Source organism: Hydrogenophaga sp. UC242_53, from assembly GCF_042696965.1.
Taxonomy (GTDB): Bacteria; Pseudomonadota; Gammaproteobacteria; order Burkholderiales; family Burkholderiaceae_C; genus Hydrogenophaga.
The window spans coordinates 1-221,885 of the sequence record NZ_CP170552.1 but is presented as its reverse complement, the minus strand read 5'-3'; the positions used below and the strand labels follow the sequence as shown (position 1 = coordinate 221,885).

At 66.6% G+C, this 221,885-nt stretch carries 198 protein-coding genes, 32 pseudogenes and 1 riboswitch (1 of these 231 running past the window's edge); of the genes and pseudogenes, 88 read left to right on the top strand and 142 right to left on the bottom strand.

What is annotated here, in order from left to right; translation table 11 throughout:
• Nucleotides 1-553: the 5' portion of a cysteine hydrolase gene (locus ACFJI0_RS01150; RefSeq protein ID WP_382323151.1), read on the bottom strand. It extends 263 nt beyond the left edge of the window; only the first 553 of its 816 coding nucleotides appear in the window; its start codon is at nt 551-553; its stop codon lies beyond the left edge, outside the window.
• Nucleotides 554-715: 162 nt separating this feature from the next.
• Between ACFJI0_RS01150 and ACFJI0_RS01145 the strand changes: the two genes are divergently transcribed.
• Genes ACFJI0_RS01145 through ACFJI0_RS01135 form a run of 3 tightly spaced genes read left to right on the top strand, consistent with a single transcriptional unit; the run spans nt 716 to nt 2,398 of the window.
• Nucleotides 716-1,366: an NUDIX domain-containing protein gene (locus ACFJI0_RS01145; RefSeq protein WP_382323150.1), complete on the top strand. Its 651-nt coding sequence runs from the start codon at nt 716-718 to the stop codon at nt 1,364-1,366.
• Between the two features lie 19 nt (nt 1,367-1,385).
• A complete protein-coding gene (locus ACFJI0_RS01140; protein ID WP_382323149.1) occupies nt 1,386-1,841 on the top strand; it encodes a hypothetical protein in 456 nt (151 codons plus the stop codon).
• Complete coding sequence (locus ACFJI0_RS01135) at nt 1,814-2,398, top strand: fumarylacetoacetate hydrolase family protein (protein ID WP_382323148.1); 585 nt, start codon at nt 1,814-1,816, stop codon at nt 2,396-2,398. The genes ACFJI0_RS01140 and ACFJI0_RS01135 overlap by 28 nt, the downstream gene beginning before the upstream one ends.
• A 95-nt stretch (nt 2,399-2,493) precedes the next feature.
• Here ACFJI0_RS01135 and ACFJI0_RS01130 read toward each other — a convergent pair whose 3' ends face one another.
• The 4 genes from ACFJI0_RS01130 to ACFJI0_RS01115 form a co-directional block, all read right to left on the bottom strand.
• Entirely contained in the window at nt 2,494-3,051 is a 558-nt protein-coding gene (locus ACFJI0_RS01130) for a YceI family protein (RefSeq protein WP_382323147.1), read from the bottom strand.
• Nucleotides 3,052-3,067: 16 nt separating this feature from the next.
• Nucleotides 3,068-3,631, bottom strand: coding sequence for a YceI family protein (locus tag ACFJI0_RS01125; RefSeq protein WP_382323146.1), 564 nt, complete (start codon nt 3,629-3,631; stop codon nt 3,068-3,070).
• The gene (locus ACFJI0_RS01120) at nt 3,628-4,179 is read right to left on the bottom strand and encodes a cytochrome b (RefSeq protein ID WP_382323145.1); all 552 of its coding nucleotides are present in this window, start codon (nt 4,177-4,179) and stop codon (nt 3,628-3,630) included. Before ACFJI0_RS01120 ends, ACFJI0_RS01125 begins: the two co-directional genes overlap by 4 nt.
• Nucleotides 4,180-4,265: 86 nt before the next feature.
• Nucleotides 4,266-5,348: a substrate-binding domain-containing protein gene (locus ACFJI0_RS01115; protein ID WP_382323144.1), complete on the bottom strand. Its 1,083-nt coding sequence runs from the start codon at nt 5,346-5,348 to the stop codon at nt 4,266-4,268.
• Between the two features lie 132 nt (nt 5,349-5,480).
• On the opposite strand from ACFJI0_RS01115, the pseudogene ACFJI0_RS01110 reads away from it, so the two are divergent.
• Nucleotides 5,481-7,785: pseudogene (locus tag ACFJI0_RS01110) on the top strand (FdhF/YdeP family oxidoreductase).
• Between the two features lie 278 nt (nt 7,786-8,063).
• Nucleotides 8,064-8,847: pseudogene (gene fdhD, locus ACFJI0_RS01105) on the top strand (formate dehydrogenase accessory sulfurtransferase FdhD).
• A gap of 12 nt (nt 8,848-8,859) precedes the next feature.
• On the opposite strand, the gene ACFJI0_RS01100 reads toward fdhD, so the two are convergent.
• From ACFJI0_RS01100 to wrbA, 3 genes are read right to left on the bottom strand one after another with little or no spacing between them, the layout of a single operon-like run.
• A complete protein-coding gene (locus ACFJI0_RS01100) occupies nt 8,860-9,321 on the bottom strand; it encodes a carboxymuconolactone decarboxylase family protein (RefSeq protein ID WP_382162147.1) in 462 nt (153 codons plus the stop codon).
• Between the two features lie 38 nt (nt 9,322-9,359).
• Nucleotides 9,360-10,532 (bottom strand): CynX/NimT family MFS transporter, encoded by a 1,173-nt coding sequence (locus tag ACFJI0_RS01095; RefSeq protein WP_382323143.1) that lies wholly within the window; start codon nt 10,530-10,532, stop codon nt 9,360-9,362.
• Nucleotides 10,529-11,155, bottom strand: coding sequence for an NAD(P)H:quinone oxidoreductase (wrbA, locus tag ACFJI0_RS01090; protein WP_382323142.1), 627 nt, complete (start codon nt 11,153-11,155; stop codon nt 10,529-10,531). The genes ACFJI0_RS01095 and wrbA overlap by 4 nt, the downstream gene beginning before the upstream one ends.
• 101 nt (nt 11,156-11,256) lie before the next feature.
• Between wrbA and ACFJI0_RS01085 the strand changes: the two genes are divergently transcribed.
• Nucleotides 11,257-12,216 carry a LysR family transcriptional regulator gene (locus tag ACFJI0_RS01085; protein WP_382323141.1) on the top strand — a complete coding sequence of 320 codons (960 nt, stop codon included), beginning with the start codon at nt 11,257-11,259 and terminating at the stop codon, nt 12,214-12,216.
• Between the two features lie 9 nt (nt 12,217-12,225).
• On the opposite strand, the pseudogene ACFJI0_RS01080 reads toward ACFJI0_RS01085, so the two are convergent.
• A pseudogene (locus ACFJI0_RS01080) lies at nt 12,226-13,483 on the bottom strand (MFS transporter).
• Nucleotides 13,484-13,560: 77 nt separating this feature from the next.
• Between ACFJI0_RS01080 and ACFJI0_RS01075 the strand changes: the two are divergent.
• A complete protein-coding gene (locus ACFJI0_RS01075) occupies nt 13,561-14,640 on the top strand; it encodes an AraC family transcriptional regulator (RefSeq protein WP_382323140.1) in 1,080 nt (359 codons plus the stop codon).
• 29 nt (nt 14,641-14,669) lie between these two features.
• Here ACFJI0_RS01075 and ACFJI0_RS01070 read toward each other — a convergent pair.
• Nucleotides 14,670-15,440, bottom strand: a pseudogene (locus ACFJI0_RS01070) (phenylacetate--CoA ligase family protein); the annotation flags it as partial.
• Here ACFJI0_RS01070 and ACFJI0_RS01065 point away from each other — a divergent pair.
• A pseudogene (locus ACFJI0_RS01065) lies at nt 15,429-16,208 on the top strand (transposase); the annotation flags it as partial. The pseudogenes ACFJI0_RS01070 and ACFJI0_RS01065 sit on opposite strands and share 12 nt — an antisense overlap.
• Before the next feature lie 116 nt (nt 16,209-16,324).
• Here the strand turns inward: ACFJI0_RS01065 and ACFJI0_RS01060 are convergent.
• From ACFJI0_RS01060 to ACFJI0_RS01015, 10 genes and pseudogenes are all read right to left on the bottom strand, one after another.
• Nucleotides 16,325-16,447 (bottom strand): hypothetical protein, encoded by a 123-nt coding sequence (locus ACFJI0_RS01060; RefSeq protein ID WP_382323139.1) that lies wholly within the window; start codon nt 16,445-16,447, stop codon nt 16,325-16,327.
• Nucleotides 16,434-17,081 carry an SDR family oxidoreductase gene (locus ACFJI0_RS01055; RefSeq protein WP_382323138.1) on the bottom strand — a complete coding sequence of 216 codons (648 nt, stop codon included), beginning with the start codon at nt 17,079-17,081 and terminating at the stop codon, nt 16,434-16,436. The genes ACFJI0_RS01060 and ACFJI0_RS01055 overlap by 14 nt, the downstream gene beginning before the upstream one ends.
• On the bottom strand, nt 17,078-17,980 hold the full coding sequence (locus tag ACFJI0_RS01050) for an SDR family NAD(P)-dependent oxidoreductase (protein ID WP_382323137.1): 903 nt from the start codon (nt 17,978-17,980) through the stop codon (nt 17,078-17,080). Before ACFJI0_RS01050 ends, ACFJI0_RS01055 begins: the two co-directional genes overlap by 4 nt.
• 15 nt (nt 17,981-17,995) lie before the next feature.
• On the bottom strand, nt 17,996-18,928 hold the full coding sequence (locus ACFJI0_RS01045; protein WP_382323136.1) for a 3-keto-5-aminohexanoate cleavage protein: 933 nt from the start codon (nt 18,926-18,928) through the stop codon (nt 17,996-17,998).
• An 11-nt stretch (nt 18,929-18,939) separates the two neighbouring features.
• Nucleotides 18,940-19,650 (bottom strand): ABC transporter ATP-binding protein, encoded by a 711-nt coding sequence (locus ACFJI0_RS01040; protein ID WP_382323135.1) that lies wholly within the window; start codon nt 19,648-19,650, stop codon nt 18,940-18,942.
• The gene (locus ACFJI0_RS01035) at nt 19,647-20,402 is read right to left on the bottom strand and encodes an ABC transporter ATP-binding protein (RefSeq protein ID WP_382325863.1); all 756 of its coding nucleotides are present in this window, start codon (nt 20,400-20,402) and stop codon (nt 19,647-19,649) included. The genes ACFJI0_RS01040 and ACFJI0_RS01035 overlap by 4 nt, the downstream gene beginning before the upstream one ends.
• A gap of 396 nt (nt 20,403-20,798) precedes the next feature.
• Nucleotides 20,799-21,530 (bottom strand): annotated as a pseudogene (locus tag ACFJI0_RS01030) (branched-chain amino acid ABC transporter permease); the annotation flags it as partial.
• A gap of 104 nt (nt 21,531-21,634) precedes the next feature.
• Nucleotides 21,635-22,576: a branched-chain amino acid ABC transporter permease gene (locus ACFJI0_RS01025; RefSeq protein WP_382323134.1), complete on the bottom strand. Its 942-nt coding sequence runs from the start codon at nt 22,574-22,576 to the stop codon at nt 21,635-21,637.
• Nucleotides 22,577-22,579: 3 nt separating this feature from the next.
• Nucleotides 22,580-23,815 carry a branched-chain amino acid ABC transporter substrate-binding protein gene (locus ACFJI0_RS01020; protein WP_382323133.1) on the bottom strand — a complete coding sequence of 412 codons (1,236 nt, stop codon included), beginning with the start codon at nt 23,813-23,815 and terminating at the stop codon, nt 22,580-22,582.
• 26 nt (nt 23,816-23,841) lie between these two features.
• A complete protein-coding gene (locus ACFJI0_RS01015; protein WP_382323132.1) occupies nt 23,842-24,633 on the bottom strand; it encodes an SDR family oxidoreductase in 792 nt (263 codons plus the stop codon).
• A gap of 327 nt (nt 24,634-24,960) precedes the next feature.
• On the opposite strand from ACFJI0_RS01015, the gene ACFJI0_RS01010 reads away from it, so the two are divergent.
• Entirely contained in the window at nt 24,961-26,745 is a 1,785-nt protein-coding gene (locus ACFJI0_RS01010) for a helix-turn-helix domain-containing protein (RefSeq protein ID WP_382323131.1), read from the top strand.
• 22 nt (nt 26,746-26,767) lie between these two features.
• Here ACFJI0_RS01010 and ACFJI0_RS01005 read toward each other — a convergent pair whose 3' ends face one another.
• From ACFJI0_RS01005 to ACFJI0_RS00985, 5 genes and pseudogenes are all read right to left on the bottom strand, one after another.
• The gene (locus ACFJI0_RS01005; protein ID WP_382323130.1) at nt 26,768-28,510 is read right to left on the bottom strand and encodes a carboxylesterase/lipase family protein; all 1,743 of its coding nucleotides are present in this window, start codon (nt 28,508-28,510) and stop codon (nt 26,768-26,770) included.
• A 7-nt stretch (nt 28,511-28,517) separates the two neighbouring features.
• Complete coding sequence (locus ACFJI0_RS01000; protein WP_382323129.1) at nt 28,518-29,537, bottom strand: Bug family tripartite tricarboxylate transporter substrate binding protein; 1,020 nt, start codon at nt 29,535-29,537, stop codon at nt 28,518-28,520.
• A gap of 40 nt (nt 29,538-29,577) precedes the next feature.
• Entirely contained in the window at nt 29,578-30,846 is a 1,269-nt protein-coding gene (locus ACFJI0_RS00995) for a DUF1254 domain-containing protein (RefSeq protein WP_382323128.1), read from the bottom strand.
• A gap of 14 nt (nt 30,847-30,860) precedes the next feature.
• Complete coding sequence (locus ACFJI0_RS00990; RefSeq protein ID WP_382323127.1) at nt 30,861-31,379, bottom strand: CoA transferase; 519 nt, start codon at nt 31,377-31,379, stop codon at nt 30,861-30,863.
• A 34-nt stretch (nt 31,380-31,413) separates the two neighbouring features.
• Nucleotides 31,414-31,974 (bottom strand): annotated as a pseudogene (locus ACFJI0_RS00985) (CoA transferase); the annotation flags it as partial.
• Nucleotides 31,975-32,078: 104 nt separating this feature from the next.
• Here ACFJI0_RS00985 and ACFJI0_RS00980 point away from each other — a divergent pair.
• Nucleotides 32,079-33,128: a LysR family transcriptional regulator gene (locus tag ACFJI0_RS00980; protein WP_382323126.1), complete on the top strand. Its 1,050-nt coding sequence runs from the start codon at nt 32,079-32,081 to the stop codon at nt 33,126-33,128.
• A gap of 289 nt (nt 33,129-33,417) precedes the next feature.
• Here the strand turns inward: ACFJI0_RS00980 and ACFJI0_RS00975 are convergent.
• From ACFJI0_RS00975 to ACFJI0_RS00940, 8 genes and pseudogenes are all read right to left on the bottom strand, one after another.
• Nucleotides 33,418-33,627 (bottom strand): annotated as a pseudogene (locus tag ACFJI0_RS00975) (N-carbamoylsarcosine amidase); the annotation flags it as partial.
• A 71-nt stretch (nt 33,628-33,698) separates the two neighbouring features.
• A pseudogene (locus tag ACFJI0_RS00970) lies at nt 33,699-33,803 on the bottom strand (Asp/Glu racemase); the annotation flags it as partial.
• 398 nt (nt 33,804-34,201) lie between these two features.
• Entirely contained in the window at nt 34,202-35,992 is a 1,791-nt protein-coding gene (locus ACFJI0_RS00965) for an acyl-CoA dehydrogenase (RefSeq protein WP_382323125.1), read from the bottom strand.
• 91 nt (nt 35,993-36,083) lie between these two features.
• On the bottom strand, nt 36,084-36,611 hold the full coding sequence (locus ACFJI0_RS00960; RefSeq protein ID WP_382323124.1) for a MarR family winged helix-turn-helix transcriptional regulator: 528 nt from the start codon (nt 36,609-36,611) through the stop codon (nt 36,084-36,086).
• A gap of 83 nt (nt 36,612-36,694) precedes the next feature.
• Nucleotides 36,695-37,504 (bottom strand): alpha/beta fold hydrolase, encoded by an 810-nt coding sequence (locus ACFJI0_RS00955; protein ID WP_382323123.1) that lies wholly within the window; start codon nt 37,502-37,504, stop codon nt 36,695-36,697.
• A gap of 99 nt (nt 37,505-37,603) precedes the next feature.
• Nucleotides 37,604-38,761, bottom strand: a complete 1,158-nt coding sequence (locus ACFJI0_RS00950) for a 2Fe-2S iron-sulfur cluster-binding protein (protein WP_382325861.1) — start codon at nt 38,759-38,761, stop codon at nt 37,604-37,606.
• Nucleotides 38,762-38,826: 65 nt separating this feature from the next.
• Nucleotides 38,827-39,678, bottom strand: a complete 852-nt coding sequence (locus tag ACFJI0_RS00945) for an FAD binding domain-containing protein (protein WP_382323122.1) — start codon at nt 39,676-39,678, stop codon at nt 38,827-38,829.
• Nucleotides 39,675-42,056: a xanthine dehydrogenase family protein molybdopterin-binding subunit gene (locus ACFJI0_RS00940; protein ID WP_382323121.1), complete on the bottom strand. Its 2,382-nt coding sequence runs from the start codon at nt 42,054-42,056 to the stop codon at nt 39,675-39,677. Before ACFJI0_RS00940 ends, ACFJI0_RS00945 begins: the two co-directional genes overlap by 4 nt.
• Before the next feature lie 464 nt (nt 42,057-42,520).
• Between ACFJI0_RS00940 and ACFJI0_RS00935 the strand changes: the two genes are divergently transcribed.
• From ACFJI0_RS00935 to ACFJI0_RS00865, 15 genes and pseudogenes are all read left to right on the top strand, one after another.
• Nucleotides 42,521-42,838 carry a non-heme iron oxygenase ferredoxin subunit gene (locus tag ACFJI0_RS00935; protein WP_382323120.1) on the top strand — a complete coding sequence of 106 codons (318 nt, stop codon included), beginning with the start codon at nt 42,521-42,523 and terminating at the stop codon, nt 42,836-42,838.
• Nucleotides 42,835-44,088, top strand: coding sequence for an NAD(P)/FAD-dependent oxidoreductase (locus tag ACFJI0_RS00930; protein WP_382323119.1), 1,254 nt, complete (start codon nt 42,835-42,837; stop codon nt 44,086-44,088). Before ACFJI0_RS00935 ends, ACFJI0_RS00930 begins: the two co-directional genes overlap by 4 nt.
• A gap of 27 nt (nt 44,089-44,115) precedes the next feature.
• Nucleotides 44,116-45,427 (top strand): annotated as a pseudogene (locus ACFJI0_RS00925) (Rieske 2Fe-2S domain-containing protein).
• The gene (locus ACFJI0_RS00920) at nt 45,424-45,939 is read left to right on the top strand and encodes an aromatic-ring-hydroxylating dioxygenase subunit beta (protein WP_382323118.1); all 516 of its coding nucleotides are present in this window, start codon (nt 45,424-45,426) and stop codon (nt 45,937-45,939) included. Before ACFJI0_RS00925 ends, ACFJI0_RS00920 begins: the two are co-directional and overlap by 4 nt.
• Before the next feature lie 17 nt (nt 45,940-45,956).
• Nucleotides 45,957-46,952: an amidohydrolase family protein gene (locus ACFJI0_RS00915; protein ID WP_382323117.1), complete on the top strand. Its 996-nt coding sequence runs from the start codon at nt 45,957-45,959 to the stop codon at nt 46,950-46,952.
• Between the two features lie 23 nt (nt 46,953-46,975).
• Entirely contained in the window at nt 46,976-48,019 is a 1,044-nt protein-coding gene (locus ACFJI0_RS00910) for a 2,5-dihydroxypyridine 5,6-dioxygenase (RefSeq protein WP_382323116.1), read from the top strand.
• Nucleotides 48,016-48,636, top strand: a complete 621-nt coding sequence (locus ACFJI0_RS00905) for an isochorismatase family protein (protein ID WP_382323115.1) — start codon at nt 48,016-48,018, stop codon at nt 48,634-48,636. Before ACFJI0_RS00910 ends, ACFJI0_RS00905 begins: the two co-directional genes overlap by 4 nt.
• A gap of 102 nt (nt 48,637-48,738) precedes the next feature.
• Nucleotides 48,739-49,917 (top strand): ABC transporter substrate-binding protein, encoded by a 1,179-nt coding sequence (locus ACFJI0_RS00900; protein WP_382323114.1) that lies wholly within the window; start codon nt 48,739-48,741, stop codon nt 49,915-49,917.
• A 15-nt stretch (nt 49,918-49,932) separates the two neighbouring features.
• Nucleotides 49,933-50,802 carry a branched-chain amino acid ABC transporter permease gene (locus ACFJI0_RS00895; protein WP_382323113.1) on the top strand — a complete coding sequence of 290 codons (870 nt, stop codon included), beginning with the start codon at nt 49,933-49,935 and terminating at the stop codon, nt 50,800-50,802.
• Nucleotides 50,799-51,815, top strand: coding sequence for a branched-chain amino acid ABC transporter permease (locus ACFJI0_RS00890; RefSeq protein WP_382323112.1), 1,017 nt, complete (start codon nt 50,799-50,801; stop codon nt 51,813-51,815). Before ACFJI0_RS00895 ends, ACFJI0_RS00890 begins: the two co-directional genes overlap by 4 nt.
• Nucleotides 51,812-52,564, top strand: a complete 753-nt coding sequence (locus tag ACFJI0_RS00885) for an ABC transporter ATP-binding protein (protein WP_382323111.1) — start codon at nt 51,812-51,814, stop codon at nt 52,562-52,564. The genes ACFJI0_RS00890 and ACFJI0_RS00885 overlap by 4 nt, the downstream gene beginning before the upstream one ends.
• Nucleotides 52,557-53,279: an ABC transporter ATP-binding protein gene (locus tag ACFJI0_RS00880; protein WP_382323110.1), complete on the top strand. Its 723-nt coding sequence runs from the start codon at nt 52,557-52,559 to the stop codon at nt 53,277-53,279. Before ACFJI0_RS00885 ends, ACFJI0_RS00880 begins: the two co-directional genes overlap by 8 nt.
• An 87-nt stretch (nt 53,280-53,366) precedes the next feature.
• Entirely contained in the window at nt 53,367-54,662 is a 1,296-nt protein-coding gene (locus ACFJI0_RS00875) for an iron-containing alcohol dehydrogenase (protein ID WP_382323109.1), read from the top strand.
• 101 nt (nt 54,663-54,763) lie between these two features.
• Nucleotides 54,764-55,273: pseudogene (locus ACFJI0_RS00870) on the top strand (LysR family transcriptional regulator); the annotation flags it as partial.
• Entirely contained in the window at nt 55,224-55,637 is a 414-nt protein-coding gene (locus tag ACFJI0_RS00865; RefSeq protein ID WP_382323108.1) for a LysR substrate-binding domain-containing protein, read from the top strand. The pseudogene ACFJI0_RS00870 and the gene ACFJI0_RS00865, both read left to right, overlap by 50 nt.
• A gap of 184 nt (nt 55,638-55,821) precedes the next feature.
• Here ACFJI0_RS00865 and ACFJI0_RS00860 read toward each other — a convergent pair whose 3' ends face one another.
• The 3 genes from ACFJI0_RS00860 to ACFJI0_RS00850 are packed head-to-tail and all read right to left on the bottom strand — an operon-like array spanning nt 55,822 to nt 57,510.
• On the bottom strand, nt 55,822-56,682 hold the full coding sequence (locus ACFJI0_RS00860; RefSeq protein ID WP_382323107.1) for an EamA family transporter: 861 nt from the start codon (nt 56,680-56,682) through the stop codon (nt 55,822-55,824).
• Nucleotides 56,682-57,254, bottom strand: coding sequence for a MurR/RpiR family transcriptional regulator (locus ACFJI0_RS00855; RefSeq protein WP_382323106.1), 573 nt, complete (start codon nt 57,252-57,254; stop codon nt 56,682-56,684). Before ACFJI0_RS00855 ends, ACFJI0_RS00860 begins: the two co-directional genes overlap by 1 nt.
• Nucleotides 57,157-57,510, bottom strand: a complete 354-nt coding sequence (locus ACFJI0_RS00850; protein ID WP_382325859.1) for a MurR/RpiR family transcriptional regulator — start codon at nt 57,508-57,510, stop codon at nt 57,157-57,159. The genes ACFJI0_RS00855 and ACFJI0_RS00850 overlap by 98 nt, the downstream gene beginning before the upstream one ends.
• 133 nt (nt 57,511-57,643) lie before the next feature.
• On the opposite strand from ACFJI0_RS00850, the gene ACFJI0_RS00845 reads away from it, so the two are divergent.
• Nucleotides 57,644-58,540 carry an oxidoreductase gene (locus tag ACFJI0_RS00845; RefSeq protein WP_382323105.1) on the top strand — a complete coding sequence of 299 codons (897 nt, stop codon included), beginning with the start codon at nt 57,644-57,646 and terminating at the stop codon, nt 58,538-58,540.
• Between the two features lie 11 nt (nt 58,541-58,551).
• Nucleotides 58,552-59,274, top strand: coding sequence for a sulfite exporter TauE/SafE family protein (locus tag ACFJI0_RS00840; RefSeq protein ID WP_382323104.1), 723 nt, complete (start codon nt 58,552-58,554; stop codon nt 59,272-59,274).
• Between the two features lie 105 nt (nt 59,275-59,379).
• Here ACFJI0_RS00840 and ACFJI0_RS00835 read toward each other — a convergent pair whose 3' ends face one another.
• From ACFJI0_RS00835 to ACFJI0_RS00795, 9 genes are all read right to left on the bottom strand, one after another.
• The gene (locus ACFJI0_RS00835) at nt 59,380-60,207 is read right to left on the bottom strand and encodes an MBL fold metallo-hydrolase (protein WP_382323103.1); all 828 of its coding nucleotides are present in this window, start codon (nt 60,205-60,207) and stop codon (nt 59,380-59,382) included.
• A gap of 83 nt (nt 60,208-60,290) precedes the next feature.
• Entirely contained in the window at nt 60,291-60,818 is a 528-nt protein-coding gene (locus ACFJI0_RS00830) for a carboxymuconolactone decarboxylase family protein (RefSeq protein ID WP_382323102.1), read from the bottom strand.
• 34 nt (nt 60,819-60,852) lie between these two features.
• Nucleotides 60,853-61,869: a Bug family tripartite tricarboxylate transporter substrate binding protein gene (locus ACFJI0_RS00825; RefSeq protein ID WP_382323101.1), complete on the bottom strand. Its 1,017-nt coding sequence runs from the start codon at nt 61,867-61,869 to the stop codon at nt 60,853-60,855.
• A gap of 9 nt (nt 61,870-61,878) precedes the next feature.
• Nucleotides 61,879-62,859, bottom strand: coding sequence for a tripartite tricarboxylate transporter substrate-binding protein (locus tag ACFJI0_RS00820; RefSeq protein WP_382323100.1), 981 nt, complete (start codon nt 62,857-62,859; stop codon nt 61,879-61,881).
• Between the two features lie 94 nt (nt 62,860-62,953).
• Nucleotides 62,954-63,730 (bottom strand): enoyl-CoA hydratase/isomerase family protein, encoded by a 777-nt coding sequence (locus tag ACFJI0_RS00815; RefSeq protein ID WP_382323099.1) that lies wholly within the window; start codon nt 63,728-63,730, stop codon nt 62,954-62,956.
• Between the two features lie 9 nt (nt 63,731-63,739).
• The gene (locus ACFJI0_RS00810) at nt 63,740-64,930 is read right to left on the bottom strand and encodes a CaiB/BaiF CoA transferase family protein (RefSeq protein WP_382323098.1); all 1,191 of its coding nucleotides are present in this window, start codon (nt 64,928-64,930) and stop codon (nt 63,740-63,742) included.
• Nucleotides 64,931-64,975: 45 nt separating this feature from the next.
• Nucleotides 64,976-65,755 carry an SDR family NAD(P)-dependent oxidoreductase gene (locus tag ACFJI0_RS00805; protein ID WP_382323097.1) on the bottom strand — a complete coding sequence of 260 codons (780 nt, stop codon included), beginning with the start codon at nt 65,753-65,755 and terminating at the stop codon, nt 64,976-64,978.
• A gap of 11 nt (nt 65,756-65,766) precedes the next feature.
• Complete coding sequence (locus ACFJI0_RS00800; protein WP_382323096.1) at nt 65,767-66,903, bottom strand: thiolase family protein; 1,137 nt, start codon at nt 66,901-66,903, stop codon at nt 65,767-65,769.
• Between the two features lie 4 nt (nt 66,904-66,907).
• Nucleotides 66,908-67,264, bottom strand: coding sequence for a Zn-ribbon domain-containing OB-fold protein (locus ACFJI0_RS00795; protein WP_382323095.1), 357 nt, complete (start codon nt 67,262-67,264; stop codon nt 66,908-66,910).
• A gap of 188 nt (nt 67,265-67,452) precedes the next feature.
• On the opposite strand from ACFJI0_RS00795, the gene ACFJI0_RS00790 reads away from it, so the two are divergent.
• Complete coding sequence (locus ACFJI0_RS00790; RefSeq protein WP_382323094.1) at nt 67,453-68,595, top strand: PrpF domain-containing protein; 1,143 nt, start codon at nt 67,453-67,455, stop codon at nt 68,593-68,595.
• 70 nt (nt 68,596-68,665) lie between these two features.
• The gene (locus ACFJI0_RS00785; RefSeq protein WP_382323093.1) at nt 68,666-69,445 is read left to right on the top strand and encodes an SDR family oxidoreductase; all 780 of its coding nucleotides are present in this window, start codon (nt 68,666-68,668) and stop codon (nt 69,443-69,445) included.
• Between the two features lie 64 nt (nt 69,446-69,509).
• Here the strand turns inward: ACFJI0_RS00785 and ACFJI0_RS00780 are convergent, their stop codons facing one another.
• On the bottom strand, nt 69,510-70,256 hold the full coding sequence (locus ACFJI0_RS00780) for an AraC family transcriptional regulator (RefSeq protein WP_382323092.1): 747 nt from the start codon (nt 70,254-70,256) through the stop codon (nt 69,510-69,512).
• A gap of 137 nt (nt 70,257-70,393) precedes the next feature.
• Between ACFJI0_RS00780 and ACFJI0_RS00775 the strand changes: the two genes are divergently transcribed.
• From ACFJI0_RS00775 to ACFJI0_RS00765, 3 genes are read left to right on the top strand one after another with little or no spacing between them, the layout of a single operon-like run.
• A complete protein-coding gene (locus ACFJI0_RS00775) occupies nt 70,394-72,472 on the top strand; it encodes an FUSC family protein (protein WP_382323091.1) in 2,079 nt (692 codons plus the stop codon).
• Entirely contained in the window at nt 72,469-72,672 is a 204-nt protein-coding gene (locus ACFJI0_RS00770) for a DUF1656 domain-containing protein (protein ID WP_382323090.1), read from the top strand. Before ACFJI0_RS00775 ends, ACFJI0_RS00770 begins: the two co-directional genes overlap by 4 nt.
• Nucleotides 72,673-72,700: 28 nt before the next feature.
• Entirely contained in the window at nt 72,701-73,684 is a 984-nt protein-coding gene (locus tag ACFJI0_RS00765) for an efflux RND transporter periplasmic adaptor subunit (RefSeq protein ID WP_382323089.1), read from the top strand.
• Nucleotides 73,685-73,756: 72 nt separating this feature from the next.
• Here ACFJI0_RS00765 and ACFJI0_RS00760 read toward each other — a convergent pair whose 3' ends face one another.
• The 4 genes from ACFJI0_RS00760 to ACFJI0_RS00745 form a co-directional block, all read right to left on the bottom strand.
• Nucleotides 73,757-74,788 carry an XdhC family protein gene (locus ACFJI0_RS00760; protein ID WP_382323088.1) on the bottom strand — a complete coding sequence of 344 codons (1,032 nt, stop codon included), beginning with the start codon at nt 74,786-74,788 and terminating at the stop codon, nt 73,757-73,759.
• 131 nt (nt 74,789-74,919) lie between these two features.
• A complete protein-coding gene (locus ACFJI0_RS00755; RefSeq protein WP_382323087.1) occupies nt 74,920-75,750 on the bottom strand; it encodes an alpha/beta fold hydrolase in 831 nt (276 codons plus the stop codon).
• A 466-nt stretch (nt 75,751-76,216) separates the two neighbouring features.
• Nucleotides 76,217-76,933 carry an isochorismatase family protein gene (locus ACFJI0_RS00750; RefSeq protein ID WP_382323086.1) on the bottom strand — a complete coding sequence of 239 codons (717 nt, stop codon included), beginning with the start codon at nt 76,931-76,933 and terminating at the stop codon, nt 76,217-76,219.
• A gap of 4 nt (nt 76,934-76,937) precedes the next feature.
• Nucleotides 76,938-77,867, bottom strand: a complete 930-nt coding sequence (locus tag ACFJI0_RS00745; protein ID WP_382325857.1) for an FAD-dependent monooxygenase — start codon at nt 77,865-77,867, stop codon at nt 76,938-76,940.
• Between the two features lie 60 nt (nt 77,868-77,927).
• Here ACFJI0_RS00745 and ACFJI0_RS00740 point away from each other — a divergent pair.
• Nucleotides 77,928-78,185, top strand: a pseudogene (locus tag ACFJI0_RS00740) (IS21 family transposase); the annotation flags it as partial.
• Nucleotides 78,186-78,817: 632 nt separating this feature from the next.
• On the opposite strand, the gene ACFJI0_RS00735 reads toward ACFJI0_RS00740, so the two are convergent.
• From ACFJI0_RS00735 to ACFJI0_RS00695, 9 genes and pseudogenes are all read right to left on the bottom strand, one after another.
• Nucleotides 78,818-79,537: an alpha/beta hydrolase family esterase gene (locus tag ACFJI0_RS00735; RefSeq protein ID WP_382325855.1), complete on the bottom strand. Its 720-nt coding sequence runs from the start codon at nt 79,535-79,537 to the stop codon at nt 78,818-78,820.
• Nucleotides 79,527-80,390 (bottom strand): alpha/beta hydrolase family esterase, encoded by an 864-nt coding sequence (locus ACFJI0_RS00730; protein WP_382323085.1) that lies wholly within the window; start codon nt 80,388-80,390, stop codon nt 79,527-79,529. Before ACFJI0_RS00730 ends, ACFJI0_RS00735 begins: the two co-directional genes overlap by 11 nt.
• 488 nt (nt 80,391-80,878) lie before the next feature.
• On the bottom strand, nt 80,879-81,772 hold the full coding sequence (locus ACFJI0_RS00725; RefSeq protein WP_382323084.1) for a LysR substrate-binding domain-containing protein: 894 nt from the start codon (nt 81,770-81,772) through the stop codon (nt 80,879-80,881).
• A 185-nt stretch (nt 81,773-81,957) separates the two neighbouring features.
• A complete protein-coding gene (locus tag ACFJI0_RS00720; RefSeq protein WP_382323083.1) occupies nt 81,958-84,288 on the bottom strand; it encodes an NADP-dependent malic enzyme in 2,331 nt (776 codons plus the stop codon).
• A gap of 102 nt (nt 84,289-84,390) precedes the next feature.
• The gene (locus tag ACFJI0_RS00715; RefSeq protein WP_382323082.1) at nt 84,391-85,368 is read right to left on the bottom strand and encodes a tripartite tricarboxylate transporter substrate-binding protein; all 978 of its coding nucleotides are present in this window, start codon (nt 85,366-85,368) and stop codon (nt 84,391-84,393) included.
• A gap of 50 nt (nt 85,369-85,418) precedes the next feature.
• Nucleotides 85,419-86,198, bottom strand: coding sequence for an MBL fold metallo-hydrolase (locus tag ACFJI0_RS00710; protein WP_382323081.1), 780 nt, complete (start codon nt 86,196-86,198; stop codon nt 85,419-85,421).
• Nucleotides 86,198-87,163 carry a Bug family tripartite tricarboxylate transporter substrate binding protein gene (locus tag ACFJI0_RS00705; protein ID WP_382323080.1) on the bottom strand — a complete coding sequence of 322 codons (966 nt, stop codon included), beginning with the start codon at nt 87,161-87,163 and terminating at the stop codon, nt 86,198-86,200. The genes ACFJI0_RS00710 and ACFJI0_RS00705 overlap by 1 nt, the downstream gene beginning before the upstream one ends.
• On the bottom strand, nt 87,160-87,576 hold the full coding sequence (locus ACFJI0_RS00700; RefSeq protein ID WP_382323079.1) for an ankyrin repeat domain-containing protein: 417 nt from the start codon (nt 87,574-87,576) through the stop codon (nt 87,160-87,162). Before ACFJI0_RS00700 ends, ACFJI0_RS00705 begins: the two co-directional genes overlap by 4 nt.
• Nucleotides 87,573-88,740, bottom strand: a pseudogene (locus ACFJI0_RS00695) (mandelate racemase/muconate lactonizing enzyme family protein). The gene ACFJI0_RS00700 and the pseudogene ACFJI0_RS00695 overlap by 4 nt, the downstream one beginning before the upstream one ends.
• A gap of 96 nt (nt 88,741-88,836) precedes the next feature.
• Here ACFJI0_RS00695 and ACFJI0_RS00690 point away from each other — a divergent pair.
• Entirely contained in the window at nt 88,837-89,766 is a 930-nt protein-coding gene (locus ACFJI0_RS00690) for a LysR family transcriptional regulator (protein ID WP_382323078.1), read from the top strand.
• A gap of 584 nt (nt 89,767-90,350) precedes the next feature.
• On the opposite strand, the pseudogene glmS reads toward ACFJI0_RS00690, so the two are convergent.
• Nucleotides 90,351-92,208: pseudogene (glmS, locus tag ACFJI0_RS00685) on the bottom strand (glutamine--fructose-6-phosphate transaminase (isomerizing)).
• A gap of 133 nt (nt 92,209-92,341) precedes the next feature.
• Between glmS and ACFJI0_RS00680 the strand changes: the two are divergent.
• Both ACFJI0_RS00680 and ACFJI0_RS00675 read left to right on the top strand, forming a co-directional pair.
• Nucleotides 92,342-92,848 (top strand): Lrp/AsnC family transcriptional regulator, encoded by a 507-nt coding sequence (locus ACFJI0_RS00680; RefSeq protein ID WP_382323077.1) that lies wholly within the window; start codon nt 92,342-92,344, stop codon nt 92,846-92,848.
• 149 nt (nt 92,849-92,997) lie between these two features.
• Complete coding sequence (locus ACFJI0_RS00675; protein ID WP_382323076.1) at nt 92,998-93,756, top strand: DUF2726 domain-containing protein; 759 nt, start codon at nt 92,998-93,000, stop codon at nt 93,754-93,756.
• Nucleotides 93,757-93,859: 103 nt separating this feature from the next.
• On the opposite strand, the gene glmU is transcribed toward ACFJI0_RS00675, so the two are convergent.
• Nucleotides 93,860-95,281 carry a bifunctional UDP-N-acetylglucosamine diphosphorylase/glucosamine-1-phosphate N-acetyltransferase GlmU gene (glmU, locus tag ACFJI0_RS00670; protein WP_382162214.1) on the bottom strand — a complete coding sequence of 474 codons (1,422 nt, stop codon included), beginning with the start codon at nt 95,279-95,281 and terminating at the stop codon, nt 93,860-93,862.
• Nucleotides 95,282-95,375: 94 nt separating this feature from the next.
• On the opposite strand from glmU, the gene ACFJI0_RS00665 reads away from it, so the two are divergent.
• Complete coding sequence (locus tag ACFJI0_RS00665) at nt 95,376-96,200, top strand: DUF6279 family lipoprotein (protein WP_382323075.1); 825 nt, start codon at nt 95,376-95,378, stop codon at nt 96,198-96,200.
• 6 nt (nt 96,201-96,206) lie between these two features.
• On the opposite strand, the gene ACFJI0_RS00660 is transcribed toward ACFJI0_RS00665, so the two are convergent.
• The 6 genes and pseudogenes from ACFJI0_RS00660 to ACFJI0_RS00635 form a co-directional block, all read right to left on the bottom strand.
• A complete protein-coding gene (locus tag ACFJI0_RS00660) occupies nt 96,207-96,701 on the bottom strand; it encodes an SLC13 family permease (protein WP_382323074.1) in 495 nt (164 codons plus the stop codon).
• 70 nt (nt 96,702-96,771) lie between these two features.
• Nucleotides 96,772-97,410 (bottom strand): annotated as a pseudogene (locus ACFJI0_RS00655) (SLC13 family permease); the annotation flags it as partial.
• 111 nt (nt 97,411-97,521) lie between these two features.
• Nucleotides 97,522-98,707 (bottom strand): annotated as a pseudogene (locus ACFJI0_RS00650) (cyanate transporter).
• A 4-nt stretch (nt 98,708-98,711) separates the two neighbouring features.
• Nucleotides 98,712-99,023, bottom strand: a complete 312-nt coding sequence (locus ACFJI0_RS00645) for a hypothetical protein (protein ID WP_382323073.1) — start codon at nt 99,021-99,023, stop codon at nt 98,712-98,714.
• Nucleotides 98,975-99,193, bottom strand: coding sequence for a hypothetical protein (locus ACFJI0_RS00640; protein WP_382323072.1), 219 nt, complete (start codon nt 99,191-99,193; stop codon nt 98,975-98,977). The genes ACFJI0_RS00645 and ACFJI0_RS00640 overlap by 49 nt, the downstream gene beginning before the upstream one ends.
• Before the next feature lie 6 nt (nt 99,194-99,199).
• Entirely contained in the window at nt 99,200-99,859 is a 660-nt protein-coding gene (locus ACFJI0_RS00635) for an ankyrin repeat domain-containing protein (protein WP_382323071.1), read from the bottom strand.
• Between the two features lie 73 nt (nt 99,860-99,932).
• Here ACFJI0_RS00635 and ACFJI0_RS00630 point away from each other — a divergent pair, with 73 nt between their 5' ends.
• Nucleotides 99,933-100,796 (top strand): LysR family transcriptional regulator, encoded by an 864-nt coding sequence (locus ACFJI0_RS00630; RefSeq protein WP_382323070.1) that lies wholly within the window; start codon nt 99,933-99,935, stop codon nt 100,794-100,796.
• A gap of 60 nt (nt 100,797-100,856) precedes the next feature.
• On the opposite strand, the gene ACFJI0_RS00625 is transcribed toward ACFJI0_RS00630, so the two are convergent.
• Nucleotides 100,857-101,837: an MBL fold metallo-hydrolase gene (locus ACFJI0_RS00625; protein ID WP_382323069.1), complete on the bottom strand. Its 981-nt coding sequence runs from the start codon at nt 101,835-101,837 to the stop codon at nt 100,857-100,859.
• A gap of 62 nt (nt 101,838-101,899) precedes the next feature.
• On the bottom strand, nt 101,900-102,517 hold the full coding sequence (locus ACFJI0_RS00620) for a TetR/AcrR family transcriptional regulator (RefSeq protein ID WP_382323068.1): 618 nt from the start codon (nt 102,515-102,517) through the stop codon (nt 101,900-101,902).
• Between the two features lie 37 nt (nt 102,518-102,554).
• On the opposite strand from ACFJI0_RS00620, the gene ACFJI0_RS00615 reads away from it, so the two are divergent.
• The gene (locus ACFJI0_RS00615) at nt 102,555-102,908 is read left to right on the top strand and encodes a TfoX/Sxy family protein (protein WP_382323067.1); all 354 of its coding nucleotides are present in this window, start codon (nt 102,555-102,557) and stop codon (nt 102,906-102,908) included.
• 88 nt (nt 102,909-102,996) lie between these two features.
• On the opposite strand, the gene ACFJI0_RS00610 is transcribed toward ACFJI0_RS00615, so the two are convergent.
• The gene (locus tag ACFJI0_RS00610) at nt 102,997-103,494 is read right to left on the bottom strand and encodes a DUF2917 domain-containing protein (protein ID WP_382162253.1); all 498 of its coding nucleotides are present in this window, start codon (nt 103,492-103,494) and stop codon (nt 102,997-102,999) included.
• A 127-nt stretch (nt 103,495-103,621) separates the two neighbouring features.
• On the opposite strand from ACFJI0_RS00610, the pseudogene ACFJI0_RS00605 reads away from it, so the two are divergent.
• Together ACFJI0_RS00605 and ACFJI0_RS00600 are read left to right on the top strand one after the other, a co-directional pair.
• Nucleotides 103,622-104,652 (top strand): annotated as a pseudogene (locus tag ACFJI0_RS00605) (LysR substrate-binding domain-containing protein).
• A 68-nt stretch (nt 104,653-104,720) separates the two neighbouring features.
• Complete coding sequence (locus tag ACFJI0_RS00600; RefSeq protein WP_382162256.1) at nt 104,721-105,638, top strand: DMT family transporter; 918 nt, start codon at nt 104,721-104,723, stop codon at nt 105,636-105,638.
• A gap of 46 nt (nt 105,639-105,684) precedes the next feature.
• Here ACFJI0_RS00600 and ACFJI0_RS00595 read toward each other — a convergent pair whose 3' ends face one another.
• Nucleotides 105,685-107,106 (bottom strand): hypothetical protein, encoded by a 1,422-nt coding sequence (locus ACFJI0_RS00595; RefSeq protein ID WP_382323066.1) that lies wholly within the window; start codon nt 107,104-107,106, stop codon nt 105,685-105,687.
• A gap of 96 nt (nt 107,107-107,202) precedes the next feature.
• On the bottom strand, nt 107,203-107,853 hold the full coding sequence (locus ACFJI0_RS00590) for a 5-formyltetrahydrofolate cyclo-ligase (protein ID WP_382323065.1): 651 nt from the start codon (nt 107,851-107,853) through the stop codon (nt 107,203-107,205).
• Between the two features lie 87 nt (nt 107,854-107,940).
• Here ACFJI0_RS00590 and ACFJI0_RS00585 point away from each other — a divergent pair, with 87 nt between their 5' ends.
• The 5 genes from ACFJI0_RS00585 (at nt 107,941) to ACFJI0_RS00565 (ending at nt 112,630) form a co-directional block, all read left to right on the top strand.
• Complete coding sequence (locus ACFJI0_RS00585) at nt 107,941-109,902, top strand: transglycosylase SLT domain-containing protein (protein ID WP_382325853.1); 1,962 nt, start codon at nt 107,941-107,943, stop codon at nt 109,900-109,902.
• A gap of 5 nt (nt 109,903-109,907) precedes the next feature.
• Nucleotides 109,908-110,861: a complex I NDUFA9 subunit family protein gene (locus ACFJI0_RS00580; protein WP_382323064.1), complete on the top strand. Its 954-nt coding sequence runs from the start codon at nt 109,908-109,910 to the stop codon at nt 110,859-110,861.
• 93 nt (nt 110,862-110,954) lie between these two features.
• Nucleotides 110,955-111,293 carry a metal-sensitive transcriptional regulator gene (locus tag ACFJI0_RS00575; protein WP_382162267.1) on the top strand — a complete coding sequence of 113 codons (339 nt, stop codon included), beginning with the start codon at nt 110,955-110,957 and terminating at the stop codon, nt 111,291-111,293.
• Nucleotides 111,294-111,426: 133 nt separating this feature from the next.
• A complete protein-coding gene (locus ACFJI0_RS00570) occupies nt 111,427-112,116 on the top strand; it encodes a glutathione S-transferase family protein (protein WP_291121718.1) in 690 nt (229 codons plus the stop codon).
• 7 nt (nt 112,117-112,123) lie between these two features.
• Complete coding sequence (locus ACFJI0_RS00565) at nt 112,124-112,630, top strand: DinB family protein (protein WP_382323063.1); 507 nt, start codon at nt 112,124-112,126, stop codon at nt 112,628-112,630.
• A 37-nt stretch (nt 112,631-112,667) separates the two neighbouring features.
• On the opposite strand, the gene ACFJI0_RS00560 is transcribed toward ACFJI0_RS00565, so the two are convergent.
• Complete coding sequence (locus ACFJI0_RS00560) at nt 112,668-113,777, bottom strand: S-(hydroxymethyl)glutathione dehydrogenase/class III alcohol dehydrogenase (RefSeq protein ID WP_382323062.1); 1,110 nt, start codon at nt 113,775-113,777, stop codon at nt 112,668-112,670.
• Nucleotides 113,778-113,976: 199 nt separating this feature from the next.
• Between ACFJI0_RS00560 and ACFJI0_RS00555 the strand changes: the two genes are divergently transcribed.
• From ACFJI0_RS00555 to ACFJI0_RS00530, 6 genes are all read left to right on the top strand, one after another.
• Entirely contained in the window at nt 113,977-114,972 is a 996-nt protein-coding gene (locus tag ACFJI0_RS00555) for a GlxA family transcriptional regulator (protein ID WP_382323061.1), read from the top strand.
• A gap of 45 nt (nt 114,973-115,017) precedes the next feature.
• Complete coding sequence (locus ACFJI0_RS00550) at nt 115,018-116,313, top strand: multifunctional CCA addition/repair protein (RefSeq protein WP_382323060.1); 1,296 nt, start codon at nt 115,018-115,020, stop codon at nt 116,311-116,313.
• Between the two features lie 103 nt (nt 116,314-116,416).
• Nucleotides 116,417-117,160 (top strand): trehalose-phosphatase, encoded by a 744-nt coding sequence (gene otsB, locus ACFJI0_RS00545; protein WP_382323059.1) that lies wholly within the window; start codon nt 116,417-116,419, stop codon nt 117,158-117,160.
• Complete coding sequence (locus ACFJI0_RS00540; protein ID WP_382323058.1) at nt 117,157-118,971, top strand: glycoside hydrolase family 15 protein; 1,815 nt, start codon at nt 117,157-117,159, stop codon at nt 118,969-118,971. Before otsB ends, ACFJI0_RS00540 begins: the two co-directional genes overlap by 4 nt.
• Entirely contained in the window at nt 118,971-120,353 is a 1,383-nt protein-coding gene (locus ACFJI0_RS00535) for a trehalose-6-phosphate synthase (RefSeq protein WP_382323057.1), read from the top strand. Before ACFJI0_RS00540 ends, ACFJI0_RS00535 begins: the two co-directional genes overlap by 1 nt.
• Nucleotides 120,354-120,422: 69 nt before the next feature.
• A complete protein-coding gene (locus ACFJI0_RS00530; protein WP_382323056.1) occupies nt 120,423-121,331 on the top strand; it encodes a mechanosensitive ion channel family protein in 909 nt (302 codons plus the stop codon).
• Here ACFJI0_RS00530 and glk read toward each other — a convergent pair whose 3' ends face one another.
• From glk to ACFJI0_RS00510, 4 genes are read right to left on the bottom strand one after another with little or no spacing between them, the layout of a single operon-like run.
• On the bottom strand, nt 121,332-122,306 hold the full coding sequence (gene glk / locus ACFJI0_RS00525; protein ID WP_382323055.1) for a glucokinase: 975 nt from the start codon (nt 122,304-122,306) through the stop codon (nt 121,332-121,334). It abuts the gene before it with no gap.
• A gap of 58 nt (nt 122,307-122,364) precedes the next feature.
• Nucleotides 122,365-122,811 carry a thioredoxin TrxC gene (gene trxC, locus ACFJI0_RS00520; RefSeq protein WP_382323054.1) on the bottom strand — a complete coding sequence of 149 codons (447 nt, stop codon included), beginning with the start codon at nt 122,809-122,811 and terminating at the stop codon, nt 122,365-122,367.
• Between the two features lie 11 nt (nt 122,812-122,822).
• Complete coding sequence (locus ACFJI0_RS00515; RefSeq protein WP_291121019.1) at nt 122,823-123,017, bottom strand: DUF2905 domain-containing protein; 195 nt, start codon at nt 123,015-123,017, stop codon at nt 122,823-122,825.
• A 2-nt stretch (nt 123,018-123,019) separates the two neighbouring features.
• Nucleotides 123,020-124,135 carry a class I SAM-dependent methyltransferase gene (locus ACFJI0_RS00510; protein ID WP_382323053.1) on the bottom strand — a complete coding sequence of 372 codons (1,116 nt, stop codon included), beginning with the start codon at nt 124,133-124,135 and terminating at the stop codon, nt 123,020-123,022.
• A gap of 28 nt (nt 124,136-124,163) precedes the next feature.
• Here ACFJI0_RS00510 and ACFJI0_RS00505 point away from each other — a divergent pair, with 28 nt between their 5' ends.
• From ACFJI0_RS00505 to ACFJI0_RS00490, 4 genes are read left to right on the top strand one after another with little or no spacing between them, the layout of a single operon-like run.
• Nucleotides 124,164-124,952 (top strand): SDR family oxidoreductase, encoded by a 789-nt coding sequence (locus tag ACFJI0_RS00505; RefSeq protein ID WP_382323052.1) that lies wholly within the window; start codon nt 124,164-124,166, stop codon nt 124,950-124,952.
• Nucleotides 124,953-124,969: 17 nt separating this feature from the next.
• Nucleotides 124,970-125,344, top strand: a complete 375-nt coding sequence (locus ACFJI0_RS00500; protein WP_382162308.1) for a dihydroneopterin aldolase — start codon at nt 124,970-124,972, stop codon at nt 125,342-125,344.
• Nucleotides 125,345-125,354: 10 nt separating this feature from the next.
• Entirely contained in the window at nt 125,355-126,284 is a 930-nt protein-coding gene (gene ttcA / locus ACFJI0_RS00495; protein WP_382323051.1) for a tRNA 2-thiocytidine(32) synthetase TtcA, read from the top strand.
• A gap of 42 nt (nt 126,285-126,326) precedes the next feature.
• Nucleotides 126,327-127,031, top strand: a complete 705-nt coding sequence (locus ACFJI0_RS00490; protein ID WP_382323050.1) for a DUF4136 domain-containing protein — start codon at nt 126,327-126,329, stop codon at nt 127,029-127,031.
• A 22-nt stretch (nt 127,032-127,053) separates the two neighbouring features.
• Here ACFJI0_RS00490 and ACFJI0_RS00485 read toward each other — a convergent pair whose 3' ends face one another.
• Nucleotides 127,054-129,330, bottom strand: coding sequence for a PAS domain-containing protein (locus tag ACFJI0_RS00485; RefSeq protein WP_382323049.1), 2,277 nt, complete (start codon nt 129,328-129,330; stop codon nt 127,054-127,056).
• A gap of 199 nt (nt 129,331-129,529) precedes the next feature.
• Between ACFJI0_RS00485 and ACFJI0_RS00480 the strand changes: the two genes are divergently transcribed.
• Entirely contained in the window at nt 129,530-130,171 is a 642-nt protein-coding gene (locus ACFJI0_RS00480) for a histidine phosphatase family protein (protein WP_291120998.1), read from the top strand.
• Nucleotides 130,155-131,339, top strand: a complete 1,185-nt coding sequence (locus ACFJI0_RS00475) for a DSD1 family PLP-dependent enzyme (protein WP_382323048.1) — start codon at nt 130,155-130,157, stop codon at nt 131,337-131,339. Before ACFJI0_RS00480 ends, ACFJI0_RS00475 begins: the two co-directional genes overlap by 17 nt.
• A 19-nt stretch (nt 131,340-131,358) precedes the next feature.
• On the opposite strand, the gene ACFJI0_RS00470 is transcribed toward ACFJI0_RS00475, so the two are convergent.
• Nucleotides 131,359-132,450: an SPOR domain-containing protein gene (locus tag ACFJI0_RS00470; protein ID WP_382323047.1), complete on the bottom strand. Its 1,092-nt coding sequence runs from the start codon at nt 132,448-132,450 to the stop codon at nt 131,359-131,361.
• 102 nt (nt 132,451-132,552) lie between these two features.
• On the opposite strand from ACFJI0_RS00470, the pseudogene ACFJI0_RS00465 reads away from it, so the two are divergent.
• Nucleotides 132,553-134,338: pseudogene (locus tag ACFJI0_RS00465) on the top strand (lysoplasmalogenase family protein).
• Here ACFJI0_RS00465 and ACFJI0_RS00460 read toward each other — a convergent pair.
• From ACFJI0_RS00460 to ruvA, 3 genes are read right to left on the bottom strand one after another with little or no spacing between them, the layout of a single operon-like run.
• Nucleotides 134,286-135,923 carry a rhomboid family intramembrane serine protease gene (locus ACFJI0_RS00460; RefSeq protein ID WP_382323046.1) on the bottom strand — a complete coding sequence of 546 codons (1,638 nt, stop codon included), beginning with the start codon at nt 135,921-135,923 and terminating at the stop codon, nt 134,286-134,288. The pseudogene ACFJI0_RS00465 and the gene ACFJI0_RS00460 sit on opposite strands and share 53 nt — an antisense overlap.
• 4 nt (nt 135,924-135,927) lie before the next feature.
• Nucleotides 135,928-136,980, bottom strand: coding sequence for a Holliday junction branch migration DNA helicase RuvB (gene ruvB, locus ACFJI0_RS00455; RefSeq protein ID WP_291120989.1), 1,053 nt, complete (start codon nt 136,978-136,980; stop codon nt 135,928-135,930).
• Between the two features lie 3 nt (nt 136,981-136,983).
• A complete protein-coding gene (ruvA, locus tag ACFJI0_RS00450) occupies nt 136,984-137,562 on the bottom strand; it encodes a Holliday junction branch migration protein RuvA (RefSeq protein ID WP_382162327.1) in 579 nt (192 codons plus the stop codon).
• Between the two features lie 112 nt (nt 137,563-137,674).
• Here ruvA and ACFJI0_RS00445 point away from each other — a divergent pair, with 112 nt between their 5' ends.
• The 4 genes from ACFJI0_RS00445 to ACFJI0_RS00430 all read left to right on the top strand — a co-directional run bounded on the left by ACFJI0_RS00445 (nt 137,675) and on the right by ACFJI0_RS00430 (nt 140,372).
• Complete coding sequence (locus ACFJI0_RS00445) at nt 137,675-138,655, top strand: PhoH family protein (RefSeq protein WP_382323045.1); 981 nt, start codon at nt 137,675-137,677, stop codon at nt 138,653-138,655.
• A gap of 13 nt (nt 138,656-138,668) precedes the next feature.
• The gene (locus ACFJI0_RS00440) at nt 138,669-139,055 is read left to right on the top strand and encodes an MliC family protein (protein WP_382323044.1); all 387 of its coding nucleotides are present in this window, start codon (nt 138,669-138,671) and stop codon (nt 139,053-139,055) included.
• Entirely contained in the window at nt 139,055-139,510 is a 456-nt protein-coding gene (gene ybeY / locus ACFJI0_RS00435) for an rRNA maturation RNase YbeY (protein ID WP_382323043.1), read from the top strand. The genes ACFJI0_RS00440 and ybeY overlap by 1 nt, the downstream gene beginning before the upstream one ends.
• 196 nt (nt 139,511-139,706) lie before the next feature.
• On the top strand, nt 139,707-140,372 hold the full coding sequence (locus tag ACFJI0_RS00430) for a GntR family transcriptional regulator (RefSeq protein WP_382323042.1): 666 nt from the start codon (nt 139,707-139,709) through the stop codon (nt 140,370-140,372).
• 81 nt (nt 140,373-140,453) lie between these two features.
• On the opposite strand, the gene ACFJI0_RS00425 is transcribed toward ACFJI0_RS00430, so the two are convergent.
• From ACFJI0_RS00425 to ACFJI0_RS00395, 7 genes and pseudogenes are all read right to left on the bottom strand, one after another.
• Nucleotides 140,454-141,425, bottom strand: coding sequence for a tripartite tricarboxylate transporter substrate binding protein (locus tag ACFJI0_RS00425; protein ID WP_382323041.1), 972 nt, complete (start codon nt 141,423-141,425; stop codon nt 140,454-140,456).
• A 35-nt stretch (nt 141,426-141,460) separates the two neighbouring features.
• Nucleotides 141,461-142,390 (bottom strand): fumarylacetoacetate hydrolase family protein, encoded by a 930-nt coding sequence (locus ACFJI0_RS00420; protein WP_382323040.1) that lies wholly within the window; start codon nt 142,388-142,390, stop codon nt 141,461-141,463.
• Nucleotides 142,391-142,441: 51 nt separating this feature from the next.
• Nucleotides 142,442-142,627, bottom strand: coding sequence for a hypothetical protein (locus tag ACFJI0_RS00415; protein ID WP_382325917.1), 186 nt, complete (start codon nt 142,625-142,627; stop codon nt 142,442-142,444).
• Nucleotides 142,626-142,718: pseudogene (locus ACFJI0_RS00410) on the bottom strand (hypothetical protein); the annotation flags it as partial. The pseudogene ACFJI0_RS00410 and the gene ACFJI0_RS00415, both read right to left, overlap by 2 nt.
• A gap of 47 nt (nt 142,719-142,765) precedes the next feature.
• Nucleotides 142,766-143,208 (bottom strand): annotated as a pseudogene (gene dtd, locus ACFJI0_RS00405) (D-aminoacyl-tRNA deacylase).
• Nucleotides 143,205-144,133 (bottom strand): annotated as a pseudogene (locus ACFJI0_RS00400) (cation diffusion facilitator family transporter). Before ACFJI0_RS00400 ends, dtd begins: the two co-directional pseudogenes overlap by 4 nt.
• A 50-nt stretch (nt 144,134-144,183) precedes the next feature.
• Nucleotides 144,184-144,342: a hypothetical protein gene (locus tag ACFJI0_RS00395; protein ID WP_382323039.1), complete on the bottom strand. Its 159-nt coding sequence runs from the start codon at nt 144,340-144,342 to the stop codon at nt 144,184-144,186.
• A gap of 37 nt (nt 144,343-144,379) precedes the next feature.
• Here ACFJI0_RS00395 and ACFJI0_RS00390 point away from each other — a divergent pair, with 37 nt between their 5' ends.
• From ACFJI0_RS00390 to ACFJI0_RS00375, 4 genes and pseudogenes are all read left to right on the top strand, one after another.
• The gene (locus ACFJI0_RS00390; protein ID WP_382323038.1) at nt 144,380-145,660 is read left to right on the top strand and encodes a sensor histidine kinase; all 1,281 of its coding nucleotides are present in this window, start codon (nt 144,380-144,382) and stop codon (nt 145,658-145,660) included.
• Nucleotides 145,657-146,328, top strand: a complete 672-nt coding sequence (locus ACFJI0_RS00385) for a response regulator transcription factor (protein WP_382323037.1) — start codon at nt 145,657-145,659, stop codon at nt 146,326-146,328. The genes ACFJI0_RS00390 and ACFJI0_RS00385 overlap by 4 nt, the downstream gene beginning before the upstream one ends.
• A 105-nt stretch (nt 146,329-146,433) precedes the next feature.
• The gene (locus ACFJI0_RS00380) at nt 146,434-146,928 is read left to right on the top strand and encodes a heme-binding protein (protein ID WP_382162358.1); all 495 of its coding nucleotides are present in this window, start codon (nt 146,434-146,436) and stop codon (nt 146,926-146,928) included.
• Nucleotides 146,925-147,621 (top strand): annotated as a pseudogene (locus ACFJI0_RS00375) (ankyrin repeat domain-containing protein). Before ACFJI0_RS00380 ends, ACFJI0_RS00375 begins: the two are co-directional and overlap by 4 nt.
• A 309-nt stretch (nt 147,622-147,930) precedes the next feature.
• Here the strand turns inward: ACFJI0_RS00375 and tyrS are convergent.
• A complete protein-coding gene (tyrS, locus tag ACFJI0_RS00370) occupies nt 147,931-149,181 on the bottom strand; it encodes a tyrosine--tRNA ligase (RefSeq protein WP_382323036.1) in 1,251 nt (416 codons plus the stop codon).
• 203 nt (nt 149,182-149,384) lie between these two features.
• On the opposite strand from tyrS, the gene ACFJI0_RS00365 reads away from it, so the two are divergent.
• Nucleotides 149,385-150,746, top strand: a complete 1,362-nt coding sequence (locus tag ACFJI0_RS00365; RefSeq protein WP_382323035.1) for a M23 family metallopeptidase — start codon at nt 149,385-149,387, stop codon at nt 150,744-150,746.
• Between the two features lie 76 nt (nt 150,747-150,822).
• On the opposite strand, the gene erpA is transcribed toward ACFJI0_RS00365, so the two are convergent.
• The 5 genes from erpA to rplM form a co-directional block, all read right to left on the bottom strand.
• The gene (gene erpA / locus ACFJI0_RS00360) at nt 150,823-151,188 is read right to left on the bottom strand and encodes an iron-sulfur cluster insertion protein ErpA (protein WP_204732818.1); all 366 of its coding nucleotides are present in this window, start codon (nt 151,186-151,188) and stop codon (nt 150,823-150,825) included.
• Nucleotides 151,189-151,273: 85 nt separating this feature from the next.
• A complete protein-coding gene (locus ACFJI0_RS00355; RefSeq protein WP_382323034.1) occupies nt 151,274-151,672 on the bottom strand; it encodes a polymer-forming cytoskeletal protein in 399 nt (132 codons plus the stop codon).
• Nucleotides 151,673-151,703: 31 nt separating this feature from the next.
• The gene (locus tag ACFJI0_RS00350) at nt 151,704-152,102 is read right to left on the bottom strand and encodes a DUF6776 family protein (RefSeq protein ID WP_382323033.1); all 399 of its coding nucleotides are present in this window, start codon (nt 152,100-152,102) and stop codon (nt 151,704-151,706) included.
• Nucleotides 152,103-152,513: 411 nt separating this feature from the next.
• Nucleotides 152,514-152,906 (bottom strand): 30S ribosomal protein S9, encoded by a 393-nt coding sequence (gene rpsI / locus ACFJI0_RS00345; RefSeq protein WP_291121336.1) that lies wholly within the window; start codon nt 152,904-152,906, stop codon nt 152,514-152,516.
• Nucleotides 152,907-152,918: 12 nt separating this feature from the next.
• A complete protein-coding gene (gene rplM / locus ACFJI0_RS00340; RefSeq protein WP_291121334.1) occupies nt 152,919-153,350 on the bottom strand; it encodes a 50S ribosomal protein L13 in 432 nt (143 codons plus the stop codon).
• A 206-nt stretch (nt 153,351-153,556) separates the two neighbouring features.
• Here rplM and ACFJI0_RS00335 point away from each other — a divergent pair, with 206 nt between their 5' ends.
• Nucleotides 153,557-154,474, top strand: coding sequence for a 23S rRNA (adenine(2030)-N(6))-methyltransferase RlmJ (locus ACFJI0_RS00335; RefSeq protein WP_382323032.1), 918 nt, complete (start codon nt 153,557-153,559; stop codon nt 154,472-154,474).
• Nucleotides 154,475-154,483: 9 nt separating this feature from the next.
• Here ACFJI0_RS00335 and ACFJI0_RS00330 read toward each other — a convergent pair whose 3' ends face one another.
• Entirely contained in the window at nt 154,484-154,996 is a 513-nt protein-coding gene (locus ACFJI0_RS00330) for a CAP domain-containing protein (RefSeq protein ID WP_382323031.1), read from the bottom strand.
• A gap of 330 nt (nt 154,997-155,326) precedes the next feature.
• Here ACFJI0_RS00330 and paaA point away from each other — a divergent pair.
• From paaA to ACFJI0_RS00305, 5 genes and pseudogenes are all read left to right on the top strand, one after another.
• Nucleotides 155,327-156,339: pseudogene (gene paaA / locus ACFJI0_RS00325) on the top strand (1,2-phenylacetyl-CoA epoxidase subunit PaaA).
• Nucleotides 156,336-156,632: a 1,2-phenylacetyl-CoA epoxidase subunit PaaB gene (paaB, locus tag ACFJI0_RS00320; RefSeq protein ID WP_382162383.1), complete on the top strand. Its 297-nt coding sequence runs from the start codon at nt 156,336-156,338 to the stop codon at nt 156,630-156,632. Before paaA ends, paaB begins: the two are co-directional and overlap by 4 nt.
• Complete coding sequence (paaC, locus tag ACFJI0_RS00315) at nt 156,632-157,474, top strand: 1,2-phenylacetyl-CoA epoxidase subunit PaaC (protein ID WP_382323030.1); 843 nt, start codon at nt 156,632-156,634, stop codon at nt 157,472-157,474. Before paaB ends, paaC begins: the two co-directional genes overlap by 1 nt.
• A gap of 9 nt (nt 157,475-157,483) precedes the next feature.
• Nucleotides 157,484-157,987, top strand: coding sequence for a 1,2-phenylacetyl-CoA epoxidase subunit PaaD (paaD, locus tag ACFJI0_RS00310; RefSeq protein ID WP_382323029.1), 504 nt, complete (start codon nt 157,484-157,486; stop codon nt 157,985-157,987).
• A 4-nt stretch (nt 157,988-157,991) separates the two neighbouring features.
• Nucleotides 157,992-159,098 (top strand): 2Fe-2S iron-sulfur cluster-binding protein, encoded by a 1,107-nt coding sequence (locus ACFJI0_RS00305; protein ID WP_382323028.1) that lies wholly within the window; start codon nt 157,992-157,994, stop codon nt 159,096-159,098.
• A 9-nt stretch (nt 159,099-159,107) separates the two neighbouring features.
• Here the strand turns inward: ACFJI0_RS00305 and ACFJI0_RS00300 are convergent, their stop codons facing one another.
• The 5 genes from ACFJI0_RS00300 to ahcY form a co-directional block, all read right to left on the bottom strand.
• Nucleotides 159,108-159,716, bottom strand: coding sequence for an OmpW family protein (locus ACFJI0_RS00300; protein ID WP_382323027.1), 609 nt, complete (start codon nt 159,714-159,716; stop codon nt 159,108-159,110).
• 146 nt (nt 159,717-159,862) lie between these two features.
• Nucleotides 159,863-160,297, bottom strand: a complete 435-nt coding sequence (locus ACFJI0_RS00295) for a septal ring lytic transglycosylase RlpA family protein (RefSeq protein ID WP_382162399.1) — start codon at nt 160,295-160,297, stop codon at nt 159,863-159,865.
• A complete protein-coding gene (gene metF / locus ACFJI0_RS00290) occupies nt 160,294-161,124 on the bottom strand; it encodes a methylenetetrahydrofolate reductase [NAD(P)H] (protein WP_382162402.1) in 831 nt (276 codons plus the stop codon). Before metF ends, ACFJI0_RS00295 begins: the two co-directional genes overlap by 4 nt.
• A gap of 15 nt (nt 161,125-161,139) precedes the next feature.
• On the bottom strand, nt 161,140-161,892 hold the full coding sequence (locus tag ACFJI0_RS00285) for a TlyA family RNA methyltransferase (protein ID WP_382323026.1): 753 nt from the start codon (nt 161,890-161,892) through the stop codon (nt 161,140-161,142).
• 8 nt (nt 161,893-161,900) lie between these two features.
• A complete protein-coding gene (gene ahcY, locus ACFJI0_RS00280; RefSeq protein ID WP_382323025.1) occupies nt 161,901-163,331 on the bottom strand; it encodes an adenosylhomocysteinase in 1,431 nt (476 codons plus the stop codon).
• A 67-nt stretch (nt 163,332-163,398) separates the two neighbouring features.
• A riboswitch (S-adenosyl-L-homocysteine riboswitch) is annotated at nt 163,399-163,487 on the bottom strand.
• A 102-nt stretch (nt 163,488-163,589) separates the two neighbouring features.
• On the opposite strand from ahcY, the gene ACFJI0_RS00275 reads away from it, so the two are divergent.
• The 3 genes from ACFJI0_RS00275 (at nt 163,590) to ACFJI0_RS00265 (ending at nt 166,057) form a co-directional block, all read left to right on the top strand.
• The gene (locus ACFJI0_RS00275) at nt 163,590-164,390 is read left to right on the top strand and encodes an HAD-IIB family hydrolase (protein WP_382325851.1); all 801 of its coding nucleotides are present in this window, start codon (nt 163,590-163,592) and stop codon (nt 164,388-164,390) included.
• Nucleotides 164,387-165,622: an MFS transporter gene (locus tag ACFJI0_RS00270; protein WP_382323024.1), complete on the top strand. Its 1,236-nt coding sequence runs from the start codon at nt 164,387-164,389 to the stop codon at nt 165,620-165,622. The genes ACFJI0_RS00275 and ACFJI0_RS00270 overlap by 4 nt, the downstream gene beginning before the upstream one ends.
• Nucleotides 165,623-165,706: 84 nt before the next feature.
• The gene (locus ACFJI0_RS00265; protein WP_382323023.1) at nt 165,707-166,057 is read left to right on the top strand and encodes a hypothetical protein; all 351 of its coding nucleotides are present in this window, start codon (nt 165,707-165,709) and stop codon (nt 166,055-166,057) included.
• A 4-nt stretch (nt 166,058-166,061) separates the two neighbouring features.
• On the opposite strand, the gene ACFJI0_RS00260 is transcribed toward ACFJI0_RS00265, so the two are convergent.
• Both ACFJI0_RS00260 and uvrA read right to left on the bottom strand, forming a co-directional pair.
• The gene (locus ACFJI0_RS00260; protein ID WP_382323022.1) at nt 166,062-166,388 is read right to left on the bottom strand and encodes a hypothetical protein; all 327 of its coding nucleotides are present in this window, start codon (nt 166,386-166,388) and stop codon (nt 166,062-166,064) included.
• Entirely contained in the window at nt 166,388-172,267 is a 5,880-nt protein-coding gene (gene uvrA / locus ACFJI0_RS00255; protein ID WP_382323021.1) for an excinuclease ABC subunit UvrA, read from the bottom strand. Before uvrA ends, ACFJI0_RS00260 begins: the two co-directional genes overlap by 1 nt.
• A gap of 130 nt (nt 172,268-172,397) precedes the next feature.
• On the opposite strand from uvrA, the gene ACFJI0_RS00250 reads away from it, so the two are divergent.
• A complete protein-coding gene (locus ACFJI0_RS00250) occupies nt 172,398-173,531 on the top strand; it encodes an ABC transporter substrate-binding protein (RefSeq protein ID WP_382323020.1) in 1,134 nt (377 codons plus the stop codon).
• 69 nt (nt 173,532-173,600) lie between these two features.
• Here the strand turns inward: ACFJI0_RS00250 and ACFJI0_RS00245 are convergent, their stop codons facing one another.
• From ACFJI0_RS00245 to ACFJI0_RS00230, 4 genes and pseudogenes are all read right to left on the bottom strand, one after another.
• Nucleotides 173,601-174,566 (bottom strand): Bug family tripartite tricarboxylate transporter substrate binding protein, encoded by a 966-nt coding sequence (locus ACFJI0_RS00245; protein WP_382323019.1) that lies wholly within the window; start codon nt 174,564-174,566, stop codon nt 173,601-173,603.
• A gap of 142 nt (nt 174,567-174,708) precedes the next feature.
• Nucleotides 174,709-175,167, bottom strand: coding sequence for a universal stress protein (locus tag ACFJI0_RS00240; protein ID WP_382323018.1), 459 nt, complete (start codon nt 175,165-175,167; stop codon nt 174,709-174,711).
• A 75-nt stretch (nt 175,168-175,242) separates the two neighbouring features.
• Nucleotides 175,243-178,090 (bottom strand): annotated as a pseudogene (locus ACFJI0_RS00235) (molybdopterin-dependent oxidoreductase).
• Nucleotides 178,087-179,853 carry an NADH-ubiquinone oxidoreductase-F iron-sulfur binding region domain-containing protein gene (locus ACFJI0_RS00230; protein WP_382323017.1) on the bottom strand — a complete coding sequence of 589 codons (1,767 nt, stop codon included), beginning with the start codon at nt 179,851-179,853 and terminating at the stop codon, nt 178,087-178,089. Before ACFJI0_RS00230 ends, ACFJI0_RS00235 begins: the two are co-directional and overlap by 4 nt.
• A gap of 68 nt (nt 179,854-179,921) precedes the next feature.
• Between ACFJI0_RS00230 and ACFJI0_RS00225 the strand changes: the two genes are divergently transcribed.
• Entirely contained in the window at nt 179,922-180,992 is a 1,071-nt protein-coding gene (locus tag ACFJI0_RS00225) for a substrate-binding domain-containing protein (protein ID WP_382323016.1), read from the top strand.
• 77 nt (nt 180,993-181,069) lie between these two features.
• Here the strand turns inward: ACFJI0_RS00225 and ACFJI0_RS00220 are convergent, their stop codons facing one another.
• From ACFJI0_RS00220 to ACFJI0_RS00170, 11 genes and pseudogenes are all read right to left on the bottom strand, one after another.
• Nucleotides 181,070-181,747 carry a 2-hydroxychromene-2-carboxylate isomerase gene (locus tag ACFJI0_RS00220; RefSeq protein ID WP_382323015.1) on the bottom strand — a complete coding sequence of 226 codons (678 nt, stop codon included), beginning with the start codon at nt 181,745-181,747 and terminating at the stop codon, nt 181,070-181,072.
• 22 nt (nt 181,748-181,769) lie between these two features.
• The gene (locus ACFJI0_RS00215; protein WP_382323014.1) at nt 181,770-181,997 is read right to left on the bottom strand and encodes a DUF1289 domain-containing protein; all 228 of its coding nucleotides are present in this window, start codon (nt 181,995-181,997) and stop codon (nt 181,770-181,772) included.
• Between the two features lie 4 nt (nt 181,998-182,001).
• The gene (locus ACFJI0_RS00210; protein WP_382323013.1) at nt 182,002-182,511 is read right to left on the bottom strand and encodes a YbaK/EbsC family protein; all 510 of its coding nucleotides are present in this window, start codon (nt 182,509-182,511) and stop codon (nt 182,002-182,004) included.
• 12 nt (nt 182,512-182,523) lie between these two features.
• Nucleotides 182,524-183,165, bottom strand: a complete 642-nt coding sequence (locus ACFJI0_RS00205) for a LysE family transporter (RefSeq protein WP_382323012.1) — start codon at nt 183,163-183,165, stop codon at nt 182,524-182,526.
• Nucleotides 183,166-183,176: 11 nt separating this feature from the next.
• Nucleotides 183,177-184,085 carry a hydroxymethylglutaryl-CoA lyase gene (locus ACFJI0_RS00200; RefSeq protein WP_382323011.1) on the bottom strand — a complete coding sequence of 303 codons (909 nt, stop codon included), beginning with the start codon at nt 184,083-184,085 and terminating at the stop codon, nt 183,177-183,179.
• 18 nt (nt 184,086-184,103) lie between these two features.
• Nucleotides 184,104-185,024, bottom strand: coding sequence for a 2-hydroxyacid dehydrogenase (locus ACFJI0_RS00195; protein WP_382323010.1), 921 nt, complete (start codon nt 185,022-185,024; stop codon nt 184,104-184,106).
• A 35-nt stretch (nt 185,025-185,059) separates the two neighbouring features.
• Nucleotides 185,060-187,078: an acetyl/propionyl/methylcrotonyl-CoA carboxylase subunit alpha gene (locus tag ACFJI0_RS00190; protein ID WP_382323009.1), complete on the bottom strand. Its 2,019-nt coding sequence runs from the start codon at nt 187,076-187,078 to the stop codon at nt 185,060-185,062.
• Nucleotides 187,079-187,086: 8 nt separating this feature from the next.
• The gene (locus ACFJI0_RS00185) at nt 187,087-187,707 is read right to left on the bottom strand and encodes a DUF4126 domain-containing protein (RefSeq protein WP_382323008.1); all 621 of its coding nucleotides are present in this window, start codon (nt 187,705-187,707) and stop codon (nt 187,087-187,089) included.
• A 16-nt stretch (nt 187,708-187,723) separates the two neighbouring features.
• Nucleotides 187,724-188,516, bottom strand: a pseudogene (locus ACFJI0_RS00180) (enoyl-CoA hydratase/isomerase family protein).
• Nucleotides 188,517-188,529: 13 nt separating this feature from the next.
• Nucleotides 188,530-189,666, bottom strand: coding sequence for an acyl-CoA dehydrogenase family protein (locus ACFJI0_RS00175; protein WP_382323007.1), 1,137 nt, complete (start codon nt 189,664-189,666; stop codon nt 188,530-188,532).
• 4 nt (nt 189,667-189,670) lie between these two features.
• Nucleotides 189,671-191,294, bottom strand: a pseudogene (locus ACFJI0_RS00170) (carboxyl transferase domain-containing protein).
• 142 nt (nt 191,295-191,436) lie between these two features.
• Between ACFJI0_RS00170 and ACFJI0_RS00165 the strand changes: the two are divergent.
• Nucleotides 191,437-192,456: an AraC family transcriptional regulator gene (locus ACFJI0_RS00165; RefSeq protein WP_382323006.1), complete on the top strand. Its 1,020-nt coding sequence runs from the start codon at nt 191,437-191,439 to the stop codon at nt 192,454-192,456.
• Here ACFJI0_RS00165 and ACFJI0_RS00160 read toward each other — a convergent pair.
• Both ACFJI0_RS00160 and ACFJI0_RS00155 read right to left on the bottom strand, forming a co-directional pair.
• On the bottom strand, nt 192,385-193,047 hold the full coding sequence (locus tag ACFJI0_RS00160; RefSeq protein ID WP_382323005.1) for an HAD family hydrolase: 663 nt from the start codon (nt 193,045-193,047) through the stop codon (nt 192,385-192,387). The two genes, ACFJI0_RS00165 and ACFJI0_RS00160, sit on opposite strands and share 72 nt — an antisense overlap.
• A 12-nt stretch (nt 193,048-193,059) precedes the next feature.
• Nucleotides 193,060-193,446 (bottom strand): YchJ family protein, encoded by a 387-nt coding sequence (locus ACFJI0_RS00155; RefSeq protein ID WP_382323004.1) that lies wholly within the window; start codon nt 193,444-193,446, stop codon nt 193,060-193,062.
• 92 nt (nt 193,447-193,538) lie between these two features.
• Here ACFJI0_RS00155 and ACFJI0_RS00150 point away from each other — a divergent pair, with 92 nt between their 5' ends.
• Nucleotides 193,539-194,243: a glutathione binding-like protein gene (locus ACFJI0_RS00150; protein WP_382323003.1), complete on the top strand. Its 705-nt coding sequence runs from the start codon at nt 193,539-193,541 to the stop codon at nt 194,241-194,243.
• Between the two features lie 93 nt (nt 194,244-194,336).
• Here ACFJI0_RS00150 and ACFJI0_RS00145 read toward each other — a convergent pair.
• The 8 genes and pseudogenes from ACFJI0_RS00145 to ACFJI0_RS00110 form a co-directional block, all read right to left on the bottom strand.
• Nucleotides 194,337-195,798: pseudogene (locus tag ACFJI0_RS00145) on the bottom strand (TrkH family potassium uptake protein).
• A gap of 12 nt (nt 195,799-195,810) precedes the next feature.
• On the bottom strand, nt 195,811-197,202 hold the full coding sequence (gene trkA, locus ACFJI0_RS00140; protein ID WP_382323002.1) for a Trk system potassium transporter TrkA: 1,392 nt from the start codon (nt 197,200-197,202) through the stop codon (nt 195,811-195,813).
• 246 nt (nt 197,203-197,448) lie between these two features.
• Nucleotides 197,449-198,582, bottom strand: coding sequence for an acyl-CoA dehydrogenase family protein (locus tag ACFJI0_RS00135; RefSeq protein ID WP_382323001.1), 1,134 nt, complete (start codon nt 198,580-198,582; stop codon nt 197,449-197,451).
• A 26-nt stretch (nt 198,583-198,608) separates the two neighbouring features.
• Nucleotides 198,609-199,278, bottom strand: a pseudogene (locus ACFJI0_RS00130) (SDR family oxidoreductase).
• 16 nt (nt 199,279-199,294) lie between these two features.
• Nucleotides 199,295-200,480, bottom strand: a pseudogene (locus ACFJI0_RS00125) (acetyl-CoA C-acyltransferase).
• 64 nt (nt 200,481-200,544) lie between these two features.
• A complete protein-coding gene (gene can, locus ACFJI0_RS00120) occupies nt 200,545-201,204 on the bottom strand; it encodes a carbonate dehydratase (RefSeq protein ID WP_382323000.1) in 660 nt (219 codons plus the stop codon).
• Nucleotides 201,205-201,238: 34 nt separating this feature from the next.
• Nucleotides 201,239-202,420, bottom strand: coding sequence for an isovaleryl-CoA dehydrogenase (locus ACFJI0_RS00115; RefSeq protein WP_382322999.1), 1,182 nt, complete (start codon nt 202,418-202,420; stop codon nt 201,239-201,241).
• A 31-nt stretch (nt 202,421-202,451) separates the two neighbouring features.
• The gene (locus tag ACFJI0_RS00110) at nt 202,452-202,835 is read right to left on the bottom strand and encodes a PaaI family thioesterase (protein ID WP_382325849.1); all 384 of its coding nucleotides are present in this window, start codon (nt 202,833-202,835) and stop codon (nt 202,452-202,454) included.
• 187 nt (nt 202,836-203,022) lie between these two features.
• Between ACFJI0_RS00110 and ACFJI0_RS00105 the strand changes: the two genes are divergently transcribed.
• Entirely contained in the window at nt 203,023-203,631 is a 609-nt protein-coding gene (locus ACFJI0_RS00105; protein WP_382322998.1) for an IMPACT family protein, read from the top strand.
• Here ACFJI0_RS00105 and ACFJI0_RS00100 read toward each other — a convergent pair.
• The gene (locus ACFJI0_RS00100; RefSeq protein ID WP_382322997.1) at nt 203,611-204,210 is read right to left on the bottom strand and encodes a TetR/AcrR family transcriptional regulator; all 600 of its coding nucleotides are present in this window, start codon (nt 204,208-204,210) and stop codon (nt 203,611-203,613) included. The genes ACFJI0_RS00105 and ACFJI0_RS00100 overlap by 21 nt on opposite strands.
• Before the next feature lie 69 nt (nt 204,211-204,279).
• On the opposite strand from ACFJI0_RS00100, the gene ACFJI0_RS00095 reads away from it, so the two are divergent.
• A complete protein-coding gene (locus tag ACFJI0_RS00095; protein ID WP_382322996.1) occupies nt 204,280-204,708 on the top strand; it encodes a VOC family protein in 429 nt (142 codons plus the stop codon).
• A gap of 1 nt (nt 204,709) precedes the next feature.
• Here ACFJI0_RS00095 and ACFJI0_RS00090 read toward each other — a convergent pair whose 3' ends face one another.
• From ACFJI0_RS00090 to ACFJI0_RS00040, 11 genes and pseudogenes are all read right to left on the bottom strand, one after another.
• Nucleotides 204,710-205,075, bottom strand: coding sequence for a DUF1304 domain-containing protein (locus ACFJI0_RS00090; RefSeq protein ID WP_382162507.1), 366 nt, complete (start codon nt 205,073-205,075; stop codon nt 204,710-204,712).
• Between the two features lie 71 nt (nt 205,076-205,146).
• A complete protein-coding gene (locus ACFJI0_RS00085; RefSeq protein WP_291113012.1) occupies nt 205,147-205,554 on the bottom strand; it encodes a MerR family DNA-binding transcriptional regulator in 408 nt (135 codons plus the stop codon).
• 89 nt (nt 205,555-205,643) lie between these two features.
• Nucleotides 205,644-206,540, bottom strand: a complete 897-nt coding sequence (locus ACFJI0_RS00080) for a M48 family metallopeptidase (protein WP_382322995.1) — start codon at nt 206,538-206,540, stop codon at nt 205,644-205,646.
• An 8-nt stretch (nt 206,541-206,548) separates the two neighbouring features.
• Nucleotides 206,549-207,290: pseudogene (locus ACFJI0_RS00075) on the bottom strand (lysophospholipid acyltransferase family protein).
• A gap of 25 nt (nt 207,291-207,315) precedes the next feature.
• Nucleotides 207,316-207,900 (bottom strand): D-glycero-beta-D-manno-heptose 1,7-bisphosphate 7-phosphatase, encoded by a 585-nt coding sequence (gmhB, locus tag ACFJI0_RS00070; protein WP_382162513.1) that lies wholly within the window; start codon nt 207,898-207,900, stop codon nt 207,316-207,318.
• Nucleotides 207,901-207,907: 7 nt separating this feature from the next.
• A complete protein-coding gene (glyS, locus tag ACFJI0_RS00065) occupies nt 207,908-210,028 on the bottom strand; it encodes a glycine--tRNA ligase subunit beta (protein ID WP_382322994.1) in 2,121 nt (706 codons plus the stop codon).
• Nucleotides 210,029-210,049: 21 nt separating this feature from the next.
• Complete coding sequence (glyQ, locus tag ACFJI0_RS00060) at nt 210,050-210,955, bottom strand: glycine--tRNA ligase subunit alpha (protein WP_297395311.1); 906 nt, start codon at nt 210,953-210,955, stop codon at nt 210,050-210,052.
• A gap of 104 nt (nt 210,956-211,059) precedes the next feature.
• Nucleotides 211,060-212,889: an apolipoprotein N-acyltransferase gene (gene lnt / locus ACFJI0_RS00055; RefSeq protein ID WP_382322993.1), complete on the bottom strand. Its 1,830-nt coding sequence runs from the start codon at nt 212,887-212,889 to the stop codon at nt 211,060-211,062.
• A gap of 62 nt (nt 212,890-212,951) precedes the next feature.
• Nucleotides 212,952-213,818 carry an HlyC/CorC family transporter gene (locus tag ACFJI0_RS00050; RefSeq protein WP_382322992.1) on the bottom strand — a complete coding sequence of 289 codons (867 nt, stop codon included), beginning with the start codon at nt 213,816-213,818 and terminating at the stop codon, nt 212,952-212,954.
• A gap of 93 nt (nt 213,819-213,911) precedes the next feature.
• Nucleotides 213,912-214,533 (bottom strand): annotated as a pseudogene (locus ACFJI0_RS00045) (GNAT family N-acetyltransferase).
• Nucleotides 214,534-214,735: 202 nt separating this feature from the next.
• Nucleotides 214,736-215,209, bottom strand: coding sequence for an Lrp/AsnC family transcriptional regulator (locus ACFJI0_RS00040; protein WP_291113027.1), 474 nt, complete (start codon nt 215,207-215,209; stop codon nt 214,736-214,738).
• Nucleotides 215,210-215,325: 116 nt separating this feature from the next.
• On the opposite strand from ACFJI0_RS00040, the gene hppD reads away from it, so the two are divergent.
• Together hppD and phhA are read left to right on the top strand one after the other, a co-directional pair.
• Nucleotides 215,326-216,447, top strand: coding sequence for a 4-hydroxyphenylpyruvate dioxygenase (gene hppD / locus ACFJI0_RS00035; RefSeq protein WP_382162524.1), 1,122 nt, complete (start codon nt 215,326-215,328; stop codon nt 216,445-216,447).
• Between the two features lie 11 nt (nt 216,448-216,458).
• Nucleotides 216,459-217,313 (top strand): phenylalanine 4-monooxygenase, encoded by an 855-nt coding sequence (gene phhA, locus ACFJI0_RS00030; RefSeq protein ID WP_382162527.1) that lies wholly within the window; start codon nt 216,459-216,461, stop codon nt 217,311-217,313.
• Nucleotides 217,314-217,427: 114 nt separating this feature from the next.
• Here phhA and ACFJI0_RS00025 read toward each other — a convergent pair whose 3' ends face one another.
• Nucleotides 217,428-218,144 carry an esterase/lipase family protein gene (locus tag ACFJI0_RS00025; RefSeq protein ID WP_382322991.1) on the bottom strand — a complete coding sequence of 239 codons (717 nt, stop codon included), beginning with the start codon at nt 218,142-218,144 and terminating at the stop codon, nt 217,428-217,430.
• Nucleotides 218,145-218,223: 79 nt separating this feature from the next.
• Nucleotides 218,224-218,631 (bottom strand): hypothetical protein, encoded by a 408-nt coding sequence (locus ACFJI0_RS00020; protein WP_382322990.1) that lies wholly within the window; start codon nt 218,629-218,631, stop codon nt 218,224-218,226.
• A 19-nt stretch (nt 218,632-218,650) separates the two neighbouring features.
• Between ACFJI0_RS00020 and ACFJI0_RS00015 the strand changes: the two genes are divergently transcribed.
• The 3 genes and pseudogenes from ACFJI0_RS00015 (at nt 218,651) to ACFJI0_RS00005 (ending at nt 221,821) form a co-directional block, all read left to right on the top strand.
• Nucleotides 218,651-219,031, top strand: coding sequence for a hypothetical protein (locus tag ACFJI0_RS00015; protein WP_382322989.1), 381 nt, complete (start codon nt 218,651-218,653; stop codon nt 219,029-219,031).
• A 111-nt stretch (nt 219,032-219,142) separates the two neighbouring features.
• Nucleotides 219,143-220,844: pseudogene (locus ACFJI0_RS00010) on the top strand (AMP-binding protein).
• 14 nt (nt 220,845-220,858) lie between these two features.
• Nucleotides 220,859-221,821, top strand: a complete 963-nt coding sequence (locus tag ACFJI0_RS00005) for an MBL fold metallo-hydrolase (RefSeq protein WP_382322988.1) — start codon at nt 220,859-220,861, stop codon at nt 221,819-221,821.
• Nucleotides 221,822-221,885 lie beyond the last annotated feature (64 nt).

Here is a 221,885-nt window from a genome sequence, read left to right as displayed (position 1 = left end):
CGCGGTTGAACTGGGTGCCCGGCACCGAGGCCACCGGGGCGTCGGCCTCGAAGACGCCGAAATGCTCGGTCAGCGGGTACTCGCCCTTGAGCACCTTGGCCACCGCGCGCTGGTGGGCCATCTCCCAGGCGGCGAGGCTGTCGGCGAGGTCGCTCTGGATGTTGTGGCCCCAGGTGGCCGTGACGCAGTGCACCGGCCACACCACCATGCCGGCCTTGCCCGCGGCGGCCAGTTGATTCAGCATCGCCATCACCTGGCCGGTGAGGCGGGCATCGCGCGGCCGGTGCTCGCCGGCCGCCACGCTCGCGGCCGTGATGAAGGTGAACGGCGCCACGGCCTCACCCTCGCGCGTCAGCCAGAAGCTGGTGCGCTCGACCGCGACGCTGGCGTGCGAATCCAGCGTCACCGTGATGTCGCTGAGGCGAGCCGACTGAGCGTCGATGAAGCGGGCCAGGCGGCGCAGGTCGTCACGGGCGCCGGCCACCGGGAGCGCCGCGCCCTCGATGTCGCAGAAGTCGTTCTGGGGATCAATGATCAGGAGCTTGGTTCGCATGTCCATCCGTCCTTGGTGGGTGTCGATGGCCCCAGTATACCTACTTTGATTTTTTTTGCATCTTAGTCTTTCTGATTCAGGACATTTGCCGATGAATGGATCCATACACCTATTCGGTGCGTTCTGAATCTAAGCAGTAGAATCCGGAAAAAATTCCCCACCATGGCCATCATCCTCACCGTCGACGCCGTGCTCCTGACCCTGGTCCAGGGCGAGCTGGAAGTCGCCCTGTTCAAGCGCGACGCCGAGCCCTTCAAGGGGCTCTGGGCCCTGCCCGGGGGCTACGTGCACGAGGACAAGGACGACCACGCCGGCGCGGCGGCGGCGCGCGTGCTCAAGCGCAAGGCGGGTGTCGTGAGCCCCTACCTCGAAGAGTACGGCACCTTCTCCGGCCCCGGCCGCGATCCACGGGGCTGGTCGCTCACCGTCGTCTACTACGCCCTGGTGCCGCCCAGCGTGCTGGGCGACACGGTCCAGCGGTTCCCGGTGGGCAGGCTGCCCGCCCTGCCCTTCGACCATGCGCAGATCATCGCCGGCGTGGTGGCGCGCGTGCGCAACAAGGCGGCCTACTCGTCGCTGCCGGCGTTCCTCTGCGGCGATCAATTCACCGTGCCCGAACTCCACGCGGTGTACGAGGCGGTGCTGGCGCAGCCCTTGAACCTGCCCAACTTCCGGCGCAAGCTCGATGACCTGGGCATCCTGGAAGAAGTGCCCGGCGCGACCAAGCTCGGCGGCCGCAACCGCCCGGCCCAGCTGTACCGGCTCAAGAAACAATTCCGTTCCGCGCTGAGCGTGCGCGAGCGCGGCCTCTGACACCGACCACCACCACCCCATGACCCCAAGTCCCCTGCACCTGCGACTCGCCACCCGCCACAACGGCACCCGAGACGGTGAACTCATGCTGGTCAGCCCGTCCGGCCAACAGTGGGTGCCCGCCGGCCGCGACCTGCCCACGCTGCAGGCCCTGCTGGACGTCTGGGATGCCCAGGCCCCGGGCCTGGAGCAGCGCCGCCTCGCCCTGGAAGCCGAGGGCTGGCGCGGTGCCGAGCGCATCGACCCGACCCATTGCATGGCGCCATTGCCCCGGGCCTACCAGTGGGCCGACGCCTCCGTCTACCGCAACCACGCGCGCCTGATCTACCAATGGCGCAAGGAGCCCATCCCGCCGCGTTACGACATCGAACCCCTGGTGTACCAGGGCGGTTCGGACGTGATGCTCGGCCCCGTGGAGCCCATCGTCGCACCGATGCCGCCCACCTGGTGGACCTGGAGGCCGAGGTCGCGGTGATCACGAAGGATGTGCCCATGGGCACCACCGCCGAACAGGCCGCCGATCGCATCGCGCTGGTGGTGCTGCTCAACGACGTGTCGCTGCGCGGCCTGATCCCGGGCGAACTCGCGAAGGGCTTCGGCTTCTACCAGAGCAAGCCGGCCACCAGCTTCGCCCCCATCGCGGTCACCCCCGCCGCGCTGGGCGAGGCCTGGAAGGACCACATGTTCGACGGGCGCGTGCGCATCGAGCTCAATGGCGAGCGCTTTGGCGAGCCCCATGCCAACAGCGAGGTGGTGTTCAACTTCGCGCAGATCATCGCCCACCTGGCGCGCACCCGCAGCCTGGTGGCGGGCAGCATCGTGGGCGCGGGCACGGTCAGCAACGCCGACCCCGATTCGGGCAGCGCCTGCATCACCGAAGCCCGCGTGCGCGCGCAGCTGCAAGGCGAGCCCGAGGACCGGCTGCCGCCCTACCTTCAGCACGGCGACCGCGTGCGCATCCTGGCCGGCGGCCCGCAGGGCGAGGCCTTGTTCGGGGCCATCGACCAGGTGGTGGAGATCCGTTCGCGCTGACTCACAGCGCTTCGAGGCGCTTCGCGGTGTCCCGCATGTGGGCCAGGTAACGGTCCTTCATTTCCCGCACCGTCGTGAGGGCCGACCCCGGTCCGTCACTGCTTGATCCCTTCGACCTGCAGCACCAGCCTCACACTGTCGGGAAAGCGCGGGATGCCGAACTCGATGCCCCAGGCGCTGCGGTTGATGGTGGCCTCGAAATCGCCGCCGCAGACCTCGCGCTTGAGCATGCCGTTCATGTAGCAGGTGAAGCGCAAGGCCTTGAGCTTGACGGGATGGGTCTTGCCCACCAGGGTGAGCTGGCCGTTGACTTCCACCACCTTGTCGCCGTTGAAGACGAACTGGTCCGCCACGAAGCGGGCCGTCGGGTGCTGCTCCACATCGAAGAAGTCCTTGGACTGCAGCTGCTTGTTGAACGGGGCCACGCCGGTGTTGATCGAGCTCATGTCCAGCGTCAGGCTGACGCTGCCCGTCTTGCCCTGCGGATCGAACTCGACGACCCCCTCCTTCTTGTCGAAGCGGCCGCGGTTGGTCGAGATGATGTGGTCGATCTCGAACATGACGTGGGTGTGCAGCGGATCGAGCTGGTAGGTGGCCGATTGGGCCGACGCGCAGGCCGATGCGGCGAGCAGCAGAGACAACAGTTTCTTCATGGTGGTTACCGGAGGGTTAAAGCGCCGCCATGCCGGACAGCGCGAGTTTGAAATTCACCTGCACTTCGTTGGCGACCAGGGAGGTGTCCGACCAGTCCCCATCGCCGACTTTGAATTCGAGCCGCTTGACCGTGAAGGCGCCGGTGGCGATGGTCATGGCGCCGCTTCGCGCCAGCGCCACCGGGATGCGCACGGCCCTGGCCGTTCCCTTGATGCTCAGCTGGCCGGCCAGTTCGTACCGGCCCGGGCCCACGGCCTGGATGGCCACGGAATCCAGGCTGGCCTGCGGAAACTTCGCGGCGTGCAGCCAGTCGCTCTTGACCGCCTCGGCGTCGGTCTCCGCCGAACCGAAGCGCGCGCTGCCGGTGTCGATGCGCAGCGCGACCTTGCCGGCCTCGGGTTTCTTGGGGTCGAAGTGGACTTGGCCGCTGAACTTCGTGAAGCGCCCCGCCACGGGCACGCCCATCTGGCGGAAGGTGAAGGCGATCTCGCTCTGCGCCGGCTCCAGGGTCTGGGCCATCGCCACACTGGCGCCCGACAGGACGAAGGCGGCGATGCCGATGCGAAGGCGGTTGTTCATGCCTGGTTCTTTCCAGCCGTTCGCGGAAGCATGCGCGACAGCAGGCCGTCCTTGTGAATGAATTGGTGTTGCACCACGGCCGCCAGGTGCAGCGCGATGGCCGCCCCGAGCGCCAGCGCCAGGCCGGCGTGAACGGACTTCAAGTCCTCCGCCAGCGCCTTGTCGGGCGCCACCAGATCGGGCAGGGGCAGGACGCCGAACACGACCACGGGAAACCCGGACGCGGAGCTGTAGACCCAGCCCGCCAGCGGCTCGGCGAAGAACAGCGCGTACATCAGGCCGTGCGAGCAATGGGCGGCACGGCGCTGCCAGGGTGGCATGGGCAGGTCCGCCGGCGGGCGGTGCGTGGCGCGCCACGCCAGGCGGACGACGGAGAGCACCAGGATGGTGATGCCCAGCCACTTGTGCCAGTTGTAGAGCTTGAGCCGGGCCGGCGACATCGGCAGGCCGGTCATGTAAACGCCCAGGGCGATGGCCGCCAGGATCAGCAGCGCAGCCAGCCAGTGAATCGCGATCGCGGTCGAAGAGTATTTGAGGTTCGGCGTCATCGGGTGCATCCCATGGGCCGATCCTAGGTCGGGGTGTCGATACGTTCAAATACTCGTTTTGTATTCCCAGCAATACCTTTCGCGTATCAACCAGAGGGCAGTACGAACCGGTACGCATCCTGGAACGGCATCGCCCGGCCCAGGTCGGCCGGGTCGTAACCCGGCAACTGCGCGAGCGTGGCCCGAAAGCCGGGGTCGCGCAGGGCGGACAGCACCGCCTGCATCGCGGGCGCGGTCATCACGTCGTCGCGGCACAGCAGGAAATAGCGCTCGGTGGCGATGGGCACGAAGTCGAGCTTGAAGTGCCGCGCCGGGGGTTCGAGCCCGAAGCCCACATCGGCCATGCCGCTGGCCACATAGGCGGCGACGGCGGCGTGCGTGTACTCGCCCTGCTCGAAACCGGCAATGCGTGTGGGGGCGATGCCCTGCGCCTTGAGCAAACCCTCCAGCAGCAGGCGCGTGCCCGATCCGGGCTGGCGGTTGATGAAGCGCACGGGGGCGCGCGTGAGGTCGGCCAGCGCGTAGAGCTCGCGCGGGTTGCCGGGCCGCACCATCAGGCCCTGGCGGCGCGTGGCGATGTCCACCAGCGTGAGGTCCAGGCCTTGCAGCCAGGGCTGGTAGTGCGCCAGCGCCATGGCCTCCATCGGCCCGATGGGCAGGTGAAAACCGGCCACGTCGCACGCGCCTTCGCGCAGCGCGGCGGCCGCCGCGGCACTGCTCGCATACGAGAAGCTGAGCTTCAGGCCGTCCTGCGCCAGCCGGTCGATCAGCCGCTCGATGGCAAAGCCGTGGCTGGCCTGGATGCGCAAGGCCGCGGGCGCTTCGCTCAGGGCGCCGCGCAGTTCCTCGGCGAGTTCGGAAGACAGCGTCTCCAGCGCGGGCCGCAGCCGGGCGTGGATGCGCTTGTCGGCCCAGACGATGCGCGCGCCCAGCTCGGTCAGCGTCGAGCCCTTGCCGCGCTCCATCACGAGCAAGGGGGTCCCGAACTGCTGTTCGCCTTCGCGCACCACGTCCCACGCGCGGCGGTAGGACATGCCCAGCCCGCGCGCGGCGTTCAGCAGGCTGCCCTGCTCGGCCACGAGCACCAGCAACTCGATCAGGCGCGCCGGCAGGGGCGGGCCATCGGGCTCCTGGATGGTCCAGACGGGGCGGATGGAGACCTGTTTCATGCGCTTATGTGAGGCGGTGCTTATGCAGCGGGCTGCCGGTGCATCGGACCGAAAGCTTCATATTGATGGCGAACGGAAATCACGGGACGATGCCGGACAGGCCAGGACGCCTGCATTCTCACCGAGACCCTGATGAATCCACAGAAGATCGAGTTCTACACCGGCCCCGCCGGCGGCTGGGGCGCCTTGAACAGCGTGAAGAACGCGCTGCTGCGGCAGGACATTCCCCTCAAGGGCGCCAAGACCCTGCTGTCGGCCAACCAGCCCGACGGTTTCGACTGCCCGGGCTGCGCCTGGCCGGACCGCCACCACGCATCCACCTTCGAGTTCTGCGAGAACGGCGTGAAGGCCGTGGCGGCCGAGGCCACCGCGCGCCGCGCCGGGCCCGAGCTGTTCGAGCGCCACACCGTGAGCGAGCTCGCGCGGCAGAGCGACTTCTGGCTGGAAGACCAGGGCCGGTTGACGCACCCGATGGTCTACGACGGCGTGCTCGACCGGTACCGCCCCATTGGCTGGGACGCCGCCTTCGCCCTCATCGCGAGCCACCTCAATGCCCTGCCCGACCCCAACCAGGCCATGTTCTACACCTCGGGCCGCGCCAGCAACGAGGCGGCCTTCCTGTACCAGCTGTTCGTGCGCGAGTACGGCACCAACAATTTTCCCGACTGCTCGAACATGTGCCACGAGCCCAGCGGCAACGGCATGCGCCCGCAGATCGGCGTGGGCAAGGGCACGGTGACGCTGGACGACTTCGAACTCGCCGACGCGATCTTCATCTTCGGCCAGAACCCCGGCACCAACCACCCGCGCATGCTGGGCGAACTGCGCGCCGCCTCGAAGCGCGGCGCGCGCATCGTCAGCTTCAACCCCTTGCGCGAACGCGGCCTGGAGCGCTTCCAGGACCCGCAGAGCAAGATGGAGATGGCCACGCTGGGCTCCACGCCGATCAGCTCGCACTACTTCCAGCTGCGCGGCGGTGGTGACCTGGCGGCCGTGAAAGGCATGATGAAGCGCCTGCTGGAGCGGCACGACGCGGGCGAGCAGGCCTTGCTCGACCACGCCTTCATCGCCGAACACACCGTGGGTTTCCAGGCCCTGGCCGACGACCTGCGCGCCGAGTCCTGGGACCTGATCACCGAGGAGTGTGGCCTCACGCGCGAACAGATCCACACCGCCGCCGACCTCTACGCCGGGGCGAAGAACACCGTCGTCTGCTGGGGCATGGGCATCACGCAGCACCAGCACGCGGTGCGCACCATCCAGATGCTGGTGAACCTGCTCCTGATGCGCGGCAACATCGGCCGGCCCGGTGCCGGTGCCTGCCCGGTGCGCGGCCACAGCAACGTGCAGGGCGACCGCACCATGGGCATCTGGGAGAAGCCGCCGGCCGCGCTGCTGGACCGGCTGCGGCAGGTGTTCGGCTTCGAGCCGCCTCGACAGAACGGCGTGGACACGGTGGAGGCCATCCAGCTGATGCGCGAGGGCAAGGGCAAGGTGTTCTTCGCGCTGGGCGGCAACTTCGCCGCCGCCACGCCCGACACCCACGAGACCTGGAAGGCGCTGCGCCAGTGCGACCTCACGGTGCACGTGGCGCACCAAGCTCAACCGCAGCCACGTGGTGCACGGCCGCGAGGCGCTGATCCTGCCCTGCCTGGGGCGCACCGAGATCGACGTGCAGGCCACGGGCCCGCAGGGCGTGACGGTGGAGGACTCCATGAGCATGGTGCACCTCTCGCTGGGCATCAACCCGCCGGCCTCGGAACACCTGCTGTCCGAGCCGGCCATCGTCGCGCGCCTGGCCGCGGCCACGCTGGGCCGGCGCAGCCGCACCGCCTGGCTGTGGCTGATCGAGGACTACGCCCGCATCCGCGACCAGATCGAAGCCGTGTTCGACGACTTCAAGGACTTCAACGCCCGCGTCGCCGTGCCCGGCGGCTTTCGCCTGCGCAACACCGCCAGCGAGCGCGTGTGGGACACCCCGGCGCGGAAGGCCACGTTCTTCCCGCACCCGGTGCCGCGCGACACGCCGGTGCACCGCGCGCGCCGGTCCATGCAGGCCCGCCAGCGCGACACCCTCGTGTTCTCGCTGCTCACCACGCGCTCGCACGACCAGTACAACACCACCATCTACGGCATGGACGACCGCTACCGCGGCGTGTTCGGCCAGCGCCGCGTGGTCTTCATCCACGCCGAGGACCTGCGCGCCCTGGGCCTGGCCGATGGCGACTGGGTGGACCTCCACACCGTGTGGGACGACGACCAGCACCGCCGCGCCGACCGCTTCCGCCTGGTGGCCTACGACATTCCGCGCGGCTGCCTGGCCGCCTACTACCCCGAGACCAACCCGCTGGTGCCGCTGTCGGCCACCGCGATCGCGGCGGGCACGCCCACCTCGAAGGCGATTCCGGTGCGCCTGACGCCCCACCTCGAGCCATGAACGGCACCACCACGCTCACCCCGCTGGCCGAAGCCATCCTGCGCGAGCTGGCCAGCACACCCGAGGCCAACGGCATGTCGCTGCCGCGCCTGGGCAAGCGCCTGGGTCAGGGCGTCAGCGTGCTCATGCGCCAGCTCACGCTGATGGGCCACGCGGTCATCGGCGGCGTGCACGGGCCCGGCTGGGTGCGCGTGGAACAGGTCGACGACCGCTGGGTGGCGCACCTCACGGCGGCCGGGCGCTCGCTGGCCGCGACGCCCCAACGCCCGCCGGCCGGCGTGCGGGCCAGCGAGGTGCAGGTGCGCCGCGACGGACTGGCCAGCCTGGCCACCGACTGGGTGGCCGACGAAGTGGCCGTGGCGCTGGTGTTCAACGGCATCTCGCATGCCGTGATGATGGCCACGCCGGCCGACCTGGAAGACTTCGCGCTGGGCTTCGCCCTCACCGAAGGCCTGTTGCTCGACCCCGGCGAGCTGCGCGGGGTGGACGTGGTGGACACGCCCGATGGCATCGAGGTGCAGTTGGAGGTTGCGCAGCGCCTGCGAGTGGCGGCTGCGCGAACGCCGGCGCAGCATGGCCGGGCGCACGGGTTGTGGCCTGTGCGGCACGGACTCCCTCGCCGCCGTGCGGCAGCGGCCGCCGGCCGTGCCCGCCTTGGGCATCGCGCCCGCCGCCGTGGCCTCGGCCCTCCAGGCCCTGCCCGCCCACCAGCCCCGGCAGCAGCTCACCGGCGCCACGCACGCGGCGGCGCTCTGCCGGATCGACGATGGCGGCGTGGTGCTGGTGCGCGAGGACGTGGGGCGGCACAACGCGCTGGACAAGCTGATCGGCGCGGCGCGGCGGGCAGGCTTCGACCCTTCGCGGCACTTCGTCGCGCTCACCAGCCGGGCCAGTTTCGAGATGGTGCAGAAGACCGCGCGCGCGGGCATCTCGGTGCTGGCCGCCGTCTCCGCGCCCACGGCCATGGCGATCGACGTGGCGAACGAGGCCGGTCTGCTGTTGATCGGCTTTGCCCGGGGCGACGGCATGGTGGCGTACACCTTCGCGGACCGACTGGGCTGAGCCCGCCCGGCCTCAAGCGGCCGCAAACGGGGTGTCGGGCACGGGGGTGTGGAAGCTGGCGTTGAGCACGTTCCACGCCCGGATGGCGCCGACGGCGAACGTCAGCTCCGCGATCGCGCCGTCGCTGAAGTGCCGCCGCAGGTCTTCGAAGTCGGCATCGCTCGGCGCCCGTTGTGGCAAGGCGTTCACCGCCTCGGCCCACTGGAGCGCGGCGCGCTCGGCGTCGCTGAAGAAGCGCGGCGCCTCGCGCCAACCCGCCACGGCGTTGATGTGCCGTGGCTCCATGCCCTGCTTCACCAGGTCGGCCCAGTGCATGTCGATGCAGAACGCGCAGCCATTGATCTGGCTGATGCGCAGGTTCACCAGCTCCTTCAGCCGTTTGTCCAGCGTGGCGCCGGCCACGTGTGAAAGCTGGGCCAGCGCCTTGGCGGCTTTGGGCGCCAGCGTGAAGTAGTCAAGTCGGGGAGAGGACATCGTGAGCTCCTGGGTTGAAAAAGGGGATCCTTGTCTTGCTAGACGGGCCTCGGCGCCGTTTTGTGACAGACGGTCCAGGCCATCGCCAGTGCCGCGGCCCCCACCCAGGCCGCGGCGGCCGGCCAGCCGTGGCGGTCCACCGCGCTGCCGACCAGCACCGGCCCGAGCGCCTGGCCGAGGTTGCTGCCCTGCATGAGCAGCCCCACCACCAGGGCCGCCTGCGCGGGTGTGGACGTGACCCGCGGTACCGCGGACAGCAGGCTGGCCGGGACCAGGCCGCCCACCGCGGAGAACACCAGGCACAGGGCCAAGGCCATGCCCGGACCCAGCACAGGCAGAAAGATGCCCAGGCCACAGAGACCCATCGTGATCGCCGCGCAGGCGCCCAGCACCTCACGGCCCACCTTGCCCAGCAGGACCCCCGCGCACAGGTTGCCCACGATGTTGGCCGCACAGGCCACCGCGGCGAGCAGCCCGACGGCACCGGCGCCCACCTGCAGGCGCTGCTGCAGCAGCACGGGCAGAAAGCTGAAGAGCGCGAAGAACATCAGGCTGTAGAGCAGGAACGTGGCGGCCATCGCCAGGGGTTCGGAGCGCCAGACCTCGGCCAGGCGGGCCGGGTCGTCCGCGCGGGCAGGCCGTGGACCACGCGGCACCATGCCCACCACCAGAACCGCGAGCAGACCGGCCGCCAGCGCGGCGGTCACCCACAGGCTGCGCCAGTCGCCGAACCACGGCCCGGTGAGCATCGCCAGCGCCATGCCGGCTGGCATGAAGCAACTCCACAAGACCAAGGCGGTGGCCTGATCGGCCGCGCGCACCCGGCGCGCCAGCACCGTGGGCCCGGCCACCGTGATCAGCAGAAACCCCAGCCCCTCCACCACGCGCGACGCCAGCAGCACACCGAAGCGGTCGCTCGGCACCGCCATCGCCGCCCCCAGTGCCGTGGCCAACAGCCCGAGGACCAGCATGCGGTGGTCGCCGGCACGGGCCACCACGGAGCCCGCCACCACGCCACCCAGCGCGCCCAACACGGCGAAGGTGGCACCGAGGGCGCCCAGCAGGCCCAGGCTGAGGCCCAGATCGGCCTGAAGCTGGGGGGCCGCGATGGCGACCTTGCCCAGGTGAAAGGCCGAGACCACCCCGGCGGCCACCACCACCCCCACGGCCCGCCAGTCGGTGCGGGCCGGGTTCGCAGAGGAGCCGCTCACGCCACCGCCATCGGCTGCGACAGCGCGAGCGCCCGCGCCACCCGCGCCACATGGGCCCCCTGGTAGCGGGCCGCTTCGATTTCATTCAGGCTGGGCTGGCGGTCGCCGCCCGACCCGTCATCGGCCAAGGTGGCCGAGCCGTATGGCGAGCCGCCGGTGATCTCGTCCATGCGCATCTGGCCCTTGAAGCTGTAGGGCAGGCCCACCACCACCATGCCCAGGTGCATCAGCACGATGTGCGTCGAGAGGATGGTCGACTCCTGCCCGCCGTGCTGGCTGCCCGTGGAGGTGAAGACGCTGCCCACCTTGCCCACCAGCGCATCCCGGGCCCACAGGCCACCGGCCTGATCGAGAAAGTTCTTCATCTGCGCGGCCATGTTGCCAAAGCGGGTGGGCGTGCCCAACACGATGGCGTCGTACGCCGCGAGCTCCTCCACGGTGCGCACCGGCACGTCTGGCGCCAGCTGGTAACCGGCTTTGCGGGCCACGGCGTCCGGCACCAGTTCGGGCACGCGCTTGACCACGGCCTGCGCGCCCGCCGTGCGCGCGCCCTCGGCCACGGCGCTGGCCATGGTCGCGATGTGGCCGTAGGAAGAGTAATAGAGCACCAGCACCTGGGTCATGACGTGAACACCTCTCATGTGGGAATGGGAGAAGTATCGGCAGCCACATTGATCTGCGGAAGGCCTAAAATTTTGAGCTTCCTGATCTACGGAATCGATCAATGCTGGACGCCCTCACCCTCGATCAGATTCGCATGTTCGTGACCGTGGCCGAGGCCGGCAGCTTTCGGGCCGGGGCCACGCGCCTGCGGCGCGCGCAGTCGGCCGTGAGCCACGCGATCGCCAACCTCGAACACCAGCTCGACGTGAGCCTGTTCGATCGCAGCGGCCACCGGCCCGCACTCACGCCGGCCGGCCTGGCCTTGCTGGAAGACGCGCACGCCGTGCTGCTCAAGGTGGATTTCATGCGGGCGCGCGCGCGCGGCCTGGGCGAGGGCGTGGAGATCGAGCTCTCGCTGATGGTGGACACGCTCTACCCGCTGCCCGTGGTGGCCGCCGCGCTCAAGGCGGTGCGCGAGACCTGGCCGTCGGTTCGGCTGCGCCTGGCGGTCGCGCCACTGGGCGGTCCGCTGCAAGCGCTGCGCGAGCGGCAGTGCGACCTGGCCATCATGGCCGGCGAAGACTTTCTCGATCCGCGCATCGAGACCGAGGCGCTGCAACGCGTGCCCATCGTGGCGGTGGCCGCCGCCAGCCATGCGCTGGCGCGGCGCCGCAAGGCGCTCACCAGCGTCGAGCTGGCCGACCACGTGCAGATCGTGCTGGAGGATCCCACGCCGCTGTCCGAGGGACGCGACTTCGGTGTGCTGTCGCCCCAGACGCTGCGCGTGGGCACGCAGGACGCCAAGCGGGCCCTGATCCTGGGCGGGGTGGGCTGGGGCCGCCTGCCGCGGTGGGTGATCGAGCGCGAACTGGCCGAGAAGCAGCTGGTGCCCTTGGCCGCCACGGCGCTCGGTCCGCTGGGCGTGGCGCACACGCAGACCTACCTGGCCCGCCGCACCGACCGCGCCCTCGGTGTGGCCGCGACGGCCCTGCGCCTCGCCTTGCACCAGCACGCGTCGCCGCCGCAGGCGCGCCAGCGGCGCGTGCGCAGTGCCGCGGGTTCAGGCCCGACGACGCCCTGACACCCTGGTTCAGTGATGAACCGGCACCGGCTGGGCACCGGCCCGTTGGCCCTGCGGCCGGGGACCGTGGCGCAAGGTCAGCAAGGTGCCCAGCACGATGGCGACCAGCGCGAAGGCCGGCGCGCCGAGCGCGCCCACGTGATCGACCAGCAGCCCGCCACCCACCGCGCCGCTGGCGATGGCGATCTGGAACGCCGCCACCATCAGGCCGCCCGCGCCTTCGGCGTGGTCGGGCGCGGCCCGCACCACCCAGGTCTGGAAACCGACCGGGAACGCGCCGAACGCAAAACCCCAGAGCGCCACCGCCACGGCGGTCACCAGCGCCGACGAACCCGCCAGCAACAGGCTGCCCGCCATGAGGACGACCAGCGTGCCACCCGCCACGATGGCGCGGCGCTCGCTGCGCTCGGCCAGGTAGCCGCCCGCCAGGTTGCCGAAGAAACCCCCGATGCCGTAGCCCAGCAGCACCACCGAGATCGCCTGGACGGACAGGTGGGTGACGTTTTCCATCAGCGGCCGGATGTAGGTGAAGCCCGCGAAATGGCCCGAGATCACCAGCAGCACCGCCAGCAGGGCCATGCGCACCTGCGGCCGCAGCAGCAACTGGCCCAGCACGCGCAGACTGGCGTGGTCGCGCGGCGGCAGCGCGGGCAGCGTGATGGCCTGCGCGACCAGCGTCACCACGCTGACCACGCCCGCGGCGACGAAGGCGCTGCGCCATCCCCACAGATCACCCATCCAGGCGCCGATGGGGGCGGCGCACACCGTTGGCCACCGACACCCCCGTGAGGATCAGCGACATGGCGCGGGCGAACCGGTCCGCGGGCACCAGCCGCAGGGCCAGCGCGCCCGCCAGGGCCCAGAAGCCGCCCAGCGCCACGCCCAGCAACACGCGGGCCACCAGCAGCACGGGCAGCGAGGTGGCCGTCGCGGCCATCAGGTTGGAGACGACCAGCAGCAGGCTCAGCGCCAGCATCACCCACTTGCGGTCCAGCCGCCGCGTCAGCAGCGGAAAGGCGGGGGCGGCGACCGCGCCCACCAGCGCCGTCGCCGTGACCGTCTGGCCCGCGGCGCCGTTGCTGATGCCCAGGTCCGTGGCCATGGCCGTCAACAGGCTGGCCGGCAGGAATTCGGCGGTCACCAGGCCAAAAACGCCCAGCGCCAGCGAGCCGACGGCGGCCCAGTGGGGCGAATCCGCGTTCGCTGGCGGCGGCGGTGCGGCCACGGCTTGGGAGGGATCGATGCAGGTGGAGCAGGAGGAGGACATGAATGGAACAGGGGGAAGCCAGCAAGACCGCCAGCTTAGGGATAAGATGCCGGCGTTTCCATGTGGGAAAAGCCGAAATGCTTGACTATTCCTCCGAATCTCCCGCCCTGCTCGAGGGGAGCGCCGCCCGTGGCGCGGCGGACGCGCCACCCCGCCCGGCCGACCTGCTGAGCCGCATCCTGCTGGGCTTGCGGCTCGACGGCGTCGAATACGGCCGTTGCGTGATGCAGCCGCCCTGGGCCGTGGCCTACCCCGCGCGGCCGGAGGCCCGTTTCCATTTCGTGGCGCGCGGCGGCTGCTGGCTCTGGCTGCCCGGTCACGACTGGGTGCGGCTGGACGCCGGCGACGCGGTGCTGCTGCCGCGGGGCAGCTTTCACATCCTGGCCAGCGCGCCCGACGTGCCGTGCGTGGACATCGAATCCCTCTCGCGCACCCCGGTGGCGGACAACATCTACCTCATCGGCGGCGCGCCGCAGCCCGCGTCCATGGCCTCATCGCCCCCAACGCCGGACGAAGGGCCTCCAGGCGCGCCGAACGACATCGTCTTCTGCGGCGCCATGCGCTTCAACCTCGATCCCCTGCACCCCCTGCTGGCGATGATGCCGGACGCGATGCGCGCCAACGAACTGGCCACGCGAGACCCCTCCGTGCCCGCGTTGCTCGAAGCGATGGAGCGCGAGGTCGCGCTGGATCGCATCGGCGCCTGCGGCATGCTCGCGCGCCTGGCCGATGTGCTGGCCGCCTGCATCATCCGCGCCTGGGTCGAGTGCGCCTGCAGCGACGCCAGTGGCTGGATCGCGGCGGTGCAGTGCCCCCGCATCGGCAAGGTGATCGCCGCGATCCACACCGAGCCCGAACGCGATTGGACGGTGCCGGCGCTGGCGGACCTGATGGGCGCCTCGCGCTCCAGCTTCGCCGAGTTGTTCACGCGCACCTTGGGCGAGAGCCCGGCGCGGTACGTGACCCGCGTGCGGATGTTCCAGGCGCGCCGCTGGATCGAGCGAGAAGGCATGCGCGTGGCCGTGGCCGCCACCCGCCTGGGTTACGACTCGGAGGCCTCGTTCAGCCGCGCGTTCAAAAGGGTCATCGGGCATCCACCCGGTGCCTTGCGGCACAAGCGGGCCGCCGCGGATCGGCGGGAGGCGCGCCAGCCCTGAAAGGGGGATCGCGTGCGCCCTCTTGCGCCTCAGGCGCAGCAGCGGCTGTCCTCGATGGTCTTGCCGTCGTTGGGCAGGGAGCCCGGCTGGACGAGCTCGACCTGGGCGCGCAGCTTGGTGACCTCGCGCACGGCGGCCTCGATCTGCTGCCGCAGGCCGCTGTCGGTCTCGCTGGCCTCCACGCGCAGGCACATCTGGTCGTTGGCCATCTCGCCGCTGACCACCAGGCGGGCCTTCTTCACCTGCGGGAAGCGCCGCGCGATGTCGGCCACCTGGGCCGGGTGCACGAACATGCCGCGCACCTTGGTGGTCTGGTCGGCGCGGCCCATCCAGCCCTTGATGCGCGGCGCGGTGCGCCCGGTGGGGCAGGCGCCGGGCAGGATGGCCGAGAGGTCGCCGGTGCCGAAGCGGATCAGCGGGTAGGCCGGGTTGAGGGTGGTGACCACCAGCTCGCCCACCTCGCCCTCGGGCACGGGTTCTCCGGTGCCCGGGCGCACGATCTCGACGATCACGCCCTCGTCCACCACCAGGCCCTCGCGCGCGCTCGTCTCGTAGGCCACCAGGCCCAGGTCGGCGGTGGCGTAGCTCTGGTAGACCGCCACGCCGCGCTCGGCGAACCAGTCGCGCAGGCTGGGCGGCAATGCCTCGCCGCCCACCACGGCCTTGCGCATGCTGCCGATGTCGATGCCCTCGGCCTGGGCCTTCTCCACCAGGATGCGCAGGAAGCTGGGCGTGCCGGTGTAGGCCTCGGGCTGCAGTTCGGTGATGGCCTGCAGCTGCTGTTCGGTCTGGCCGGTGCCGGCGGTCGAGCGGTCCAGCTCTACATCAAGCTGGACAAGCGCATCAGGGCAACCATCCGTCAACTCGGTTACCCAACCAAGAATGCCCTGAAGAGCTGGCACCGTGAGTACGAACGACGTTCGGCTCTGCCTGAGGGCTATGCGGGCCGGCCTCCCAAGTACTCGCAGGATCAGAAGCAGGCGGCTATTGCGCACTACCTTGCGCATGACCGCTGCATAGCTGCAACGATGAGGGCATTGGGATACCCAGGCCGGGGTACGTTGACCGCCTGGATTCGCGACGCACTTCCTGAGAGCTGGAGAGTCGCCGTTGGCACCGCCGGCCGGCGAAGATATTCCGAGACATTGAAACAGGCGGGCGTCATGGAGCTCTGCACGCGGCAGGAAGGTGCGCAAGCCGTGGCAGAAAAACTGGGCGTATGCAGGCCGACGCTGTACAACTGGAAGAACCAGCTACTCGGCCGCGAGGCGCCCGCATCCATGAAACGCCAGAACCACCCACCACCATCACCTGAGCGAGCGGAGCTGGAGCAACAGCTCGAATCCCTGCAACGCGACATCCGCCAACTGCAGCTCGAACGCGATCTCGTGCAGAAGGCCAATGAACTGCTAAAAAAAGGCCTGGGCGTCGATCTGCATCTCCTGACCAACCGGGAGAAGACATTGCTGGTTGACGCCCTCAAGGTGCTCTATGCCCTGCCAGAGCTCCTGACACAGTTGGATCTTGCGCGAAGCTCGTACTTCTACCACCGAGCCCGTGCGCAGGTGTGCTTCGACGCATCGTTACTATTGAATCCGACGATGGTACCCGTTTCGCCCTGGGTGAGCCGTTGCCCGAGACGCGGCAGCGCCTATGCGAGCTGGACCACCCGGCAGCCCACCCCTCACAGATCGTTGATGTACATCCGGTTCCAGGTCGGGCTGATGACGATCTGGTTGATGCACACCCCGGCAGGAAGCTCGGCCAGGAACCGGACGGTGTGCCCCACGTCGTCAGGTTGCAGCATGCGCGCCCGTTCGTCCGCGGTGGGCGGCGTCGGCCGCGTGTCCAGAATGGGCGTGCGCGACCTCGGCAGGGCACAGGCTGCAGGCGCGGATGCCGTGCACCCCGTCTTCCATGTTGATGGTCTCGGTCATCGCGACCACGGCGTGCTTGCTCCCGTTGTAGGCCGGCCCGGTGAGCTTGGGATGGTGGACGCCGGCCCACGATGAGACGTTGATGACCCACCCACTGCGGCGCGCGCGCATCGCGGGCAGCACGGCGCGCGTGGTGTAGAAGATGCTGTCCATGTTGGTCGCGACGACCTGGCGCCAGCCCTGGGCAGACTGGTCGCGCCAGAACCGCTCGGGGGTGTTGGTGCCCGCGCAGTTCACCAGCACGTCCAGGCGCTCACCGTGCCGCTGCAGCAGCTGCGCGGCCGTGTCTGCCACGGCATCGGCATCGGTCACGTCCAGCACCGCGATGTCGGTCGCACCGCCCGCCGCGCGGATCTGCGCAGCCGCTGCCTCCAGGGGATCGGGGCGCCGACCGGACAGCACCACCTTGGCACCGGCAGCGGCCAGCGCCCGGGCCGCCGCCAGCCCGATGCCCGAGCCCGCACCGGTGACCCAGGCCACTTGCCCTTGCAGCGCGCCGCTCATGCCGCGCCCTCCACGGTGGAGCCGCCCTTGCTGAGTTCGTGCACGTACTGCTCCCAGCCCGAAGCTGGCACCCGCTCGCCGTCGCGGCCACAGACGTCGGCGAGGCGTGAGCGCAGCTGTTCTGCCACCCCGGGCTGGTCACCGAGGTGGATGCCCTCCGTCATCGTGATGTGCGCGGCCTCGAAACTGCCCGCGCCGGCCAGCAGGATCGTTCGGGTAGGTGCGTCTTCGCAGACCAGGGGGATCAGCGCCGGGCTGACGCTTTCCGGCGTGAGCCGGGCCAGCGCTTCGGGAGGCAAGATGCCATGCGTCATGCCGGTCGCGGCGGAGGGGGCGAGGCAGTTGACGCGGATGTTGCGTTTGTCGCCTTCCAGCGCCAGCGTCTGCATGAGGCCGACCAGCGCCATCTTGGCGGCACCGTAGTTGGCCTGACCGAAACTGCCGTAGAGGCCCGACGACGATGTCGTCATCACGATGCGGCCGTACTGTTGTTCCTGCATCTGCGCCCACACCGCCTTGGTGGCATTCACGGCCCCCATGACGTGCACCTCCAGCACTAGGCGGAAATCCTCCAGCGGCATCTTCGCGAAGGTCCTGTCGCGCAGGATGCCCGCGTTGTTGATGATGATGTCGATGCGGCCCCAGGCGTTCATGGCCAGCTCGGCCATGTCTTGCATGTGGCCGGCCCGCGTGACGTCGCCCAGGTGCATCCGGGCGTCACCGCCGTGGGCGCGGATGTCGGCCACCACGGCCTGCGCGCGGGCGCCGCCGTCGGCGCCCTCCAGGTCGTTGACGATCACGCGCGCGCCGTGGCGCGCGAGTTCCAGGGCATGGGCACGGCCCAGCCCCTGCCCGGCACCGGTGACGATGGCGACGCGGTTTTCAAGAAGTTTTTTCATGGTGTGTGTCGGTGGTCAGAAATGGACGGCATCGCTGCCTTTGAGCGCGAGCATGGCCCGCGCTTCGGCAGGCGATGCCACCTCGAGGGACAGCTCATCCAGGATCCGGCGGATCTTGCGCACCTGCTCGGCGCAGCTGCGGGCCAGCTGGCCTTTGCCCAGATACAGGCTGTCTTCCAGCCCCACGCGCACGTCGCAGCCCATCACCGCGGCCATGGTCAGCAGCGGCATCTGATGGCGCCCGGCGCCCAGCACCGAGAAGCGGTAGCCGTCCCGGCCGAACAGGCGATCGGCCGTGGTGCGCATCGTGACGAGGTTTTCCGGATCGGCACCGAGGCCGCCCAGGATGCCGAAGATGCACTGCAGGAAGATGGGCCCGTCGAGCAGCCCTTCGTCGCGGAAGTGGGCCAGGTTGTAGAGGTGCCCCACGTCGTAGCACTCGAACTCGAAGCGCGTGCCGCGCTCGCGGCCCAGCACCTGGAGGATGTGCTTGATGTCGGCGAAGGTGTTGCGAAAGATCAGGTCTTCCATGCCTTCCACATAGGGCTTCTCCCAGCCGTGCTGCCACTGCGAAATCTTGCGCGCCGCAGGGTGGATGGAGAAATTCATGGACCCCATGTTGAGCGAGCACATCTCGGGCGCCGCCTGCAAGGGGTAGGCGAGCCGCTCGGCCAGCGTCATGCGGGTGCTGCCGCCGGTGGTGATGTTGATCACGGCATCGGTCGCGGCTTGGATGTGCGGCACGAACTGGTCGAACACCTTCGGGTCCGGCGTGGGCCGCCCGTCGGCGGGATCGCGCGCATGCAGGTGCAGGATGGCCGCGCCGGCCTCGGCGGCCTCGATGGCCTGTGCGGCGATCTGTTCGGGCGTGATGGCCAGGTAGGGCGACATGCTGGGCGTGTGCACCGAGCCGGTGACGGCGCAGGAGATGATGACTTTGTCGGACATGCGGAAAGCCTTCAGACGGCCAGCCACTGCGCGAGCAGGCCGGGATCGGATTGCAGTTGGGCGGGTGTGCCTTCGAACACGATGCGGCCATGGCCCATCACGCAGACGCGGTCGGACACCTTGAGCGCGATGGCGAGCTTTTGCTCGACCAGGACCACAGAGACACCCTGGGTCCGCATGTCGCGGATGCACTCGCCGACCTGCGCCACGATCATGGGCGCCAGCCCTTCGGTGGGTTCATCGATCAGGATGACCCGGGGGTTGCCCAGCAGGGACCGGCAGATGGTGAGCATCTGCTGCTCGCCGCCCGACAGGCTGCCGGCCTTTGTGTGGCGCCGCTCCTTGAGCCGGGGGAAATAGTCGAACATCTGCTGCACCGTCCAGCGCGGCGCGCCGGGTGCTGCGGGTTGTTCGCCCATGCGCAGGTTCTCGTCCACCGTGAGGTTGGCGAACACCTCGCGCTCCTCGGGCACATAGGCCAGGCCAGCGCGGCAGATGCGGTTGGCCGGTGAGCCGGCCAGCTCCTGGCCCGCCAGGCGCACGCGGCCCCGGCTGGGCGGCACCAGGCCCATCAGCGCCTTGAGCGTGGTGGAGCGGCCCGAGCCATTGCGTCCCAGCAGGCTCAGCACCTCGCCCGCGCCCACCCGGAAACCCACGCCCTGGAGGATGTGGCTCTTGCCGTAGTAGGCGTGCAGGTCTTCCACTTCGAGCAAGCTGTTCATGCCGCGACCTCCTCGCCCAGGTAGGCCTCGCGCACGCCCCGGTGCCGGCGGATCTCGTCCGGGGTGCCGGTGGCGATCACCTGGCCGTACACCAGCACGCTGATGTGGTCGGCCAGCTTGAAGACGACGTCCATGTCGTGCTCCACGATCAGCAGCGCGCGGCCGGCGGTGACTTCCCGGATCAGGTTCAAGGTGTAGTCCGTTTCTTCGCTCGACATGCCGGCCATGGGCTCGTCGAGCAGGATGAGCTGGGGATCGGAGGCCACCGTCATGGCGATCTCCAGCGAGCGCTGTTCGGAGTAGCTGAGCCCGCCCGCCAGCGTGCCTGCGCGGGTGTGCAGGCGCACCTGCTCGAGCAGCCGCTGCGTGGCCTCGCGCAGGCCACGCAGCCGGTCGACGCGCCGCCAGAAGGCCGTGGGCTGCGGCTGCTGGCGCATCACCGCCAGGCGCACGTTCTCGAACACCGTCAGTTTGGGAAAGATGTTGGTGATCTGGAAAGACCGCGCGAGCCCGAGGCGGTTCACGCGCTGCGGCGTCCAGCCGGTGATGTCGCGTCCCTGGAAGGCGACCGTGCCCGCCGTGGCGCCGAGGTTGCCCGAGATCAGATGAAACAGCGTGGATTTCCCCGCGCCATTGGGCCCGATCAAGGCGCGGCGCTCGCCGGGCGCCACGTCGAGGTCGACGCCGCGGATGATCGCCGTGTCGCCGAACGACTTGCACAGGCCTTTGAGTTGCAGGATGGGTGCGCTCATGCCGGGTCCTCCTTGGTTTGCAGCCGCTGGTGCGCGAAGGCCAGCAAGCCGCCGCCCACGGGCAGCAGGGCCAGTGCGCCAGGCCCAGGTGGCGACGCTGGTCACGTCCCAGGTGCTCTTGAACATCGTCACAGGGGGCCAAGCGCCCGCCTGCGCGGCGAGCGCGCGGTACTCCTGCGAGCACAGGCGCTGCAGCAGCTCGATCAGGAACACCGCACCGGCGGCCAGCAACAGGGCCGCGACCAGCCACGTGAACAGCAGCGGCAGCGCGCGCGCCCCGCCCAGCCGCCGCACGCGCGACGCTGCCGCGTCGCCCAGGCCGACGAGACCTTGCGGCATGAACATCATCACCAGCACGAAGAGCACGCCCTGGTAGAGCAGCCACGCCTGGGTGTTGTCCGACACGGCATAGCCGAAGAAGCTCATGAGCGCCGCACCCAGCGCCGGACCCAGGAACACGCCGACACCACCGATGTAGCTGTTGAGCACCACGCTGGCCGACACGCTGGGGTCGAAGACGACGTAGTTGGCCGCTTCGTTCGCCAGCACCTGCAGTGCGCCCGCCACCCCGGAGAACAGGCCGGAGATGGCGAAGGCCGACACGCTGAGGCGGTGCACGTCATAGCCCAGGAAGCGCAGGCGGTGGCTGTTCTCGCGCAGGCCCAGTGTCAGGCGGCCGGCCGGTGTGAGCGTGTGAAAGTGCAGGAGCAGCAGCGAGATCAGCACCCAGGCCAGCGTGAGGTAGTACACCTGGGTGGTCGAGCCGAAGGAGAAACCCCAGGCCGGCATCCGCATCGCGGAGATGCCCGACTCACCGCCGAACAGGCCCTTGAGCTGCGGGGCCAGCGAGTGCAGCAACTCCGCGATGGCCAGGGTGATCATCGCAAAGGCGGTGCCGCTGCGCTGGGTGGCGAACCACCCCGCCGCAACACCGAACGCGAGGCCCGCGCCGGCGCCCACGAGCGGCATCAGCGGCGTGGGCAGCAGGCCCGCGCCACCCAGCGCGTTCATCGCGTGGACGGTGGCAAAGGCACCCACGCCGAAGTAGGCCGCGTGCCCGAAAGAGAGCATGCCGGCGCGACCCGCCAGCAGGCTGTAGGCGCTGGCGAACAAGGCGGCGATCAGCATCTGCACGGCGGCATTGAGCAGCCCTGCCGACAGCAGGGCCGGCAACGCCGCGAGCAGGGCCACGCCGCCCAGGAGGAGGGAGGTTGAGGTGCGCATGGGAAGGATCAGGTCTTGTCGCCCATCAAGCCCTGCGGCCGCAGCAGCAGGACGAGCAACATCAGGGCAAAGGGCAGGGTGGAGGCCAGGCTGGACAGCTTGAGCGTGAGCAGGCCGCCCACCCCTTCGGCCCATGCCCGTGCGCCCACGACGGCAAGCAGGTCGGCCAGGCTGCGGTCGATGCCCACCGCCAGCGACGTGAGCAGGCCGATCAACAGCGAGGCCAGCATCGCGCCTCCCAGCGACCCCAGGCCGCCGACCACCACCACCACGAACACCATCACGCCGATCTCCAGCGCCATGTTCGGGCTGGTGGTGTAGAACGCGCCGGCAATGGCGCCGGCCAGCCCCGCCAGCGCCGCGCCCACGCCGAAGACACCCATGAACACGAACTGCACGTTGTGACCCAGGGCCTCGACCATGCGCGGCCGGTAGATCGCCGAGCGCACGATGATGCCGACGCGGGTGCGCGTGAGCAGCAGGAAGAGCAGCGCGAACATCACCAGGGCCACGCCGCCCATCAGCAGCCGGTACATGGGGTACTGCTGCCCGCCCAGCGAGAAGGCCGGGCCATCGAGCAACGCGGGTACCTGGTAGTTGACCGGGAAGTTGCCGAACAGCAGCTTGATCGTCTCGGCCACGATGAAGGACAGCCCGAAGGTGAGCAGCAGCTCATGGGCGTGGCGATGGTGGTGGACGCGCCGCAGGAAAAAGCGCTCCACCACCGCGCCGACGCCACCGGCCAGCAACGTCGCCGCCACCACCGCAGGGCCGAAGCCCAGCAGCCCCTGCAGGGTGTAGGCGAAGTAGGCGCCGAGCATGTAGAACGATGCGTGGGCGAAGTTCAGCACCCCCATCATGCCGAACACCAGCGTCAGCCCTGCCGACACCATGAACAGCAGCAGTCCGTAGATGACGCCGTTGAGCAGCGAGAACAGCAGGGTGTCCATGGCTCAGGAGGGGCGCTGCATCTTGCAGCTGGGCTGGACCGGCATGGCGGCTTCTTCGGCGGTGAACAGCTTGACGGGCTTGAACCCCATGTCCGTTCCGTCCACCTTGAAGCGCGCGTCCCTGGTCACGGTCGACACCACCAGCGGCAGCAGGATCTGGTGGTCGGCGGCGCGCATGCTGGCCTCGCCCATCGGGGTCTTCATGCGCGCCGTTTCCATCGCGCGGGCGAAGGCGTTCACGTTGAGCTTGCCGCCGTCCGGCCTGGTGCGCTTCAGTGCATCGGCCACCATGTCCATGCCGAACACGGTCTGGGGTTCGACGAACACGGGCGAGCGGCCCATCTTGGCCGTGTAGTCGGCCACGAAGTTCGCTCCGTCGGCGCCGCCCGCCTCGCCGTTGAAGGCATGCACGATGAAGTGCCCCAGCGCCGTGTCGCCCGCGTTGCTGATGTTGCCCGGCTGATCGAGGAACACCGTGCCGAACGCGGCCTTGAGGCCGGCGCCCTTGGCCGCCTTCATCATCAGCAGCAGATCGTTGGACCAGTTGCCGGTGAGCACCGTCTCGGCGCCCGAGCTGCCGATCTTGGCGATGTAGGGCGCGAAGTCCTGGATCTTGTTGGTGTCGTGCAGGGTCTTCTCCACCACCTGGTAGCCACCCGCGCCCGCGTTCTCGACGATGGCGGCCTCCATGTCCTGGCCCCAGGAGTAGTTCTGGTTGATGGCGTAGACCTTCTTGCCCAGCGCATTGGCCTCTTTCATGCCCTTGACCAGCACCTTGGTGCGCACCTGCGCGTTGGGGGCCACGCGGAAATGGTGGAAATTGCACTTTTCACCGGTCAGCTCCAGGGCTTCGGCGCCGACGTTGATGTAGACGATTTCCTTGCCCGGGTTGCGCAGGTTGTGCTTGCGCACGTCCTCGGTGATCTGCCCGCCGATCGCGGACGAGGCGCCTTGCACGACGATCTGGACGCCCTCGGCAATGGCGGCCTTGAGCTTGTCCGACGCGCCCGTGGGCCCACCCTGGTTGTCGTACTCGATCAGTTGCACGGGCTGGCCGTTCCAACCACCGGCGGCGTTCATCTTGTCGATGGAATAGCGGACACCGGCCCGGAAGGTTTGTCCGGTCGATGCCTGTGGACCCGAGAGCGTTTCCAGCAGTCCGATCTTGACCGGGTCGGCGTGCGCGGCCGAGGCCGTCAGCAGAGCGGCCGAGAGGGCGGCGAGGCGAAATGGGGTCATGGCTTGTCTCCTGTTGTGGTGGGGGGTTAGAGGTACTCGACGTTGCCGTCCACGCTGATGACCTGACCCGTCAGGTTGCGCGCGCCCGGCGAACTCAGGAACAGCGCCGTCGCCGCGACGTCGTCGGCGGTGACCATGCGGCGCAGGGAAATCTTGTCCAGGTACTGCTGGCGCATCGCTTCGGGGCTGATGCCGAGCGCCGTGGCGCGCGCGGCGATCACGCCGTCCATGCGCGCGCCTTCGACCACGCCAGGGAGGATCGCGTTGACCCGCACACCCTGCGGCCCGAGTTCGATCGCCAGCGACCGGGTCAGGCCCACGATGGCCCACTTGCTGGCTGCGTAAGGCGTGCGGTAGGCGTAGCCCAGGCGGCCCGCCACCGAGCCCATGGCGATCAGCCCCGGGTTCGCACCCGAGGCCTTGAGCATGGGCACCGCGCGGCGCGCGAAATGGAACTGGCTGTCCAGGTTGACCGCCAAGGTCCGCTGCCAGGCCCCGGCATCGATGTCCTCGATGGCCGCAGTGGGGCCGGCGATGCCCGCGTTGTTGACCAGCACGTCCAGCCCGCCCAGGTGGCTGCGAACGCCCTCGAACACGGTGTCCACGTCGCCCGCGACCGACGCATCGGCCGGCGTCCCGGTGAGACCGGGCGCCTGGGTCAGCAGGCGGTCCAGCGCGGCGCGATCGATGTCGCAGACGTGCACCTGCGCCCCTGCGGCGTGAAAGGCCAGCGCAACGGCGGCACCGATGCCACTGGCACCGGCGGTGACCAGCACGCGAAGGTCTGGAACGGGGCGAAGGGCGTCGTGGAGGGCCATGGGAGCGTCGGTGGACAAACAAAGAACTGGGGGCAGTGTCCGCAATCGACCCGCGACCAACCATGTGCGAACCGCACACAAACAACGCCCTGTTTATGTGGTGAGAGGACATACATCGCGCGCTCAAGCCCCATCGGGCTCTGATACCCTCGGCCTTCGACGCAGGAGGCGCCTTGGAACCCACACCCCTGATCGCGAACACGCTCATTGAATTGCTGCACCGGGCCGCGCCCGCCGAAGACTTCGCGCAGCAGCTGGCCCGGGTCGAAGCCTTGCCGGCGGGCCGCCCCGACAAGGCCAGCCTGGTCGAAACCGTGCGCATTGCGCATGGCCGTGCGCAACCGGATGGAGGTGCTGCAGCAGCGCGAGCAGGGCATGGTGGCGTTGATGGAGTCGGCCCAGGACCTGTCCGAGCGGCTCGAACTGAGCAACCTGCTGGCCGCCATCGTGGCGCGGACACGCCACCTGCTGGGCTCGGACATGGCCTGGATTTCCGAGCTGGACGAAGCCCGGGGTGTGTTCCAGGCGCTGGCCTCCGACGGCGGACTCACCCGCAACTCCGTGGCGATGAACATCCGCAGCGACAAAGGCGTGGCGAGCGTGGTGATGGCCACCCGCACCCCCTTCACCACGCCGGACTACCTGCACGACACGCGCTTCAGCCACGACCCGCGCTTCGACGACATCTTTCGTGCCGAGGGCGTCTGCGCGCTGGTGGGCGTGCCGGTGATCTGGCAGGACGGCGTGATCGGTCTGCTGTTCGCGGCGGACCGCTACCCCCGGGTGCACACCACGCAGAACATCGCCATCCTGCGCACCCTGGCGACCCACGGCGCGCTGGCCCTGAAGAACGCGCGCGATTTCGAGCGCATCAACATGGCGTTGGGCAAAGCGGACGAGGCCCGCTCGGAGCTGGAGCGCCATGTGCGGGGTGTCCAGGCGGCCGCCGACGCGCACGAGGAAATCACCCTGCTGCTGGCGCGCGGCGCCTCGCTGGCCACCTTGTGCCAGGCGGTGGCCGGCCTGCTGGGCGGCAGCCTGCTGGTGCTGGACGAGCTCAACCAGGTCATCAGCCAGGGCGTGGCCGAGGGTTATGCCGGCACCGCCGCGCAGCGCTACCAGCCCCACGGCAAACACAGCGCCGACCTGGCACGCGCCCTGCGTCAGGCGCGCCAGTCCGGGCGTTCCGCCCAGGCCTACGAAGCCGACGGGGAAATCTGCCGCGCCATGCCGGTGATCGGGGGCGACGATGCGCTGGGCGCCCTCGTGCTGTTTCACCAGAATCCACTGGAGGAGGTGGCCGAGCGCACGTTCGAGCGCAGTTCGAGCGTGATCGGCATCGTGCTGCTGTCGCAGGAACGCCAGGAGGCCAGCAACCACCGCGACATGTCGGCCTTGATGCGCGCCCTGGTCTCGCCGAGGCAAGACGAGCTGGCCGTGCTGCGAAACCGGGCCGAGCGGTTCGGCCTGGATCTCACGCAGCCGCTCTCGCTCATGATGATCGAGCTCAACGGGCCGAGCGCCGGTTTCGTCGCCCGGCGCCTGCTTCAGACCCCGGAGAGCAAGCCCTGCCTGATCGACGACATCGATGGCATCGTGGTCGTGCTGTGCAGCACCACGCGCGCGCTGGAGCTGCGGCAGGCGCTGTCGCAGTGGATCCACCGGGAAGTGGGAAAGGCCTACCTCGGCGTGATCTCGCGGCCCATGGCGTCCTCGGCCGAACTGCCTTCGGTGTTCGCGACGATCAGGCGGTCGATGGGCGTGCTGCGCCGCCTGGGTCTGCAGGAGCAACTCATCAGCCAGAACGAGTTGGCCCTGTATTCCACGCTGTTCGAAACGCACGACGCCAGCAGCCTGGAGCAGTTCCTGGAAGCGAGCATCGGCCCGCTGATCCAGCACGACCGCAAGCGCAACACGGCACTCACCACCACCCTGCTGTGTTTCTTCGACTGCAACCAGAACGCCAGGACCGCGGCGCAGCGGCTCAACATCCACGTCAACACGGTGCGCCAGCGACTCACCACCATCGAAGGGCTGCTGGGCCACCTGGGCCAGGCGTCCCGGGCGCTTGAGATCCACGTGGCCCTGCGCCTCTGGAGCCTGCGGTCCTGAACCGCAGGCCGCACCGGCGACGTCACTCGGCGGCCGACCTTGCCGTGCTTATGCGTGAGTCGAAGACCAGCGAATGCGGCCAGGCTGGCCAGGCGGAGCCCAGGCCGGGGGCGTGAGGGTCTGCGTCGTGCGCGAAGCGGCCCAGGCTTTGCATCATCCGGTCCGACAGGGCCAGCCTGTCGGCCTTGTTCGCTTCACTGAACGAGATATTCGAGTAGAGCGAAGGCCCGAAGTTGCCGAAGATGAAGGGCAAGTCAAAGCTGTGGGCCGCGCCGTAGACCTTGTCGAAGGGTGGCGGCAATTCGTCCCAATCGAACCGGTAGTGCCACACCTCGGGCTGGCGGGACTTGAGCGCGTTGAGCACGTCGTCGCGGAAAGCGAAGAACCAGATTCGGTCGAGTTCGGAGATGCGCGCATTCAGGCCCGTGTTCGGCGCATCGACCGGCAGGTACTGCGGCGGTACCCAGTCCTCGATGCGGCTGGCGGGCGGGGCGTCCGGCTGGTAGCCATGGGCCAGCTTGAACACCGCCGCGTCGTCGAGCAGGCGGCCGCTGGTGCCACCCAGCGCGGGTCGCATCGCCAGCAGGCTGGGAAAGAGCTTGCTTTCATCGCGCGTGTTGCCCGCCAGCACCGGCACCTGGACGTACCGGCCCGCGCGGATGGCGGCGATGGGGTTGTCCGGCACCACGTGCCCGTCGGGAATCGGGTTGGCCGCGGCCAGCCCCAGCGGCGCCAGGCGCGTGCGCACCGTGGTCAACAGCGCGTCCGCCGACATCCCGCGCAGGTGGGCGGCCAGCTGCTGCGGGGTGCGCGAAGCGATGTGCGCCTGGGCAGCGGCCGGGTCGGCGGCGGTGCCGTCGGCGACCAGGGCGTGGGTCAGCAAGGCGTTGCCCCGCGTGGCCCAGACGCTGCGGGGCTGAATGGTCGAGAGCGAGCCCGGTGGCAGCGTGGCGGCCGATGAAATGCCGCCACTGAGGGCCACCAGCCGGTGGAACAGGGGCGCGGGCCGGGCCACCACCATGGGCGAGGTGAGCAGCGCATACACGTTGACGGCCCCGGCGGACTCGCCCATCAGCGTGACCCGGCCCGGGTCACCGCCGAAGGCGCCGATGTTGCCCTGCACGAACTCGAGTGACTTCACGATATCGAGCAAGGCGAAGTTGCCCGAGTCGGGTGCAGCGGCGCCGGTCTTCAGCGCCGCGAGTTCGAGAAAGCCGAAGATGCCGAGCCGGTAGGCCACCGACACCACGACCGAGCCGGTGGTCTTCGCCAGCGTGGCGCCGTCGTACACCGGGTCGGCGGTGTAGCCCGTGATGTTGCTGCCGCCATGCACCCAGACGATGACGGGCCGGGGCGCGTTCGGCGGCGCGGCCGGGGCCCAGATGTTGAGGTAGAGGCAATCTTCCGAACCCAGCGTCTGGCCCAGCGTGCTGCCAATGGTGGCGTCGTACCGGTTGTTCAGGCCCGGCCCGTACAGCCGCCCTGTCTGCGCGCACGCCGGAGCGAAGGCGGTCGCTGCGCGCGGCTCGGTCCACGCGGTCGGGTCGGCGGGGGCCTGCCAGCGGCGCACCCCCACAGGCGGGGCTGCAAAGGGCACGCCTTTCCAGCTGTGGACGCCGCTGACCGCGCTGTCGTTGGCACCGACCACCGGGCCGAAGGTGGTGGTTCGCTGCAGGCCCGTGGGCCCGGTGGGCGCGTGGGTGCAGGCGTTGAGCATCATCAGCGCACCGATCGCCAGTGCGCAGCAGGTCGTGATGGTTTTCATCGCAGGCTCACTCGACCTTGATGTGGGCCTTGCGGATCACGTCGGTCCACTTGCGCGTCTGGTCGTCGATGAACCGGGCGAACTCGGGCCCTGGGGCGCCGCTGGCCTCCAGGCCGATGTCGAGCAGCTTCTGCTTGATCGCCGCGTCGTCGAGCGCGCGCAGCACAGCGGATTGCAGCCGTGTCACCACCTCCCTGGGTGTCGCCGCGGGCACCATGAACCCGTACCACCCGGAGGCGACCACGCTGGGAAAACCTTGTTCGCGGATGGTGGGCGCCGACGGGTACAGAGCGCTGCGGGCTTCGGACGCCACGCCGATCACGCGCAGCTTGCCCGCCTCGATGTGCGGCAGCGCCGAGCTGATGGCCGTCAGGGTGGCATCCACGCGCCCGCCGAGCAGTTCCGAGTACGCCGGCGCGTCACCCCGCATGTGCACGTTGATGCCTTCCATGCCGGCCTCGCGCAGCAGGAGTTCGGCGGCCAGGTGGGGCTGCGACCCGGCCCCGGGTGAACCGATGTTGATGCCCCCCGGGCGCGTCTTGGAGAACTCCACGAGATCGCGCACCGACTTGATCGGCGTCTGCGCGTTGACGATCAGGAACAAAGGCGCATGCATCGCCATGGCGAGGGGGCGCAGCTGTTCGCGCTGGTAGCTCAGGCCGTGTCCGTACAGCGCTTCGGCCGTGGCGTAGGGCGCGGCCACGTAGAGCACGGTGTAGCCATCGGCGGGCGCGCGCGCCACGAACTCGGTTGCCACCCGCGTGCCCGCCCCGGCCTTGTTCTCGACCACGATCTGCTGGCCCAGGACCTTGGCGAGGTACTCGCCCAGCACGCGGGCAGAGAGGTCGCTGGCCCCTCCGGCACCGTAAGGCGAGATCAGCTTGACCGGCCGCGTGGGCCAGTCCGCCTGCGCGTGGGCAGGCAGGCCGGCGACGGCGGCCAGGCCGGCGGCCAGCGTGACGAGCACGCTGCGGCGCCCGGGGCCCGTTGGCGGGAGGCTGTTCGAAGGTCGGTGGCGCATGTTCATGTCTGTCTCCTGTTGTGGTTGTGTCGAAGGCGCTGCCGTGCTACAGGCGGCGCAGGGGGGGGTAGGGAAACTGGAACTCGAGGTGTCTGCGCCGTGGCTGGTAGAGCCGAAGCACGACGTAGAACCCTTCGCCCGATGGCGCGGGCAACCAGTTGTGCCCGGGGCCCGGATCGTCGGCTTGAATGCGGATCGTCAGGCGCCCGCCCGCCCCGGTCACCAGGCCCGGCAGGCGGTCGCCCACCGAATAGCGCTGGGCGGCATTGCGCGCCAGCAGGCAGTCGCTTCGCCGGTACAGCGTGAGCGACCAGAAGGCGTCCACCTCCGGCGTGGCGCCGGGTGGAAAGTGCAACTCGTAAGCATTCGATCCGTTCAGCGGCTCGCCGTCGGCGTCTACCTCGGCCGTCGGGTACATCGCCTCCTCGATGCCCAGCGCACCGATGAAATTGCGCGCGACGCGCGCGCGCATCGCCACGTCCTGGCCCCAGTGCGTGCGCACCGCGACCGGCAAGGCCCAACCACCTCCCAGCGCGTGCGGCTGGACTTTCTGGCGCAGCGCCCCAAACACCCACGGCAGCGCATCCGCCAGCGCGCCGTCGTCCACCGGCCAACGCAGGTGTTCGCCCGTCGGCACGGGGTTGCGCGCCAAGGCGTCGTCGACGGTGGCGCGGTAGAGGGCCGCCGAGGGCGTGTCCACCGCGCTGCCGTCCAGCCGCGTGTCCACCCGCAGGGCGGCCGTGCCGCCGTCCACGCGGTGGATGGAGATGCCGCGCTGCAACTCGCCGGCCTGGGCCAGGTTGCCCGGACTGTCGTCGACCAGGATGCGTCCGATCACCCAGACGTCGTCGCCCGGCGAGGCGATCACGTTGTCCACGCCATCGGGCACCCGGCCGTGCCAGGCGGGCCCATGCACGAGCGTGCGCTGGCGGCGGTTGCCGGTGGTGCGGCGGCCCACGTACGCAAACGGGTTGGTCCATGCGTCCAGCAGGCCCAGCGTCCAGTACCGCTCCCCCATGTCGGGCGTGTCGATGAGCACCGGCCCTTGGGAAAGATCCAGCCATGCGTTGCTGAACACGGTGTCGTTGTTGGGGCTGACGACCTCACGGTCTTCGGGGCCGATGCGGCGATGGGTGTGGGTGAACTGGTTGACCCAGCGCACGCGGGACGCGCGGTCCTCGCTCGCGAAGCCCAGCACGGGATGGCGCCGGGCCGTGGTGGCGGCGCGCATGCGCATCATCTCGAACAGCGGCAAGGTCTGCAGCACCGCGTCGCGAGCGGCTTGCGGTGGGGTCGACGTCGAGGGCTTGGGCATGGCGTGGCTCATGTTCATGCCACCACACCGGCTTCGCGCAGCGCCGCAACCTCATCGGGCGAGTAGCCCAGGCCGGCGAGCAGTTCGGCGCCGTCCGCGCCGCACGCGGGCGCAGCGGCTGGCGCGGGCCGGCGCCCATCGCCCAGGCGGTAGGGCAAACCCAGCGCCCGGTAGCCGCCGCCGTCGTCCGACGCGGCTTCCACCAGGATCCCGCTGGCGATCACGTCCGCGTTGGTCAGCACATCGCGGTAGCGGCGCACCGCGCCGGCCACGATCTGGTGCTGGCTGAGCAACGCGACAGCGGCCTCGCTCGTGTAGGCCGAGAGGCACTCGTCCAGAACCTGGCGCAGTTCGGCCCGGTGGGCGACCCGCTGGGCGTTGCTGCAGAAGCGCGGGTCGTGCACCAGCGCTTCCCGGCCGACGGCGCGGCAGAAGCGCTTCCAGTGGTCTTCGGCGTAAGCCGACAGCACGATGCTGGCGCATCCAGCGTTGCGCCACGACCTCGGCCGCTGGCGCGTTGTGGGGTTGCCCATGCCCGATGCGCGTGGGCTCGGGGCCGCCCCCCAGGTAGTCGCACCAGGTGGCGGCCTGCAAGTGCAGTGCCGTCTCCAGCAGGGACACCTCCAGCGTCTCGCCCACGCCACTGCATTCGCGCCCGTACAGGGCGGCCAGGATGGCCTGCGCCCCCAGGTCCGCGGCGGCGGCATCGACGATCGGCACACCCACCTTCTGCGGTGGGCGATCGGCCTCACCGGTGACGAACATGAGTCCGCTTTCTGCCTGGGCCGCGATGTCGTAACCGGAGCGTTCGCTCGAAGGCCCACCACCGCCAAAGCCGGAGATGGACAGGTAGATCACGCGAGGGTGTCGGGCCCGCACCTGGGCGGGCCCCAGGCCCAGCTTGTCGACCGCGCCCGGTCGCAGGTTTTGCACGACGACGTCGCATTGCGCGATGAGCCGCCACGCGATCTCGCGGCCGGATTCGCTCTTGAGATCCAGCGCGATGGAGCGCTTGCCCCGGTTGTAGGCCCGGACCATGGCCTCGCCATAGCGACCCACATGGCGGGCCTGATCGCCCGTCAGCGGCTCGATCTTGATCACCGTGGCGCCCAGTTCGGCCAGCGCCATCGTGGCGCCGGGGCCGGCGATGTACTGGCCCAGGTCAATGACCGTGATCCCGGCCAGGGGTGAGGCGGATGCTGGGGAAGCGTTTTCTCGGGGATAGGACATGGGTGGCAACGATAGTCGGCCTCGCCATTCCTGAAAAATCCATAATCCTGATGACGCGATCACCATCGGTGATCACGTTCATTCGCGGCTTTTTCCTGGAGCGCCCCTTGCCCTTCCCCTCCGACTACTTGGTCAGGCGTCTGCGCATGCGGCACCTGGAACTGCTGGTTGCCCTGGCCGATGCCGGAACGATGCGGGCTGCCGCCACGCGACTGAACCTGAGCCAGCCGGCGCTGAGCAAGATGCTGGGCGAGATCGAAGCCGGCTTCGATGCCCGCCTGTTCGAGCGCACGGCGCAAGGGCTGGTGGTCAACGCGGCGGGCAGCGCAGCGGTTTACCGGGCCCGGGTCATGCTGGGTGAACTCGCGCGCAGCAAGGACGAAGTGGATGCCCTGCGAACCGGGGCCGATGGCTTGCTGCGACTGGGCACCCTCTCGGTCACGGCCACCGTGCCTCAGGCGGTCGCCGAGCTGCGCCGGCGCCTGCCCCTGGCCAGGGTGCAGGTGCAGGAAGGGCGGGTGCGCGACATGATTCAGCGCCTGCTGAACGGCGAGCTCGATGGCGTGTTCGGTGCCATCACCCCCGAACTGCTCACCAGCGACCAGCTCTCGCTGTTGCAGCCAGAACTGCTGCTGAAGGACGAACTTTGCGTGCTGTGCGCAGAAGGGCACCAACTCTCGCGCGCCCGGCGTTTGAACTGGATCGATGTTCACGGGCAGGCGTGGATCGCCCCACCGAGAGACACGCTGGTGCGCCAGGCCTTGATGACCGCGTTCCTCAACGCGGGCTTGAAGCCACCGGAGCCCTCCATCGAGGTGCTCTCGTCCGTCACCCTCGGCAGCGTTCTGCGCCTGGATGGTTCATTGCTCGGCGCCGTGCGCTTTGAGCAGGCACGAGACGAGCTCTCACGCGGCGGAATCGTTCGCCTGCCCGTCAAACCGCCAGTGCCGCTGCCGTCGCTGGGCCTGTACACGCGACGGGCCGCTGAAGGCCCATCCCCGCTCGTGCAGACCTTCGCCGACGCCATCCGCCAGGTCAGCGCGCGCGCGTGAGCTGCCCCCCCACCAGCGGTGCCCAGCGGTGAAGTCGGGCCATGACCCTGCAACCACTCGCTGCGAAGAAGGGCGTACTGCAGGGTGTTCTCATAAATCGGAGCCCCGCTGTCATCGTTCCTGAAAGAGATGAACTCCCTGAAAAGTCCCTCCTGTCGCATCCCGAGCTTCTCGCAAAGCCGCTGGGAGGCGGTGTTCGTGTCTTCCACGTAGGCATACAGCCGGCGCGCTGTTGAATTCCACTGATCTCTGACCCGAGATTTCCATCGAATACTGACCCACCCGTTGTGTGAGCAAGGACGCTCACGGTGTGGATAGCCTCGACCGCAGGTGCAATGTTGCCGCCGCCGAGCTGCGCAGGGTCGGCGAAGCCATTCACAAAATCGACGATGAGCAACCCGAAGGGAGCCTGCAGGCCCAGGCTCGCGCCCAGCCCCTGCCGGGCATACACGGCGACGTCATCCGCGTCGTGAGGCTGCACGTTGGACGCGGAACTCATGCTGCAACCTTTCTCGATGCTGAGTGCAGTTCTTCAACCACTTTGCCTTCCCGAACGACATGAACATCGTCGAGCGCCACGCTGCAGTTACGCATGACCTTGAGCGCGTCCACCAAGGCGCCAGCACTGGTGACAACTGGTGCGGCACCCTGGTTGCTGACTGTTGCTTCGCCAAGACAACAGCAGAAGCGACACTTGACGGGTGGCATCGACCATAGTCGAAAACACCTGGCGCACAGCACTCAAGCCAACAGTGCAACCCGGAAAATATTGTCGAAAACTTCACAGAAGGGCCGCAGCATCAGTGGCTGCCGATGCCACGGCCCTCAAGTAGCTGAGCCTAGTTTGGCTAGCGTCCCTTGCTTATCGGTGAAGCGCCAGGTGTTCGAGACTGCGTCACCAGCCACCGTCTCAATCGCCTCGACGAAGGCCGCTTCGCTTCGAGAGCCGGGCTGCGCGCATGCGCCCTTCGTACAAATACATGAACTGCCCCCTGATAGTCCAAGTTTTCGTCCGCACCCCCACAACACATACGCCGCATCGCGCGCCCGAGATGCAATGCATGACCTTTCTATCAGTACATATCGAATGACAGTGCATTCACGCTCTCTGCGCCTTCAATAACACTGATGCGCACGCCCGGGGCGCGGCTGAGAAGGTGGTCGGCGTAGAAGCGCGCGGTGGTGATCTTGGCCTGCATGAAGGCCGCGTCCGTGCCTTGGGCCAACAGGTCCTCGGCCACCATCAGCGCGCGAGCCATCTGCCAGCCCGCCACGAGGTTGCCCGCGAGCATGAGGTAGGGCACGCTGCCGGCAAAAGCCGCATTGGGGTTGGCGCGCGTGTTGGCGGCGATGAACTCGACCACGTCCACGAAGGCCTCGCGCGCAGCCTTCAGGCGCTGGTGCACGGCCTTGGCGTTGGGGCTGCTGCGTTGGGCCAGATCGGCTTCGGTCTTCTCGATCTGGGCCGCGATGGCCTTGGCTCCGGTGCCGCCGTCGCGCGCGGTCTTGCGGCCCACGAGGTCGTTGGCCTGGATCGCCGTCGTGCCTTCGTAGATGGTGAGAATCTTGGCATCTCGGTAGTACTGCGCCGCGCCGGTCTCCTCGATGAAGCCCATGCCCCCGTGCACCTGCACGCCCAGGCTGGTGACTTCCAGGCTCATCTCGGTGCTGTAGCCCTTGACCAGCGGCACGAGGAATTCGTAGAAAGCCGCGTTCTGCTTGCGCACCTCGGCATCGGGGTGGTGATGGGCGGCGTCGTACGCCGCAGCGGCCACACTGGCCATGGCGCGGCAGCCTTCGGTGGACGCGCGCATGGTCATGAGCATGCGCTTGACGTCCGGGTGGTGGATGATGGGCGCGGCCGCACTCATCGAACCATCGACCGGGCGGCTCTGCACGCGGTCCTTCGCGTAGCCCACGGCCTTCTGGTAGGCACGCTCGGCAATCGCGATGCCCTGCACGCCCACGGCGTAGCGCGCGGCGTTCATCATGATGAACATGTACTCCAGGCCCCGGTTCTCCTGGCCCACGAGGTAGCCCACGGCCCCACCGTGGTCGCCGTACTGCAGCACGGCAGTGGGGCTGGCCTTGATGCCCATCTTGTGCTCGATGCTCACGCAGTGCACGTCGTTGCGCGCGCCGAGCGAGCCGTCCTTGTTGACCATGAACTTGGGCACCACGAACAGGCTGATGCCCTTCACGCCTTCAGGTGCACCGGTCACCCGCGCGAGCACGAGATGCACGATGTTCTCGGCCATGTCGTGCTCACCGTAGGTGATGAAGATCTTGGTGCCGAACACCTTGTAGGTGCCGTCGGGTTGCGGCTCGGCGCGGCTGCGCACGGCGGCCAGGTCGGAGCCGGCCTGCGGCTCGGTCAGGTTCATGGTGCCGGTCCATTGCCCGCTCACCAGTTTTTCAAGGTAGGTCGCCTTGAGGTCGTCGGAGCCCGCCGTGAGCAGGGCCTCGATCGCACCGTCGGTCAACAGCGGGCACAGCGCGAAGCTCATGTTGGCGCTGTTGAGGATTTCACCGCAGGCCGCACCGATGGTCTTGGGCAGGCCCTGGCCGCCAAAGTCCACCGGGTGCTGAAGGCCCTGCCAGCCGCCTTCGGCGTACTGCTTGAAGGCGTCCTTGAAACCGGGCGTGGTGGTCACCACACCATCCTTGAACGACGAGGGGTCCTTGTCGCCCTCGAAGTTCAGCGGCGCGATCACGCCTTCGTTGAGCTTGGCGCACTCCTCCAGCACAGCCTGCGCGGTTTCCAGTCCGGCTTCTTCAAAGCCGGGCATCTGCGCCACCTGATCGATGCGGGCCAGGTGCTCGATGTCGAACAGCATGTCCTTGAGGGGGGCGGTGTAGCTCATCAAAATCTGCTCTTAGAGCAGCTCCATACAACAGTGTGAGGAAGCAGATCCGACACATCAGCAGATGTCCCATCTGCCAAAAGATTGGGGCTTAACTAAGTTTGCCCATCTTTTCATGTGCATCCACTAGCTGAGCTAGCAGCTTCATAAAAACGACGCGATCCTCTGGAGATAGCGGTTCGACCAGTAGTTCTTGAGAGCGGTAAATGCTTTCTTGCAAGTCGTTTATCAGCTTTAGCCCCTCTTTCGTAATGACAGAGAGTCTTGATCGACGATCGTCTGGATTTACCCTGGTTTCCACCAGCCCTTTGTCGCACAGCCGCTTAAGCACTTCAGCTGTCGTCGTCCGGTCCAACGAAAGCTCTCGGCCAATCGCCTTCTGATCAAGCCAAGGATTCATCGAAAGCGCCGTCAGCATGCCGACCTGAAGCGGCGTGATGCTCTCAGATTTGCACAGTTCAAAGAAAATGGACTGCCCAATCTGAGTCAACCGACGAATCAAGAAGCCCGGGCGGCGCCACATCTCTTGGCGCAGCGGGCTAAAAATCTCTGGCGCCTGCGGTTTTGACGCCACTGTGGAAACGACAGTCTTTTTCTGAGCAGGAGAGCGCTTTGTCATTATTTCAAGATTGCAGATAGAGTGTGCTCGCGAGTTTATCGACTCCATCCATGGAGGCTAGAGCTCAAGCAGCATTTGAAGATCTATTGCAGCAAGTCGACCTTCAAGTACTCGCCCAGCAGACGATAGAAGTCCGCTTCGTCGTCCCAAGGGATCATGTGGCCAGCGCTGAAGGCTGTGCACTGCCTCAGGCCTGGCGCAAGTAGTTCAATCTCAGTCAAATCTGCCGGGAGCACGACACCCCCTTTTCCTGCCGACATGAAAAGTCCGGGCGTCTTCAGCTTGGGCAGATCGGCGTGTATGTCATCTTCGTGAAACCCCGCGTGTGCCTGGACGATCGCTTCCTCGCTACACGTGTGAAGCCATTCGGCCCGCAGTTGCAGTTGCTCCTCTGTCCAGCTCGGAGCGTAGGGTCGAAGATCCTCCGCTGTGACCCCCTTGATGGCCAACTGGATAGATTCCACATACCAAGACAGCGGCACCGGGTAAGGCCGACGGCCTGGACCCGACATCGGAGGATCGATGAGTAACAGCTCACCCATGCGCCTTGGGTCGCGCGCCGCAGCGCGAATCGCAACGCGCGCACCCATGGAGTGCCCCAGCACCGATACGGATGACCAGTCCAAAACTTCCATCAAATCGAGTACGTCAGCCGCCATCGCATCGAGGCTTGCGTCCATGCCAGGCGCGCTGAAAGACAAGCCTCGTCCCCTGAAGTCAAGGACGTGCACGTCATAGTGTCGAGCCAGCCGCTCGGCGACAAATCCCCAGGTAATCGCTGGGCTCGTGATGCCGGGCAAGAGAAGCAGACGAGGGCCGTGCCCTCCAAACCGCAGGAGGTGCAGACGCACTCCATTGGCGCGCACGTGATAGCCATACAGAAAAGAACTCATCGAGACTCCGGGGTGCTCCACCCATACCGACGCCTGGCTTCCAGGCCACGTTGGGTCACATTGAACAAGGACGACTTATCGCACCCAAGGTGCGCCGAACTAGACTTTGGGCGGCTTTCCAAACCACCCACGGATTCGATTCCAGAGCACGCTCCACATCATTTCCACGACCGAGACCGTTGGCTGTGGCTCGTTGGCAAGCACGGTTTCGCCACCCAACCTGCGGGTGATCTGCTTGCCAAAGTCCGCCACCATGCGCCGCACGAAGTCCTTGACAAGTCCCGAGCGAGAAAATTGAGCCAACGGCCCTTGCAGCGCATAAATCATGTCCACGTGGACCCGGGTGTTGTCAGCCGACAGAGCCTCAAGTCGATAGGTGATGTCCCCCTGAGTTCGAGACTTGCTGAGGCTGTCCTGGCCCGCACCACGAAGGACAGCACGCTTGGCGGCGTCATCACGCTCCAGCCTTGCAGCACCGACGAAAGCGGCCGACATCGGACCGAACTTGACCGAGATGTTGCCCTTGACCTTCTCGCCTTCGTGCGAATCGATGGTTGCGCCAGGCAAGCAAGAAGCCACTGCGGGGAGATCACCCATGAACTCCCACACGCGGTCCAAGGGATAGGGCACATCAAAATAGACCTCGATTGCGTTGCCTTTGGCCTTCGCCTTGGCCATTGCAACCGGATCGACTTCCGCCATTTCCGCGAGAGCGGCAGCCTCAACGACAGGCGCTTTGCCAGTTGGACGAGGAGCCGCGCCGGTGGGTACCGTGGCCGTGAGAGCCTTCACTGCAACCGTTCGCGGCGCGCGCAATGCCTGTCTCAACGTCTCAACTCTCGCATCGGGTGCGTCGCGCTGCTGTTGAAGAACGTCCAGAATCGCATCCACAATTCCTTGATATCCAGTGCAACGGCACAAGTTTCCGGCGAGCTCCAAACGTACCTGCGCTTCGTCAGCCTCGGGTAGACGCAGCACGATATCGCGCGCCGTGGTCAGCATCCCAGGTGTGCAGAAGCCGCACTGCAGCGCGTGATGACGCGTGAATGCCGGTCGAAGAAGCTGCATGACGGCGTCGTCGTCGTAACCTTCGATGGTCGTGACCTCCCGGCCTTCACACGCTACGGCGAACGTGATGCACGAACGCGTGGGCTGGCCGTCAACGAGCACCGTGCACGCGCCGCAGACGCCGTGCTCACAACCGAGATGGGTTCCGGTCAGTCGCAGGTCGTCGCGCAGGAAGTCGCCAAGATGCATCCTGGGCTCGGCCTCCCGGCGGTAGTTGCGGCCATTTACTTGAATAGAAATCGGGTGCAAGACTCTTACTCCGCTGATTTGGAATCGGCAAAAACGCCGGATTGCGCGAGGGCGCGCTCGACGCAGGCCGTAAAAAGCTTCAGATCGATGGCATCTCGCTCAGGCAGGGCGGTGCGCACTGCCGCTCGCAATTGCTCACGTCCCGCAGCGCTGGCACCCTTGGCCGCGATTTCTTCAGCAAGCCCGTCAAGCAGGATGGGAGGGCCATCAGCAGCGCCTAGAACGATGCGCGCGCGCCCTTGCGATGCGTCGAAATAGACAGCTGAGCTGGCTTCTGCAAACTCCCCCGGCTTGCGGCACACCTTGTGGTAGCCCCAATGCGAAGTTGTCGTCTCTGACGGCACGGCGACAGAGACGATCAATTCATCGGAGGCAAGCACCGTCGTGTACGCGCCGAGCATGAACGCGTCGGCCTCGAGCGTGCGCTCACCGCGCGGGGACTTCGCCAAGATGCGCGCACCGAGTGCAGCGAGCGTCACCACCCAGTCGGCGGCCGGGTCGGCGTGCGCCAGACTGCCGCCGACAGTACCGCGAGTGCGGATCGCCCGGTACGCTATCCCGCCTGCGATATCGCGCATGGGATGCTTCGCCAGTGGCTCATGAACTCCATCCTCTATCTCGGCGTGCGTGACGGCAGCGCCGATCTCCACCCAATCGGCCTTTCGACGTACCGAGCGCAAACCGGGAATACTGGAGACATCAACCACCTGTGCGGGCCGTGCCAATCTCAGGTTGAGCATGGGGCCCAAGGATTGACTTCCGCCCATGACCTTCGCGGTGCCTCCGCCCGTTGCCAGCGCGGCAACTGCGTCGCTCACTTCGAGCACGCGTGTGTATGCAAATTGGGGAGCTTTCATCGTGCTCGCTCCTGTCCTAGCGTCGAGTTTTCAAGGGCCTTGAGCAAGCGGCGGGGCGTCAACGGCGTCATCAGCACCTCATCGGCGCCTGTACCACGCAAGGCGTCGTTCACGGCATTGAAGATCACCGCTGGAGGAGCGATCGCACCGCCCTCGCCCACCCCTTTGGCACCGAAGTCTGTGTGAGGTGAAGGGGTCTCGAAGTGTTCGATGCGGATGCGTGGGACCTCTGTGGCGCCAGGCAAGATGTAGTCGGCAAGAGTTGAGGCCAAAGGCTGGCCTTGGTCGTCGTACGGACTCTCCTCGTACATCGCTGTCCCGATGCCCTGCGCGATGCCTCCGATGGTCTGCCCCTCCACAATCATCGGGTTGACCATGGTGCCGCAGTCTTCGACCACGACGTAGTCGAGAATTTCGACCTCGCCCGTCTCTGTGTCGACGGCGACCACCACGGCGTGCGTCGCGTACGTGAAGGTGCCAGTGTCGACGTTGGGTTTGTACGCACGGGACACTTCCAACCCACCAAGATGAACGTTCGCTGGCAGGTCCTGGGGCGTGAGATACCACACCCGCCCTACCTCGGACAGGGGAATCGACTTGTCGCCAGCGACGGCATGACCTTCAATCAATGCCACCGCTGCCGGGTCAACACCCATGAGGTAGGCGGCAATCGATTGAATGCGGGGCAGCAGCTCCTTGCACGCGGTCGAGATGGCCCCACCCGACATCACCGTTGCACGGGAAGCGTAAGTTCCTGAGGAGAACGGCGTCAGCGCCGTATCGCCATGCACGACACGGATTCTGGCCACCGGAATGCCGAGAACGTCGTTGGCGATCTGCGCGAAACTGGTCTCCATGCCCTGCCCGTGCGAGTGCACGCCGACGCGCACTTCAAGGCCGCCGTCAGCCGTCATCCTCACCATCGCCTGATCAAAACCGGGCACCACAGGCAAACCCCAGTTGGCGAACACCGTGGTGCCATGTGCCGACTGCTCTGTGTAGGTGGCGGTGCCGAAACCGATGCGGCGTCCGTCGGGCTCACCGCGCGCCTGGCGCTCGCGGACGGCATCCAGCCCGATCATCTCCAACGCACGTCGCAGGCTCGCAGGAAAGTCGCCGCTGTCAAAGTGCTTATTTGCAACGTTGACGTAAGGCATCTCCGCCGCTGGGACCAGGTTCTCCATCCGGACTTCCCAGGGCTCACGACCGACTTCACGCGCCACCGCGTCCATAAGCAGCTCAATCGCGAAACAGACTCCAGTACGCGCCACGCCGCGATAAGCCATGAATCCCGGCTTGTTGGTCGCGACACACAAGGTCTCGCACCGGTAGCCCCGAAAGGTATACGGGCCAGGAAGGTTGCCGATGGCCTGCCCCGGCTCCAGACCGACGAAGAAGGGATAGTAGGAATACGCCCCACCATCAATGGTGATGATGGCGTCCAATGCAAGGAGCTTCCCGGTCCTGTCCGCATAGGCCGTGAGCTGGTAGTGATGCTGTCGCGTATTGGCTCCAACAATCAAATGCTCGCGACGATCCTCGAGATAGCGGAATGGTGTGCGATACGTCTTGGCTAACCAAGCGATGCAAAGATCCTCAGGATAGAGCTGCCCCTTATAGCCAAAAGCACCCCCTACATCGGGAGACACAACGCGCACCGCCTCTTCATTCATCGCGAGATGCTGGGCAATGCCCACACGCAGCAAGTGCGGCACCTGGGTCGCGCTGACCACAACGAGCTGATCGGTCTGGAAATCCCAGTAGGCCAGAACCGACTTACCCTCCAGCGGCACGATGCACTGGCGCGAAAGTTCCACCGTGCGGCTGACCTTCACCTCGGCCTTCGCTGCCAACTCATCAAAGTCGCGGTTGGCACGCAGCGTGAGAAACCGGTTGTCCTTCCAGTCAGGGTGCATGAACTCCCCTGTGGCGGCAAGGGCCGAATCCACATCATGGTAGACGGGCAGCTCCTCGTACGAGACCTGCACTTCTTCCAGTAAGTCCTCCGCCACAGCGCGGGTGGGGGCCACAGCCATTGCGATGGCTTCGCCGACGTGTCGAACACGCCCCGATGCCAGGGGCGGCAACGCCGAGTATTGGTATGTGGGGATCGAAGAGGGGGAACCGATGTCTGCTGCGTCCGACAGCATCTCGCGCAAAAACACCTTGCCCGCAAGCTCTTCAGGAATCTCGACACCAGTGATGGTGGCATGCGCCAAAGGGCTACGCAGGAAGGCCACCTCCTGCATGCCAGGCAACACGAAGTCACCCACGAAGTTGCCCTTGCCCATCAGATGACGTGCATCTTCCTTGCGAGGCACCCGGGCACCAATGCCCTCCCGCTTCAACAGCCTCGCCGGGATGTCTTTTTGATCCATGCGCTTCCTTCTTCCTTGACCAAGGTCCTTGTGTTGTCCTGCACGGAATGGATCACCTGCAGAACCATTTTGCGGGATCTCCGCGACGTTGCATCGAGAGAACCCTCTTGAAGTGAACCACCACACAAAGGCGGTCTGAGCGCCACGTACATCGCTTCTCTTCCAGCACGATCTTCACAGGCAAAATCGTCATTTATGACAGTTCACTTGCATAAGTATATGCCCGATGAATCGACATGAGAAGCGGGTAAACGCTGATACACACGCCGTCGCATGAACCACCTCCATTTTGGTGCGATTTACCTATGAAAATCAGGAAATCTTGCACCACAAAGAAGAACCTGGAAGTTCAATTTGGTGCAGTGCATCACAGTACAAACCCGCACTTGAAAACATCAAAAATTCACATTAATATGACAGTTCACTGAGTATTTTTACTTGCACTGAAAACACAGGATGTAGTCATGGATTGGATCAAGGTCGCCTCAGCGCAAGAGCTGGGCAACGATGAGGCGAAGACCGTCAATGTTGCGGGCCACGGCATCGCGCTGTACCGAATCGACAACGAGTTCTTCGCGACGGACAGCATGTGTACGCATGCCACTGCGTTGCTGTCCGAGGGCTACGTGGAAGACGGCTGTGTGGAATGCCCTTTGCATCAAGGCCGCTTCGACATTCGCACCGGCAAGGCTATGTGCGCACCGGTCACCGTTGATCTGCGCATCCACTCTGTTAAGCGAGAAGGCGACGACATCTACGTGTTGTCGCCTGCAGGCAAATGACTTCGTCCGGCATTGTTATCGTGGGCGCAGGTCAATCTGCGGCAGTCGCAGCGCACGCTCTTCGCGAGCAGGGCTACGGTGGTCGCCTCACGATGCTCGGTCGTGAACGCCACAAACCTTATGAGCGACCACCCTTGTCCAAGGCCGTGCTGGTCGCCGTCGAGGAGCCTAGGCTGGACGTACTCACGGAAGAAGCGTGGACGCGCAGCGATATCGAGTTTTTAAGCAGCTGCGAGGCTGTCTCCGTAGACTTAAAACAGCAGCATGTTCGCCTAACCGATGGTCGGTTGATCGAATACGAGAGGTGCCTACTCGCAACGGGAGGGGAGGCTCAAACACTCCCGTTCGTACCGCCCTCACATCCCCGCGTGCATTACATCCGAACCTTGGAAGACGCACGCAGGCTGCGTGCCTCTCTTCAAGCCAAACCTCAAGTTGCCATTTTGGGAGGCGGCTTCCTTGGCCTCGAGATTGCCCACTCAGCGCACGCGGCAGGCGCGTCGGTGACGCTTCTCGAACGCGCAAACGCCCTCCTCGATCGCTTTCTGCCACTCGATGCGTCCACTTGGCTGGAAGCCCGAATGGAGGATGCTGGGATAAGGCTCCTGCTTGGGACCTCTCTCAGCGGCGTCACTGCGCTTCCTAGCGGTCGCATTCGCTTGATCACGGGTGCCGGCGATCCTGAGGTGGATGAGGTTGTCGTGGCTGTAGGCCTGTCGCCCAACGACTCGCTGGCCCGTGAAGCAGGCCTAGAGGTAGTGCCAGGCGGGGGGATTCTGGTAGATGCCTCCTGCCGCACCAGCAACGAACATGTGTTCGCGTGCGGCGACTGCACCAGCCAAAAACGCCCAGGTCAAACGGTGCCAACGCGTCTGGAATCTTGGCAAAACGCAAACGAGCAAGCGCGCACCGCGGCCGCCGCCATGCTGGGCAACCCGATTCCCACGCCCCCAGTGCAGTGGTTCTGGACCGACCAAGGACAGCACAACATCCAGGTGCTCGGCCAACCATTCCCCGGTATCGAATATGTGCGCCGTGGCGATCCAGCAAACGACAAGGTGCTGTGGGTCGGTCACCGAAGCTCGATACCGCTACACGCAGTGGCCATCAATGCCGGCACAGATCTGAGGGCCATACGCCCACTTCTTGAACTTGGAAGGCCCGTGCAGTGGGAAGAATTCTCACAGCAAAAGACCAACCTGCGCGCATGGGCCAAGCAGATGCAATCCAGCGCCAGCGCGACCGTTTAACCCACTCAAAAGAGCTAAGGAGCTTCCATGTATCAATCGCAGGCGGTCATCGGCATAACGAATGCCAAAAAGAACCCGCCCTTGGAGCAGTGTGTCTGGCCCGCCGACGCCCTGAACAACATTCCAGACTGGGTCTACACGAGCCAGGCCATCTATGACCAGGAGATCGAACGCATCTTCCGAGGAGACACTTGGAACTTTGTCGCCCTAGAAGCGGAGATTCCCAATCCTGGCGACTACAAGCGTGGCTATGTCGGCGCCACCTCCGTGGTGATAGTGCGCGCAGAGGACAACACGATCTCTGTCTTCGAGAACCGATGCGCCCATCGAGGTGCGGAGTTCTGCCGCTCCAGCCAGGGAAATACAAAGGAATTCGTCTGCCCCTATCACCAATGGTCTTACGACCTCAAGGGGAACCTGCAGGGTGTGCCTTTCAAGCGTGGCATCAACAAGGTAGGCGGCATGCCTGCCGACTTCAAAAACGCCGACCACGGCACTCGCCAGTTGCGCGTGGCAACACGAAACGGCGTGGTGTTCGCCACCTATTCGGACAAGACCCCTCCGCTCGAGGAGTACATGACCAAGGAAATCGTCGAGGAGTTCGACGTTCCTTTCTCAGGCAAGAAGCTCAAGATCCTGGGCTACTGCCGCAACGAACTTCCATGCAACTGGAAGATGTACCACGAGAACCTCAAGGATCCTTACCACGCAACGCTACTGCATTCGTTTCTAGTGGTATTCGGCCTGCTGGTTCCAGGCATCAAATCAACCGTGGTCGCAGACAAGGAGCATGGTCGCCACGGATTCATGGCATCGGCCAAGCCAGACGAGGTCTATGCCACGGTCGCTGCAGACGACAAGGCGGAGATGCGTTCGTTTAGCGACAACCTCAGGCTGCGCGACGAACGTTTCCTGGACTACGTGCGCGAATTCAAGTCGCCCTGGTCCGCCAACATGATGACCATGCTGCGCAAACCTGATTGTTCAGCGCCAGATGAACACGATGGGCGTGCGCCAGATTATTCCGAATGGCCCGAACAGCATGGTGATGCAGTGGACCATGTTCGGCTACGAAGACGACACACCTGAAATGACGCGCCACCGTCTTCGCCAGGGCAACTTGATGGGCCCGGCCGGCTTTCTCGGGCTCGAAGACAACGAGGCATTGAAGTTCGTTCAGGAAGGTCTTCGCAACTCGTCAACCGACAACAACGTCGTCAAGCTCGATGCCGGCCACCAAGGCTCGGCACGAAACCTGATTTCAGAGTCCTGCATCCGCTCCCTCTATCAGTACTACCGGGAAGTCATGGATATCCGTGTCGCGGAGAAAGCAGCATGAAAGAGCGGCTCACCTACACCAAATCCGATGTGCCGCCTCAACGCGCTGCCGAGCTGCGCGCCGAGATCGAGTCCTTCCACGTGGACTACTGCGCCGCGCTCGACGCCAACGATGTCGAACGTTGGCCAGACTTCTTCAGCAAGGAAGCCACGTACCGTGTCACCTCGCGCCACAACGCACTTCTGAACATGCCTGTGGGGCTCATCTATTGCGAAGGGCTCGACATGATCATTGACCGCGCCCAGGCCGTCGCGCACTCCCAGATGTTTGCGCCACGGCACATTCTGCATGTGCTGGGAATCACGCGTGTACTGCATGAAGCGGGCAACACGGTGAGTTCCCAGACGCCGTTCATCCTGATGCAGACCCTTGTCGAGGGCCCCTCCACGGTGCACCTGGCAGGCATTTACCACGACCGTTTCGTACGCGAAGGTGACCGGCTGCTCATTGCCAGCCGAGAAGTGGTGCACGACACGGAAATTCTTGATACCGCCTTGGCCTACCCGGTCTGAGGCTACCTAGGATCAGCATGAACAAGACCCCAAAAATTGCGCTCGAAGAGCATTTCTCCGCTCCCGGCTTCGACGACTACTACGCCAAATACACGCGAGCGCTGCCGGCTGACTTCGTCGCCAAGCTCGACGCCAGGCTGACCGATTTTGATGACCAGCGTCTCGAAGAGATGGACGCGGGAAACATTGAATACGTGGTGCTGTCGCAAACGATGCCCGGTGTACAGGCCGAGGCAGATAGCGACACTGCCATCCGCCGGGCACGCGAGAACAACGAGTTCCTCGTCGAGCGCGTGGCGCGCCATCCGAAACGCTACGGAGCCTTCGCCCATGTGGCTCTGCAAGACCCCAAGGCCGCAGCCAATGAGCTGGAACGCACCGTCGTCGAGTACGGCTTCAAGGGCGCAATGATCAACGGCCACACCCTGGGACGCTACTACGAAGGTGCGGAATTCGATGTGTTTTGGGAGCGCGCGCAAGCGCTCGGCGTCCCCATCTATCTGCATCCCAATGCGTTTAGCCAACCGCCGGCGCTGCTGGAGGGCATGCCAATTCTTCAAGGAGCTGCCTGGGGTTGGGGTGTGGAAACAGCAGGTCATGCGCTGCGACTGTTGTTCGGAGGAGTGTTCGACCGTTTCCCACGTCTGAATCTTCTTCTGGGTCACATGGGGGAGGCCCTGCCATACCAGCGCTGGCGCATAGACAGCCGGTTTGCCGCGTATCCGTTTGGCATCAAGCTGGCTCGCAAGCCTAGCGAGTACATCGGAACCAACATCCTCATTACCACCTCTGGCGTGTGCTCTGCGCCGGCATTGGCAGGGGCGATCGGCGAGCTCGGGGCCCATGCAGTGCTCTTCTCAGTCGACTACCCCTACGAGTCGACCGCCGAAGCCTGCCGCTTCATCGAGGAAGCGCCGCTTAACGAGAGAACCCGTGCTCTGGTGTGCCATGGCAATGCACGCCGACTCTTCAGGATGGGCAGCACGGAAGAGCTTGCGCTCCTGCAGATCTAACACCTCAAACCAAAGGACGAAAAATGCCAGTCAGTGATTATCAATTGGTCAAGGCTTGGGACGAAGTTCTGAAGCTCAGCAAGGTGGAGCGCGGACAAAAAGTCTCGATCCTGTGTGGGCCTCATACGCATCCGCAAACGCTGCAGACGGCGACGATTGCAGCGCAGGCAGCCGGTGCGATCGTCACCAAGATCGAGCTTCAGCCCATCAACGCGGAGAAGGCAACCAGCCGTGACCGGATGAACTACTTGGGCGAGACACCCCTATCGAACAATCCAGTTGCGCTCGCGGCAATGAAAAACAGTGATCTCGTCCTTGACTTGATGGTTCTGTTGTTCTCTCCCGAACAGATGGAAATCCTCGAGTCAGGAACAAAAATCCTCTTGGTCGCGGAGCCACCCGAAGTACTGGTGCGAGCAATTCCGACTGAGGACGATCGCAAACGCGTGTTGGCTGCATCGAAGCTCCTCAAAAAGGCGAAAAAGATGCACGTCACGTCGCCTGCTGGCACGGATGTGACGTTCCAGCTCGGAGATTTCCCGACCATCTGCGAGTATGGATTCTGCGAGGAACCTGGGCGCTGGGATCACTGGCCCAGTGGCTTCCTTTTTACCTTCGCCAACGAAGGCGGCAGCAACGGCACCATCGTGGTCGATCGCGGCGACATCCTTCTGCCACAGAGGAACTACGTCTCCGACAAGATCACGATGAATTTGCGCGACGGTTTCGTGCGCAGCATTGAAGGTGATCTCGATGCCGCCATGTTGCGCGAATTCATGGAGGCCTACAAAGACCCCGAAGCCTACGCTATTGCGCACATCGGCTGGGGAATGCAGCCACGTTGCTACTGGCACACGCTTTCGCTGATGGACCGCGAGGCGACAACAGGTCAGGATGCGCGCGCGTTCGAGGGCAACTTCCTATTCTCGTTGGGTCCCAACAACGAGGCCGGCGGCCCTCGCACAACGCCGTGTCACCTCGATATTCCTTTGCGCAACTGCACGGTGAAGCTCGATGACATCGTCGTGGTTCAGGATGGCAAAGTCATTGAAGAGGCCTTTCAATGAGCCACGATCACGACATCTATCAGAAGCAGGGCTTCGGCAACGCCCTTGCGCCCAAGGCGCCGTTTGGTCTGCTGATAGTCGACTTCGTCAATGGATTTGCCGATCCGCTCACGTTCGGCGGCGGCAACATAGACAAGGCCATTGAATGCACACGCGGCCTTTTGGCAGCGGCACGAAATCGCAGCTGGCCTGTCGTGCACACGCGCGTCGTGTACCAGGACGATGGAGCAGACGCAACTGTCATGGCGCTCAAGGTTCCGTCCTTGCTAAGCCTGCGCGAGCACGCACCAGAAAGCCAGATCGTCTCGCAGCTTCAACCTGTCAGCGGCGAGCTGGTGCTTCGCAAGACCAATCCTTCGGCATTTTTCGGTACTCCGCTGGCAGCCTGGTTTGCTCAACGCGGAGTCCAGACCCTGTTGATCGCGGGCTGCACAACCAGCGGCTGTGTCCGCGCGAGTGTGGTTGACGCAATGTGCCATGGATTCCGCCCGCTCGTTGTCACTGACTGCGTCGGCGACAGGTCGCTACAGGCGCACGACGCCAATCTTTTCGACATGAATCAGAAGTACGCGACCTTGATGCCCCGTGATGTTGCCCTCGAAGCAACTGCCGCATAAGAACAAAGCCTCTCACCCTGCCCCCTCCCCTCATTCAAAAGTCCCGTCCGTCAGCAAATCGGCGCATTCCGTGCCAGCAATCCCCACTACCAGGAGAAAGAAATGACCATCAAGCTCGTTGCCGCACTTGCGGTATCCCTCGCGGCTATCGCTCTCCCAAGCCATGCCGACGTCATCAAGGTCGGTGTCATCGCGCCCATGTCTGGCCCTTTTTCTGCAGTAGGTCAAACCTGGGAAGGTGCCACCAAGACGTATCAGAAGCTCAATGGCACGACGGCCGGGGGGCATACGATTCAACTCATCTTCCGCGACCTTCCGGAAATCAACCCTGCGCAAGCAAAGGCACTGGCGCAGGAGCTCATCATCAAGGAAGGCGCTCAGTACATCGCCGGCCTCTATTTCACGCCTGACACCTTGGCCGTCGCTGCGCTGGCACAAGAAGCCAAGGTGCCCGTGGTGATCTTCAACGCGTCAACTTCTTCGCTTCTCGAGAAGTCGGACTACTTGCTGCGAACCTCGTACACGCTGCCACAGATGGCTGTGCCCGTCGCGAAGTACGCACTTGAGAAAAACGTGAAGAGCGTCGTATCTCTGGTCAGTGACTTCGGCCCGGGCCTGGATGCGGAAAAGGCCTTTAACACCGAGTTCGTGAGCGGCGGTGGCAAATTGCTCGAAGCCATCCGCGCTCCGCTGAAGACGACTGACTTCGGTCCTTTGATGCAGCGCGTGAAGGCGCTCAAACCCGATGCCCTCTATGTCTTCGGTCCGGGCGGCCCCGCCACCTACGCAATGATCAAAGCCTACAACGAAGCAGGATTGAGGGCTGCGGGTGTTCGCTTCCTTGGCACCGGGGAAACCGATGAAGATCAACTTCGTGCGATCGGACCGGAGTTGCTGGGCATTGAGACCGGGATGTTCTATTCCGCTTCACACAACTCGCCGCTGAACAACGCCGTCATCAAGACTCTGGGCGAAGTGGCACCCAGGGCTATTCCGACGGTCCAGTTGGCGAACGCTTTTGATGGGCTGCACGTCATCTATCACATGGTCAAAGCAACGAATGGCAAGCCCGATGGGGCCAAGGCACTGGCGGCAGCCAAAGGCTTTTCGTGGGAAAGCCCACGTGGCCCGGTGAAGATCGACCCCGCATCCCGCGAGTTTGTGCAGAACGTCTACATGCGCGTGGTCGAGAAGGATGCTTCCGGTCGATTCGTCAACCGGGAATTCCGGACTTTCGAGATGCAGCCCGACTACGGTCGCATTCAGAACGTCTCCAAGTAACGCAGAGACTCCAGCATGTCTGTTGCGCTTCTTAGCAGCATTTTGATTGACGGGATCACGTACGCCATGATCCTGTTCATGATCTCCGTGGGCCTGTCAATGACCATGGGTCTGATGCGGGTCGTAAACCTGGCTCACGGAGCCTTTGCGATGCTCGGCGGGTTTCTTGCGGCCAGCATCCCGGCACGCCTAGGCGTTCCTATCGGGCTGGGCTTCGTTCTAGCAATCGCCGTGGTTAGCGTCGTGGCAGTGTTGTTCGAGCGCATCCTGTTGCGCCGGTTCTACCGGCGCGACGATCTCGACCAGATGTTGGTGACTATCGGGCTGATGTTTGTTGCGACGGCTGCAGTCAACCTAATGTTCGGGTCCACCGTGACGTCCGTCGCGCTTCCCGAAGCATTCACCGGTTCGGTAGACCTGGGTTTTCGCTCAATACCTCGACATCGGCTCATTGTTGTCGCCTGTGGGCTCGTGGTCGTGACCGTTCTCTGGCTAACAGTAGATCGATCATCGTTTGGCATTAGGGTGCGCGCCTCAGTCGACAACGCACCCATCGCACGGGCCATCGGTATCGACACGACAAAGATCTACGCGGCCACCTTTGCAATCGGCGCAGCACTTGCGGCGTTGGGGGGAATAGCTGGCGCGGAGTTGTTGCCGATGGAGCCTACCTACGCCTCCAAGTACCTCGTGATCCTCTTGGCTGTCGTGGCCGTCGGGGGTAACGGGAATCTGTTTGGCTCATTTTTTGCAGCGTTGCTGCTTGGCATTGTGGAGACCTCCATGAAGTACATGGTTCCGCAGCTCGCATCCGCTGCGTTTTTTATGACAATGATCATCGTCTTGCTCGTGCGGCCGCACGGTCTATTCGGGAGGCAGGCATGAGCGCGGTGAGTCCGCCCTTGGCGGCGGTCACTCAACCGCCAACCCGCCCGTGGATGCAGTTTCGTGTCGAGATGGTGTTGATCCTGGTGGGGTTGTTGGCATTCGTCCTATTTCCCCAAGACCTAGGGTTGCTGACCAACATGGCAACGATGTCCATCTTTGCTCTGTCGTTGAGCCTCGTTCTCGGCCAGGCAGGCATCACGACCCTTGGTCAAGCCGCGCTATACGGCAGCGGCGCATACGTGGCGGGTTGGACAGCGCTGTACCTGACAAACGATCCTATCGTTGGACTGCTACTGGGTGCACTGGGTGGAGGATTGATCGCGCTGCTGAGCGGTGCCGTGATGCTGCGGTCGACCAAGCTCACGCTCGTCATGCTAACTATTGCGGTGGCTCAACTGCTGCTCGAATTGGCCAACTGGGCCAGGTGGCTGACTGGTGGAGACGATGGTCTGGCGGGGTTCAACATCGGCCCTCTGTTCGGCATCTGGGAATTCAATTTCCGTGGTCACACTGGCTACTTCTATGCGCTGGGTGCATTGGTCCTCGTGTACTTCCTGGTGCGCAATCTGGTGGAGTCGCCTTTCGGTCTGACGGCCAAGGCGATCCGGCAGGACCCGGGCCGAGTCCAGGCGTTGGGGGGACGCGTCTACCTGCACTTGCTGGCGGTGTACACCGTCGGCGGCATCGTGGCAGGGCTTGCAGGAGCTTTGACGGCTCAAACGAGCAAGGTGGCAAATCTCTTCATGCTGGACTTCACGACATCGGCTGGTGTCGTGGTCATGATCGTATTGGGCGGCACCCGTCGTCTCTCTGGTGCAGTTCTCGGCACCGTCGCGTACATGACGATCCATCACATTGCATCAACCATGAACCCCTATCACTGGCTGTTCATCATTGGATCGATGCTGATCGTCGTACTCATCGTCCTGCCTGAAGGTCTTATTGGTCTTCTGGACCGCGCCACGGCGTACGCAAAGCAGCTGGGCACGAGCGGAGGGGCCAAGAAATGACCTACCGACTTCAAACCAAGAACCTGTGCCACGCCTTCGGTGGCCTGGCAGTTACTCAGAACGTCTCGCTCAATCTCGCCAAGGGCGCCCGCACAGCATTGATCGGGCCGAATGGAGCCGGCAAGACGACCTTGGTGAATTTGTTAAGTGGGACGCAGCGCCCGCTGTCCGGTGACATCCTCCTTGATGGCAGCTCTATCGTCCAGTTGCCACAGTACGCGCGCGTGCGCAAAGGCATCGTCCGCACTTTCCAGATTAGCCGTCTGTTCAAAGAACTCACGGTAGAGGAAAACGTCAAGGTCGCCGTACTGCAGCGGCACCGCACATCCATGCAGTGGTGGCCCTCCCCAAAGCGGTCCGCGCAGGTTCGCGAGGAGGTCTACGAAACGCTCGGACTGTTGGGTCTACAGCCTTTTGCGAACCGGGTAGTGGGGCAATTGGCCCTCGGCGAGCAGCGCCTGGCGGAAATCGCCCTGGCTCTCGCGATGAGGCCTGAAGTGCTGCTTCTTGACGAGCCTGGTGCAGGAGTTCCACAAGGCGAAGGCGGTCGCATCATGGACGCTGTCGAGAGTCTGCCAAAAGATCTGTCGGTTCTTCTTATTGAGCATGACATGGACTTGGTGTTCCGGTTCGCCTCGCACATCATCGTCCTCGTTGCAGGTGCCGTGCTGGTCGAGGGTTCACCGCAAGAAGTTGCCGCAAACGAACAAGTCAAACAAATCTACTTCGGACGAGACGGTCATGCCTAAAGCCAACATTGAACTTCGGTTCGACAACGTGACAACTGGCTATGGCCGCGTTCCGGTCGTCGAGCATCTCAGCTTCAGCGTTCGCGAAGGTGAGCGGCTTGGGCTAATCGGGCGCAACGGCGCGGGCAAGACAACGACGCTAGCGACGGCGATGGGTCTGGCCGATCTGATGAAGGGACGTATTGAATTCGGTGGAAAAGACATAAGCAGCGCGAGTACGTATGCGCGCGCCCGTGCCGGTCTAGGTTACGTACCGCAAAGCCGCGACATCTTTCCTTCGCTGACGGTGGAAGAGAACCTGCTGTCGGGTCTGCAGGGTCGCTCGGCGAGCGTTGCCCTGCCACCAATCTATGCCCTATTTCCACGCCTCAAGGAAAGGCGACGAAATGGCGGCTCGCAACTCTCGGGAGGCGAGCAGCAAATGCTATCCGTGGCACGGTCCCTTGTCGGGCAGCCTCGCATTCTGCTGCTCGACGAGCCGCTGGAAGGTTTGGCCCCGATGGTGCGTGAGGAGTTGATGGATGCCATCGTTCAGATGAGCGAGAAGCTGGGGGTCGGCTGCGTCCTCGTGGAGCAGCACGTGGACGTCGTTCTGGAGTTTTCCAAGAACGTCATCGTTCTGGAGCGTGGCATCGCCGCTTACTCGGGCTCGGCGTCAGCGCTTCGCGATGAAGAGGACCTACTCAACCGAACCATCGGCATTCAGAAGTGCTAAGACCGTTTCCTGTCTACATGGAAGGCGCTCCACACTCCAAGCGAAGAGCGGAATCTGCGTACCTGCGCGGTATGCTTGATTGGCTCCATGAACGGTCTCACCGATCTGCTGCTGCCAAGTGCTCGAACCGACCTCGCACCCACGCAGCCAAAATTGGCACGGAGACTCTGCGTGAAAGATGACGAAAAACCGTCAGAAACGACAAAGGTGCAAACGGACGGCACGCGCTATCGATTTTCTGGCCACGACCGAATCCTGCATCGAACGTCTCTGGACGTGGGCGTGCTAGAGCTGTTGGACTGGTTTGGCTACAAGCGCGCGTTCATCGTCTGCTCTCGAACACTCAACGAGCGTACCGACACGATTCGTGGACTTGCTGCATCGTTAGGTGAGCGTTGTGTCGGTATCACTGATGCGGTTGGCGAACACTCCCCGCTGTCCAACGTGCTTTCCGGCGCTCGCGAGGTGGATGCATACAAGGCCGACGTAATCGTCTCGGTGGGCGGCGGTTCGGTCATGGACATGTGCAAGGTCATCCAGTTATGCATCACCGAGCGGGTTTTCGACCGCGATGCCCTGCTGAAATTGCAAATGAGGATGTCTGCGGATGGAACGGAAATGCTCGCCGCATCGTTCCACACGCCCAGCATTAGGCAGATAGCCGTACCGACGACCCTCTCCACCTCGGAATGGACCCCGGCTGGAACGCCTATTGATGACCAGACCCAACTGAAGGCACGCTTCCTAGTGACCGATGGAGCGCCGCGCGGGATTGTCTATGACCCGGAGCTTTTGGCTCGCACGCCTCTTTCGCTGCTGTTAGCTACCGGTATTCGCGGGCTGGACCATGCCATCAACACGGTGTGCTCCACCCAACCGCATCCCTTTGCAAGTCTGCTGGCGGAAAAGGCAATCCAGCTCTATGTCGAGAACTTACCGCGCATGAGAAACAGCGAAGACTCTGAAGCATTCTCGAACTGCCAACTGGCGACTTGGTACACCGGCATGGGACAGATGTCGGTGCCGCACGGCTTCAGCCACTGGATGGTGCACATCGTGGGGCCCCTCGCCTCTGTGCCTCACAGCGAAGCGGCTTGCGTCCTGATGCTGGCCCAGGCGCGATGGTTGGAAAACCACGCTGTTTCTCAGCACAAAAATGTTCGGAGTCTATTGGGACGAAAAGGTCCTTTCTCCGAAGTGCTTTTCACCCTTCTCACTGAACTCGACATGCCTCGCAGTTTGCGAGATCTGGGACTGAGCGTCGAACAGGTGGAATCATTCATCCAACCTGCACTTGACCACCCTCAAGTCACACGAAACAACCTTCGTCCCATCACGACGGCGGCGGACGTGCGTGCAGTCCTGCGTCTCGTCCAATCATGAAAGGCTGCCCCACCATGATGGCTGGTCGCTCTCCAATTGGAGCAATCTCTACACAGCGGACTCAAGCGAGAGCGGAGCCTGCCTAGTCTTCAGGTCAAACAATGCAAGGCCTCCGTACACTCCTGGGCCCGCTAAGGGTGTTCGATGCCGTATGTCGTGCCAAGGGCGTTTCGCGCGCCGCTCAGGTGCTTCATGTGACACCGGGCGCCGTTAGTCAGCAGATCAAGCATCTGGAAGAGGGACTTGGCGCCCAGCTGTTTCAAAAGTCTGGGCGCGAAATCCAGCTGACGGCGGTGGGCGAACGACTTTCTCACCGCGTCTCAGATGCATTTGATCGCCTCAACGATGCATTGAATGAGGTGGCCGACGACCAAGCGGAAAAGAGGCTTCGCCTGAAGGTGGCACCCACTCTGGCCATCCGCTGGCTCGTCCCTCGCCTCCAAGGATTCTACGTACAACATCCCGACATAGATCTGGAGATCGCAACGACCGCAATAGCTGACGACATCCGGCTTGAGGGAGCTGATTGTGCTATCCGGCACGGCATGGGCGAGTGGACCGATGTCGACCTGGACCACCTGTTTGACGATGAGTTTCTTCCTGTGTGTGCGCCCAGTCTGGCTGCGCAGGTGCGATCTGCTGAAGACCTCCTGCAGGTCAATCTGCTTCATTCCATGCTGCGTCCACAAGCATCGCCACTATGGTTCAGCTCCGCTGGTTTGGCGGATCCCCCCGCGCCAGCGAGGTATCACGCTGGCCAATGCTGCCTTGTGCTACCAAGCAGCGGCAGATGGCCTTGGCTTCGCGATGGCTCAACGAGCGTACGTGGAAGAGGATCTGCGCATCGGGCGCCTCGTGGTTGCCGCAAACCACGTCGCCAGAACAGAACTCGGTTACTACCTTGTCTGCGACCCCATGAAAGCGACCACGACACCCGTCCGACTTTTTCGTGACTGGATTCGATCAGTGCGTTAACGCGACGCTGAACAAGCCCCCGATTTGGTAGCAGGGTTGCGGTACTGCATGACTTTTCCAACAGGACTTTTGCCAGGACGATTCGGGTTGAATCGTCTCGCGTGTCAAGGATTTCAGGTGCCGCACCAGTTGCAGACTAAGTCAGGGCTGCCTTAGCTTGCAGGGCGCTGTTCTCGTGAAAACGTCACAGACTGACCACCGCGATGCCAGCTAGCACGACCACGGCCCCGGCAATTCGGCGCGGGAGATGGCTCTCGCCAAAGAGCCAGCACGCAAGGAGTGCGCCGATAACAATGGAAGACTCACGCAGGGGAGCTACGAGTGCCACTGGCGCGCTCTGCATAGCTGTGAGAACGAGGATGTAAGCGAGCGGTGAGAGAACAGCCACGACTAGGATCGGTACTGCGTCAGTACGCAAGGTAGCTTTGATCCGATGCCGTCGGCGCAGCGCGATTGGAGTCAGGGCCAGGCTTTGCAGCAGCAGAGTGCCCGCGTAGTAGCTCACGGGCGTCAAGTGGAGCGATGTGACCGAATAGCTATCCCAGAGTGTGTAGCTGGCAATGGCTGCGCCGGTCGCGGAACCCCACAACACTCCCTGCATGGGTCGATGACTCCCACTTCTGAATGGGTTGCCGGCGACCACAAAGATGCCCGTGACGATGAGCAACGCGCCAAGCACGGTGACCGTTGTGAGGCTTTCCCCCAGCAGGAGGACTGCTAGCAGCATCGTGAGCATCGGCCCTGTGCCGCGCGCTACCGGATAAACCAAGCCAAGTTCAGCGCGGTCGTATCCGGCCTGCAAGGTCAGGGAGTAAGCGATGTGCAAAATGGCGGAGACGGCTGCGCCCACAGCGAGCCACCAATCGAGCTTCTGCGCTCCGTTGACAATAAAGGCCGCACCGATCGGTACGCACCACAGCGCCGACGCACAGCAATAGGCCCACACGAACAGTAGGGTATCTCCGCGCTTGTACTTGGAGGCCAGGTTCCACGCTGCATGCGCTACTGCTGCAAACAGAACCATCGCAACTGCGGAGGGCTGCATCAGGTTATGTCGGGCAAATCGATGCCTGCCCGCTCTGCCCTACGGCCGCGCTCCGGATCGCGCAGCGCAAGAGCGGCAACCAGCGCATCGACGATGACGAGCTGAGCCAGCCGACTCCCCGCTGCTGCCATTTGAGATGGCAATGGGGCACCGCCAACTACAAGCGCAATGTCAGCGAGCGCCGCCAGCGGCGTGCCGTACTGGTTGGTCACGGCAATGAGCGACGCTCCTGCAGAGGCTGCCGCATCTGCAACGGCGAGCGTCGTTGAGGTACGCCCCGTCGAACTGATGGCAATCACGACATCGCCTGGGCCAAGGAGACGCGTGGCAATCATGGCCGAAAGATGGTCCTGAATACCGATGGTCGTCACGCCAACCGCACGCAGCCGGAAGACTGCATCGGCGGCAATCGTCGCAGAAGGGCCAGCTCCGAATGCAATCACCTGGCGCGCATGTTGGATAGCGCCAACCGCATCATCGAGCGCGGAAAGCTCGACGGCGCCCCCGAGCGCGGTCAGCGCATCGGTGCCTGCGCGGATGGATGTTTCGAGCACGGTCGCGCAACGGTGCATCCACAGCGAGTACTTCAGGCGGCGCGAAAAACTGAGTTGTGCCGCGAGCGCGGGCGATCTCGATCTTGAGTTCGGTAAACCCTGTGAATCCCAGCGCTCGCGTGGCTCGGACTACGGTCGGTGGTGAAACGCCTGCGCGAGCGGCGACCTGGGCGGTCGTGCTCGCACCCACAAACAAGGGATCTGCCAGGAGGAGCTCGACAACCTTCGCCTCACTCGCGGCAAGGTCCCCGCAACGGGCCTGGATGCTTCCCATCCACTGCTGCAACCGCCGTTCGCCATCCGAAACACCGTTACACAAATCATTAATCATGTGTAATACATTACATCAAGTCTGCGGAAGGCACAACCAGCATTCGAGCAGATGCACGTCAACGGAGTCCGCTCTCATGTACACCCAAGTCAAACCCAATGTCGCCGTGGTCGGGCCCGGAGCCATCGGCACCACCGTCGCGGCGATGCTGCACGAGGTAGAACGCACGCCGTTACTGTGCGGCCGTACCCCCCGCGATCACTTGACGCTGCAGCATGGTGATCGCCTCATCACCGTGCCTGGCCCAGTCAAGACAGCTCCCTCACAGATCGCTAACGCCGTCGATCTCGTCTTTCTCGCGGTCAAGGCGACACAAACTGATGCGGCAGCAGAATGGCTCAAGGCACTGACCGGGCCGGCGACAGTCGTATGCGTTCTACAAAACGGGGTCGAACAGTTGAATCAAGTCGCTCCGCACTGTCCACGCGGACAGATCGTTCCCGCTGTCGTGTGGTTTCCAGCGCAGGCGCAATCAGATGGCTCTGTGTGCTTGCGCGGCGATGCGCGGCTCAGTCTGCCAAACATCTCGGCTTCCCATATGGTGGCTGATGCGCTGCAAGGCACGCGGTGTTCTGTAGACCTGGCCGCAAATTTCAGTTCTCTGGCTTGGCGCAAGCTGCTGCAGAACGCCGTGGCCGGACTCATGGCGCTCACGCACCGCCGCTCGGGGATGTTTAGCCGCTCCGACGTCGCTGAGCTAGCCCTCGCCTATTTGCGGGAATGCCTGGCCGTAGCCCGCGCAGAGGGCGCTGAACTCGGCGATGAAGTACCGCTGGAACTCCTCGACAAGTTCCAGGCGGCTCCCGCTGACATGGGCACTTCCATCCTCGCCGATCGAGAGGCCGGCCGGCCACTTGAATGGGATATACGCAACGGCATCTTCGCGCGTCGCGGTAGGAATCACAGCATTCAAACTCCGATTAGCGACGTCCTTGTACCGCTCCTCGCTGCCGCAAGCGATGGTCCTGGCTAACCCTGCAGCCGATGATCACGCTCTCCCTTCTTTTCCTCCTCGCGATCGGTGCCGGAGTTCTCAGCGGCGTTGTCGGTACAGGCTCGTCGTTGATCATGCTGCCCGTCCTCGTGACCATGTACGGGCCTCGAAGCGCGGTTCCCATCATGGCGATCGCCTCTTTGTTCGGCAACATCGGACGTGTGATTGTCTGGTGGCATGTGATCCGTTGGAGGCCGCTGCTCGCCTATTCAGTGACTGGAGTTCCCGCAGCCGTGCTTGGCGCCCACACGCTGCTCACAATTCCACCCGCCGTGGTGGACGTGTTCCTGGCCATCTTCTTTCTTGCGATGATCCCGCTGCGCCGCCTCATCAGGCGGTCGCACCTCCAACTGAGCGCATGGCATATGGGTTTCGCAGGAGCGCTCGTTGGATTTCTCACCGGATTGGTGCTCTCCACTGGGCCACTTAGCGTTCCTGTGTTTTCTGGCTACGGAATGAGCGGTGGAGCGTTCCTCGGATCGGAGGCGGCAAGCGCAGTACTGCTCTACGCAGGCAAGCTCGGGACTTTTGGCGTCTCTGGCGTGCTAACGCCACCCGTCGTTGCACGCGGACTCACGATTGGCATCGCATTGCTTGCCGGCTCTATGGTCGCCAAACATTTAGTCCAGCGGCTCCGAGCGCAGACCTTCGAGATCCTCATTGACGCTGTACTCGTCGCGGGTGCCGTAGGAATGCTACTGGCCGCCGAATGAATTGGCACGGCTAATGTCTATATGCTCAACGGCGCCTGCCGAAAGCTTGTCAAGCTCCCTCGCGCGCGGATCACGCTTCAGCAATGTAGTCTGAACAGACCGCCCTCAACCCTCGACCGCAGCTAAAAATCGATCGAATGAAGCGTCCACCGCTGCCCTCCCGTCGCCGATGATGTTTAGGCCCCAGGTAAATCCGAACACGTCCGCAAAATCATAGCCACTCAAACGATCACGTATTGCACGGATGTCACTGGTCTTCATTGGGACGAAGTTCGGATAGCTATACATGAACGAGACGTGCCGGCGGTCGTACACCACTTGCAATGCATCGCCCGGAAAGAGCGCACCACCCACTCGTGGTCCTTGCTTCCAATGAAGCACCGAGCTCCCTGGAAAATGCCCACCGACACGAAGGAGGGTCACTTGATCGGAGACCTTGTGTACGTCCCCAGCCCAGAACTCGATTTGTGGCGCCTGACGCTGAATCCACGCTTTGTCTGCCGCGTTCAAAAGGATGGGTACACCGCCCAAAGCCTCGCTCCATTCAATCATGGATGCGTAGAAATGAGGATGGGAGATGATGATTTTCGCGACTCCCCCACGCGCCTTGACTTCGGCAACGGCCTCGTCCGTTACCATGCTCACGCATTCCCAAAGAATATTGCCGGCGTCTGTCGGCAGAAGAAGCGCCCGCTGCGGAATGGCAAACCCATTCGGCATGCCAATACCCAGCAGACCACAGTCGTCTTCGATGCGAAGCTTGTGCTTCTCGAGCAAAGCATGGTGCGTGGTCCACTTCTGACCCGCCCACCCGACGTACTGGCGGTCATCCACGCAGACGGGACACTGCACTGGCGGCTGCGCGGATTCTGCGTATTGCGTTCCGCAGGTTTCACAGATGTAGTTCGGCATTGTTTTCCTGGAAAAAGTCATGAAGCCTGGGGTCTCCCTCTACAACAGTACGTAACGGCTTCTCAATCGCCCGCCGCGAGTTGCGTCCGAACCCGTCGCATGGTCTACATTGAAGGCGGCTCAAACGAGGTCTCAATGTCAACCCCAAAGCTCCGTAGAAAGTAGCACACGCACTTGTATAGACCTACAGTCAAGACTAGGTCGGAGACCTGCCCAGTTTTGAAGACTCGCAACGCATGCTTGCGCCCTTCAGAAGAAAGTCCATCGTTCTTCAGAATGTCATCCACCAAGAAGATCACTTCCCGCTCGATTGGGCGAATCGAAGCGAGGCCCTTGTTAGATCTTGCTGCCTCTATCGCCGCCTTGCTCAACCCAGCCAGTCGGCCGTAACGCTCATGCCTGTCGGTTTCATACATCGCATCGCAGGCGTACCCCACACGGAGGATAGCCAACTCCATCAAGTCAGCGGGCAGGGAGTTCTTCTGCTTCACAGCCTCTGCAAAGGCCATAAGATCAGGCGCTATCCCTGGTGAATGCATCAACATCTGCAAGACACTTGACCCCTTCACCCGGAGCATCTCCTGAAGGTCTGGCGGGAGAGTCTCAAGAGACGGATAGTCGATGTAAGCCATGATGCATACCCTCGATTCGCCTGAACAATCGACTCTAGTCCGCCTTAAAGCCGGAAGCTTTAATAATCGGCTCCCAGAAATCGCGCATTTCGTTGAACTTGGTGCTGGCCTCAGCTGGCGAGCTCCCCGTGTTCACGAAGCCAAGCGTGCGGATTTTGCTTGCAAAACTCTCAGTTGCAATAGCCTTACGAACAGCCGTGCTCCACTCAGACGCAGCGGCCGGGGATGCACTTGGTGGAAGACATATCGCCAGTACACCCACGGCCGTGAGCTCCTTGCGACCCAACTCGCTGAAGGTAGGTACATCCGGCAAGAGAGGTGAGCGATGCGGCGATGTAACGGCCAGCACCCGCAACTTACCCGCGCTGTGGTGCTGCGCGAAATCGCCTACTGTGGAAGTACCCGCAGCAATATTGCCACCCATCAAGTTCGTGATCATCGGGGCTGCGCCTGGGAATGGAATGTCTTCCAGAGGCACGCCAATCATCTTGCCAATTTGTAGTCCGAGGAAGTGGGTCGGCCCACCTGAGGCAGCATGCCCAAAATGAGCCTTCTCGGGATGCGCGCGCATCCACTGAGAAAACTCAGCAAAGGTCTTGATTGGTGAAGAAGCTGGCACAGCCAGCGCCATGGGGAACTCAACCACCGTTGACACCGGGAGGATGTCTCTTTCCGGCTCGTAGTTCAGCTTTCTGAATACGAATGGATAGATCGACTTGAGGAAGTCTGGACATAGCATAGCCACGCTGCCGTCTGCAGGCGCGGAGAGCAGCGTGTCAGTGGCAATTCTCCCACCCGCTCCCGGTTTGTTCTCAACGATGACAGATCGATGAAGCGGGTCTCGAAGTTGTTCTGCCAAAGCCCGCGTAACCACATCCAGCGTGCCGCCGGGCGAGAACCCTACAAGCACTCTGGCCGGACCGCTAGCACTCGCCTGAGCGAGAGCCGGTGGTGACGAAGTAGAAATCACAATGACCAAAAGAATCAGAGCGCTTTGCCACACCTTCGGCACTGTATGAAGCTTCTTACCCAGATAGCTGTGTAGTGACATCACGTAACCTCAATCCAGCGGCTTGAATCCTGAGGTCGCGACAATCTTGCCCCACCTTTGGTAGTCCGATTGCACACGCTGGGTGAACTGAGCCGAATCTGCCCCGCTTGGTTTGAAACCCAGCTTGCGAAAGCTCTCCTGCGCGCTAGGCTGCTGCAACGCAGCCTGCACCGCCGCCTGAACCTGTTGCACGAATGCAGCGGGTGTCCCGACGGGATAGAAGAAGCCGGTGTAATCCTCAGTCGTCAACTCGCCGAACCCAGCTTCGGCCGCTGTTGGAACACCCTGAACGCTGCGTTCAGTGCCGCTTGTGGCCAGCAACTTCACACGCCCGCTTTCGAGGTGCGGCACGATCCCTGCAACCACATCGACACCGAAAGGGATCTGACCGCCGTTGAGCGCTTGAAGGTGAGGTGACGCACCGTTGAACGGGATGTAGTTCAGTTGAACTTGACCAGCTCGTGCAAGAACATCCCCCAGGAAGTGCGGTATTGAGCCTGGGCCCACTGCCCCGTAGTTGTCATTGCCCGGCTTCGACTTCACCCATTGAACATATTCGCGCAGTGTGGTGACTCCTGGAGCAGCAGCAGTGCTGGCAACGAATCCAAAGTCCATGTCAACAACAGAAGTCACCGGCACAAAGTCGCGCAGTGGGTCGTAACCCAGGTTCTTGAACACATAGGGATAGACCGCCATCAACGATGAGGACGTGAGCAGCAGAGTGTTTCCATCTGGCTTCGCACCCTTTACGATGGTGTTTGCGATCCGCGCGCCGGCACCCGGCCTGTTCTCCACAATGAAGGTGGCGTCCATTGACTTTGCCAAGTACGGCGCGATGATTCTTGCTATCGCGTCTGTCGAGCCACCCGGTGGAAATCCAACAACGATTCGGACGGTGCGTCCCGCACCACGAGAAGCCTGAGCGCGCACCACTTGCGCGCAGCTGGCAGCCCCAAGAATCAGGGCGGAGACAACGTTTCTGCGTTTCATAGACTGACTGTGCTCATTTCTGTTTACGGTTAATCCGCAGAGGCGCTTTTAACGCGCTCGTGGGGAACGGAAGGATGCGAGGGAAGCGGGCCAGTCAGCGGCCCCGGAAAACGGGAGCTCTCTTTTCGCCGAAGGCTCGACGCCCTTCAAGACGATCCTCGCTATCCCTCAGCACCCCAAAGGCCTGGCGCTCGAGCTCAAGCCCACCAACAAGCGGCAACTCCCGCCCGGTCATCGCTAAGCGCTTGGCGGCAGTCATAGCCAGCGGGGCGTTGCCTGCCATAGTGCGCGCCAGGCGAACGGCTGTGGCCTGCAACTCGGACAGAGGCACCACTTTGCTGACCAATCCGATCCTCAACGCCTCACTGGCATCGATGCGCTCACCTGTCAGCAACATCCACATCGCATCCGATTGGCCAACGGCTCGGATAAGTCGTTGAGTACCGCCAGCACCCGGGATGCTGCCGACACGCACTTCTGGTAAGCCAAATTGGGCATTTTCAGAGCAGATACGGATGTCCGCAAGCAACGCGAGTTCCAGTCCACCGCCGAGGGCGTAGCCATTGATCGCAGCAATTACCGGCTTATCTGTCTGCAGCGTGCCGAAGTTGAAATGCTTGGTACCGCCACGAAACACTTGCCGAGCAGCACTGTCGGCGGGGGGCATCGTTTTCTTGAGGTCTGCACCTGTGCAGAACGCACGCTCGCCTGCGCCGGTGAGGACGAGCACGCGAATGTCTTCGTCGTTCGATACCTCGTCCCATATTTCAAGCAACTGCTCATTCGATTCTGGATCGATCGAGTTCATGGCTTCTGGGCGATTTAGGGTAACGACGGCGACGCCATCTTGGACTGTCTTGGTAATAGGCATGGGATTTCTTCAGTTGCGTTTAGGGCAGGCGGCTGTCACCACCTCAATGTCTTCAGCCGACATGCCGAGTTCGACAAGCACCTCACGAGTGTGTTGACCGAGCGTGGGCGCAGTTCGTCGTGCAAGAGGACGCTCTCCAACCGCACCCAATACACTGCGCGGCATCGTCAAAACACCTGCGACCGGATGCTGCAGTTTCTCCGTGAGAGCTGCTTCGACAAAGGCCGAAGACTGCGTCACCTCGGCATAGTTGTTGATGGGCCCGCAAATGATGTCTACAGCAGTGAACCTCTCGAGCCAGAAGGCGCGCGACTGCTCGACCATGCGCGCTTCAATCAAGCGCAACATCGAATCGCGGTTTTCAAGCCGGCTCTTGTTCTCGGAGAAGCGGGGATCGGACGCCAGTTCGGGTGCGTCGATGGCATCGCAGAAGGCCTGCCAACGCGCAGGGTGATACGCCGCCACCATGATCCATCCGTCAGCGCAACGCAGCGCCTCATTTGGCGTTGAATAGGGCGCGGCGTTACCTTGTGGACCGGGCACTTGGCGATCGGCAAGGTAGGACGCAAAACTCACGTGCTGCAGTGCGATGGCACTCGCAAACATGCTGGCCTCCACGTGCTGCCCCAGGCCCGTGCGTTGCCGCTCAGCAAGAGCAGCCAGAACCGAGATGGTGGCCAGTGATCCCGTCATTAGGTCGACTACCGGCACCGGAACCTTGCACGGGTCTCCATCGCGTGCGCCGGTGACGCTCATGAGGCCGCTTACCGCCTGCAGCACGCCATCCACCCCCGGCAGGTCTCTTCCCGCTCCCTGTTGCCCATACGCCGACACCGAGCAGTAGATCAGACGCCGGTTTTCAGCGGACACCGTAGCGTAGTCCAACCCGAACCGCTCCATCACGCCGGGGCGAAAGCTTTCCACGACGACATCCGCTCCGGCGATCAGATGCAAGGCAACCTGCCGGTGCTCTGGCTGTTTGAGATCCAAAACGATGCTGCGCTTGTTGCGATTGAGCGCAAGAAAAGCAACGCCTTCGCCGTTGACCCAGGGTGAAAGAGCCCGCGAGAGGTCACCTGTGGGAGCCTCCACCTTCACGACATCGGCGCCGAGATCAGCCATGCACAGAGTGCAAGTCGGCCCAGCCATCACCTGGGTGAAGTCAATCACCTTCAGCCCGTTCAGTGCATTTGCCAGCATGCGATTTACAACTCGGTTGGTTGCTCTTGCTGTCGAACCGGGCGGTTACACCGAGGGACTGCTGAGACTGCGCCCACCGCAAACGTACAGGAGCTGGCCGGTGACGTAGCTCGAACCGGGTTCTGCAAAAAAGCGGACGGCGCGGGCAATGTCCTCCGGCTCGCCAATTCGCTCCATCGGCACCGTTTTGTGCAGACTCTGGCGGACCTCCTCCGTCAGCGTTTCAAACAGAGGGGTCTCAACGATGCCGGGCGCGATTGCATTCACCGTAATGCCCTTGCGCGCGTACTCCAGCGCCAGCGAGCGAGTCAGGCTGACAACGGCGCCTTTAGACGCAGAGTACGCTGCCTGGCCGCGATTGCCCAACCAAGCACGGGAGCCGATATTGATGATGCGTCCGAACCGGTTCTCCGCCATCTGCGCCAGCACCGCCTTGGAGCAGATGAACTGCGAATGGAGGTTGATCTCGATTACCCGGCTCCAGAACGCGAGATCCATCTTGGAGACGAGCTTGTCGCCACCAATGCCCGCGTTGTTGACCAGGATGTCTATGCGCGCATGGGACGTTAGGAGCTGGGCCACGGTCGATTCCACCTGCTCCACAGAGCTGACATCGACCTTGAAGGTCTTCACGTCAAAACCTTCACCGGAGAGGTTGCGCTCGGCTTCTTTCAATGCTCCTTCGTCGAAGTCCCAAAGCGCGATACGGCAGCCGGCGGTCGCCAGCTCTCGGGCGATACCTAAACCGATTCCCTTCGCGCCGCCAGTGACGACAGCGACAAGGCCTTGCAGCGACGCGGGAGCGGTGTTTTGTGTAGGGTTCATGGTGCTTGCCTTCAGAGCGAAAGAATGTTGATTGAGCAGGCAGCGTGGTCTACGCCCCAGATGCCACCACCGGTCACCTGCGTGAGGCCGATCCGAGCGCCATGTACCTGTCGAGCTCCAGCACGGCCTTGCAGTTGCTCGCACACCTCGACGATTTGTGCGACACCCGTCGCACCCGGGGGATGACCCTTGGCGATGAGGCCACCACTCGGGTTGACGGGTACCCGACCGCCCAACGCGGGCGCGCCACTTTGCAGAAAACCTGCGGCGTCGCCACGGGCGCAAAGCCCGAGCGCCTCGTAATAGAGCAACTCGGAAATGGTGAAAGCGTCATGCACCTCGAGAAGGCTCAGGTCTTGCGGACCGATGCCAGCCTGCTCATAGGCGAGTCGGGCGGCGCGTGCCGTAATCTCGGCCTCGGTCATATCCACCGGTTCGGTCTCGAACAAGCCGGACTGCACCACGGACGCCAGCACCCTCACCGGCTTTGCCACACCCTTCGGGGGTCGGGTGCTGAGCACGATCGCCGCTGCGCCGTCAACCACGGCAGGACAGCACTGCAGCAGCGTGAGCGGTTCGGCCACTGGGCGAGAAGCAAGCACCTCTTCGCGCGTGGCCTGTTTCGCGAACTTGGCAATCGGGTTCAGGGCACCATGTTTTCGATTCTTGACCGAAATGTCCGCCAGTGTCTCCAACTTAAGGCCATGGTCATGCATGTAGCGCTTGGCGCGCATGGCATACAAGGCCGGCATGATCATGCCGCGCCGGTTGTTCCAGTCCTTCTGGCTGAGTTGCAAAGGCCCACCGCCCAGGCTACTCAGATGGTCCATGCCAAACACCACTACGGTCTCGTACTGGCGAACCTTGAGTGCCTGCAAGGCGAGATTGAGCGCGGTCGCTCCGCTGGAGCAGGCGTTGTCCACGTTGTAGACCGCGCCGCCGTTGACATGCATTTCACGCAATGCGCGCTGTCCCGGCAACGACGCCCCGAGCGCGTTTCCGCAATAGAACGCCTGCACCTCGGACAGAGGCGTGCCGGCATCCGCCAAGGCATCGAGGATGGCAGACTGCGCCATGGCCTCTTCGGTCAACTCCGGGAAACGACCGAAATCGGTGATGCCCACGCCGGTGATCAGGGGTTGGTTCATAGCATCACTCCTGGAAGGCGTAATCGGGCGTGCCGTCAGGCAACGAGAAGGGCACCACACGCACGCGGCTGCCGATGGCGGGTGGCTCGGCGTCAAACAGCAGCCGTCCGAACGCGCGTACACCAGGTTCGAAGTCGACCATCGCCAAGCCGTAGGGTGGCTTGTCCTTGCCTGCATGAACGATGGTGAAGCTGTAGAGGGAGCCAGTCGGCCCGAGGTCGATTTCCTCAGCCTGCTGACCGTTGTGAACGAACTCGATCGGTGGGAATTGGGGCGGCTGCCCGGCAACACGTGTGGCTATCAGCACCATGCCGTCAGCGGTTTCACGGAAGTGGGATTCCGTTCGCTTGATGATGTTCAAAAGTATCTCCTGTTCACGCAGCGCTTGCTACGACGACAGGCAGTATGGGGATTCAAGTCCTTACGGTCATTGCAGTTCTGTTTGGAAAACTTTAGCCAGGCTAAAACGCGAAAACCCTCGCAGCGCTGCTAAAGAATTCCCAGCCAAACTGAAATGACGACAGGTGGATGGAAATGCATACTGAAGCGATGAAAGAACAAATTCGCGTTCCCGTCACCATGATGCGCGGTGGCACCAGCAAGGCCGTTTTTCTCGCACAGCGGGACGTGCCCACCGATCCCCAGGCGCGCCAGCGATTCCTTCTGGCTTTGTTTGGCAGCCCAGATGTGCGACAGATCGATGGGCTCGGCGGCGCCGACATCCTGACGAGCAAATGCGCCATCATTGGACCCCCTTCGCGCTCGGACGCTGACATCGACTACACCTTCGTGCAGATCGGAATCGATCAGCCGACCGTGAGCTTCGAGATAGTCTGCGGCAACATTTCATCGGCTACCGGGGTGTACGCGTTGCAGGAGCGGTTGGTTCCTGTGCAAGAGCCTTTCACCACCGTTCGCGTGCACAACACCAACACCGGGAAGATTCTCCGGATGGTGGTGCAGTGTGCGGACGGCGAGCCGCGCGTGGAAGGCGAAAGCGAAGTGGACGGAGTCCCAGGAACAGGTGCAGAGGTAGCGCTGGACTACTCAGACACCAGCGGAGCCACCTCAGGCAAGCTGTTGCCCACCGGCCAGGCACGCGATTGGGTGCACGTGTCCAAGCTCGGCCGCGACATCCCCGTCTCAATCGTTGACGTTGGCACTGCGTGTGTGTTCGTCCGTGCTGCAGATCTTGGCATCACGGGCAAAGAACTGCCTGGGGAACTCAGCCCTGACATCTACGAGATGGCCGAGGAGGTGAGGCGATGGGCCGCTGACCGTTGCGGCCTGCCCCCGGAAGGCATTCTCACGCCTTACCAGGTCCTGATTGGCGAAGCGCAAGACTACCGAACCATCGCAAACCGCGTCGTGGGGTCGTCTGAGATCGACTTCGTCGCGCGCATGGTTCTCAATGGTGGGGCCATGCACAAGGCCTTCCCGGGTGGTGGCTCCGTATGCCTTTCTGTTGCGGCGCAGATCGCGGGGACTATCCCGGCTGAGGCGCGGGGCAACCATGCGGGACCTGCGTCCATTCGCATTGCGCATCCCAGTGGAGTGATCAAGATTTTTTCGAACGTGGAACACGCGGCTGATGGCACATGGAAGGTGCGCGAAGTGCACTTCACTCGCACGGCCAGAAGGTTGTTTGACGGAACTGCCTATGTGCGACAGAAACTGCTCGAAGCCACCTGATTCGCCTAGCCGCCGGAACTGATAAGAGAAACACCTTGATGCGGAGCGACACCGCGACGAAAGCCATGCTATGAATACACAAGACCTTTTCTCGTTGAAGGGCCGAACGGCGTTGGTAACGGGTGGTTCACGAGGAATTGGCCGCATGATCGCAGAAGGGTTTCTGGCTCAAGGTGCGCGGGTTTACATCAGCGCACGCAAGGCCGAAGCATGCGACCTGGCAGCACGGGAGTTGTCCAAGAGTGGTCACTGCGTCTCGCTTCCATACGACGTGTCCACGCTCGCAGGTTGCCAAGAATTGGCAGCGGCCTACGCTCAGCACGAGCCCACGATGGACATCCTGGTCAACAACGCTGGTGCTTCCTGGGGAGAAGACTTCGATGCCTTCCCCGAAGGGGGTTGGGACAAGGTGATGAATTTGAATCTGAAAACCCCCTTCTTCTTGACCAAGGCGCTTTCGGAGCCACTGCGCACCGCTGCCAAAACTCGCGTGGGCAAAGTCATCAACATCGCTTCGACCGACGGCATCGGACTCAATCCGCAGGAAAACTACTCATACGTCGCGAGTAAGGCAGGCTTGATTCACCTCACGCGGCGGATGGCGCTGCGTCTAGCCAAGGACAACATCGCGGTTAGCGCGATCGCGCCCGGTGCGTTTCCATCCGAGATGAACCGCAATGCGCGCGACCATGGGGAAGAGCTGTCCGAGCACATTCCGGCCAAGCGCATCGGCACGATAGAAGACATCGCAGGTGCAGCGATATTTTTGGCTTCGCGCGCTGGCGACTACGTAATGGGGGCCACCGTGGTGGTGGATGGCGGCGTAACGCAAGCACGCGCCTACAGGTGAGCACGCCGACACGGCTTCACCCACGCCAACTGCAGAAAGCGCAAACGCAATCGGAATGCAGTCTTCAAGCCACCGCCTGCAGTCGATCGTTGATGTAGGTTGCAGGGGGCTTTCCGAACGCCTTCTTGAACATCGTAATGAAGGCAGATGTTGATTCGTAGCCAAGGCTATAGGCCACTTGCTGTACGGTCGCGCCACCAGACAGCTCACGCAGCGCCACAATCATGTGCAGTTGGCGGCGCCATCTGCCAAAGCTCAGGCCGGTTAGAGATGTACAAAGTCGGTTCAGCGTGCGCTCGCTCATCCCCAGCTCGCAAGCCCAGTCTTTCTGGGTACGTCGGTCAGAAGGGTCTCGCATCATGGCGCGAGACACCTTTCGGAGCCTCGCGTCTTTAGGCATGGGTAGGAAGAGCTCTTCTGCGGGCATCGCACAGAGTTGGTCCAGCAGGACGCTGGCGAGTCGATCAGTCGGCCCACCAGGCTCGTACATAGTCGGTTGCACTGCCATGTACTGGATCATCTCGCTCAACATTGGGCTGATGCTCAGTGTGCAACAACGGGTGGGCAGTGGTGCGGCACCGGGAGCTACAAACAGATAGAAGATCACTGCGTTCGCCGTGCTGTGATTGCTGTGCGACATCCCGCCTGGAATCCACACACCCGCCTGCGGTGGAACCATCCACAAAGCACCAGGCACATCGCAAGAAACAGCCCCGCGCAGCGCCATGACAAGTTGGCCAGAGCGGTGTTCATGTATCGGGACTTCGCGCTCACGCGCCTCCACATCGACACGAAGGGCCAGGACGGGCACGGCTGGCTCGTAGTCGAGCTCAAAGCTTGAGCCTGACGGCGTTCGATCTCTGGCGGTCACACAGGATGGCTGAAAAGAGAAACTATTTGACTGAGTATGCAATTTTAGCCTTTCATCGCCACGACTAGCATCACTACATGCAAATGATTCGCAACAAGGATGGCGCCACACCGACGCCATCGTGGTCACTCGAACGGCTGATAGCGCCGGTTCGATTTTCCAGACAGGAGTGGCAGTTTTCTCTCAAGAGTTTTGCGGCCGCCATGCTTGCGCTGTACCTATCAAGCCGCTTCGGTCTTCCACGACCATTCTGGGCCGTGATGACTGCGTACATAGTTGCCCATCCAATCGCAGGCAACGTGCGCTCTAAAGCGCTTTACCGGCTCCTGGGGACTTTTCTAGGGTGCGCCGCCACTGTGATGCTCATTCCCTCACTGTCTGGATCACCAGAGATCTTGTCGTTGGCCATGTCCTTGTGGGTGGGGCTGTGCCTATACCTCTCTTTGCTGGACAGAAGTGCACGCTCCTACTTGCTCATGCTAGCTGGCTACTCGGCTGCTCTGATTGGTTTTCCCCTTGTAGAGGCCCCCGCCGCGATGTTCGACACTGCCATCACGCGAGTCACCGAGATCGCATTGGGAATCTCTTGCGCCTGCCTGATCCACGGAAGTGCGCTTCCGGTCAGCCTAGCACCATCAATCCTTGGCGTGATGGACCGAGCGTTGAGTGATGCTCGTCAATGGCTGCACGATCTATTTCTTACAAAGCCCGTCAAGGCAACTCAAAAGCGTACTTTGGCAGATCGTCAGCAACTGGCACTGGACATCACACAGTTGCGTCTGTTGTCCACGCATGTGCCTTTTGACTCCACGAACCTACGGTGGACGGGGAGTTCTATCGACGCCTTGCAGGACCGCATAGCTGCGCTTATGCCAACACTGTCAGCCGTAGAAGATCGCTTGGAGGCTATGGACGCCGCAGGAGGCCTTCCGGACGACATCACCTCGGCCTTCGCCCTGCACACTGAGTGGCTAGACCCTGATGCGCCCCGAGCGTCAATAGACGAGGCACGCGCCGCCTTTGCAGCAGTAGCAGACGGTCCAGCGCCCACTCCCTGGATTCGCGCGCTGCGCATCGACCTGGCAACCCGCATGGGCGATTTAGTAACCGATTGGCATGCTTGCACCGAACTGCGACGTAGCATCGACGAAGGCATTGCCGGCAACGTTGCACCAAAACATCGGACAAAAGCAATGCGTCGCCGTGTGTTGCATCTGGATAGAGGACTCGCCATGCGCTCGGCGATTGCTGCAGTTCTGTCCACCGTTATGTCGTGTGCTCTCTGGATCGCTACTGGCTGGCCCTCAGGATCGGCCATCGCCATGAGCGCTGCGGTCTTCTGCAGCTTCTTTGCCACCATGGACGACCCTGTGCCAGCGATGCACAAGTTCATCGTCGCACTTCTTTGGTCATTGCCCGTTTCCGCCTTCTGTGTATTGGGGGTCATGCCGCTGGCCCGTGACTTCGGCATGCTGGTGCTGTGCATCGCACCTCTTTTCCTGGTGATCGGGTGCTACATGGCGCGCCCGGCTAGTTCCTTGAACGCCCTAGGCATGTTTTTCGGCGTTGCTGGGACCCTCGCCCTCCAAGATACAGCCACCGCCGATTTGGTGAGCTTCATCAGTACCAACCTGGCCTTGTTTGTAGGTGCAGCGATCGCGGCACGCGTCACCGCGCTTATGCGTAGCGTCGGCCCCGATTGGACTGCCGAGCGCATAAGACGATCGACTTGGAAGGATCTTGCCAAGCTGGCTTCTCATCCCCATGACACATCCTCCCGTGATGCATACGCCGGTCGAATGTTGGACAGAATTTCCCTACTCGCACCGCGCTTGGCCCCCCATGGCCCTGAGGCAATCGAGGTTGCCGCAGTCCACGCGTTGCGCGAGCTGCGCATGGGAGCGGACATCGTCGCGCTTCAACTTCATCGTGAGCGACTTCCAGTAGAGCCGACCAGCCGCCTTTTAAGGGAGTTAGCTCTCATGCTGCAAACACAGGCTGCTGGCGCGCCATCTCGGGTTGAGTCGTTGCTGCCGCAAGTTGACCGGCTGCTCCTGAACGCCGTAACCGAAAAAGCTGACCGGCCCGTGATCGCGGCACTCGTAGGCCTTAGACGCAACCTCTTTCCGTCGGCGCCCGCCACTCTTCCACCATGACCGAAGTAAATTTTTTCGGCCTGCAGCTGCCGTCTCTTTTGCTGCTGGCGGGATGTGCGCTGGTGTGCACATGGCTAATTCGCCGCCCTCTGGCAAGCCTTGGCGCTTACCGATGGATATGGCATCCCGCGCTGTTTGACCTTGCACTCTACATCCTCGTTCTTTATATCTTGGCGTGGTTCCCCGGCGCCAGCACTTAGCTTCAAACCCGCGCTTGCGCCACCGCCTATGAAACCTGACACCCCTACCCTCTCTTTGCGCAGCTCCCTTCCTCCCCTTCCCGTCATCCGTGTGCTTGTCACGCTTCTCACAGTGATGGCCTCCGTCTGGGCAGGCTATAAGCTATGGGACCACTATGAGCGCGCCCCGTGGACTCGCAATGGCCGTGTGCGCGCCGACGTGGTGCAAGTTGCACCCGATGTTTCTGGCATCGTCAAAGTAGTTGCAGTGCACGACAACCAGCCTGTCGCTGCCGGCACTTTGCTGTTTTCTGTAGACAGCGCCCGTTTCGAACTGGCACTCCACCAAGCCGAAGCCGATGCTGTCGTACGGCGTATCGCGATCAAGAATCAGCGCCTTGCTCTTGCCCAAGCACAACGTGAGTGCAGTCGCCTGTCCAAACTAAGCGATGGGAGTGCGCCGGACCACCGAGAACAGCTAAGCCTAAAGGTCGTTAACGCGCAAGGCGCACTCCAGTTGGCCGAAGCCGCCCTCCGGCAGGCCGAAATTGCCGTGGACAGGGCCAGGCTGAACCTGCAACGCACAGAGGTTCGCGCGCCCACTGCCGGTCTAGTGACAAACCTGGACCTGCATCAAGGAGCCTACGCAAGTGCTGCGCACCCAGCGCTGGCTTTAGTTGATACCGAATCAATCTACGTCGAAGGCTATTTCGAAGAGCACAAGCTGGCCCGAATCCAACCAGGAGACAGGGTACGCGTCACCCCCATGGGGGCACCTGCGCTTTCGGGAGCCGTTGAGAGCATCGCCGCCGGCATCGGTGACCGGGACCGCAGCACCAGCAGCAACCTGCTAACAAGCGTCAATCCCACCTTTAGCTGGGTCCGCCTTGCACAACGCGTTCCCGTTAGAGTGAGGCTCGATGAGATCCCCTCTAACAGGCGCCTGGTTTCAGGACAAACGGCCACCGTGGAGGTTCTTGAGCCTTACAGAGTTCAGCGTACGGCACACCAGTCAAACGAAGACCCGATTTGAAAGCCTTACACCAGCTCCGGGCCACAGACACGAGAGCTCCAGCCTTGCAAGTACTAGCTGACTAAGAAGTCGTCAAAGCTCGCTCTGCTCTGGAACCTTCAACATGTCTTTGGCCGAGGCGACCATCATCTCGCGTGGCACCTCGACCCCATTCTTCACAGCTATGACTTCTGCCATGATGCTCACTGCGATCTCAGAGGGCGTCTTACTTCCAACGAAGATACCAACGGGCGCCCGCAACCTCCCCAGGTTGCTCAGCGCAACATCAAAATGCTCGTGCATCCGTTGCCGACGGATTTCTGTGTTTCGGCGACTCCCGATCGCACCGACATAAAGCGCCTCCGAGTTGATGGCCTCAAGCAGAGCGAGGTCGTCCAGTTTGGGGTCGTGAGTGAGTGCGATGACGACGCTACGACGATCTGGTCTGAAAGACACTACCTCGTCATCAGGCATGCCTTTCACCAAGGTCACCCCCGGTACGGACCAAGACTCGGTGTACTCAACCCTTGGGTCACAAACCGTCACAGAGAACCCACAGAAGGCCGCCATAGTCGCCAAGTACTCCGTCAGTTGCCCAGCTCCTATCAGCAACATTCGATATTCCGGGCCAAAGGTGCTGGTCACGAAATCATTCGTGCAGACTAGCTCGTCCGGATTCTCCGCTTGTGTGAGAAGCACGTCACCGTCAAGGACGCTCACACGGCGATGCATGAGTCCTCCCCGCCCCAGCTCATCCACCAATCGTTCAAGAGGTTCAAGCTGGGGATTGGGCTCAATCATCAGTTTTATGGTTCCGCCGCAAGGCAGGCCAAACCTGTGAGCCTCATCGCTGGACACACCGTAGGTCAGAATCAAAGGTCCTCCTGACTCTGAACAGAGGCTTGCGCCGTGGTTAGGGGCCGTGGCTTTCACGATCAGGTCATCCTCGATACATCCACCGCTGACAGAACCAACCACGTTGCCATCATCACGCAACGCGAGCACCGAACCTACGGGTCGAGGCGATGACCCCCAGGTTCCCACAACCGTGACGAGCCAAGCGGACTTGTTGTCGCGGCGCCAGTCTCTCAATGAACGTAAAACCAACAGGTCAAGGTTGTCCATCGTTGCTCTTCTTCCAAGTAGTAGAAATGCAGGGTGAAGTCCACTGCCACCCTCCAAACTTGGTGGGGGCGACTATGCGGAAACTCTGCGTTCGAGCACCGTATGACCATCCCGCACTTGCTACCAAGTGGTCAGGTCGTGGCGGGCTGATGGTGCAGGATGTTTTTAAGAATTTCATTGAACGCCGCAGGACGCTCGTACTGCACCCAATGTCCTGCCTGTGCGACAAGCGCCAACTGCTGCATTCGTGGCGCATGCGCTAGCGCGTTGCCAATGAGCTCGAGGCGACCACGGTATACGACGTCTTCAGCTCCCCAGATACCAGCGACCGGACATTGAATCTCAGGGAGAAGCCGCAGCAGCGCGTCTCCAAATATCAGACGCCGTGCAGTCATGCGATCTCTCACAACGTTGTCTGCGTGCAGTGTTACGGCGAGTTCGTCAATCGCACGAGCTTGAGAAAGCATCAAAGCGCCAAGGTTGTGCCTATGCACGTTGCGCCTCGCCTCTCCAGGTTCCGCCGTATGCCAAGGCCTCAGGTCGATATGGGGATGCGGCGCCCTACTCAATGCCGGAGCTCCAACGAGTACCAGCTGCGCCAGGCGAGCGGGGTCGCGAGCGGCTAGAAATCCTGCTACCAATGCTCCAAAGGAGAAGCCGACGACATCGATTGGGTTATCCCCGAACACATGGGGAAGGCTGAGCGACAAACAGTCAGCAACAGCGTCGGCGTCATTGCCATTCAACGGCGTAGCTGACTCACCGAAACCCGGGAGATCTGGTGCCCATACGCAGCGACCTTGAGACGACAGCGCAGCAATATTTCGTACCCAATGCGTCCAGCTGCCTGACCCTCCATGAAGAAGTAGCACTGGTCGTCCTTCACCCCAACTCCGCCAAACAATGCGCCCCCCACCACATTCTGTGTAGTGGCGACGAGCAGCCTTGTCCAGCTCGTCCATGGCATCGATTGAGTCAACGCGTAGAGGAAGAGAAGCTGCTGACAGCATTTCGGACCTCGCCTATTGGCCAGCCAAGAAGCAGGCCGACTTACTGAAGACAGCTCTCCAACCCTCACCGGGTTCATTGTCCTCATGCAGCTGAGCTTCGCCTGAATGACCGATGTCGTTCATTCCTTTTGTCATCATTCCGTTTTACCCAGAGTAAGTGCATGAGTAGCACGAACTGCCACTTCGCACAGATCAAAGTCTGTCCGTCATCGCAATGCGCGTCCATCCATCTTTTCTCCGGATCGTTTAGAAAAATTTGTGCGCTGACGCCCGAGATGTCGCACGGCCCGATCTCAGTTCGCAATAGCCGTCGCAAGTAGAAGCGAAGGTGGAGGCTCACTCCGATCAAGCTCCCTGACTCGGGCGAGCCAATCGCTGGGAGCTGCGGATGTTTCGGCGCGTGGCGACCCGGATGCCTTCAGGATTGACGCGACCCGAGCTGGGCGCGCAGTCGCTGCACGAGCTCTTCCGTGGGCATGACGTCGGCATACTTGCTTGCCATGTCGAACAAGTTCACGGCATGCGATGTCTGCGAGCGGTCGTAAACGGCGTCCTGCGGGACCACGACCTTGAAGTTGAGTGCACAAGCATCCACTACGGTCGCACGCACGCAACCGCTAGTGGTGCAACCTGTGACCACGAGCGTATCGATGTCTTGAGCAATAAGGTAGCTTGTAAGCGCCGTTCCATGGAAGGCGCTGGCCTGGAACTTTGGAATCTTGATGTCCCCGGGCAGGGGCTGAACTTCAGCGACGAAATCGTATCCTCGCTCAGGCACGTCCATCACCCCTGGCACCTTCGCTTCGAACTGACCACGGTTGTGCTCCCCTTTGGGCGCCACATAGGGATAGAGCACTGGCGCACGCAGATCCCTGAACACCTTAAGCAGTTGGGCGATGTGAGGTACGGCGCGCCAGCCGTACTCACCGCAGCTTGTGGACATGTGATCGATGGCTTGCTGGATCGGCATCGGAGCGTCGCCCATGGAACGGTACTGGACGTCGATGACGAGCAGCGCCGGTCGCAGGCCAATACCGCTGGGCGTGCCCCAGCCGGCTTGACGATAGATGGCTTGCTCTTCTTCAGGAATGATGCCGTCCCATGGACGGGGCGAACTATTGGTGCTATCCGTCATAGGGTTAGATCTCCACCGTGGTCGCGTCGTACGTGATGAGCCATTCATAGCGCTCACGTACAGCATCCGGCGACCATTCCTTTTGAATGTATTGGCGCGCTGTGTCGATCTTTTCGAGTTCCGGGCTATGGAAGATGCCGAGCATCGCAAGCGAACTCGCCTTCGTCTTGTTCGTGCGCTCAACGCGAGCGGCGTCGTAGCGCTTCAGTGCCGCTTCGATATCGTCAGGCGACGCCTCCAGACAGCGCGCAAGGACGTATGCATCCTCAATGGTCATGTTGACGCCCATGCCCAGGTAGGGCGTCATCGAATGGCAGGCGTCGCCCACCAGAGTGACCCGGTCCTTGGACCAGGTGTCGAGCGGGTCGCGCACGAACAGACCCCATCGGAAGAGGTTTTCCGATTCGATGAAGAGGTCCAGGATGTCCTGGTGCCAGCCGTCGAAGTCCTTCAGCGCGTCGGAAAGCTCACCGCGCTCAGACCAAGACTCGGTCTGCCAGTCCGGGCTGTCCACTTGCGCGGAAAAGCTGACGAACTGCTCGCCGTTGCGCTGAACAGGATAGGTCGTCACGTGCGCCGTCGGGCCGATCCACGTGGACGCCAGCGGTTGACGGTGCTGTGGCTTGAGCTTGCTCATGGGAGCGAGACCGCGCCATGCATTCGCGCCCGTGTAGCGGGCCGGTGCGGGGCCAAAGAGTGACTGGCGCACACGGGAATGTGCACCGTCGCAGCCCACAACCACGTCGCCTTCGACGGCTCCGCCTCCGTCGAGCAGCAGACGCGCACGGCCGTTGACGGTTTCCGCGCCGATAGAGCGGACACCGAAGTGCACTGCATCGGATTTGAGCCGAATCACGTTCTCATACAGCACACGCTGAAGTTCTGCTTGTTGTCTTCCACTGAAAACTGACCCACTTAGAGCTGCAATTTCCATTGAAAGCTGACCCACGTAAGAACCCTATCCTGCTGCTTTTGGCAGCAGGAGATTTCAGGAGTGATAGACGTGGCGACTTTGAGTGTCATAAGACGCTGGGCACTGCGCGAGCAGATGTCCATCCGCGAGATCTCCAGGCGTACAGGCCTGGCTCGCAACACCGTTAAGAAGTACCTGCGGGCGGGCGATGAAGAGCCCCGTTACGCCAAGCGTGCGAGCTCCAGCAAGCTCGATCCCTACGCAGACAAACTTTCAACCTGGCTATCGATCGAGGCCACAAAGTCGCGCAAACAGCGGCGCACTTTGCTGCAGCTCCACACACTCAAAGATCTGGTTCAGACTGAAGTCCGACATTCACCGTTCGCGCTCGAATGGCTGCTACGGCCAACGACGGACGTCCTTGGCTTCTCACACTGTTGTCCAACAGGGTGCGCCGGTCCGGTTAAGTTCGGTTCATCGCTCGATGGGAACGATTACCGCAGAAACGGGAGGCAGGAGAAGACATGACCGTAGATGAGGACGATCGGAAGCGCATGTGCTTCACGTGCGCCTGAGAGGTTTACCTTGCTCAGAAGATCGAGAAGGACGGGCAGCCGAGCGCGTGCTCGTACTGAGGGCAGACGCTGCCGTGTATTCCGGGTGATGAACTGGCAGACCACATCGAAACCGCGTCTGCCGATCACTATGTGCGCACATCCGGTCAACCCGATTTTTGGCAGGAACGAGCGATGGCTGATCGGGAGTCGACCTACGTATGGGGGCGCGAAGGCCATCTGGTTCTTGAGACCATCGAAGATGGCTGCTTCGATCCCCAACGACGCTGCGGCAGATGTTCTTGAGATTCTCGACAACGGACACAGCGACTTTGAGCGCCTTTTGACACTTGCTGTCGCCACATCTATCACTCCCGACACATTGCGGGGCGACCAGCGCCGCCCCGCAATGAGTTCTTAGCGACGCACTAAGGTTCCATCTGGTGCACGGCTATATCGAGACAACATCTCGTCCCACATCTTTCGCGCTTGGCCAGGGTGCCAGAAGTGCGGAACGTAGTCGGTGACCTGCCAACGGTACTCAGCAAGGCCGTCGCTCCAGATTTCTGTACGGTTGCGACCGTCAACCTGAAGGGTGAAAGGACCCATGTTTCGGTTGACCGTCTCCCGCCAGAAGTTGCGCGCAGCTGTCTCGCCAGCCGTTCCGCCAGGGAAGCTGGTAGGAGGTTCATCCCCACCGCGACATTGCCATACCGGCAAGGGCACGTTGGTCTTAACGATGGCATTTTGATAGTTGGCTGCGCTCAAGTGGCCCGAGTAGCAAGGTGCTATCGCAGCGAAGAGCTCAGGGAACTGGACGGCGATGCGGTTTGTCAGTGCAGTGCCCATCGACGAGCCGTTGAGATACAAGCGAGTATCGTCCACTGCATATGTCGCCCTGATATGAGCTAGAAGGTCCAAGAAGAAGCGCACGTCACGCGTATCCGGGTCCATCGACGTACTCCAGGTTGCTCCAATGCCCTGTGGATAAACCACAATGAAACCATTGTCGTCAGCCACCTTGTTCCAATCCGTAATGAGGGATTGATACCGCGCAGACCCGTTTCGGCCATGGAAGGAAAACAGGACAGGGACCCGCCGCCCGCCCGCAACCAGCGCGTCGTAATTAGCAGGCACGTATGTCAAGAAGCGCCGGGGGCCATTGGTGAAATCTCTTGTGGTTTTCGAGCAGCTTCATGGAAGCAATTGACTCGTTGCGGTGGAGTGTCCCGTTGGTCCCCGTGTGATCCGGGAAACGGATCGTTCGGTCGAACATCTCTGTCCATATCTGCTCGCTCACCGCCTTGGACTCACCTCTTACGCCGGCGCGGAGGGTAGAAACCTTTACGGCTTGTACTTCGTTGCTCGGGTGAGCGTACGTAACTGTGTCCAGCGCCGGAGTGGAGTCCGTACCAGTGACACCCGATGCGCCATTTGCGTTGCTCCAGTAAGCAACTTGCTTGATCTCGTTCAAACTAAGCGGGGCACTGTTTGTACGGACTATCCATGCGGCCATAGCTGACACAGGGCGTTGATCTGCGGGAAGTTCAAAGGTCGGTGCAGGCGCGACGTCTCCAACGCCGGCAACCGCGCCAGCAAGTTCTGGTGCGACGATAGCAAGTTGATGAGCGTAGGCCGCGCCGGAGCCGATGCCGGTCAAGTACATCTGTGCGTTCGACGCCAGTGAGAACCTCGTCTTCATGGCGGAGGAAGCAGCATTGATGAAAGCCAACTCGTCAGCTGACCCGACGTTCCAGGTTCTGTCGACAGCGTTGGGAAAGAGAACAATGAATCCGTGCGTATCGGCAACCTCACTCCAGCGCGTGCGATCGGCGTTCATCTGGCCGTCTTGTCCGTTGTCGTGCAGAGATATCACGATGCGTACGCCTCGCGCGTCGTACTCTCGCAGCTCCGCAATGTTTGCTGGCGCATACATGAAGAAGCTGCGTTCCACGCCATTCACTGTCACGGTCGCTCGTTCGAGTGTCACGGGACTGGCTGGAATTTCAGGTTGAACCACAACAGGGGGAGGGTCGCTAGCGGGGGGCGCTGAGTCACCACCTCCTCCGCAAGCTGTGAGTGCTGCTGCAAAAGCTAGCGTGGCGGGGCCGGCCATTCGTTGCAAGCGTTTCGAGTTCATCTTCTTCATCGTTGTCTCCAATTTGTTTTACTAGCGGCGCTGCACGCGCTAGTCGGCGAGGCCCGTAGGTGGACGCGACGGCTTTGCGTGCATCGGCACGCCGATGGGCAGTTCAGGGTGGTATGGAACCTTCAAGTTGCGATGTCTTTGCGACTCCTTTTTCGATCAAAGGAACGCTATGGTCGCGAATCAGTTCCCGTTTGAACAATGCTGTTTTTGTTGAATTTGATGCTTTGAAAGCTGGGACTAGCTTCGCACCGGTACTTCGCTAAACAGCCGCTCAACAGCGCTTACGAGCACTTTGGCGAAGTCTCGTGAAAGCGGCCAAATATCTACTCTCAGTTCAGCTTCAGTGCGTCCCAGAATGCCTCAGCATTGCCAGGCAAATCTTGGCGGGTTCGATAGATTCGAACCTCTAAAGGTATCGTCCATTCTTGGGTTCCCGCGAGCACAAGCGCACCATCACGGAGATCGTCCTCTATGGTGCTTCGTGGAAGCCACGCCAACCCTGCTCCGGCCATCGCCATCTTTCGAAGCTCGGAGGCGACACTTACTGTCCCTACGACTGAGCAGCTTGCTGTCTCCATCTGACTTCCAAGAACAGCCGCTTGTATTCGACCGAATCCCGAGTCGACTGCGTAGGCGAGAACTTCCACAGGTTGCCTCGCGCCAACTAGCGCGAATACAGGTAGACCATCGCCCGTGGGAGTGCTCACTGGGAGCAGCTCATCGTGGCCCACGAGAGCGGACTTGAATGCTTCGCCATGAAGAGTGCCACGCACTTTTGGATGAGAGTGGCTAATGACAAACTGCGCTACGCCGTGCTCCAACATTGACTCGCAATGCGATAGGACATCCGCAATCCTGAGCATAGGAGACAGCGATGCAGTTCCAAGGCCGTGCAGCCAGTTAGGTAAAAAGTTTAGGAAAAGTGCGTGCGTGCAAGCTATGCGCAAGACGGTGTCGCCCTCGCTAAGATTGCTTCTCGCTTCCTCGGACATCCGAGCTGCGCGATAGACAAGATCTCGTGCCGCACCGACGAATCTTTGCCCTGCGGGCGTAAGTTTCGGCGGATGTTCACTGCGCTCTACCAGATCCGCGCCAACCCATTCCTCAAGCTTGCGAATTCTTCGAGTGAACAATGCAGCAGAGACACTCCGTTCTTTGGCTGCAAGCGAGAGATCGCCCGTAGATGCCAAGGCTAGAAAATCGTCAAGCCAGATGAAGTTCATGGTCGTCCTTCAATCTACGCAAAAGGCGCGGTCCTGGATCACCCACTACAGGCCCCGCGCGATTTGCAACCAATGGTTGGCGGCGTCACCGCATCGACAGCTTCAAGCTCCGCAGCCCCTCTTGCAAGACGCTACAACTTTCAATGCAATGCTGCGCTTGATAACAGCAACCTGCATTCTGTCGGCTATTGGCGTGAAACGTTGGCGTCCGCCACGGTCAACGCGGTCATGTTGACGATGCGTCGCACGGTGGCGCTGGCGGTGAGGATGTGCACCGGCTTGTCGGCGCCCAGCAGCACCGGCCCGACCGCGATGTTGCCGCCCGCCGCGGTCTTGAGCAGGTTGTAGGCGATGTTGGCGGCATCGATGTTGGGCAGCACCAGCAGGTTGGCGGGGCCCTTCAGCGTGGAGTTGGGCATCAAGGTGTGGCGCGCGTTGGGGTCCAGTGCCACATCTCCGTGCATTTCGCCGTCGGCCTCCAGCCAGGGCGCCTGCTCGCGCAGCAGCGCCAGCGTGCGGCGCATCTTGATGGCGCTGGGTTCGTCGCTGGAGCCGAAGTTGGAGTGAGACAGCAGGGCCGCCTTGGGTTGCAGGCCGAAGCGCAGCATTTCCTCGGCCGCCATCACCGTGATCTCGCACAGCTCTTCGGGCGTGGGGTCGTAGTTGACGTGTGTGTCGACCAGGAACACCTGGCGGCCGGGCAGCATGAGGCCGTTCATGCAGGCGTAGATGCGCACGTCCTGGGCGGTGCTGGGGCTGCCGCCCTCGCGCTTGCCGATCACCTGGTCGATGTACTTCAGGTGGTGCTGGGTGGAGCCCCAGGTGCCGCAGATCAGGCCGTCCACCTCGCCCTTGTGCAGCAGCATGGCGCCGATCAGCGTGAGGCGCCGGCGCATCTCGATCTTGGCGAGCTGCTGGGTCACGCCCTTGCGCTCGGTCATGCGGTGGTAGGTCTGCCAGAAGTCGCGGTAGCGGTCGTCCTGCTCGACGTTGACGACGTCGTAGTCCAGTTCCTCGCGCAGGCGCAGGCCGAACTTCTCGATGCGCTGGGCGATGATGGCCGGGCGGCCGATCAGCGTGGGACGGGCCAGGCCTTCGTCCACCACGATCTGGCAGGCGCGCAGCACCCGTTCTTCTTCGCCTTCGGCGTAGGCCACGCGCTTGCGGGCCGCGGCCTTCGCCGCCGAGAAGATCGGCTTCATGATGGTGCCCGAGGCGAACACGAAGCTCTGCAGCTTCTCGCGGTAGGCCGCCATGTCGGGCACCGGCCGCTGGGCCACGCCGCTGTCGACCGCGGCCTGCGCCACGGCCGGCGCGATCTTCATCATCAGGCGCGGGTCGAACGGCTTGGGGATCAGGTACTCGGGACCGAAGGCCAGCTTCTCGCCGGCATAGGCCGCCGCGACCACCTCGCTCTGCTCGGCCTGCGCCAGCTCGGCAATGGCGTGCACCGCGGCGATCTCCATCTCATCGGTGATGGTGGAGGCGCCCGCGTCGAGCGCGCCGCGGAAGATGTAGGGGAAGCACAGGACGTTGTTGACCTGGTTCGGGTAGTCGGTGCGGCCCGTGGCCATGATGACGTCGTTGCGCACCGCGTGCGCGTCCTCGGGTGCGATCTCGGGGTTCGGGTTCGCCAGCGCGAAGATCACCGGCTTGGCCGCCATCGACGCCACCATCTCGGGCTTGAGCACGCCGCCGGCCGAGAGGCCGAGGAACACATCGGCGCCGACGATCACTTCGGCGAGCTTGCGCTTGTCGGTCTTCTGCATGTACTGGCGCTTGTCGTCGTCCATGAGTTCCTCTCGGCCCTCATAGACCACCCCGGCCAGGTCGGTGACGAACACGTTCTCGCGCTTGAGCCCGACCTTGAGCAGCAGGTTCAGGCAGGCCAGCGCCGCCGCGCCCGCGCCCGAGGTCACCAGCTTGACCTGACCGATGTCCTTGCCCGCGACCTTCAGGCCGTTGAGCATCGCCGCCGCCACCGTGATGGCGGTGCCGTGCTGATCGTCGTGGAACACGGGGATGTTCATGCGCTTGCGCAGTTCGCGCTCGACATAGAAGCAGTCCGGCGCCTTGATGTCTTCCAGGTTGATCGCACCGAAGGTCGGCTCCAGGGCCGCGATCACCTCGACCAGCTTGACCGGGTCCTTCTCGTTGATCTCGATGTCGAACACATCGACGCCGGCGAACTTCTTGAAAAGCACGCCCTTGCCTTCCATCACCGGCTTGGCCGCCAGAGGGCCAATGTCGCCCAGGCCGAGCACGGCCGTGCCGTTGGTGATGACCGCCACCAGGTTGCCGCGGGCGGTGTACTTGTAGGCGTTGACCGGGTTGGCCACGATTTCTTCGCAGGGGGCGGCCACGCCGGGCGAGTAGGCCAGGGCGAGATCGCGCTGGTTGGTGAGCTGCTTGGTGGCCGCGATCGACACCTTGCCGGGGATCGGGAACTCGTGATATTCCAGGGCGGCGCGACGCAGCTCGGCGCGCTGCAAGTCGGAGGTCGAGAGATCGGACATTTACTGCACATTCTTAAGATACAAAAGCCCGGTGCCACAGGCGCCGGGCTTGCGAAGCCCATCCTCAAAATTGATGGATGGGCCGCGAGCAAAAAAGGCTTCTCAGTCAGCGTACTCGCCGGCCTCCTGAATGACCTTTGCCCAGCGTGCCATTTCTTTCTCAACGAACTTACGATGCCCTGCAGGCGACAGTCGATCATCGCTGATCAAAGTGAGGCCTAGCGCTTCCTGTCGCTGAATCAGCTGCGGATCCTTCAGCGCTGCGCGCAGCGCGGAGTTAAGTTTCGTGACCACTGCGGGAGGCGTTCCCTTAGGCGCATACATGCCGTGCCAAACCTGCACGTCGAAGCCCTTGAGGCCCGATTCGTCTAGCGTGGGTGTGTCCTTCAGCGCGGGGATTGACAAGCGCTGCTTGCTGGTCACTCCGTACACCTTCACACGTTTGCTTTCGATCTGCGGCACTGCGTTCGTAGCCTGTTCACACATCAAGTCGACGGTACCAGCCATAAGATCCGTCATTGCCGGACCCGTACCCTTGTAAGCGATGGTGGTCAATTTTTGATTCAGAGCGTTTTGCAGCATCAGGCCGCACAGGTGCGAGGCAGAACCAAGCCCGGCATGTGCCAGGTTCACCTTGCTCCCATTGTCCTTAAGCCATCCGCGCAACTCGTTGAAACTGCTGGGCGCCAGTGCGCTCTTAGCAATCACTACTGAAGGAGCCTCGTTCACAAGGCCGAGCATCTCGAAATCCTCCGGAACTTTGTAGCTCAGCTTGCGGTACAGTGCTGGCGCCGTAGCCATACCAATGTGGTGCACCAAAAGCGTGTAGCCGTCAGGCGCAGAACGAGCGACCTTGGAGGAGCCGATAGTTCCTCCCGCTCCTCCTGCGTTTTCCACCACAACGGTCACGCCGAGGGGACCGCGCAGGGCCTCCGCCAAGTCTCGTGCAATCTTGTCGCTCGGGCCGCCTGCGGCGAATGGCACCACCAGAGTGATGGGCTTGTCAGGATAGTCTGCGAGTGCAGCGGTACCGGTAGCCACCATTGTGGTCGCCAGCAGGGATTTGAGAATCATCTTCATGTTTGTCTCCGTCTTGAGTGAATTTTTGACGCGGTGCTTAGAGTGCTGCGTCATGCTTCGCGGCAGCCCACGCCCACCTTGCTACCTCCTGTGAGGTCGAAGAAGGTCGTGGTCTCCAACGTTTCTGAGAACCAGGCCTCAATGCCGGCTCGGCGCGTGCCCTGGTACTCGGGTTTCCCCTCGGAATCCAGCCGCATGCTCAAGTCGTGGCCGGGAATAAGGACCGTGTCTGGATGAGCGCGCCAATAGCGCCAGATCGTCTCAATGCTGCGTGCGCTCTGCTCGGCATCAAGAGTCATCGCAACGTCTTGAGATAGCAGCTCGGCGCGGTTCTTCGCGGCATCACCCGTGAACAGCAGATATTGAGGATGAGCAGAGAAGTGGTAGGCGAGATGGCCCGGCGTGTGACCGGGTACCTCTATCGCTTCGAAATGGCCCAAAAAGGTCTGTCCACCTTTAAGACGTTGGACTCGGTCAAGCGAAGCGAGCTCGCGCACATGCAGCTCCGCCAGGGGATTGAAGCCTGGTTTCTGCGTTACTGCCCACTCCAGCTCCTTCTCGCCAATCCAGACCGTAGCCTCCGGAAATAGCGTGAAGTTGCAGGCGTGGTCGTGGTGCGTATGCGTCAAGACGACATCGGTGACGTCAGAGGGCGAAACACGCAACGCCGCGAGTTGCTTGCCGATTTCGGGGCGAGTGGCGTAGCCGCCTGTATCCACCAGGATCGAACGGCCTTCACCGCGTAAGAGCGTGACGGTGCTCCAGCCAAGCCCGCCGTGACAAACGGAACGACCAGGGTACCCCTGAACGAGTACGTGCACTTCGTACATCACTCGGCCTTGATCTGTGCATCGTTCACGAGCTTGCGGTAAAACTCCAGCTCGCTAGAAATTAACGACTTGAACTGTGAGGGCGTACTGGTAACCAGTTCGTTGCCACCCTCTGTCTTCAGCGCCTTGATCACCTCCGGTGCCTTCACGGCCTTCTCAACTTCTGCGTTCAGACGCTCGATGATGTGCGAGGGCGTTTTAGCAGGGGCAAGCAGGCCGATGAACTGCGTGATGTCGTAGTCCTTGTAGCCCAGCTCCTTCATGGTGGGCACTTTGGGAAAAGATCCCGCGCGGGTTCCGCCTGAAACGGCCAGCGGACGAAGCTTGTCTCCTTGGACGTGCGGCACTGCAGTCATCACCGTATCCCAGGTAAATGACAGCTGACCACCAAGTAAGTCGGCCAACGCGGGGGCGGTCCCCTTGTAAGGAACGTGATTGAGCTTTGCGCCCAACCGAAGAGCTAGCAGTTCGCCGGCCAAGTGGCCGCCGCCGCCAATACCGGACGAACCGTATGTGAGCTCGCCGGGCTTGGCCTGTGCGGCCGCAGCCAAGTCCGACAAGCTGCGCACTGGAGACGCAGACGGCACGACGAGCACGTACTGGTACGTCAGGATCTGGCTGATCGGCTCAAAGTCCTTCAAGCTGTCGTAGGGCACCTTCTTGTATAAAACCGGATTGACGACAAGCGGACTGCTAGGCGACACCAACAGTGTGTAGCCGTCAGGCGCGGCCTGGCGCACTGCCTCAAGGCCAAGAGTGCCATTGGCTCCAGAGCGGTTTTCTACGACAACGGGGGTCTTGAGGCCTTCGGCCAGCTGTTTGGCTATAAGGCGGGCCGTCAGGTCCGCGTTACCACCAGCAGCGAACGGCACGATTACTTTGATCGGGCGGTTACCGGGCCATGCCTGTGCTGTGGCGCCAGTCGCCAACGCCATAGCGGCGCACAAAAGAACGATCTGTCTCATTGTTGGTCCTTATCAAGTCCATTGCTCCATCCGGACAAGGCCCGGACGACATCTTCTTTGGCACAGGCCCGCGCACGGTCGCAAGCCGTCTGGCCCTGCTGGTTCTTTATTGCAGGGTCGGCGCCAGAATCAAGCAGCGCCAAGACCACTTCCAGCTGCCCCATGTATGCCGCCCCATGGAGAGGCGTGTTCCCCAGAAAAGTGCAAGCTTTGGGATCCGCGCCCCTCGCAACCAGCAGCCGAACAACGGCGCCATGTCCCGCCTTGGCTGCAAGGTGCAGCGCGGTATGGCCGTCATCCGAAAGTTGATTCGGGTCCTCGCCGGCCGCGAGAAGTTGCTCGCACTCAGCCAACGCACCATGTGCGGCGGCTTGATGCAAAACACCGCCGTGCGCGGCCGGAGAGTCACTCATGCGGAGAGCTCGCGCATGACTTTGTAGAGGTCCGCTTTCCCCTCAAAACCGATACCAGGCAAGTCGGGCAGCGTGACGTGGCTGTTCTCAACCTTGACGTTGTCGGGGAAACCACCGAAAGGCTGGAACAGGTCGGGATAGGACTCGTTGCCACCCAGGCCCAGGCCGGCGGCGATGTTGAGCGACATCTGGTGGCCGCCGTGCGGGATGCAGCGGCTGGCCGACCAGCCGTGTTCCTTCAACATATCCAGGGTCTTGAGGTACTCGACCAGGCCATAGCTCAGCGCGCAGTCGAACTGCAGCCAGTCGCGGTCGGGACGCATGCCACCGTAGCGGATCAGGTTGCGCGCGTCCTGCATGGAGAACAGGTCTTCCCCCGCTGGCGATCGGGTTTTTGTAGAAATTGCGCAGGGCGGCCTGCAGTTCGAAGTCCAGTGGGTCACCCGGCTCTTCGTACCAGAACAGGTCGTACTGGGAGAGCGCCTTGGCGTAGGCGATCGCGGTCTCCAAGTCGAAGCGGCCATTGGCATCGACGCACAGCTTCTGCCCGTCCTGCAGCACTTCCATGATGGAGTCGATACGGCGCAGGTCTTCGTCGAGCGATGCGCCGCCAATCTTTTTCTTCACCACCGTGTAACCGCGGTCGATGTAGCTGCGCATCTCATCCTGCAGCTTCTTGTGGTCTTGGCCGGGGTAGTAGTAGCCACCAGCGGCGTAAACGAATATCTTGCGATTGGGTTTGCCGTCGCCGTAGCGGTCGGCCAGCAGCTGGAAGAGCGGTTTGCCTTCGATCTTGGCGACCGCGTCCCACACCGCCATGTCGATGGTGCCGATGGCCACCGAGCGCTCGCCGTGACCGCCGGGCTTCTCGTTGGTGAACATGCAGTTCCAGATCTTGTGCGGGTCGAGGTTGGTGCCTGCGTCGTCGACCAGCGAAGCGGGGTCAGCTTCCAGCACACGCGGGATGAAGCGCTCGCGCATCAGCTTGCCCTGACCATAGCGGCCATTGGAGTTGAACCCGTAGCCCACCACTGGCTTTCCGTCGCGGATCACATCGGTGATGACTGCGACCAGGCTCAGGGTCATCTTGCTAAAGTCGATGTACGCGTTGCGAATCGGTGAACTGATGGGGAGGGTTTTTTCTCGAATCTCGACGATCTTCATTGGTGGCTCCTGCTTTAAAACAGGCCTATGATCCGCGCGGCGGAGGCGTTTGACCAATGCTGCTTTTCTTGTTTTTGATGCTTTGAAAGCACCGTCATGACGATGAACCTTTCCTGGGTCGACGACTTCAATGCACTGGCCGCCACCGGCAACTTTTCGCGCGCTGCGGAAGAGCGACACATGACCCAGCCGGCGTTTAGCCGTCGCATCCGCGCGTTGGAAGAATGGTTGGGCGCGGAGCTCTTCGACCGAAGCTCTCAGCCGGCCCGAGTCACCGAGGTTGGTGAATGGTTTCGCGTAGCCGCACAGGGCCTGCAAGCGCAGGTCGCCGGCATGCCTGGCGAGGCTCGCGCTGTTGCTGAGGCTACGTCTTCGACACTTCGGTTTGCCTCGACACACGCTTTGTCATTCACCTTTTTGCCGCACTGGCTTCGGACGCTGGAGGCGCACGCCAGCATGGGGCCAATTCAGCTGGTGTCGGATGTGCAGCAGAAATGCGTCGGCTTACTGGCGCAGAGCGAGGTGCATTTCATGCTGGCACACGCTCATAGCGGCGTGCGCGGCGAGCTGGACGAGGCAAACTTCCTCAGTCTGTTGGTTGGGACGGATCAACTTGTTCCAGTATCAGCGCCGGACGAGCGCGGAGCTCCGCTACACAAATTAGACGGTGGAAACGCCAAAGCCAGCGTCCATCTCCTAGGCTACAGCCAAGTATCGGGTTTGGGACGCATCTTGAGAACGTTAAGGGGCCCTGCCATCGAGCGGCTTCACCATCAATACGTTCTGACCGCGCATCTCGCCTCAGTGCTTCGCACAATGGCGCTTGACGGCCGCGGATTGGCCTGGTTGCCAAAGCTGCTAGTTCGCGACGACTTGGAACGCGGAGGACTCGTCGTTGCAGCTTCGAGCGAATGGCATGTCGATCTAGAAGTTCGCCTCTATCGAAATCGCGCCAATGCCGGAGTGGCGCGCGAGGCATTCTGGGCAGCAGCGCAGGCTAGCGTAGGTGAAGGCTCACTGAAGTAAGACGCGAATCCCGACTTGATGAGCGCGTGAGTAGCGCACCAGGCTCGACCCAGTGAGTTCGTAGCGCGTGCTTCTCGGCTCTTCATGTAAGAGGACAGAAGCAGCTGAAGCTTTGGCAAACGGCCGCATCGCGCATCAGTATGCATCACGCCACCTAGTCCATGGGGCCATGCCTTCGGCACTCACCTTTTCGAGTCGCTGCCCCAACTTGACTTTGGCTCGGTCGCCCCCGCAGCCCCTCCTCAAGCGGCATTCCGGACTTCTTCGGATGCCGGGCCGAGTGACCGCATAGGGTTGGTTAACGTCAGTACTTCAGCTGCCGGAGAACGTCGGCAACCGCTGCAAAGCTGCCGCCCAGTGAGTTCGGCTTTCGCTGGATCGGATGCACTTGCGCGCTGGGCACTATGCGATTGGCCCCTAGGGGTAACGTCGCCAACTTGGCGCACCACCTCAACGTGACGCAACCTGAAGCGTAACGATCTTGTTGCGTTTTGTTACCTTTAAGGCCTTGTTTTCCGACAGACCTATTCTTTTCCGACAGACCTCATTTCTTGAGAACAACCACACACCCAAGTCCAAACCCCTCACTCCACCGTCACACTCTTCGCCAGGTTGCGCGGCTTGTCCACGTCCGTGCCTTTGGCCAGTGCCGTGTGGTACGCGAGCATCTGCAGCGGCACCACGTGCAGCAAGGGACTCAGCGCGCCGTAGTGCTCGGGCATGCGGATGACGTGGATGCCCTCGCTGCTGGCGATGCGGGTGTCGGCATCGGCCAGCACATACAGCACCCCGCCGCGCGCGCGCACTTCCTGCATGTTGCTCTTGAGCTTTTCCAGCAGCGCGTTGTTGGGCGCCACCGTCACCACGGGCATCGCCGCCGTCACCAGCGCCAGCGGGCCGTGCTTGAGCTCGCCTGCCGGGTAGGCCTCGGCGTGGATGTAGCTGATCTCCTTGAGCTTGAGCGCGCCTTCGAGCGCGATCGGGTAATGCAGGCCCCGGCCCAGGAACAGCGCGTTGTCCATGCGCGCGAAGTCTTCGGCCCAGCTGATCACCTGCGGCTCGAGCGCGAGCACGGCCTGCAGGGCCACCGGCAGGTGGCGCATGGCCTTGAGGTGCTCGGCTTCGGCTTCTTCGCTCAGGTGCCCGCGCGATTGCGCCAACGCCAGCGTGAGCAGGAACAGCCCGGCCAGTTGCGTGGTGAAGGCCTTGGTGGACGCGACACCGATCTCCACCCCCGCACGGGTGATGTAGGCCAGCTCGCATTCGCGCACCATCGCCGAGGTGCGCAGCGTTGCACACCGTCAGCGTGTGCTTCATGCCCAGGCTTTGCGCGTGGCGCAGCGCGGCCAGCGTGTCCGCCGTCTCGCCGCTTTGCGTGATGGTCACCACCAGGGTGCGCGGGTTGGGCACGCTGGTGCGGTAGCGGTACTCGCTCGCCACTTCCACCTGCGTGGGAATCTTCGCAATCTCCTCCAGCCAGTACTTGGCGGTGCAGCCGCTGTAGTAGCTGGTGCCGCAGGCCAGGATGAGCACGTTGTCGATCTCTTTGAACACGCTGTACGCGCCGTCGCCGAACAGCTCGGGCGTGATGCCCTCCAGGCCTTCGAGCGTGTCGCCGATCGCGCGCGGCTGCTCGAAGATTTCCTTCTGCATGTAGTGGCGGTACGGGCCGAGTTCGGCCGCGCCGCTGTGGGCCTGCACGGTCTTCACCGGGCGCTGCACGGCGCTCAGGGCGCGGCCTGCGCTGTCGAGTACCCAGTAGCGGCCCAGCTGCAGGTCGACGAGGTCACCTTCCTCCAGATACACGATCTGGTCGGTCACGCCCGCCAGGGCCATGGCGTCGCTGGCGAGGAAGTGTTCCGCCCCGCCCTGCCCCACGCCGAGCACCAGGGGTGAGCCGGCGCGCGCGCCGACCACGCGGTGCGGCTCGTCCTTGTGGAACACGGCCAGCGCGTAGGCGCCGTGCAATTGCGACACCGCGCCCTGCAGCGCGGCGAACACGTCACCTTCGTAGAGCGAGTCGATCAGGTGGGCGATGACTTCGGTGTCGGTCTGGCTCTCGAACACGTAGCCCTTGGCCTGCAGGGCGGCGCGCAGTTCGTCGTGGTTTTCGATGATGCCGTTGTGCACCAGGGCCACGCGGCCGGCCGCGCCCGCGACGGCGCCAGGACCGTGGCTGAAATGGGGATGGGCGTTGTGCACCGCCGGGGCGCCGTGAGTGGCCCAGCGGGTGTGGGCGATGCCGGTGCCGCTGCCGATGGACTCCTGCTGCACCTGCTGCGCGAGTTCGGCCACGCGCGACGTGCTGCGCGCGCGCTGCAGGCCGCCGCTGTGCACGGCCACACCGCAGGAGTCGTAACCGCGGTACTCCAGCCGCTGCAGGCCCTGAACCAGCACGGGCACGATGTCACGCCCGGAAACCCCTGCCACGATGCCGCACATACTCGCTCCTGAAAAATGGGATGCGTGATGCTAAACACGGCACCAAGAAATTAATGATCAAATAATGACCACAGACGGCTGATAATTTCTGAACACCATAAAAACCGTCAAATATTTCACCAAACTCGATTTTATGGAACCAATCGACATCGACGAAGCCGATCTGCGGCTGCTGGAGCTGCTGCAGGCGGATGCCTCGCGCAGCAATCAGGCGCTGGCCGAGCTGGCCCACCTCTCGCCGCCCACCAGCCTGAGGCGCGTCAAACGGCTGCGCCAGCTCGGGCTGATCGAGCGCGAGGTGGCCTTGCTCAGCGCCGACCGGCTCGCCCCGCTGCTGGGCCATGGCCTCACCGCGCTGGTGGAAATCACCCTGGAGCGCCAGGGCGCGGAGCACCTGGACGCCTTCGAGGCCCGCGTGCTGCCCACGCCCGAGGTGCAGCAGTGTTACCGCGTGAGCCCCGGGCCCGATTTCATGCTGGTGGTGCACTGTGTGGACATGCCGGCCTACCTCGCGCTGGCCCAGCAGCTGTTCACCAGCGACGCCAACGTGCGCAACATCAAGGCCTTCTTCAGCCTCAAGCGCGCCAAGTTCGATCCCCGGCTGCCGCTGGGCCGGGGGCGCAGCGGCGGGGGCAATTGAATACCTTCGTAAACCACATCGGGCCGGATATTGATGCAAACCGCACAAAAAAGGACCTCACATCGGTCCTGAGCGGTTGACGGCCCAGGGCACCTGTAACACGCTCCTAAAATCCCATCTCCCGATCCGCTCGGGTTCAAGGAGCTTGCATGGATGTTGTGACGATCGCGCTGCTCGGCGCCGCCGCCCTGGTGGTGCTGGCGCTGTGCGTCTGGGCGGTCCGCCGCCTCAGGCGCCGCGAGTCGTCCGGCCGCGACGACCGGTACTCACCGGAGCGCATCCTCACGGCCGAGCAGGCCCACATGCTGGACTACCTGCAGGACACCTTTCCGGGCCAGATCGTGCTGCCCAACATGATGCTCAAGGACATGCTGACGGTGCGGCGCGCGGCCGACCGCAGGCGCGCCGAGGAGCGGCTGTACGAGCAGAAGGTGGACTTCGTGGTCTGCGGCCCGGACGGTCGCCCCAGCTTTGCGTTCGACGTGGAGCAACACCACCTGAGCGACGCCAAGGCCAAGGCCCTCAAGGTCAAGATCAAGAACCGCATCCTCAAGACAGCGGGCGTGCGTTTCGTGTTTCTCAAGAACGGCATTCACCGCATGCCTTCGCCGGCCGATTTCCGGGCCCAGCTCAACCTGGCGGAACTGCCCAAGCCCAGGAGCCGCGAAGAACGGCGCGAGAACGCGCGCCAGCAGCTGGAAAGCCAGTTCTCCGGTTTCGACCAGCAGCATGGCAACACCGGCTTCCGCGAATCGGAAATCATGGGCATGAGCGGGCTGATGGACCTCAACCGCAATGGCCGCCGCGGTTTCGACGAGGCCCGGCTCAACGGCAACAGCGGCTTTGACAGCCACGAGCGCGGCGACAGCCGCTTCGACGGCAGTTCACAAGACGTGCGCGGGAGGTAGAGAAACACCCCCGCCGCGCTGCGCGCGTCCCCCCTCAAGGGGGCGCACCTGGCAGCCCCGCAAAGCCGGTTCTGCGGGTGCTCTGGACGAAAGCCCTTCGCTCCTAGCTTTTCTTCTTGGTCGGGCGCTGCCAGCCGTCCAGCACCATCTGCTTGCCGCGCGCGACCGCGAGCGCGCCGGGCGGCGTGCTCTTGGTGAGGGTGGAGCCCCCACCCACCGTGCCCCCCGCGCCGATGGTGATCGGCGCCACCAGCACGCAGTTGCTGCCCACGTGCACGTCGGCCTCGATCACCGTGCGGTGCTTGTTGGCGCCGTCGTAGTTGGCGGTGATGCTGCCCGCGCCGTAGTTCACCCGCTCGCCCACGGTGGCGTCGCCCAGGTAGGCCAGGTGGTTGGCCTTGGCGCCCGCGGCGAGGGTGCTGTTCTTCACTTCCACGAAGTTGCCGATGTGCACCTCTTCGCCCAGCTGCGCGCCCGGGCGCAGCCGCGCGAACGGCCCCACCAGCGCGCCGCGCCCGACCGACACGCCCAGCTTCTCGCCGTCGATGTGGGTGAAGGGATGGATCACCGCGCCTGCGTCGATGGCGGCGTTGGCGATCACGCAGTTCGCGCCGATGCGCACGCCGTCGCCGAGTTTCACGCGGCCTTCGAACACGCAGTTGACGTCGATCTCCACGTCCTGGCCGCAGAGCAGTTCACCGCGCACGTCCAGCCGCGCGGGGTCCGCCAGGCGCACGCCCTGCTCCATCAGGGCGTCGGCGAGCCGGCGCTGGTAGGCGCGCTCCAGCTCGGCCAGCTGCACCGGGCTGTTCACGCCCGCCACCTCGACCTCATCGCCCGTGGTCACGGCACGCACCACCAAGCCTTGCGCCACGGCATGTTTGACCACGTCGGTGAGGTAGTACTCGCGCTGGCTGTTGTCGTTGGTCAGGCCTTGAAGCAGGGGCTTGAGCAGGGCGGCGGGCGCGGCCATGACGCCGCTGTACCACTCGGTGATGCGCCGCTGCGCCTCGTTGGCGTCCTTGTGTTCCACGATGGCGTGCACCGAGCGGTCCGCATCGAGGGCGCGCACGATCCGGCCGTAACCGGTGGCGTCGCCACCCGTGTCCACGCTCAGCAGCGCGAGGTGTTGCCCGTCGCAGGCCTGCAGCAAGGTCTCCAGCGTGGCCTGTCCGATCAAGGGCACATCGCCATTGAGGATCAGCACCACGCCGTCGTCGGCCAGCACGGGCACGGCCTGCTGCACCGCGTGGCCGGTGCCCAGCTGGGGCTCCTGGCGCACGAAGCGCAGTTTCGGGGCGGCGCTGTCGCCGGTTGCCACGGGGGTCGTGAGGCCGGCCTCGACCTGCTCGGCGCCGTGGCCGGTGATCACCACCACCGATCGCGCGGACAACCGCGCTGCACAGTCGATCACATGCTGGGCCAGTGCACGCCCGCCCAAACGGTGCAACACTTTGGGCCGAAGGCTTTTCATCCGCGTGCCTTTGCCGGCCGCCATCACCACCACATCCACAGGGAACGACATGAACACCTCTTGCAGAGACGGGTTGCACGGCGTTCTTGCCGGCCATCACCAGCCGGGCATTATCGCCCGCCGTGCGCTGCGCCTTGGCGCACTGGTGACGCTGGCAATCCTCCTTGTTGCCTGCACCGCCACGCGCTTGGCCTACAACCAGGCGCCCACCCTGAGCTACTGGTGGATCGACCGCCACGTGGACCTGACGGACACGCAGACCGCGCAGACGCGCGAAGACCTCAAGGCCTTCTTCCAGTGGCACCGCCGCCAGGAGCTGCCAGCCTACGCCAGCCTGCTGCGCCAGTGGCAGACGATGGCGGTGGACCAGGTCTCGCCCGCGCAGGCCTGCGCGCAGTTCGAGGACATCCGCCAGCGGCTGGAGCGGGCCGCGGCCGAGACGGTGGAACCGTTCGCGCGCCTGGCCCTGCAGCTGACCCCGGAGCAGCTGGAGAACCTGAAGAAGCAGCAGGCCGAAAGCAACGAGGACTTTGAAAAGGACTTCCTGCGGGGCAGCCCCCAACAGCGCCTGAACAAGCGGCTGGACAAGGCCGTCGAGCGCAGCGAATCGTTCTACGGCAAGCTCAGTCCGGCACAGCGCGATCTCCTGCGGGACTGGCTGCAGCAGTCGCCCTTCGACCCACAACGCACCCAGGCCGAGCGCCTGCGCCGCCAGGCCGACCTGCTGCAGACGATCCGCGACGCGCAGGCCACGCCCGCCAAGGCCGAGCAGCTGGTGCGCGAGCACATCGCGCGCATCCGCCAATCGCCCGAGCCCAGCTACCACGCCTACAACCAGGCCCTCGTGCGCCAGGGCTGCGCCCAGTTCGCCACGCTGCACAACGCCACCACGGCCGAGCAGCGCGCCAACGCCGTGCGCGTGCTCAAGGGCTACGAAGACGACCTGCGCACGCTGAGCGCGCAACGCTGAGGCGCGCTAGGCGACAAAGCGCATCCAGCCCCACACCACGGCCAGCGTGAGCAGCGTCACCGGAATGCCGGTGACCGCGTGGCGTTTCCAGTCGATCACGATGCCTTGCTGGCGCGCCAGGTCGGCCACGATCAGGTTGGCGATCGAGCCCACCAGCAGCAGGTTGCCCGCGAAGGTGGTCACCAGCGCGAGCATCGCGCCGGCCTGCGCGCCGCTGCCGCCCAGGTGCGGCAGCAGCAGCATCACCGCCGGCACGTTGGACACCAGGTTGGACAGCACGGCGCTCACCACCAGCAAGGGCCCCGGCTCGGCCAGGTGCACGCCCAGCGTGCCCAGCCAGGCCACCGCCTGCGCGGCCAGGCCGGTGGTCTCGAACGCGTGGTTGACCACGAACAGGCCCATGAACAGCAGCAGCAGCGGCCAGTCGATCAGGCGCAGCACGTGCGAGGAATGCAGCCGCCGGCTGAGCAGCAACAGGCCCGCGCCCACCAGGGCCGCCACGTCGCGTTGCGCAGTCGGTGAACAGGAAGATCAGCATCAGCGCGCCCGCCACCAGCAGGCCCTTGGTGGTCTGCCAGGCATCGAAGGCGGGCTCTTCGGGCGGCGCTTCGGCCACGGCCGCGAAAGGCAGGCCGGCGGCCTCGGGGGCGGACGCGGTGCGCGCACCGGGCCCGAACGCGAGCCAGAGCCATAACAGCAGCAGGCTGATCAGCACCGGCGCCAGCGCCTGCCGCACATAACCGCCAAAGGGCAGCTGCAGCACCGAGCCGATCAGCATGTTCTGCGGGTTGCCGATCAGCGTGGCGGCCGAGCCGATGTTGGCCGCGCAGGCCAGGCCGATGAGGAAGGGCAGCGGGTTGATGCCACGCTGCAGGCACAGCCGCGCCACCACCGGCGTCATGGCCAGGCAGATGATGTCGTTGGAGAACACCGCCGAGAGCGCGCCCGAGACCACGATCAGCGCGGCCAGCAGGCCGTTGCGCGACAGCGGCAGCGCGCCCACCCGCCGCGTCACCGCACCATAGAAACCGCCCAGGCGCATCTGCGCCGAGACCACCATGAACGCGAACAGCAGCACGATGGTGGGCAGGTCCACCGAGCGCGCCGCGTCCTCCACCGGCAGGCCGCTCAGGCCGATCACCGCGATGGCGCCGAGCAGGGCCACGCCCGAGCGGTCCAGCTTCAGGCGCGGCAGGCCGCCCAGGAACATGCCCAGGTAGACGACGGCGAAGACCGCGACGATGCCCCAGTCGGTGGCGGTGTGGTGTAGGGCGGAAGTGGTGGGCATGCGCTGCGGATCGTAGCGCGAGCGGGCCGGCGCTCAGGTGGCGCGCGGCACCAGGCGGATCGCGCCCGGGTAACTGGCCGGGGCCACGCGCCCGTACAGCAGCGCGACGATGCGCCGCGCAGGCCAGGTGCATCAGCCAGCCGGCGCGAAAGCCTCCCGTCGCGTCGCGCAGCAAGGCGATGATCCAGGGTGGTATCGCGGCGATCAGGAAGCCGCCGCCCTGCATCAGCGCCGACAGCGCCCCCGCCTGCCCGGGATCGGACAGGTGCTCCAGCGCCACGATCAAGGACAGCGCGAAGCAGCCCCCCAGCCCCGCGCCCAGCAGCACCACCCAGGCCAGAGGCGCCGCATCGGGCCACAGCGCCAGCGCAGCGAAGCCGATGGCCTGCAGGGCCAGCGTGAACCACAGCCAGGGCCGGCGGTCTTTGCGCCGGCCGGCCAGCATCGGCAGGCCCAGGGCCGCCAGCGCCTGGCTCAGCGCCAGCACGGCCAGCAGCGTGCCGCTGCCGGCCGCGCTCCAGCCATGCTCCTGAAAGAACGGTGCCAGCCAGGCCACGACGGTCGAATAACCGCCGTTGACCAGGCCGAAACACAGCATCAGCAGCCAGACGCGCGGCCGCCGCAGGTAGGCCGTCACGGCCAGGCTGTCCTGGCGGCCCGGGGCGTCGGGCGGCAGGCTGCGCGCCGCCAGCGCCACGGCGAGCAGCGCGGGCACGGCCATCCAGGCCAGGCCCAGGTGCCAGTTGCCGCTGGCCGCCGCCACCAGCGGCGCGACCTGCGCACCGAGCGCGCCGCCGCCCATCAGCATCGCCGAGTACAGGCCCATCACCACACCGACATGGCGCGGAAACTGCCGCTTGACGATGCCGGGCAGCAGCGCCTGCACCACCGCCGCACCCAAGCCCAGCAGGGCGGCGGTGCCCACCAGCTGCCAGCCGTTCTGCGTGAACAGGCGAAGCACGGAGCCCAGCACCAGCAGGATCAGCGCGGCCACCACGGCGCGGCGTGCTCCGATGCGGGTCTGCAGCCAGGGGCCCGCGAAGGCGAACACGCCCATCAGCAGCATCGGCACCAGGGTCAGCAGCGACATCCCCTTCAGACCGAGCCCGGTGTGCCGGCCGATGTCGGCCGCCAGCGGCCCGATGCCCGCGATGAAGGGCCGCAGGTTGAGCGCGATCAGGGCCACCGCGACCAGCAGCCAGCGGACGTTCACCTTCACGGGCCTAGGCCTTCCGGTTCCGTGCCTGCGCCTGCGCCTGCGCCCATTGCGCGTACAGATCTGGGCGCGGCACCGGCAGGTGGCGAATGTGCATGGACTGCTCGGCCAAGGGCTTGGCGAGGTCTTCGTAGATCGCCGCCGTGGACAGCCCGAACGGCGCGCCCTCCTCGTTGGAATAGGCGTAGGCGACCCGCACCACGCCGGCCAGCCGCATCGCCGCCAGGCACATGGGGCAGGGGTGGCCGCTGGCGTAGACAGCGCAGCCGCTCAGGTCGGGCGATCCGAGCCGGCGGCTGGCGGCGCGCAGGGCCGACATCTCCGCGTGGGCCGTCGGGTCGTGGGTTGCGCAGGATCTCGTTGACGCCGGTGCGCCAGCACCTCGCCACCGCGCACCACCACCGCGCCGAACGGGCGGCCGCCCTGGGCCATGTTGTCGCGCGCCAGTTCGATGGCCTGGTGCAGGAAGTGGGTGTCTGTGTCGCTCATGGGGCTTCAGCGCGCGTGGGCGGCCAGCAGCATCGCTTCGATCGGCTTCTGGCCCTTGGTGCGGGCATGGCGCAGCGGCGTGACGCCGTCCTTGTCCGCCAGGTTGACATTGGCGCCGGCCTTCACGAGCAGGCCCACGATCTGCTGGTGGCGCTCGCCGCCGTCGCCCAGGATGATGGCCTCCAGCAGCGCGGTCCAGCCGAGCCGGTTGACGTGGTCGACCGCGACACCCGCCTCGATCAGCGCGCGCACCGTCTCCACATGGCCGCGCTCGGCCGCCGGGATGAGCGCGGTGCCGCCGTAGCGGTTGGTGCTCTTGAGATCGGCGCCGTGCGACAGCGTCATCTTCAGGATGGCCAGGTGGCCCCGGGCTCCCGCGTAGAGATAAGGGCTGTCGTTGATGCCGTCCTTGGCATTGACGTCGGCGCCGGCCTCGATCAAGGCGCGGGCCGCCTCGACCTGGTTGGCATGGGTGGCGACCAGCAGCGCGGTCGCGCCACTGCCGTCGCGCGCGTCGATCGGCGCGCCCTCGGCCAACAGCCGACGGATGCCGGCGACATCGTTCCGGCCGGCGGCGACATGCAGCGGGAAGGCCTTCCCGGCCTCACTCCCCGAAGAGGCAAATGGAAGCACGGCGAGTGAGGCAAGGATGGAACGGCGAAGCATGGTGGCTCCACTGTAGGCAAGGCGGCCAACATTTGGAAATTAAATGTTAGGATGAATTTCATCCATTTTTCAAATGATTCCTCTGCTCGACCCCCGCCTGCTGCGCGCTTTTGCGGCCATCGCCGATGCCGGCAGCTTCACCCTGGCGGCGGACCGCCTGAGCATGACGCAGTCCACCATCAGCCAGCAGCTCGCCCGCCTGGAAGAAGCCGTCGGGCAGGTGCTGATCGATCGCGCGGCGCGGCCGATCCAGCCCACGGCGGCCGGCGAGCGCCTGCTCGGCTACACGCGCCGCATCCTGGCGCTGCAGGAAGAGGCGGCATCGGCGCTGCGCGACCCCGCGGGCACGGTGTCCTTGCGCATCGGGGTGCCCGAAGACCTGGTCAGCGCGCCGATGGCCCAGGCCTTTGCGGACTTTGCGCGGCGCCACCGCGAGATCCACCTGGACGTGACGGCCGGCCTGAGCCGCGATCTGATCCGGCGCTACCGGGCCGGTGAACTGGACATCGCCATCGCCAAGGAACAGAGCGCCAGCCCCGATCACCGCGCGAGCTTTCCCGAGGCCATGGCCTGGTTCGAAAGCGCCGAGGCCCCGCCGGCCTGGCCCAACCCCCTGCCGCTGGTGGCTTTTCCGCCCGGCGGCCTCTACCGCGAGGCCATGTTCGAGCGCGTGGAACAGGAGCGGCTGGGCTGGTACATCGCCTTCACGGGCAACAGCCTGCACAACGTGCTGGTGGCGGTGGAGGCCGGGCTGGGCCTGTCGCTCCTGCCCCGGAATGCGGTGGCCGGCTACCGCGTGCGGCGCCACGCGCCGTTCCAGGGCGAACCGCCGATCGCGGTCTCCATCTATGCCGGGGAAGGCACGGGCCCCCTGGCCGAACTGGTGGCGCAGATGGCGGCCGTGCTGGCCGCCCGAAGCGGGCAGCAGCCCGCCTGAGCCAGGCCTGCGGTCAGCCCTGCGGCGCGCTGTGCGCTTGTAGGTCCGCCCGCTTCGCGGTCAGCCCTGCAAGGCCGCCCACATGTCCTTGTCGCGCTCGGCCGTCCAGATGCGGGGGTTCTTGATGCCCTTGGCTTCGTCGTAGGCGCGGCTCACGTCGAACGGCAGGCAGTGTTCGTAGATGAACACGTGGCCGAACACCGGGTCCATGCTCTTGCGGGTGTGGGCCATGGCGGCCTTGAGGTCCATGCCGGCGGCGGCGGCTTCCTTGCCGGCCTGGAACAGCGTGGTCACCCAGCGCTTGGTGTAGTCCAGCGCCTTGTCCACATCGGCGCGGCCCTTCATGGCTTCGCCACGGCCGGGCACGATGGCCTCGGCCTGGAGTGCGCGCAGGGCTTCGAGCGTGGCGGGCCATTCTTCCAGCTGCGCGTCGCCGGTGTACACGCCGGCTTCGTATTCCACCAGGTCGCCGCTGAACAGCACCTTCTCTTCTTCCACCCAGGCGATGGTGTCACCGCGCGTGTGGCCCTGGCCCGGGTGCCAGATCTCGACCTTCACGCCACCCAGGTCCACGGTCAACGAGCCCTGGCGGCCGGGCTGGCCATCGCCCACCACCAGCGTCGGCCAGGTCAGGCCGGGCACGCTCTCGGAGCCCCGGAACAGGCGCGGGAAGCGCTCCATCTCGCTCTGCATGTCCTCGGCGCCGCGCTCCACGATGAGTTCGTAGGTGCCGCGGCTGGCGATCACTTCGGTCGCGCCCTCGGCCACGTAGGCGCTCGCACCCAGCACGCGCACCGCGTGGTAGTGGGTCAGCAGCACGTACTTGATGGGCTTGTCGGAGACGGTTCGGATCTGCCTGATCAGGTCCTGCGCCATGGCCGGCGTGGCCGTGGCGTCGCTCACCATGATGAACTTCTCGCCAATGATCACGCCCGAGTTCGGGTCGCCTTCGGCGGTGTAGGCCCAGCAATGTTTGCTGAGCTGTTCGAAAGTGGTTTTCTTGTCGTCCAGGTCGGCCTGGGAGGCGAAGGCTTTGCTCATGGGGGGTCTCCTGTGGGGAAGCACAAATTTTACCTAAACGAAATCAATTACGCATACGTAAATCATGATGCCCCCGTGGGGCCACCGGACAAACCGCGTTCCAGCATCTGCACCACCTCCTCGGCGAAGGCGCTGTAGCTCATGGGGCCGCCCGGGCGCAGCCAGGTGAAGGTCCAGTTGATCATGCCGAACAGCATCATGGTCAACGCGGTCTGGTTGGCCGGTGTCACGCGCTCGGGGTAGGCGCGGATGATGAAACGGGTGAACGCCGCCACCACATCGCGCTGGCGGTTGACGATCAGCATGCGTTGCACGGGGCCGAGGAACTTGGTGTCGGACACCAGGGCGATGTGGCGCGTGGCCGAAGTCTCGTACTCGGCCAGGAAGGCCCGCACCAGCTCGCTCAGGGCGTCGCGCTCGCTCAGGTTCTTGCGTTGCGCGCGCGCCTCGGCCTCGCCGATGAGGGCGAGCAGGCGCTGGGTGTAGCGGTCGAGCAGGTCGAACAGGATCGCTTCCTTGCTCTCGTAGTAGTGGTAGAGCCGCGCCTTGCTGGTGCCGCAGGCGGCGGCGACCTCGTTCATGCTTGTGGCGGGAAAACTCTGCGCGGCGAAGCAGCGCGCCGCGACGTTCTGGATTTCGTCGCGCTTGAGCTCGTGGGATGCGGATTTTGGTCGGGCCATCGGCGCATTCTGCCGGATGGCGCCCTAAGATCCGGCCATGGTCAAACCCGTCGATCCCTTCGCCCGACACGCCTGCGAACTGCTCTCGGGCGTGGGGCCGTGCGTGCCCAAGCGCATGTTCGGCGGCTGGGGCATTTCCACCGACGGCATGAACATCGCGATCATTGCGTGGGACACGCTGTTCCTCAAGACCAACGCCGAGACCGAGCCGCGCTGGCTGGCCGCCGGCGGCCGCCCCTTCGTGTACGAATTCAAGGGCAAGTCCGGGCGGCTGCACTACCACACGCCCCCGGACGAGGCGCTGGAGTCACCCGCGCTCATGCTGCCCTGGGCACGGCTCGCGCTGGAGGCGGCGGTGGCCGCGCGCAAGCCGAAACGCAAGCCCCGCTGACGGCCGCAGCGCAGGGCCGCCCCAAGCAAGGCCAGCCCCCTCGGAGGGCAGCGACCCGCGCAGCGACAGAGCGTGGGCGCGCGAGGCCTCAGGGCGGGTTGGATTCGTAGGGCGTGAGCACCCGGCCCCGGCCGGCAACGAGGTACTCGCTGTAGCCGAACAGGCCGCGCATCAGCCGGGCGAACGCCCAGCCTGCCTGCCCCAGGGCCACGGCAAGCTCGCGCGACGGCGCCACCACCTCGCGGCCGAAGCGATCGGGCTGGTCCACGGCCTGGGGCTCGGCGCACCAGTCGAAACGCACCGGGCCGGCGCTGGCCGGCTGCCAGGGCTCCATCACCAGGCGCGCGCCCGCCGGCACCACCAGGCTTTCACCCGCGGCCAGCATCACGTCACCCGATTCGTTGCCCGCGCCCTGGTGCGGCACACCCAGCGTCACCCACGCTCGGCCCTGCGTGATGTGCAGGCGGCTCGGCACCTGCGGGCGCAGGGTCATCGCGCGGCGCGCGTCGAGGCGCCAGCCACGCAGGGCAGCGGGGCAGGCAACGCGGTCGGACACAACGGCAATGGGGGCGAAACGGGTGTTCATGGAAGGCTCCTTAACAAGGGACGATGGCTCATCCTGGGAATGAATGTTCGGGCCGAACGCCCTCTGCGTCCAATGAATACGCAGTAAGCTATTGATTCGCTAACCGCATCAATGCCCGGAGCCCCCCATGCAGCTCACCAGCAGCCACCCCCGCACCCGCCCCATTGCCGCCGGGCATCTGCGCGCCTTCGAAGCCGTGGCCCGCCACCTCAACTTCCGCGCTGCCGCCGAAGAACTCTCGCTCACGCAAAGCGCGGTCAGCCGGCAGATCCAGGCGCTCGAAGACGAGGTCGGCACCGCCCTCTTCCTGCGCCACACGCGCGCGGTCGAACTCACCAGCGCGGGCTCGCAACTGCTGCGCGCCTCCAGCATGGCGCTGGAGCGCATCGACGCGGCCGTGCGGCAGATCCGCCAGAGCGCGGGCCGCAAGGGCGCTGGCCATCACCACCTGGGCCTCGTTCGCCTCCATGTGGCTGATTCCGCGCCTCGAAGCCTTCCAGCGCGACCACCCCGACATCGACATCCGCATCGACGCCACCGACAACGCTGTGGACCTTGCCACCTCCGACGTGGACCTCGCCCTGCGCTACGCCGTGCCACAGGCCATGCCCGCCGACGCGCAGCGCCTCTTCGGCGAACAGCTCACGCCCGTGCGCCAGCCCCTGGCTGCTCAAGACCCAGCCCATCCACAGCATTGAAGACCTCTCGCGCTGCGCCCTCATCGAGGCCGGTGACGCGCACCGCACGCGCCACCTCGAATGGCTCACCTGGCAACGCTGGCTCGACACCTTCGGCAACAAGCCCGCCACCCCGGCCGGCAAACGCGGTGGCCGTGCCACGCTGGCCAAGCTCTCGCCGCAGCGCTGGATGTACTTCAACTACGCCAACCAGATCGTGCAGGCCGCACTCACCGGCCAGGGCGTGGCGCTCGCGCGCCTGCCGCTGGTGGCCGAAAGCCTGGCCAGCGGCGCGCTGGTCGAGCCCCTGCCCCACACCCGGCTGGACTCGCCGCTCGTGTACTGGCTGCTGGTCGCGCCGCGCAGCGCGCAGCGGCCCGAGGTCAAGGCCTTTTGCGAATGGCTGCTCAAGCAGGCCGCCGAAACGCGCGAAGCCATCGGCGACGTGCCCGATCCCGACACAGTGGACCAGATGGACTGAGGCGCGGTGGTGCCTGCGCGATCGCGCGCGCTCAGGCACACTCCGGCGCTTTCCCATCCAAAGTCTTCATGTCGTCCTCTCAGCACCTCGCCGCCGGCAACCTGCGCAGCATCACCTTCATGCTCGTGGCCGTGGGCTTCTTCGCGTTCATGGACGCGGTGCTCAAGACCCTCTCCGCCACCTACCCGGTGCTGCAGATCGCCGCGCTGCGCGGCCTCACCGCCCTGCCGCTGGTGCTGCTTTACATCTCGTGGCGCGGTGGCTGGCACACCTTGCTCAAGGTCCGCTGGCCGCTGCACCTGCTGCGGGGCGTGCTCGGCATCACCATGCTCGCGCTGTTCACCCTGGGCGTTCGCGAGCTGCCGCTGTCGGCCGCGTACACGCTGTTCTTCATCTCGCCGCTGCTCATCACCGCCCTCTCGGTGCCCGTGCTCAAGGAGCGCGTGCCCAAGGCGCACTGGTGGGCGATTGCCATCGGTTTCGTGGGCGTGCTCATCGCGCTGCGCCCCAGCGGCGGCGACCTGCAGGCCGGCTTCGTCACCCTCGGCGGCCTCGCCACGCTGGGCGCGGCCCTGTGCTACGCGATCTCGGCCGTGGTCGGGCGCCTGGCCACCCGCACCGACAGCAGCGAGAGCATGGTGTTCTGGATGATGGTGTTCATGGCCCTCGGCGCGGGCGCGCTCTCCTGGGCCGAGTGGGTGCCGATCCGGCGCAGCGACGCGCTGTTGCTGGTGGCCCTGGCCGTCACCGGCTTCTGCGGCCAGCTCGCCATCACCGAGGCTTTCCGCCACGGCCAGGCCTCGGCCGTGGCCCCGTTCGAGTACAGCGCGCTGGCCTGGGGCCTGGGGCTGGACTGGCTGATCTGGCACACCCTGCCCAGCGCCCACACCTGGGTGGGCGCGGCCATCATCGTGGGCAGCGGGCTCTACCTCGTGCGGCGCGAGAAGCGCATCACCGAGGTGCACGCGAGCGCGGACCATCCGTAGCGGCGCCGGGCAACCGGCATCGAAGACCGGTTTCGCCCAAAGCCGCCTAGACGCCCAATGGTTCCAGCTGCGCCCGCACGAGCATCCTCTGCTCCGGGGGAAGTTGGTCGGCAACGTTCAGAACGGCCTCGCGCGCCAGCACCTTGGCTTCGCTGTCCAAGCCATACAGGCCATTGGCCGCCTCGATCAACACCCCTTCCCGGCCTTCAGTCATCGACTCGACCACCACCAGGAGCGCGTTGAGCACCTGCAGCATCGATGAGCTGTCCGGCAGCACCGAGAGACGGCCAGCCAGGGCGACCAGTGGCTGCGCGCGCTGAGCATCGGGCAATGCCTTCGCCCCATCAAGAACGGCGTCGAACCCGTTTTTGCTGACGTCTTCGGGAAGGTTTGCGCATTGGGTTGCCAACGCAACCAGCACCGCGCCTTGCTCGTCAGCGGGAATGACCTGGTTCATTTGCAGGATCCGATCGAACGACGCCTTTCTTTCTTCATTGGGAATGCACGCCAGTTCTTTGGCCAAGCAGACCAGGCATTCGCTGCGCCGAGCCAGCGGCGCCTCATTCGCGATGTTCAACAGCGCGTTGAACCGGTTTTCCACCGACTCTTCGGTGAGCGAGATCAATGACCCGGCCAGTTCCTCGAAAACAGGCCATCCCTCATCGAACGGCATGTCTTTGGCCAGATTCAGGAGGGCATCGAATCGATCGTGCCGGTCGTCTTGCCACAACTCCCAGAAGCGCCCCCCGAGGGCCACCAGCGGCTTCGATCGGAAACCCTGCGGCATGGCCTCGACAAAGCACAGCATCTGGTCAAACACCTTCGTTCTGTCCTCGATGTCAAAGAGACGGGTCAGCTTCTCCGACAAGGCCATCAAGGGGGTCCCCTGCATGTACTCATCGAGTTGCTTGATGCTTGCCAGGAACGACTGAAACGCCGGCATGACGCCATCTTGTGACCGCGTCACCGAGAAGTGGCTTCTGATCGCCTGGGCCAGCAGCCGGTCTTCGGTGGCCTTCCTGAGTTTTCGGTTGACCGCACCTGCGACCCGCACGTCCGCCTCGGCCAGATAGCCCGTGATGTGCCGAACCAAGTCGCGTTGCAACGTGTTCAGCGGCGAGGCGCACTGGCGGATGGTCTCTTTCAAGTCGGCGTGAATGTCCTTGGACCACGCGCCATTCGGGTCCGAGAGGCTCAACTCATCGCGCAGAGCTTGCAGTGCGGCCCTCGCCTCACAGCGCCTTTCAGAGGTCAGGGCACTGAATCCGTGGTTCATGGCGGTCAACACCGATCGGCAATCCGCCAGACCCAGGAAGGGGCCTTCGAGCGGGAAGAACGTGCCCAGCGTTTCCTGCATGAGGAGGGCCAGGTCTTCATAGGAGCGAAGGCGACCCTGAGAGCCGACGATGTCGCCTTCATTCGACGCGGCACAGCGGCCGGTGTTCGACGCAATGTGGAAAGAATTCATGTTCAAACAGTCTTTGATACCCAGCACGGCGCTGGAAGACCTGAGTGACTCACCCATTTCCCCAAGTTCGCCGTGCGACCGACACGGCGGTGCCGCTCAGCGCTCAGGCCACATCACGCCCGTGTCGCTCAGGATCGCGTCCAGCGGCACATCGTGGATCTCGGGCTTGAGGTAGGGCAGCCAGCCGAAGTCGTAGCCCAGGCCCACGGTGAACGGCTTGGGATTCAGGCTGGCGAGCGTGCGGTCATAGAAACCGCCGCCATAGCCCAGGCGGAAACCGCCGGGCCCGTAGCCCACGCAGGGCACGAAAATCAGCGTGGGCACGACGATCTCGGTGTCCTTCGGCTTGGGAATGCCGTAGGCGTCTTCTTCCATCGGGCAACCCGGGTACCAGGTGTAGAAGGTCAGCGTCTTGTCCACCTTGTTCACCACCGGCAGGCCGATGCGCCGGTGCTGCTGCTGCCCTTGCGCGTCCTCCTCCAGGCCGGCCTCCTGCCAGCGGAACAGCGCGGGCAGCGGATCGAACTCGCCCTTGATCGGCCAATACGCGCCGATGACGGTGTCGGGCCGGTGGATCAGCCACACGCGCATGACCCGCTGCAGCAGGTCGTTGCGCCAGGCGCGGTCGGCCAGAGACTGTCGTTTTTCAATCAGCGATTTGCGCCATTCGACCTTCAGCGCAGCCGCCGATCCGTCGCCCGGCGAAGCGTGGGGTTTGTGGGGACTCTGACCGTCTTTGTTGTCCATAATCGACACATGAATCTGGTTGATGAGAAACAGGGCAGCGCGCGGCGAATCGGTCGACGCCTGCAAGGGCTGGGACTGCGGCTCATTATGGCGGTGCTCGTGACACCGGGCCTTGCGCTGGCACAAGCCACCAGCGGCGGCGGCGATGCCGCGCTGCTGGAGATGCGCTCGGCCTATTCGCGCGGCAACAGCTTCCAGCTCGCCAACCTGCTGCCCACCGTGCGCGGCCACGCGCTGGAGCCGCTGGCGAACTACTGGAGCATCCGCTCGCGGCTGGACATCGCCACGCCGGTGGACATCCGCGCCGCGCTCGACCGCATGGCGGGCACCTACTGGGAAGACCGCCTGCGCAACGACTGGCTGCTGCAGTTAGGCAAGGCACGCGACTGGGCCAACTTCGACGCCGAGCTGCCACGCTTTCGCATGAACGACGACCGCCAGGTGCGCTGCTACGCACTCATGCGCGACGTGATGACCGGCCGCGCGACCGGCGAGGCCGTGGCGCCCGTGGTGCAGGCCAACTGGCACGCGCAGCGCGAGGCCGAAGATGGTTGCGCGACCGCCGCCAAGTTCCTGCTCGACGCCGGGCAGCTCAAACCCCAGGTGGTGTGGCAGCGCGCCCGGCTGGCCATGGACGCCAACCGCGCGCGCGTGCGCACCCAGGCCGTGGCAGTGCTGGACCCGGACCTGAGCGCCACGGTCGACAGCATCGCAAGCGACCCCGCGAAGTACCTGGACGAAAAACTCACCGCGATCCGGCCCCGCACCAAGGAACTGGTGACGCTGGCCATCATCCGCCTCGCCGCCAACGACCCCACCGCCGCCGCGCTGGAGATGGACCGCACGCGCTGGAAGGCCCAGCTCACCAAGGAAGAGCGCAGCTGGACCTGGGGCGTGATCGGCAAGCGCTCGGCGCAGAAGCTGCAGGCCGAGGCGCTGGGCTACTTCGCCAACGGCGAAGACCGCCACATGCACGACGAGCACCTGGCCTGGAAGGCGCGCGCGGGCATGCGCGCGGGCTCCTGGAGCGCCGTGCACGATGCCGTGGCCGCCATGAGCGAGGCCCAGCAGAGCGACCCGGCCTGGGTGTACTGGGAAGCGCGCGCGGTGCAGGCGCTCAAGCTGCCCGACCCGGTGGCCGCCTCGGCCAAGGCGCGCGAGCTGTTCGAGAGCATCGCCTCCACCCGCGACTTCTACGAACAGCTGGCGATGGAAGAACTCGGCCGGCCCATCACCGTGCCGGCCGCGCCCGCACCGCTCACCGCCGAGGAAGTCGCCGCCGCGCAGAACAACCCCGGCCTGCGCCGCGCGCTGATCGCCATCCGCCTGGGCCTGCGCAGCGAAGGCGTGCGCGAGTGGAACTACACCGTGGGCCTGCACACCCCCGGCGGCATGGGCGAGCGCGAGCTGCTGGCCGCCTCGGCCCTGGCCTGCCAGCATGAGCTCTGGGACCGCTGCATCAACACCAGCCTGCGCACGCCCGAATCGATGGACCACGCGCAGCGCTTCCCCACGCCGCACCGCGCCCAGGTGGTCAGCCGCGCCACCGAGATCGGCCTGGACCCGGCCTACGTGTACGGACTGATCCGGCAGGAAAGCCGCTTCATCACCGACGCCCGCTCGGGCGTGGGCGCTTCCGGGCTCATGCAGGTGATGCCGGCCACCGCGCGCTGGACCGCCAACAAGATCGGCCTGACCAACTTCAAACCCGCCCAGATCACCGAGCGCGACACCAACATCCAGATCGGCACCGCCTACCTGAAGTTCGCGCTCGACGACTTCCAGGGCTCGCTGCCGCTGGCCGCCGCCGCGTACAACGCCGGGCCCGGCCGCTCGCGCCAGTGGCGCAACGGGCCGGTGCTGCCGGGCGAGGTCTGGACCGAGAACATCCCGTTCGAGGAAACGCGCGACTACGTCAAGCGCGTGCTGGCCAACACCACCAACTACGCCGCGCAAATCACCGGCCAGCCGCAGTCGCTGCGCGCGCGGCTGGGCACCGTGGGCCCGCGCCCGGTGAACGCCCCCACCGTCAACCCCGACCTGCCCTGACGCCCATGAAGAACGTTCTTGTCCTCGGTGGCACCGGCTTCATCGGCCGCCACGTCTGCGAAAAACTGCACCGCCAGGGCTGGCGCATCACCGTGCCCACCCGCCGCGCCCTGAACGCCGCGCATGTGCAGCACCTGCCTCGGGTGACGGTGCTCGAAGCCGACGTGCACGACCCCGGGCAACTGCTCAGCCTGCTGGACGGGCACGACGCGCTCGTCAACCTCGTGGCCATCCTGCACGGCAGCGAAGACGACTTCGAGCGCGTGCACGTGGAACTGCCACTCTCGCTGGCCGAGGCCTGCGCGGCCGACGGCATCCGCCGCGTGGTGCACGTGAGCGCGCTGGCCGCGAGCCTGGACGGCCCGTCACGCTACCAGCGCAGCAAGGCGCGCGGCGAAGAGGTGCTGCGCGGCGCGGGCCTGGACCTCACCATCCTGCGGCCCAGCGTGGTCTTTGGCGAGGGCGACCGCTTTCTCAACCTGTTCGCGCGCCTGCAGGCCGTGCTGCCCGTCGTGCCGCTGGCCGGCGCGAACGCGCGCTTTCAGCCCGTGTGGGTGGAAGACGTGGCCCAGGCGGTGGTGACCTGCCTGCGCGACCGCGACCTGCCCATGAGCAGCGCGGGCCAGACGTTCGAATGCGTCGGGCCCGAGGTGTTCACCCTGGCCGAGCTCGTGCGCATCGCCGGGCGCCATGGCAGCCGGCAGCGCCCCGTGCTGCCGCTGCCCGCACCACTGGCGCGGCTGCAGGCCATGGTGATGGAGGCCATGCCCGGCGACCCGGTGATGAGCCGCGACAACCTCGATTCGATGACGGTGGACAACGTGGCCTCGCGGCAATGGCCCGACCTTTCGGCACTGGGCATCCGGCCCGCCAGCGTGCACAGCGTGGCCCCGACCTACCTCGGCGACCGCGGCGGGCGCAGCCAGCTGTTGGATTACCGGCACGGCGCCGGCCGCTGAGCCGAAACTTCGGGCTTTTTTGGGGGCGGGGGTATTTTTTTGGCACACTTCGCGTGTGGCAGAAATGAATACCTTTAACCGACAGGAGCCCCAATGGCCGCACCCGTTCTCAAAAAGCCCAACCGCCGCCTCGCGCCCATCCCCACCCCCACCGAGGAAGACTCGACCTACCGCCCCGAGCATCAGCGCGATGTGGTCAACCGGCTCAAGCGCATCGAAGGCCAGGTGCGCGGCCTGATCGAGATGGTTGAGAATGGCCGGGGCTGCGAGGATGTGGCCCAGCAGATGTGTGCCGCGCGCAAGGCGATGGACAAAGCCTTCTACCGGATGATGGCCTGCTCGGTCATGGAAGCGGTGTCGGAATCGGACTCCGAAATCAACACCTTCCTGCAGGTGGAGCGCTCGACGCGCATTCTTGAAAAATACGCCTAAAGCATTCACCTCAGAACACCTTCCGTGAACCCGCTCGGGCCTCATGGGCCGCGAATCAATCGCCTGGCGTTTTGGCATCAATGCGTGGCCGGCGACCCTCTACCATGGGCGGTTCTTTCAGGAGATCCTTTCCATGGCACTGCAGCTCTACGTCGGCAACAAGAACTACTCGTCCTGGTCCATGCGCCCCTGGGTGCTGATGAAGCAGGCGGGCATTGCGTTCGAAGAGAAGATGATCCGCTTCGACTCGTTCGACGTGAATTCGGTCTTCAAGAAGGAGTTGCGCGCGGTCAGCCCGGTCGCCAAGGTGCCGGTGCTGGTGGACGACGGCTTTGCCATCTGGGACACGCTGGCGATCGCCGAGTACCTCGCCGAGCGTTTCCCCGAGAAGCAGCTCTGGCCGCAGGACGTGCGCGCCCGGGCGCGGGCGCGCAGCGTCTGCGCCGAGATGCACAGCGGTTTTGGCGCGCTGCGCAACCACTGCCCCATGAACATCGAGGCCTCGCTGCCCGAGATCGGCCGCCTGATCTGGCGCGACAAGCCGGACGTGCGCGCCGACGTGGCCCGCCTGTGCGGCCTGTGGAGCGAGCTGCTGGCGGCCCAGCCGGCCGGGGCCCTGCTGTTTGGCGCGTTCAGCATCGCCGATGCGTACTTCGCACCGGTGTGCATGCGCATCGCCACCTACGAGCTGCCCGTGCCGGCCGACCTCGCCGCCTACGTGGCCCGCGTGCGCGCGCTGCCCGGGGTGAAGGCCTGGGTGGACGAGGCGCTGGCCGAGCACGACTTCATCGATTTCGACGAGCCGTACCGGCTGGGCCGCTGAGCGGATGATGAACGCCGTCACCCTCGCCGCCCTGGAAGCCTTCCCGGGCCAGCTGGAGGCGCACTTTGCCGCGTTCCCCAGCGGGTTCACGCAATGGGCGCCGCCGTCCTGGGCCGGCGTGCCCAGCGAGCCGCTGACCGCGCTCGAGCAGGTCTGCCATGTGCGCGACATCGAAATCGATGGCTATCAGGTGCGCTTCCACCGCACGCTGAACGAAAGCCATCCGACGCTGGTGTCCATCGACACCGACGCCCTGGTCATCGAACGCGGCTACGGCACGTCCGACGCGGCGCAGGCCCTGCTCGACTTCCGCGCCGCGCGGGCCCGCACGGTGGCCCTGCTGGCCGGGCTGGCGCCCGATCGGTTCGAGCGCACCGCGGTGTTCGAGGGCTATGGGCCCGTGACCCTGCGCGGCCTGGTGCACTACCTCTGCAGCCACGACCAGCAGCACCTGGCCGGCCTGCAGTGGCTGCTGGGCCAGATCGAGGCTTCGCGCGTGCCCGCGAACGGCTGAGCCGTTCACCGCGGTCCCGCCCCGCAAGCGCGACCGCTCAGAAGCGCACGACGGTGCGGATCGACTTGCCTTCGTGCATCAGGTCGAAGGCTTCGTTGATCTCGCTGAGCTGGCGGGTGTGGGTGACGAAGGGCGCCAACTGCAGATGGCCTGCCATCGCGTCGCGCACCATGCCGGGCAGTTCGGTGCGGCCTTTGACGCCGCCAAAGGCCGTGCCCATCCACTTTCGGCCGGTGACCAGCTGGAACGGGCGTGTGGAAATTTCCTGGCCCGCACCGGCCACGCCGATGACCACGGACTGGCCCCAGCCGCGGTGCGCGCACTCCAAGGCCGCGCGCATCACGTGGACGTTGCCGATGCACTCGAAGGAATGGTCCACGCCCCAGCCGGTCATTTCCACGATGACCTGCTGGATGGGTTTGTCGAAGTCCTTGGGGTTGACGACATCCGTCGCGCCGAAGGTCCTGGCCAGGTCGAACTTCGAGGGGTTGGTGTCGACCGCGATGATGCGGCCGGCCTTGGCCAGCTTGGCGCCCTGGACCACGGCCAGACCGATGCCGCCCAGCCCGAACACGGCCACCGAGTCGCCTTCCTGCACCTTGGCCGTGTTCTTGACGGCCCCCAGGCCGGTGGTCACGCCACAGCCCAGCAGGCAGACCTGCTCGGGGTTGGCCTGCGCGTCGATCCTGGCCAGGGACACCTCGGCCACCACGGTGTACTCGCTGAAGGTGGAGCACCCCATGTAGTGGTGGATGGGCTGGCCGTTGTAGGAGAAGCGCGTCGTTCCATCGGGCATCACGCCCTTGCCCTGGGTGGCGCGCACGGCCACGCACAGGTTGGTCTTGCCGGATCGGCAGAACAGGCATTCACCGCATTCGGCCGTGTACAGCGGGATCACGTGGTCGCCCGGCTTGACGCTGGTGACGCCTTCGCCGACCTCGACCACGATGCCTGCGCCTTCATGGCCCAGGACCACGGGGAAGAGACCTTCCGGGTCGTCGCCGGACAGCGTGAAGGCGTCGGTGTGGCACACGCCCGTGTGCGTAATGCGGACCAGCACTTCGCCCTGGCGCGGCGGGGCCACGTCGATTTCAACGATCTGAAGCGGTTCTCCGGCCTTGAAGGCCACGGCAGCGCGCGATTTCATCTTTGGGGGGTCCTTATAGTTGGCTTCGTCTTTCGAAGAGGGCCCCGCACGATATCGGCGACGGCGCCTGAGCGCTACCCGTTGACGGGCGCTTCGAGCCGGGTTGGCCGGCGCATCGGTCAAGTTGGCCGGATCGGAACGGGCCATTCGTGAAACGACAACACAGGCACAACGAAACCACTGAAACATGGAAGTCCCTATGCACTCTTCACCCGTCCGGGTCGACCTGGTCGTGTACCCAGGGTTCAAGGCGCTGGAGGCCATCGGCACCATGAGCGTGCTGGAGTACGCCAACATCCATCTGGCGCAAAGTGGCCGACCGCCCGGCTACAGCGTGAGGATCGCCTCCACCCGGGTTGGCACGATCGCCTCCGACCTGCAGATGTCGCTGGAAGCCACGAAGGCCGTGGACGCGACCGACCTCCCGGACATCGCGGTCATCGTGGGCGCGCGCGCCATCGAGCAGGCCCTGGCGTCGAACCAGCCTCTGGTGGAATGGGCCCGCGACAACGCCTCCCGGGTGAACCGCCTGGTGGGCCTGTGCTCGGGCAGCTTCTTCCTCGCGGAGGCCGGGCTGCTGGACGGCCTGCGCGCCACCACCCACTGGAGCGCGGCGGGCCTGCTGCAGCGAAAGTTCAGGGATGTGAAGGTGGAGCCCGACGCGATCTACATCCGCGCCGGTCATCTCTGGACGTCGGCGGGCGTGACCGCCTGCATCGATCTGGCGCTGGCCCTGGTGGAAGAGGATTTCGGCCGCTCCCTGGCCCTGGCGGTGGCCCGGGATCTGGTCGTCTACCTGCGGCGCCCAGGCGGGCAGTCCCAGTACAGCATGCACCTGGCCAGCCAGAACACCACGCACCCGGGCATCCGCGAGGTGCAGGACTGGATTCTCTCCAACGTCGCGTCGCCGATGCCGCAGAGCGATCTGGCCCGGCGGGCGGCCATGAGCGAGCGGAATTTTCGCCGCGTGTTCGTGAAGGAAGTGGGCGTCGCGCCGAACCAGTACATCGACGCGGCCAGGCTCGACAAGGCCTGCGTGCTCCTGCAGGACGGGGACCTGCCCTTGAAGTCGATCGCCGGGCGCGTCGGCTATGCCTCCGAGCAGTCGCTGCGCAAGCTGTTCCTGAAGCAACTGGGCGTCACGGCCGAGGAGTACCGGGTGCGCTTCAGCAGCGCGCGCCGGCATTCGGATTGAGCACCCAGGCGCGGCCGGCCAGCCCCTGCGCCTAAACTTGCCTCCATGAAAACCTATCTCGTGGGCGGCGCGGTGCGCGACGCGCTGATGGCGCGCGCTTCGGACGCGCCCGCCGCCGTCTCGCACGCGGACCGCGACTGGGTGGTGGTGGGCGCCACGCCCGAAGCCATGGCGGCCGAGGGCTTCCTGCCGGTGGGGCGCGACTTTCCGGTCTTTCTTCACCCGAAGACCAAAGAGGAATACGCGCTGGCGCGCACCGAGCGCAAGACCGCGCCGGGCTACCACGGCTTCGCTTTCCACACCGAGGCCGGCGTCACGCTGGAAGACGATCTCGCGCGGCGCGACCTCACCATCAACGCCATGGCGGTGGCCGCCGAGCACGCGGACGACCCGGCGCGCGCGCCCTTGATCGACCCGCACCAAGGCCAGCGCGACCTGCGCGAACGCGTGCTGCGCCACGTGACCGGGGCCTTCGCGGAAGACCCGGTGCGCATCCTGCGGCTGGCCCGCTTCGCCGCGCGCTTTCCCGATTTTTCGGTGGCGCCCGAGACCCTGGCGCTGATGCGCGAGATGGTGGCGAACGGCGAAGTCGACCACCTGGTGGCCGAGCGCGTGTGGCAGGAGCTGGCGCGTGGCCTCATGGAGCAACGCCCCAGCCGCATGCTGGAGGTGCTGCGCGACTGCGGTGCCCTGCAGCGGCTGTTGCCCGAGGTGGACCGGCTCTGGGGCGTGCCGCAGCGCGCCGAATACCACCCCGAGGTGGACACCGGCGTGCACCTGATGATGGTGCTGGACATGAGCGCGCGCCTGGCCGCGCCGCTGACGGTGCGCTTCGCCTGCCTGTGCCACGACCTGGGCAAGGGCACGACGCCGGCCGACGTGCTGCCGCGCCACATCGGCCATGAAGAGCGCAGCGCGCGCCTGCTCAAGGGCGTGTGCGAGCGGCTGCGCGTGCCCACCGATTGCCGCGAACTCGCCGACGTGGTGGCGCGCGAGCACGGCAACATCCACCGCAGCGGCGATTTCAGCGCGGGCGCGGTGGAGCGCCTGCTGGAGCGCTGCGACGCGCTGCGCAAGCCGGCGCGTTTCCATGAAGTGCTGCTGGCCTGCGAATGCGACGCGCGCGGCCGCCTCGGCCTGGAAGAAGAACCTTACCCACCGCGCGAGCGGCTGGCGCTGGCGCTGTCGGCCTCGCGCTCGGTGGACACGGCCGTGGTCGCGGCCCAGGCCCAGGCCGATGGGCTGAGCGGCCAGCGCGTGGGCGAGCGCATCCACCGCGCGCGCGTCACCGCCGTTTCGCAGGCGCTGGGGTCTTCGGCGCCCGAAGCCCCGGGCGATTGAGCCCATCCGCGCGCCGTCAACCGGGGCCGGAGTCTCACCCACGAGGTGGGTTAAAACGATTTTTCACGACATGGGACCGCTCACCCTGTTACGGTAGGGGCCAATGAGCACACTGCCCCAACTGCTGAGCGACCGCTCCGCGCTGTTTCTGGACTTCGACGGCACGCTCGCCGATCTGGCCGGCAGGCCCGATGCGGTGGAGATTCCTCCGGCACTGGTGACCTTGCTGAATGGCCTGCACCAGCGGCTGGATGGCGCGCTGGCGCTGGTGACGGGGCGCGCCCGCGAAGACCTGGAGCCCATGCTGGCCTCGCCCTGGCCGTGGCCGGCGGCGTTCGAACACGGCGCGGTGCGCCTGTCGCCCCACGGGGGGGCGGCCACCACGCGCCCAAGCGGACTGGCGCGCGCGATCGCCGCGGCCGAACAGCTGGTGGCGCGCCACGCGGGGCTGCTGCTGGAGCGCAAGCAGACCTCGATGGCCCTGCACTACCGGCAGGCGCCCATGCTGGAAGCGCTGTGCATGAGCACGCTGACGCAGGCCATCACCGACGAACCCGGCCTGCAGTTGCTGCACGGCAAGGCCGTGGTGGAGGTGAAATCCGCCCGGGTGAGCAAGGGCGCCGCCATCGAGGCCTTCATGCAGGAAGCGCCCTTCGCGGGCCGCGTGCCGGTGTTCGCGGGCGACGATGTGACCGACGAGGCCGGCTTCGACGTGGTGCAGCGCCTGGGCGGCGAAGGCATCAAGGTGGGCGATGGCCCAAGCCTGGCCCGCCACCGCTGCCCCAGCCCGGAGGCCCTGCGCACCTGGCTGGCCGACGCCCTCCTCCTTCCCAGCACACGCCCATGAGCCCCACCCCCGGTTTCGCGCCACCCGCCGCCCCCTCGCTGTCGCTGGGCATGGTCGGCAACTGCGCCTTCAGCGCGCTGATCGACCCGCACGGCCGCGTGGTCTGGAGCTGCCTGCCGCGCTTTGACGGCGACCCGGTGTTCCACGCCCTGCTGGGCGGCGACGATCTCGAAAAGGGCGCGTTCGCGATCGAGATCGAGGGCCTGGCCGAAGCCACCCAGCGCTACGAGCACAACACCGCCGTGCTGGTGACCGAGCTCTGGGACCACGACGGCAACGGCCTGTCCATCACCGATTTCGCGCCGCGTTTTCTCTCGCGCGGCCGCTACTTCCGGCCCACCCAGCTGGTGCGCCGCGTGCGCCCGCTCAAGGGCGCGCCGCGCATCCGCGTGAGCCTGCTGCCACGCTTCGACTGGGGCCGCGTCACGCCCACCATCACCTCGGGCAGCAACCACATCCGCTACGTGGGCGAGGGGCTGACGCTGCGCCTGCACACCGATGCCTCCATCAGCCACGTGCTCTCGCGCGAGCCTTTCCTGCTCACGCGCGAATGCAACTTCATGTTCGGCCCGGACGAGACGCTGGAGACCGGCATCGGCGACACCGCGCGCCACTTCGAGCAGGAGACCCTGGCCTACTGGCGCAACTGGAGCCGGCGCCTGGCGGTGCCGCTGGAGTGGCAGGAGGCGGTGATCCGCGCGGCCATCACGCTCAAGCTTTCGCTGTACGAAGACACGGGCGCCATCGTCGCGGCCATGACCACCAGCATCCCCGAAGCGCCGGGCACCCAGCGCAACTGGGACTACCGCTACTGCTGGCTGCGCGACGCCTTCTTCGTGGTGCGCGCGCTCAACAGCCTGTCCGAGGTCGGCACCATGGAGGACTACCTCAGCTGGCTCGCCAACGTGGTGGTGGGCGCGGGCGGCGGCCACATCCAGCCGCTGCACGGCATCGGCCTGGAGCGCGAACTGCCCGAGAGCATCTGCGACACCCTGCCCGGCTACCGCGGCATGGGGCCGGTGCGCGTGGGCAACCAGGCGCAGGAGCACTTCCAGCACGACGTGTACGGCAACATCGTGCTGGCCGCCGCGCAGGCCTTCCACGACGAGCGCCTGCTGCACCCGGCGGGCCTCGCGGAGTTCGAACAGCTCGAAGTGGTGGGCGAGCGCGCGCTGCGCATCTACGACCAGCCCGACGCCGGCATGTGGGAGCTGCGCACGCGCGCGCGCGTGCACACCAGCTCGGCCCTGATGTGCTGGGCCGCCTGCGACCGGTTCGCCAAGATCGCGCGCACGCTGGAGATGCCCGGGCGCGCCTCCTACTGGGCGACCCACGCCGAAACCATGCGCGAGCGCATCCTGCGCGAGTCCTGGAGCGAGGAGCGCCAGGCCTTCGCCGAGAGCTTCGGCGGGCGCGACCTCGATGCCAGCGTGCTGCTGATGGTGGAGGTGGGCATGATCGACCCGATGGACCCGCGCTTCCTCGCCACGCTGGACGCGCTGGAGAAGCACCTGTGCGACGGCCCCTTCATGCGGCGCTACGAGGCCGCCGACGATTTCGGCAAGCCCGAGACCGCGTTCAACATCTGCACCTTCTGGCGCATCGACGCGCTCGCGCGCACCGGCCGCGCCGACGAGGCGCGCGCGATCTTCGAGACCATGCTGGCCGCGCGCAACCCGCTGGGCATGCTGTCGGAAGACACCCACGCCACCACCGGCGAGATGTGGGGCAACTTCCCGCAGACCTATTCGATGGTGGGCATCATCAACGCCGCGGTGCGCCTCTCGGCCCGCTGGGATTCGGTGATTTGATGGGACGGCTCGTCGTCATCTCCAACCGCATCGCCGATCCGCGCAAGACCGCCTCGGGCGGGCTGGCCGTGGCGCTGGGCCAGGCGCTCGAGGCCTCGGGCGGGCTGTGGTTCGGCTGGAGCGGCAAGGTGGTGGAGGACGGCACGCCCGGCGAGGGTGAGCTGCACGTGCAGAACGCGGGCAAGGTGCAGCTGGCGACGGTGGACCTCAGCCGCGAGGACCACGACAGCTACTACCTGGGCTACAGCAACGGCGTGCTCTGGCCGGTGTTCCACTACCGGCTCGACCTGGCCGACTTCGACGCCGGCTACATCGGCGGCTACCGGCGCGTGAACCAGATGTTCGCGCACAAGCTCAAGACCCTGCTGCGGCCCGACGACATCATCTGGGTGCACGACTACCACCTGATCCCGCTGGCCGCTGAGCTGCGCGCCATGGGCTGCGAGCAGCGCATGGGCTTCTTCCTGCACATCCCGCTGCCACCCCCGCTGATGCTGGCCGCCGTGCCCGAGCACGACTGGCTGATGCGCTCGCTGTTCGCCTACGACCTGGTGGGCTTCCAGAGCGAGGCCGATGTGTCGCACTTCGCGCGCTACGTGGGCACAGAGACGCCGGCCGACATCCTGGGCGAACACGAATTCCGCGCCTTCGGCAAGACACTGCGCGCGCAGGCCTTTCCGATCGGCATCGACGTGGACGAGTTCATCGAGCTCGGCAAGGGCCGCGAGTCGCAGGACATGCACGAGCAGATGCTCAAGGAGTATTCGCGCCGCCGCCTGCTGCTGGGTGTGGAGCGCATGGACTACTCCAAGGGCCTGCCGCAGCGGCTCAAGGCGTTCCGCCAACTGCTGCAGGCCTACCCGGAGAACCTGGGCAGCGCCACGCTGATCCAGATCGCCGCGCCCAGCCGCGAGACGGTGGACGCCTACGCCGCGCTGCTGCAGGAGCTGGAGAGCCTGTGCGGCGCCATCAACGGCAACTTCGGTGAACTGGACTGGATGCCGGTGCGCTACATCCACCGCAACGTGGCGCGCAAGCGCCTGCCCGGGCTGTACCGCGCCGCCAGCGTGGCGCTGGTGACGCCGCTGCGCGATGGCATGAACCTGGTGCGCAAGGAGTTCATCGCCGCGCAGGACCCGGACGACCCCGGCGTGCTGGTGCTCTCGCGTTTTGCCGGCGCGGCCGAGCAGATGCGCGAGGCCCTGCTGGTCAACCCCTACGACACCACGCGCACGGCCGAGACCATGCAGCGCGCGCTGCAGATGCCGCTGGAGGAGCGCCAGCGCCGCCACCAGGCGCTGCTGCAGGGCATCCGCGAGCAGGACGTGCACTGGTGGCGCGAGCGCTTCCTGGCCGCGCTGGCGGCCGTTCCCAATCCGTAAACCCTTTCACGGCGGGCGCCGGCCGCGAGGCCGGCGCCCGCTTTGCTTTTTCTTTTTCCGGAGCACCCCATGAACGAAGCCTTCATCGACATCGCCACCCGCTGGTGGACCAGCCTGGGCGGCGCCGCCGCCAGTCTCACGCGCATCGTGCTGATCGTCCTGGTGGCCTGGCTGCTGGTGGTGGTGCTGCAGCGCGTGGTGGGCACGCTGCGCGAGCGCATCGCCAGCCGGCTGGACGACCGCGAGGCCGCCAAGCGCGCCCAGACGCTGGACCGGGTGTTCCGTTACCTGATCGTCGTGGTGGTGAGCCTGGTGGCCGGCATGCTGGTGCTGGGCGAGGTGGGTGTGTCGGTCGCGCCCATCCTGGGGGCGGCGGGCGTGGTGGGCCTGGCGGTGGGCTTCGGCGCGCAAAGCCTGGTGAAGGACTACTTCACCGGCTTCTTCCTGCTGCTGGAGAACCAGATCCGCCAGGGCGACGTGGTCAAGATCGGCGACCACGCCGGCATGGTGGAGGTGGTGACGCTGCGCTACGTGCAGCTGCGCGACTACGACGGCAACGTGCACTACGTGCCCAACGGGTACATCAACACCGTGGTCAACATGACGCGCGACTTCAGCCACGCGGTGATGGACATCCGCGTGGCCTTCCGCGAGAACGTGGAGGACGTGATGGCCGTGATGCGCGACGTGGCCTCGCAACTGCGCGCCGACCCGGCGTTCGAGCCCCGCATCCTGGCCGACATGGAGATCGCCGGCGTGGACAACTGGGCAGAGTCGGCGCTCATCATCCGCTGCCGCTTCCGCACCCTGCCGCTGGAGCAGTGGGGCATCAAGCGCGAGTACCTGCGCCGCCTGAAGGCGGCCTTCGATGCGCAGGGCATCCAGATCCCGGTGCCACACCTCATGGTGTACCCGGGGCAGGACCGCGAGGGAGCGGTCCCGCCGCTGGGCGCCGCGCAGGCCGCGCCCCAGTCGTGATCAGGGCCGCGCGTCGAGCGCGCGGGCGGCGCCGAGCAGCGCGGGCGATTGCTGCGCGGTGATCACCCACACCGGAATCCCGCTCTGGTAAGCCTCGAAGCGGCCCTTGGCTTCGAAGCGTTCGCGGAACGGCGAGGTATCGAACCAGGTGCCCAGGCGCGGCACCACGCCCCCGCCGATGTAGACCCCGCCGCGCGCACCCAGCGTGAGCGCGAGGTTGCCGGCCACCGCACCGAGCACGCCGCAGAGCATCTCCAGGGCCTCCAGCGCCTGCGGATGCCGGCCTTGCAGCGCGGCCTCGGTGACGGCGGCGGCGCTGCCGAACGCGCGGGCGTCCACGCCATCGGCCTCGCACAGGATCTGGCAGGTCTCCAGCAAGCCGGTGCCGCTGGCCACGCGCTCGGCCGAGGCATGGCCGTGGCGGCGCACCAGCGCGTCCATCACCACCCGCTCGCGCGCGGTGGCCGCGGGCAGGGTCACGTGACCGCCCTCGCCGGCGATCGGCACCCAGCCGCCCGCACCATCGGGCAGCAGGCCCGACACGCCCAGCCCCGTGCCCGCGCCCAGCAGCGCGATGGCCGCGCCGGGCACCGCCGCGCCGCCGCCCACCTGGCGCAGCTCGTGCGCGGGCAGGTGCGGCAGGGCCAGGGCCAGGGCGGTGAAGTCGTTGAGCACGCGCAGCGTGCTCAGGCCCAGTTCGTCGCGCAAGGCCGCCTGCGAGAACGACCAGTCGTGGTTGGTCATGCTCACGCGGTCGCCCGTGACGGGGTTGGCCATGGCGATCGCCGCCGCCGTGGGCTGGCGGCCCAGGCCGCCGAGGTAGACGCGGATCGCGGCCTGCAGGCTGGCGTGCTCGGCCACCGGCAGCACCTGGATGTGCTCGATCGGTGCGCCCTGGCCGTCCTGCCAGGCCAGGCGGGCGTTGGTGCCGCCCACGTCGGCCAGCAGCCGGCCTTGTCGGGGAGATGAAGACATGGTGCGCGGGAAAAGGTCGGACAAGCCCCGACCATACCGCGTCAGGCGGCGGGCGTGTTCAGGACCGCGGCAGGTTCGAGCGCACCCAGCGCACGATGTCGGCCTGCCCCATGGCGCCGGGCTGGCGCGCCACCTCGCGCCCGTTCACGAACAGCGCCAGCGTGGGGATGCTGCGGATCTGCAGTCGCGCGCCCAGGGCCTGGGCTTCTTCCGTGTTGACCTTGGCCAGGCGGACGTGCGGCTCCAGCTCGCGCGCGGCGGCCTCGAACTGGGGCGCCATGGCGCGGCAGGGACCGCACCAGGGGGCCCAGAAGTCCACCAGCACCGGCACCTGGGAGCGGCCCACGTGTTTCTCGAAGGCGGCTTCGTCCAGCGCCGCCGGGTGGCCGTCGAACAGCGCGCGGTGGCATTTGCCGCAATCCGGCGCCTGGCCCAGGGCCTCGCGGGCCAGGCGGTTGGTGGTGTGGCAATGCGGGCAGACGATGTGCAGGGACTCGGCGGTCATGGGGCGCTCCCTCAGATCAGGTAGCCGATCAGGCTGGCAACCATGCTCAGCACGACGGTGGTGGCGAAGGGCAGGAACCATTCCCGGCCAAAGGCCTTGAAGTGGAAGTCGCCCGGCAGCCGCCCGAAGCCCAGCTTGCGCAGCAGCGGCGTGAACCAGCTGATCAGCAGCAGGGCCAGGAAGATGACGATCATCCAGCGGATCATGCTCAGAGCCGGTGTGTGCGGTCGCCGGCCGCGAAACCCAGGGGCACCCAGCCGGCGGCGCTGCCGGCCGGTGCCAGCGCGATCACCTTGAACAGCTCGCCCATCTCGTGCTCGTTGACGAGCTTCTGCATCATCGCGTTCTGCCGTGCGTCGGCGCGCTGCGCCAGGTCCAGCAGGCCGCAGTTCAACAGGAAACGGCCCTGGCTGGCGTAGCCCAGCACGTCCAGCCCCGCGTCCTGCGCGGCCAGGGCGATGCCGGTGAAGTTCACGTGCGCGGTGATGTCCTTCTCGCCCACGTCGCTCAGCGGGTCGCTGTCGCTGCGGTGCGCGCGGTGGCAGATCAGCGTGCCCATGGCACGCTGCGGGTGGTAGTACTCGGCCTCGGGGAAACCGTAGTCGAGCAGGAAGGCCGCGCCGCGCTTCAGGCGGTCGCCCAGGGTGCGCACGAAGGCCTCGGCCTGCGGGTGGATTTCGGTCACGTAGTCGTGCCCACCCTCCACCGCCAGCGGTGGGCGCAGCTCGGTGGCGCGGTCGGCCCAGGCCAGGGCGCCCGCCGCGTCCAGCGCCACCCCGCGCTCGTGCCACACGCCCCCCGTGCGCGCGAGCAGTTGCACCGGCATGGCATCGAGCACCTCGTTGCCGAGCGCCACGCCGTGCAGTTGCTCGGGCAGGGCATCGGCCCAATGAACACGGTCCACGTGCGCGCTCAGGGTGTGGCGCTGGCGTTCGCGCAGGCTGCCCGAGAGGTCGACGATGGTGTAGCGCCGCAGCGGCTGCCCCCGTTCGGCCAGCGCCTCGATCACCTGCAGGGCGAGCGCGCCGGTGCCGGCGCCGAACTCCCACACCTCGTCGGTGCCGCTGGCGGCCAGCGCCTGCGCCACCTGCCGCGCCAGGGCCTGGCCGAACAGCGGGGTGAGTTCGGGCGCGGTCACGAAATCGCTGCCGCCCTGGGGCAGGTGGCCGAATTTCGCCAGCGCGTTGGCGTAATAGCCCAGGCCGGGCTCGTAGAGCGCGATGGCCATGAAGCGGTCGAACGGCAGCCAGCCGCCGCCCTGGGCGATGGCCTCGCGCACCCGCGCCAGCAAGGGGCTCGTTAAACTCTCGTGTTCTGTTGCCATGGGGGTTCGCACCCCCGGATTGTCCTTCATGCCCAGCGCCACCCCCCCGCCTCTTGCCACGCGCACCGTGCTCGTCACCGGCGCGGGCAAGCGCCTGGGCCGCGAGATCGCGCTGGCGCTGGCGCAGTCGGGCTGGAACGTGGCGGTGCACCACCGCCACTCGGCCGACGACGCGCACCGCACCGCCGCCGACTGCGCCTTGCGCAGCGGGCGCGACGGCAGCGCCCACACCTTTTTTGCCGATCTCGGCGACGAGGCCAGCGTGCGCGCCCTGCTGCCGACCGTGGTGGCGCATTTCGGCCAGCTGGACGCGGTGGTCAACAACGCCTCGATCTTCGAACACGACAGCGCGCCCAGCTTCGGCTTCGCCGCGCTGGAGCAGCACCTGCGCGCCAACACCGGCGCGCCCGTGCTGCTGGCGCAGGCCCTGCATGCGCACCTGGAGGCACGGCAGGCCGAGGGCGTGGTGGTCAACCTGCTCGACCAGAAGCTCTGGAACATGAACCCGGACTTCTTCAGCTACACGCTCTCCAAGGCCGCGCTCGAAGCCGCCAACACCATGCTGGCGCTGGCCCTGGCGCCGCGCGTGCGCGTGGTGGGCGTGGCGCCCGGCCTCACGCTCACCAGCCACCTGCTGAGCGACGAGAAATTCGCCGAACTGCACCAGCAGTCGCCGCTGGGCCGCTCGTCCACCCCGCAGGACGTGGCCGCGACCGTGGCCTTCGCGCTGGACAACCGATCCATCACCGGCACCACCCTGCTGGTCGATGGCGGCCAGCACCTGATGCGCTTCGAGCGCGATTTTTCGCTGATGTAACCCAGCGCACGCCCATCATGAACGCCACCGCCGCCGGCAACCAGATCCTCACGCTCACCGGGCTGCGCTTCAACGCCAACCTGGGCATCCTCGACCACGAGAAGTCGAGCCCGCAGCCGATCCAGGTCGATGCCGAGCTCAACCAGGGCACGCAGCCCCTGCTGCCGCACGACGACGACATCGGCCATGTGCTGGACTACCGCAAGGTGCGCCAGATCATCATCGACGAATGCACCGCCGAGCACGTGAACCTGCTGGAGAGCCTGATCGGCAAGCTCACGCGCCGGCTGATCCAGCTGCCCGGCGTGATCGGCGTGCGCGTGAAGATCGCCAAGCTGGAAATCTTCGACGACTGCGAGGTCGCCATCCGCATGGAAAGCGGGCAGTGGTGAGGAACCCGACATGAACACCGAACTCGAAAACCACAAACTCGAAAAACGCCTGTGCCGCGAGGTTGGCCGCGCGATCGTGGACTACAACATGATCGAGGAAGGCGACCGCGTGATGGTCTGCCTCTCGGGCGGCAAGGACAGCTACGGCATGCTCGACATCCTGCAGAAGCTGCAGGCGCGCGCGCCCGTCAGTTTTGAACTGATCGTGGTCAACCTCGACCAGAAACAGCCCGGTTTTCCGGCCGACATCCTGCCCGCCTACCTCACGAAACTGGGCGTGAAGTTCCACATCGAGAACCAGGACACGTACTCCATCGTCAAGCGCGTGATTCCCGAGGGCAAGACGATGTGCAGCCTGTGCAGCCGCCTGCGCCGGGGCATCCTCTACCGCGTGGCCAGCGAGCTCGGCGCGACCAAGATCGCGCTGGGCCACCACCGCGACGACATCCTGCAGACCCTGCTGCTCAACATGTTCTTCGGCGCCAAGCTCAAGGGCATGCCCCCGAAGCTGGTGAGCGACGACGGCCGGCACGTGGTGATCCGCCCCATGGCCTATGTGGCCGAGAAGGACCTCAGCCGCTGGGCCGAACTGCGCGAATTCCCCATCATCCCGTGCACGCTGTGCGGCAGCCAGGAAAACCTGCAGCGCAAACAGGTGGGCCTGATGCTCAAGGACTGGGAGAAACGTTTCCCGGGCCGGATCGAGAACATGTTCACCGCCTTGCAGAACATCGTGCCCAGCCACCTGATGGACCGCTCGCTGTTTCCTTTTGAAACCATCCGGGCCACGGGCGAGGCCAGCGAGGACGGCGACAAGGCCTTCGACGACGAGCCCCTGCCCGGGGCGGCACGCGCCTTGCCCCCTGAAACGGACTGGCCCGCACCGCAGGGGAACGCTTCGGCGCCCGCCGCAGTCATACCGATTGCCGCGGCGCACTGAGTTTTCTCCTTGGGCGCCCGCCAAGGCCATTCAGGAGGTTTCATGACCATTCAACAGCTCTTGCGCCCCTTCAAGGTGTGGGGCGCCGCCACCGCCCTGCTGGTGCTCAGCGGTTGCGCCAGCGTGTACCTGGTGGACAACGAGGTGCAGAGTTTCGCGCGCTGGGCCGACCAGGCGGGCAAGCCCGGCACGCCGGTGACGATTCCCCAGGCGCCGCAGATCTACCGCTTCGAGCGCCTGCCCTCGCAGCGCGAAGGCAAGATCGCCACCGGCCAGGACGAGCTGGAGCGCCTCGCCCAGCAGGCCCTGGTGAAGGTGGGCTGGACCCGCGCGGCCGAAGGCACGGCATCCCCCTGGCTGGTGCAGGTGGACGCCAGCACGCTGCGACTGCCGCGCGCGCCCTGGGAAAGCCCGTACGACGGCTACTGGGGCGGCTATTGGGGCGGCGGTTTCGGCCCCGGCTTCGGTTATGCCATGCCCGGGCGCGACTACGTGGTGACCGGCCGTCGCCAGATCATCTGGATGCCGATGTACCCGCGCATGGAGTCGCCGTACTACAAGCGCGAGGTGTCGCTGGTGATCCGACACGCCGCCAGCGGCAAGGTGGTGTACGAGACGCGCGCCGCGCACGATGGCCGCTGGAACAGCACCAACGGCCTGTGGTCGGCCATGCTGGACGCCGCGCTGCGCGACTTCCCGGCGCCGCCGGAAGGCCCGCGCCAGGTCAACATCGAAGTGCCCCGCTGACCGGCGGGCGGCCCAGCAAGGCTCAGCGGGTCGCGCGCTCCAGCAGTTCGCGGATCGCCTCGCCCAGGGCGTCCATGCTGTCCTGCTTGCCCATCACGTCGCTCACGCCAGCCTCGGTCGCCTCGGCGATCAGCTTGTCGTTGACGTGCCCCGAGACAATGGCCACGCGCAGGCCCGGGCGCAGCTGGCGCGCCTCGCGCGCCACGTCCACCCCCGAGATGCCCGGCATGTTCTGGTCGGTCACGACCAGGTCCACCGGGTCGTCGGGATGCTCGCGCAACCAGGCGATCGCCGCCTCGCCCGATTCGAAGGTGCTGGTGCGGTAGCCCTGCTTGCGCAGCAGGCGCCCGACCAGAAACACCAGGGCTTCGTAGTCGTCGATGTAGATCACGTGTTTGCCGGGCGCCACCGGCACGGCGGCCGTGGCCACGGTGACGGGCGCGGGCGCCGGCGCCTCGTCGGCCGCCCCGGCGGCCAGGGGCAGGTAGACGTCGAAGCGCGAGCCCTCGCCGGGGCGGCTGTGCAGCGCGATCACCCCGCGGTGGGCCTTGACGATGCCATGCACCACCGCCAGGCCCAGGCCGGTGCCCGCGCCCGGCGCCTTGGTGGTGAAGAAGGGCTCGAAGATGCGCTGCTGCGTGGCCTCGTCCATGCCGGGGCCGTTGTCGGCCACGCTCAGGCAGGCGTAGGCGCCGCCGGCCAGGCCGCCCAGCTGCAGGCCTTGCGAGGCGTCCAGCCGCACATCGCGCAGCGCCACGGTGATGTCGCCCGAGCGGCCTTCCATGGCCTGCCAGGCGTTGGTGCACAGGTTCATGAGCACCTGCTGCATCTGGGTCGCATCGGCCAGCACCGGCAGCCCGGCGGCGGGCAGGCGCGCCACGAGCTTGAGGCTGGCGGGCAACAGCGAGCGCATCAGGCCCAGCGCCTCCTCCACCAGCGGGGTGAGCGGCTGGCGCACCATTTCCTGCGTCTGGCGCCGGCTGAAGGTGAGGATCTGCTGCACCAGCTGGCGCGCGCGGATGGCGGCGCGGTTGATCTCGGTCAGGCTCTCCTGCGCCGGGTGCTGCTCACCCAGGTCTTCGCGCGCCAGCACGAGGTTGCCCAGGATGGCGGCGAGCAGGTTGTTGAAATCGTGCGCCACGCCGCCGGCCAGGGTGCCGATGGCCTCCATCTTCTGCGACTCGCGCAACTGCGCTTCGAGCGCGCGGTGCTGCGCCTCGGCCTGCTTGTGCTCGGTGATGTCGGTGTGCGTGCCGATCATGCGCAAAGGCTTTCCGCTTTCACCGCGCGAAAGCACCATGCCGCGCGACAACACCCACTTCCACTGGCGATCCTTGCAGCGGATGCGGCGCTCGTTGCGGTAGACCGGCGAGCGGCCTTCGAAATGCGCCAGCCGATCGGCCTGCATCTGGGCCACGTCCTCGGGATGGGTGCAGGCGTCCAGCGCCACCGCCAGGTTGACGTCGTCGGCTTCGTCGTAGCCGAACATCGCTTTCATGCCTTCGGAGAAAAATTCCTCGTCGGTCACCAGGTTCCAGTCCCACAGGCCATCGCCCGTGCTCTCCAGCGCCAGTTTCCACAGCGCTTCGCTGGCGTGCAGCGCGGCCTCGGCCGCCTTGCGGTCGGAGATGTCGAACAGCACCCCCACGCGCAGGAAGCCGTTGTCGTCGGCCGACACCGCGCAAGAACGGTTGCAGATCCACTTGATGGTGCCGTCGGGCAGCACGACCCGGAACTCGGTTTCCAGGCTGGACTGCCCGGCCAGGATGGCCTGGCGGTCGCGCTCCAACATGGCCTGGTCTTCCGGGTGGAAGTAGCGCGCGAGCAAGGCGGGGTTGCGCATCAGGTCGTCGGCCTCGAAGCCGTAGATGTCGCGGATGCCGGCACTCAGGAAACGGTACTCGCGCCCGCCGTCGTTGCGCACGTACACGGCGAACACGGCGCCAGGCACCTGGGCGGTGATCAGGCGCAGTTGCTCCTCGCTCTCGCGCAGGGCTTTCTGGTCGCGCATGCGGTCGGTGATGTCCTCCACCGTGCCTTCGTAGTACTGCAACACGCCCGCCGCATCGCGCACGCCGTGCGCGTTCTCGCTGATCCAGACGCGCTCGCGCGTCTTGTGGCGGTGGATTTCCGAGATGAAGCCGCGCACGAAGCCATCGCGTTCGAGCTGGCACTTGAATTCGGCCCGGCGCGCGGGGTCGACGTACCACTCCAGGGCGATGTCGTTCACCCTAGCCAGCATCTCCCACTCCGACGCGTAGCCGTTGAGCGACACCAGCGCCTGGTTCGCCCGCAGCATCCGCCCCTCGGGTGAACTTCGATAGGCCCCGATCGGCAGGAAATTGAAGAGCGTGGAAAAATCCCCGTCGAGCGGGGATGGCGGCGGCGTCATGCAACGAATTGTCTCGCAAACCCCGGTTTTCCTGACGTTTCGGCACGCGCGACAGTGGCGCCCCCGGTACAGTTGCAGTCTTTCGCCCGCGTTCAAGGACCCCCCTTTGCAAGTCACCCGCATCCTGGCCGTGCGCCATGGTGAAACCGCCTGGAACCGCGACACGCGCATCCAGGGCCACACCGACATCGCCCTCAACGAGCGCGGCCGCTGGCAGGCCGCCCAGCTGGCCGAAGCGCTGCGCGACGAACCGATTGCCGCCGTCTATGCCAGCGACCTCGGTCGCGCCTTCGAGACCGCGCAGGCGGTCGCCCGCGTCAAGAACCTGAGCGTGACGCCCCACCAGGGCCTGCGCGAGCGCCATTTCGGGCGTTTCGAAGGCCAGACCTGGGCCGAGCTCGAACAGCGCTGGCCGACCGAGGCCCTGGCCTGGCGCAAGCGCATGCCCGATTTCGCCCCCGCCGGCGGCGAATCGCTGGAACAGCTGCAGCGCCGCGTGATCCCCACCGTGCTCGAACTGGCCTCGCGCCACCCCGGAGAACAGGTGCTGATGGTCGCGCACGGCGGCGTGCTCGACATCCTCTACCGCGCCGCCACGCGCCTGGAACTCACCGCGCCGCGCAGCTGGGAATTGCCCAACACCGCCATCAACCGCCTGCTGTGGTCGCCCGAGGGCCTGAGCCTGGTGGGTTGGGCCGACACCAACCACCTGCAATCCGGGGCCCCCCTCGATGAACGTGCAACTTGACCCTGCGCGCAGCTCGCGCTGGCAGAACGCCCAGGCCCTGATCGGCCAGGAGGTGGCGCAGCTCGACACCCCCGCCCTGGTGATCGACCTCGACGCCATGGAGCGCAACCTCGCGCACATGGCGGCCTACGCGCGGGCCCACGGGCTGCGGCTGCGGCCGCACGCCAAGATGCACAAGAGCGCCGAACTCGCCCGGCTGCAGATGGCCCACGGCGCGGTGGGGGTCTGCGTGCAGAAGACCGACGAGGCCCTGGCGCTGGCCCGCGGCGGCGTGACCGACATCTACATCAGCAACGAAGTGATCGCCCTGCCCAAGCTGCAGCGGCTGGCCCAGGCGGTGCGCACCCTGCCCGACACGCGGTTCGCCATCGCGGTGGACAGCGCGGCCGGCGTGCTGCGGCTGGCGCAGGCGCTGGAGGCCGCCAGCGTGGGCGGTGAGAACCGCATCGACGTGTTCGTGGAGATCGACGTCGGCCAGGGCCGCTGCGGCGTGCCGCCCGGCGAACCGGCCGTGGACCTGGCCCGCCTGATCGCCCAGCACCCGGTGCTGCGCTTCGCCGGCCTGCAGGCCTACCACGGCGGCGCCCAGCACCGGCGCGACCCGGCCGAGCGGGCCAAGGCCATCGGCGAGGCGGCCTGGGCCGCCGCGCTCACGCGCGAGCGGCTGCAGGCCGCGGGTTTCACGGTGCCGCTGATCACCGGCGCGGGCACGGGCACCTTCTCCCTGGAGACGGCCAGCCACGTCTGGGGCGAGCTGCAGGTGGGCTCCTACCTGTTCATGGACGCCGACTACGCCCGCAACGAAAGCGCGCCGCTGGCCCCGGTGTTCGAGCATGCGCTGTTCCTCAAGGCGCAGGTGATGAGCCGGGGCGCCCAGCACGCGGTGTGCGACGCCGGCCACAAGAGCCACGCCATCGACAGCGGCCTGCCGGCCGTGTGGAGCCCACCGGGCCTGGTGTTCGCCAATGGCGGGGACGAGCACGGCATCCTGCGCGCGGCCCACGCCGGCCAGGCCCTGCCCGATCTGGGCGACACGGTCTGGCTCGTGCCCGGCCACTGCGACCCCACGGTCAACCTGCACGACCTCCTGTTCGGCGTGCGCGGCGGCCTGTCCGAGGGCAAGGTGGAGCGCCTGATCGCCGTGGACACGCGCGGCGCGCTGGGCTGACCGACCGGGCCTCGCCGGCTCAGGGCGCGAACACCACCGCGTCCAGCCCCAGGGCGCGGATGCGCGCGGCCGCTTCATCGGCCGAGGAACGGCTGGCAAACGGCCCGACGCGAACCCGGGTGAACTCGCCCTTGGGCGATTCGACCTTCTGCAGGATCGCCGGAAAACCGGCTTCCACCAGGCGCGCGTGGGCCTTGTCGGCGTTGGCCGGGTCGGCGAACAGGCCGACGTTGATGCCATGGGCCTGCGGCGCCACCACCGCCGCCACCGATGCCTTGGGGGCCGCGACCTTGGCGACCACCACCTTGGCGGGCTCGGGCGGCGCGGCCTTGGCCACCACGGGTGGCTCGGCCGGCGGGCTGTCCTCGACGAGGGATGGCAAGGCCGGCAGCGTCGGTGGCGTCACGATCACCGGCGCGGGTTCGGGCACCGGTTCCGGCGCGGCTGGCGGTGCGGCGGCCACGGCTTGTTCGACCGGCTCGGGCTCGGCGGCGGGCGTGGCGGGTGCGGCAGGAACGGCCGGCGCCGGTGCTTCGACGAGTTGGGCGGCCGGCGCCGGCAGGCCTTGCAGGAGCCCGCCGCCCAGCCAGCCCGCCCCCAGCGCACCGGCCAGCAGCAGGTTGACCACCACCAGCGCCCCCAGGCGCCGCTTCGAACTCGCCTGCTTTTCCAGCGCCGCGCAGGCCTCGCGCACGGTGCGGGCTTCGCGCACGGCGCGCGTCATGCGGCGGCGGGTGTCGGCGTGCAGCAGGGCGTTGCCGTAGGCGCCGGGGATCGCGATGCTCAGCAACAGCAGCGTGAGCAGCACGCCCCATTCCACCGACGGCGGCCACTGCAGGAAGCGCCGGGCCGCCACCAGCACCAGCAGCGCCAGCCCCTGGGCACAGGCCAGGTAGACCAGCGCCGAGCCCCAGAGCTGGCGGAACACCAGCCAGTTCAGGGTGAGCAGGCCGGCCGCCGGGTTCCAGACCGGGCTGGCGCGGCCGGCGTCGTCGAAACGCTCGAACACCGCGAGGTAGTGCGCCGTGTTCACCGGCCCCAGCGCGGCGCGGTACAGCGCGGTGGTGGCACTCTCCGGGGCGGTCGCGGCAGCGGGCGGGTGGGCGGACATGCCCGCGATTCTGGCACGGGCATGCGGGTTGATGCCAAGGGTGCAAACACCGGCTTCTGCCCACAATGCGCGCATGCCCCGTTTCCGCTTCGCACGCCTCCCATGAGCCCGAGCCAGATCATCGTGCTGGCCAGCGCCGGTGTTCTTCGCGCTGATCGCGATCGAGTACGCCATCGGCCGCCAGCGCCGGCACAACACCTACCGGCTCGACGACGCCATCAGCAGCATCGGCCTGGGCATGCTCAGCCAGATCAGCGCGGTGTTCACCCGGCTGCTGCGCGTGGGCCTGTACACCGCCGTGTACTCGGCGGTGGCGATCTGGCCCGACCACCCGTTCTGGACCAGCGGGATGGGCTGGCTGACCGCGCTGGTGTTCTACGACTTCTGCTACTACTGGCTGCACCGCGCCGGGCACGAGAGCGCCGTCTTCTGGGCCGCGCACGTGGTGCACCACCAGAGCCAGGACTACAACCTCTCCACCGCGCTGCGCCAGACCAGTTCGGGCGCGCTGCTGGGCTGGATCTTCTACCTGCCCATGGCCGTGGCCGGCGTACCGCCGCTGGTGTTCGGCGTGGTCGCGCTGATCGACCTGCTCTACCAGTTCTGGGTGCACACCGAGCAGGTCGGCAAGCTGGGCTGGTTCGACCGCTGGTTCTGCAGCCCCTCCAACCACCGCGTGCACCACGCGGTGAACGACCGCTACCTCGACCGCAACTACGGCGGCATCCTGATCGTGTGGGACCGCCTGTTCGGCAGCTTCAAGGAAGAGGACGAGAAGTGCGTCTACGGCACGCGCAAGCCCCTGCAGAGCTGGGACCCGCTGTGGGCCAACGGCGAGGTGTACTGGGGCCTGCTGCGCGACAGCTGGCACACCCGGCGCTGGGCCGACAAGCTGCGCGTGTGGTTCAAGCCACCGGGCTGGCGGCCGGCCGACGTGGCAGAGCGCTTTCCGTCACCCGCTTTCGACCTCGCCAGCGTGCAGCGCTATGCGCCGCCCATGAGCCCTGCGGTGCGCTGGTTCGCGGGCGCACAGTTCGTGGCCCTGCTCGTGGGCGTGGGGGGCTTCCTGTGGTTCGCCGATGCCTGGCCGCTCTCGCGCAGCGCCGTGGTGTTCAGCGTGCTGCTGGTGGCGCTGTGGGCCATCGGCGCGGTGATGCAGGGGCGCATCGGCATGGGCGAGGCGCTGCTGATCGAATGCGGCGCCCTGGCCATCGCCACCGCCGCGCTGGGCTGGGTGGAGCTGCACCGGGTCTTCAAGCCGCTGGCCATGCTGATCGCGATGGCCGTGGTGTGGGCGCATGCGCGCGCCGCGGGCGGCGTGCGGCGCGCGGACGCCCTGCTGCTCGCCGCGCTGGCCTTTTCACTGGCGGGAGACGCCTTCCTGATGTTCCCCGGCTACTTCATCCCGGGGCTGGTGGCTTTCCTGCTGGCCCACCTGGCCTACATCGCGCTGTTCCACCAGGGCCTGCCCTGGTTCCCGAGCCGCCGCGCGCTGGTGCGCACGCTGGGCCTGGGTGTGGCGATGTACGGCTTCCTGTGGCAGGGCGGCCTGCCGGCCGGCCTGCGCGCCCCGGTGGCGGCCTACGTGCTGGTGATCGCGCTGATGGCCGCGCAGGCCATCGGCCGCGCCAGCGTGCAGCGCGACCGCGCGGCCCTGGCCGTGGCGCTGGGTTCGGGCTTCTTCATGCTGAGCGACTCGCTGCTGGCGACCAATCGCTTCGTGTCGCCGCTGCCGATGTCGCAGGTGTGGGTGCTGAGCACCTACTACGCGGCGCAGGCGCTGATCGTGGCGGGCATGCTGCGCGGCCGGCGCGCCGGTGCCGAACCGGCCTCGCTCACGGCCTGGCCGGCGGCGCGCGCTTCGCTCGCAGACGGGCACCCACACTGACCATCCGGTCCGACAGCTGCTCGAGCCTGGCGTCGGCCTGCGCCGCATCGACGGAGCCCCGGTGTTTGCCCACCTCCAGCGTCATGACCTCCAGCACGATGCCGTGAAGCTCGCGGATCTCCGCGATCGTGGGCGTGTGGGGTTGGGGGCCGAGCGCGGCGAGTTCTTCGCCCATCGCCCGGTAGGCCGGGATGTGGCGCTGCGCCATCGCGTCGACGAATTGCGCCCGGCTCAGGCGCCCGTCCTTGTGGTCCCTGGCGTCCTGCTGCAGCGCGGTCTCGGCGGCCCTCAGACGGGGCAGCAGGTCCGTCAGCAGCGACTGCGAGCCAAACAACTGCCGGTGGTCCACGCCGGGCCGGGCCAGCCCCACCAGCGCGCCCACCACCAGCACCGTGGCGGCCACGGCCATCACCTGGCGGCGCTGGCGCAGACCACGCGAGGCGCGCTCGTCGACCAGCTCCACCAGCAGCCAGGCCAGCAGGGCCCCCATCACCAGGCCACCCACGTGGGCCGCGTTGTCGATGCCCGGTCGGGCAAAACCCTGCCCCAGCATGATCGCCACGAACAGGCCCTGGCTGGTCAGCAGCTGCGTCGCCATGGCCTTGGGCACGCTCGCACGGTGCTGGTAGACGCCGACCATCAACGCCCCCAGCACGCCGAACACCGCGCCGGAAGCCCCGACCGACACCGCCTGCTGTGACGAAAAATGCAGGCTCAGCGCGCTGCCAGCGAGCCCTGCCGCCAGGTAGATCAGCAGGAACTGGCCGTTGCCGAACCAGCGGCACACCCGCCGCCCAGCGTCCCACAGCGCGAACATGTTCAGGCCCAGGTGCAGCGCGCCGCCGTGCAGCGCGGTGGCGCTGAGCAGGCGCCAGTACTCGCCATCGCGCACCACGGCCGTGGCCGAGTTGGCGCCCCAGGCGAACAGCTCGGCCGAAGTGGGCTTGGTGGGGCTCATGCCGTCGAACAGGTTGAGCACCCACACCGCCACGTTGACGGCGATCACCGCGTACAGCGCCCAGGGCGTGGGGGTGAGGGTGCGCAGGCGCTCCTCGAACGCCTCGTGCGCCTGCCAGGCGTCCAGCCGCTCGCTCAGGGCCGCGCGGGCCTGGCCGGTGGCGTAACGCTGAAAACCCTGCAGCGCCGCCTGCACGGCGGGCTGGCGCTCGGCGCGGCGCAGCGGCGCCAACGCGATCACGCGCTTGAGCCCCTTGCGGAACAGGCCTGCGGTGGCGGCCTGCGAAACCGCGCCCTCGCGCAGCTGGATCTGGATCTGGTGCTGGCCTTGCACCGAGAGGTGCTCCACATCGGCGATGTCGCTCCAGGGAATGGTCTGCCCCTTGAGCAGGTAGCCGCCGATGCCCTCGGGGCCGACGCGCAGGATGGGGTGCGCGCTCAAGAGGGGCTGCAGCAGCAGCCAGGCCATCGCTCCGAAGAAGAGCGCCAGCGCGCCCAGCAGCCAGGCGCCGCGCGGCGTGGCCAGGGCACCCGCCGCGAAACCCGCGGCCATGAGGGCCACGAGCGCCGCCACCCAGACAGCGCTGCCGCGCCAGGTCGCTCGAAACTCCTGGCTGTGGTCGGGCATGCCTTCAGTCGGCGAAGAGTTCACCCGCGTTGCTTGGCGGCGCCACCCCCAGGTGCCGGTACGCCGCCAGCGTGGCGATGCGCCCGCGCGGCGTGCGCTGCAGGAAGCCTTGCTGGATCAGGTAGGGCTCGATCACGTCCTCGATGGTGTCGCGCTCCTCGCCGATGCTGGCCGCGATGTTGTCCAGCCCCACCGGCCCACCGTCGAAGCGGTGGATCACGGCTTCGAGCAGCTTGCGGTCCATGAGGTCGAAGCCCTGCGGGTCCACGTCCAGCATCGCCAGCGCGCGGTTGGCGATGTCCTGCGTGATGGTGCCGCGGCCCTTGACCTCGGCGAAGTCGCGCACGCGGCGCAGCAGGCGGTTGGCGATGCGCGGTGTGCCGCGCGAGCGGCGCGCGATCTCGAATCCGCCTTCGGGGTCCATGGGTGCGTTCAGCAGCCCGGCGCTGCGCTTGACGATGCGCGCGAGTTCCTCGGCGGTGTAGAACTCCAGCCGCGCGACGATGCCGAAGCGGTCGCGCAGCGGGTTGGTGAGCATGCCCGCGCGCGTGGTCGCGCCCACCAGGGTGAAGGGCTGCAGGTCCAGCTTGATGCTGCGCGCGGCCGGGCCTTCGCCGATCATGATGTCGATCTGGTAGTCCTCCAGCGCCGGGTACAGGATTTCCTCGACGACCGGGCTGAGCCGGTGGATCTCGTCGATGAACAGCACGTCGTTGGCCTCGAGGTTGGTCAGCAGCGCGGCCAGGTCCTTGGGTTTTTCCAGCACCGGGCCGCTGGTCTGGCGCAGGTTCACGCCGAGTTCCTGCGCGATGATGTGCGAGAGCGTGGTCTTGCCCAGCCCCGGCGGGCCGAACAGCAGCACGTGGTCCAGCGCCTCGCTGCGCTTCTTGGCCGCACCGATGAAGATTTCGAGCTGCTCGCGCACCTTGGTCTGGCCCACGTACTCGTCGAGCAGCTTGGGGCGCAAGGCGCGCTCGATCGCCTCTTCCTTGGGCGAGGCGGGCGCGGCGGACACCACGCGCGGCGCGGGGGTGAAATCGTCGGTCTGGATGCTCATGGTTTATTTGGCCAGTGCTTTGAGCGCGAGCTTGATGCCTTCGCTCACGCCCACGTCCTTGGGCAGGGCCTTGAGCGCGGCGGTGGCGTCCTTGTCGCTGTAGCCCAGGGCCATCAGCGCCTGCTGGATGTCGCTCTGCACGTCGCTCTGGGCCGGGCCGGCACCGGGCAGGTTCAGGTCGGCGCCGAGCTTGCCCTTGAGTTCGAGCAGCAGGCGCTCGGCGGTCTTCTTGCCGATGCCGGGCACCTTGACGATGCGCCCGCTTTCCTGCGCGCTCACCGCCTGCGCCAGGTCGGTCACGCTCATGCCCGAGAGCACCGACAACGCGGTGCGCGGGCCCACGCCGCTGATCTTGATGAGCTGGCGGAACGCCTCGCGTTCCGAGGAGGTGCCGAAGCCGTAGAGGATCTGCGCGTCCTCGCGCACCACGAAGTGCGTGAGCAGGGCCACCTTCTCGCCGGTGGCGGGCAGGTTGTAGAAAGTGCTCATGGGCACATCCACCTCATAACCCACGCCATGGCAGTCCAGCAGGATCTGGGGCGGATTTTTTTCCAGCAGCGTACCGGTCAACTTGCCTATCATCGGGAAAATTCCTTTCCAGTCGTTCGCAGGGCCGCCCCCAAGAACGACTGCACCCCCTCGGGGGGCCTGGCACCGCCAGGGTTGGGGGCCATCAACTCACTGGATTATCGGTTTGATTCTCAGGCACACCTTCTCCCCACCGGACAACACCCGCATGGCGCACCTGTGCGGCCCCATGGACAGCCACATCCGCAGCATCGAGGCCGCTTTGCAGGTCAAGGTGGCGCACCGATTCGAGCAGTTCCGCATCGAGGGGCCCAAAGCCAAGGCCACCCAGGCGCTGGAAACGCTGCAGGCGCTGTACGAGATGGCGAAGAAGCCGATCCCCGCCGAACAGGTGCAGCTCATGCTCAGCGGCGACACCGCCCTGGCCGAGCCCGGCGACGGCGCCCTGGCGATGCAGACCCGGCGCGGCGAGGTGCGCGGGCGCACGCCCAACCAGGCGCGCTACCTGGAAAACATCGCCACGCACGACATCACCTTCGGCATCGGCCCGGCCGGCACTGGCAAGACCTACCTGGCCGTGGCCTGCGCGGTCGATGCGCTGGAGCGCAGCGCGGTGCAGCGCATCGTGCTCACGCGCCCGGCGGTGGAGGCGGGTGAGAAGCTCGGCTTCCTGCCCGGCGACCTGGGCCAGAAGGTGGACCCCTACCTGCGCCCGCTGTACGACGCGCTCTACGACCTGATGGGCGCCGACAAGGTGCAGAAGGCCTTCGAGCGCCAACAGATCGAGATCGCCCCCCTGGCCTTCATGCGCGGGCGCACGCTCAACCACGCCTTCGTGATCCTGGACGAGGCGCAGAACACCACCGTGGAGCAGATGAAGATGTTCCTCACGCGCATCGGCTTCGGCAGCAAGGCCGTGATCACGGGCGACGTGAGCCAGATCGACCTGCCCCGCACCCAGCTCAGCGGCCTGATCGACGCCGAGCGTGTGCTCAAGCGCGTGCAGGGCATCGCGTTCACCCGCCTGTCCAGCGCCGACGTGGTGCGCCACCCCCTGGTGGCGCGCATCGTGGACGCCTACGACGCGCGCAACCCCGACACCGAAGACGCCCCGCCCGCGAAGCGCGCGCGCCGCGCCGCCCACTGACGCCATCCACCGTATGCTCACACGCACCCTGCTCGCCAGCCTTGTCGCCGTGCTGGCCCTCGATGCATCCGCCCAGGGCTCGGCAACACCACAGCCCCAGTTGGTCTTCAGCAGCCAGGCCGTGCAGTACAAATGCGATGGCGGAAGCGAGATCGAACTGGCCTACCTGAACCTGAGCAACGGCACCTCGTTCGCGGCGTTGCACCACGGTGGCCGCACGCTGATGCTGCAGGGCCGCCGTGCCACCACGGGCGTGCGCTTTTTCGCCCTGGACCCGCAGTCCCGGCTGAGCTGGTACACGCAAGGCATGAAGGGGGAGTTGAGCGCCATCGCCGCCGACCCCAACACGCAAGACCAGACCCTGATGTCCAACTGCTTCGCCCAACCGGCCAAACGCTGATGGCCCTGCCTGCCCTCACCCTCTCCCTGCAGTTCGGCGAGCTCGCCGACGCCGCCGCGCACCGCGCCGCCCTGCCCCGCCACTGGGTGGTCCGCTGCATCCGCCACGCGCTGGACGCCGATGCCGAGATCACCGTGCGCATCGTCGATGCCGAAGAAGGCCAGGCGCTCAACCGCGACTACCGCGGCCGCGACTACGCCACCAACGTGCTCACCTTCGACTACGCCACCGAACCGGTGGTGATGGCCGATCTCGTGCTCTGCGCCCCCGTGGTCGCGCGCGAGGCGGCCGAACTGAAGAAGCCCCTGGCCCAGCACTACGCGCACCTGCTGGTGCACGGCACCCTGCACGCGCAGGGCTGGGACCACGAAACCGGCGAGCAGGACGCCGAAGAGATGGAGGCGCGCGAGACCGAGATCCTCGCGGGCCTGGGCCAGCCGAACCCCTACGCCTAGGGGTCGAGTCTCAGGAGCTTGTTCATGGCCGGGATGCGGCCCATGGGAGGCTGGTGGTTGAGAGCGGCGTGTGGCCGGCGCCCTATGCCGCTGGGCCGGTTTCCACGGCACGACGGGGCCGTCGGCGCGCAACATACTCGATAGAATCAGCCACGCCTGGTGGCCTTCCACGCAGGCGCATTGCTTCCCATCCAACATGCCCACTCACACCGACAGCAACGGCAAGTCCATGGGCCAGGTGGCCTACGGCAAGCTGCACGAAGCCATCGAGACCGGTGTGCTCAAACCCGGCGACCGCATCAGCGTCAACGGCCTGGCCGACACCCTGCAGATCAGCCGCACACCGGTGCGCGAAGCCATCGCCTGGCTGGAGACCGACGGCCTCATCGTGCATGAGCCCTATCGCGGGCGCGTGGTCGCGCAGCTCGATCAGCAGATGGTGATCGAGCTGTATGCGATCCGCTTGGTGCTGGAAACCTCTGCGGCCGCGCTCGCCGCGCAGAATGCATCGGAAGCCGAGGTCGATGTGCTGCGCGAGATGCTGGTGCTCGAACGCGAGGTGCTGAGCGACCCCATGCGCCGCGAGCGGCTGAACCGGCGCTTTCACGACGCGATCTACCGCAGCGCGCACAACCGTTACCTGCTCACCACCCTGCGGGCGCTGCAGACGCCGATGATCCTGCTGGGGCCGGCCACGGCCAGCGAGCCGGCCCGCGCCGAAAGCGCCTCGGCCGAACATCAGCGTCTGGTGGACGCCATCGCGCGGCGCGACGCCGAGGGCGCGCGCGAGGCCATGCGCGTGCACCTGGCGGGCGGCCAGCGCGCGCGCATCAACGCCATGCTCTCGCGCGAACGCGACTGAACGACCGGGAGAGGCCGGGACATGCCGGCCAAAAAAAAGCGCGGCCGAAGCCGCGCGTATGTTCCGGCAGGGCCTGCTGGTTCAGCGCGGCTTGGCGCCCGCCTTGCGCGCCATCGCCTGTTCCAGCTCGCCCCACTTGGTGAGCTCTTCCTGGATGAAGCGGCCGAACTGCTCGGGCGTGCCTTCGGCTGGCTCGGCACCGGCTTCCAGCATGGTGCGCTCCACCGCCGGGTCGTCCAGCGTGCGACTCACGTCCGCGCCCAGCTTGGCGATCACCGCCTTGGGCGTCGCGGCGGGCGCGAGCAGGCCGAACCAGCCCACGGCCGCGTAACCCGGCACGCCCGAATCCGCGATCGTCGGCAGTTCTGGCGTGGCCTTGGCGCGCTTGGCGCTGGTCACGGCCAGCGCGACCAGCTTGCCCGACTTCACGTGCGGCATCACGGTCTGACCAGGGGCGAACATCACGTCAATGGTGCCGGCCAGCAGGTCGTTCACGGCCTGGCCGGTGCCCTTGTACGGCACGTGCATCATCTCGACGTCGGCCACCTGCTTGAAGAGCTCGACCGTCAGGTGCGAGGCCGAGCCTTCACCGGAGGAGCCGAAGGTCAGCTTGCCGGGTTCGGCCTTGGCCTTGGCCCCCAGCTCGCGGATGTTCTTCACGCCCAGTCTCGGGTTCACCGTCACCACATAGGGCGAGGCCGACACCAGCGCCACCGGGGCGAACTGGCTGGCGTTTTCCTTGGTGAGCGAGGCGGTGGAGCTCATCATGAGCGTGTAACCGTCGGGTGCCGAGCGCGCCACGTAGGACGCGCCGATGTGGCCGGCCGCGCCCGGGCGGTTTTCCACCAGCACGGTCTGCTTCCAGCTGTTGCCCAGGTGCACGGCCAGGATGCGCGCGAGCGAGTCGGCGCCGCCGGCGGGCGGGAAGGGCACGATCATGGTCACGGCCTTGGTGGGGTAGGGCTGCGGCGCCTGGGCCAGCGCGAGGCCGGCGGTGGCGCACAGGGCGGCCGCCACGGCGGCGGCGAGGGTGCGGTGAAGAGCGCTGTTCATGTTGTCTGTCTCCTGGGTTGGGGGCGGATGGGGTCTCAGGCCTGCGCGGGCGCGACGATGCGGTTGCGCAGGACCATGGGCGGGTTCTCGAAGGCGCACTCGACGACGTCGCCGTGCTTGAGGAACAGCTCCTCGGCGTTGGGCTTGCCGACCGCCACGCCGCCGGGCGCGCCGGTGGAGAACATGTCGCCGGGCATGAGGGGCACGAGGCGCGAGAAGTGCTCGATGATTCGCGGCAGCTTCCAGATCTGGTCGCTGGTGTTCACGCGCATGCGCTGCTCACCGTTGACGCTGCAGGTCACCCAGATGTCGTAGGGGTCGGGCACCTCGTCCATCGTGATGATGCAGGGACCCAGCGGGCCGAACCCGGGCGCGTTCTTGGCGGTCCAGAAGCGCGAGCCCGAGGCGACCTCGCGCTTTTGCGTGTCGCGGCAGGTCAGGTCGTTGAGGATGGTGATGCCGGCCACGTGCGAGAACGCGTCCTCAGCCTTCACGTTGTAGGCGGCCTTGCCGATCACGAACACCAGCTCGGGCTCGTAGTCGAGGTGGGTGACGCTGGGCGGGCGCACCACGTCGTTGTCGTGGCCGGTCAGGCAGTCGTTGAGCTTGATGAAGCCCGTCGGCTCGTTGGGCAGTTCCTTGATCAGGTCGGTGCGCTGCAGCTCCTCGAGGTGGGTGCGGTAGTTCTTGCCCACGCACAGGAACTTGTGCGCGTCGGTGATGGGCGGCAGGAAATCGATCGCATCCAGCGCGTGCGAGCTGTCGGCGGCGCCCGGGCCGGCGATCAGCTCGCGCACCCGCGCCAGGCCGGCGTCGCCCAGCGCAAGCAGCGCCTTCATCGTGTCCGGCAGGGGGGCGTTGCTGCGTGTCGCGAATGCGGCCAGGTCGAGCATGCGGTCACCGGCGAGGACGCCCAGGCGCGGGTGAGCGGCTTGGCGGTGCAGGGAAAAATTGGCGAGTCTCAAGGGGTCTCCTTTGGGGAAAGATCGCATCATATCAATTGAATTCAGCTGAATTCAATTGGCGCGGCAGTCGACGGCCTGGCGCAGGAACAGCGCGCGGCCAATGGCCTTCTCGTCATTGAGCACCCGGGCAAAGGAAACCCGGGAGGGGTCGTCGATGGTCAGAGGCACAGCGTCCCAGCCAATGCCCCGGTTGCGTTGCTGGCGCTGACCTGTGATGCGGTCGCGAGCTGCGATCACACAGCCCTGCGGCGCTTTCGGCCCCGAAACGGGCCAGCCACTTGAAGCCGGTGCGCCAGTCCTGACTTGAGTGGCTGGGCCTGGCAACCACAGCGTCCCCAATCAGGGCCGGATGAACGACCTATTGAGGTTTCACACCTAGGCCGTCATCCGCAGCGGGATGGTCACCGGTCCGTCGTTGACCAGGTGCACCTTCATGTCGGCCCCGAAGCGGCCGGTCTGCACCAGCGGGTGCTGCGCGCGCGCCGCCTTCACGAAGGCCTCGTAGAGCGCCTCGCCCAAGGCGGGCGGCGCCGCGCCGGTGAAGCCCGGGCGGTTGCCGCTCTTCGTGTCGGCCGCCAGGGTGAACTGGCTCACCACCAGCAGGCCGCCGCCGATGTCCTGCACGCTGCGGTTCATCTTGCCGGCGTCGTCGCCGAAGATGCGCAGCTTCAGCACCTTGGCCAGCAGCTTCTCGCCCACGGCCTCGGTGTCCTCGGGTTCCGCGCACAGCAACAACAGCAGGCCCGGGCCGATGGCGCCCACGGTCTGGCATCGATGTCCACGCGCGCTTCGCTCACGCGCTGCAACAGCGAGATCATTTCAAATCGTCCTCATCGAAGAAGTGGGCTTCCACGTCGCTGGGCAGCAGCTGGATGGTGGCGCGCAGCCCCGGCACCGCGCTCATCAAGGCCTGCTCCACGCTGGCCCGCACGGCGGCCGCGCGCCCGAGCGTCCAGGCCGCGGGCATGTGCATGTGCAGGTCCACGAAGCGGCGCTGGCCGGCGCGGCGCGTGCTCACGTGGTCGAAGCGGATGATGTGGGTGTCGCCGTGCGACAGGGCAAACCCGTCCAGCGTCTGCTGGATGGTCGCCATCACCTCGGGCTCCACCGCCTCGTCCATCAGCCCCTGCGACGAGCGCCAGGCCAGGCGTGCGCCTTCCTTCATGATGTTGAGCGCCACGGCCATCGCCCCAGCGGGTCCAGCCAGAGCCAGCCGGTGAGCGTGACCAGCACGACACCGACCAGCACCCCGGCCGAGGTCCAGACGTCGGAGAACAGGTGCTTGGCATCGGCCTCGAGCGCGATCGAGCGGTGTGTCTTCGAGGCCTGCAGCATGGTCCAGGCCAGGCCGCCGTTGAGCACCGAACTCGCCACCGACAGCGCCAGGCCCCAGCCCACCTGTTCGATCGGCTGCGGGTTCAGCAGGCGGCTGCCGGCAGCCCAGAGGATGCCGAGACCGGCCGCGATGATGAGGATGCCTTCGAAGCCCGAGGAGAAGTACTCGGCCTTGTGGTGGCCGTAAGGGTGCTCCTCGTCGGCCGGCCGCGCGGCGATGGTCACCATCACCAGGCCGACCACCGCGCTGGCCAGGTTCACCAGCGACTCCATCGCGTCGGACAGCAGGCCCACCGAATCGGTGACCACCCAGGCCAGGGTCTTGAGCGCGATGGTGACCACCGCCACCCCGATCGACGCCATCAGGAGGCGCTTCGGGGTGAGGAAACGGGCGGGGACAAAGCGCATGCCGCCATTGTGCCGGCTGCGGGCATGCCAGAATCCGCCGCATGTGGCAGTCATGGCAACGCTTGAAGTGGTGGGTGAGCGGCGGAATCCTGCTGTCCCTGGCGGGCGCGGTGTTGCTGGCGCGCCTGTCGCTCGATGAACAGCGCGCGCTGTTCGAGACCGACGCGCGCATCGTCCACCGGCTGCTGAGCCAGCAGGTGGTGCAGCACGACGCGATGCTGGCCAGCGCTCGCGCTGCTGCAACCGGTGCCCGACAGCAGCAGCGGCGCCTCGTCGCCCGAGCAGCGCCTCCCGGTGCTCTACCCGCAGATCCTCAGCGTGCAGCGGCGCGACCCCGACCAGCGCTGGAACGACCCGCAGCTCACGCAGGCCGAGACGCGCTCGCGCCAGGCGCGCCGCGCCGCCCTGGGCGGGCTGGACCTGCCCGCCGGGCGCTACCAGGTGGTGCTGGCCGCCACGCCCACCAGCTACGCGCTGACGATCGACGTGCGGGCCATGGTGCCCTGGTCCGAATGGCCCATGCAGGCCGACACCAGCCCGGTGCGCGTGACGCTGGAGCACGAAGGCCAGCGCTACGTGGTGCAACCTGGCGCCGCCCTGGACGAGCGGCCCACGCGCGGTTGGCACTTCGCGTTTCACAAGCTGCTGGCGGCCGAGAGCCAACCCTTCGACGTGGTCGCCACCCTTTCGGTGGGCTGGGGCCAGTTGCCCTGGGGGCTGATGCTGGCCTGGGTGCTGGGCGTGACGGCGCTGCTGGCGGCGCTGCACCACCTGCAACGCCAGCGCAGCGCGCGCCGCCGCGCTGAGGAACTGCTGCGCCTGGGCCAGGTGGCGCGACTGAACACGCTGGGGGAACTCGCCGCCGGCATGGCGCACGAGCTGAACCAGCCGCTGACCGCCGTGCTCGCCAACACCCAGGCCGCGCAGCGCCTGCTCAACGAAGACCCGCCCGAACTCGCCACCGCGCGCAGCGCCATGCTGCAGGCCGCGGCGCAGGCGCGCCGCGCCGCCGAGGTCGTGGGCCGCCTGCGCCAGACCGTGGAGCGGCCCGACCGCAGCGGCCAGCACCAGCCCGTGGCGGCGGTGGAGGCCGTGCGCCGAGCCCTCTACCTGCTGGAGCCCGAGTGCCAGCGGCGCGATGTGGTGCCGGTGCTCGACGCCGCGCAGGCGGTGACGGTGCTGGCCGACCCGGTGGCGCTGGACCAGATCGTGCACAACCTGATCCTCAATGCGCTGCAGGCGCTGGAGCAGGTGCCCGCCGCGCAACGGCGGCTCACGCTCACGGTGTCGGCCAAGGACCGCCGGGGCGAGATCACCGTGGCCGACAACGGCCCGGGCATCCCGCCCGAGGTGCTGCCGCGCCTGTTCGAGCCGTTTTACTCCACGCGCAAGGACGGACTCGGCCTGGGCCTGAGCCTGTGCGAAACCCTGGCCAACGGCATGGGCGGCACGCTGGACGCGGCCAACGCGCCCGAGCGGGGCGCGGTGTTCCGGCTGCAACTGCCGCTCGCGGAGGGCCTCCCATGAACGGTTCGCCCGACACCCTCTCGCCCACGGTGCACCTGATCGACGACGACCAGGCGGTGCGCGACAGCCTGGGCCTGCTGATCGGCACCGTGGGCCTGCGCGTGCAGCCCTGGAGCGACCCACAGGCCTTCCTGAGCGATTTCGACCGCGAGGGCATCGGCGCCATCGTGCTCGACGTGCGCATGCCCGGCATCAGCGGCCTGAGCGTGCTCGACACCCTGGTGGCGCAGGGCGTGGACCAGCCGGTGATCATGCTCACCGGCCATGGCACGGTGGACATGTGCCGGCGCGCGTTCAAGGCCGGTGCGGCCGAGTTCCTGGAAAAACCGGTGAACGACGAGGTGCTGCTCGAAGCCTTGCAGAACGCGGTGCGCCAGCACGTGCGCTCGCGCCAGCGCAACGAGGCCGACCGCGCCGCGCGCGAACGTTATGCGCAGCTCTCCGAGCGCGAGCGCGAGGTGCTGGGCCTGATCGTCGAGGGCCTGACCAACAAGGAGATCGGCCGCGCGCTGGGCCTGTCGCCGCGCACGGTGGAAACCCACCGCGCCAACCTGTTCGCCAAGCTGCAGGCGCCCTCGCTGGCGCAGCTGATCCGGCACTACGCCGCGCTGGTGGACGCCCAGGACACGGCCGGCCCGGGCGGCGGCAACGGCAACGGCACTGCGTAGTTCTACGGAGGGCCGCGCGTAGGCGCCCGAATGGCCGTTTCGGGCGCGGATTTTTACAGTTCTCCCACGGTTGATCGAACCGTTTCACAACACCCGGAGAACTCCATGCAAGCCTTCGTCAAAGCGTCCCTCCTCGCCGTTTCCCTCAGCGCCGCCGCCCTGGCCAGCGCGCAGAGCGTGCGCGTGGAGAAGAACATGTCGCTCGAACTCGCCACCCAGATCGCCAGCGCCACCGTCGCGGCCTGCAGCACCGCCGGCTATAACGTGGCGGCCACGGTGGTGGACCGTGCCGGTGGCGTGCGCGCCGTCATGCGCGCCGACAACGCCGGCCCGCACACGCTGGAAGCCAGCCGCCTGAAGGCCTTCACCTCGGCCTCGGCGAAGAACAACACGCTGGCCATCATGGAAGGCGCGCAGAAGAACCCGGCCGCGGCCAACCTGACGGACATCCCCGGCTACCTGCTGCTCGGCGGCGGCGTGCCGGTGAAGGTGGGCAACGAAGTGATCGGCGCCGTGGGCGTGGGCGGCGCGCCCGGCGGCCATCTGGACGAGCAGTGCGCCATCGCCGCGCTCGACAAGGTCAAGGACCAGCTGAAATGAAACGCCGCCGCGCGCTGATCACCGGCCTGCTGGTGGCGTTGGCGAGCACCGCGTCGGCGGTCTGGGCCCAGGTGGGGCCCAGTGCCTCCGAGGTCGCGGCCTACAGCGGCCTGCACGCCGCGGCGCACCAGGGCGACAGCGCGAAGATCGCGCGCCTGGTGGCCGGTGGCGCGGCGCTCAATGCCACCGACGCGCGGGGCCGCACGCCCTTGCACGTTGCGCACGTTCGCGCGGCAGCGCGAGGCGATCCGCGCGCTGGTGAAGGCGGGTGCCGACATCGACCGGCTGGAGAACGACCGTTACGACGCCGTGACGATCGCGTCGGTGGCGGACGATGAGGAAACGCTGCGGGTGTTGTTGCAGCTGGGCGCGAGCGCGAAGCAGACGACCAGCCGCTACGACGGCACGGCCTTGATCGCGGCGGCCCACCTGGGCCACGACGGGGTGGTGCGCCAGCTGATTGCCGCCGGTGCGCCGCTGGACCACGTGAACAACCTGCACTGGACGGCGACGATCGAGTCCATCGTGTTGGGCGACGGCGGTGCGCGCCACCAGGCCACGCTCAAGGCGCTGATCGATGCGGGGGCCGGTTTGCAGCTGGCGGACCGTTCGGGGCAGACGCCTTTGGCTTTGGCGCGGTCTCGCGGGTACTCGGCGATGGTGGCGATGCTCGAGAAGGCTGGGGCTCGCTGAGTCTTTCGCTCTTTCTTTCAGGTTGCTTCTCTCGGCCTGAGTGCGTGGGGCGGAGGGCTCCGCGACTGTCCCCCGGGTCGGCTTCGCCGCCCCTCCTCCTTTACGTCGCTGCGCCCTCCACCCCCACGCACTCAGGCACACCACCCGCGAAAGAACGAAAGAGCGAACCCCAACCTGTTTCGGCTCGGGGGGCCTGGGCGTTCTGCGCAGCGGGGTAAAGGAGGAGAACCGGCGAAGCCGGTTCGGGGGACACCCGCGGAGCAGAGCGCCCGGGCCCCCCGAGCCCGCGAGGTAGAAGACGGAAAGGTCTTAGCTCAAAGTCACGCGAGCAAACTTCCGCTTCCCGACCTGAACCACAAAGGTCCCCGCAGGCAGCTTCAAGCCCTTGTCGCTCACGACAGCGCCGTCGACACGAACACCGCCACCATCGATCAGACGGTTGGCTTCGCTGTTGGAGGGCGCCAAACCCGCTGACTTCAGCAGCGGTGCGATCCCCAGCGGCGCGCCCGACAGCGACACCTCCGGAATCTCGTCCGGCACACCGCCCTTGCTGCGGTTGATGAAATCCTGCTCCGCCGCCTCCGCCGCCGCCGCGCTGTGGAAACGCGTCGTGATCTCCTTGGCCAGCGCCACCTTCGCGTCCTTGGGGTTCGCGCCCTGCTCGATCGCCTGCTTCAGCGACTCGATGTGCGCCATCGACTGGAACGACAACAGCGTGTACCAGCGCCACATCAGCGTGTCCGAAATGCTCAGCACTTTCGCGAACATCGAATTCGCATCCTCGGTGATGCCGATGTAGTTGTTCTTGCTCTTGGACATCTTGTCCACGCCGTCCAGCCCTTCGAGCAGCGGCATGGTCAGGATGCACTGCGGCTCCTGGCCGTACTCGGCCTGCAGATGGCGGCCCATCAGCAGGTTGAACTTCTGGTCCGTGCCGCCCAACTCCAGATCGCTCTGCAGCGCCACCGAGTCGTAACCCTGCATCAGCGGGTACAGGAACTCGTGCACGCTGATCGGCGTGCCGGCCTTGAAACGGTCGTGGAAATCGTTGCGCTCCATCATGCGCGCCACCGTGTACTTGGCCGCCAGCTGGATCATGCCCATCGAGCCCAGCGGCAGGCTCCACTCGCTGTTGTAGCGGATCTCGGTGCGCGCCGGGTCCAGCACCAGGCTGGCCTGCTTGTAGTAGGTCTCGGCGTTCGCCTTGATCTGCTCCGGGGTCAGCGGCGGGCGCGTGTTGTTGCGGCCCGAGGGGTCGCCGATCAGGCTCGTGAAGTCCCCGATCAGGAAGATCACCTGATGCCCCAGGTCCTGCAGCTGGCGCATCTTGTTCAGCACCACCGTGTGGCCGATGTGGATGTCGGGCGCCGTGGGGTCCAGCCCCAGCTTGATGCGCAGCGGCCGGCCGGTGGTTTCCGACTGTGACAATTTTTTGACCCAGTCGGCCTGAGGTATCAATTCTTCGCACCCCCGCAGCGTGACGCTGAGGGCTTCCTGGACACCGTCCGTCAGTGGCACGGATTTCTGAGAACTTTCGGCGTCGTTTCTGGAGGCGGTCATAGGGGTTTTTTCAGATGCGAAGGACGGTACGCTGGCTAAAATACCGGGCGCGAATGACGGATTTTAGTTGGCCCGCTTTTTGCACGATATCAAGCCAGTTCGTCACCGCATGAGCGCTTGAGTGAACTTGTTCCGCCTCAACCGCTCTTTTTTTGTGCGCGCGGCCCCAACCACCGGGGCCGGCCTTACCGGAAACAACGATTTTGACCCGTTCGCTACTTCACACGCTGGCCAGCCTCGCTGATGCCACGAGCCAAAGCCTCGCCCGGCATCCCCGACGCATCATGGGCGGCCTCGGTGTGCTGCTGCTGGGCACGGGCGTCACCGCCTTCGGCATCGCGCCGCTGGCCCCCGACGCCGCCGACCTGCCCGTGCGCCAGGTCGTCGAAGCCCTCGACGCCCCCACGCAGCAAGACATCCACAGCCTCCTCGCGGCCCAGCCCGCCGCGCCGCTGGTGTTGTTCCGCAGCGAGACCACCCGCCGCGACGACACCGCCCAGAGCCTGCTGCAGCGCATGGGCGTGACCGATTCGCAAGCCCAGACCTTCCTGCGCAACGACGCCATCGCGCGCCAGCTGCTGGGCCGTGCCGGCCGCCTGGTGAGCGTCGAAGCCACCGAGAAACAGGAACTGCTGCGCCTGACCGCGCGCTGGCTCTCCGCCGACGAACGCAGCTTCACCCGCCTCGTGGTCGAAAAGGATGCCCAGGGCGCGCTCGGCTCGCGCCTGGAACAAGGCGCGCTGACCGCCTCGTCCCGGCTGGCCAGCGGCGTGATCCGCAGCTCGCTGTTCGCCGCCACCGACGCGGCCGGCATCCCCGACCCGGTCGCCATCCAGCTGGCCGAGATGTTCTCCAGCAGCATCGACTTCCGCCGCGACCTGCGCCAAGGTGACCGCTTCAACGTGGTCTACGAAAGCCTGGAAGCCGATGGCGAGAGCCTGCGCACCGGCCGGATCCTGAGCGCCGAGTTCGTCAACGAAGGCAAGGAACACCAGGCCGTCTGGTTCGAAGAAGCGGGCCACAAAGGCGGCTACTACGGTTTCGACGGCCAGAGCTCGCGCCGCTTCTACCTGGCCTCCCCGCTGGAGTTCTCGCGCGTGAGCAGCGGCTACGGCATGCGCTTTCACCCCATCACGGGCGGTCGCAAGGCCCACATGGGCGTGGACTACGCCGCCCCCACCGGCACGCCGGTGCGCACCATCGGCGACGGCACGGTCGAGTTCGCGGGCGAACAGCGCGGCTATGGCAATGTCATCTACATCAAGCACCGCAGCAACCAGGTCACCGTCTACGCCCACCTGAGCCGCATCGGCGTGCGCAAGGGCCAGCGCGTGAACCAGGGTGACTTCATCGGTGCCGTCGGCACCACGGGCGCCTCCACCGGCCCGCACCTGCACCTGGAGTTCCGCGACAACGGCGTGCACGTGGATCCCCTGGCCATCGCGCGCCAGAGCGAGTCCATCCCCGTGCCGGCCGCCCTGCGCCAGCGTTTCGACGCCGTGGCCCAGCTGCAGCGCATGCAGCTCAATGCCGCCGCCAGCATCCAGCAGGCGAACGCCCAGTAAGCGACCCGGTCTCGACACCCAACAAAAAAGGGAGCCAGCGGCTCCCTTTTTCGTTGCGGCGAGAAAACGCCGTCGGTCAGACGCTGAAGCTCGAACCGCAACCGCAGGTGGTGGTGGCGTTGGGGTTCTTGATCACGAATTGCGCGCCTTCGAGGTCTTCCTTGTAGTCGATCTCGGCGCCGACCAGGTACTGGTAGCTCATCGCGTCGATCAGCAGGGAGACACCGTTCTTGGTCATGGTGGTGTCGTCTTCGTTGACGATTTCGTCGAAGGTGAAGCCGTACTGGAAACCCGAGCAACCCCCACCCTGCACGAACACGCGCAGCTTGAGATCGGGATTGCCCTCTTCGGCCACCAGCTCGGCCACCTTGGCCGCCGCGCTGTCGGTGAAGACCAGCGGTGCCGGCATGTCGGTCTGGATGTTTTCGGCGACTGCGCTCATGGGATACCTCTTGACGGAAATGTGGGGTGGGTGCGGTACACCCGCATGTCCGAGTGATACTAAATCAAATCGCTCGGGTATGTGCTCACCCGTTGTTTGCCGCCAGCTTCAGTGTGGGTTTGTCCTCGATCCCGCCGACCATGGGCTTGAGCTGACCGGAAATGGTGGCGCCCTGGTGCATTTCAAGCGCCTTGTAGGACACATCGCCCTCGATGTGGGCCTTGGGCTGCAACTCCAGCAATTCGAACGCGAGCACCGGGCCCTTGACGTTGCCATTGATGATCACGTGATCGGCATGGATCTGCCCCGTCACGGTGCGCACTTCGCTGACCACGAGGATGCTGGGCTTCTCGTCGCTGGCGCGCAGGTCGCCGATCACCTCGCCGTCGATGCGCAGACCGTCGTGGAAGAACACATTGCCTTCGATGCGGGTGCCCTGGGCGATGAGGCTCTTGATGGGGGGTTGTTTTTTCTTGGCAAACATGAGGCTCTCTCCCGACGGTGGACCGCGATGGTTACAGGTTGAAGGATTGCATGGACCTGACCGAACTGCCCTGCAGGATCTTGGCCGTCACATTTTCTACCACGGCCTGCGCGGGCACGTCCACCACGCCTTCCATGCGCAGGTAGCCCTTGATCAGCACCGGCTGCGGCGCGGGCGCGGACTTGGCGACCCAGGGCTTGCCCGCCAGCGTGCCGGTGAGCGTGACCTCCAGCGCACCCTTGAAGTCGGGCGCGTTCTTGCTGGCCTGGATCATGAGCACCTGCCATTTGAGCTGGGTGGGCGACAGGCGCTCGGCCTGCAGGCCGCGGATGCTCAGCGAATCGTTGCCGGAGCCGGGGATCAGGCGCTCGAAGAAGCCCAGGTCGCTGCGCAGCAGCTCGTTGTCGGCCTGCAGTTGCCGGATCTGCATCGTCAGCTGTTCCTGGGTGCTGCGCTCGGCGATCAGCAGGCTGTCCGAGGTGTTGCGCCACCGACTGGGCCTCGCTCAGGTCGGTGCGCAGGATCTGCACCTCGCGGCGCAGTTGCGCAAGCTCCTGCTGGGCATTGCGGTCCAGCCCGGCGATGTCCTTGCCGAACTCGAAGGCCCAGACCGCCAGCGCGCCCGAAAACCCCAGCACCAGTGCGCCCAGCACCCAGCGGAAAGGCCACGGCAGGCTGCTGCGCACCGAGACCCGGGGCGCACTGACCGTCAGCCTTCTCCGCAACAGGCGAAAACGCATTCAAACCTCTCCAACTGCAAGCAAACGCAACCAAGCCCTAGAAAGCAAAAACCGCCCCAAGTTTGAACTTGCAGGCGGTTTCTGGGGCATGGACAGCGTGCTTAGCGCTTGCTGAACTGCTTGCGGCGGCGCGCGGAGCGCAGACCGACCTTTTTCCGTTCCACTTCGCGGGCGTCGCGCGTCACGAAGCCGGCTTGCGACAGACCCGACTTGAGCGTCGCGTCGTAGTCGATCAAGGCGCGGGTGATGCCGTGGCGCACGGCACCGGCCTGACCGGATTCGCCACCACCGTGCACGTTGACCTGCACGTCGAAGGTCTCGGCGTGGTTGGTCAGCACCAGGGGCTGCTTGGCGATCATGATCGAGGTCTCACGGCCGAAGTAGGCCTGGATGTCCTTGCCGTTGACCGTGATCTTGCCGCTGCCTTTTTTCAGAAACACGCGGGCGACGCTGGATTTGCGACGGCCGGTTCCGTTGTTCCATTCACCAATCATCTCAAGGCTCCTTTAGAGTTCCAGCACTTGCGGCTGTTGGGCGGTGTGCGGGTGCTCTGCACCGCCGTACACCTTGAGCTTCTTGATCATGGCGTAGCCGAGCGGGCCCTTGGGCAGCATGCCCTTGACGGCCTTCTCGAGCGCGCGGCCAGGGTGCTTGGCCTGCATGTCGCGGAAGTTGGTGCCATAGATACCGCCCGGGAAACCCGAGTGACGGTAGTACACCTTGTCGAGGGCCTTGTTGCCCGTGACGCGGAGTTTGGCTGCGTTGATGATGACGATGAAGTCACCGGTATCGACGTGAGGCGTGTAAATGGCCTTGTGTTTGCCGCGCAAACGGAGAGCAACTTCACTGGCTACTCGTCCGAGGACCTTGTCGGTCGCGTCAATCACAAACCACTCGTGCGTCACGTCAGCGGGTTTGGCGCTGAACGTTTTGGTCATGAGTTTTCTCTTGAAGAGTTGGTTTGGCGGCTCTTTTCCACGGTCGGTCGTTCTCTGTCGGAACGCTCTTAGGTGGGTTTTGAATGCTTCGCCGCGGAGCCAGCAAATCGCTGCGAAGCCCTCGATTGTACGAAATTCCGGCCCCGGATGGCAAACCGCCCGTCCCCGATGGTCGGGCGCAGAGGGCAAACGGCTACCATCAGGGCATGTTCAGCTACCGACACGCCTTCCACGCCGGCAACCACGCCGACGTGCTCAAGCACATCACCCTCATCGCCACGCTGCGCCACCTGATGCAGAAGGAGGCGGGTCTGACGCTGATCGACACCCACGCGGGCGCGGGCCTGTACCGGCTCGACGGCGACTACACCGAGACCGGGGGCGAGGCCAAGGACGGCGTCGTCAAGCTCATGGGCGCGCTGCGCGCGGCCGACGGGCCGTCGACCGAGGCCGTGGCGCCCGCCATCGACGACTACCTCGATCTGGTCGCCAGCTTCAACCCGTCGGGCGCGTTGCGGGTCTATCCCGGCTCGCCGTTCGTCATGCACCAGCTGCTGCGCGCCGAATCGCGCGACCGGCTCAAGCTCTTCGAGCTGCACCCGACCGACAGCCGCACCCTGTCCGCCAACATCGCCCAGCTCGAAGCCGGCCGCCAGATCGCGGTGGTGCGCGAGGACGGTTTCGAGGGCGTGAAGCCCCTGCTGCCGCCGCCGCCCTCAGCCACCGGCTCCAAACGGGCCATGGTGTTGATCGATCCGAGCTATGAGATCAAGAGCGATTACGGAAAAGTGAGCGCCTGCATACAAGAGCTCATCCGGCGTTTCCCAACCGGCACCTACCTGGTCTGGTACCCGGTGATTCCGCGCCCCGAGGCGCACGATCTGCCGCGCCGCCTGCGCACCCTGTCGAACCAGGCCCAGAAACCCTGGCTGAACGCCACGCTGGCCATCGGCCAGGACCCGACCCACGGTCCCGACGACCGGCCGGGCCTCACCGCCAGCGGCATGTTCGTGATCAACCCGCCGCACACCCTCAAGGGCACGCTGCAGGCCGCCTTGCCGCAGCTGCTGGTCCACCTGGGCCGGGGACGCGGCAAATCCCAGGCGCTCGAATCGGGCGGCTGAACGCCGGATTCAGCGTGGCCGGGCCAGGGTCATGGTCCAGTAGCGGCCGTAGGTGGTGCCGCTGCGCTGCACGCAGCTCACACCCACGTGCTGGTACTCGGCGCGCATGATGTTGGCGCAGTGGCCGGCGCTGGCGAGCCAGCCGCTCATCACGGTCGAGACCGAGGTCTGCCCCGCCGCGATGTTTTCCCCCACCCACGACCACGCATAACCTTCGGCGGCGATGCGCTGGGAGGCCGTGCGGCCGTCCAGCCCGGTGTGGGAAAAGTAGTTGTTGACGGCCATGTCGGTCGAATGCCGCGCGGCGGCGGAGAACAGCGCGTCGTTCCAGGCCAGTGGCGCGACCGCCGGCATCGCGGTGCCGCCGCAGCTGCGCGCCACGGCCCGCGCCGCGTTGATCTGTTGCAGCAAGCTGTTGCGGAAGTCGGGCAGGTTGCAGCTGGTGCTGGCGTCCAGGGCGACCAGCGTCGAACCGCCGCTGCCCGAGCCGGCGCCGCCCGCGCTGTTCGGCGGTGAGGGCACGCCGATCGTCGCATCGGCCCCGCCGCTGGCGCCCGCGTCGCCGCCACCGCCCCCCACCACCGCCGCAGGCGGTCAAGGTCAGCAGGGCCCCCAGGATCAAGCCCACACCAGCGAGTCGTTGTTCATCAGGAAGAGACAGGTGTTGCATGCGCTCCACTCTAGGGTCGGGCCGACGGAGTAAGGTAAGCGGATGTAGAAGACGACCGCTCCTCGGCCAGGCAGCGCCGCCGTTCCGAAAACCGTTGGGCGGGCGTTGCAAAATTAGCCGACCGATCGGTCGGCTAATTGGCTATACTGCGATCCGCACCCCCACTGCGCAGGAGATTCCGCATGTACACCCAGTCCTTCAATGTGCCCGACGCCGACGCCCAATCCGGCACCCCGCTCAAGGCCGTGCCCCATGACACCGCCCTGCAGGCGCACTTCGACGCCGTGATCGACGCCGACGGCAAGATCGAGCCGCGCGACTGGATGCCCGACGCCTACCGAAAGACGCTGGTGCGGCAGATCAGCCAGCACGCGCACAGCGAGATCGTGGGCATGCTGCCCGAGGGCAACTGGATCTCGCGCGCGCCCAGCCTCAAACGCAAGGCGATCCTGGTGGCCAAGGTGCAGGACGAAGGCGGCCACGGCCTGTACCTCTACAGCGCGGCCGAGACGCTGGGCACCAGCCGCGACCAGATGTTCGACGCGCTGCACAGCGGCAAGGCCAAGTACAGCTCCATCTTCAACTACCCCACGCTGACCTGGGCCGACGTGGGCGTGGTCGGCTGGCTGGTGGACGGCGCGGCGATCATGAACCAGATCCCGCTGTGCCGCTGCAGCTTCGGGCCCTATGCGCGCGCCATGATCCGGGTCTGCAAGGAAGAAAGCTTCCACCAGCGCCAGGGCTTCGAGTCGTTGATGACCATGATGCAGGGCACGGCCGAGCAGAAGGCCATGGTGCAGGACGCGGTGAACCGCTGGTGGTGGAAGTGCCTGGCATGTTCGGCCCGCCCGACGCCGACAGCCCCAACAGCGTGCAGGGCATGCGCTGGGGCATCAAGCGCATCAGCAACGACGACCTGCGCCAGAAGTTCGTGGATGCGACCGTGCCGCAGGCCGAGGTGCTGGGCGTCACCCTGCCCGATCCGGCGCTGAAGTGGAACGAGGCACGCGGCCACCACGACTACGGCCAGATCGACTGGGACGAGTTCTGGGCCGTGGTCAACGGCGACGGCCCGTGCAACAAGGAACGCCTGCGCACCCGCGTGAAGGCCTGGAACGACGGCGCCTGGGTGCGCGAAGCCGCCCTCGCCCACGCCCGCAAACAACAGCAACGTGCCATGAAGGAGGCCGCATGAACACCACCACCTTGAAGGAATGGCCTCTCTGGGAGGTCTTCGTGCGCAGCAAGCAGGGCCTGGAGCACAAGCACTGCGGCAGCCTGCACGCCAGCGACGCCCAGCACGCGCTGCACCTGGCGCGCGACGTGTACACGCGGCGCCAGGAAGGCGTGAGCATCTGGGTCGTGCAAAGCAGCGGCATCACGGCCAGCGAGCCCGACAGCAAGGACAGCTTCTTCGACCCGGCCGCCGACAAGGTGTACCGCCATCCCACCTTCTACGAGATCCCCGACAAAGTGGGGCACATGTGATGAGCGGCACGGCACCGATCGACTACCTGCTGCACCTGGCCGACAACGCGCTGGTGCTGGGCCAGCGCAACGCCGAATGGTGCGGCCACGGGCCCATCCTCGAAGAAGACCTCGCGCTGGCCAACAACAGCCTGGACCTGCTCGGCCAGGCCCGCCTGCTCTACCAGCACGCGGCCACGCTGATCAACGCCGACCCGGCCCAGGCGCAGCGCTTCGCCCACCTGCAGGGTGCGCGCACCCACGGCGCGGTGACCGAGGACACACTGGCCTACTTCCGCGACACGCACGAGTTCCGCAACCTCACGCTGCTGGAGCTGCCGCACAGCGGCCCGCTGGCCAGCACCGCGTCCGGCGACCGCGACTACGCGACCACCCTCGCGCGCAACTTCCTCTACAGCGCGCTCATGGTGCTGGTGTGGGACCGGCTGCAGACCTCGGCCGATGCGCAGCTCGCCGCCATCGCGGCCAAGTCGCTGAAGGAGGTGCGCTACCACCTGCGCCACGCCAGCGACTGGCTGGTGCGCTTCGGCGATGGCACCGACGAATCGCACGCCCGCGCGCAGGCCGCGCTGCAGCACCTGCTGCCCTACTGCCAGGAGTTCTGGATCGGCAGCGAGGCCGAAACCGCCGCGGTGCACAACGGCACCGGCGTCGACGCGGCCGGCCTGCAGGCCGACTGGGACGCGCTGGTGGACGACACGCTGAACGAGGCCACGCTGCAGCGCCCCGCCGTGCAGGGTCATGTGCCGCAGGGCAAACACGGCGTGCACTCCGAGCACATGGGGTTTCTGCTCGCCGAGATGCAGAGCCTGGCACGCACGCATCCGCAGGCCGTGTGGTGAGCGCCCACCATGCACACCGAAATCCATGACGCGCTCGCCGGCCTGGCCGACCCGGAAATCCCGGTGGTCAGCCTGAGCGAGCTCGGCATCCTGCGCGGCGTGCGCACCGGCTCGGACGGTGTTCCCGAGGTGGTGATCACGCCGACCTACAGCGGCTGCCCGGCCATGGGCCAGATCGAGGACGACGTGCGCGCCGCGCTGGCGAACGCGGGCCTCACCGCGCGCGTGGTCACGCAGCTCGCGCCGGCCTGGACCACCGACTGGATGAGCGAGGCCGCGCGCGAGAAGCTGCGCGCCTACGGCATCGCGCCACCACAATGCGGCAGCGAGCCGCCGGCCTCCGCCGCGCCGCTGAAGTTCTCGCGCCAGGCCCTGCGCCGCGAGACCGTGCCCTGTCCGCAGTGTGGCTCGACCCACACCACCGAGACCTCGCCCTTCGGCTCCACCGCCTGCAAGGCGATGTACCGCTGCCTCGACTGCCTGGAACCGTTCGACTACTTCAAGCCTTATTGACGCCATGTCCACCGCCGCCCGCTTCCACGAACTCCCGATCGCCCGCATCAGCCCCGAGGCCGCCGGCGCGGTGGCGATCACCTTCGCGATCCCACCCGAGCAGCGCGCCACCTTCGCGTTCGAGCCCGGCCAGTTCCTCACCGTGCGCGCCACCATCGACGGCCAGGACGTGCGGCGCAGCTACTCCATCAGCAGCCCGCGCAGCCTGCTCACGCAGCGCGGTGAACTCACGCTGGGCATCCGCCCCGTGGACGGCGGCGTGTTCTCCAACTGGGCCGCGACCGCCCTGAAGGCCGGCGACACGCTCAAGGCGATGCCGCCCGACGGCCGCTTCACCGTGCACAAGCCGCGCGCGGTGCACCGCGTGGGCTTCGCGGCCGGCTCGGGCATCACGCCCATCCTCTCGCTCATGGCCAGCACGCTGGAGGAGTCGCCCGCCTCGAAGTTCACCCTCGTGTACGGCAACCGCCGCATGGGCAGCGTGATGTTCAACGAGTCGCTGCAGGATCTGAAGGACCGCTACGCGGACCGCCTCACGCTGATTCACATCCTCTCGCGCCAGGCGCAGGAAGTGCCGCTGCTCGAAGGCCGCATCGACGCCGACAAGGTGCGCGCCCTGATCGACACCCTGCTGCCCGTGGGCAGCATGGACGAGGTCTTCATCTGCGGCCCCGAGGCCATGATCGAGGCGACGGAAAAGGCCTTGCTCGATGCGGGCGTGCGCCCCGACCGCGTGCACACCGAGCGCTTCACCTCGCCCACGCTGGAGGCCTTGCCCGCCGCGCAGCGCCGGGCTGCCGTGCTCGGCCAGCCGGCCGTGCGCGCCGAGGGCGAGGTCGCGCTCACCGTGGTGCTCGATGGCAAGCCGCACCAGTTGCGCATGAACCGCGACGAGCGCGTGCTCGACGTGGCCCTGAACGCCGGACTGGACCTGCCCTGGTCGTGCCGGGGCGGCGTGTGCTGCACCTGCCGCGCCAAGGTGATGGAAGGCGCGGTGCAGATGGACAAGAACTTCACGCTCGAGCCCTGGGAAACCGACAAGGGCTTCGTGCTGAGCTGCCAGGCGCGGCCCACCACCGACCGCGTGGTGGTGAGCTACGACGAGCGCTGAAGCTGTCGCTCAGAAGCGCCAGCCCAGGCCCACGCCGACCAGCACGGGGTCGGCCTTGAACTGGCCGATCTTCGCGCCACCGGCGCTCACGTCGGTCTTGATGAAGACCTTCTTCACGTCCACGTTCAGGTAGAGCTGCTTGCTCAGCGGAATGTCCACCCCCACCTGCAGCGCCGGGCCGAAGCTGTGGCGCTTCACGTCGGCCGCGCCGCCCAGCAGGTGCACCGAGCTGAAGCGCGTGTAGTTGAGGCCCGCGCCCACGTAGGGCTTGAAGCCGGGCGCGTCGAAGTGGTACTGCACGGTCAGCGTGGGTGGCAGGTGGCGCAGCGTGCCGATGGCCGCGCCGTTGGACGTGAGGGTGTGTTTCTGCGGCACCGTGAGGATGAGCTCGGCCGCGAGGTGCTTGCTGAAGAAGTAGCTCACGTCGACTTCGGGCAAGCCCTTGTTGTTCATGGCCAGGCCCAGGCCGGTGCCGTCCTTGTCGGCGCTGTCCAGGTGCACGGCGCGGGCGCGCACGAGCACGCTGCCGGCCTGGAAGTCGTCCTGCGCCAGGGCGGCGCCCGAGGCGAGCAGGCAGGTGGACGCGAGGGCGGCCAGGGCGAAGTGGTGCGTATTCATGATGGTCTTCTGTGTTGCGTTGACTCGGGAGAATCCCCGCGTCCATTACAGAAGACCGTGCGTGGCGCGGCGTTGCGCCACGTCAAACCGGCCGGAGACCTGGCCCCGCTGGTGCGGGTTGCTTGACGCAGGTCAAGCCACGCGCGTCAGTCGCGCAACAGCACGACCCGGCCGACGCCGCCCTGCACGATGCCCAGCGCCGACGCGGCCGCGCGGCTGAGGTCGATGATGCGGCCCGGCACGTGCGGGCCGCGGTCGTTGATGCGCACCGTCACCTCCTTGCCCGTGCGGGCGTGGCGCACGCGCACGCGGGTGCCGAACGGCAGGGTCTTGTGGGCCGCGGTGAGTTCGTTCATGTCGTAGACCTCGCCGCTGGCGGTGCGCCGGCCGTGGAAAGGCTCGCCGTACCAGGACGCCAGGCCCCGCGCGATGACGCTCTCGCTGGCGTCCGGGGTGTCGGTGTCGTCGGCCGAGGCATCGGGCACGCTGCCCAGGTCGGGCATGTCCGGCGCTCGCGTCGCGCAGCCGCCGAGCCACAACAAGGTGGCCAGCGCCAGCGTGACCGCGGGCTTGAGGCTCATGCAAGACCGAGGCGCTGGACGATGTCCGTCGTGGCCCCGCTCTGGTTCATGGTGTAGAAGTGCAGCCCCGGCACGCCGCCGCCGCGCAGGCGGTCGCACAGGTCGGTCACCACGTCCAGGCCGAAGGACTTGATGGACGCGGTGTCGTCGCCGAAGGCCTGCAGGCGCATGCGGATCCAGCGCGGGATCTCGGCGCCGCAGGCGTCGGAGAAGCGCATCAGCTGCGTGGAGCTGGTGATGGGCATGATGCCCGGCACCACCGGCACGTCCACGCCCACGCGCTGCAGCTCGTCGCGGTAGCGGAAGTAGGCATCGGCATTGAAGAAGTACTGCGTGATGCCCGAATCGGCACCGGCCTTCACCTTGGCCGCGAAGGCCTCGAGGTCGGCCTCGGGCGAGCGGGCCTGCGGGTGCGTTTCCGGGTAGGCCGCCACCTCGATGTGGAATCGGTCACCGGTCTCGGCGCGCACGAAGGCCACCAGGTCGCTGGCGTAGCGGAACTCGCCACCCACACCGTAGCCGCTGGGCAGGTCACCGCGCAGGGCCACGATGCGGCGGATGCCAGCGGCCGCGTAGGCCGCCAGGCGCTCGCGGATGCTCGCGCTCGACTGGCCGATGCAGCTCAGGTGCGGCGCGGCGGGGCAGCCCTCGCCCATGATCTCGGTCACGGCCTGCAGCGTGCCGTCCTGCGTGGAGCCACCGGCGCCAAAGGTCACCGAGCAGAACTCGGGCTTGAGCGCGTAGAGCTGCTGGCGCACCGCGCGCAGCTTGACCGCGCCTTCGGGCGTCTTGGTCGGGAAAAATTCCAGGCTGATGGGAAGACTCACGGCCCCCTCCTTACATCACTTGCTCGCATACACAAAAAACTCGCGGTTGCCGTCACCCCCGGTGATCGCGCTCTCGACGTAGTCGCGCATCCGCAGGCCCTGCTCTTCGCAGGCCTGCGCGATGCGATCGCGCACGATGGCGTAACTCGCCGCGTCCTTCACCAGACCGCCCTTGCCGATGTGCCCGGGCTGCAGCTCGAACTGCGGCTTGACCAGCATCAGCATCTGCCCGCCCGGCGCCAGCAGCGGCACCAGGGCCGGCCACACCAGGGTCTGCGAGATGAACGACAGGTCGCCCACGATCAGATCGAACGGCGGCGCGCCACCCGCGTCCTGCAGCGCCTGGGCCGAGAGATCGCGCGCGTTGCATTTTTCAATGCAGATCACGCGCGGATCGCCCTTGAGCTGCGGGTGCAGCTGGCCCTGGCCCACGTCCACCCCCATGACCCGCGCCGCGCCCCGCTGCAACAGGCAGTCGGTGAAACCGCCGCTGCTCTGCCCCACATCGAGGCAGCGCAGGCCGCTCACGTCCAGGCCGGTGTGGCGCAGCGCGCCTTCCAGCTTGAGGCCGCCGCGCGACACATAGCGCGTCTCCGCCGTGTCCAGCAGGCGCAGCTCGGCCGCGTCGCGCAGCTCCTCGCCGTTCTTGGTGACCGCTGTCCAGTCGCCACCCGGCGCACGCCATTGCACGCCCGCGGCGATGAGCCGCTGGGCCTGCGAACGGGTGGCGGCCAGGCCGCGCTCGACGAGCAGCTGGTCGGCCCGCATGGGCGCGATCAATACCGGTAGGTGTCCGGCTTGTACGGGCCGGCCTTGCTCACGCCGATGTAGGCGGCCTGCTCGTCGGTCAGCTCGGTCAGCATGGCGCCGACCTTCTTCAGGTGCAGGCGCGCGACCTTCTCGTCCAGGTGCTTGGGCAGCACGTAGACCTGGCCCACTTCGTACTTCTTCGGCTGCGTGAACAGCTCGATCTGGGCGATGGTCTGGTTCGCGAACGAGCTCGACATCACGAAGCTGGGGTGGCCGGTGCCGCAGCCCAGGTTCACCAGGCGGCCCTTGGCCAGCAGGATGATCTTCTTGCCGTCGGGGAACTTGACGTGGTCGACCTGCGGCTTGATCTCTTCCCATTCGTACTTCTCGATCGAGGCGATGTCGATCTCGTTGTCGAAGTGGCCGATGTTGCAGACGATGGCCTGGTCCTTCATCGCGGCCATGTGGTCGTGCGTGATGATGGATTTGTTGCCGGTGGTGGTCACGAAGATGTCGGCCTTGTCGGCGGCGTACTCCATGGTCACGACCTTGTAGCCTTCCATCGCGGCCTGCAGGGCGTTGATGGGGTCGATCTCGGTCACCCACACCTGGGCCGACAGCGCGCGCAGCGCCTGGGCCGAACCCTTGCCCACGTCACCGTAGCCGGCGACCACGGCGACCTTGCCGGCGATCATCACGTCGGTGGCGCGCTTGATGCCGTCGACCAGCGATTCGCGGCAGCCGTACAGGTTGTCGAACTTGCTCTTGGTCACCGAATCGTTCACGTTGATGGCGCGGAACGGCAGCGTGCCCTTGACGCTCATTTCCTTGAGGCGGTGCACGCCGGTGGTGGTCTCTTCGGTCACGCCGATGATCTGGCTGGCCTTGCGGGTGTACCAGGTCGGGTCCTGCGCGAGCTTGGCCTTGATGGCGGCGAACAGGCAGGTTTCTTCTTCGCTGGTCGGCTTGCTGATGACCGAAAGGTCCTTCTCGGCCTTCTGGCCCAGGATCATCAGTAGCGTGGCGTCGCCGCCGTCGTCCAGGATCATGTTGGGGCCTTCGCCTTCCGTGCCGGCGGCGCCGAACTCAAAGATGCGGTGGGTGAAATCCCAGTACTCGGCCAGGGTCTCGCCCTTGTGCGCGAACACCGGCGTGCCCTGCGCGACCAGCGCGGCGGCGGCGTGGTCTTGCGTGGAGAAGATGTTGCACGAAGCCCAGCGCACGCTCGCGCCCAGGGCCTGCAGGGTTTCGACCAGCACCGCGGTCTGGATCGTCATGTGGATGCTGCCGGTGATGCGCGCGCCCTTGAGCGGCTTGGCGGCGGCGAATTCCTCGCGGATGGCCATCAGGCCGGGCATTTCGGTTTCCGCGATGCGGATTTCCTTGCGGCCCCACTCGGCCAGGGAAAGGTCGGCGATCGCGCTGTCGGCGGTCGGGTTGTTCAGACGTGCATTCATGGTTCGCTCCGGAAAGGATGGACAAACCACATCTGGCATTGAGTCAAAAAGAACTCATCGCACGGGATGTGGATGAGCGTCGTTGCATGGATGGTCCGAGCCTCACGCCCCGCTGCTGAAGTGTTCAGTGGGGGCGCTGCAACGCTCCTCGGATCGCGCGATTCTACCGCAGCGGCCTCGATCTGCCCCCTGCCGCGCGTCGCCGGTGGCACCTGCGGCGCCCGGGGCCCTGTGCGACACTGCCCGCCTTCCATGCGCATGAATCCCCTCACCCTCTGGCCCGCCACGGACCGCGCCCGCATCCACGGCGTGCTGACCGACATCGACGACACCCTCACGACCGAGGGCGCGATCACCCCCGATGCCCTGGACGCCTTGCACCGCCTGCGCACCGCCGGCCTGCCGGTGTTCGCCATCACGGGCCGGCCCGCCGGCTGGAGCGAGGCCTTCGCGCTGGCCTGGCCGGTGGACGCCATCGTGGCCGAGAACGGCGCCGTGGCGCTGTGGCGCGGCGACTCGGGCGAACTCAGGCGCGACTACCTGCAGGACGCGGCCACGCGCGCCGCCCATTTCGCGAAGCTGCAGGCCACCGCGCGGCGCGTGCTGGCCGAGCTGCCGCAGGCCCGCCTGGCCGCCGACAGCCCGGGGCGCGAGACCGACATCGCGATCGACCACAGCGAGTTCGCCCACCTGAGCGAAGCCGACATCGCCACGGTGGTGCAACTCATGAAAAGCGAGGGCCTCAACGCCACCGTGAGCTCCATCCACATCAACGGCTGGATCGGCGAGCACGACAAGCTGGCCGGTGCGCGCTGGATCGTGCGATCGCGCCTGGGCCGCTCGCTCGACGACGAACTCGACCGCTGGGTCTATGTCGGCGACTCGACCAACGACGCGCGCATGTTCGGCCATTTCCCGCACAGCGTGGGCGTGGCCAACGTCGCGCGCTTCTGGGGCGCGCTCACGCAACACCCGCGCTACGTGGCCGCGGGCGAGCGCGGCGCGGGCTTCACCGAGGTGGCCGACGCGGTGCTGGGCGCGCGGGCCGCGGGCGCATGAGCGAACACCCGCTGCCGCCCACCGGCCCCCTGCCGGAGCACCCACCCGCCCAGGCCCGGCTCGGCCTGGTCGCGATCTTCGGCTCCACCTTCTTCGAGCTGGTGGGCTACTTCATGCTCACGCCGCTGCTGCTGTTGCGCCTCAAGGGCGGCGGCGAATCGACCGCGCTGGCCGGTGTGTTCGCCGCCAGCGGCTGGCTCGGCGTGTTCTTCATGACGCCGTTCGCCTCGGCCATCACGCAGCGCCTGGGCCGGCGGCCCACGCTGTGGCTGGCCGCGCTGATCCCGGTGATCGCCACCGCCGGCTTCGCCTTCACGCCGCTGCTGTGGCTCTGGTTCGTGTTCAAGATCGCCGCCGGCATGGCCTCGGGCCTGCGCTGGGTGCTGGCCGAGGCCGTGGTGGCCGAGTTCTCGCCGCCCGGGCAGCGCGGGCGCTACGTGGGCATCTTCGAGACCATGGTGGGCATCACCTTCGTGGTCGGCCCGCTCATGCTGGCCTGGGTCGGCGCCGACAGCGACGCGGCCCTGTGGATCGCGCTCGGCTTCATGGCCATCGGCCTGGTCTGGAGCCTGCTGATCCCGCGCCTGCCCGACGCGGCCGACGCGCACAGCGCGAAGGTGGGCCTGTCGGGCGTGTGGCACGCGCTGCTGGCCCATCCGCTGATCATGACCGTGGGCTTCGTCGGCGGTTTCTTCGAAAGCGGCCTCACGTCCATCCTGCCGCTCTACGGCCTGGCGCTGGGCCTGGGCGCCACCGTGGCGGCGCTGCTGGTCTCGGCCAGCGGCCTGGGCAGCGCGCTCATGATGCTGCCGGCCGGCGTGCTGGCCGACCGCATGGCCCACCACCCGGCGCAGCGCTGGGGCGACGGCCACCGCGCGCGCCTGGCGATCATGCGGGTCTGCGCCCTGATCACCCTGCTGCGCAGCCTTGGTCATCCCCTTCGTGGCCGGCACGCCCTGGCTGGCCGCGCCCGTGGCCTTCCTCTGGGGCGGCGCGGGCGGTTGTCTGTACACGCTGGCGATGATCGACATCGGCTCGCGCGAGGAAGGCATCACCCTGGTCAACAGCACCGCCGTGCTGGTGCTGTCCTACACCCTGGGCGGGGTGCTCGCGCCCGCGCTGGGCGCCGCCGCGCTGCAGTGGGCGCCCACGCTGGGCTTCCCGGCCCTGCTGCTGTCGGTCGCCGGCCTGGGCTGGTGGCTGTTGAGACGGACCGTTTCGGCCCCATCTGAAGGAACCCCACGCGGCTGAGGGCCTCCTAACCTGACAAGAGAAAGGATCTCCTCATCGCGATTCCCTGGCTGGTTGCCCTGAAAGTGATCCCCTGGGGGGACGTGATCGAACACGCGCCCACGGTGCTCAACGCCGCGCGCAAGCTGCTGGACCGCTCGAAGGCGCCACCCGCCGGCACGACCGCGCCGGTGCCGCTGGACCTGGGCGACGCCCCGCCCACCCTGGGGGAACTCAAGAACCGCCTGATCGAAGCGCGGCAGCTGATCGACCAGCAGGCCGCGGTGCAGGCCCAGATGGCGCAGACCCTGACCGAACTGGCCGAGCAGAACGCGCGCCTGGTGGGTGCCGTGGACCTGCTGCGCAAGCGCACGCGCCTGCTGATGGGGGCCCTGGCCGTGCTGGCGGTGGGCGTGGTCTGGCTGCTCGCGCGCTGAGCGCTCAGCCGCCGCGTTCGGCCTGCAACGCCGCGTCGCACCCCACGCCGGCCGCGATCCAGCGCCGCGCCAGCCGCTGGAACACCGGCGCCGCCCAGCGCCAGCGCGGGCCCAGCACGCCCCGCGCGTCGGTGATGGCGCCACAGCGGTAGACCGACAAGGCGCCGTCCCAGCGCAGCGCGTCGCACGCGCCCACGCGCTTGCGCGAAATCACCCGCCCCAAAGGACAAGGCTCGGCCAGGCAACACACCCCGCAGCCGTTGCACGGCGCGCCCAGAACCGGCTTGGCCGGCGCCTCGGCGTGGATGTGGATGACCTGGCCCTCGGGCATCACGTCCTGGCCAGCACCGGCCCCAGCACACGCCCGGTGTGCGTGTCCAGGCGCACCACCTCGTCGGGTGGCGCGGCGGCCACGATGCGGCCCCCGCCGTTGCCACCCTCGGGGCCCAGGTCGATGATCCAGTCGGCCTCGGCCATCACGTCCAGGTCGTGCTCGATCACCACCACGCTGTGGCCGCCGTCCACCAGGCGGTGCAGCACGCGAATCAGCTTCTCCACGTCGGCCATGTGCAGGCCCACCGTGGGCTCGTCGAGCACGTAGAGCGTGTGCGGTGGCTTCTGGCCCCGGCGCGTGACGTCGTCGCGCACCTTGCTGAGTTCGGTCACCAGCTTGATGCGCTGCGCCTCGCCGCCGCTGAGCGTCGGGCTGGGCTGGCCCAGCGTGAGGTAGCCCAGGCCCACGTCCTTGAGCAGCTGCAGCGGGTGGCTGATGTTGGGCATGCTGGCGAAGAAGTCCACCGCCTCGTCCACCTCCATCTGCAACACGTCGCCGATGCTCTTGCCCTTCCAGGTCACGGCCAGCGTCTCGGGGTTGAAGCGCGCGCCGTGGCAGACCTCGCAGGGCACCTTCACGTCGGGCAGGAAGCTCATCTCGATGGTGCGCATGCCCTGCCCTTCGCAGCCCGGGCAGCGGCCTTCGCCGGTGTTGAAGCTGAAGCGGCCGGGGCCGTAGCCGCGCGCCTTGGCCTCCAGCGTGTCGGCGAACAGCTTGCGCACCGTGTCCCAGAAGCCGATGTAGGTGGCTGGGCAGCTGCGCGGCGTCTTGCCGATCGGCGTCTGATCGACTTCGAGCACGCGGTCCACGGTCTCGAAACCACTCACGCTGGCGCAGCCGCTCCAGGCGGGGTGCTTGCCCTTGTCCATGGCGTCGCGCCCGGCCTTGGTGCTGCGCTGGCTCACGGCGGCGGCCACGTTGGTCAGCAGCACGTCGCGCGCGAGCGTGGACTTGCCCGAGCCCGACACGCCGGTGATGACCACCAGGCGCTGCAGCGGCACCGCGGCGTCGAGCTCGTTCAGGTTGTGCAGCTTCGCGCCGCGCACGCGCAGCCAGGGCGCGCTGTCGTCCAGCGCCGGCAGCACGCCACGGCGCGCCTGCAGCGGGTGCTTCATCGCGTGCAGCAGGTAGCGCCCGGTCACCGAGTCGGCGTTGGCCGAGAGGTCGTCCACCGACCCCTGGGCCACCACGCGCCCGCCGCGCTTGCCCGCGCTCGGGCCGATGTCGATGATGTGGTCGGCGCGGCGGATGGTGTCCTCGTCGTGCTCCACCACCACCAGGGTGTTGCCCTGGTCGCCGAGCTTGTGCAGCGCGTTGAGCAGGATGGCGTTGTCGCGCGCGTGCAGGCCGATGGTGGGCTCGTCGAGCACGTAACACACGCCCTGCAGGTTGCTGCCCAGCTGCGCCGCCAGGCGGATGCGCTGCGCCTCGCCGCCGCTGAGCGTGGGCGCGCCGCGGTCCAGCGTGAGGTAGTTCAGGCCCACCTCTTCGAGGAAGGCCAGCCGGCTTTCGATCTCGGGCAGCAGGTCGCGCGCGATGTCGGCCTCGCGCGCGCTGAGCGCCAGGTCTTGCATCAACCCTTGCACCCAGGCGCGCACCTCGCGCACCGAAAGGCGGGCCACGTCGGCAATGCCCACGCCGGCGAAACGCACCGAGCGGGCCTGCAGGTTCAGGCGCTTGCCCGAGCAGAACGGGCAGACCTCGTCCGTCACGCCATCCACCTCGGGTTCGGCAAAACTCTGCTCGCGGCCTTTTTCCTTGTCGTCGCGCACCGAATCGTCCAGCGCCTTGAGCTGGTCGCGCGAGAGCTTCACGCCGGTGCCCACGCAGTCGGGGCACCAGCCATGTTTGCTGTTGTACGAGAAGAGGCGCGGGTCGAGTTCGGGGTAGCTGGTGGCGCACTCCGGGCAGGCGCGCGTGGTGGAAAACACCTCCAGCTTGCCGAGCTCGCGCGTGGACCGGCCTTCGGCCAGCGCCTGGGCCAGGCCGTCCAGCGGCGAGAGCACGTGCACCTGGCCCTTGCCGATCTCCAGCGCCTTGGTGAGCTGCTGGCGCAGCGCGGTCTCGTCGTCGGCGCTGACCACGAAGTCGGCCACCGGCAGTTCGATGGTGTGCTCCTTGAAGCGGTCGATGCGCGGGAAGCCGGTGGTGGGCAGGAACTCGCCGTCCACCCGCAGGTGGGTGTGGCGACGCGGGCGCGCCCAGTCGGCCAGCTCGGTGTACACGCCCTTGCGGTTGACCACCAGCGGCGCGAGCAGGCCGATGTGCCGGCCCTTGTAGCGCGCCAGGATGGCGGCGACGATGCTGTCGGGGCTTTGCGGCATCACGACCGCGCCGTCGTACATGCAGTGCTGCGTGCCCAGCTTCACGTACAGCAAGCGCAGGAAATGCCAGACCTCGGTGGTGGTGCCCACGGTGGACTTGCGGCCACCGCGCGAGAGGCGCTGTTCGATCGCCACCGTGGGCGGGATGCCATAGACCGCGTCCACCTCGGGCCGGCCCGCGGGCTGCACGATGCTGCGCGCATAGGCGTTGAGGCTCTCCAGGTAACGCCTCTGGCCTTCGTTGAACAGGATGTCGAAAGCCAGCGTGGACTTGCCCGAGCCGCTCACGCCGGAGATGACGTTGAACTTGCCGCGCGGAATGTCCACGCTCAGGTTCTTGAGGTTGTGCTCCTTGGCGTTGACGATGCGGATGGCGTGGGCGTGTGGCCCCTCGTTGCGCGCGCGCGCCGGCTGCAGGCCCTTGGCCCGGCCTTCGCGCACTTCGTGCACCTCGCCCATCGCCAGCGCGTACTCGCGCAAAGCCTTCGCGGTGTGGCTGCTGGCGTGTTCGCGCACGGCCTCGGGCGGGCCCTCGGCCACGATCAGGCCGCCCGCATCGCCGCCCTCGGGGCCCAGGTCGATCAGCCAGTCGGCCGAGCGGATCACGTCCAGGTTGTGCTCGATCACCACCAGCGAGTGGCCGGCGTCGAGCAGCTTGCGCAGGCTGCGCATGAGCTTGGCGATGTCGTCGAAGTGCAGGCCGGTGGTGGGCTCGTCGAACAGGAACAGCGTGCCCTTGCGCGCCACCGCCTGGCGGCTCGCGCTGCTGTTCTTCGAAGCCTCGGCCAGGAAGCCCGCGAGCTTGAGGCGCTGCGCCTCGCCGCCCGAGAGCGTGGGCACGGGCTGGCCCAGCTTCACGTACTCCAGGCCCACGTCCACGATGGGCTGCAGCACGCGGATCACCTCGCGGTCGCCCGCGAACAGCGCGGCGGCCTCGCTCACGGTGAGGTCCAGCACGTCGGCCACGTTGAGCGAACGGCCTCCGCGCTGGATCTTCACCTCCAGGATTTCGGGCCGGTAGCGTTTGCCGTCGCAGTCCGGGCAGCGCAGGTACACGTCGCTCAGGAACTGCATCTCCACGTGCTCGAAGCCCGAGCCGCCGCAGGTGGGGCAACGCCCGTCGCCGCTGTTGAAGCTGAACTTGGCCGGCGTGTAGCTGCGCTGGCGCGACAACGGCGCCTCGGCGAACAGCGCGCGGATCGCGTCCCACGCGCCCACGTAGCTCACCGGGTTGGAGCGCGCCGTCTTGCCGATGGGCGACTGGTCGACGAACACGACCTCGCTCAGGTGGTCGGCCCCGAGCAGGCGGTCGTGCGCGCCCGGGCTCTCGGTGGACTTGCCGAAGTGGCGCAGCAGCGCGGGCGCCAGCACGTCCTGGATCAGGCTGGACTTGCCCGAGCCGGACACGCCGGTGACCACCACCAGGCGTTGCAGCGGGAACTCGACCGACACGTCCTTGAGGTTGTGTTCGCGCGCGCCTTCGAGGATGAGGCGCGGCGTGCTGTCGGTGACCATGCGCTTGAAGCCCATGCCGATGGTCTTGCGCGAACCGAGGTAGGCGCCGGTGAGGGTGTCGGCCGAGCGGATCGCTTCGGGCGTGCCGTCGAACACGATCTGCCCGCCGCGCTCGCCCGGGCCCGGGCCCATGTCGATCAGGCGGTCGGCCGCGAGCATCACGGCCGGGTCGTGCTCCACCACCACCAGCGTGTTGCCCGCGTCGCGCAGGCGCAGCATGGCGTCGTTGATGCGCGCCATGTCGCGCGGGTGCAGGCCGATGCTGGGTTCGTCGAGCACGAACAGGGTGTTCACCAGCGAGGTGCCCAGCGCGGTGGTGAGGTTGATGCGCTGCACCTCGCCGCCACTGAGCGTGCGGCTCTGGCGGTCCAGCGTGAGGTAGCCGATGCCGACCTCGCACAGGTAGCGGATGCGGGTGTTGATTTCCTCGAACAGCAGGCGCAAGGCCTGGGCCTGGCCGGCGGCGGCCGTGTCGCTGCCCACGGGCGCCAGCGTGGCGTCGAGCGCGGCGAAGAAGCCGCGCAGCTTGTCCAGCGGCATCAGCATCAGGTCGTGCAGGCACAGACCGGGCATGGCTTCGAGCTGCGCGCGGCTCCACTTCACGCCCTGAGGCAGGTAGCGCTTCTGCGCGGGCAGCACCGCGTCGGCCTGGGCCTTGCTGCCGATGCGCCAGAGCAGGCTGTCGGTCTTGAGGCGCGCGCCGTGGCAGCTCGGGCACTCGGTGTAGCTGCGGTACTTGGACAGCAGCACCCGGATGTGCATCTTGTAGGCCTTGCTCTCCAGGTACTCGAAGAAGCGGTCGACGCCGTACCACTGCTGGTTCCACTTGCCGTTCCACAAGGGCGAACCGGCCTTCACCCAGTGCTGCTGCTCGGGCGTGAGCTTGGCCCAGGGTGTGTCGCGCGGGATGCCGGCGGACTCGGCGTGCCGCATCATGTCGTCCTGGCATTCCTTCCACGCGGGTGTCTGGAACACCTTGACCGCGCCGGCGCGCAGCGTGAGCTTGTCGTTGGGGATGACCAGGCCGTAGTCCACCCCGATCACGCGCCCGAAGCCCCGGCAGGCCTCGCAGGCGCCCACCGCCGAGTTGAACGAGAACATCGAGGGCGTGGGTTCGCTATAGCGGATGTCGCTTTCCGGGCAGTGCAGACCGGTGCTGAAGCGCCAGATCTCGGGCTCGCCTTCTTCGGCCAGCACATAGACCATCAGCTTGCCGCTGCCGCGCTTGAGCCCGGCTTCGATCGCCTCCATCGCGCGCGCCGGCTCGACCGTGCCGATGCGGAAGCGGTCGGCCACCACGTCGAGCACCTTGACCGATTCGCTGGCCACCGCCTTGGCCTTGCCCTTGGCGGGGGTCTTGGCCTCCACCGGCGCCACCTCGCGCTGCACCACCCGCTCGGCCTGCACGCGGGTGTAACCGCTGGCCGAGAGCCACTGCTCCACTTCCTCGGGCGTGGTGCTGGCCGGCAACTCCACCGGGAAGGTCAGCACCAGGCGCGGATCGCCCTGGCGCGCCGCGCGCGCCTTGAGCTCGGCATAGATCGATTCGGGCGAGTCGTGCCGCACCGGCAGCGCCGTCTCGCGGTCGAACAGGTCGGCGCCGCGCGCGAACAGCAGCTTGAGGTGGTCGTTGAGCTCCGTCATGGTGCCCACGGTGGAGCGCGAGGAGCGCACCGGGTTGGTCTGGTCGATCGCGATCGCTGGCGGCACACCGTCGACCCGGTCGACGGCCGGTTTGTCCATGCGGTCCAGGAACTGGCGCGCGTAGGCGCTGAAGGTCTCGACGTAGCGGCGCTGGCCTTCGGCGAACAGGGTGTCGAACACGAGGCTGGACTTGCCCGAGCCGCTGGGCCCGGTGACCACGGTGAGCTCACCCGTGCGGATGTCGAGGTCGAGGTTCTTGAGGTTGTGCTGGCGCGCGCCCCGGATGCGGATCAGCCCGGAGCCGCCTTCCGTCGGGTGGTCGCGCCCTTCGGCCTCGGACACGGTTGAAATCGCGCCCACGGGTGGATCGGCGGGCAGAAAGGCATCGGACATGCATGGGCTCCAGAGGGGGACGCAAAGATTCTACGGAGGGGTGTGACAAAACATCGGTGCGGTAGGTCATATCCACAATTTCCCGCGCCCGCGGGCTGCATAGACTCGGCTCACCCAAGGAGACGCCTATATGAAACGGATTCGCTTGTTTTCAAGCCCGGTCTGGACCGCCTGGGGGCTGGCCGGGCTGCTGGTGTTCGCGGCCCCCGCCTGGGCCCAGCTGCGCGTGGGCATGCCCTCGGGCTTCAGCGGCTCGGTGGCGGCCGGGGTGAAGGAGAACCACGAGGGGGCCCAGCTGTACTTCGACACCATCAACGCGCGCGGCGGTGTCAACGGCCAGAAGATCGAGCTGATCACGGTGGACGACAAGTTCGACCCCAAGGTCACGGTGGAGGTGGCGCGCGAACTGGTCACGAAACAGCGGGTGCTGGCCCTGTTCCTGAACCGCGGCACGCCGCATTCGCAGGCCCTGCTGCCCATGCTGGCCGAGCTCAAGGTGCCGCTGGTCGGGCCGAGCACCGGCGCCATGGCGCTGCACCAGCCGGTCAACCCCTGGGTGTTCAACGTGCGCGCCACCTACCAGCGCGAGGCCGCCAAGGCCATCGAACACCTGGCGAGCATCGGCATCACGCGCATCGCGGTGCTGGAGACCGACGATTCCTTCGGCGCCGATTCGGCGGCCGGGGCGCTCAAGGGCTTCGACAAGGCCAAGCTCAAGCCGGTGCTGCATGAAAAGTTCCCGCGCGACAAGCCCGACTTCACCGAGCTGTCCAAGCGGGTCAACGAGAGCAACGCGCAGGCGGTGATGGTGATCGGCTCGGCCGGCAACACCGCCAACGCGGTCAAGGCGGTGCGCACCGCCGGTTCGCGCGCGCAGGTGGTCACGCTCTCGAACAACGCCTCGGACGGCTTCATCAAGCTGCTGGGCGAACACGCGCGCGGCGTGATCGTGACGCAGGTGTTCCCCAACGAGCGCTCGGTGGCCTATGGCCTGATCAAGGAAGCGCAGGAATTCGCCAAGGCCAAGGGCCTGGCGGGTGTGTCGCCCGCCATGATGGAAGGCTACGCCGCCGCCAAGGTGCTGACCGAAGGCCTGCGCCGCGCCGGCCCGAATCCCACGCCCGTGGCCCTGCGCGACGCGCTGGAGAACCTGAAGAGCTACGACCTGGGTGGCCTGACCGTGCATTACAGCCCGAGCAACCACACCGGGCTGGATTTCGCCGACCTGTCCATCGTGGACGCCAGCGGCAAATTCCGCCGCTGACCCAAAAAAAAGACGCGGCACCGGGCGGCGCCGCGTCAACACCCCACAAAGGGCCCCTTGCGCGCCGGGCTACAACATGCCCGACAGGAACAGGATCGCCGTCGTGGCGGCGTACTCGAATTCGACGAAGGCCTCGAAGTCCCGGCCCGTGGTGAACGCGGGCGTCCAGCCATGGCGCTCGGCGGGCTGCCGCCAGGCCGGCGACTTCACGGCCTCGGCCACCGCCTGCGTGAGCGCGGCGCGCTGAGCGTCGCTGATGCCGGGCGCGCCGTAAACGCCGCGCCAGTTGCCGATGGTGACGTCGTAGCCCTGCTCCTTGAGCGTGGGCACGTCCGGCAAGCCGGGCAGGCGTCGTTGCGCGGTCACACCGAGCAAGCGCAGCTGGCCTCGGGCGATGCCCTGGGCCAGTTCCCCGTAGCCACCGCCCACCACATCGATCTCGCCCTTGAGCAGGGCGGCCACCGCGTCCGCGCCGCCGCCATGGGGCAGGTAGCGGATCTCCCGCGGCGGCACGCGCAGGCTGCGCGCGAACATCGAGACGGCGATGTGCTCGGTCGAGGCCTTCGAACCGCCCCCGAAGCGCACGCTGCCGGGGGCCTGGCGCAGCCGCTCGGCGACGGCGCCCAGCGACCGGATCGGGGAGCCGGCGGCCACGGCGAAGGCGCTGTACTCGCTGGTGAGGCGCGCGATCGGCGTGCACTGCTGCAGCTGGCGCAGCGGGGTCTTCGACGACACCAGGCCACCGATCATGACCGCGCCCATGATGAGCAGGGCATTCGGCTGACCCCGCGCCTCCTGGACGAAGGCGGCCAGGCCCAGGGTGCCCGCGGCGCCGCCCTGGTTGTCGTAGGCGGCCTCGCGGTAGCGCCCGGTCGCGACCATCGCCGCACCGAGCGCGCGGCCGGTGGCGTCCCAGCCGCCCCCCGCGCTCGCGGGGATCAGCACGGACAGGCGGTCCGCGCCGCTGGCGCGCGCGGGCAGGCAAGACGCCGCCGCCCAGCCACCCAGTGCCATGAGGAATTGATTGCGCCGCATGTCTCCTCCGGTGTGGCGCGGCACGGCGCGCCATCTGTGGAAGAGATGCTAGGAAGCCCCGCTGTCAACTCGCTGTCAGCGGGTCAGGCAGGGGCCCCATCCAAGGGTTCACCCCGATGGGCAGGCGCCGAACGGTCGGCCCTCAGCCCTTGACGATCAGCACCGGCACCTTGGCGTGCGTCAGCACCTTCTGCGCCACGCTGCCCAGGATCAGCGCCTTCACGCCCTGGCGGCCGTGCGAGCCCATCACGATCAGGTCGCAGCCTTCGGCCTCGGCCGTTTCGATGATGCCTTCGTAGACCACGTTGCGTTCGATGGTGTCACCCGCCGCGAACACCACGCCCTGGGCCTCGCAGGCCTGGCGCACCGCGTCCAGCGCCTGGCCGGCCGCGCTCTTGGCTTCGGTCAGGTAGGCCTGCAGGCCCACGGCCGAGGCGTCGCCGATGCCGATGTACGGAAACGGGTCGATCACGTTGACGCCGATGATCTGCGCGTTCAGGCTCTTGGCGCAGCCCCAACGCGACCGTGGTGGCCTGCGCGGCCAGCGTGGAACCGTCGGTGGGCACGAGAATTTTCTTGAACATGGTGGCTCTCCTTGCATGAGATGTGAACCGCCCCACCCGTCGGGCGGAGGGTTCATCGTAGGAGCCCCGTCAATCTGCCGCGTTGAGGCAGGTCAATGCCGGGCCGGATCTCGCGCGGCCACGACGGGCCGCACGTCCACCGCACAGTACTTCAATTCCGCGATCTTGCCCACCGGGTCCAGGGCGGGGTTGGTGAGCAGGTTGGCCGCGGCCTCGGCGTAGGCGAAAGGAATGAAGGCGGTCTCGCGTGGCATGCCGTCGTCGATCCGCACCGGCAGGGCCACCTCGCCGCGCCGGGAGCGCACCTGCGCTTGCGCGCCTGCCCACAGCCCGAGCCGCCGGGCGGTCTCGGGGTGCAGGCTCACCACGGGGCTGGGTTCGAGCGCGTCGAGCACGCCGCTGCGCCGCGTCATGCTGCCGGTGTGCCAGTGTTCGAGCTGGCGGCCGGTGATGAGCACCATGGGGAATTCGGCGTCGGGCTGCTCGGCCGGCGGCGTGAGCACCGCCCCCACCAGCGAGGCGCGGCCGCTGGGCGTGGGGAAGCCGTCGGTGAACACCACCGGCTGGCCGGGGTCGGCGTCGTCCGCCACCGGGTAGGTGACCGCGCCCTCGCGGCGCAGGCGCGACCACGACAGGCCGGCGATGCTGGGCATGAGGGCGCGCATTTCCTCGAACACCGCGCCGATGCCCTGCGCGGCGTCGTCCGTCCCGCTGCCGTCGGCGGCGACGCCGTAGGTCCAGCCCAAGCCGAGGCGGCGCGCGAGCTGTTCGGTGATCCAGGCGTCGGCGCGCGCGTCGCCCGGCGCGGGCACGGCCTTGCGGCCGAGCTGCACGCAGCGGTCGGTGTTGGTCACGCTGCCGGTTTTCTCGGGCCAGGCGGTGGCGGGCAGCACCACGTCGGCCAGGCTGGCGGTCTCGGTGAGGAAGATGTCCTGCACCACCAGGTGGTCCAGCCCCGCGAGCGCCTCGCGCGCGTGGGCCGCGTCGGGGTCGCTCATGGCCGGGTTCTCGCCCTGGATCAGCATGGCGCGGATCTCCTTGCGGTGGGCCGCGTCGACGATCTCCACCACCGTGAGGCCGGGTTCGCTGCGCAGCGTGCCGGGCGCGAGGTGCCACAGGCGCTCGGCCTTCTCGCGCGCCGGGCCGTCGGCCACGCGCTGGTAGTCGGGCAGCACCATGGGGATGAGCCCGGCGTCGCTCGCGCCTTGCACGTTGTTCTGGCCGCGCAACGGGTGCAGGCCGGTGCCGGGCCGACCGATCTGGCCGGTGACCAGCGCGAGCGCGATCAGGCAGCGCGCGTTGTCGGTGCCGTGCGTGTGCTGGCTGATGCCCATGCCCCAGAGGATCATGGCGTTCTTCGCCGTGGCGTAGGCGCGCGCGACCTCGCGCAGCGTGGCCGCGTCGATGCCGCAGACCGGCGCCATCGCCTCGGGCGAGAAGTCCACCAGGTGGGCCTTGAGCTGCGCGAAGTCCAGCGTGTGGGCTTCGATGTAGGCCGGGTCGGTGAGGCCTTCGAACACGATGGTGTGCAGCAGCGCGTTGAGCAGGGCCACGTCGGTGCCGGACTTGAAGCCCAGGTGCTTCCAGCTGTGGCGCGCGAGCTCGGTGCGGCGCGGGTCGGCCAGCACCAGCTTCAGGCCGTTTTTCTTCACCGCGTTCTTGATCCAGGTCGCGCCCACGGGGTGGTTCTGCGCCGGGTTGGCGCCGATCAGCAGCACGAAGTCGGCGAACTGCACGTCGCGCAGCGGGTTGGTGACCACCGCCGAGCCCAGGCCTTCCATCAGCGCGGCCACGCTGGAAGCGTGGCACAGGCGGGTGCAGTGGTCCACGTTGTGCGTGTCGAACGCGGTGCGGATCAGCTTCTGGAACAGGTAGGCCTCTTCGTTCGTGCCCTTGGCCGAACCGAAGCCGGCCACCGGGCCCTGGCGCCCGCGCGCCGGTGTCGCGGCCAGGGCCTGGCGGAAACCTTCGGCGGCGGCGTCCAGCGCCTCGTCCCAGCTGGCTTCGCGGAAGCGCTCGCGCACCTGCTCGGGCGTGAGGCGGCGCAGCTCGCCGTGCGGGTCCTTGGGCACGCCGGCGCGGCGGATCAGCGGGCGCGTGAGGCGCTCGGGGCTGTGCGCGTAGTCGAAGCCGAAGCGGCCCTTGACGCACAGGCGGCCTTCGTTGGCCGGCCCGGCGATGCCTTCGACGTGTTCGATCTTGTCGTCGTTGACGTGGTAGGTGAGCTGGCAACCGACGCCGCAGAAGGGGCAGACCGAGTCGACCTGCTGCTGCGAGGGTTTGGCGAAGGCGCCATTGGCCGGCGCGATGGCGCCCGTGGGACAGGCCTGCACGCACTCGCCGCAGGCCACGCAGGTGCTGGCGCCCATGGGGTCGTTCTGGTCGAACACGATCTGCGCGTGGCCGCCCCGGAAGGCCAGGCCCAGCACGTCGTTGCCCTGGGTCTCGCGGCAGGCGCGGATGCAGCGCGTGCACTGGATGCAGGCGTCCAGGTTGACCGCCATCGCCGGGTGGCTCAGGTCGTGCGCGGCGGCGGCGCGCGCGGGAGAAACGCCCGGGCAAGGCGCCAGCCACCTCGGCCCAGTGCGCCAGCTCGCTGTCGAACTTGAGCGCGGCGGTGTCGGGCGCGTCGGACAGCAGCAGCTCCAGCACCGTCTTCTGCGCGGCGCTGGCGCGGGCGTTGTCGCTGTGCACCACCATGCCGGCGCTGGGCGCGCGGCAGCACGAGGGCGCGAGCACGCGCTCGCCTTCGATGTCGACCACGCAGGCGCGGCAGTTGCCGGGGCTGCGCAGGCCGTCCTTGTGGCACAGGTGCGGAATCTCCACGCCCGCGCGCTGCGCGGCTTTCAGGATGCTCTCGCCGGGCGCGGCTTCCAGCGCGCGGCCGTTGAGGGTGAAGGCGATCGGCGTCGCGTCCAGGGGCAGGTCGTCGGTCTTCATGCCGCACCTCCGGCGTTCACTTCATGGGCAAAGAAGCGCAGCACGCTATCCACCGGGTTGGGCGCGGCCTGACCCAGGCCGCAGATGCTGGCGTCGCGCATCACCTGCGAGAGCTCACCGAGCAGCGGCGCGTTCCACACCGGCGCCTGCATGAGCTGCACCGCCTTCGTGGTGCCGGCGCGGCAGGGTGTGCACTGGCCGCAGGACTCGTGCTCGAAGAACTGCATGAGGTTGAGCGCGGCGCCGCGCGCCGTGTCGTGCTGGCTCATCACCACCACGGCCATGGAGCCGATGAAGCTGCCGTGGTCAACCAGGGTGTCGAAGTCCAGCGGCACGTCGGCCAGCGAGGCCGGCAGGATGCCGCCCGAGGCCCCGCCCGGCAGGTAGGCGTAGAGCGTGTGGCCTTCGGCCATGCCGCCCGCGTGTTCGTTGACGAGCTCGCGCAAGGTGATGCCGGCGGGCGCCAGGTGCACGCCCGGCTTGTTGACGCGGCCCGAGACCGAGAAGCGCCGCAGGCCGGTGCGCCCGCGCAGGCCCTCGCCGGCCAGCCAGGCACCGCCCTTGGCCAGGATCAGCGGCAGCCACCACAGCGTTTCGGGGTTGTGCGCCAGCGTGGGCCGGCCGAACACGCCGTGCATCGCCACGATGGGCGGCTTGAGCCGCGGCAGGCCGCGCTTGCCTTCCACCGATTCGATCAGCGCCGACTCTTCGCCGCAGATGTAGGCGCCCGCGCCGCGCCGCAGCTCGATGCGCGGGGGCGTGTAGCCGGGGTGCTGTTCGATCAGCGAGCGCAGGGTGGCGTCGAGCCGCGCGAGTTCGCGCGTGAGCAGTTCGCGCACGTCGTGGTATTCGTCGCGCAGGTAGATCCAGGCGTGCGAGATGCCCACCACCTCGGCGGCGATCAGCAGGCCTTCGAGCATCTGCGGCGCGCCGGCCTCGGCGCTGCTGAGCACCTGCCAGTCCTTGAAGGTACCGACCTCGCCTTCGTCGATGTTGACCACCATGTGGCGCGGGCCGGGCTGGGCGCGCACCGTCTCCCACTTGCGCCAGGACGGAAAGCCCGCGCCGCCCAGGCCACGCAGGTTGGAGGCTTTCAATTCGGTCAGGACCTGTTCGGCGCTGAGCGCACCCGCGAGCAGGCTTCGCAGCTGTTTGAATTCAGCGGCGGCTGGCTCGGGCAGCTGGCGCGGCCCGGTCTCGCCGCTGGCCAACAGCTCTTGCACGCCAGCCACGCTGGCCTGCGGCAGCTGGCGCTGGCCCACGCAGGCGGCCGGCGCCACGTGGCACTGGCCGATGCAGGGCGCGGCCTGCGCGCGCACCGTGTCATCGCCCGCCAGCGCGGTCTGCAGATCGGCCAGCAGTTCCTCACCGCCGGCCATGGCGCACGAGAGGCTGGTGCACACGCGCACCACGGTCCGTGGCACGGGCGCGGCGTCGTCCACGATCTCGAAGTGGTGGTAGAAGCTCGCGACCTCGAACACCTCGACCTGGCTCAGCCGCAGGCGCTCGGCCAGCGCGGCCAGGTGGCCGTGGCGCAGCGCGCCCTCGGCATCCTGCAGGCGGTGCAGGTGTTCGATCAGCAGGTCGGCGCGCGGCGCCAGGCCATCGCACAGCGCGGCCACGCGCTCGCGTGCTTCGGGTGAGGTCTGCCGCCCCTTGGGCGTGTGGCGCGCCTTGCCGCGCCCCATCGCCTCGATCGGGCGGATGGGAATCACGGGGCTGGTGGGGCGCTCGGGGGTCTCGTGGGCCGTCGTTCTGGTCATTTTTTCAGCGTAGCACCGTATGGGTTGTTTTAATATGTTTGACAGTTCATAAAGTCGGGCTTCCCCCCATGCTGCGCATCACCCTCCAACCCCAATGGCGCATCGCCCAGGAAGACGGCCCCGCGCTCGACGCCAACACCTTGCTCGGCCTGCTCGCGGCCGTGCAGGGTTCGGGCAGCATCTCGCAGGCCGGGCGCGAGCTGGGCCTGTCGTACCGCCACGCCTGGGGCCTGCTGCAACAGGCCGAGCAGCTGTTCGGCCAGCCGCTGCTGGTGCGCGGGCGCGGGCGCGGCTCGGCGCTCACGCCGCTGGGTGAAAAACTCATCTGGGCCGATGCGCGCATCGGTGCGCGCCTGCAGCCCTTGCTGGAGTCGCTGGCCTCGGAACTCGAAGGCGAGCTCGGGCGCGTGCAGCGCCGCCAGCGCGCCGTGCCGCGCCTGCACGCCAGCCACGGCTTCGCGGTGGCCGCCTTGCGCGAGCAGCTGGCGGCGCGCCAGGTGCCGGTGGAGCTGCGCTACCGCAGCAGCCTGGAGGCCGTGGCCGCGCTCGCGCAGGGCGACTGCGAGCTGGCGGGCTTTCACGTGCCGCTGGGCGAGTTCGAGGCCGCCGCCGCCCGGCGCTACCTGACCTGGCTCAAGCCCGACCAGCACCTGCTGGTGCAGTTGGCGGTGCGCACGCAGGGGCTGTTCGTGGCGGCGGGCAACCCGCTGGGCCTGCGCGGGCTGGCCGACCTCGCGCGGCCCGGGCTGCGCTTCGTCAACCGGCCCGAGGGCTCGGGCACGCGGGTGTTGACCGACCTGCTGCTCAAGCGCGAAGGCATCGCGCCGCAGGCGGTGGCGGGTTACGACAACACCGAGCTTACCCACGCCGCCGTGGCCGCCTACGTGGCCAGCGGCATGGCCGACGTGGGCATCGGCGTGCAGACCGCCGCGCACCGCTTCGGCCTGCATTTCATTCCGTTGCTGAAGGAGCGCTACTTCTTCGCGCTGCCGGCCGACGCGCTGGACCGCGCCGAGCTGCGCCCGGTGCTCACGGTGCTGCGCTCACCGGCGTTCCGCGCGCGCGTGGCCGCGCTCAAAGGGTATGAAGCCGCCCACACCGGCGAGGTGATGGGCGTGGCCGCTACTTTTCAAACTTAAGAGCCCCCACGCTCCGTCGCTGCGCGGGTCGCTGCCCCCCAAAGGGGGCTGGGCCTGCCTTGGGAGCGGCCCGGCGGCTAGCCCGTCTGAGACCGGCGCACGCCTTCGGGCCGCTGCGCCGCCGCGCCCCACTGGGTCTCGAACCAGCTGTCGCCGTCCAGGTAGGCGCGCAGCATGGGCAGGGCGTCCTGTCCCCAGAACACGCGGCCGTCCACCACCATCGCCGGCACACCGAACAGGCCGAGCGCGAGCGCCTCGTCGGTGTTGGCGCGCAGGCGCTGCTTGACCACCTCGCTGTCGGGCGCGTTCCACGGCTTGCCGCGCTGCGCCATGTGGTCCTGCAGCAGGGCCTGCAACGCGGCCAGCCGCGCCGGGTCGGCGGCGTCGAGCCCACCGCGCCAGACATGGCGGAACAGCAGCTCGGTGACGTAGCGGTTGGTCTCGCCCGGCGCATCGTCCGTCGCGCAGGCCAGGCCCAGGCGCAGCAGGGGCAGCGGGTTGAACGGGTGCGCGGCCGGCATGTCGAGCGCCACGCCGTGGTGGTGCCCGAGCCAGCTCACGTGGCGGTAGGTCCAGTCGCGCTTGGCCGGGACCTCGGCCGGGCCCAGCTGGCCGTGCGCCTTGAGCAACGCGGCGAACAGCACGGGCCGGTAGCGCACCTGCACGCTGTGGCCCATCAGGGCTTCGGGCAGGCGCTCGAACGCCAGATGGGCGTAAGGCGAGATCGGGTCGTAGAAGAAGCGGATGTCGGTCATGAAGATCTCGTGTGCGAAGGCTTCAAGGCGCCAGCTGCCGGGCTTCGATCTGCTGCCAGATCACCAACTTGTCCGCATCGCTGGCACGGCTCCAGAAACCGATTTCTTCCAGCGTGCGGAAGCACCCCTTGCAGCGGCTGCGGGCCTCGTCCATTTCGCACACCGAGATGCACGGCGAAGGCACGCCCGGGCGCAAACCGGCGCGGCGGCGGGCGGCCTGCAGGGTGATCGTGGGGGTCTCCAGGCTCATGGGGTCAGGCCACCACGGTGACGTCGTGCACCGGCGCGCCGGTCAGCGACTGGAGTTCCACGGGGCTGAGGCGGAACACGGCGTGCGGGTGGCCGGCCGCGGCCCAGATCTCGTCGAAGCGCGAGAGCTGCGCGTCGATCAGCGTGACGGGCGCCACCGCGTGCGCCAGCGGCGAGACACCGCCGATGGAAAACCCGGTGCGCGCCTTGACGAAGTCGGCGTCGGCCCGGCCGAGCTTGCCGCCATCGGCGCAGACCAGGGCCTGCACCTTCTTCTCGTCCACCCGCAGGTCGCCCGAGGTGATGACCAACACGGCCGCGTCGTCGCTCTTGCGGCGGAAGATGATGCTCTTGGCGATCTGGCCCAGGGCCACGCCGAGGGCGTCGGCCGCCTGCTGCGCCGTGCGCGCGGCGCCGTCGAGCATCACCGGGCCGTGGGCATGGCCCGCGTCCTGCAGCACGCGCGCCACGCGCTGCACGGTCTCAGGCAAGGCCTGCAATTCGGCTCCACACATGGTTGCGGTCCTTCAGGCGGCGCGTTTGACGAGCAACAGGCTCGCGCCCATGGCCATGAGCACGCCGCCGAACACGCGGTTCTGCGCGCGCCGGGCGCGGGCCGTGGCCAGCCAGCGCTGGGCGCGCGAGGCCAGGAAGGCGTAGCCGTGCATCACGATCAGATCGACCACCACCGTGGTGGCCAGCAGGATCAGCAACTGCAGCCAAAGACCGCGCGTGGGGTCGATGAACTGCGGCAGCACGGCCACCATGAACACGATGCCCTTGGGGTTGGTCACGTTGGTGAAGAAACCCATGACGAAGCGCTCGCGCGCCGAGGGCACGGCCACCTGGGCCGGTGCCGCCTCGTCCGCCTCGGGCACCACGCCCACGCGGGCGCGCCACTGGTTGAAACCGAGCCAGATCAAGTAGCCCGCGCCAGCGAACTTCACCACGGTGAAGGCGGTGGCCGAGGCCAGCAGCAAGGCGCCGACGCCCACACCGGCCACCAGCAGGATCACCGCCAGCCCCAGTTGCAGGCCCGCGATGGTCGTGCTGGTTTTCTTCACGCCATAGACCAGGCCGTGCGTCATCGACAGCACCGCGCCCGAACCGGGCGAGAGCGCGATGGCCCACGAGGCCACGAAATACGCCATCCAGACTTGCAGCTCCATATTGCTTTCCTTCAGCCCGCGCGCTTGGCGAGCAATGCGCGGGCCACGCGCGAGCCGGTGGGCCGGCCGAGCTGTTCGCTGATGTAGACGCCGGCATCCACCAGCGCGTCGAGGTCGATGCCGGTGGCGATGCCCATGCCGTGCAGCAGGTAGACCACGTCTTCGGTCGCCACGTTGCCGGTGGCGCCCTTGGCGTAGGGGCAGCCGCCCAGGCCGGACACGGAGGACTGGAAGTTCCAGACCCCCATCTCCAGCGCGGCCAGGGTGTTGGACAGCGCCTGGCCGTAGGTGTCGTGGAAGTGGCCCGAGACGTCGTCGATGCCGTAGTGCTTGAGTGTGGCCTCCAGCGCGGCCTGCACCTTGCGTGGCGTGCCCACGCCGATGGTGTCGGCCACGTCCACGCGCTGCACGCCGATGCCCTTCATGAGCCCGGCCAGGTAGGCCACGCGCTCGGGCGCAATCTCGCCTTCGTAGGGACAGCCCACGGTGCAGCTCATGGCGCCGCGCACGGCGATGCCGGCCGCGCGCGCGGCCTCGACCACGGGCGCGAAGCGCTCGATGCTCTCGGCGATCGAGCAGTTGATGTTCTTCTGGCTGAAGGCCTCGCTGGCCGCGCCGAACACGACGATCTCGTCCGGCTTGTCGGCCACGGCAGCCTCGTAGCCCTTGAGGTTGGGCGTGAGCACCGAGTAGCGGACGCCGCCCTGGCGCCGGATGCCGCCCATGACCTCGTGGTTGTCGGCCATCTGCGGCACCCACTTGGGGCTCACGTAGCTGGTGACCTCGATCTCTTTCAGCCCGGCGGCCTGCAGGCGGTGCACCAGCTCGACCTTGACGGCCGCAGGCACCGGCTGCTTCTCGTTCTGCAGCCCGTCGCGGGGGCCGACGTCGATGAGCTGGACGCGGGAGGGCAGTTTCATGGGGGTCTTTCGAGGGGGTCAGTACCCGCGCACCGGATCGACCACGCCGGCGATCGGGTCCCCGCGTTCGAACGCGAGGATCTTGCCGGCAATCTGGGCGATGCTTTCTTCGCGCAGCGTGCGCGCCGAGGTGTGGGGCGTGACCGTGATTTTCGGGTGTTTCCAGAAACCATGCTGGGCGGGCAGCGGTTCGGTGCGGAACACATCGAGCGTGGCGCCGGCCAGGTGGCCGCTCTCCAGCAGTGCGAGCAGGTCGTCTTCCACCAGGTGGTCGCCGCGCGCGACGTTGATGACATAGGCCTCGGGCCGCAGGCGCGAGAGCGTCTCGCGGTTGAGGATGTCGCGCGTGTCGGGCGTGAGCGGCAGCAGGTTGACCAGCACCCGGCACGACGCCAGGAAGCTGTCGAAGGCCGCGTGGCCCGCGTGGCCGATCACGCCGTCGATGACCTTGGGCGAGCGGCTCCAGCCGTGCACCGGGAAATCGAACTGGCGCAGGGCCAGGGCCACGCGCTCGCCCAACACCCCCAGACCCATCACGCCGACGGGGAAATCGGCCCGCAGGCGAGGCTTGCGGTACGACCAGCGGCCCTGCGCCACGTCGGCTTCGTAGGCGTCGAACTCGCGGAAGTGGCGGATCACGGCGTGGCACACGTACTCGGCCATCTGCACCGACATGCCGGCATCGTCGAGCCGCACCACCTTGGCGGCGGGCGGCAGCTTGAGCTTGAGCAGCGCGTCCACGCCCGCGCCGATGTTGAACAGGCCCTTGAGGCCGGGCTGTTCGTCCATGAATTGTTGCGGCGGCGCCCAGACCACGGCGTGATCGGCCTGGGGCGCGCCGGGTTGCCATTCGGTGACGTTGGCCTGCGGCAGGGCCAGGCGCAGATCGGCCAGCCAGGGGCCGACCCGGGTGTTGACGCAGCAGAAAGTGATGTTCATGCGGCGAGCTTACGCGGCCTCGCGCGGCGGCGCTGTCAGCCCACCGAGAGCTTGAGCAGTTCGGCGCCCTCGTTGACCTGGTCGCCGGGCGCGTAGAGCAGCTCGGCCACGGTGCCGTCGGCCGGCGCGGCGATGGTGTGCTCCATCTTCATCGCCTCCATCACGGCCAGCGCCTGGCCCTTGGTCACCGTGTCGCCGGCCTTGACCGCGAACGACACCACCTTGCCCGGCATGGGCGCGGTGAGGCGCCCGCCTTCGGCGGCGGCTTCGCCCGCGTGGGCCAGGGCATCGATCTCCACGATCTGGGTCGCGCCCAGGGCGCAGAACACATGCACGTTCTCGTCCACCTGCCAGGTCTGCACCGTCTGGCGCTGGCCGTTGAAGCGCAGGTCCATGCGGGTGCCGGTGTCGGCCGGCAGCGCCACGAAGTCCAGCACGGCGTTCACCTCGCCCACAGCGAGCTGCAGCGCGCCGTCGTGCAGGTAGCTCAGGTGGGCCAGCAGGGCTTCGCCCTGGTACTCGAAATCGAAGCGGCGCACGGTGATGCCGTGTGGGCGCCAGCCGTCGCGGCGCGAGAACGGGTCGGCGCCTTCGTCCGCGCGCTCGGCCACCAGGGTCTGCGCCACGGCGGCGGCCACGGCCAGCGGCAGGCCGACCTTGTCCTGGTGGAACAGCGCGGCGGCCTCGCGCGGGATCAGCGCGGTGTCCAGCTCGGCTTGGGCGAACGCGCGGCTGGTGACCACGTGGCGCAGGAACTGCACGTTGGTCGAAAGGCCGACGATGCGCGTCTCGGCCAGCGCGGCGTCCAGCCGCGACAGGGCCTCTTCGCGCGTGGCGCCATGCACGATCAGTTTGGCGACCATGGAGTCGTAGAACGGGCTGATGGTGTCGCCTTCGCGCACGCCGTCGTCCACCCGCACCGTGCCACGCTCGAAGCTGGTGCAGGCTGGCTTGCGGTAGACGGTGAGCGTGCCGGTGGCGGGCAGGAAGTTGTTGTCCGGCGTTTCGGCGCAGATGCGCGCCTCGATCGCGTGGCCGTGGATGCGCAGGTCTTCCTGCTTCAGCGGCAGGGGCTCGCCGCCGGCCACGCGCAGCTGCCATTCCACCAGGTCCAGGCCGGTGATGGCCTCGGTCACCGGGTGCTCCACCTGCAGGCGGGTGTTCATCTCCATGAAGTAAAAGCGCATGGCCTCGGGATGGGCGTAGCCCTCGGGCTGTTCGACGATGAACTCCACCGTGCCCGCGCCCACGTAGTTCACCGCCTTGGCCGCCGCCACCGCGGCCGCGCCCATCTGGGCACGCAGCTCGGGCGTCATGCCGGGCGCCGGCGCTTCTTCCAGCACCTTCTGGTGGCGGCGCTGCACCGAGCAGTCGCGCTCGAACAGGTAGACGCAGTCGCCCTGCGTGTCGCCGAACACCTGGATCTCGATGTGGCGCGGGCGCTGCACGTATTTTTCGATCAGCACCGCGTCGCTGCCGAAGCTGTTGCGCGCCTCGCGCTGGCAGCTGGCGAGCGCGGCGGCGAAGTCCTCGCTCTTCTCGACCACGCGCATGCCCTTGCCGCCGCCACCCGCGCTGGCCTTGATGAGCGCGGGGTAGCCGATGCGGTCGGCTTCGCGCTGCAGCAGGGCCGGGTCCTGGTCGGCGCCGTGGTAGCCCGGCACCAGCGGCACGCCGGCCTTTTCCATCAGGCGCTTGGACTCCGCCTTCAGGCCCATGGCCTCGATCGCCGACGACGGCGGGCCGATGAAGACCAGGCCGGCCTTCACGCAGGCGTTGGCGAAGGCTTCGTTCTCGCTCAGGAAGCCGTAGCCCGGGTGGATGGCCTGCGCGCCCGTGGCCTGGGCGGCCGCGATGATGCGCTCCCACTGCAGGTAGCTTTCCTTGGGCGCCGAGCCGCCGATGTGCACCGACTCGTCGCAGGCGGCCACGTGCTTGGCGCGCGCATCGGCGTCCGAGTAGACGGCGACGGTCTTCACGCCCAGGCGGCGCGCGGTGGCGGCGACGCGGCAGGCGATCTCGCCCCGGTTGGCAATCAGGATCTTGTGGAACATGGGACTTCCTAGGCGGTGGCGGTGAAGAAGGAGTGCACGCGGCGGAACACCGCGCGCAGGAACTTGAAGAGCATCCAGGTGGCGATCCACATCAGCACGACGGTGATCGCGAGCAACACGACGAAGACCAGTGGGTGGCTGGTGGCAAGCCAGACTGCGCCGACCACCAGGCCGTCCTCGACCAGGCTCATGCCGAGGTTGGAGAACGGCTCGGGCGAGCTGTTGATGGCCGCGCGCGTGGTGGTCTTGGCGGCCTGGCTGGTGGCGGCGAGCGAGCCGCCGAGCAGCGCGGCGGCCAGCGCCACGGTGCCGCCGTCGGCGCCGAACACGCCGGCCGCGAGCGCCGCGCCGGCCGGAATGCGCACCACGCTGTTGACCATGTCCCACAACGAATCGACCACCGGGATCTTGTCGGCGAAGAACTCGACGAAGAGCATGAAGCCGGCCGTGCCCAGCAGCACCGGGTGCTGCAGCGCCTGCAGGCCGGTGGGCAGCTCCATCCAGCCCATGGCGCCGGCCAGGCCGACGATGAACACCACGGCGTACAGGCGAAAACCGCTGGCCCAGCCGAGCGCGCCCGCGAGCGCGAGCAGCTCGGGCGTGCCCAGGGTGTGGAACCAGTCGGCCATGGGGTGCCTCCTCGGGTCAGGCCGCCGGCAGCCAGCCGGGCGGGCGCTTCTGCAGGAAGGACTGCAGGCCTTCGCGGCCTTCGTCGCTGGCGCGCACATCGGCGATGCGGCGCGCCGTCTCGCTGCGCAGGGCTTCGGTGATGGGCTGGCCGCCCACGTCGCGCACCAGGCGCTTGCACTCGCGCGCGGCCTTGGGGCCGTTCGCCACCAGCGTGGCGACGAGCTCGTCCACCTTCGCGTCCAGCGTCTCGGGCGTTGCGCAGTTCGTGCACCATGCCCAGCGCGTGCGCGCGCACCGCGCTGAAGCGTTCGGCCGTCACCATGTAGCGGCGCGAGGCCTGCACGCCCAGGGCGCGCGCCACGTAGGGGCTGATGGTGGCGGGCAGCAGGCCCAGGCGGGCTTCGGACAGACAGAAGGTCGCGCCCTCCACCGCCACCAGCACGTCGCAGATCGCCGCCAGCCCCATGCCGCCGGCGTAACAGTCGCCCTGGATGCGGCCGACCACCGGCACCGGGCACTGGTCCAGCGTCCACAGCATATCGGCCAGCTGCTGCGCGTCGGCGCGGTTCTGGTCCCAGCTGTAGCCGGCCATGGTCTTCATCCAGTTCAGATCGGCCCCGGCGCAGAAGGCCTTGCCGTGCGCGCCGAGCACGACCACGCGCAGGGACTCGTCCTGGGCCAGTTCGGTGAAGGTCGCGGTGAGCGCGGCGATCACGTCGTCGTTGAAGGCGTTGCGCACGTCGGGGCGGTTGAGCCACACCTTCGCCACGTGCGGCGTGGGGCGGGTCACATCGATCACGTTGCTCATGTTCAGTCCTGCATCAATAGCGTTTCGCCACTTCTTCCAGCATCACCTCGGTCGCACCGCCGCCGATGGCGAGCACGCGCGCGTCGCGCCACAGGCGCTCGATCGCGGTCTCGCGGATGAAGCCCATGCCGCCATGGAACTGCTGGCAGGTCTGCACCACCTCGTTGACGAGTTCGCCGGTGAGCGCCTTGAGCATGGAGACCTCCTGCACGATGTCGTGCCCCTGGGTCACGCTCCAGGCGCAGTGGTACATGAACTGGCGCGCCGCGCGCGTCTTCGCGTCGAGCATCGACACGCGCTGGCGGATGGTCTGCTTGTCCCACAGCGTGGCGCCGAAGGCCTGGCGCTGGCGCACATAGTCCAGCGTGAGCTTCAGGGCCTGCGTGCAATGGCCGACGGCCATGGCCGCGAGCGCGATGCGCTCGGTCTGGAAGTTCTTCATGACCGAGTAGAAGCCCTTGCCCTGCTCGCCCAGCAAGTTCTCTTCCGGAATGCGCACGTTGTCGAACACGAGCTCGGCCGTGTCGCTGGAGAGCCAGCCGGTCTTCTTGAGCGCGCGGCCGACCGAGAAACCCGGTGTGCCCTTCTCGACGATGAACATGGTCACGTCGTGGCGCGCGGTGCCGGTCTTGGCGGCGACGAAGTACAGGTCGGCGTGCACGCCGTTGGTGATGAACATCTTGGTGCCGTTGAGCACCCACTCGTTGCCTTCCTTGCGCGCCGTGGTGCGGATGCCCGCCACGTCGGAACCCGCACCGGGTTCGGTGATGCCCACGGCAGTGATCACCTCGCCGGCCGTCACGCGCTTCAGGTACTTCGCCTTCTGCGCCGCGTTGCCCGCGTGGTGCAGGTGCGGGCCGGCCATGTCGGTGTGCACCAGCACGGTGATGATGAAGCCGGCGAAGGTGGACTGCGACAGTGCTTCGGCGAACACCAGGTTGGTCAGCGCGTCGGCATCACCACCGCCGTATTCGCCCTCGAACATCAGGCCCAGCAGGCCGGCCTGGCCCATGCGGCGCAGCACGTCGCGCGGCACCATGCCGGTCTCTTCCCAGGCGGCCGCGTGCGGCTCCACCTCGCGTTCGAGGAAGCGCGCGACCTGGTCGCGCAGCAGTTCGTGGTCGGGGTTGTCGTAGATGATCCTGGCCATGGCATCACATCCGGAAGACGCCGAACTTCGGCTCGCCGATCGGCGTGTTGAGGGTGGCCGAGAGGGCCAGACCGAGCACACGGCGCGTGTCGGCCGGGTCGATCACACCGTCGTCCCACAGGCGGGCGCTGGCGTAGTAGGGGTGCGACTGGTGGGCGAACTGATCCAGCAGCGGCTGCTTGAACTTCGCCTCTTCCTCGGCGCTCCAGCTGCCGCCCTTGCCCTCGATGCCGTCGCGCCGCACGGTGGCCAGCACGCTGGCGGCCTGCTCGCCGCCCATCACGCTGATGCGCGCGTTGGGCCACATCCAGAGGAAGCGCGGGCTGTAGGCGCGGCCGCACATGCCGTAGTTGCCGGCGCCGTAGCTGCCGCCGATGATGATGGTGAATTTCGGCACCTGCGCCGTGGCCACGGCCGTGACCATCTTGGCGCCGTGGCGCGCGATGCCCTCGCTCTCGTACTTGCGGCCGACCATGAAGCCGGTGATGTTCTGCAGGAACAGCAGCGGCACCTTGCGCTGGCAGCACAGCTCGATGAAGTGCGCGCCTTTCTGTGCGCTTTCGGAGAACAGCACGCCGTTGTTGGCGACGATGCCGATCGGCATGCCCTCGATGTGCGCGAAGCCGCAGACCAGGGTGGCGCCGTAGCGCGCCTTGAACTCGTGGAACTCGCTGCCGTCGACCACGCGGGCGATGATCTCGCGCACGTCGTAGGGCTTGCGCGTGTCGACCGGGATGACACCGTAGATTTCCTTCGGGTCGTACAGCGGCGCGCGCGGTTCGCGCAGGGCCTGCGTGGCGACCTTGCGGCGGTTGAGCGTTGCGCACGGCCTGGCGCGCCAGCGCGAGCGCGTGCGCGTCGTTCTGCGCCAGGTGGTCGGCCACGCCCGAGAGGCGCGTGTGCACGTCGCCGCCGCCCAGGTCTTCGGCGCTCACGATCTCGCCGATGGCGGCCTTCACCAGCGGCGGGCCGCCCAGGAAGATCGTGCCCTGGTTCTTGACGATGATGGTCTCGTCGCTCATGGCGGGCACGTAGGCGCCGCCGGCCGTGCACGAGCCCATGACGACCGCGATCTGCGCGATGCCGTTGGCGCTCATGTTGGCCTGGTTGTAGAAGATGCGGCCGAAGTGCTCGCGGTCGGGAAACACGTCGTCCTGGTTCGGCAGGTTGGCACCGCCCGAATCCACCAGGTAGATGCAGGTCAGGTTGTTCTGCATCGCCACCTCCTGCGCCCGAAGGTGTTTCTTCACCGTCATCGGGTAGTAGGTGCCGCCTTTCACGGTGGCGTCGTTGCAGACGATCAGGCAGTCCACCCCGCTGACGCGGCCGATGCCGGCGATCACACCGGCGCAGGGCGCGCTGTCGGTGCCGTCGCGGTCGGGGTACATGTTGAGCGCCGCGAGCGGGCTGAGTTCCAGGAAGGGTGTGCCCGGGTCCAGCAGCATCTGCACGCGGTCGCGCGGCAGCAGCTTGCCGCGCGCGGTGTGTTTGGCGCGGGCGGCTTCACCGCCGCCGAGGGTGGCTTTGGCGATCTGGGCCTTGAGGTCGTCGACCACCACCTGCATGGCCTGGGCATTGGCCAGGAAGTCGGCGGAACGGGCGTTGAGTTGTGTCTCCAGGATCGGCATGGCGGCATCCGTTGTGGTGTTTCGGGGCATTGTGGAGGATAGACACGCGGATGAGGGCCGGCCTGCCATGCAGGTTGCAAATACCGCCAGCTCCGGCGAAACTGGCGCCATGCCTACCTCCGTTGACCGCGCCCTCACCCCCATGGCTTTCGTTCGCGCCATGGTGGCGGCCTACCGCGAGCGGGGCGTGGACGCGGCAGGCGCGCTCGAACTGGCACAAATTCCGCCAGGGAAAGTTGATCAGCCGAACGCCCGCATCACCGCCGCCCAGATGGAAGCGGTTTCGGAGGCCGCCATGCGCGAACTCGACGACGAAGGCCTGGGCTGCTTCAGCCGCGCCCTGCCTTGGGGCAGCTACGGCATGCTGGCGCGCGCCTCCCTCTCGGCCCCCACGCTGGGCATGGCGCTGCGGCGCTGGTGCCGCCACCATGGCCTGATCACCGACGATGTGGCGCTCTCGCTGGAGACGGTGAGTGAGCGCGCGCGCCTCGTGCTGCGCCCGCACCGCCGGCCCGGTCCGCTCACCGAGTTCTGCGTGGTCTCGGTGCTTCGCAACATCCACGGCCTGGCGAGCTGGTACGTCGATTCGCGCATCCCGCTGCAGGGTGCGCAGTTTCCCTACGCGCCGCCGCCCCACCTGGACGCGTATGCCGTGCTGTTCGACGGCCCGGCCACCTTCGGCGCGGACGAGGCCGCGATCGCCTTCGACGCGCGTTACCTCACCCTGCCGATGCGGCGCGACGAGGCCGCCATGAACCAGCTGCTGCAGCGCGCCCTGCCGCTCACCGTGCGCTCCTACCGGCGCGACCGCCTGCTGGTGCAGCGTGTGCGCCAGGTGCTGGCGACCCAGCCGCTGGACGCCCACAACGCCGACGACCTCGCCGCGTTGTTGAACGTCTCGGCGCGCACCCTGCACCGCCAGCTCAAGGACGAGGGGGCCTCGCTGCAGGCGCTGAAAGACGAGGTGCGCCGCCAGCGCGCCACCGAGCTGCTGCTGCGCACCCGCCGCCCGATCAAGCAGGTGGCGCAGGCCTGCGGCTTTCAGAACGAGAAGAGTTTCATCCGCGCGTTTCGCGGCTGGACCGGGCGCTCACCGGGCGAGTGGCGCGGCGAACAGCTCGCGCAGCTCGTCCATGTGGCCGAAGACGCGCGCCACCGGTAAGCCCTCGAACGCGCGCCCATGCCCCTCGGGGCAGTAGCCCCACACCGTGGCACCGGCCGCCAGCCCGGCCTGGGCGCCGGTGGCCGTGTCCTCCACCACCAGACAGCGCGCCGGGTCCACGCCCAGGTGCGCGGCGGCGGCCAGGTAAACGTCGGGCGCGGGCTTGGAGCGCGGCTGGTCGTGGCCGCTGAAGACACGGTCTTCGAACAGGGGCAGCATGCCCACAAGGTCGAGCTGCATCACGACCTTGGGCCGGTCGGCGCCCGAGGCGCAGGCGATGCGGCCGGCCACCTGACGGTGGATGGCCGTCACCGCCTCCACCGCGCCCTGCACCGCCTTGAGCTCGGCCAGCAGGCGCGCGTTGCGGCGCGCGTAGAAGCCCTGCAGCCATTCCTCGGTGAACGGTTTGCCGGTCTCGGCCTCGATGCGCGCGCGTTCGTCGCGCACGGCCTTGCCGATGAAGATGTCCATGCACTCGGCCTGGGTCAGCGCCCAGCCGCTCTCGTTGAGCACCTCGCGCAGCACGCCGTTGGTGATGGGCTCGCTGTCCACGAGCACGCCGTCGCAATCAAACAGAACTGCATCAAACATCTTGTCTTTCATTCAGTTGAGGATGTCGCCATCCACATAAAACCAGTGACCGTGCTCGCGCACGAAGCGGCTGCGCTCGTGCAGGCGCTGGCCGCGCCCCTGCACCCGCGAGCGCGCCACGAACTCGACTTCGGCGTGCGTGTCGTCAATGGACTTGTGGTGCTTCGCTTCGAGCCCGAGCCACTTCACACTGCCGTCCAGGTCCAGGGAAGCCGGCCGCTGGCTCGGATGCCAGGCTGCCAGCAGGTGCGCCTCGTCACCGCGCACGAAGGCGGTGTAGCGCGAGCGCATGAGCGCCTCGGCGTCGGGGGCGGGAACGCCGGTGCCGAGGTAGCGGCCGCAGCAATGCGGGAAATCGGGGCCGAGGCCACAAGGGCAGGCGTCTTTCGTCGTGGGCATGAAGAGCCGATTATCGATCCCCTTGCAAGGGTGGGGGCATGGCGAGCGGGTGTTCCAATGGCGCCTCTTGCCTTCGACTTCAAGGACCGCCCATGAGCACGCTCGACACCTTCGCCATCACCCAGAAATGGCCCGCCACCCACCCCGACCGCCTGCAGCTGTACTCGCTGCCCACGCCCAATGGCGTGAAGGTCTCGATCATGCTGGAGGAAACCGGTCTGCCCTACGAGCCGCACCTGGTGAGCTTCGACACCAACGACCAGATGTCGCCGGCGTTTCTCTCGCTCAACCCGAACAACAAGATCCCCGCCATCCTCGACCCGAACGGACCGGACGGCCGCCCGCTGGCGCTGTGGGAGTCGGGGGCCATCCTGGTCTACCTGGCCGGCAAGACCGGCCGTTTCCTGCCCGACGACGCGGCAGGCAAGTACGAAACCCTGCAGTGGCTGATGTTCCAGATGGGCGGCGTGGGCCCGATGTTCGGCCAGCTCGGTTTCTTCCACAAGTTCGCCGGCAAGGACTACGAGGACAAGCGCCCGCGCGACCGTTACGTGAACGAGAGCAAGCGCCTGCTCAAGGTGCTGAACGAGCGCCTGGAAGGCCGCGCCTGGCTGATGGGCGACGCCTACACCATCGCCGACATCGCCACCTGGCCCTGGGTGCGCAACCTGGTCGGCTTCTACGGCGCGGGCGAGATCGTGGGGTTCGCCGACTTCCCGAACCTGAAACGCGTGCTGGAAGCGTTCGAACAGCGCCCCGCCGTGCAGCGCGGCCTGAAAATCCCCGCCCGCGGCTGAAGGGCCTGATCCAGGGACGCCGCGGAACTGGCTTCGCCAGGCCGCAGGCGTCGCCCCCTTGAGGGGGTCGCGCGAAGCGCGGCAGGGGTGGGCTTACTTCCTCCAGAAGTGGGTGGTGAAGAGGACCAGCACGGTCAGGAGTTCCAGCCGGCCGAGCAGCATCGAGAAACTCAGCACCCACAGCTGCACCTCGCTCAGCCCCCCGAAGTGGCCGGTGGGCCCCACCTCGCCCAGGCCCAGGCCGATGGTGTTGACGGTGGCGATCACGGCGGAGAACGCGGTCACCACGTCCATGCCGGTGAGCAGCAGCACCATGGTCAGGCCCACGGTGGTGGCGCCGTAGATGAGCATGAAGCCCAGCACGGCCGTCATCACCGAGGCGGGCATGACCACGCCACCGAGCGTGACCGGATTGACCACGCGCGGGTGGATGATGCGCACCAGCTCGCGCCGGGCCTGCTTGATCAGCAGCACCATGCGGACCATCTTGATGCCACCGCCGGTGGAGCCGGCGCAGGACACGAAGCAGCCCAGGAACAGCAGCAGCACCGGCGCGAACACCGGCCACTTCGCGTAGTCGGCGGAGGCATAGCCGGTGGTGGTCGCCATCGACACGACGTGGAACGCGCTGGTGCGCAACGCTTCGACCCAGTCGCTGTAGCCGCCGTGCGCCACCAGCAGCGTTGCGCACCACCACGATGGAGACGGCCATCACGCCGACGTAGGTGCGGATCTCGTTGTCGTCGGTGAGCGGGCGCAACGACCGGCGGCGCAGCACGATGAAGTAGCGCATGAAGCTCACGCCGGAGAGCAGCATGAACACGGTGGCGACGTTCTCGATCGTGGGCGAGTTGAAGTAACCGAAGCTGGCGTCGTGCGACGAGAAGCCGCCCAGGCCCATGGTGGTGCACATGTGCATGAAGGCGTCGGCCCAGCCCATGCCGGCCCAGCGGTAGGCCAGCATGCAGGCCGCCGAGAGCAGCACGTACACGCCCCAGAGGCCGCGCGCGGTTTCCGCGATGCGCGGCGTGAACTTGGTGTCCTTCATCGGCCCCGGCGTTTCGGCGCGGTAGAGCTGCACGCCGCCGAGCCCCAGCAAAGGCAGCACCGCGACCACCAGCAGCATGATGCCCAGGCCCCCGATGTACTGCAGGAAGCAGCGCCACACATTCACCGAGACCGGCAAGGCGTCCAGCCCCGAGATCGCGGTGGCACCCGTCGCGGTGAGCGCGCTCATGGCCTCGAAGTAGGCTTTGGTCACGCCGATGCCGGGCACGGTGTAGAGCAGCGGCGCGGCGGCAAAAGCCGGCAGCACCAGCCACACGAGGTTGACCAGCAGGAAGCCGTCCTTGGTCTGCAGCTCGCGGCGGTGCAGGCGGGTATAGCGCCACAGCACAAGGCCACAGGCCGCCGTGACCGCGAAGCCCACGGCCCAGACCGCCGCGTGGTCGCGCGCGTCCAGGAACCAGGCCCAGGCCAGCGGCACCAGGAAGGCCGGCGCGAACGCGAGCAGGATGCGCGAGAACACGGCGAGAACCGGCAGCACGTTGTACATGGAACGGGGATCTCAGCCGAAGAAGGTGGCGCTCACCTGGAACAGGCGCTCGACCTCGCGGACGAGGCGCTTGTTCGGGATGAAGACGATGATGTGGTCGTCGGTCTCGATCACGGTGTCGTGGTGCGGCATCAGCACCTCGGACTTGCGGCCCTCGCCGCGCACGATGGCGCCGATGCGCGTGCCCTTGGGCAGCTTGACCTCTTCCACCTTGCGGCCGACCAGCTTGCTGGTCTTCACGTCGCCGCGCGCGATGCCTTCGAGTGCCTCGGCCGCACCGCGGCGCAGGCTGTGCACCACGGCCACGTCGCCGCGCCGCAGGTGGGTGAGCAGCTCACCGATGACGGCCTGCGAGGGCGAGATGGCGATGTCGATGGTGCTGCCTTGCATCATGTCGGCGTAGGCGCGGCGGTTGATCAGCGAGAGCACGCGCCCCGCGCCCAACCGCTTGGCCAGCATGGCGGACATGATGTTGTCCTCGTCGTCGCTGGTGAGCGCGAGGAACATGTCCATCTCGCCCACGTTCTCGTCCAGCAGCAGCTCCTCGTCGGCGCCGTCGCCTTGCAGGATCAGCATGTTCGAGGGCAGCTGGCTGGCCAGGTACTCGCAGCGCTTGAGGTCGCGCTCGATGATCTTCACTTCGCACTGGCCCGCGAGGCTGCGCGCCAGCCGCAGGCCGACCTTGCCGCCGCCGGTGATCATGAGCCGGCGCACGGGTTTGTCGATGTTGTGGACCGCGCCCAGCACGTGGCGGATCTTCTCGGTGTCGGCGAGCACGAACACCTCGTCGCCCGCGAGGATGCGGGTCTGCGGCGTGGCTTCCATTTCGGTGTCGAGCCGGTAGAGCGCGACCACGCGCATCTCGGCATGGGGAAAGCGTTCGCGGATTTCGCCGATGGTGTGGCCCACCAGGGCGCCGCCGTGCGCCGCGCGCACCGCGATCAGGCTGGCTCGGCCGTCGGCGAACTCGAGCACCTGCAGGGCTTCGGGGTAGCTGATGAGCTGGTGGATGTAGCGCATCACCGACTCTTCGGGGCAGATCACGTGGTCGACCGCGAAGCCGTTCTTGCCCAACAGTTCGTCGCCTTCGGTGAATTCGGGGGAGCGCAGGCGGGCGATGGTGCTGGGCACGTTGAACACGTCGTGTGCGACTTTGCAGACGACCAGGTTGGTTTCGTCGTGCGCGGCGCAGGCGATGAGCATGTCGGTGTCCTGCGCGCCGGCTTCGCGCAGCACGGAGGGCTGGATGCCGTTGCCGACCACGCCCCGCAGGTCCAGCCGTTCTTCCAGCGCGCGCAGGCGGGCCGGGTCCATGTCGATCACGGTGATGTCGTTCTGCTCGGAGACCAGGCTTTCCGCGACGCTTTCGCCCACGCGGCCGGCTCCCAGGATGATGATGTTCATGGTGGCGCGATCATACGAGGGACGGGTGCATTCCGCGCCTTTCATGCCTGGACCTCGCGGGCTCATGGGCGCCCGGCGCTCTGCTCCGCGGGTGTCCCCCGGCGGCTGGTGCCGCCTCCTCCTTTACCCCGCTGCGCAGAACGCCAGGCACCCATGAGCCAGAAGGGATGTAGGAGCGTCACCGCCCGCACACCAAGAGGTCATCGGCCACCCTCACGGCCGATGACCGCTCTTGCCGGAGAAAAATCAGGCCAGCGCCCGCTGGATCAAAATCTTCTGCACGTCCGAAGTGCCTTCATAGATCTGGCACACCCGCACATCCCGGTAGATGCGCTCCACCGGGAAATCGCTCACATACCCGTAGCCCCCGTGCACCTGGATCGCGTCCGAGCACACCTTCTCCGCCATCTCGCTGGCGAACAGCTTGGCCATGGCGGCCTCCTTCAGGCAGGGCTCCCCGGCGTCGCGCAAGGCCGCCGCATGGTGCACCATCGCGCGCGCCACCTCGATCTGTGTCGCCATCTCGGCCAGCCGGAACCCGACCGCCTGGTGGTTGAAGATCGGCTGGCCAAAACTCTCCCGCTGCTTCGAATAGGTGAGCGCACACTCAAACGCGCTGCGCGCCATGCCCACGCTCTGCGCCGCGATGCCGATGCGACCACCTTCCAGCGCGGACAACGCGATCCGGTAGCCCTCCCCCTCCCCGCCGATCAGGTTCTCGGCCGGCACGCGGCAGTTCTCGAAATTGATCTGCGCCGTGTCGCTGCTGTGCTGGCCCAGCTTGTCCTCCAGCCGCGCGACCACATAACCCGGGGTGTTCGTGGGCACCAGGAAGGCGCTCATGCCCTTCTTGCCCGCGCCTTTGTCCGTCACCGCGATCACGATCGCCAGGTGGCCGTTCTTGCCGCTGGTGATGAACTGCTTGACGCCGTTGATCACGTAGTCGCCGTCGGGCTGCTTCACCGCCGTCGTGCGCAGCGCCGAGGCGTCGCTGCCCACGTGCGGTTCGGTCAGGCAGAACACGCCCAGCATCTGGCCGGCGGCCAGCGGGCGCAGCCATTGGTCCTGCTGCCGGGCATTGCCATAGCGCATCAGGATGGCGTTGACCGGGCAGTTGGTGACCGAGATCGCGGTGCTGGTGCCACCGTCACCGGCCGCGATTTCTTCCAGCACCACGGCCAGGGTCACGTAGTCCAGCCCCGCACCGCCCAGCGCTTCGGGCACACAGATGCCATAGGCGCCCAACTCGGCCAGGCCCTGGTGCACGTCCTTCGGGAAGTGGTGCTCCTTGTCCCACTTCGCCGCGTGCGGCCACAGCTGCTCCTGGGCAAAACTGCGCACCGCGTCGCGGATCATGAGTTGGTCTTGGTTGAGCGGCATGGAAGCGTCTTTCGCAGGAGAGAGGGTTACCAGCTGGCGGCGCGCCGGCCGTCGTGGTGGATGAGGCGGCCGTTGTCTTCGGGAGTGAGCGAGGCCAGCACGCGGCGCAGCCCGGCCACGCTGCGTTCGACCGTCAGCGGCGCGGCACCGCCGCCCATGTCGGTCTGCACCCAGCCCGGGTCCAGCGCCACGCAGGTGGCGCCCGGGTAACTGTGCCGGGCACTGGCCGACGGCCATGTTCACGGCCGCCTTGCTCACGCGGTACAGCCAGGCGTCGCTGCCGTCCACCAGGCCGACCTGGCTCATTTCGCTGGAGAAGGCCGCGAAAACCCCACCGGCCGCCTCGACCGCCGGCATCACCTGAGGCATGGCCTGCATCAGGCCGAGCACGTTGGCGTGCATCACGCGGTCGAAGGCCTCGCGCGTGGGCGGCGTCTTCGCGCCGTGGGGGTCGAGCACGCCCGCCACGTACAGGGCCACGTCGAGTTCCTCGCCATCGAGCGACCAGGCCAGGCCGCTCACGCTGGCGGGGTCGGCCACGTCCACACGCAGCGGCTCGGCACCGAGTTCGCGCAGGCGCTCCAGGCCGGCGTCGTCGCGGGCGGTGGCGATCACGCGCTCGCCCGCTTCCAGGTATTGGCGCACGATCTCCAGGCCGATGCCGCGAGACGCGCCGATCACCAGCACGGTGAGCATGGTGGTGCGCCGGGCCTCAGGCCAGTTCGATCGCCATGGCCGTGGCTTCGCCACCGCCGATGCACAGGGTGCGCAGCGCCCTTCTTGCCGCCCCGCGCCTTCAGCGCGTGCAGCAGCGTGACCAGGATGCGCGCGCCGCTGGCGCCAATGGGGTGGCCCAGCGCGCAGGCGCCGCCGTTGACGTTGACCTTCTCGTGCGGAATCTTCAACTCGGCCATGAGCGCCATCGGCACCACGGCGAAGGCTTCGTTGATCTCCCACAGATCGACGTCGCCGACCTGCCAGCCGGTCTTCTCCAGCAGCTTCTGCGTGGCGCCCACGGGCGCGGTGGCGAACCAGTTCGGCTCCTGGGCGTGCGTGGCATGGGCCACGATGCGCGCCAGCGGCTTCGCGCCGAGCTGCTTCGCGGTGGACTCGCGCATCAGCACCAGAGCGGCGGCACCGTCGTTGATGGATGAGCTGGAGGCGGCGGTGATGGTGCCGTCCTTCTTGAACGCGGGCTTGAGCGCGGGAATCTTGTCGAGCTTGACCTTGCCTGGGCCTTCGTCGGTGGACACCACGCGCTCGCCGCTGCGGTCCTTCACGGTGACGGGCGTGATCTCGGCGGCGAAGGCGCCGCTGTCGGTGGCGGCCTTGGCACGCGTGACCGACGCGATGGCGAACGCGTCCTGCTGTTCGCGCGTGAAGCTGTATTTGGCGGCGCAGTCTTCACCGAAAGTGCCCATGGAGCGGCCGGCTTCGTAGGCGTCTTCCAGGCCGTCGAGCATCATGTGGTCGTACACCTTGTCGTGGCCCATGCGGTAACCGCCCCGGCCCTTCTGCAGCAGGTAGGGCGCGTTGGTCATGCTTTCCATGCCACCCGCGACCATCACGGTGGCGCTGCCGGCGGCGAGCATGTCGTGCGCCAGCATGGTGGCCTTCATGCCCGAACCGCACATCTTGGACAGCGTGACGGCGCCAGCCGACTTCGGCAGGCCACCCTTGAACGCGGCCTGGCGCGCGGGCGCCTGGCCCTGGCCCGCCATCAGGCAGTTGCCGAACAGCACTTCGTCCACCTGGGCCGGATCCACCCCGGCGCGCTGCACCGCCGCCTGGATGGCCGCGCCACCGAGGTCGTGGGCCGACAGGCTGGCGAAGTCGCTCTGGAAGGCGCCCATGGGCGTGCGCGCGGCGCCGACGATGACGATGGGATCTGCGGACATGGTGAAAACTCCTGATGAACAAAAGTGAAAGGGGATCGGGCCGGCGCACGCGGCCCTGTGGAACTCAGTCGCGTGACCGCACCGCCACGCCTTCGATGGCGCGCAGGTAGACCGCGTCGAGATCGGGGTTGCCGCGCACGGTCATCTGCAGGTCCTGCACGAGGCCGTCCTTGAGGCCATAGACCCAGCCGTGCAGCGCGAGCGGCTGACCGCGGGTCCAGGCGTCCTGCACCACGGTGGTCTGCGCCACGTTGACGACCTGCTCGATGGCGTTGAGCTCGCACAGCGCGTCGTGCCGGTGGCTTTCGGACAGGCCCGCCAACAGGGCGGAGTGGCGGTCGCGCACGTCCTTGATGTGGCGCAGCCAGTTGTCGGCCAGGCCCACGCGCGTGTCGCGCAGCGCGGCGAGCACGCCGCCGCAGCCATAGTGACCCACCACCATCAGGTGCTCGACCTTGAGCACATCGACCGCGTACTGCACCGTCGACAGGCAGTTCAGGTCGGTGGGCACCACCACGTTGGCCACGTTGCGGTGCACGAAGACCTCGCCCGGGTCCAGGCCGGTGATCTGGTTCGCCGGCACGCGGCTGTCGGAGCAGCCGATCCACATGTAGCGCGGGCTCTGCTGTTGCGAGAGCTTGGTGAAGAAGCCGGGACGCTCGGCCTCGACCTGGGCCGCCCAGCGGCGGTTGTGTTCGAGAAGGTGTTGAAGATCGTTGCTCATGGGTGGGATTGTCCGCTCAAGAGGCCTCGGACCTTCACATCGTCTCGGCGAACAGTTCGCGACCGATGAGCATGCGGCGGATTTCGCTCGTGCCCGCGCCGATCTCGTACAGCTTGGCGTCGCGCCACAGGCGGCCCAGTGGGTACTCGTTGATGTAGCCGTTGCCGCCGAAGATCTGGATGCCCTCGCCGGCCATCCACGTCGCCTTCTCCGCGCACCAGAGGATCACGGAGGCGCAGTCCTTGCGCACCTGGCGCACGTGCTCGGTGCCCAGCAGGTCCAGGTTCTTGCGCACGGTGTAGGCGAACGAGCGGCCGGCCTGCAGCACGGTGTACATGTCCGCCACCTTGCCCTGGATCAGCTGGAACTCGCCGATGCTCTGGCCGAACTGCCTGCGGTCGTGGATGTAGGGCACCACGTTGTCCATGACGGCCTGCATGATGCCCAGCGGACCACCGGTGAGCACCGCGCGCTCGTAGTCGAGCCCGCTCATGAGCACCTTGGCGCCGTTGTTCAGGCCGCCCATGATGTTCTCGGCCGGCACCTCGACGTTGTTGAACACCATCTCGCCGGTGTGGCTGCCGCGCATGCCCAGCTTGTCCAGCTTCTGCGCGGTGGAGAAGCCCTTCATGCCCTTCTCGACGATGAAGGCGGTGACGCCGCGCGCGCCCATCTCGGGCTCGGTCTTGGCGTAGACCACCATGGTGTCGGCGTCCGGGCCGTTGGTGATCCACATCTTGCTGCCGTTGAGCAGGTAATAGCCGCCCTTGTCCTCGGCCTTGAGCTTCATGCTGATCACGTCCGAGCCCGCGCCGGGCTCGCTCATGGCCAGGGCGCCCACGTGCTCGCCGCTGATGAGCTTGGGCAGGTACTTGCGGCGCTGGGCGTCGTTGCCGTTGCGCTTGATCTGGTTCACGCACAGGTTGCTGTGCGCGCCGTACGAGAGGCCCACGCTGGCCGAGGCGCGCGAGATCTCCTCCATGGCGATCATGTGGGCCAGGTAGCCCATGTTGGCGCCGCCGTACTCCTCGCCCACGGTGATGCCCAGCACGCCCAGGTCGCCCATCTTGCGCCACACGTCCATGGGGAACTGGTCGGCGCGGTCGATCTCGGCCGCGCGCGGCGCGATCTCGGCCTGCGCGAAATCGCGCACCGCGTCGCGCAGCGCGTCGATGTCTTCTCCAAGCTGGAAGTTCAGGCCGGGCAGGTTGGTCATGCGGGTCTCCGTGGGTGTTTGGGAAAAGGGCTCAGCCCTGGATATTGTCGCGGCCGACCACCGCCATGAGGGTGCAGCCCATGGTGGCGATCAGCTTCTCGCGCCCGCCGTCGATGGCATAGGCGTGGCCTTCGCACACCGTGACAGTGCGCCCGGGCTTGATCACCGTGCCGACCATGCGAAAGCTCTCGCCTTGCGCGGGCGCCAGCAGGTTGATCTTGAATTCGATGGTGAGCACCGCGGCCTCCAACGCCATCAGCGTGAAGCCGGCGTAGCCGCACGCGGAGTCGAGCGCGGTCGCCACGATGCCCGCGTGCAGAAACCCGTGCTGCTGGGTCAGCGGCTCGGCCCAGGGCAAGGTGATCTCGACCCGGCCGGGAACCACCGAGGCCAGCGTGGCGCCCAGGGTGCGCATGGCGGCCTGGCGCGCAAAGCTCTCGCGCGTGCGCTGGTCAAAACCGGCGTGGCGCGGCTCGAAGGTGGGAGAGGTCAAGGGGTGTCTCGCAACAGGCAGTGAACCGCGATTCTACGTTGACGTTTACGTAAACGTCAATTTCAACGGCGCCGAGCCGCGTCGGCCACAGGGCTATGCTCGACGCCCCATGCCCTACACCCTGTCCGCCCCGGTTCACAGCGAAAGCCTGATCAAGAAAAGCCGCTTCATCGGTTGCGTGGAGCCGATGGTGGACCGCGCCTCGGCGCTGCGGCGGGTCGCGGCCTTGCGCGCCGCACACCCGGGCGCCACCCACGTGTGCTGGGCGCTCATGGCCGGTGCGCACTCCGCCGCCAACGACGACGGCGAACCCGGCGGCACCGCCGGGCGGCCCATGCTGGAGGTGCTGCGCCACCAGGACCTGGAGGGCGTGCTCGCGACCGTGGTGCGCTACTACGGCGGCACGCCGCTGGGCGCGGGCGGCCTGGTGCGCGCCTACACCGACAGCGTGGCCCAGGCGCTGCTGCAGGCCGACAAGGTGCCGGTGGTGCGCTGGCGAGCACTGCGCTGCGTGCTGCCCTACGCGCTGGAAGGCTGGCTGCGCCGCGAGCTCGACGGCCACGGCGCGCGCCTGGTCGAAGCGCTGCATGGCGACGGCGTGACGGTGTCGCTGCAAGTGCCCGAACCGCAAGCCGAAGCCCTGGTGACGCGCCTCAACGACGCCGGCCAGGGCCGTGTGGTCTGGCTCGAAGAAGCCTCAGACCGGGACGAGGCGTGACAGCAGCAGACGAACCGCCTGCTCATAGGGCTCGGCCGATTCGCCCCGGGCGATCGCCAGTGCCGCGCGGTCGAACGCCGCCGACAGCAGCACGCTGAGCTCGCGCAGGGGCAGCACGGCCTCGGGACGGTCTTTCAGCGCGTTCTGCAAACCCTCCTGCAAGGCCTGGAAACCCGCGAGGTCGCTCAAACCGAGCACCTGCTCGGCCGTCAGCACGGCCGGGGCTTCGAGCAGCAAGAGGCGGGCGCGGCCGGCCTCGGCCATGGCGGCGAAATAGGCCTGGGCGCCCGCCAGCAGCGCGTCCACCGGCTTCGGCTGGTGCCGCGAACGCTGCGCGATCTCGTCCGCCACCTCCTGCGCCACCTGACGGGCCACGGCATGGAACAGCTCGGTCTTGTCCGTGAAATGGTGGTACAGCGCGCCCCGGGTCACGTTCGCGGCCGCGACGATCTCGGGCGTGCCCGTGGCGGCGAAGCCCCGGGCCTCGAACAGCGCCCGCGCCGCGCTCACCAGCGCGGCGCGGGTGGCGTCGGTGCGCTCACCTTGGGAACGGCGTTGGGGTGGAAGGGTATTTTGCATACATGCAGCCTGTATGTTATATTGAAGTTACATGCATATTGTATGTATGTTTTTTACAGGAGATCCGCCATGAAATCCACCTCGTACTATCCCGTCCTCATGACCGACCGCGTGGCCGAGACGGCCCGCTTCTACGAAACCCACTTCCGCCTCACCAGCCTGTTCGACTGCGGCTGGTATGTGCACCTGCAATCCAGCGAAGACCCGACGGTCAACCTCGCCATCCTTGATGGCACGCACACCACGATCCCGGCCAGCGCGCGGGGCGGCCGGGCCTCGGGGGTGCTGATCAACTTCGAGGTGGCCGATGTGGACGCGGAATACGAGCGCGCGATCGCCCAGGGCCTGACCGTGCTGCTCGGCTTGCGGGACGAAGCCTTTGGCCAGCGCCACTTCATCGTGCAAGGGCCCGACGGCGTGCTGATCGATGTGATCAAACCGATCCCCCCGAGCGGGGAATTCGTGCGCCTGTACACGGCGGGCGCCACCGCGGCCTAGATCAGGCCGTGCGGCTCAGCCAGACCAGCACGAGCCCCAGCGCGGCAGGCAGCGCCTGCACGAACAGGATCTTGCGGCTCGCCGTGACCGCGCCGTAGAGGCCGGCGATCAACACGCAAAGCAGGAAGAACACTTTCACGCCAAAGCCCTCGGGGCCTAGCCACAGGCCCCAGAGCAGGCCGGCGGCCAGAAAGCCGTTGTACAGCCCCTGGTTGGCCGCGAGCACCTTGGTGGCCGCGGCCGACTGGGGCGTCTGGCCGAAGGCGCGCATGCCGGCCGGCTTGTCCCACAGGAACATCTCGAGCACGAGAAAGTAGAAGTGCAGCAGCGCGACGAGCGCAACGACGATGCTGGCGATCAGGGACATGGCAACGGCCTTTCACTTTTCTTCGAGGACGCGGCCCCATCGCCACGGACGCCGGCAGCTTACCCCGGCCGTCAGGCCTTGGGGCTTTTTTCGATCTTGCCCAGCAGGGCGCGGGCTTCCTTCTCGTGCGTCTTCACCTCGTCGAGGTTGGCCAGCAGATCGGCCATCTGCTCCTCCAGCTGGTGGCGGTGGTCGGCCAGCACGGTGAGGAACTTGCGCAGCTGCGGTCCGGTGTCGCGCGGGCTGTCGTACATGTCGATGATGTCCTTGGCCTCGGTCAGCGACAGCCCCAGGCGCTTGGCGCGCAAGGTGAGCTTGAGGCGCGTGCGGTCGCGCGAGGTGTAGACCCGGTTGCGGCCCCCCGGGCCTTCGCGCTGCGGTTGCAGCAGGCCCATGTCCTCATAGAAGCGGATGGCGCGCGTGGTCAGGTCGAACTCGCGGGCCAGGTCGCTGATGGTGTAGGTCGGGTTCGTCGCCATGGGGGGTGCCCTGTTATTTGACGTTTACGTCAACGTCAGGCGGCGATCTTAACGGAATCGCTCTGCGGCGAGACCCGCACGCCGGGGTGTCATTCGTCCAGCGGCACGGCCGCCTCGCGCAGCGCGCGGCGGCGCTGGGCGTGGTCGGGCAGGACCCGCGCGACCACATCCCAGAACTGCGGGCTGTGGTCCATGTGGTGCAGATGGCTGAGCTCGTGCACCACGACGTAATCGATCATGTCCAGCTTGAGGTGGATCAGGCGCCAGTTCAGGCGGATCGACCCGTCGGCGCTCGCGCTGCCCCAGCGCGTGCCGGCGCTGGACAGGCGCAGCTTGCTGTAGCGCACGCCCAGTTGTGGCGCGAAGTGGTCCAGGCGCTCGATGAACAGGGCCTTGGCCCGCTTCATCAGCCAGGCCTGTGCAGCGTCGCGGATCTGCGTTTCCTGGGCATTGCGGGCCAGCCCCATGCGCAGCGTCGCCAGGCCACCCGGCGCCACCGCCGGCTCGAACACCCCGCCCACCTGCGTGAAGGTGTGCGTGGGGTCGAGCACCAGGCGCATGCGCTCACCGAGGTAGTCGAACTCGACCCCATCGGCCCAGCGGATGCGCGCCTGCTCCATTTCGCCGGCGCGCTGGCGGGCGCTCTGCAGCTTCTCCAGCACCCAGGCCGACTTGTCGTGCAGCAACGCCTCGACCTCGCCCACCGGCGTCCAGCGCGGCGCGCTCACGCTCAAGCCGTCGGTGCTGACCGACAGGCCGATGGTGCGGCGTTTGCCGCGCTTGAATTCGTAGGCCACCTCGCAGGCGCCCAGCCGCAGCATGCGGTTGGCGCGCGGGTGGTGCCAGGCCGCCGGTTGGAACACCTGGGTCATGGGCAGGGCCGGGGGTGCGGCCACCGCGGGCGGCGGTGGCGGCGATGCGGGCCGCTGGGGCTCGGGCGCGGGGGCGCCAAGGAAGTCGAGCGCCAGTTGCACGAAGCGCTGCATGGCGGTGCTCAGGCGGTGCGGTAGGCCTCGGGATCGAGGCGGCGCATTTCCGCTTCGATCCAGGCCTCGACCTCGCGCATCAGCTCGTCGGGCTCACGGCCCTCGCTGGGGATGGGCTTGCCGATGGAGAACTCCACCGTGCCCGGCCGCTTGATGAAGGCCTTGCGCGGCCAGCACTTGGCCGAGGTGACCGCGATCGGGATCACCGGCGCGCCCGTTGCGCACGGCCAGCCGCGTGCCACCGCTCTTGTACTGGCCCTTCTGGCCGCGCGGGATGCGCGTGCCCTCGGGAAACATGATGACCCAGGTGCCCTGGTTGAGCAGGCGCTGGCCTTGTTCGACCACCCTGTTGAAGGCCTGGGCGCGCTTGCTGCGGTCGATGTGGATCATGTCCATCCGGCTCATGGCCCAGCCGAAGAAAGGCACGTAGAGCAGTTCCTTCTTGAACACGTAGGCCAGCGGGTGCGGCATCAGCGCGGGCATGCAGAAGGTTTCCCAGGTGGACTGGTGCTTGAGCAGCAGCACCGCCGGCGCGGTGCTGCCCACCGGCAGGTTCTCGAAGCCGATCACCTCGTTGCGGATGCCCAGGATCAGCTGGCCGCTCGCCACCGCGAGCTTGAGCCAGCCCGCGCACATCCAGTAGATCTGCGTGCTGTTGAGAAACGGCGCGGCGATCAGCACCGCGAGCGCCCAGGGCACCACGGTCACGGCCATGAACAGGGTGTGCAGGACCGAGCGCAGCAGATGGATGAGGATCATGTTGGGGAATCGAGGATCAGGTGGTGGGCTGCGCGAGCAGCCAGTCGGCGAAGGCGCCGAGGTCGTCGTGGGGGTGCGTGCCGGGCGGCAGGTCGGGCGCGAGCGCCGCGAGGTCCACGGCCGCCCCCGAGCCCAGGCGGCCCCGCAGGTGTTCGGACTTGCCCGTCATCAGCAAATGGGTGCGGCAGCCCGCCGCGGCGGCCGCGCGCACGTGGCGCATCGCGTTGCCGGCCGCATGCACCGTGGCCAGCGGCATGCCGAACCGCGCGCCGATCTGCAGGAACAGGCCGGGCGCGGGCTTGCGGCAGGCACAGGCGTCTTCGGGCGCGTGCGGGCACATGAACACCGCCTCCACGCGCGCCCCGGCCGCAGCGAGCTGGCGGTGCATCTTGGCGTGGATGGCGTTGAGCGAAGCCATGTCGAACAGGCCCCGACCGATGCCGGACTGGTTGGTGGCCAGCACGATGCGCCAGCCACCCTGGTTGAGCCGCGCCACCGCCTCGAGCGCACCGGGCAATGGCTCCCACTCGTCCGGCGAGGCGACGTAGTCGTCCCGGCTGCGGTTGAGCGTGCCGTCGCGGTCGAGGATGAGCAGCTTCATGGTGGTGTCAGGTCGCCAGACGGGACAGGTCGGCCACGCGGTTCATGGCGTGGTGCAACTCGCGCAGCAGGCCGAGGCGGTTGGCCTTGAGCGCGGGGTCGTCGGCGTTGACCATCACGCCGTCGAAGAAGGCATCGACCGGCGCGCGCAGCGCGGCGAGCGCCTGCAACGAGCCGGTGTAGTCCTCGGCGTCGAACTTCGCGTTGGCGGCGGGCACGGTGGCCTGCATGGCGGCGGACAGCCCCTTTTCGGCGGCCTCGACCAGCAACGCTTCCTTCACCGCCGCACCCTCGCCTTCGGCCTTCTTGAGGATGTTGGCGATGCGCTTGTTGGCGGCGGCAAGCGCGGGCGCTTCGGGCAACGCGGCGAACGCGCGCACGGCCTGCAGGCGCAGGGCCACCTCGCCCAGGCGCGACGGGCGCAGGGCCAGCACGGCATCGACCTCCTGGGCGCTGTAGCCCTGCTCGCGCAGGCCACCGGCGAGGCGGTCGTAGATGAAGTCGGACAAGGCCGCACTGGGGTCGGTGATCAGCGCGCCGAAAGCGGGCACGGCCGATTGCAACAGGGCGCTCAGATCGATCGGAAGGTTCTTCTCGACCAGCATCCGCACCACGCCCAACGCATGCCGGCGCAGCGCAAACGGGTCCTTGTCGCCGGTGGGCAGGTTGCCGATGCCGAACATGCCGACCAGGGTCTCCAGCTTGTCGGCCAGCGCCACCACCACACCGGTCGTGTTGCGCGGCAGCTCATCGCCGGCAAAGCGGGGACGGTAGTGGTCTTCGATCGCGAAGGCGATGTCCTCGGTCAGGCCATCGTGGCGCGCGTAGTAGCCGCCCATGATGCCCTGCAGCTCGGGGAACTCGCCCACCATGTCGGTCAGCAGGTCGGTCTTGGCGAGCTGCGCGGCGGTGTCGGCCTGTTGCTCGAGCACCTCGCCCCCCAGTTGCTGGCCGATGGCCCGCGCGATGGCGCGCACGCGCTCCATGCGCTCGCCCTGCGTGCCGAGCTTGTTGTGATAGACCACCTTGCCCAGGCCGTCGACGCGCGAGGCCAGCGTCTTCTTGCGGTCCTGGTCGAAGAAGAATTTGGCATCGGCCAGGCGCGGGCGCACCACGCGCTCGTTGCCGCCGATCACCGCGCTCGGGTCCGCCGGGCTGATGTTGCTGACGACCAGGAAACGGTGGGTCAGCTTGCCCTGGGCATCGAGCAGCGGGAAGTACTTCTGGTTGGCCTTCATCGTGAGGATGAGGCATTCCTGCGGCACATCGAGGAACTGGGTCTCGAACTCGCAGATGAGCACGTTGGGCCGCTCAACCAATGCGGTCACTTCGTCCAACAGTGCGCCGTCCTCGATCGGCCGGCAACCGCCGCCCACCTTCGCGGCGGCCGCCGCGAGCTGGCGCGCGATCTCGGCCTTGCGTTCGGCGAACGAAGCGATCACCGCGCCGTCTTGGGCGAGCGTGGCGGCGTAGCTGTCGGCGTCCGTCAGCACCACCGGCGAGACCAGCGCCTCGAAGCGATGACCCTGCGTGGTGTGGCGCGCGGTCAGCCCCAGCGCCTTCACCGGCACGACGCTGCCGCCATGCAGCGCGACCAGGCCGTGCGCGGGGCGCACGAAGTTCACGCTGCTCCAGCCGGGCAGTTCGCAATCGGTCTCGAGCTGGTAGCTCATGACCTTGGGGATCGGCAGCTTGGCAATGGCTTCATCCAGCGCCTTCTGCAAGCCGACGGCCAGTTCAGCCCCGGGCGCGATGCTGTCGTGGAACAAGGCCTCGGCCTTGCCGTCCGGCGCGCGCTTGAGGCCGGCCACGGCCGACGCGTCGGCGCCGAGCGCGGCCAGGCGCTTGAGCAGGGCGGGCGTGGGCTGGCCGTTGGCGTCCAGCCCCACGCTCACGGGCATGAGCTTCTGCGACACGGCCTTGTCGGCCGCGCGCGCCAGCACGCCGGTGACGTGCGCGGCCAGGCGGCGCGGCGAGGCGAAGGCGGTCACGGCCGCATCGGCCGGCGCCAGGCCCTGGGCCTTGAGCTGGTCACCCAGCACGGTGGCGAAGGCATCGCCGAGTTTCTTCAGCGCCTTGGGCGGCAGCTCTTCGACAAACAGCTCAACGAGCAGGTTCTGTGCGGTCATTCTTGTTCTTTCACCCGGCGCTCACGCGGCCTTCTTCACCATCTGTTCCACCCACTCGCGCGGCGCCATGGGGAAGCCCAGGCGCTCGCGGCTGTCGTAGTAGCTCTGCGCCACGGCGCGCGCCAGGTTGCGGATGCGGCCGATGTAGGCGGCGCGCTCGGTCACGCTGATGGCGCCGCGCGCGTCCAGCAGGTTGAAGCTGTGCGCGCACTTCAGCACCTGCTCGTAGGCGGGCAGCGCGAGCTGTTGCTCCATCAGGTGCTTGGCCTGTTTTTCGTGCGCGTTGAAGGCGGTGAAGAGGAAGTCGGCGTCGCTGTGTTCGAAGTTGTAGGCCGACTGTTCCTTCTCGTTCTGCAGGTAGACGTCGCCGTAGCTCAGCGTGTCCGTCCATTTGAGGTTGTAGACGTTGTCCACGCCCTGCAGGTACATCGCCAGGCGCTCCAGGCCGTAGGTGATCTCGCCGGTGATGGGCTTGCAGTCGATGCCCCCCACTTGCTGGAAGTAGGTGAACTGCGTCACTTCCATGCCGTTGAGCCAGACCTCCCAGCCCAGGCCCCAGGCGCCGAGTGTGGGGTTCTCCCAGTCGTCCTCGACGAAGCGGATGTCGTTTTTCTTCAGGTCGAAGCCCAGGGCCTCCAGGCTGCCGAGGTAGAGCTCGAGGATGTTGCTCGGCGCGGGCTTGAGCACCACCTGGTACTGGTAGTAGTGCTGCAGGCGGTTGGGGTTTTCGCCGTAGCGGCCGTCCTTGGGGCGGCGGCTGGGCTGCACGTAGGCGGCCTTCCAGGGCTCGGGGCCGAGCGCGCGCAGGAAGGTGGCGGTGTGGCTGGTGCCGGCACCCACCTCCATGTCGTAGGGCTGCAGCAGCGCGCAGCCCTGGGCGTCCCAATAGGACTGCAGTTTCAGAATGATGTGCTGGAAGGTCAACATGCGAAAGAAGCCGGGAACGAAGCTCGGCCGAGGGATGGTCTGGGTGGGGGCGTGGCGCGGCATCGCGCCAGGAATGCCCCAAGTGCCCGATTTTACGGGCGCGCTCAGCGGCGGCGGGTGCGCCCGCCCCGGCGGCCCAGGTTGCGGGTGGAGGCGATCAGCAGCGCCAGCACGGCGCAGACCACCCACAGGGGCACCAGGCCCCAGCGCGCGGTCCACTGTGCGTACGGCGTGAGGCCGCTGCGGCCCTGCACCGTGGCCTCCAGGCGACCGCGCGTGAGCCGCTGCAGCTCGTGCGTGACCTGGCCCTGGTGGTCGATGACGGCCGTGGCGCCGGTGTTGGTGGCGCGCAGCATGGGCCGGCCCAGCTCGATCGCGCGCAGGCGCGAGATCTGCAGGTGCTGGTCGATCGCGATGCTGTCGCCGAACCAGGCGATGTTGCTCAGGTTGACCAGCACGGTGGGCGCGGCCGTGGGATCGCGGAACGAGGCCGCGAGCTCTTCGCCGAACAGGTCTTCATAGCAGATGTTGGGCGCCACGCGCTGCCCCGACACCGCCCAGGCCGGCTGCGCCAGGGCGCCCCGGTTGAAGTCACCGAGCGGGATGTTCATGAGATCGGTGAACCAGCGGAACAGCGGCGGAATGAACTCGCCGAAGGGCACCAGGTGGTGCTTGTCGTAGCGGTACAGGCCGTTGTCCGGCGTGTCCAGCCGGGGCTGGGCCTGCAGTCGATGGGCCGAGCCCGAGTGGATCCCCCAGACCGAGTTCGTGTAGCCCCGCTCCATGCTGCCCAGCGGCAAGCCCACCAGCGCGCCGACGCCGGTGCCGGCCGGTTGCTCGGCCAGGTGTCCCAGCAGCGGCTGCCAGAAGTCGGGGCCCAGTTGGCCGGGCAGCAGGGGAATGGCGGTTTCCGGCGCGACCACCAGCTGCGGGCCGGTCGCGGAACTGCGCGCGGCCTGCACGGCCTCGGTGATCTGTTGGGGGTACCAGTTCAGCGCCTGGGCCACGCCCGTGCCGGGCTCGAATTTCTGATCCTGGGCGATGTTGCCCTGCAGCAGCCACACCCGCAACTCGCCCGTCGCGGCGGTGTCCCGGTGACCCAGGCCGCGCCACGCCGTGCCGCCGCCGATCAGGCTCACCAGCAGCACCCCCACCACCAGGAACAGGGCCAGCGACCGCAGCACACCGGGCCAGCCATCGGCCATGCCCGGCACCAGGCGCGCCTGCACGCGGGGCGCCGGCGCTACCATGCCCCCCGCCGTGCGGCCCACCGGCCGGCTGACGGGCGACTGCATCCAGGCGCTGAAGCGCCGCCAGAGGCCGGAGACGATGGAGGCCAACGAATAGGCCAGCACGGCCGCCAGGAAGCCCATGCCATAGACCCCCACCAGCGGTGCCCAAGGGGCCATCAGGTCAACGTGCGCGTAGCCCCCCGCGCCCCAGGGGAAACCGGTGAACCAGTGGCCGCGCGCCAGTTCGGCCAGCGTCCAGAGTGAGGCGAACATCAGCCCTTGAGCGGTGCGCGACACCGGCGCCCAGGCGCAGAGGAAACCCACCACCACCGCGTAATAGATCGACAGCAACCCCGCCAGCGCGAGCACGGCCAGCACCGCCAGCCAGGCGGGCAGGCCGCCGTAGGTGTGCAGGGAAATGAACAGCCACCAGAAGGTGCCCGCCAGCCAGACAGTGGAAAACACCCAGCCACGCCACACCGCCTGCCCCACCCGGGTGGCGTACTGCAGCGCCAGCACCAGCAGCGCCAGCGAGGCGATCTGCCACCAGCCATTGGGCTGGCCCTGCACGGCGCCCGGCAGGCTCCAGCCCGCGAAAGGCCAGGCGATGGAGGTCGCCTGCAAGGCACCGCCCAGCAGGCACACGAGGAACCAGGCGAAACCGCTGCCGCGCGCGTTGCGCCCGGGCGGGCGGCGGCTCATCGGGTTGAAACTCGACGGCGTGTGGAGTGACCCGAAAAGGCTTCGCATGGGGTTGGGCGGGCTCAGGCCTCGCCCGGCACGGGCATGACCTTGAACCACTTCACGGCGCCGCCCTTGGTGTGCAGCACGGTGAAGCGCAGGCCGTCGAGCGCATGGACTTCGCCCCGCTTGGGCACGTGGCCCATGGCGTGGGCGATCATGCCGCCGATGGTGTCGAAGTCTTCTTCGGACAGTTTCAACCCGAAGGATTCGTTGATGCGCTCGATCGGCGTGTCGCCGCTCACGCGCCAGGTGCCGTCGGCCAGGGCGAAGATGTCGCCATCGTCCTCGGCCACGTCGAATTCGTCTTCGATCTCGCCGACGATTTCCTCGAGCACGTCCTCGATGGTGATCAGGCCGGCCACGCGGCCAAACTCGTCGATCACGATCGCCAGGTGGTTGCGGTTGCCGCGGAACTCGCGCAGCAGATCGTTGAGGCCCTTGCTTTCGGGCACGAAGGTGGCCGGGCGCAACAGCGCGCGGATGTTGAGCGCGGGCGCGCGCTGCAGCTTGAGCAGGTCCTTGGCCAGCAGGATGCCGATGATGTTCTCGCGCTCACCCTCGAACACCGGAAAGCGCGAGTGCGCGGTGTCGATGACCAGGTGCAGCAGTTCGTCGAAGGGCGCATCGATGTCCAGCACATCCATGCGCGGGGCGGCCACCATCACATCCCCGGCGGTCATGTCCGCGATGCGGATCACGCCTTCGAGCATGACGCGCGACTCGGCGTTGATGATGTCGTTGTCCTCGGCCTCGGCGAGGGTTTCGATCAGCTCGTCCTTGGAATCCGGTCCGGGATGGATGAATTCCGCAAGCTTTTGCAGAAAACCACGTTTGTCGGCATGCCGCAGGCTGCGCTGCGGCCCGCTACTGGGAGGGGAGTCGGCCACTGAAGGATGGGGGGAGGTTGTAACAGGGCGGAAGGATACCCCATGCGGGTGTCGGCGCGCAAAGCCGCGCGGGCCCCGCGGCCCCGGACGGGCTCAGCCCCGGACGCGCTCGCGTGCTTCGCGCACGCCCTGGCGGATGTCCTGCAGCACCGACAGAAAGCCCCAGAACTGCTTGGCCTGGGCCTTGAGGTGGTAGTCGGTGATGCGCAGCCTGCTCGTTGACCATTTCTGTCACGCGCGAGTCGAAGTCCGCCGGCGGCAACCGCAGGTGCGCCTCGGACTCGGAGCCGTCGCGCTCGATCACCGCGCCAGCACGGCGGGCGATCTTGAGCATCGCTGTGTTTTCCGACAGCGCATGGATGAACAGCATCTGCACGCCCTCGTTGCGTGCGTGCATGACGGCGCGCTCGAACAGGCGGCCGCCGTAACCCCGGCCACGCGCATGTTTGACCACCGACACGCCGAACTCGGCGCAGCTGGTGTACTGGGGGGCGAGCGAGAACGCGAGGTGGGCCATGGCGATGAGCTCGAGCCGGCGGTTGAAGATGCCGAAGAGCTCGTCGCGGTCGAAATTGAGCTGCGCCACGTAGCGGCGGATCTGCTCGTCGTTGGCGGCATACCCGAAGCGCAGGTAGCGGTCGTTCGTATCCAGTTCCAGGAGGTGCGCCTCGATGCGGTCGATCTGCCCGGGACCGATCGACCGGATCGGCACCATCACCGGGTTCGATTTGTCCCCGCGCTCGGGCGTGCCGCCGGTGGACGACGAAGCGCGCACCTCGGCCTGCGCCTGCAGCGGCGTCGACTTGAACCAGCGAGTGGGATCAACCATGGGCACGAATGTACGGGTTATCCCTATAACGACAAGGACGCAAACCCCTAAACCCGCGGGAACCCGACGGACGGGGACGAAAACACCCTCACAACGGCAAAGCCGTGGTGCTTTTCACGCGGTCCATCACGAAACTGGTCTTGCAATCCTGCACGCTGGGGTGCTTGAGCAGGGTGTCCATGATGAAGCGCGAATAGGCGGCCATGTCGGCCACCACCAGGCGCAGGTGGAAGTCCATGTCGCCCGTGAGCGCGGCGCATTCCACCACCTCGGGCCACGACAGCACGCTGGCGCGGAACAGGTCCATGGGGTTGCGCTTGGCGCTGTCGGAATGTTTCTCGAGCCGCACGCTCACATGGGCGGTCAGCCCCAGCCCCACTGCCTCGGGCCGCACCAGGGCCACATAGCGGTCGATGACGTGCGCCTCCTCCAGCCGCTTCACCCGGCGCAGCACAGCGCTGGGCGAGAGGCCCACCGCTTCCGCGATCTGGTCGTAGGTGGCGCGGCCGTCGGCCTGCAGGCTGCGCAGAATGTGGCGATCAAGCTTATCGAGTGCTTCCATGCGCGTCATTTTGCAAGATTCCTGCAATTCAGACGAGTGGCGCGCCCCAAAACGCCGGAATCGTGACACCCTGCGCCGATACAGTGGCCCACTGCCCACACACAATGGAGACCGCCATGAACACGCCTTTGCCCGCCGCCGCCCAGACCGCCGCCCCCCCATGGGACAACCCCATGGGCACGGACGGCTTCGAATTCATCGAATACGCGGCGCCCGATCCCGTGGCCATGGGCGCGCTGTTCGAGCGCATGGGTTTCAAAGCGATCGCAAAGCACCGCCACAAGGCCGTCACCCTGTACCGCCAGGGCGAGATCAACTTCATCATCAACGCCGAACCCGACAGCTTCGCGCAGCGCTTCGCGCGCCTGCACGGTCCCAGCGTGTGCGCGATCGCCTTCCGCGTGGCCGATGCCAAGGCGGCCTACGAACGCGCCATCTCGCTCGGCGCCTGGGGCTATGCGCAATCGGCCGGGCCGGGCGAACTGAACATCCCGGCCATCAAGGGCATCGGCGATTCGATCATCTACTTCATCGACAAGTGGCGCGGCAAGAACGGCGCCAAGACGGGCGACATCGGCAACATCGGTTTCTTCGATGTGGACTTCGAGCCCCTGCCCGGTGCCGAACTCAACCCCGTCGGCCACGGCCTGACCTACATCGACCACCTGACGCACAACGTGCACCGCGGCCGCATGGAGGAGTGGGCGGGCTTCTACGAACGCCTGTTCAACTTCCGAGAGGTGCGCTACTTCGACATCGAGGGCCAGGCCACCGGCGTGAAGAGCAAGGCCATGACCAGCCCTTGCGGCAAGATCCGCATCCCGATCAACGAAGAGGGCAACGAGAAATCGGGGCAGATCCAGGAGTACCTAGACCGGTACCACGGCGAGGGCATCCAGCACATCGCCATGGGCTCGACCAACCTGTACGACACGGTGGACGCGCTCGAACTCAGCGGCGTGAAGCTGCTCAACACCAGCGAGACCTACTACGAGCTGCTGCCCAAGCGCATCCCGAACCACGGCGAAAACCTCGAGGCCCTGAAGCAGCGCAACATCCTGGTGGACGGCACACCCGGTGAACTGCTGCTGCAGATCTTCAGCGAGAACCAGCTCGGCCCGATCTTCTTCGAGTTCATCCAGCGCAAGGGCAACCAGGGCTTCGGCGAAGGCAACTTCAAGGCCCTGTTCGAGACCATGGAGCTCGACCAGGTGCGCCGTGGCGTGCTCAAGGCCTGAGGGCAGACGCGATGGCCGTTGAACCCGTCGTCTATGGCGCCAGCGACCGCCCGCCGCGCGGCGACTACTCGCGTGCGCGGGGCGACTACACCTGCCCACAGAACTGGGCCTCGTACACCGAGGCCGACCACGACACTTACCACCGCCTCTACGAGCGCCAGACCGCGCTGCTGCCGGGCCTGGCCTGCGACGCCTTCATCGAGGCCCTGCCTTCGCTGGGCGTGAAGGACCGCATTCCCCGCTTCGAAGAGATCAACGAACGCCTCAAGCCCGCGACCGGCTGGGAAATCGTGGCCGTGCCCGGCCTGATTCCCGAGCGGCCCTTCTTCGACCTGCTGGCGAACCGCCGTTTCCCGGTGACCGACTGGATCCGCACGCCGGCCGAGTTCGACTACATCGTCGAGCCCGATGTGTTCCACGACCTCTTCGGCCACGTGCCGCTGCTGTTCAACCCGGTGTTTGCCGACTACGTGCAGCGCTACGGGGCGGGTGGCCTGAAGGCCCACGATCTGGGCGCCGGCGAGCTGCTCTCGCGGCTGTACTGGTACACGATCGAGTTCGGCCTGATCCGCCAGGACGACGGGTTGCGCGCGTACGGCGCCGGCATCCTGAGTTCGTCGGGCGAACTGCGCCACAGCGTCACCAGCCCGCAACCCCAGCGCATCGCGCTTGATCTGCTGCGCTGCATGCGCACGCGCTACAAGATCGACGACTACCAGGCCACCTACTTCGTCATCGACAGCTTCGACCAGCTGTTCGAAATGACGGCGCCCGACTTCGCGCCGCTCTACAAGGCGGTGCGTTCGCTCGGCGACCTGCCAGCCGACGCCACGATCGCCAGCGACTCGTCCATCACCCTGGGGTGAAAGGCCAGCGCCACGTGGGCCGCACCGGGCACCAACCGGTTGTCGGCCCCGGGCAAGGTGGCGGTGGAAGCCGGGAACACGATGTTGTCGGCATTGGAATACCAGCACACGAAGTCAGCATAGGTGTCCTGCGGCTGGATCTGCGCTTCGCGCCGGGCCAAGGCCGCCAGCCAGTGCCCGTCCTGCCGCATCTGCCGGCCGTTCGCGCACACGGCTGAAGCGCCCCAGCCAGGTGCCTCGGTGCGGACTGCCGATGGTGATGACCTGGTGCACCGGCGTGTCCGGCTCGGCCGCCCGCCACGCCCGGGCAACAAGGCCACCCATGCTGTGGCACACCAGCACGGGGGGACGGCCCGTGAGGGCCTGGGCGCGCCGCACGGCGTCGCTCATGAGGGGCCCGTAGTCGTCGATGTCGCCGAACACCGGCTCGAGGTTGACCGACACATAGGGCACGCCCTGGCTGCGCAAGCGGCGCATCCAGGGCAACCACAGGCCTCGATTGCACACGAAGCCGTGCACGAAGACCACAGCGGGCACCGGGCCTTCGCGCGGGTCGACGTCGTCCGGCAGGCTCGCCCAGAAGAAGGGTTGGCGCCAGGCAAACACCTGCGGCGCCACGCGAATCTCCTGCCACCAGGCGCCCGCCAAACCCTGCCATCCCGCCGGGGGTGCGGCATCGCCCCGGTTCAGCCGGGCCGCGGCCAGCCCCTCCAGGGCGAGCACCAGCGCATAGCCGCCCAGCGACAACAAGGCGCCCACCACAGCCACCGTGGGGGATCGCGGCCACCAGAAGAACACCCACGCCACCACGAACACCAACGTACCAAGCACCAGCGCCTGCTGCAAGCGGGCCAGGCTGGAGCGGGGAACGTGTCTTGGGGGGGGCTGCGTCGGAGGGGACATGGCCGAACTATCTCACGGAGTGGGCGGTCCGAATTAGACTGGCACACCGCTTCTGCCTGAGCCCGCGATGACCCAGAACCCCAGCGCCGCCGACCGCATCCGCACGCACCTGGCGCGTGTCAGTGATCTGCGCCAGCAAGCCCGCACGGCAGGCCTCGACCGGGCGGTGAACGAGGTGAAACGGCTGCAGGCCCGGCGCTTCCGCGCCACGTACGCCGACTTCCTTGAGCACCCGGTGTATGCCCCCGCGACCCGCTTCTTTCTGGATGAGCTCTACGGCGTGCACGACTTCGCCCGGCGCGACGCGCAATTCGCCCGCATCGCCGGCGCGTTGGAACGCCTGTTCCCGGAAGCCGTGGCCCAGCTCGCGGTGGATCTGGCCGAGACCCATGCCTTGACCGAGGTGCTCGACCACCACATCGCCAACGCACTGGTTGCCGCAGGACGCCACGCTGTCCCCTGCCCTGCGCTACACGCGCGCCTGGCGGCTGACCGGCGACCGCGATGCGCGCGCGCGCCAACTGGCGGTCGTGCAGCACATGGGGCGCGAGTTGCAGCGCCTCACCCGCATGAAGCCCTTGCGGCTGGCCTTGCGCATGATGCGCAACCCGGCCCGCGCGGCGGGCCTCGATGCCTTGCAACATTTCCTGGAAGGCGGCTTCGATGCCTTCGCGTCCCTGGGGGATGCACGGAACTTCATCGACACCATCAGCGCACGGGAATCGCGTTGGATCAGCACCCTGTTCGACGAGGGCGAGGGCGCCTGCAGCGCGGCACTGTCCGCCGAGCTGGCCAGAGCGCCTGAGACCCGTTGAGGTCTCCGGGATCCCGTGTGCTTTGGGTGACAGCGCCTTAGGGCTGGCCCGGTATGCACCCGGGCGCCGGCTTGCCAGAATGGTCCATCCCTCTCTGTCACAGCGAAACCCATGACCCGACCCTGGCTCACCCAATACCCCGAAGGCGTTGCACCCGAGGTGACGCCCGAACGTTACCGCTCATTGGCCGACCTGCTCGAAGAGTCGTTCAAGCAACATGCCCGCCAGCCTGTGAGCGTGTGCATGGAACAGTGGATGAGCTATGGCGAACTGGACGGCCTGAGTGCCGCCATGGGGGCCTGGCTTCAGGGCCGAGGCTTGGTGCCAGGTGCGCGCGTGGCGATCATGCTGCCGAATGTGCCGCAGTTCCTGATCACCATGGCCGCGATCGTGCGCGCTGGCTACACCGTGGTGAACGTCAATCCGCTCTACACCGCGCGAGAACTGGAGCACCAGCTCAAGGATTCCGGGGCTCAGGCCATCGTCATCCTGGAGAACTTCGCCCACACGCTCGAACAGGTGATCGACCAGACCTCGGTGGAGCACGTGGTCATCGCCAGCCTGGGCGACCAGCTGGGGTTCTGGTACGGGCGCTGGATCACGTTCGCCGTGCGGCATCTCGCCAAGATGGTCCCGGCCTACAAGCTGGCCCGAACAGGCCCCCTGGGCGAGCGCACCATCGTGAACTTCCGCCACGTCATCGCCGAAGGCAGTGGCATGCGCCTCCAGCCCACCAGCGACACCTTGGACTCTGTGGCCTTCCTGCAGTACACGGGAGGCACCACCGGTTTGTCCAAAGGCGCGGTGCTCACCCACCGCAACATCATCGCCGCCATCCTGCAGGCCGAAGCCTGGTTCAAGCCCGCGCTGCAAAAGGTCGGCGACCTGCGGCAGGTCAACGGCATCGCGGCGCTGCCGCTGTACCACATCTTTGCGCTGACCCTGAGCCTGCTCACCATCCGCTGGGGGGCGCACATGACCCTGGTGCCCAATCCGCGCGACATCCCGCAACTGGTGGCGCACCCTCAAGCGGCGCGCATTCCACGTGCTGCCCGCGGTGAACACCTTGTTCAATGCCCTGCTGCAGAACCCCCAGTTCCGTCAATTGGATTTTTCGAATCTCGCGCTGTCGCAGGCCGGGGGCATGGCCGCGTCGGAAGGCACGGCACGGCAATGGAAGGCCGTCACCGGCTGCACCATGATCGAAGGCTGGGGCATGAGCGAGACCTGCGCCATCGGGACCAACAACCCGGTCACCAGCCAGCAGTTCAGCGGCACCATCGGCCTGCCTCTGCCTGGCATTGACATCGCGATCAAGGACGACGAAGGCCGCAGCGTGGCGCTGGGTGAAACCGGCGAGATCTGCATCAAGGGGCCGAATGTGATGGTGGGCTACTACCAGCAACCCGATGAGACCGCACGCGCGTTCACACCCGATGGTTTCATGCGAACGGGCGATGTGGGGGTCATGGACCCGCAGGGCTTCACGCGCATCGTCGACCGCAAGAAGGACATGATCCTCGTTTCCGGCTTCAACGTGTTCCCCAGTGAGCTGGAGAACGTCATCTCGCTGTGCCCGGGGGTGCTCGAGTGCGCGGCCATCGGCATCGAGGACGACAAGCAAGGCGAGGCGGTCAAGGTGTTTGTGGTGCGTTCGGACCCCACCCTGCGCGAGGAAGACGTGGCACGTTACTGCCAGGACAACCTGACCGGCTACAAGCGGCCCAAGCTCATTGAATTCCGGGACGAGCTGCCGAAGAGCAACGTGGGCAAAATACTTCGGCGCGCCTTGCGCACGCCAGTTGCCCACTGAGGCACTCTCACTGCATGCCATCCCATTCTTCACCGGCACCGATCGACGACCCCCATTCAACCCTTGCCAACGCCGGTGTCACCTGCCTGGAACGGGGCTGGCTGTCGGCCAACAACATCCTGATTCGAGGCGAGGGCCCTACCGCGTTGGTGGACTCGGGTTATTCGGCGCATGCGCCTCAGACGCTGGCGCTCGTGGCGGCCAACCTGGAGGGGGCGCCGCTGGATCTGCTCCTGAACACGCACCTTCACAGCGACCATTGCGGCGGCAATGCCGAACTGCAGCAAGCCTATCCTGCATTGCGCACCCTGATACCGCCTGGTCAGGCCGCTTCGGTCGCGAATTGGGATCCAGTGGCCCTGACCTTTGAGCCTACGGGCCAGTCTTGCCCTCGGTTCACGCACCAAGGTTTGCTGACGCCAGGCACCTCCATTCGCCTGGGTTCACTGAATTGGCATATCCACGCGGCCAAGGGGCACGATCCTCATTCCATCGTCCTCTTCCAGGCCGAGCATCGGCTGCTGATTTCGGCGGATGCACTGTGGGAAAACGGCTTCGGCATTGTCTTTCCCGAGCTCGAAGGCGTTTCAGCGTTTGATGAGGTGGCGGCCACCTTGGATCTCATGGAAGCACTCACCCCCACGACCGTTATCCCCGGACATGGCCGGGTCTTCAATGATTTTTCTGGAGCACTCGCCCGTGCGCGCAGCCGCTTGGAACAGTTCGTGACCCAACCCGACAAGCACCGGCGACATGCCTTGAAGGTGCTGATCAAGTTCAAGCTGCTGGAGTGGCAATCCGTGTCGATGGACGCCTTGCTGGATTGGGTGCTTGCCACCAGCTACTTTTTCAACACCATGCCGCAGGCAGTGCGTCACGACAGAATACAGACCCGCGAATGGCTGGATCAGTTGCTGATCGAGCTTGAACGAAGCCAATCCCTGTTCAGAAACGGGGACATGGTCATCAATCGATAGATGGGCAGGTCAATAGGTCTGCTGCGACGCGACCCTTTGAGAAACTTCAGCCCATAAATGCCAA

Coding starts and splice junctions, on each gene's coding strand:
- ACFJI0_RS00940 (WP_382323121.1), bottom strand. CDS start 42,056: ATGGATCAAAAAGACATCCCGGCGAGGCTGTTGAAGCGGGAGGGCATT.
- ACFJI0_RS00810 (WP_382323098.1), bottom strand. CDS start 64,930: ATGCTGGCAAATGCACTGAACGGGCTGAAGGTGATTGACTTCACCCAG.
- erpA (WP_204732818.1), bottom strand. CDS start 151,188: ATGAGCGCAGTCGCCGAAAACATCCAGACCGACATGCCGGCACCGCTG.
- ACFJI0_RS00770 (WP_382323090.1), top strand. CDS start 72,469: ATGACCGAAGTAAATTTTTTCGGCCTGCAGCTGCCGTCTCTTTTGCTG.
- ACFJI0_RS00105 (WP_382322998.1), top strand. CDS start 203,023: ATGCCCTACACCCTGTCCGCCCCGGTTCACAGCGAAAGCCTGATCAAG.
- ACFJI0_RS00225 (WP_382323016.1), top strand. CDS start 179,922: ATGCTGCGCATCACCCTCCAACCCCAATGGCGCATCGCCCAGGAAGAC.
- ACFJI0_RS00570 (WP_291121718.1), top strand. CDS start 111,427: ATGGCACTGCAGCTCTACGTCGGCAACAAGAACTACTCGTCCTGGTCC.
- ACFJI0_RS01115 (WP_382323144.1), bottom strand. CDS start 5,348: ATGAAACAGGTCTCCATCCGCCCCGTCTGGACCATCCAGGAGCCCGAT.
- ACFJI0_RS00380 (WP_382162358.1), top strand. CDS start 146,434: ATGCAAGCCTTCGTCAAAGCGTCCCTCCTCGCCGTTTCCCTCAGCGCC.
- ACFJI0_RS00875 (WP_382323109.1), top strand. CDS start 53,367: ATGAACGGTCTCACCGATCTGCTGCTGCCAAGTGCTCGAACCGACCTC.
- ACFJI0_RS00100 (WP_382322997.1), bottom strand. CDS start 204,210: ATGCAAAATACCCTTCCACCCCAACGCCGTTCCCAAGGTGAGCGCACC.
- ACFJI0_RS00580 (WP_382323064.1), top strand. CDS start 109,908: ATGAAGAACGTTCTTGTCCTCGGTGGCACCGGCTTCATCGGCCGCCAC.
- ACFJI0_RS00510 (WP_382323053.1), bottom strand. CDS start 124,135: ATGGCAACAGAACACGAGAGTTTAACGAGCCCCTTGCTGGCGCGGGTG.
- can (WP_382323000.1), bottom strand. CDS start 201,204: ATGAGCAACGATCTTCAACACCTTCTCGAACACAACCGCCGCTGGGCG.
- ACFJI0_RS00920 (WP_382323118.1), top strand. CDS start 45,424: ATGAAAGAGCGGCTCACCTACACCAAATCCGATGTGCCGCCTCAACGC.
- ACFJI0_RS00800 (WP_382323096.1), bottom strand. CDS start 66,903: ATGAACCAACCCCTGATCACCGGCGTGGGCATCACCGATTTCGGTCGT.
- ACFJI0_RS00645 (WP_382323073.1), bottom strand. CDS start 99,023: ATGTCGGCCCTGCGCGCCGCCAGCCGCCGGCTCGGATCGCCCGACCTG.
- ACFJI0_RS00200 (WP_382323011.1), bottom strand. CDS start 184,085: ATGAAACTGCCCTCCCGCGTCCAGCTCATCGACGTCGGCCCCCGCGAC.
- ACFJI0_RS00550 (WP_382323060.1), top strand. CDS start 115,018: ATGAAAACCTATCTCGTGGGCGGCGCGGTGCGCGACGCGCTGATGGCG.
- ACFJI0_RS00930 (WP_382323119.1), top strand. CDS start 42,835: ATGACTTCGTCCGGCATTGTTATCGTGGGCGCAGGTCAATCTGCGGCA.
- ACFJI0_RS00005 (WP_382322988.1), top strand. CDS start 220,859: ATGCCATCCCATTCTTCACCGGCACCGATCGACGACCCCCATTCAACC.
- ACFJI0_RS01035 (WP_382325863.1), bottom strand. CDS start 20,402: ATGAGCGCACCCATCCTGCAACTCAAAGGCCTGTGCAAGTCGTTCGGC.
- ACFJI0_RS00705 (WP_382323080.1), bottom strand. CDS start 87,163: ATGAGACAGATCGTTCTTTTGTGCGCCGCTATGGCGTTGGCGACTGGC.
- ACFJI0_RS00745 (WP_382325857.1), bottom strand. CDS start 77,867: ATGGAAATTGCAGCTCTAAGTGGGTCAGTTTTCAGTGGAAGACAACAA.
- rplM (WP_291121334.1), bottom strand. CDS start 153,350: ATGACCAAAACGTTCAGCGCCAAACCCGCTGACGTGACGCACGAGTGG.
- ACFJI0_RS00490 (WP_382323050.1), top strand. CDS start 126,327: ATGACCATTCAACAGCTCTTGCGCCCCTTCAAGGTGTGGGGCGCCGCC.
- ACFJI0_RS00535 (WP_382323057.1), top strand. CDS start 118,971: ATGGGACGGCTCGTCGTCATCTCCAACCGCATCGCCGATCCGCGCAAG.
- ACFJI0_RS00890 (WP_382323112.1), top strand. CDS start 50,799: ATGAGCGCGGTGAGTCCGCCCTTGGCGGCGGTCACTCAACCGCCAACC.
- ACFJI0_RS01085 (WP_382323141.1), top strand. CDS start 11,257: ATGCTGGACGCCCTCACCCTCGATCAGATTCGCATGTTCGTGACCGTG.
- ACFJI0_RS00965 (WP_382323125.1), bottom strand. CDS start 35,992: ATGAGCTACACCGCCCCCCTCAAGGACATGCTGTTCGACATCGAGCAC.
- ACFJI0_RS01015 (WP_382323132.1), bottom strand. CDS start 24,633: ATGGCCCTCCACGACGCCCTTCGCCCCGTTCCAGACCTTCGCGTGCTG.
- ACFJI0_RS00295 (WP_382162399.1), bottom strand. CDS start 160,297: ATGAGCCTCAAGCCCGCGGTCACGCTGGCGCTGGCCACCTTGTTGTGG.
- ACFJI0_RS00640 (WP_382323072.1), bottom strand. CDS start 99,193: ATGAGCGACACAGACACCCACTTCCTGCACCAGGCCATCGAACTGGCG.
- ACFJI0_RS00880 (WP_382323110.1), top strand. CDS start 52,557: ATGCCTAAAGCCAACATTGAACTTCGGTTCGACAACGTGACAACTGGC.
- ACFJI0_RS01000 (WP_382323129.1), bottom strand. CDS start 29,537: ATGAACATGCGCCACCGACCTTCGAACAGCCTCCCGCCAACGGGCCCC.
- ACFJI0_RS01125 (WP_382323146.1), bottom strand. CDS start 3,631: ATGAACAACCGCCTTCGCATCGGCATCGCCGCCTTCGTCCTGTCGGGC.
- ACFJI0_RS00950 (WP_382325861.1), bottom strand. CDS start 38,761: ATGCATCTTGGCGACTTCCTGCGCGACGACCTGCGACTGACCGGAACC.
- ACFJI0_RS00700 (WP_382323079.1), bottom strand. CDS start 87,576: ATGAGTGACTCTCCGGCCGCGCACGGCGGTGTTTTGCATCAAGCCGCC.
- ACFJI0_RS00710 (WP_382323081.1), bottom strand. CDS start 86,198: ATGTACGAAGTGCACGTACTCGTTCAGGGGTACCCTGGTCGTTCCGTT.
- ACFJI0_RS00885 (WP_382323111.1), top strand. CDS start 51,812: ATGACCTACCGACTTCAAACCAAGAACCTGTGCCACGCCTTCGGTGGC.
- ruvA (WP_382162327.1), bottom strand. CDS start 137,562: ATGATAGGCAAGTTGACCGGTACGCTGCTGGAAAAAAATCCGCCCCAG.
- ACFJI0_RS00485 (WP_382323049.1), bottom strand. CDS start 129,330: ATGCTGCGGGCGAACCAGGCGCTGGTGTCGCTCAACGGCTACGCGTCG.
- ACFJI0_RS01055 (WP_382323138.1), bottom strand. CDS start 17,081: ATGAGCGGCGCGCTGCAAGGGCAAGTGGCCTGGGTCACCGGTGCGGGC.
- ACFJI0_RS00845 (WP_382323105.1), top strand. CDS start 57,644: ATGTACACCCAAGTCAAACCCAATGTCGCCGTGGTCGGGCCCGGAGCC.
- ACFJI0_RS00260 (WP_382323022.1), bottom strand. CDS start 166,388: ATGCCCGAGGGCCAGGTCATCCACATCCACGCCGAGGCGCCGGCCAAG.
- ACFJI0_RS00755 (WP_382323087.1), bottom strand. CDS start 75,750: ATGGACGAGCTGGACAAGGCTGCTCGTCGCCACTACACAGAATGTGGT.
- ACFJI0_RS00095 (WP_382322996.1), top strand. CDS start 204,280: ATGAAATCCACCTCGTACTATCCCGTCCTCATGACCGACCGCGTGGCC.
- ACFJI0_RS00090 (WP_382162507.1), bottom strand. CDS start 205,075: ATGTCCCTGATCGCCAGCATCGTCGTTGCGCTCGTCGCGCTGCTGCAC.
- ACFJI0_RS00470 (WP_382323047.1), bottom strand. CDS start 132,450: ATGTCCGCCCACCCGCCCGCTGCCGCGACCGCCCCGGAGAGTGCCACC.
- ACFJI0_RS00425 (WP_382323041.1), bottom strand. CDS start 141,425: ATGAACAGCGCTCTTCACCGCACCCTCGCCGCCGCCGTGGCGGCCGCC.
- ACFJI0_RS00515 (WP_291121019.1), bottom strand. CDS start 123,017: ATGATCCGCTGGATGATCGTCATCTTCCTGGCCCTGCTGCTGATCAGC.
- ACFJI0_RS00220 (WP_382323015.1), bottom strand. CDS start 181,747: ATGACCGACATCCGCTTCTTCTACGACCCGATCTCGCCTTACGCCCAT.
- ACFJI0_RS00790 (WP_382323094.1), top strand. CDS start 67,453: ATGAAAGAACAAATTCGCGTTCCCGTCACCATGATGCGCGGTGGCACC.
- ACFJI0_RS00955 (WP_382323123.1), bottom strand. CDS start 37,504: ATGAGTTCTTTTCTGTATGGCTATCACGTGCGCGCCAATGGAGTGCGT.
- ACFJI0_RS00610 (WP_382162253.1), bottom strand. CDS start 103,494: ATGAACACCCGTTTCGCCCCCATTGCCGTTGTGTCCGACCGCGTTGCC.
- ACFJI0_RS00820 (WP_382323100.1), bottom strand. CDS start 62,859: ATGAAACGCAGAAACGTTGTCTCCGCCCTGATTCTTGGGGCTGCCAGC.
- ACFJI0_RS00840 (WP_382323104.1), top strand. CDS start 58,552: ATGATCACGCTCTCCCTTCTTTTCCTCCTCGCGATCGGTGCCGGAGTT.
- otsB (WP_382323059.1), top strand. CDS start 116,417: ATGAGCACACTGCCCCAACTGCTGAGCGACCGCTCCGCGCTGTTTCTG.
- ACFJI0_RS00540 (WP_382323058.1), top strand. CDS start 117,157: ATGAGCCCCACCCCCGGTTTCGCGCCACCCGCCGCCCCCTCGCTGTCG.
- ACFJI0_RS01050 (WP_382323137.1), bottom strand. CDS start 17,980: ATGAAAAAACTTCTTGAAAACCGCGTCGCCATCGTCACCGGTGCCGGG.
- ACFJI0_RS00585 (WP_382325853.1), top strand. CDS start 107,941: ATGGCGGTGCTCGTGACACCGGGCCTTGCGCTGGCACAAGCCACCAGC.
- ACFJI0_RS00635 (WP_382323071.1), bottom strand. CDS start 99,859: ATGCTTCGCCGTTCCATCCTTGCCTCACTCGCCGTGCTTCCATTTGCC.
- glyS (WP_382322994.1), bottom strand. CDS start 210,028: ATGACCGCACAGAACCTGCTCGTTGAGCTGTTTGTCGAAGAGCTGCCG.
- ACFJI0_RS00895 (WP_382323113.1), top strand. CDS start 49,933: ATGTCTGTTGCGCTTCTTAGCAGCATTTTGATTGACGGGATCACGTAC.
- ACFJI0_RS00270 (WP_382323024.1), top strand. CDS start 164,387: ATGAGCGAACACCCGCTGCCGCCCACCGGCCCCCTGCCGGAGCACCCA.
- ACFJI0_RS00620 (WP_382323068.1), bottom strand. CDS start 102,517: ATGGCCCGACCAAAATCCGCATCCCACGAGCTCAAGCGCGACGAAATC.
- ACFJI0_RS00990 (WP_382323127.1), bottom strand. CDS start 31,379: ATGGGCAACCCCACAACGCGCCAGCGGCCGAGGTCGTGGCGCAACGCT.
- ACFJI0_RS00300 (WP_382323027.1), bottom strand. CDS start 159,716: ATGAATACGCACCACTTCGCCCTGGCCGCCCTCGCGTCCACCTGCCTG.
- ACFJI0_RS01075 (WP_382323140.1), top strand. CDS start 13,561: ATGCTTGACTATTCCTCCGAATCTCCCGCCCTGCTCGAGGGGAGCGCC.
- ACFJI0_RS00175 (WP_382323007.1), bottom strand. CDS start 189,666: ATGGCCAGGATCATCTACGACAACCCCGACCACGAACTGCTGCGCGAC.
- ahcY (WP_382323025.1), bottom strand. CDS start 163,331: ATGAATGCACGTCTGAACAACCCGACCGCCGACAGCGCGATCGCCGAC.
- ACFJI0_RS00835 (WP_382323103.1), bottom strand. CDS start 60,207: ATGACTTTTTCCAGGAAAACAATGCCGAACTACATCTGTGAAACCTGC.
- uvrA (WP_382323021.1), bottom strand. CDS start 172,267: ATGTCCGATGCCTTTCTGCCCGCCGATCCACCCGTGGGCGCGATTTCA.
- ACFJI0_RS01145 (WP_382323150.1), top strand. CDS start 716: ATGGCCATCATCCTCACCGTCGACGCCGTGCTCCTGACCCTGGTCCAG.
- ACFJI0_RS00765 (WP_382323089.1), top strand. CDS start 72,701: ATGAAACCTGACACCCCTACCCTCTCTTTGCGCAGCTCCCTTCCTCCC.
- hppD (WP_382162524.1), top strand. CDS start 215,326: ATGAACACGCCTTTGCCCGCCGCCGCCCAGACCGCCGCCCCCCCATGG.
- phhA (WP_382162527.1), top strand. CDS start 216,459: ATGGCCGTTGAACCCGTCGTCTATGGCGCCAGCGACCGCCCGCCGCGC.
- ACFJI0_RS00905 (WP_382323115.1), top strand. CDS start 48,016: ATGAGCCACGATCACGACATCTATCAGAAGCAGGGCTTCGGCAACGCC.
- ACFJI0_RS00690 (WP_382323078.1), top strand. CDS start 88,837: ATGACGATGAACCTTTCCTGGGTCGACGACTTCAATGCACTGGCCGCC.
- ACFJI0_RS00935 (WP_382323120.1), top strand. CDS start 42,521: ATGGATTGGATCAAGGTCGCCTCAGCGCAAGAGCTGGGCAACGATGAG.
- ACFJI0_RS00245 (WP_382323019.1), bottom strand. CDS start 174,566: ATGCGGCGCAATCAATTCCTCATGGCACTGGGTGGCTGGGCGGCGGCG.
- ACFJI0_RS00430 (WP_382323042.1), top strand. CDS start 139,707: ATGCCCACTCACACCGACAGCAACGGCAAGTCCATGGGCCAGGTGGCC.
- ACFJI0_RS00205 (WP_382323012.1), bottom strand. CDS start 183,165: ATGGAGCTGCAAGTCTGGATGGCGTATTTCGTGGCCTCGTGGGCCATC.
- ACFJI0_RS00135 (WP_382323001.1), bottom strand. CDS start 198,582: ATGCCGCTCAACCAAGACCAACTCATGATCCGCGACGCGGTGCGCAGT.
- rpsI (WP_291121336.1), bottom strand. CDS start 152,906: ATGATTGGTGAATGGAACAACGGAACCGGCCGTCGCAAATCCAGCGTC.
- ACFJI0_RS01025 (WP_382323134.1), bottom strand. CDS start 22,576: ATGGACACCCTGCTGTTCTCGCTGCTCAACGGCGTCATCTACGGACTG.
- ACFJI0_RS00560 (WP_382323062.1), bottom strand. CDS start 113,777: ATGAAATCGCGCGCTGCCGTGGCCTTCAAGGCCGGAGAACCGCTTCAG.
- glmU (WP_382162214.1), bottom strand. CDS start 95,281: ATGTCGTTCCCTGTGGATGTGGTGGTGATGGCGGCCGGCAAAGGCACG.
- ACFJI0_RS00250 (WP_382323020.1), top strand. CDS start 172,398: ATGAAACGGATTCGCTTGTTTTCAAGCCCGGTCTGGACCGCCTGGGGG.
- ACFJI0_RS00195 (WP_382323010.1), bottom strand. CDS start 185,024: ATGAACATCACTTTCTGCTGCGTCAACACCCGGGTCGGCCCCTGGCTG.
- ACFJI0_RS01120 (WP_382323145.1), bottom strand. CDS start 4,179: ATGACGCCGAACCTCAAATACTCTTCGACCGCGATCGCGATTCACTGG.
- ACFJI0_RS00865 (WP_382323108.1), top strand. CDS start 55,224: ATGTCGACCTGGACCACCTGTTTGACGATGAGTTTCTTCCTGTGTGTG.
- paaB (WP_382162383.1), top strand. CDS start 156,336: ATGAACACCACCACCTTGAAGGAATGGCCTCTCTGGGAGGTCTTCGTG.
- glyQ (WP_297395311.1), bottom strand. CDS start 210,955: ATGTTGACCTTCCAGCACATCATTCTGAAACTGCAGTCCTATTGGGAC.
- ACFJI0_RS00720 (WP_382323083.1), bottom strand. CDS start 84,288: ATGTCCGATCTCTCGACCTCCGACTTGCAGCGCGCCGAGCTGCGTCGC.
- ACFJI0_RS00775 (WP_382323091.1), top strand. CDS start 70,394: ATGCAAATGATTCGCAACAAGGATGGCGCCACACCGACGCCATCGTGG.
- ACFJI0_RS00680 (WP_382323077.1), top strand. CDS start 92,342: ATGGAACCAATCGACATCGACGAAGCCGATCTGCGGCTGCTGGAGCTG.
- trxC (WP_382323054.1), bottom strand. CDS start 122,811: ATGACCGCCGAGTCCCTGCACATCGTCTGCCCGCATTGCCACACCACC.
- ACFJI0_RS00240 (WP_382323018.1), bottom strand. CDS start 175,167: ATGCAAGGAGAGCCACCATGTTCAAGAAAATTCTCGTGCCCACCGACG.
- lnt (WP_382322993.1), bottom strand. CDS start 212,889: ATGAGCCGCCGCCCGCCCGGGCGCAACGCGCGCGGCAGCGGTTTCGCC.
- ACFJI0_RS00625 (WP_382323069.1), bottom strand. CDS start 101,837: ATGAGCAAAGCCTTCGCCTCCCAGGCCGACCTGGACGACAAGAAAACC.
- trkA (WP_382323002.1), bottom strand. CDS start 197,202: ATGAACATCATCATCCTGGGAGCCGGCCGCGTGGGCGAAAGCGTCGCG.
- ACFJI0_RS00960 (WP_382323124.1), bottom strand. CDS start 36,611: ATGACAAAGCGCTCTCCTGCTCAGAAAAAGACTGTCGTTTCCACAGTG.
- ACFJI0_RS00805 (WP_382323097.1), bottom strand. CDS start 65,755: ATGAACCCTACACAAAACACCGCTCCCGCGTCGCTGCAAGGCCTTGTC.
- ACFJI0_RS00505 (WP_382323052.1), top strand. CDS start 124,164: ATGCCCAGCGCCACCCCCCCGCCTCTTGCCACGCGCACCGTGCTCGTC.
- ACFJI0_RS00165 (WP_382323006.1), top strand. CDS start 191,437: ATGGCTTTCGTTCGCGCCATGGTGGCGGCCTACCGCGAGCGGGGCGTG.
- ACFJI0_RS00555 (WP_382323061.1), top strand. CDS start 113,977: ATGCACTCTTCACCCGTCCGGGTCGACCTGGTCGTGTACCCAGGGTTC.
- ACFJI0_RS00725 (WP_382323084.1), bottom strand. CDS start 81,772: ATGAACTTCATCTGGCTTGACGATTTTCTAGCCTTGGCATCTACGGGC.
- ACFJI0_RS00575 (WP_382162267.1), top strand. CDS start 110,955: ATGGCCGCACCCGTTCTCAAAAAGCCCAACCGCCGCCTCGCGCCCATC.
- ACFJI0_RS00275 (WP_382325851.1), top strand. CDS start 163,590: ATGAATCCCCTCACCCTCTGGCCCGCCACGGACCGCGCCCGCATCCAC.
- ACFJI0_RS01100 (WP_382162147.1), bottom strand. CDS start 9,321: ATGTCCTCTCCCCGACTTGACTACTTCACGCTGGCGCCCAAAGCCGCC.
- ACFJI0_RS00335 (WP_382323032.1), top strand. CDS start 153,557: ATGTTCAGCTACCGACACGCCTTCCACGCCGGCAACCACGCCGACGTG.
- ACFJI0_RS00910 (WP_382323116.1), top strand. CDS start 46,976: ATGCCAGTCAGTGATTATCAATTGGTCAAGGCTTGGGACGAAGTTCTG.
- ACFJI0_RS00190 (WP_382323009.1), bottom strand. CDS start 187,078: ATGTTCCACAAGATCCTGATTGCCAACCGGGGCGAGATCGCCTGCCGC.
- paaC (WP_382323030.1), top strand. CDS start 156,632: ATGAGCGGCACGGCACCGATCGACTACCTGCTGCACCTGGCCGACAAC.
- ACFJI0_RS00210 (WP_382323013.1), bottom strand. CDS start 182,511: ATGTGTGGAGCCGAATTGCAGGCCTTGCCTGAGACCGTGCAGCGCGTG.
- ACFJI0_RS00385 (WP_382323037.1), top strand. CDS start 145,657: ATGAACGGTTCGCCCGACACCCTCTCGCCCACGGTGCACCTGATCGAC.
- ACFJI0_RS00750 (WP_382323086.1), bottom strand. CDS start 76,933: ATGACGGATAGCACCAATAGTTCGCCCCGTCCATGGGACGGCATCATT.
- ACFJI0_RS00080 (WP_382322995.1), bottom strand. CDS start 206,540: ATGCAGCGCTTCGTGCAACTGGCGCTCGACTTCCTTGGCGCCCCCGCG.
- ACFJI0_RS00630 (WP_382323070.1), top strand. CDS start 99,933: ATGATTCCTCTGCTCGACCCCCGCCTGCTGCGCGCTTTTGCGGCCATC.
- ACFJI0_RS00115 (WP_382322999.1), bottom strand. CDS start 202,420: ATGACCAACCTGCCCGGCCTGAACTTCCAGCTTGGAGAAGACATCGAC.
- tyrS (WP_382323036.1), bottom strand. CDS start 149,181: ATGACCGCCTCCAGAAACGACGCCGAAAGTTCTCAGAAATCCGTGCCA.
- ttcA (WP_382323051.1), top strand. CDS start 125,355: ATGAACACCGAACTCGAAAACCACAAACTCGAAAAACGCCTGTGCCGC.
- ACFJI0_RS00085 (WP_291113012.1), bottom strand. CDS start 205,554: ATGGCGACGAACCCGACCTACACCATCAGCGACCTGGCCCGCGAGTTC.
- ACFJI0_RS00995 (WP_382323128.1), bottom strand. CDS start 30,846: ATGCCCAAGCCCTCGACGTCGACCCCACCGCAAGCCGCTCGCGACGCG.
- ACFJI0_RS00440 (WP_382323044.1), top strand. CDS start 138,669: ATGCTCACACGCACCCTGCTCGCCAGCCTTGTCGCCGTGCTGGCCCTC.
- ACFJI0_RS00305 (WP_382323028.1), top strand. CDS start 157,992: ATGTCCACCGCCGCCCGCTTCCACGAACTCCCGATCGCCCGCATCAGC.
- ACFJI0_RS00590 (WP_382323065.1), bottom strand. CDS start 107,853: ATGGACAACAAAGACGGTCAGAGTCCCCACAAACCCCACGCTTCGCCG.
- ACFJI0_RS00830 (WP_382323102.1), bottom strand. CDS start 60,818: ATGGCTTACATCGACTATCCGTCTCTTGAGACTCTCCCGCCAGACCTT.
- ACFJI0_RS00715 (WP_382323082.1), bottom strand. CDS start 85,368: ATGAAGATGATTCTCAAATCCCTGCTGGCGACCACAATGGTGGCTACC.
- ACFJI0_RS00150 (WP_382323003.1), top strand. CDS start 193,539: ATGAGCACGCTCGACACCTTCGCCATCACCCAGAAATGGCCCGCCACC.
- ACFJI0_RS00160 (WP_382323005.1), bottom strand. CDS start 193,047: ATGTTTGATGCAGTTCTGTTTGATTGCGACGGCGTGCTCGTGGACAGC.
- ACFJI0_RS00915 (WP_382323117.1), top strand. CDS start 45,957: ATGAACAAGACCCCAAAAATTGCGCTCGAAGAGCATTTCTCCGCTCCC.
- ACFJI0_RS00945 (WP_382323122.1), bottom strand. CDS start 39,678: ATGAAAGCTCCCCAATTTGCATACACACGCGTGCTCGAAGTGAGCGAC.
- ACFJI0_RS01060 (WP_382323139.1), bottom strand. CDS start 16,447: ATGCTGCAACCTGACGACGTGGGGCACACCGTCCGGTTCCTGGCCGAG.
- ruvB (WP_291120989.1), bottom strand. CDS start 136,980: ATGAGCATCCAGACCGACGATTTCACCCCCGCGCCGCGCGTGGTGTCC.
- ACFJI0_RS00595 (WP_382323066.1), bottom strand. CDS start 107,106: ATGAATTCTTTCCACATTGCGTCGAACACCGGCCGCTGTGCCGCGTCG.
- ACFJI0_RS00855 (WP_382323106.1), bottom strand. CDS start 57,254: ATGCACCGTTGCGCGACCGTGCTCGAAACATCCATCCGCGCAGGCACC.
- ACFJI0_RS00185 (WP_382323008.1), bottom strand. CDS start 187,707: ATGGCCGACTGGTTCCACACCCTGGGCACGCCCGAGCTGCTCGCGCTC.
- ACFJI0_RS01140 (WP_382323149.1), top strand. CDS start 1,386: ATGACCCCAAGTCCCCTGCACCTGCGACTCGCCACCCGCCACAACGGC.
- ACFJI0_RS01020 (WP_382323133.1), bottom strand. CDS start 23,815: ATGACCCCATTTCGCCTCGCCGCCCTCTCGGCCGCTCTGCTGACGGCC.
- ACFJI0_RS00155 (WP_382323004.1), bottom strand. CDS start 193,446: ATGCCCACGACGAAAGACGCCTGCCCTTGTGGCCTCGGCCCCGATTTC.
- ACFJI0_RS01010 (WP_382323131.1), top strand. CDS start 24,961: ATGGCCGTGCGCAACCGGATGGAGGTGCTGCAGCAGCGCGAGCAGGGC.
- ACFJI0_RS00860 (WP_382323107.1), bottom strand. CDS start 56,682: ATGCAGCCCTCCGCAGTTGCGATGGTTCTGTTTGCAGCAGTAGCGCAT.
- ACFJI0_RS00615 (WP_382323067.1), top strand. CDS start 102,555: ATGGTCAAACCCGTCGATCCCTTCGCCCGACACGCCTGCGAACTGCTC.
- ACFJI0_RS00350 (WP_382323033.1), bottom strand. CDS start 152,102: ATGCAGATCCGGCAACTGCAGGCCGACAACGAGCTGCTGCGCAGCGAC.
- ACFJI0_RS00285 (WP_382323026.1), bottom strand. CDS start 161,892: ATGCGGGCCGACCAGCTGCTCGTCGAGCGCGGCCTGGCCGCCACCCGT.
- ACFJI0_RS01130 (WP_382323147.1), bottom strand. CDS start 3,051: ATGAAGAAACTGTTGTCTCTGCTGCTCGCCGCATCGGCCTGCGCGTCG.
- ACFJI0_RS01045 (WP_382323136.1), bottom strand. CDS start 18,928: ATGTCCGACAAAGTCATCATCTCCTGCGCCGTCACCGGCTCGGTGCAC.
- ACFJI0_RS00040 (WP_291113027.1), bottom strand. CDS start 215,209: ATGGAAGCACTCGATAAGCTTGATCGCCACATTCTGCGCAGCCTGCAG.
- ACFJI0_RS00475 (WP_382323048.1), top strand. CDS start 130,155: ATGAACGTGCAACTTGACCCTGCGCGCAGCTCGCGCTGGCAGAACGCC.
- ACFJI0_RS00675 (WP_382323076.1), top strand. CDS start 92,998: ATGGATGTTGTGACGATCGCGCTGCTCGGCGCCGCCGCCCTGGTGGTG.
- ACFJI0_RS00500 (WP_382162308.1), top strand. CDS start 124,970: ATGAACGCCACCGCCGCCGGCAACCAGATCCTCACGCTCACCGGGCTG.
- ACFJI0_RS00355 (WP_382323034.1), bottom strand. CDS start 151,672: ATGTTTGCCAAGAAAAAACAACCCCCCATCAAGAGCCTCATCGCCCAG.
- ybeY (WP_382323043.1), top strand. CDS start 139,055: ATGGCCCTGCCTGCCCTCACCCTCTCCCTGCAGTTCGGCGAGCTCGCC.
- ACFJI0_RS00900 (WP_382323114.1), top strand. CDS start 48,739: ATGACCATCAAGCTCGTTGCCGCACTTGCGGTATCCCTCGCGGCTATC.
- gmhB (WP_382162513.1), bottom strand. CDS start 207,900: ATGAAGCTGCTCATCCTCGACCGCGACGGCACGCTCAACCGCAGCCGG.
- ACFJI0_RS00825 (WP_382323101.1), bottom strand. CDS start 61,869: ATGTCACTACACAGCTATCTGGGTAAGAAGCTTCATACAGTGCCGAAG.
- ACFJI0_RS00785 (WP_382323093.1), top strand. CDS start 68,666: ATGAATACACAAGACCTTTTCTCGTTGAAGGGCCGAACGGCGTTGGTA.
- ACFJI0_RS00760 (WP_382323088.1), bottom strand. CDS start 74,788: ATGGACAACCTTGACCTGTTGGTTTTACGTTCATTGAGAGACTGGCGC.
- ACFJI0_RS00530 (WP_382323056.1), top strand. CDS start 120,423: ATGAACGAAGCCTTCATCGACATCGCCACCCGCTGGTGGACCAGCCTG.
- ACFJI0_RS00460 (WP_382323046.1), bottom strand. CDS start 135,923: ATGCCCGACCACAGCCAGGAGTTTCGAGCGACCTGGCGCGGCAGCGCT.
- ACFJI0_RS00230 (WP_382323017.1), bottom strand. CDS start 179,853: ATGACCAGAACGACGGCCCACGAGACCCCCGAGCGCCCCACCAGCCCC.
- ACFJI0_RS01005 (WP_382323130.1), bottom strand. CDS start 28,510: ATGAAAACCATCACGACCTGCTGCGCACTGGCGATCGGTGCGCTGATG.
- ACFJI0_RS00565 (WP_382323063.1), top strand. CDS start 112,124: ATGAACGCCGTCACCCTCGCCGCCCTGGAAGCCTTCCCGGGCCAGCTG.
- ACFJI0_RS01040 (WP_382323135.1), bottom strand. CDS start 19,650: ATGAACAGCTTGCTCGAAGTGGAAGACCTGCACGCCTACTACGGCAAG.
- ACFJI0_RS00850 (WP_382325859.1), bottom strand. CDS start 57,510: ATGGGAAGCATCCAGGCCCGTTGCGGGGACCTTGCCGCGAGTGAGGCG.
- wrbA (WP_382323142.1), bottom strand. CDS start 11,155: ATGACCCAGGTGCTGGTGCTCTATTACTCTTCCTACGGCCACATCGCG.
- ACFJI0_RS00600 (WP_382162256.1), top strand. CDS start 104,721: ATGTCGTCCTCTCAGCACCTCGCCGCCGGCAACCTGCGCAGCATCACC.
- paaD (WP_382323029.1), top strand. CDS start 157,484: ATGCACACCGAAATCCATGACGCGCTCGCCGGCCTGGCCGACCCGGAA.
- ACFJI0_RS00815 (WP_382323099.1), bottom strand. CDS start 63,730: ATGCCTATTACCAAGACAGTCCAAGATGGCGTCGCCGTCGTTACCCTA.
- ACFJI0_RS00110 (WP_382325849.1), bottom strand. CDS start 202,835: ATGCGCACCCTGGGCGCCACGCTGGCCTCGGTGGTTCCCGGCCGGGTC.
- glk (WP_382323055.1), bottom strand. CDS start 122,306: ATGTCTTCATCTCCCCGACAAGGCCGGCTGCTGGCCGACGTGGGCGGC.
- ACFJI0_RS00215 (WP_382323014.1), bottom strand. CDS start 181,997: ATGAGCCTGGAGACCCCCACGATCACCCTGCAGGCCGCCCGCCGCCGC.